Consider the following 230,069-nt stretch of genomic DNA (forward strand, 5'->3'; position numbering starts at 1 on the left):
TCGATGAGCTTATTGATACAGGCACACTTGACGATCTTACAAGCAGTGGTGATGATATCGACAGAGAACTTGCAAAAATCAATTCAGCAACGACTGTTGACCTTGAACTTGAGAAACTCAAGAAGGAGGCAGGCAAATGATCATAAGGATAGTTGGCGAAGGCCAGTATGAAGTCCCTGAAAGCTTCTATGACGAACTGAATGTAATTGATAATAAGATTGTAGATCTTGTTTCAGAAGGAAATGAGGAAGGATACAAATCTGAGCTTGCAAAACTAATTGAAAGTATAAAATCCTGCGGAAGCCAGATCGATGATGCTGAAATAGTTGAATCAGATCTTATTGTTCCGCCAGAGGATCTGACATTCGAGGAAGCTAAGGAAGTTTTCAAAGGCGAGGGTATATTTGAGGACTAATATTTTTAGTCCTTAAATTGGCATACTCCAGAGGGGATACCATTTCCCCACTTCTTTTTCTATTGGAAGTTCATTTTCCATCAGGGATTTCAACCTGAACTCCATATTATTGTCTCTGTTGTTCTTTCCTCTTGGGGCAAATGGATAGTAATTTCCCTGCTTGAAATTATATATCCAGTATACAGGTCCATCACTTTCAAAACGATATACTGCACAGAGTATCTGTTCGCCAAATCCCTGTTCAACCAGTGTCTGTGAAATCATGTGAATGTTGGTCACAAGATCCTCAAAGTCCTTGTCCTTGAGAACAACCCACATAAAGTTATATTCATCTTTCTCGATGCTAAAATCAGTTCCTGTTTCCTTTGTGCTGAACTGAAGTAACTCTTCAATTTCATTTCTGGTGTTTGCATACTTTGACATGTCCATGGACTTAAAGCAAATACCTGCAACAGCAGATGGCTTAAGGTTCAGGTTAAGTTCCAGCGTGATTACTGCTGTTGATATGGCAAAAAGCTTGTCTGTTTTTGCTTTAGGTACCCTGCTACTCCCAAGTACGGAACCCAAAAGGTCTCGAAAACCCATCAGTACTCTATCTCCCTCTGTATTTTTTCAAGGGCAGCTATTCTTTTTTCCATGGATGGATGAGTTGACAGCATATTCATAACTGATCCCGATACGGCAGCAGGGATTATGAAAAATGCATTCATTCCTTCAACTTTACGGAGATCATCCGTTGGTACGTTTGCCATTGTTCCGCTGATTTTTCTAAGAGCTGAAATAAGCTGTGTGGGCTGACCGGTTATGAGTGCAGAGCCCCTGTCTGCTGCAAATTCTCTGTATCTTGAAAGTGCACGGATGAGCAGGAAACTTAAAACCCATACTATTATGGATACTATCCATATGGCAATTAGTCCGCCATTTGAATTTCTGCGATTTCCGCCAAAGCCTCCAAAGTAAAAACTGTATCTCACGATATAGAATGCAAGCGTTGAGATGAAACTGGCTATCGTCAAAACTGCCATATCCCTGTTCTTGACGTGACTTAGTTCGTGTGCAAGCACAGCTTCCAGTTCTCCCTGATCAAGTTTGTGCATAAGTCCCGTTGTAACTGCAACCACTGCCTTTTTAGGACTTCTGCCGGTTGCAAAGGCATTTGGTACTGAGGTATTCACAACTGCAACAGTTGGTTTTGGAAGACCCGCAATGACACAAAGTCTTGTAATTGTTTCATGGAGCTTTGGTTCTTCTGCTTCGGAAACAACATGTGCACCGGTTGACCATAGCACCAGTTTATCAGAATAATAATATTGAGCTCCCATAAATAACATAACAAACAGGAGCATAAAGCTTGCAGATGTATACTGGGAAATAAATACGAGAAATCCCAGATATACTGCAGCCAGAAGGAACATTGTCAGCAACATTCTTCCTTCAAGTCCCAGGTCTTTTTTCCATTCTACCATTTTAGCATCATCTACCAGTATTAATTTTGCTATATTATAATTTTGGAGTTTTCACTCTAAGTCCGTTTTTTCCTGATGGAGAAGTCCTTTCTGCCAGTCATTTATAATTTTGATGGCAGCTCTGTTCTCATCAATTTGGCCTTTCTTCTTCAGGAAATTGCATTGAACTCCAATCATCTCAAGCAGATCATATGAATTTTCATCAGTGAATGTGATATTGTAGAAAGATTCCAGTACTTCCCTGTCATCTTCAGCAAGCTTTTCGATGATTTTAAGCGCCACTCCTATTTGGTCTTTGATGTGTGTTGAATCTTTGATTCCCAGAAGTCCCTGTATATATTCATCATGCTCATCAAGGGGGAACACACCGGGGGTATCAAGAAAAACAATACGTGAGCCTGCATTTACTATCTGTACTCCTTTTGTATGGCCTGATATTGCAGAAGTTGAAGCTTTACCTCTTCCTGCAACACCATTAATCACAGAAGACTTTCCGGTATTCGGATAACCAATACAACCGACCTGTATATCACGACCCTGTATGTCAGCAACTTCCAGTATTTTGTGCCTAAGCATTGTTGTTCCAAATCTTTCTTTTGAGGAAACAAAAACAGTGGGAGCTATTTTTCCCATTTTCGACTTTGCTTTCTCAAGTTTTTCCTTTGGGACAAGATCACATTTGTTCATTACAATGATAAAAGGTTTTTTTGCACGTGAGATATCCTTTTCGATTTCACTGTTTCTTGTCTCATCTGGAAAACGTGCATCTACAACTTCAAGAAGGACATCAGCTTTCTTAATGACGTCCTTTACCAATAATTTCTGGCTTGCCATGGTATTTCCCGATATCAGAAAAGTTATTCTTATAATCAATTACGTATTTGATGTGTTCATATTCCCTGAAAGCTTATATTATCTTTGATAGGGTATTTCACATTATTCTGGTTTAGCGGGTTTACTAATATTTATAGCATTAATGCTCAATATATTAAGTGGGTTGATAAAATGACTGCTATATCTTTTGATTCTCAGTTATGCACTGATTGTGGAATATGTATAGTAACATGTCCACTTGGAATTATTCTGGAAGGAGATCAGGCTTCTCTAAACACTCCTTTTGTGCCGGATGAATTGAGTGTTGCCTGTGCAAAATGTGGAAGTTGCGAAGCTTACTGCCCAGAAGGAGCAATATCACCTCTTTTTAACAGATGTTATTCTGAAGTTTCATTGGAGGAGTACAGGGACATTGATCTGGAACAACTTGGTATTTATATGAGAAAACGCCGCTCAGTAAGGAATTATTCTGATGAACTTGTCAGCAAAGAAAAAATAGAACGTATACTGGACATTGTCAGATTTGCTCCCTCTGGTGTAAATATGCAACCTGTAAAGTGGTTAATTATTCATGATCCTGAAAAGGTCCGTAAAATAACTTCACTGACAATAGACTGGATGAAAGAAGTATTATCTTCAGATGAAGCTCATCCCATGAAAATGATGCTTCCTTCTCTAATATCTGCATATGAGAATGGTAAAGACCCCATATGTCGTGGTGCACCACACCTGGCTCTAGCTTATACACTTGATCTGGAATATATGGACTCTACTGAAGCTGTAATATCTCTTTCATGGTTTGAACTGGCTGCTCCTGCATTTGGTCTTGGTGCCTGTTGGGCAGGTTTTCTAAAGATTGCAGCAATAAGTTATCAACCTCTTATTGATGAACTCGATCTTCCGGAAGATCACGTTGTCAGACATGCATTGATGTTTGGATATCCTAAATACGAAGTTCAAAGAATTCCAGGTCGAAATCCTGTGGATGTAATATGGAAATAATTTGAAGTTATTTTTCTTTTATTTCCTTTCATTCTTTTTATTTCATGCTAATCTACCGTTCTCAGCAATGTTTAAGTATTAGATAAACTCTTAAGAAAAATAATACAAAATAATTTAAACAAGTTATTTAGTGGTTACAACAAATAAATTTGTTAAGCTATAACGTATTAATAGTAGTAATATTCAACCTTATGCATTATCGTTCAAAACCTGAACGCCAATTTTTATTTAGAATCGGCGTTCTCAAAGCTAATTTATTCACATAATAAATCATGACATATCCAGATAAACCCCGGGTTCTAGTTGTAGACGATGAACCGATGAATGTTGAGTTGCTTCAGGCTTACCTTTCTGAAGATTATGAAGTTCTTTCTGCCTATAATGGTCATGAGGCGCTTGAGATTATTTTTAACGATTTGCCGGATATTGTTCTTCTTGATGTCATGATGCCTGATATCAATGGTTATCAGGTCTGTGAAAGAATCAAGAATTCTGAGACCACACAATTCATTCCTGTAGTCCTTGTTACTGCTCTTTCTGGCAGAGAAGATCGTTTAAAGGGTATTGAATCAAAAGCTGATGATTTCCTGACAAAACCTGTTGACAGGCTTGAGCTAAAAATGAGGGTAAGGTCTCTTCTTCGCATTAAAAAGCTGCATGATAATGTAATTCAGGAACGTGATCAGGCACAGAATTATCTGGACGTTGCAGCTGTAATGATGCTTGCACTTGACTGTAGTCAGAATATAACTCTAATCAACAAAAGGGGCCTTGAAATTTTAGGCTGTGAAGAGTCAGAGGTTATTGGAAAGAATTTACTGGAACAGTTTATTCCTGTTTCAGCCAGATCTGAGATGGAAATCCATTTTTTAAACTCACTGAACACTTCAGGAATAGACAATACTTATTATGAATGTCCAATAATAACTAAAAACAATGATGAGCGCATGGTCAACTGGTATTCCAAACCACTTATCGATGAAAGTGGTAAGGTTACTGGTGTTCTCTTTTCAGGCCAGGATATTACTATCAGGAAAAAAGCTGAAGAAAAGCTCAGGGAGCAGACACATGCAATGGAAGCCTCTATAGATGGTATGGCTATTATTGATGAAGAAGGAATTCATAGTTATGTTAATGCTTCTCATGCACATATTTTTGGATATGATAATCCAAGAGAACTAATTGGTAAAAAATGGGATATGCTCTACAACCCTTCTGAAGTAGGACTTTTCAAATCAACAATTTTGCCTGATTTCAGAAAGAAAGGCAAATGGCAGGGTGAGCTTATTGGCAGAAGAAAAGATGGCAGTACTTTTTATCAGGAAATATCCCTGACTGCTCTTGATAAAGGTCTGATATCGGTTGTAAGGGATATATCCAAAAGAAAAGAATTTGAGTCACAATTGAATGATTATGCAGCCCGGCTTAAAACCTCAAATGAACTTAAAGATCTGTTTACAGATATTCTTCGTCATGACCTATTAAATCCGGCAGGTGTTGTAAAAGGTTTTACAGACATGCTGCTGAATGAGGAAAACGATGAGAATAAAATACACAAACTTCGACTCATAGACAGTAATGTAACCCGCCTTATTGAAATGATAGAATCTGCTGCAAAATTTGCTAAACTTGAGGACACCGAAAAATTGGAATTCAAGTCTATGGATATTGGTTCTATTCTTAAAAACGTCTCTGAAGAACTCAAACCACAACTTGAAGCAAAGGATATCACACTTGATATGAAAGTTTCCGGTCATTATCCGGCAGTAATAAACCCTCTAATTGACGGTGTTTTTACCAATTTCATATCTAATGCAATCAAATATGGTCCTTCTGAAAGTGTTGTAACCGTTGATGTGCAGGACTTAGGGGACGAATGGAAAGTAGTTGTTTCTGACAAGGGTGAAGGTATTCCTGACAAGGATAAGGTTCTGATTTTTAATCGTTTCCAGCGCCTTGCCGAGAAGAAAAAAGCAGTAAAAGGATCGGGACTGGGTCTTGCAATTGCAAAAAGAATAGTCGAACTACACGGTGGTAGCATAGGAGTGGAAGATAATCCTGTCGGCAAAGGAAGTTCTTTCTGGGCAACCGTAAAAAAAGCATGAGGAATTATTTCCCAATATCCTCATACCAGATATCTGGTTTTTGGTGAATGAACTCTTCCATGATGTTTTTGCATTCATCAATATCAAGGTCAATAACCTCAACACCATGTTCTTTCATGAACTCTGCAGCACCATCAAATGTTTTTGATTCGCCTGCGATTACTGTTTTGATGCCGAATTGAACGATAGCTCCTGCACAGAGGTAACATGGCATTAGTGTGGAATATATTGTGGTCCCCTGATATTTTCCAATCCTGCCTGCATTACGTATACAGTCAATTTCAGCATGAGCGAGAGGATCATCATGTTGAACTCTTCTATTATGACCTCTGCCAATTATTTTTCCATCTTTCATAAGGACAGAACCAATAGGAATTCCTCCTTCTTCAAGTCCCTTTTTAGCTTCATCAATAGCTGCCTGCATAAATTCATCCATAATATTCCTCTTCAAGTTTTACAGGAATTAGTATTGTTGGTACTAATATATTAGTTAGATTCAGGGCTGAATAGAAGATAGTAATAATTAATAAGGGAAAAACGGAAATTTGGATGTATGCTCTCGCATACTTTTAAATTTAAAGTGACAACATAAGGTTTCCAAAGAAACAGCTGTCTTCATGGGCACTGATTGCTGCTGGTTTAAGAAGTGATATTCCTTTGTTCATTGTTTTTGATGCTGTAAGTATATCCATAAGTGACATTTTTCCAGATTCAAATCCGTCACCAATTGTTTTCATACCCTCTATGAATCCTTCTTCAATGATATCAACCGGATCAATACCTGACCTGATTGTCTCCATTGCTACATTTGTTGCTTCAGCATCGTTGAAATTGATTACAGAATTTTTAGCCTTATTGATAAGCTCTCTCTTTGTAGAATCATTTTCATTCATGATTTTATCATTCCTCAGACATTATTCTTTGAAATTGAAAGGTTTGCTTTCTAAGCAGGTGTTCCTGCCCGGCCTTCTCTATATTTCATCTGTCATAAGAATCTTGTCTACCAGAATTATATATCTGCTCGGTAAATATATAGACTAAATATATGAATGAGGGTGTAAAAAAGTATGATATGTTCTGTTGTAATTGTACTAACTTATGCTAACCTGTGCTATCATTTTCTGACCTTGAAAACACGATCATTTTTGCGAACAATATCTTCTACAGCAAGTCCTATCTCGTTTCCTCTTTCCACCGAATCAACGTTTTTGCCTTCCAGAACAATTGATGTCACTTCCTGTTCCAGATAAGTAGTACTACCTTCAATGACTATTGTTTCTCCATTCTCGATTCCCTGTTCAAGTAGTTTAACTGCAGCAGCAGACTGCTTAGGATAATAGTTTGTGACTATTCCAACCGCTTCACGTTTAACAGGGGATGCATTCATGTCAAAATCAAATGCCAGGCCGTCTGGTCCTGGATATCCGAAATAGAATCCGGTTGAAAATCCTCTGTTGTATTCAAGTGCCATTTTCTCTTTGAGTGGGAGTACTTTGTCCCTGGTGAAATTACCTTCTTTAAACAGATCTATGGCTTTTCGATAAGATTCAGATACAGTTGCAGTATATCCGGGATTGCGTAATCTACCTTCAACCTTGAATGAATCAATTCCTGCTTTTACAAGTTCGGGTATATACTCGATCATGCAAAGATCTTTTGCACTCATCAGGTATTTTCCTTCAATATCAACTATTGCTCCATTATCAGAATGAAGGGACCATTCCCACCTGCATGGCTGGCTGCATTCTCCGCAGTTTCCTGATTTTCCAAGAAGGTATGCTGAAAGATAGCATCTGCCTGAGATTGCCTGACACATTGCGCCATGGACAAATGCTTCAAGTTCCATTTTTGTATCTTTCTTTATTTCAGCAATTTGTTCAAGGCTAAGTTCTCTTGCAAGAACCACCCGGCTGGCTCCGAGTGACCTGTAAAACTCTGCTGTTACCTGGTTTGAGACATTTGCCTGAGTTGATATGTGTATGCGAAGATCTTTTTCCGCTGCTTTTGTTATGGTGGCAGGATCCCATGCAATAACAGCATCTACTTCAGCAGAAGCTGCACATTCAAGCACTTCATCAAGCTCGGTGAGATTATCTGGATATATTACAGAGTTCACCGCCATATATCCTTTAAGCCCATGTGTATGTATTTCATCGATAAAAGACGCAAGTTTTTCAGTAGTAATCTCCTGTGCCCGGGATCTGAGACTCAGTTTGTCCAGGGAAAAGTAAACTGCATCTGCGTGTTGCTGGCATGCCTTGAGGGCTGCAAAGTTTCTAACACCCATTATAAGTTCGGGTATTTTGTATTCCTTAAGTTCCGTGGACATTGGTGTATGGATTCAAATTAAGACTTAAATCATTTGTGTTGAAAATCAAGTTAGATTGTTCAAAAGGCAATTTTTGTTCGAATCCGGGAAATTATATATACTATTATACACTATATTGCAGTATCAAGTAAGATTAGGAATGCCTAATTTTACGAGGGAATCTAAAATCATATTCCTCAATCATATTCTAAAAAACTAATGAGGTAAAAAATGGCTCCAATAATACCACTTGCTATGATGCCTGAAGGTAAAGATAGTAAGATTATTTCTATCAATGCAGGTAAATGTCTCATCAATCGCCTAAGATCAATGGGCTTTATTGAGAATACTCTGCTTAAAGTTAAAAAAGGTGTAAATGGTTCTCTTATTGTATCCGTTAACGGCTGTGATTATGCATTGGGCATGGGAATGGCCACAAAGATAATGGTGCAGGAATATTCTTCATAATATAATTTTTAAATTTTCAAAATTAAAAAAGAAATGAAGCTTTAGGGCTTCATTCATTTTTGTCTGTTTATTGTTTCCGATTATTCTTCTTTCCTTTTAATGAAGATGAAAGCAATTCCTATAATTGCTGCAATTGGTGCTGCAATAGTCGGGAACTCCGGAATTTCTTCGGTTTCAGGGAAATTGTAACCATATTCATAGATAGTCACATGACCATCATGCGCATTTGATGGTGCAGTTTCAGGAGCTGCGCAGAATAATCCGATTCTCTTTTGTTTCAGTTGCTGTTGTTCCTGCTCGACATTGACATTTTTGATGATAATAGAATGTGTTTCGTATTCAAGACCTGTGATCATGAGTGACCTGATCTTCTGCTGATTTATGTCCTGTGCAAGGTCCACGTCTGCCCAGGTATCTCCCTGCCAGACCATTTCTCCATCAATTAGAACTCTTGCAAAACCATCATTATTGTCACTTGCGAATGTAATACAGAAATTGCTAGATGGATTTTCGGTTACAATGCTCATGTAGCCATTTTCACTGATCACTGCAAGTCTGCCATCAGCATCTGTCCATGTACTTCCTACAATTGAGCTGCCGAAATATGATTCAAATCCACTGGTTATGGAATTATGGTTTCCATATGTCCATATGTCCAGAGTAGTTGTTCCTTCTGTAACAGTTATGGAAGGAGCAGCAGATACTGTTCCTGCCAGCATTATTGCAGCAATTAACATCAAAGCTATGTTTTTTAAATTGTTTTTCATATCATACCACCAAGATTTATGCAAATTATCTTTGATGGTTTCATCTTTATTATTCCGATATATAAAAACATTATGAAAAAAACAATTAAGTTATGATAATGGTCATCATCATTTCTTTAATTTAGGAAAGTTATGATTAATTTCAGTTAAGAAAAAAGAAACAAATAGGATTTAGAAATCCTTCTTATTGCCGCTTGGTCCGCGCATGTATTTTCCAAGCTCTGAATCTATAAGTTCCAGTCCGTTAAAAACTGGTCCGTCTCTACAAACTCTTAAACCTTTTTTATCAATGCAGCAAGCACCACAAACTCCAATTCCACATTTGAAATACCTGTGAAGGCTGAACTCTGTCTTATCAAGTGCATTTTCCTTTTCAAGCATTCCAAAGATGCATTTCATCATCATTTCAGGGCCACATGTGTATATCCTGTCATAGGCAGAAATATCAGTTTCTCCAAGCACGTCTGTTACAAAACCGCACCTGTGTGCAGAACCGTCATCTGTTGTAATGTGAAGTTCACCACAAGATGATAATTTATCCACAAATAGCAGTTCCTCAGCATTTCTGGCTCCTAGTATAGTAGTTATGCACACGCCTTCAGAAGCTGCATAATTTGCCAGGGTTATAATTGGTACGGTACCAACTCCACCTGCAATGAGGAGAATCTTTTCATCTTTTCCCGGAAGTGTGAAACCATTTCCAAAAGGTCCTCTGATTCCAAGCGAATCTCCTTCATTTAAGCTAAAGAGTTTTTCTGTTGCGTCTCCTACTTTCTGCACAGTGATTGAGTCTTTACCTGACAATCCCATTGGTATTTCGTCAACTCCATGAATCCATACCATTACAAATTGCCCCGGAACAGCTTCATCAAAGGATTTGTCAAAAACAAAAGTCCTTGTGGATGGAGTTTCTTTGATAATTTTGGTAATTTTGACATTAGTTGGGTACATTATATCCTCTCATGTGCAAGTCCGATGACATCTGTTATGTCCTTGTATCCTTTTTCAGCAACAAAATTATCAATTCCTGTTGAAATCGAGCTGAAAACCTCAATTCCTTCATGAACTGCGGAACCAATCTGGACTGCAGTAGCTCCTGCCATCATCATTTCAATAGCGTCCTGCCAGGTGTAAACGCCTCCAACACCTATTACAGGCATGTCAAGGGCTGTATAAAGGTCATAAATACATTTGACAGCAACAGGTTTCACAGCTTTCCCTGAAAGTCCTCCAAACCTGTTTCCAAGAATGGGATATCCACTTTCAATGTCAATTGCCATGCCTTTTACAGTATTGATAGCAACAACTGCGTCAGCTCCTCCTCTCTGGGCAGCGTCTCCAATTGATACTATATCTGTAACGTTAGGTGTTAGTTTTACCCATACAGGTATGTCAACTGCATCTTTTACGGCGGCTGTGATACTCTCAACTGCATCAGGATTGCTTCCCACTGATGCACCATATCCAAGTGCATGTGGACAGCTTACATTAAGCTCAAAAACATCAGGATTTGACTCCAGAAGTCCCTGGGCAACTTCGACAAACTCTTCCTCTGTTCCTCCAAATATACTTGCAATTACCGGAATACCGGATTCCTTCTTGGCAATTGAGAGTTCATTTTTAAAATCAGGATAAGATGGATTTGGCAAACCCATGGCATTTAAAAATCCATAACCCAGGTCCATCATACTTGGGTTTTTGTGTCCTTCCTTTGGTTCCGGGCCAATGGACTTTGTAACCACAGCACCGGCTCCTTCTTTTGCTACACGTGCAAGGGATGCGCCTGTGGTTCCCATAATCCCGGCAGCCAGTATGGTTGGATTTTCAAGTTCGATTCCGGTAACTTTAATCATATTGTCCCTGCACCTCTTCGGCTGTTCCTGCACTCAACTGGCAGACTGCTCTTTGTACAAGTTCCTTGCCGCCCATTTGTACCAGTTCTTTAGCGATCATTCTGGCATGTTCTTGGTATGTTTCAGCCTGAATCACTTCTTCAATGCGGACGTGTTCTGAACCGTCAAGTGCCAGTACTTCACAGCAAATGCTGATTTCATCATCGTTGATAAACTGAGCAAAGGAACCTATTGGTGCAGTGCATCCGCCTTCGACATCAGTGATAACTATACGTTCAATTTCAGTTTCAATTCTTGTCTGCTGGTGATCAAGATTGGATGTTACTTCTTCTGCCTCGCTTCCGGCAGGTGTGACTACAGCTATAGTTCCCTGGTTTGCTGAAGGGCAAAAAAATTGTGTGTCAAGACGTTCAACATCCATCTCCCAGCCCATTCTCTGGAGACCTGCTTCAGCAAGAAGAATTCCATCATAAAGCCCTTCTTCAAGTTTTCTAATCCTTGTATTGATGTTTCCTCTAAGATCCTGCACATGAAGATCAGGTCTGTACCTTAGTACCTGAGCTCTTCTGCGCATGGAAGATGTGCCTATGACAGCTCCTTCAGGAAGATCATCTATTCTTGAACCGTCGGTAGTAAGAAGTACATCACATGGTGAATCGCGTTTAAGAACTGCGGATGTAGCAAGCTCTTCTGGGCGAATTGTGGGCAGGTCTTTCATGGAGTGTACTGATATATCGATCTCTCCATCAATCATCCTGTCATCCAGTTCCCTGACAAATGCACCTACTCCTGCAACTTCATGAAGTGGCCTGTCTGTGAATGTGTCGCCTGATGTCTTTATTATTTTCCTGGTTGTGCTGACACCAAGTTCTGCAAGCATTCCTTCAATAGTTTCTGTCTGTGCAAGAGCCAGAGCACTTCCACGGGTTCCTATTATCATGTGAATTCACCGTTTATTTAAGGTTAGCTTCGTAAGCGATGAGTGTCTTTTCAATATCATCTTCGCTGTGCGCAGTTGATATGAAGTTCGTCTCAAACTGTGATGGAGGAATGAAAACACCGCTGTCAAGCATCTTAAAGAAGAACTGTACATATCCTTCCTTGTCGCATTTGAGTACATCCTGATAGTTCAGTGGTTTATCTCCAAAGAAAATCTTGAACATTGATGAAATGCCAACTACATTGTAATCGAGATTAAGATCTGAAACGATTTCTGATAACCTGCTTCTCATCATGTCACCGGTTGCATTGAGCTTCTTATGTACTTCTTCCTTCTCAAGCACATCAAGTACTGCAAGTCCCGCTGCAACTGAAGCCGGGCTTCCACTGAAGGTTCCTGCCTGGTAGACACTTCCGGATGGTGCGATCATTTCGATGATCTCCTTCTTTCCTCCGAAAACACCAATTGGCATTCCACCGCCAACAATCTTACCCAGTGTTGTCATATCCGGTGTAACACCAAAATATTCCTGAGCTCCACCCATTGCAAGTCTGAATCCGGTGATGACTTCGTCAAATATGAGAACTACGTCATTCTCTTCTGTGACCTTGCGGACATCCTTAAGGTAATCTCCTTCAGGAAGAACCGGACCAATATTACCCATGACAGGTTCCATTATGACTGCTGCCATATCGTCCTGGTTCTTTTCAATCAACTGTGTGAGTGCTTCAATATCGTTAAAAGGTGTCTGTAATGTGTGTTTTGTAAAGTCTTCCGGGATTCCAAGTGAATCTGGTTTCCCAAGGGTTGTTGCACCGGAACCTGCTTTGACAAGTACTGCATCGTGTGCACCGTGGAAACCACCTTCTATCTTGATGAACTTGTTCTTACCTGTAAATCCTCTTGCTGCACGAAGCGCGCTCATGGTTGCTTCGGTTCCTGTTGAAACAAACCTGAGCATGTCAATGCTCGGGTAAAGTGCTGCAATCTTCTCGGCAAGGTTTACTTCAAGGTCTGTTGGAGTGCCGTAAAGCCATCCTTTTTCAAGCTGGTTAATTATTGCCTGCTTGATGGAGGGATTTGCATGTCCCAGAATATTTGGTCCGTATGCGAGACAGTAATCGATGTACTCGTTTCCATCGATATCTTTTATCTTTGAACCGTTTGCAGATTCAGTGTAAAATGGGTATGGTTTGATAGCTCTTACCGGACTACTGACTCCTCCTGGGAGGAGGGTTCTTGCTTTATTGTATAAATCTCTGGACTTATCTAATGACATAAAAACACCCTGTAATCATTTTAACATCTGTGCCATTTCCTTGGCAAAATAGGTAATTATCATATCAGCACCTGCACGTTTGATGGACATCAGTGATTCATGCATCACCTGTTTCTCATCAAGCCATCCATTCTGTGCTGCTGCCTTAAGCATTGAGTATTCGCCGCTGACATTGTATGCTGCCGTTGGCATCTGGAATTCAGTCTTGAGGCGGTATATAATATCAAGATATGGGAGTGCCGGCTTGACCATTATTATATCTGCACCTTCTTCGATATCAAGTGCAGTTTCCATAAGTGCCTCGTCGGAGTTTGCCGGGTCCATCTGGTGTGTAGACCTGTCTCCGAAACAACATCCTGATCCCGCTGCATCCCTGAATGGGCCGTAGAATGCTGAAGAATATTTTGCAGCATAGGACATAATTGGTGTGTTGTGGAAATTGTTATTGTCAAGCTCACTGCGAATTGCAGATATCATGCCGTCCATCATTCCTGATGGTGCAACCATGTCCGCTCCGGCTTTTACGTGGCTGACTGCTGTCTTTCCAAGCAGTGGAAGAGTTGGGTCGTTCATGATTTCCTCAGTATCAAAATCAACCATTCCGCAGTGTCCGTGGCTGGTGTACTCGCAGAGGCAGACATCGGTAATCACAAGCATATCTTTTCCGAGTTCATTCTTGATCTCGCGTATTGCCTGCTGTACAACATCTTCATCTCCCCATGCACTGCTTCCTTTCTCATCCTTGTGTTCCGGTATACCGAAGAGAATCATGGCAGGTATCCCGAGATCAGCAGCTTCTTTTGCATCGTCTGCAACCATATTCAATGGCAGGTTGAACACCCCTGGCATGGATGCTACTTCTTCCGGCTTGTTTATTGTTTCATTGACAAAAACCGGATATATCAGGTCGTTGACCGACAGTGAAGTTTCACGTACCAGGTCTTTTATCTTGCCGCTTCTTAGCCTTCTCATTCTGCGCTCGGGGAACATTTTAACAGCTCACTCTTATCTTTAATGTTTGATCTATTAGCGATAAATACTCTGGCAACAGACTCAAGCAACTCATCGTCACCGATTTCTGCCGCATATCTGATTACCTTGGTTGGTTCTGCCAGCATTTTATTGATAATGGAGTGTGTCAGATCTTCAATTATCTGCTGCTCTGTCTCTCCAATAGTATGGTAAGCACCCAGTTTTGTGATAGCTTTATCTTTTTCATTTACACGGAGTTTATATGACTGGGCATACAATTCAGATACAAGTGTGTCAGCTCTCTGTCTCTTGTACTGCTTTATTAGAAGTTCAAATTCCTCATCAATTATTGCCTGGGCTTTTTTAGCCTCTTCCATTCTAAGTTCCAGATTCTTCTCATTTATTACTCTGAGGTTATCTATATTATAGAGAGTCACATGGGGGATATCGTCTATTGAAGGGTCAATATCTCTGGGATTCGCAATATCAATTAAAAGCAGTTCCTTTTCTCTGAAATTCATTGCTTTTTCTATCTGCTCGTACTTCAGGACGTAATGGGGTGCACCGGTTGCACTGATAACAACATCAGCTCTACTGAGGTTCTCATCGATCTGATCAAAGTGTACTGCGTGTCCTCCCATCTCATCAGCAAGGTCCTTTGCAGTTTCGTATGTACGGTTGGCAATATACATCAGCTCGATTTCCCTGTGGGAAAGTGCCCTTGTGACAAGTGTTCCCATTTCACCGGTTCCAATGACAAGTACCATTTTGTTCTGGAGGTCGCCAACTGTGTCTTCTGCAAGGTCAACTGATGCTGATGCAATTGAAAGTGCACCGCGGTTAATTTCAGTCTCGGTCCTTACACGTTTTCCTACCTGAATTGCTTTACTGAATGCAGTATCCAGCATTTTACCAGTTGTTCCAAGTTTCTTGGCAACAAGATACAGGTCTTTAATCTGACCGAGGATCTGGTCTTCACCGATTATCATGGATTCAAGACCACATGCAAGCCTTAGCAGGTGCATGATAGATTCTTCATGTTCAAAAAAGTCTATAATATTAGAGGAAAGTCCCATTTTCTTGGCAAACTGGAACAGGACAGTACTGCCCTTTGGCGAAACAACATATATTTCCACGCGGTTGCAGGTTTTAAGTACGGCACACTCGCAAACCAGATCAAGGGAGTGCAGGTCCTTGAGCATTTTTTCTATGTCCCCTTCCCATGCTTCCTCGATCTCTTCCACGGTTGCTTTGGAATGGGTTATCACCATACTGGTTATTTCAGTCATGGTTACCTCGTGTTTTACAATAATTCAAATAGCGGTGTCTGTAGTACATGTTCATCTGACTTTCTCGCTCATTTTCTTCCTTACTATACCCTGTGCTGTATTAAACCCTTTTTCATATGATTCTTCAAGCCCTTTCCACACTTCTTCGCTCTCAAGTATGTCCCACAATATATCTTTCCTGTCTCTCTGGTCAGGTACTTCACTTTTAAGATACGTTCTCATTTCATCCTGTATCTTTATCATATCACCAAATTCAGGAGTAATGATTTTCTCTACCTGCCTGCGTGTAAATCTTGAAAAAGCGGGGCTTGAGCCTGCTGTGGAAATGCTTATGGTAAGCCCGCCACGTTTGATCACAGCAGGTACGGTAACGTCACCAATGGCATCAACTTCGTTTGTCAGTATCCCAAAGGATTTGGACAGCTTAACAATTCTTTCATTTATGCTTCTGTCATTGGTGGCAGGTATAACAAGAAATGCATCTCTGATAACATCATTGATCTCATCATCTGTGAGCTTTCCTGCATCTGCTTTGATTAGCTGGATGCTGCATTTGTCTTCAAGCTCATAAAAAATATCGTAAAAACTTCGGCTGACTACCGTAACTTTTGCATATTCTGAGAACAGGTTAGCTTTTCTTTCCCCGACAGATCCACTTCCGAATATTACGACTTTCTTGTCGCTCATATCTATCAGCAGTGGCAGGAAGTGGTTCTTGTCTTTCATATCTCCATCTCCGGAAATGATTGCCTTCTGCTTTTCCCGGTAAAATTAGTTAAAGATTGCGATTACAACCGAACTCCAGTTTTCTTGAATTCCCTGTCACTATAAAGAAGTTTGTAATCTTTGATGCCTGTTGCCTCTGAGATCCTTGCAGCAACTTCCTCGCAGTCTTCCTTTGTATATGAGTGGACCATTGCAAACAGGTTATAGTCCCATCCCGGAGCACGTGGCCTTTCATAGCAGTGTGTGACTTCGGAGAATCCTGCCATAATTGTACCAACTTCCTCTGTTCTCTCATCAGGTACATTCCAGACACACATTGCGTTTGCAACAATTCCAATATCCCTATGTCCTATGGATGCTCCGAACCTTCGGATAATATCTTTTTCCTGCATTTTTTTCAGTCGGTCTATTACTTCCTGCTCGCTGATGCCAAGTTTACTGGCAATATCTGCAAAGGGTGATTTTTTAAGTGGGATGCCGTTCTGTGTCATTTTTATTATTTTTTCATCAATGTCATCCAGATTTTCTGCCATAATTGTCACCCATCACTTTATGTTGAACCTGACTCCGATCTTGAACAGTTTTTTTGTCGGAAGGTCAACAAACTCCACTCCGGTTTTTTCATGGAGCTCTTCTAATATAGTGTCTATTCTTTCCCTGTTAGCTGCAGAAATTGTGAACCATATATTGAATTTCTCAGGCCTGTGATAGTTGTGGGATACTTCGTGATACTCGTTGATGTATTCAGCCACCTCATCAACTTTCTCTTCAGGAACACTGGCAGCAACAAGTGTGCTTGTTCCTCCGACTCCCCTGCGGTTAATTATAGGTCCTATCTTCCTGACTGCACCTTCATCGTGCAGTCTGTCAAGCCTCTCAATTATTTCGTTTTCACTGATGCCCAGCTCATCTCCCAGTTTTGTGTAGGGCTCTGTTTCCAGAGGAAATCCAAACTGGATAGTGTTGAGTATCTTTTTATCGGTATCATCAAGAAATATCATTAAAATCACTGTTTTTTAGGTACATATATGCAGTAGGGTTCTTCTTCAAGATAGTCTCCGGTGGCAGCGTAAGCCCGGGCACGGCATCCTCCACATACTGTATTATATTCGCATATTCCGCATTTTCCCTTAAGTTTTGAAACATCACGCAGGTCGTTGAATACTTTTGAGTTCTCCCAGATATCCTTAAAACTCTGCTCTTTTATGTTTCCTGCAAGTGCGGGCAGGTATCCGCAGGGGAAAACATCTCCTGTGCTTGATACGAAGCAAAAACCTGTTCCTCCGAGACATCCTTTTGTCATTGCTTCGTAACCGTGGGTCTTGACACTTATCTCGATGCCTTCCTTTTCTGCGCGCTGGCGCATTATCCTGAAATAATGAGGTGCACATGTTGCTTTAAGCTGAATGCCTGCATCCTTCTGCCTGTCGTAGAACCAGTTTAGTATCCTTTCATATTCCACAGGCGGGATTTCATCATTTTCAAGTTCCTTGCCCCTGCCTGTTGGTACCAGCAGGAAAATATGAAGTGCATCCGCACCAAGTTCCTTTGCCATTTCCAGTATTTCCGGAATTTCATCAATGGTGCGTTTTGTGATAGTTGGATTTATCTGGAAACCTATTCCTGCATCTTTCAAATTCTCTATTCCTGTTATTGCACCATCAAATGCCCCTGGCATGCAACGGAAGTCATCGTGGGTTTTAGAACTTGAACCATCAAGGCTGATGCTGACTCTCTGTATGCCGACACTTTTTATTTTATCTGCCATTTCAGGTGTGACAAGTGTGCCGTTTGTTGCCATTGCAACACGCAGGCCTTTTTCAGTGGCATACTTTGCAATCTCGAAAATGTCATCTCTTACAAGAGGCTCTCCGCCACTTAGTATGAGTATCGGGTTTCCCATTTCCTTTATTTCATCTACGAAATGAAGTGCTTCTTCGGTTGTAAGTTCACCTTCTGGTTTTTTCTCAGTGGATGATCCTCTGCAATGTTTGCATGAAAGGTTGCATCCTGCTGTTGTTTCCCAGGCGATAAGTCTTGGAGGTTTTGCCATAATTGATCATGAAGATTTTTTGTTCGTATGTTTACCTATATATAGGATGGAACTATACTACTGCACACCCATATTAATACTTGATTATCAGGGCAAATCAATAATGTATACATTGGTTCATTTGTGTCTGATTATTGATAGAAGGGTTTGTCTTAATGCTCATGACAAACAATAGGCTGATATAGAGGTGATTCTTTATAGGCGCGTTAGATATTGCATTTGCAATTACCTGGATTACATTACTTGTATATGTTGTACACATTATAAGTTCCCGCAGAAAACTGGTGCGCCAATATAGCAGGATGGAAAAGTAATCCTGATTATATATCATTGTAGAGGTGCTTCCTATGGATAAAACACAAAAAACGATACTTGCAGTTGTTTTCATTGCTGTTGTTGGTTTTGTAGGTCTCTGGAATGTTGACCTTTCACAGGGATATTATATGGTCTCTGATCTTTCCCTTAACTCTGAGAAGTATGTAGGGCATGATGTCAACACAATGGGTATGATCAAAAATGGCACTCTTGATATATCTACGGATGGCACTTCTTTTGCACTTCAGGATTTGGAAGATTCCTCTTACGAGATTAATGTGGAATATACTGGTTCTCTTCCGGCCAACCTTGTTGAAGGACAAAGTGTTAGCATAAGTGGAAAAATGCTCTCTCCAACTATGGTTGAAGCAAGTCAGATAGTTATGAGCTGTCCTTCTAAATACTCAGAATAAGCAGGCGTGGTTATGATACAAATAGAAGATCTGGATGAATATCAATTAATCAAGATGGCCAAGGATGATATGGTCAATTCTATGGATGATAGTTCCCAGATGAAAAAGATGCTTCTGCACATATGCAGTTCCGGTGGAAAAAATATTCGTCCTGTTATGCTTATATTATGTACTGAGATGTGCGGGGGAAATTCTGCGGAAGGTGTCAAGGCGGCACTTGCAATAGAATTCATTCATTCTGCGTCTCTTATTCATGATGACGTACTTGATGGAGGCCTTGTACGCCGTGGTGTTGAGTCGGCACATAAAAAATATGGAATTCCGGCAGCGATACTTTGTGGTGATTTCCTAATCTCCAAGGCAATCTCTCTTATTTCGGGTTATGGTAACGATGCAGTAAATGAATTTGGCAGGGCTGGAATGTATATGGCCGAGGGCGAAACCATTGATATTTCAAGCGTTGATGATGAATTCAGAGAGAAAAACTATTATGAGTGTATTAGCAAAAAGACTGGTTCCCTTTTTGCTGCAAGCGCTGCTATTGGTGCATATGTTGCAAATGCGGATTCTGACACTGCCAGACAGTTACGCTTATTTGGTGAAAATGTAGGTAATGCATACCAGATAGTTGATGATCTTCTTGAGTATCTTAATGAGCTTGAAGATAAGAGTTCTACTTACGAATCTGTTACGTTACCACTTATTTATAGAAGGACCATGGATCATGATGGAGCAGTGGAGAAAACTGTGAATCAGGTTCGTACTTGCGTTCAAAATGCAAAAGATATACTTGCTTCGTTCCCTCTGTCTGAGGCGAGGGATAAACTGGAGTTAATAACTGACCTTATTACGGTGGACATGCTTCCTGCAGATGTCCTTTAATTTTTATTCAATTATCAGGTGACTTCATGAGGGTTTATGATAAATCAGTAATTAAAGTAAATGCCAGCACTGAAAACGGACGAGTGGTTCTTGATACAGAAGGTCCTCTCGCTCCTGTTGCAAAACCTATTATAAAACGCATCAACAAGATCTTTCTTGAAGAAAAGCCCATATATTCCGATGAGGAAAACATAATTTTCTCTACATGGGCTCCACCAATGCCAGGTGATATTTTCAAGAGGATGATCAGTGCCCAGGTAGCTTCTATATTAAAGAAGAGAGTACCGGATCAGTTTTCTATTGGTATTACCACACATTGTCCTTATGACTGTATTCACTGTGGTGCAGCCGGTACTGTGGCAGATCCGATCCTGACTGCTGATGAAATCAACAGTGCTATTGACCAGTCACTTGATCTTGGATCCTATTATATTGCTTTTGATGGAGGGGAAACTCTCCTTAGGAAGGATCTTGAGCAAATGATTGCTAAGGTGGACAAGTCCCGTGCAATAGTTTCCTGTTTCACATCAGGTTTCAGTCTGGATGAAAAAAGAGCCGTTGATTTGAAAAAAGCAGGTCTGTTTTCTGCACATTTAAGTCTGGATAGTCCTGATGAAACTGAACATGATCGTGTAAGAGGTCGTGAAGGAGCTTTCCAGAATACTGTTAATGGTATCAGGCATTTTGTCGATGCAGGTGTGCTTGCAGATCTTTTTGTAGTCATTTCTCCACACAATATTGATGATCTCGATGGTTTCTACAATTTTGCAGCAGACATGGGCATGCAGGAAATGTCAATTTACGAGATTATAGCTGTAGGGCGCTGGTTAGAACACGAGGATGAGGTAATAAGTTCCAAAGACGTTGACAGACTTGGAAAATTTCAGAAATCAATGAATAGTAAAGAGGATGGTCCAAGAGTTACTTCCTTCCCGAATTTTATGGGTCCTGATGAGTTCGGTTGTTTTGCCGGTAGAAGGTGGATGCATACAACCGCAGGTGGAGATGTTCTTCCATGTGCCTATACTCCTCTGTCATTTGGAAATATTCGTGAGGAAAGCCTTGCTGCTATATGGGAAAGAATGGGTAAGCATGACGCATATAATTGCTCTGCAGAATACTGTATGATGCGCAACCCTGAATTCCGTAGCAAATATATCCATACTATACCGGAAGGAACTCAGCTTCCGGTAAGGCTAGATAAATCTATGCATTGATTTAGTATAATTATCATTCATTATAGTAATACAATTATCGCAATCAATAGGACTAATTTATAGTATTATGTCTCTAATAAAATCTTCCAATATCATGATAAATCATGTATATTGGTAGTTCGCTGGTATCTGGAAAACCGAATACTTTATATGTGAGCTAGCAATAGGAGATGTTGATTTATTCGGGATAATAAGCAATTCATCACATGAGGATTAGCATGGCCAAAGAAAAAATCTTGTCGGAAATCAAAGAAGCAGAAGACAATGCACGCAAAATGGTTGACGACGGTAGCAAACGAAAAAACGACCGTATCGCCAGTGCACGTGCCGAGGCCAGGGAAATCATTAAACAGGCCGAAGTCGATGCACAGAAATCTGCACAAAGTGCAATGAAATCTGCAGAAGAGTCTATCACTTCAGATAAATCAAAGATCGTCGAGGATGGGGAAAGCGAGGCTAAAACTATCGCAAGCTCTGCTTCTTCTAAAGTCGATGAAGCTGTCACTTTAATTGTAAACGAATTCGAGAGGGCAATACATGCTTGATGTAAAGCAGATGAATCGTGCCGTAATTGTTGGCCATAAAAGCATTTTTGAAGAAACGGTCGATGCTCTGCACAAAGCTAATCTGCTCCAGATCGAAGATTTCAATGAAGATGGTTCCGGTCTACGTATTGGTAGGCCATTTGAAAAAATAGATGAAGTGTCAAAGAAACTTATCAAGATAAGATCCATAGCCAGTTTACTTGGCGTAAAGGATGTTGAATCTAAAAGTAAAGGTTCCGAGAGTTCTGTTCTTTCTAACCTTGATGCAACTCTTGATAAACTCGATGCTGAGCTTGACGTTAAAACTGAGCAAAAAAGCAAGCTTGAAGCAGAACTTAAAGAGCTTGATTCTTTAAAGAAGGAATTACTTCCTTTTGCTAACATTTCTCTTGATCTTGACCTTTACCGTGGATACGAGCACCTTGCTGTATTTGCAGGTAATGTAAAGGAAGATGTTGGAAGTTCAGTTTCCAAAGTCACCTCTGCATATGAGATGTTCTTTGATGCAAAAGAAGGCACTGTCGTGGTGTTTGTCTCAAAAGACAAAGCTACTGAGGTGGCCGATGCTCTTGCCGATTCAGGCTTTAGGGAACTTAGAGTCCCAGCTGCAAGCGGAGTACCTTCTGAGTCTCTTAAAGGTATCATCTCAAAGGAATCTGGATTAGCGAAACAGATTGAGTCTATTGATGCAGAAATCGAGTCACTTAAAGATAAGTACGCTGATTTCATCCTTGCAAGTAATGAAGTTCTGTCAGTGGAAGCTCAGAAGTCAGAAGCACCTCTGAGAGTTGCGACTTCAGACAGTACATTCATGATTGACGGGTGGGTTCCAGCAGAGGATTTCTCAGATCTGGAACGCATTGTGAAAGAAGCTACAAATGGAAGGGCTTTCGTTTCCAAACAGGAAATGACAAAAGCAGATGAAAAGATTGTACCAATCGAGTACAACAATTCAAAGATCACTTCTCCTTTCCAGGAAATCATGGATCTTTATGCAAGACCAGTCTATAAAGAAATAGATCCTACTTTCTTGATATTCATTTCTTTCCCGCTCTTTTACGGAATGATTCTTGGTGACATTGGATATGCTCTTATATTGCTTGCAATGGCACTTGGAATTAAGAAGGTAATGTCTTCAGACGCTATCAAGCCACTCATGAACATTCTGATATACTGTCAGATATCGACTTTGATATTTGGTGTGTTATATGGTGAGTTTTTGGGATTTTCGCTTGCAAGTCTTCACACTGAGCATGAAACAGTATCAGGTTTGATTCCTGGTTTTGAAACAATCAATCTCTTTGCATCTCCAGTCGGGGATGAAATGATCACTTTCCCTGTTCACAGGACCCATCTTGTGATGACCATGATCATTGCAACCGCTCTTATCGGTTTCATTCATATCAATATTGGTTATCTCCTTGGTTTCATCAATGAAAACAAGAAACATGGGATGTCAGCAGCTATTTTTGAGAAAGGAAGCTGGTTCGTTATTGAAATCGGTTTGATTATCGCAATAATTGGATATGCAGCAGCACTTCCATCCGTTGCAACAATCGCCGGTGTAGTTGTCTTCTTAATAGGATTTGTAATGCTTCTCAAGGGAGAAGGTATCAAAGGACCTATCGAGTTGCCTTCACTACTCAGTAACTCACTGTCTTACACTCGTATCATAGCTGTAGGTTTGTCATCTATCTACATCGCTTCAACTGTTAACCTGATTGCTTTTGAAATGATCTGGGAACCAGGAACGCCAGTAGGTGTGGCAACAATAGGTGCAATTATAGTGTTCTTGTTTGGACACTCATTAAATACTGTCCTGAGTATTATCGCCCCCGGTTTACACGCACTCAGGTTGCAGTATGTAGAATTCTTCGGAAAATTCTACGAAGGTGGGGGACGCAAATACGATCCATTCGGATATATTAGAAAATACACGGAGGAATAAGAAAATGGTAACAGAAGCAGTAACAACAATGGACGCATCAGGATTGAAAGCAATTGGAGCAGGACTCGCAGTAGGTCTTACAGGTATTGCATCCGCTCTTGCAGAGAAAGACATCGGTAGTGCAGCAATTGGTGCAATGGCTGAGAACGAGAGTCTTTTCGGTAAAGGTTTGATTCTGACTGTTATTCCAGAAACAATTGTAATCTTTGGTCTGGTAGTTGCACTGTTGATCAGATAATTTAAGAGCGCATTTTTCGCTCTTAAATTTTACAAAGGTGTTGAGCATGGGACTAGAAACTGTTGTTAAAGATATCATGGATGCTGCTCAGGCAGAAGTTTCCAAATTGGATTCTGAAGCAGATGCAGAAGTAGCTCTGATTCTTGATGAAGCAAAACAGAATGCTAAAAGGATTATGGGTGAGCGTCTTGCAAAGGCAGAAGATGATATTAAAAAAATAAGGCAGCAAGAAATATCCAGTGCAAATCTTGAAGTGAAGCGCACACTGCTCAATGCACGCAAGGAAATACTCGAAAAAGTATATGTCCAGGCTGTAGAAACCATATCTGAGTTTTCTCCAGAGAAAAATGAAGAACTCCTTAAAGCTCTCATTAGTGAAAATGAGGCAAACGGCAAAAAGATTTATTCCAATGCCGAATCTGAGGAGATCGTAAAAAAGATATCTTCCCTCGAATACGCTGGTAATATTGATTGCCTTGGTGGCGTTGTTATCGAGAATGAAGATGGTACTATCAGATTGGATTATACCTACGATGTCATCCTTAAAAGCGTGAATGAGCGGTTGTTGAAACAGACATCTGATATCTTATTCGGGTGATTTCTAAATGCAGCTGTTGCAGAAATTTAAGCGTGGTAATTCCAAAAAATCCCAGTCAAAGGGTCATGCAAATTATGCATATACCACAGCACGCGTACGTGCAATGAAAAGTAAGCTTCTGCCAAAGGAGTCCTATCCTAGGCTCATGAATATGAGCATTGATGAAATTACCAGATTTATTGAGGAATCTGAGTATAAAGAGGATGTAGACGAACTGGCAAGGCAGTATGAAGGTGTAGACCTTATTGAGCATGCCCTTAACAGGAATCTCGCAGAGACCTTCACAAAATTACTTAGTATTTCAGATGGTGATGTGAACTTCCTTATCGGCGAAAAACTCAAGAAGTTTGATATCTGGAATATTAAAACGATTCTGCGTGGTAAATATTGTAATGCATCTACAGAAGAGATCCTTGATGCGATTGTTGCAGCAGGAAGGATGAGTTATACTTTCCTTTCGGACCTTGCAGCAAAAGAGACTTACGAGGAAGTCATTTCTGAGCTTGCAAATACGGAATATTACCCAATTTTAAAGAATTATGATGGTACGAATCTTTCCGAGATTGAGAATCAGCTTGATAAGATGTACTATATCGGTTTGTTTGAAGCAATAAGTGGTTCAAAATCCAAAGATCGCAAGCTGTTCGAGGAATTTACTCGAATGGGCATTGATCTGAAAAATCTTATTACTCTCTTCCGTTTGAAGAAATCAGGAATTACTGATCCTGAAGTAATGAATTTAATGATTGATGGTGGATTAAAGTGCAAACTTAAAGAAACTGAAAGACTGATGCCTTTATCCTTTGCAGACTTTGTATCTGAGTTAGAGAACAATCCTTACTGGGATGTTATCTCAGATGTTGTAAAACCGGATATGGATTCATTAATTGATGTCGAAACCCGATTGAAACAACACAGGCTTAAATCTGCAGCAAGCTTTTCACATGTTTATCCGATCTCAATTGTACCAATCATGGATTACATGCTAAGTAAACAGAATGAGATAAGCAACTTGCGGATAATCATTCGTGGTAAAGCTGCCAACCTCGAAGATGATGTTATCAAAGAACAGTTGGTGATCTGATGGAATTAGCTGTGGTCGGAAATGGCGAGTTTGTAACAGGTTTCAGGCTTGCTGGTATCAAAAAGATATTTGAAGTTAATAATGGCGAACTTGAGCCTACTGTAGAGAAAATACTTGAGGATCGAGAAGTCGGCATTCTGGTAATGCACGGTGATGATCTGAATGGACTACCGGAGATGTTGAGAAACACTATCAGCGAATCTGTTGAGCCAACTGTTGTGACTCTCGGTGGTAGTGGTGAAAGTTCGAACTTAAGGGAAAAAATAAAGCAATCGGTAGGTGTAGATCTGTGGAAATGAAAGGTGAAATTTATCGTGTGGCCGGACCTGTCGTTACGATTATGGGTATCAAGCCAAAGATGTACGATGTGGTACACGTTGGTCACGAAGGTCTTATGGGCGAAGTTATCAGAATTGAAGGTGACAAAGCCACAGTTCAGGTATATGAGGATACATCTGGTATTAAGCCAGGTGAACCTGTAGTGAACACTGGAATGTCTCTGTCTGTAGAGCTCGGACCTGGTTTATTAGAAAGTATTTATGATGGTATTCAGAGACCTCTGAAAGTTCTCCAGGAAAAGATGGGAGACTTCATTAGCAGAGGTGTAACTGCAAACGGTCTTGACCGTGAAAGAGTATGGGAGTTCAAGCCAACTGCATCAAGTGGTGACTCCGTAACTGGTGGTCAGACAATTGGTATTGTACAGGAAACAGAGAATGTTGAGCACAAGATTATGGTGCCACCAACAATTTCCGGTACAATTGAAGAAATCAAATCAGGAAAATTCAAGGTAGATGAAACAATCTGTGTGCTCACAGATGGTACCGAGATTTCTATGATGCAGAAGTGGCCTGTAAGAATGCCACGTCCAGTGGAGAAGAAGTTCATTCCAAAAAGACCTCTTATTACAGGTCAGAGAATCCTTGACGGTCTCTTCCCTGTAGCAAAGGGCGGTACAGCAGCTATCCCTGGTCCATTCGGTTCAGGAAAGACTGTTACTCAGCAGCAGCTTGCAAAGTGGAGTGACACTGACATTGTAGTATACATTGGATGTGGAGAACGTGGAAACGAGATGGCTGATGTACTGAACGAGTTCCCAGAACTCCAGGATCCAAAGACCGGTCGTCCACTCATGGAACGTACAGTTCTTATCGCAAACACATCAAACATGCCAGTAGCTGCTCGTGAAGCATCTGTTTATACAGGTATCACAATTGCAGAATACTACCGTGACATGGGATACGATGTATCACTTATGGCAGACTCATCATCCAGATGGGCAGAAGCAATGAGAGAAATTTCCTCAAGGCTTGAAGAAATGCCTGGTGAAGAAGGTTATCCAGCATACCTTTCTGCAAGGCTCTCAGAGTTCTATGAGCGTGCAGGTGCAGTAAAGTCACTTGCAGCAGAAGAAGGTTCAATTACAGTTATTGGTGCAGTATCACCACCTGGTGGTGACTTCTCAGAGCCAGTTACACAGAACACCCTTCGTATCGTGAAAGTGTTCTGGGCACTGGATGCAAAACTTGCACAGAGGAGACACTTCCCATCCATTGACTGGCTTACAAGTTACAGTTTATACACTCAGGGTCTTTCTGACTGGTTCTCAGAGAATGTTGCACCTGATTGGGTACCACTCAGGGACAATGCTATGGATCTTCTCCAGCAGGAATCCGAACTTCAGGAAATTGTACAGCTTGTTGGTTCCGATGCACTTCCGGAAGACCAGCAATTGGTTCTTGAAATCTGTCGTATGCTCAGGGAATACTTCCTTCAGCAGAACGCGTTCCACCCTGTTGACACATACTGTCCATTTGACAAGCAGTACAAATTACTCAAAGCAATCTCCAAGTACAGTGATATGGCACAGGCATCATTGGAAGCAGGCATACCAATGAAGGATATCCTATCCGTAGAGTCCAAGGATGAACTTGCAAAGGTGAAGTTTGAAGAGGACTTTGATAGTGCATTGAATGTTGTCATGGAAAAGATGGACAAGGAATTTGCAGCACTTGGAGGCAACTAAGATGACCAAGGAATATAAGACAATCACAGAAATCGCTGGACCACTGATCTTCCTCGAGAAGACCGAACCAGTAGGTTACGGTGAACTTGTTCACATCAACCTTCCAGACGGTACAACAAAAAGAGGTCAGGTTCTTGACACCTCAACTGATGTTGTAGCAGTTCAGGTATTCGAAGGTACAGGCGGACTTAACGAAGAGTCTGGTGTAGTGTTCTCCGGTGAGACAATCAAGCTCCCTGTATCAAAAGACATGCTAGGTCGTATTCTGTCCGGTGCAGGTGAACCACTCGATGGTGGACCACGTATTGTTCCTGAGGACAGAGTAGATGTAAACGGTGCATCAATGAACCCGTATTCAAGGATGCCACCAGAGGACTTTATCCAGACAGGTATCTCTACAATTGACGGAACAAACACTCTCGTTCGTGGACAGAAGCTTCCTATCTTCTCAGGTTCAGGTCTTCCACACAATGAGATCGCACTTCAGATTGCACGTCAGGCAAAGGTTCCAGGTTCCGATGAACCTTTCGCAGTAGTATTCGCTGCAATGGGTATCACAAACGAAGAAGCCCAGTACTTCATGGAGGACTTCGAGAAGACCGGTGCTCTTGAAAGAGCTGTGGTTTTCCTTAACCTTGCAGACGACCCTGCTGTAGAACGTATCATCACACCAAGGATGGCTCTTACAGCTGCAGAGTACCTTGCATACGAACATGACATGCACGTACTTGTTATTCTTACTGACATCACAAACTACTGTGAAGCTCTTCGTCAGATGGGTGCAGCCCGTGAAGAAGTACCAGGTAGACGTGGTTACCCAGGTTACATGTACACTGACCTTGCATCACTCTATGAGCGTGCAGGAGTTATTAAGGGATTGAAGGGTTCAGTAACTCAGTTCTCAATCCTTACCATGCCTGGTGACGATATCACTCACCCGATTCCTGACCTGTCAGGATATATCACAGAAGGTCAGATTGTGGTTTCCAGAGAACTTCACATGAAGGGCATATATCCACCAATCAATGTTCTTCCGTCACTGTCACGTCTGATGAACTCAGGTATTGGTGAAGGAAAGACCAGAGACGACCACAAAGCTGTATCTGACCAGATGTACGCTGGTTATGCAGAAGGTCGTGACCTCAGAGGTCTTGTAGCCATTGTTGGTAAAGAGGCATTGTCTGAAAGAGATCAGAAGATCCTTGAGTTCGCTGACCTCTTCGAAGACAGGTTTGTACGTCAGGCAAGAGATGAAGACAGGTCAATTGAAGACACTCTTCAGGTTGGCTGGGATATTCTCTCTGAGCTTCCTGAAGCTCTGCTTACCAGGATCGATAACAAGTATATCGAGAAGTACCACCCTGCTCACAAGAGCAACTAACTGAAAGGTGATCCAACATGGGCGTGAAAGATGTAAAACCAACTCGATCAGAACTTATTGAGATCAAGAAAAAGATCAAGCTCTCACAGAGTGGTCACAAGCTGCTTAAAATGAAGAGAGACGGTCTTATCCTTGAATTCTTTGAGATTCTCAGCAAGGCTAAGGATGTCAGATCTGAGCTGGATGCCGCCTATGAAGAAGCTTCCCGTAAGATCGGTATTGCAAATGCTGTTGACGGTACAATTACCGTCAAATCCACAGCTTTTGCACTTCAGAGCAAGCCTGAAATTGAACTGGAAAGCCGTAACATCATGGGTGTAGTCGTTCCAAAGATCGAGTCATCCAGCGTAAAGAAGTCCATAAACGAAAGAGGTTATGGTATTCTTGGTACCAGTTCATATACTGATGAGGCAGCAGATGCTTATGAGCATCTTGTAGAAAAGATCATCCTTGCAGCAGAGATAGAGACAACCATGAAAAAGCTTCTTGATGATATCGAGAAGACAAAAAGGCGTGTCAATGCTCTCGAGTTCAAGGTTATACCTGAACTACAGGAAGCAATGGTCTTCATTAGGCTCCGTCTCGAAGAGATGGAGAGGGAAAACACCTTCAGACTCAAGAGGATCAAAGGATAATCCTTTGATAACCTTTTTTTATGAATGATGTTCCAGAAGATCGGCCAAATGTGGTCGATCGTTTTTTTCTAAAAATGATGCAACCTGAGAACCTTGGTAGAATTCTCAGATGGGCATGGTTTATCTCGCTTTTTATGCTGGCACTTGGTTACATTTTGATATTCAGTGAAATATCACAATATCTTGATTTCATATGATTGTCTGCTAAAGCTGCATTATTTTTTCAGTGATTTAAGGGTTTCAAGCACCTTTTCGGCATGTCCGTTAGTCCTGACATTGTCCCATATTTTTACAATATTCCCTTCAGTATCGATAAGGAATGTAGACCTAACGGTTCCAAGATATTCTTTCCCATAGTTCTTCTTTGTTCTCCAGACATCGTATTTCTGGTGAATTGTCGTTTCCTCATCTGAAAGAAGAGTAATTCCAAGTTCTTTCTTTTCGATGAATTTGACGTGGGATTTAACACTGTCTTTACTGACTCCAAGAACCACTGCATTTTCAGATTCAAAGTCACCTTTCAGGGATGTAAAATCCTGTGCTTCTCTTGTGCATCCCGATGTATTATCTTTTGGATAGAAGTAAAGAACAATCCATTTTCCATCAAAATCCTTGAGACATACATTATTCTCATTTTGGTCCGGGAGACAAAAATCAGGAGCTTTCTGACCTTCTGTAAGTGAATTCTTACTCATGCTTTATTCTATGTACGTTTTCATTTAAAGAGTTTAAGCAAGAAATTGTGGTCTGTATATCATTCCGTAAAAGAGATTTTGGGTTGGTTTCTTATCGGGGCAGAGTTGTAAGTATATGTCAGACCAACCCGCAAATTAGTAAGTAATAGTTCTATATATATCTGAGCTATGTTATGTAAATAGAACCCAATATTCTATATTGGGAAGCTATATCCGAATACAGCTTATGGCAATAAACTAAATAACAGATCTATTAAACTGGGGTAAATCACAATGGGGATATTGGATGTTCAAAATCTTTCTGTTAGTTATGATGGAAAAACAATTCTTTCAGATTTCAATTTCTCAGTCTCAAAGGGGGAAAAAATTCTCATAAGAGGAAAATCCGGAATCGGTAAATCAACACTTTTCAGAATGATAATGGGATTTGGAAAATATAATTCCGGTAAGATATTCTTTGACGGCGTACCTATTGACGTCAGCAATATATGGGATATCAGAAAAAAGGTTACTTATGTGTCTCAGGACACGGATATAGCAGAAGGAAAGGTGGCTGACCTTATAGAAGAGATATTTTCATTCAGGGCAAATACGGATAAGCCTGGAAGAGATGATATGGAGAAGATCCTTAGTGAACTCTCTCTTTCTCCTGATATACTTGGCAAAGATTACATGAAGCTGTCCGGTGGTGAAAAACAAAGAGTTATTCTTGTATTGGCGCTACTTTCAGGCAAGGACATTTTTCTTCTGGATGAAGTTACCGCAGAGCTTGATGCAGGTTTGAAACAAAAAGTTGTGGATATGTTCTTTGATAATCCACATTGGACGGTACTTGCTATTTCCCATGACAGGGAGTGGGAAAGCAAAGCAATGAAAGTAATTGATTTCTCAGCCGGGGTGAACTGATGGATACATATGATATCAGTCTTGAAGGTATGTTCTTTTCCTTTTTCCTGCTGCTCATACCAATCCTTATTAGCTATTACCTGAATCTGAAACTCATTTCATCTACAGTTGAAAGTGCATTAAGAATGGTCATTCAACTGCTTTTTGTAGGTGTTTTTCTAACTTTTGTATTTGACTTGAATAATCCATTTCTCAATATTGCATGGGTGTTTGTCATGATTTTTGTGGCATCACAGACTGTTCTGAAAAATGCAGAGTTGAAAACGAGAAATCTTCTTCCATTACTTACTGTTTTCATGGCAGTAACGAATTATATCATGTTGCTCTATTTTAACAAATTCATAATAAACCTTAATGACCTTTTTGATGCAAGGTATTTCATACCAATTGCAGGTATGGTACTGGGTAATTCACTTAAAGCCAATGTTATTGGCATGGAACATTTCTGTAGTGAAATACAGAGAAATGAGAACCGATATCTTTTCCGTCTCTCTATGGGTGCTGAAAAGACAGAGGCACTTGTCCCATACTTACGTAAGAGCATAAGGGTTGCATTAAAACCTACAATCGCAAATATGGCTACAATTGGAATCGTTTTTCTTCCTGGAATGATGACAGGTCAGATACTTGCAGGTGCAAGTCCTCTTGTTGCAATAGAGTATCAGATAGCCATCATGCTTGCAATATATGTCACAACCATTGTAAATGTACTTCTGGGTGTGCTTGTCCTGATCTACAGGGGTTTTGATGATTATGGGATGTTCAAAAAAGAAATGCTCCGAAATCCCTGAAGCTTTCAGTTTAAACTGCTACTCATGTGCAGTCCTATAACTCCAATAGCTATGAGTGCAAGGGATACAATTCTGACAGCTGGCATAGGTTCATTGAATCCGATGTGTCCTATGAAGGATATCAATGCAACTCCAAGTCCGGCCCAAATAGCGTAGGCTACACTCACTTCTATTTTCTTCAGTGCAATGGTAAATGATATAAAACTGATTCCATAGAATACAAAGATCAATATCGAGGGCAAAGGCTTTGTGAAACCTTCAGATAGTTTCATGCATGTAGTTCCACAGATCTCAAAAATGATAGCAAATGCCAGATAAAGATAGCTCATTTTCCTCTCCTTTTCTCCTTTTAACTGAGTACTACCTAAAGCTATTTTATAGTATCCAGATTTGCCGCAGAGGTGCTCTGGAAATTAAAAGACAAGTTCTAAATCAATAATATTGATGCTTGAAGTTTTTGAAAAAATAAATGGATAATACCATTATCCATCATTCGGGATCATATGCAAAGAGTGTTACTCTCCTTTGCTATATGTTCTTACAGATTCAATTTTCTCCCAGTCGTAGTATGTGTTGACTTTCTGACCGCTTTCATCCTCTGTAATACGTACGAACTGTTCCCCGAGGAAAAGGACTGCTTTTGAGTAAACTTTTCCTTCATTGACCTGGATGTCTACTCCTTCCCTGAGTTTTCTGGACATAGTTCCATGAAGCGGGGAAGACGCGTATTCAAAGACTTTTTCCCATGTGTCTTTCATTTTTTCACCTTTCAATTCAGTATGGTTTTTACAAGTCGGTTCTTGTATGATTTATCATACATCGGATTCTTATGTGCGATTATTTACTATATATAAGTTTCTTGTATTTCTGTATTGATATAATAACTATGATGGTACAGATTTTCAGAAACCTGTCAATAAATTGTGAAAAAATGAGTAAAAAAGGGTGATGATAATTTAATTTGCTCAGTCAAGGTATTCATCCCTGCGTGGGGAGAATACTTCCACTGCAATAGAATCCTCAATTACTTTTGCCTCGTGTGAAACATTCGAAGGTATGTTCCATGAATCTCCAGTCGTTACTTCGTGAGTATCATCGCCAATTGTAAGTAACATTTTTCCGGAAACCATGTAACCTGTTTGCTCATGTATATGTTCATGAGAGGGTAAATGACTTCCTTTCTGTAACAAAAATTCTGTCATCAGGGTTTTCTCCCCGTAAACGATTGTTTTCATCCTGATTCCGGGAAGTACTTCTTTGTAATCAGATTCACTATGTTTTCTGAACATAAAATAAACTTACAGCTTATGCCAATTTATTATTTTGCATTGAGAAATGTAAAAAAAGAAGGGTTTCCAACCCAGCTGCTGGAAAGAATAAGTCTTCCAGTTTAGCTAATCAGTACATCGTACTAATGGAAGGTCTTAAAAATCCTACAGCGCAAGTTGATTTTTTTGATGATGCACATTTGTAGTTTTCTGGCTTTGCATCAAGTTGTTCGAAATCTTTCCAGACTCTGAAATGCCTGAAACGCTGTTGCGTCTTTCTAGACAGCTTCCATTCCATATTTCATTCTCCATTTACAGATTTAATATTCTGTTTTTTTAATTTTTTGAGGTTTCCCTCTTCAATTAGTGCTCTTATTTTCTCCCATATAAGGTAAACGCATGTAATCTCTATATTCTATTGTTTTTTCTGTTTATCAATGAACATAATACGCTCAGGTAATTTCTTATCCACATTATTGCGGAATATTTTGTTATATTCCAATACTTTTTTATACATTTAATATCATGATTTAATGTTATAATTGTTTTCTAATTCTTTATCTACGGAAGTGAGTCTGAATGGTTGCAGATGCCCTGTATTTTACTACGTACTATTTTGTCCATTTTGCCGCAACTAAAATGTTTATATTTGACATGAAGGTCCCTTAAACATTTCCCGGATATTATGCAGGTCTTCAGGTTTTCCAAAAATAATACAGATATCTCCCGAATACAATGGAATATTCCCATCAGGGTTTGTAATCGTTTCATTTTCCCTTTGAATTGCAAGAATAGTTGCTTTATGACGATTTCTGATTCCAAGCTCACTGAGTGTTTTTCCATTGGCAAGGCAGCTTTGCCCTACTTTAAAAGTGCTGACTTCCATCCCCGGCAGCTCATCCTTTAGATTGAAATGTCTTTCCTGATCTTTTGAATAGGATTTCCTGAGCATACTGTACCCGTTGGCTCGGACTTCCCGTGTAAATATATCAATCTCTTCTTCCGGTACGAGGTATTTCTTCAACAGGCGCACAAATATCTCGACCGATGTTTCATATTCCTCTGGAATTACCTCGTCAGCACCAAGTTCATTGAGCCTTTTCATCTCACTTACATAGCGTGTTCTTGCAATGATATACGTTTCAGGATTCAGACTCTTTGCCATGTCTATTATTTTTCTGGTGGCAACAAAATCGGAAATTCCTACAACAAGGATTCTGGCAGAACCTATGTTTGCCGATTCAAGTACTGCTTCATGACTTGCATCACCATAGATTATTTTTTCACCCTTTTTCTTTTCATGACGTACGGTTTCAGGGTTCGTCTCAATAATCACGTAGGGTATGCCTGCATTCCTTGCTGCATGGGATAATGTTTTACCATTGAAGCCGTAACCAATTATTATAAGATGGTCTTCAAGTGTCTCATCAATGTTTTTTGATATAATGCTACTCGTATAAAACCCGTTAATGAGTTTCTGGAAAGGTAGAACTTTTGATGCTTTTTCGGATATCCCGTATGAAGACTCTGTGATAAAAGGAGTTGCAGCCATAGTAATTATGGAAACAGCCAGAAATATCTGGTACATGTCCTGGTCAAGCAGGGAATATTCAAGTCCGAATGTTGACAACACAAATGAGAATTCTCCAACCTGTGCAAGTGAAAGTCCGGCTATGATGATTGTACGAAGCGGATATCCAAGTACAAGGGCTGCCAGACCCGCCGTAGCTGTCTTAATAATCACAACTGCAATTGCCAGCAGTAGCAGATAGACAACGTTATCCGTAAAGAAACTGATATCAAGCAGCATTCCGATGGATACAAAGAAAAAACTCATGAAGATATCCCTGAAAGGCATGATATTGCCCATGGCCTGATGGCTGTATTCGGATTCTGATATAATTAGTCCTGCCATGAAAGCTCCAAGGGCAAGTGAAAGTCCTATACTGGAAGTAAGCCATGCAGTTGCAAGGCAGATAAATACAATGCTCAGTAGGAATAGTTCCCGGTTTCTGGTTTTTGCAATCTGGTAAAGCAGTGATGGAATAATCCATCTGGCACTTGCAAGGACAAGTATAATTATTCCAATTGCTTTTAGCAGGAACATGCTAAATGTATCTCCGGATTCTGTGGCTGCCCCGGCAATAATAGGGGTTATCAGTATCATGGGGACGATCATTACATCCTGGAAAATGAGAATTCCAAGGGAAGTTTTGCCGTGAGGTGTGTCTAATTCTGCTTTTTCCTGAAGTAATTTGAGTACAATGGCTGTGCTGCTAAGAGAAATAAGAAATCCTATGAAAAGTGCAGTTCCTGAACTAAATCCAAGATAGATGTCAATATAATAGACAAGCAGGATAGTTGTTCCAATCTGTAAGGTTCCTCCCAGAAGCACAGGTCTTTTGATTTCCCAGAGCTCCCGAATTGACATTTCCACTCCAATAGTGAAAAGCAGGAGTATTATGCCAATTTCTGCAAGAGCTTCTACTTCGCTCATGCTGCTGATAATTCCAAGCCAGTGAGGACCTGCAAGCATGCCTGTCACAAGAAATCCAAGGACGGAAGGAAGTTTCATTTTGTTAAAAAGCAGTAAAATGACTATCGATAATCCAAAAATAATTCCTATGTCAGTAAATAATGTTAAATCCATTATCTTATCACAACTTCCACTGTTAATATCTGTAAATCTAAAATATTATACATTAACAGTGGTTGCCGGATTTAAAAAAGATTGTGTCTGAAGGAGGTATAGGTTTAGGGTGTGCTTTCATGGAAAGGGAAATGATAAAAGTTGGAAGGGCTTAAAGTCCTGCCCTCTCAACAATTACATCTGCAACTTCGGTTGCGCTCTTGAATGGGAAATCTTCAGCTGTGAGAAGTCCGCCTGCCTCACCTGCTGTTACTGATACGTCTCCTGACTTACAGGTTGTGTCTGCTCCTGCAGGGAATGCTGCAAGGAGTTTTTCAGGGGTTTCAATTGGGAATGTTGCATCTGCAAGTCCACCGACAATCTGGCTGTGTATATCTTCTTTTACGCTCATTTTACTATCTCCATTGTTTATTATTTCGTTTTTCAGGTTGGTTGTTTGGTTGGGTGCTGATGCTTAACTCCGGAGTGTGTGTCAGCAATACCTAATAGTACAGTTTCTGATATATACTTAATCGGCACTACAATATACCTTGTATAATGGAGTGTACTTAAATGACTTTATTGTATTATACACAAACCTATTTATCTAAACAGGACTAACTTCATTCTATGATCCCGGACAATGACTTCAACTCAGACCTTTCTGACATAAAGCATATGCTTTCCGATATTCAGAGTGATATTCGTTCTTTCATGGACTCATCCAACCATCAGCATCTCGATATGATGGTTAATAATGTGAAGAACGATTACTCCGGAGTAATTGTTCGTCATTTAATGGAAGATGCCGGAAAAGGTCTTGAAAAAAATATGGTAAAAAAGTGTGAGATGCGTAATGACTGCAAGGGCCTGATTTCTAACATTCTGGAAAAGAATGCAGGTCTTATTAGGGGAGGTGCTGTAAATGAAGCAGCAATTGAAGAAAACCGCCTTGAACTTAAACAGCTTCGAACAATGGTGCCTTACGATAAATGTGATATCTGCTTTGCAGAAGCATCTGATATTCTCTCAAGACAGGTAACTCTCATGCGTTCCATGAGGATATATGAGACTAATAAGGACAAACGCGAGGATCTTAGCCTGATGCCTCCTGAAGAAGTGGTGGATAACATACTGGAACCTCTCTGTCACCAGAAGAGATTCGAGATACTCAAGGCGATATCCGCTGAAACTAAGAGTTTCTCTGCACTTTCAAAGCTAACCGGTCTCAGAGGTGGAAATCTTCTCTTCCACCTGCAGAAACTTGTTGAGAAAGGTATGATTATCCAGAGGCATGAAAGGGGCGATTACATGATAACCGGAAAAGGTTTCAAAGTCATGGAAGGTGTCAGCAGTATATATTCTGCCCTTGAACCTGAGACTGAAGAGCAAAAAGAGGACATAGGATAATTCTGGCAATTATTTTCCTCTTTTCTTTTTTGACATCGCCATAACAATTGCTGTTATACAAATTATCAGGAATAAGTCTGCAATCCCTGTGCTGGCGACAGTATTTTCTTCTTCTTCTTTTTCTTTTCCTGCAATTTCTGCATCTTCAACTTCAATATAGGTATTTTCTTCCCCTGTTATTGAGCGAAATATGATTTCTGCCTTTGCCAGTTCTTCCTCCGTCCTTTCGGAATTATGCATTCCAAGGCTGCCATCTGTTTTTACAAATTCGATGTAGGATATTGCTTCATTATAGTCTGCTGTCAACTTTTCCAGACTTTCGTTTGATTCTGACGTAAGCAGAATAGTGCTGGCATTTTCCTGAAGTATTTCAAGTTCCTGAAGTTTACTGGCAGTTATTTCCTGTCTACTGGATGTTATGTTAGCAAGGGATACTTCATGACATTCATTACAATCGCCACTTTCAGGTATTTCCTCGTGACCTGTAACGTGGCATTTCTTACATATATTCCCTGAATCCGGATCAGACAGTAGCACAGGGTCAAAGTTGAATGAATGGCCTGTGACAAGCTTTTGCTCTCCGTTTTCATCAATTATTGTTGCCATATGGCAGTCTATGCATTTCAGGTTTACAGCATGTACACCGTTAGTATAAATTGATCCGTTATACATTTCCCACTGAGGTCCGCCATAAAAGTCAGAGTTATTTTCTTCAGCTTCCTGTAATATCTCAGAACTATGGCAGCTTTCACAAAGTTCCTGGGCATCCATTCTGAGTTGTGCACTATGTGGTTCATGGCACATTACACAGGTAACCCTGGATTCAGAACCATTGTTCTGCATGTAAGTTCCATTTTCAGATGGTTCAGAGTGACTTTCCATTGAGCTGGAATCATAGTCACTATTGTTGTATTCGTTCCATTCTTCATAGATAATATGGTGGGGTTTTGTATGGCAATCCTCGCAAACTTCTGCTGATAAATTTTGTGGCGGAACTGCTTCTGAAGGTGTAGTGATATGTGTAGTGAATCCATTTACCGGAGGCTTGTGGCACATTTCACATTCAGGTGACTCTGCTGATACTTCTCCATACATTACACTGTAAAGTCGTGGCGTACTTCCAAAATGGCAAAAAATACAAGCTTCAGGTCCGGGTTTGCCGAAAATAATCCCGTCATTATCATAATGGGCAGACAAGTTCCATGCTTTATATTCATCTTCATGGCACTTTTTACATTCTTCTGTGGATGCTGCATTTGCAATAACGGCAGGTATTGCCATAAGCACTATCGCAATAGCAAAAGCTGTTGCTTTTTTCATAAACCAACCCTTCTTTTCCCTGATTAGAAAATGGATCTGCCACATATTTAGTTATTTGTATGGCAACAAAAGGATTACACTTATGCCTATTGATGTGTGAATGTGTAATCAGTAAAAGTAAAGAAAAAAGATTTTGATCCAGGCATGATTAATTGTCTGCCGGGATCTTTGTTTCAGATTAATATCTTAGTATCTCTTAGGTCTGTGCTTCTGGAAGCATTCCCTGCAGTAAACAGGTCTGTCCTCTGCTGGCTTAAATGGTACTTCTGTCTCCTGTCCGCAGTCTGAGCAGGTTGCCTTGTGCATCTCTCTTGGGCCGCTGTTCTGTCTGAAGTTTCCTCCTCTGCCACCGCCACCACCACGGTTTCCTCCTCTTGGACCTTTGTTGTATCCGCCATCATTCCTGCCGTTTCCGTCTCTTGAACCGCCTCTGAATCCACTGCTTCTGTCGTCTCTCATATTTATTTTCCTTTGTTGTTTATTGCCAGTTATCTTTGGGTCAAGATTATTCGCACGATTCGTTCAATTTTGATTCTTATCAAGTCTACAATTAATGCAGCTGAACATAGTCACAACTACTGGATACAGATTATTGTATAATGCCCGGTGGGCATTTAGTTGTGATTCTATAGCAGTTATCATTGAGACGGGAACCTCTATCCCGCAATCTATACGACGCTCTCTTGTTAACGATTAACTTAAAAGAAGTAGCCAGATGAAATTATCCCTTTCTTAACCCGCAAGTAAGTTAACTGTCAATATTGTGATAGGCCGGATAAATATAAAAAGCTATGCTAATGTAAAAAAAGCTATCAACAACGGCTATCTGCTTAATAGTTCTAGTGTCTCATTAAAGGAACTTACAGGATTTAAAACACAAAGTAAAAATGAAGAAAAAAGAAAAAAATTGAGAGATTTAGACAGGTCTTCCGACATCTGTTACTGTAACACTCTCTGCACCTTCTACTGCTGCAAAGGCTTCTTCTACAGATTCGGTACCGCCTTCTCCGTCACCTACAATGACTACCATAATGATTGCTTTAAGTCCAAATGCAACTGGCTGTATCTCGTGGGTGCCGTATTCTGCGCCTTCAGGAAGTGCTGCTATAAGGTCGTCCTTAAGCTTTTCGAGGTCTACATCTACGCCTGTTGGCATAATCTTCATTGTTGCTGCAACTTCTCCCATTTATCTCACCTTATGCTCCTTTAAAGCCACATTTTGGGCATTCATATGGATTGCTCTGCTGTCTGCAGCTTGCACATCTTCCAAGCTCGTTACCACATACAGGGCATGGGAAACGTACGCAACCTGTTTCCACAAGGCTCTTGTTGCATGTGGTACAATTATCAACTTTATTTGCCATTTAAAATCTCCTTATTGCGAGTAATGTATGATCATAAAATACTGAAAATCAGCATGTCAGTGATTTCAGTACATACGCAGTATATAATTTAAATATTCCCCTTGATATGAGTGCCAATTACATTCTTTCCAATAACAGCATCAATGACCCTTTCCGGATACATTCCATTGACAACAACACAGTCCATTAAATTCTCCATTAAAAATCCTGGTAGTGAACTGTCAATACAGGTAACTCCCATCCGTGAAAGTTCAAGGGCTGTCATCCATTTCTGGATAATGTCATCTGCTATCACTCCATCAACATCAGTTACTTTAACAAATCGTGATCCTGTTTCTTTTGCTATCCATGCTCCTATGGTATCAGATGTCACGTTCCAGGAATGAGGCAGCTTGTCAGTCTCCTTCAATGTTTTGTATGGCATAAGCACAGAAACACCTGAAGGGAAATCATGTATATTTTCCACATAGTTGACTCCTGTCTTATCTATCAGGAAGTATGCATATTGTTCCATTGAAAGAATTGCCATCCAGTGAGCTGCATCGTCACCTATTGAGCATTCTTCACTGATGTCCCTGACGGAATTTGCAAATACACCACCACCGGGAACTATCAATATAGAATGATCATTTCCCTGGTCACAATTTCCGAAATGTTCTTCAAGGGCAGTTATAATAGAAGTCGAGTGTTTAATCAGACTTCCACCCAGTTTCACAACCGTTCTCATTACAGTCAACTTCCCCACATGTTTTAAGATACGTTTGATACTGAAATATCGCCGGTAAATCTAATTCATGTAATAGCTCATATGATAGCGTATTATATAGTTGTATTAGTTGTCTTTTTTCTGAGTTTTATTCTTTTCCGGACTGTAAGAGACTGTTTTCCAATATTCTTGCAGCAGCATATGCAGGGAATACCTTGGAAATATCAGTTCCCCATTTTTCAGCAACAGACACACATTCAAACCCAAGTCTTTTTGCTGCTTCCCTTATCATAAATTCACCAAGCCCTGCGGAAACTATCCTGTTGAGTCCATTCTTCTCAGCAACAACCGATATTGCTTCACAAAGAAGACTTATTTGTTTTTCCTTTACCTGAACTGCTATATTGTAAATTTCATCCGTTGATATTTCAGTCAGATCTGCACAGACAACCCTTGCCAGTCTTCTCATGGCATCTGTTTTGGTTTTGCCTGCGCCGTCTGCGGTTTCACAGGTATATAATTCTTCAGTGATATCTCCAAGCAGCAGGTAGGCATCAGCAGTATTTGCAAAAAGCTCAGAGGAAATATTGCAGTCACCGTCGGCCACCTTCACTTTATCAAGCAGGTAAGCAAGATTTGTACGGAGTGTTCCGGCATAGAATAGCTCGCTGCGTACAAGCCTCGAAAAATCGGTAAGTCCTGCAACATGTTTTCCGTCTTTAATAGGTATTATGTCACTGGTGGTACTTCCCACATCAACGAATATGCAATCTCCGATCTCAGAACCTATCAATCTTGTAGATGCAGCCCAGTTTGCTGCCGCAAGTTCACGCAGGCTTGAGGATTCATCGTAGAAATGTCCGTTGCTGTCAATGTACATGGTTTTACAATCAAAGGCCTCATCAACAGATTTCATTATGAACTGGATTCCCTGAAGTTTGTCCTCAAAACAGTCTGCCAGTTCTCCTGTCATAACCACACTGACCATGTCCGGTTCAAGTTCAGCAGCAATGTCTTCCAGTGATTCGGGCAGAGTTGTGTCTTTCCACAACGGTATGTAATGTAGCTCAATTATTCTTCTGTCAGCGGAAGCTATTTTAGTATTCGCACCGCCAATATCGATACCTATTATTCTCATATGATATCCTCAATGTCATCTTTGGTGAAAGAACATTCCCCTGTAAGTCTGACTGATTCGGGAAGTTCTCCAAACATATTCATAAGTAACAAATCTCCGATCTCGCATTCAAGTGTCCTGATAAGTCCGAATATTGCAGTGGTTGGTCTTGGGTTCACATCTATTACGTATGTTTTGTCCCCATATACTATATCTATTCCCACGTATCCATTACATCCCAGTTTCTCAACTGTCTTCTTTGAGGTGGTGAATACTTCTTCCTCAAATTCTGCTCTATATGGTACCTGGTTTCCCTTGTAATCAAAAATTGTTTCGCCATTTTCTGTCTTTATGTCAATTAATTGCCTGTTCAGACTTAAAGGAAGGGATTTTTGTCCGCATATCATGCTTACGCTGAGGTGCTCTCCCTCAACATATTCAGTTGCAATATACTCATCTGCCTGTTCTTCCATTTTTTCTGCAGATTTGAGTCTGACACCTTCAGAAGCACATCCGTACCTGGGTTTGATGACATAGTTTCCTTTGGATTCCATATCCATTATTTTTGGAACAGCAATTGAACTTGATTCTAATACTTTTGTGCATGTAAGTTTATCTGCACACAAACGGACTGATTCCGAGGAGCAACCAAGGTTTACTGTGTTTTTTTCAATTATCTCTGTGAGTCCCCCAAGAAGTTCATCAGGACCAATAACAAGTCCAGCATCACTTTCTTTTGAAAATCTCTCCAGCACATCTTCAAATGTATTCTCATCAGATATTATGGATTTTCCGTATTTTAGCTTGCTTTCCGCGTTCAGATAGCTGACCTCATGTCCAAGGCGTGTGAAACTTTCAGCAAGCGTGCTTATCATTGCTTTTCCTTCCAGAAGCAATGTTCCACCCAGGCCAATTCCCATAGCGTATTCAGCAAGCAGTATTTTCATGCTGGATGCAACTGCATTTATTTGATATATCCTTTACTATTAATATCGCTTTATATACTCTGTTTTTTAGCAGCACATTTTTCTCTCTTTTTGTTGTAATGCTGTCTAAAATTTCAATGGCATTAAAATTTGATGTGTGATAGTAAATTTAACCGAATTTGTGTTATATATTATTATTACTTACTTGGTAAGTGGAGTTGAGATCTGATCTCAATTTAGGTGCGTCGGGTTGGAGCCGGGTTTAACCGGTTTACGGCGGGGGTACAAAAAGTAGTGTCTATCCCGATAAGATACTACTATAAAGAAAAGAGGCCCGTATCGGAAGTAAGTGAGTAGAGGAGTAAGAAACCATTGTGTTTTATGGTACACTTTGGACGCAATGGTTTGCTCTTCCTGCTACTTAGTATCAATCTGTTTTAACAGTGCTATAAGTTCTATGTTATTGTTTTATAGTAGTTGTAATATCATCTCTGCATGTCATATTGTGCATATAATATGTGTACATGTATCTCTTCTTGCTTTATATTAAAAATGACTATATACTATGATTACTGATAGAGGACTGGGATGAATATGGATGTAAATACGGAAAACCCATTTGTGCAGGCACTGGTTGTATCAACCACCATGGCAGTTTTCATGATCGGTGTGGCTTTTGGGCTAATGAGCATGGCACGCGAAGGCAGCACCCCAGTTCCTATGGCTGTAATGCTTCTTATTTTTGCAGTGATTTTTATAGCAGGTTCTGTGTTTTTTGAATCAAGGGGAGCAGATTATATGGGCTCTCTTGTTGGCGGAGCAATCATAAGTCTTGTAGCTACATTCTCTGCAACTGCATTTTTCAGTGGTGTCAGGTTTGCTATTGGCGGTGGTATTACTGAGATTGGATCTGACCAGGTAGTTTCAGCTCTTGCGGTTTGTATGATAGCAAGCATGCTGTTGATACGTGTTTTGCAGCATAAGTTTAGTAATGTTTTTTAAGTAATTTTAGTGTTAGAAGATCAGCCCTAAATATGGATTTATTTGCTTTTTTGTACACTTCATTTCGCCAAAACAAAGCGCCAATACGAAAAGTATTTATAGAACTTCAAACAATCACTAGTTCGATTAAACATTACCGCGCACAGAATATGCGGAGATATTGAGAATGGCTGATGGACCAGAGAATTGTGACGATTTAGATTCAAAAACAGTTGATGAGGGTAAAGTCGAAGAAATATCTGCTGAAGATGAGGCTGCACAGCTTCGTGACAAGCTCTTGCGACTTACCGCGGAATTTGATAATTTCCGCAAACGAAGCGCAAGGGAAAAAGAAGAATATCGCAAGTTTGCAGTTGAGCGGGTCATAATTGAGCTCCTCGAAGTTTACGACAATTTCGAGCGTGCGCTGGAATCTGCAAAGCAGACAGACGACATTACATCTGTAATCACTGGTATTGAGATGGTTTTCAAACAGTTTACCGGAATACTTGAAAAAGAAGGTCTTGAAAAGATCGAGTGTAAAGGTGCTGAATTTGACCCTTACCTCCACGAAGCAATGATGCACGTGGAACATCCGGATCACGAAGAAAATACTGTGGTAGATGTTTGCAAACCGGGTTACTGTCTGCACACAAAGGTAATAAGACCGGCAATGGTGACTGTTTCAAAGAAACCTGAAGAATAAACGGACGGATTTCAGAGTTATCCTTAAAGGATATCTTCAACACAAATAAAATCAATTATTTACAATTAAACTATAATTAATTCATATAAAAGAGGTAATATTATGGGAAAAATATTGGGAATTGACCTGGGAACTACAAACTCCTGTATGGCTGTTATTGAAGGTGGAGAACCTACTATTGTCCCTAATGCAGAGGGTGGAAGAACTACGCCATCTGTTGTAGGTTTCTCAAAGAAAGGCGAGAAACTGGTAGGTCAGGTTGCCAAGAGGCAGCTTATTACCAACTCCGATAACAGTGTAAGTTCTATTAAGAGACACATTGGTGAAGGTGACTACAAGGTAACACTTAATGGCAAGGAGTATTCACCTCAGGAAGTTTCTGCAATGATCCTGCGCAAGCTGAAGGAAGATGCGGAATCTTATCTTGGTGAGACAATCACACAGGCAGTAATCACAGTGCCTGCATACTTCAACGACTCTCAGAGACAGGCAACAAAGGATGCCGGTACAATTGCAGGTCTTGAGGTAATGAGAATTATCAACGAGCCAACCGCAGCATCACTTGCATATGGTCTTGACAAGGATGAAGAAGACCACAAGATACTCATCTATGACCTTGGAGGAGGTACTTTTGATGTATCCATTCTTGAGCTCGGTGGCGGAGTATTCGAAGTTCTCTCAACCGCAGGAGACACACACCTTGGTGGCGATGACTTCGATCAGAGGATTGTTGACTACCTTGTAGAGGAATTCAAGAAGGCAGAAGGTATTGACCTTTCCAAGGACAAGGCAGCACTCCAGCGTTTGAAGGATGCAGCAGAGAAGGCAAAGATTGAGCTTTCCGGTGTAACATCCACTAACATCAACCTCCCGTTCATTACTGCAGATGCAAATGGTCAGCCAAAGCACATTGACATTGACCTTACAAGGGCACAGTTTGAGAAGATGACTGCTGACCTGCTTGACAAGACTCTTGTGGCTGTAAATCAGGCAATGAAGGATGCAAAGGTATCCTCATCTGATATCGACAGGGTACTTCTTGTAGGAGGTTCCACCAGAATGCCTGCAGTAACCGAACTTGTAAAGAAGGCAGCAGGAAAGGATCCATACAAGAACATAAATCCTGACGAAGCTGTAGCAGTCGGTGCAGCTATTCAGGCCGGTGTACTTGGTGGTGAGGTCCACGATGTACTTCTGCTTGATGTCACACCACTGACACTTGGTATCGAGACACTGGGAGGAGTTTCAACCCCTCTGATTGACAGGAACACAACCATCCCGACCAAGAAGAGCCAGGTCTTCTCAACAGCAGCTGACAATCAGCCATCTGTAGAGATCCACGTACTTCAGGGTGAGAGAGGTGTTGCTTCAGGTAACAAGTCCCTGGGCAGGTTCACACTTGACGGTATACCTCCAGCACCAAGGGGAATCCCACAGATCGAGGTTACATTTGACATAGATGCAAACGGTATTCTCCACGTAAATGCAAAGGATAAGGGAACCGGTAAGGAACAGTCCATTTCCATCCAGAAGCCAGGCGGTCTTACAGATGAGGAGATCGACCAGATGGTCAAGGATGCGGAAATGCATGCTGAAGAGGACAAGAAGCGCAAGGAAGAAGTTGAGGTCAAGAACACAGCAGAATCCCTTGTAAACGCTGCCGAAAAGACCCTTGAGGAAGCAGGAGATGTCGCAACCGATGATCAGAAGTCAAAGATAGAAGCTGCAATTGCTGCTCTTAAGACTGCTCTTGAAGCTAATGACATTGAGGACATCAAGGCAAAAACTGAGGAACTTCAGACTGCTGTATATGATGTATCTGCTGCAATGTACCAGAAGGCACAGGAGGAAGCTTCAGCTGCAGCATCCGCCGCAGAAGATACAGAAGGATCTTCGGACTCTGGTGACGATACCATTATGGATGCAGACTACGAAGTAGTCGATGATGACAAGTAATCAAAACATGGATTAAGTCGGGTAAGATACTTTAATCTGAAAGTATCTTACTACCTTTAATTTTAAAATAAATCATATCATTATAATATTACATATATAACAGGAATCATCCATGTCCACCCAACGCGATTATTACGAAATATTAGGTATATCCAAGGATGCCACTGAGTCCGAGATTAAGAAAGCTTACAGAAAGCTTGCAATGAAATATCATCCGGACAAGAATAAGGAAGAAGGTGCCGAAGAGACATTCAAGGAGATATCTGAAGCCTATGCCGTACTTTCCGATGCAGAGAAGAGGGAACAGTATGACAGGTTTGGTCATGCAGGTATTGATGGCCGCTATAGTCAGGAAGATATTTTCAGAAATGCAGACTTCGGAGACTTTGCAGATCTTGGCGATATACTTGGAGGTATATTTGGCGGCGGCTTTGGTGGCTTTGGTGGTTTCGGCGGCTTTGGTGGTGGTCAGAGAAGACAGGGACCAACACGAGGTTCTGACCTTCGTTACGATCTGGGAATCACTTTAGAACAGGCTGCTGAAGGTGTTGACACTACCATTAATGTTCCCCGCGCAGAAAACTGTGAATCCTGTAATGGAACTGGTGCCAAGGCAGGCACAAGTCCAAAGACCTGTCCGACATGTCATGGTTCCGGCCAGATGACTCAGGCACGTAAGACGCCTTTTGGTACATTCATGTCAACAAGTACCTGTAATGCATGTCATGGACGAGGGGAAATCATTGATGATCCTTGCCCTGCCTGTAAGGGCACAGGTAAGATGAAGAAGGTCCGCAAGATATCTGTAAAAGTTCCAAAGGGTGCTGATAATGGACTTCGCCTGAAAGTAAGGGGCGAAGGAGAGGAAGGCAGTCCTGGTGCACCATCAGGTGACCTCTACGTTGTCATTCATGTGGAGCCTCATGACAAGTTCCAGCGTATGGGTGATGATATTGTCTATGAGCAGGCAATATCCTTTGCAACTGCGGCACTTGGTGGGGATGTAATGGTTCCTACCCTTCATGGTAAAGTGAAAATGAACATCAAGCCAGGGACACAGACCCATTCCATACTTCGTCTGAAGGGAAAAGGTATGCCTCATCTTCATGGACACTCACATGGTGACCAGCTTGTAAAGATCATCGTTAAGACGCCTACCAAGCTTTCAAACGAGCAGAAGGAGCTCTTCAAAAAGCTTCAGGAGCTTGACGGTGGCCCTGACGTAAAGGCTACTAAAGGTGGCAAAGGTATCTTTGAAAAAGTAAAGGGTGCTTTTGAAGCAGGGGCATAGTCCCTTCTCATTTTCTTTCATATTTTATTTTTATAAATCTTTTTTTAGGACATCTATTTATATTGTCTCGCCAGTTGTGTGGTAAGATATAAAAAGCAATAACCATATTATGCGGTTTTGTTTTTCGTATCAACGAATATCGTATTTATGACCTTTTGAAGGTATTATTATGAAGATCGTAATTATTGGTGCTGGTGAAGTCGGTTATCACATTGCTAAGGCTCTCTACCAGACAAACGATGTTGTGGTAGTTGACCAGAATGAGGAAGCATGTGCCCGTGCAGATGAACTTGATGTTCATGTTATCCATGGAAATGGTGCTAACGTTTCTATTCTCCATGATGCCCTTGAAAATGCAGGCCTTCTGGTTGCCGTAACAGGTTCTGATGAGGTAAACATTGTTGCATGCATGGCTTCTAAGCTTACTGTTAACGATAATACAAAATTAAAAACAGTTGCAAGGGTAAGTAATCCTGATTATATTGACAAACCTGTGGCTAAAAGACCTAAGATTGGAATTGACATTATGGTTTGTCCCGAGTTAGCTCTTGCATCAGAAGTTGCAGAGATACTTGCTATTCCTTCTGCGATTGATGCAGAACTTTTTGCTGATGGTAAGGTTGAAATGATGGAATTTGTGGTTCCACATGATCATAAAATTGTTGGTAAACAGATGCAGGATCTCCATCTTGCAAATTGTTGCATAGTAAGTGCTCTTTTCAGGGATACTGAAGTTATTATTCCTCATGGTGAGGACATAATAGAAAATAACGATCACATAGTTGTTATCGGTAAACCTGCTGCTATGAAAGAGGTACGTGACCTTTTCGGTGAAAAAACAGGTAAACGAAGTAAAGTACTGATTATTGGCGGCGGTATAGTTGGTTTCTATCTTGCAAAAATGGTAGCAAATAATGAATTCGACTTGAAAATCATTGAATCTAATAAAGAGCGATCTCTTGCTATTGCAGAGGAGCTGCCTGATGTACTTGTCCTTAATGGTGACGGAACAGATATCAACCTCTTGAAGGAAGAAGATGTTTCCGAAATGGATGTTGTCATATCTGTGACAAATAGTGATGAAAAGAACCTCTTATGCTCGTTGCTTGCTAAACAGCTAGGCGTGAAAAAAGTTATTGCCAGATCTGACCGCTCAGATTATGTTTCTCTATTTGAAATGGTGGGTGTTGACAGTGCGGTAAGTCCAAGGCAGGCAACTGTTAATGAAGTTCTGAAGCTGACTTTTGGTCAGGGAATTGAGTCAATAACTACAATTGAAGGTGAAAAGGCCGAAATTGTAGAGTATACCACTTCAAAGAAGTCAAAGATAGTAGGCAAACCTCTTAAAAATGTAAAATTCCCCTCGGGTGCAATTATCAGCATGGTAGTCCACAATGGAAATACAGTTGTTCCTCGTGGTGAATATGTCATTGAGGAAGGAGATCGTGTAGTAGTCTTCAGTCTCCAGTCTGCAAATGCTGAAGTTGAAAAACTTTTTAAGTAGTTCATGAAGGGGTGTATTCTTGAAGTACGAAGTCATATTGAATGTTTTAGGCGGCCTTCTCAGGTTTCTGGGCGCCATAATGATCCTTCCTTTACTGGTGGCAATCTACTACGGTGATTCCCCCTATCCATTTCTGGTTGCAGTAGTAATTACCGGTTTTACTGGTATTTTACTTTCTGCACGTTATAAATCCTCGGAAGAATGGAAAACCAGGGAAGGTTTTGCCATTGTTGCGCTTGGCTGGCTTGCAGCCGCCATATTCGGTTCTATTCCTTTCATGCTTGATGGTATAAGTCCTATTAACGCAATTTTTGAATCAATGTCCGGTTTTACAACAACCGGGGCAACAGTTCTTCTTGATATTGAAGCTCATTCCCGAAGCATACTTTTCTGGCGTAGCCTGACACAGTGGCTTGGTGGTATGGGTATTATCATGCTTTTCATTGCCATTCTTCCAAAACTTGGTGTTGCCGGAAGGCAGTTGTTCAGGGCTGAGGCTCCTGGTCCTACAGAGGACAAGATCAAACCAAGAATCAGGGAGACTGCAAAAATCCTCTGGCTTGTTTATTGTTCTATCTCTTTGCTGGAAGTTATTGCTCTGTTGCTTGCAGGAATGTCTTTTTATGACGCATTAACTCATACTTTTACAACAATGGCATGTGGCGGCTTTTCTCCATATGGTCTGAGTATCGCTGCATTTAACAGCCCTCTTATAGAAGGTATCATCACGCTTTTTATGTTTATTTCCGGAGCTAACTTTGCGCTTCACTACCGCACATTATACACTGACAGGAAGAGCCTTGTAAAAGATGATGAGTTCAAGTTCTATGCTGCAGTTACTCTCATTGCAACTGCAATCCTCACTTTCAGTCTCTGGAAAGATATGGGTGAAACTGTGTTCACATCATTCAGGTATGCGGTTTTCCAGGTGGTTTCCATCATGACTACAACAGGGTTTGCAACTGTGGATTTCAATTTATGGACTGATTCTGCAAAGATTGTATTGCTTGCGGTAATGTTCATAGGCGGTTGTGCAGGCTCAACATCAGGTGGTATCAAAGTTGTGAGGTTCCTTCTTCTCCTTAAATACGCACAGCGTGCTCTTTTCAAATCAATTCATCCCAGAGCTGTCCAGCCTATAAAATTTAACAACAAAACAGTTCCTGATGATGTAATGCAGGCAATTGTCTCTTTTGTAGTTATTTATTTTATGATATTTGCAGTATCTACCGGTCTTCTTTCTCTAATGGGGATGGATATTGTCAGTTCTATCACTGCATCAATTGCAACACTGGGTAATATAGGTCCGGGATTCAATCTTGTAGGTCCGATGGCCAATTTTGATGTCGTTCCATTCATTGGAAAAATATTGCTCATTGGCAATATGTGGGTTGGAAGACTTGAGGTTTTCACTGTGATAGTGATGCTTACTCCTGAGTTCTGGAGAAGGTAAAATAAAACAGATAGGTATAGTATTGAAATAATTATTGAACCTATCTCAAAACTCCTCTTGAAATTTTTTCCAGCATAATAGAAAACATGCAATATCCAGTAGTCCTTTGAAAACAACATTAAGCCTTTCATATCTGCTTGCTATTTTCCTGAATCCCATTTTCAACCATGCAAAGAAACGTTCTATTGTACCTCTTTTCCTATAAGACTCATATTCAAGTCTTGTAGGTCTTCCTCTTTTAGGATCTTTCCGATTCCTGATATTGACAGGAATATTACTTTTTATCGCTCTGTGTCTCAAATATTTCCTGATAGATATCTCATCATAAGCAGAATCCGCAAGTACTTCCAATGGTCTGGTTCGTGGTCTTCTGTCTGTTTTGACCTTGATATTTTCCATGACATGAACAAAGTACTGACCATCATGTGCCTTTCCAGAGGCGATCAGAATCGTCAAAGGAAAGCCTTCGCAACTCACACAAACATGAATCTTTATTCCCTTCCTTTTTTTATGGCCGTTGTATTCGGAATTTTCTCCCCTTTTTTTGTTTCAATGAAGCTACTATCAACACATACAACATCCATAGAGAACTTACCTTCTTGGTAAGAGGAATCCCGAAGGGATTCCATAATCTCATTCCATACCCCTTCTTCCGACCACCATTTCAGCCGTCTCCAGGCAGTTGCCCTGGAACCATAAATTACTGGCATATCTCCCCACCTGCAACCAGTTATCAGGACAAAGAGTATACCATTGATGACCTTACGGTCATCAGCTCTCTTTCTTCCTGTAATGGGTTGAGGTGGTAAATGTGGCTTAATAAACTTCCATTGCTCATCAGAGATTTCTCTGAATTCCATTCATATCCCCATAATAATATTCGAGGAAGTATTATTTATAGTTTTGAGATAGACTCATTAAATAAATGAATAAAGTGATTGTAATATCACTTTATTATTTTTCAAAGTCAAGTTCGTACTTGACAACAGTTTTGAAAAGAACTCTCAACTCCCATAGAAGTTTCTTGTTTGCCTTGAAAAGAGCATAAAGCAAATCAAGCAAACTCATGCTTGAGAAATTGACACCTCTTAGGGAGTGTCCCAGTGAGTTAAGTTCCTTGTCACTGAATTTTGTAAATGTATCCTTAACTATCAGGCTGTTGTCTATCTCACGACCTATAGTTTCTCTCCATCTGACTTCATACTCATTAAGTGCGTCAGTTGAAACATCACCTTTTGATATGGCATTATATGCAACTTCGCCTGCTATTTTCCCTGCTTCCATTGCATTAATAATTCCGCCGCCTGTAATTGGATCAGATTGTCTTGCTGCATCACCTACAAGCATTAATCCGTTAACAATTGTCTTTTCAATGCTGCCACTTACAGGTACTCCGCCCACATCAATCTCCAGTATTTTTGCGTCCGGGTATTTGTCATTCACAAAATCATTCAGGTAATCAATGGCATGTTTTCCGTTGCCGGATTTATTACCAAGAATACCTATGCCAACGTTGGCCATACCATTTCCTTTAGGGAAAATCCATACATAGCCTGCAGGTGCAATCTCATTTCCAAGATAGAAGTAGCAATAATCCTGATCGATATTTGTACCGCTCATAAGGTACTGTGCGCATGTCTCAATATCTACTGGCTTAAGGGATGTGTCAATTCCTGCCCATCTTCCTACTTTTGATTCGACTCCGTCTGCACCAATGATTATCTTTGCTTTAATATCGTATGACTGTCCAAGATGTGATACTTTGACACCTTTCACAAAATCATCTTCAATAATAAGGTCAGTAGCTCTTGTCTTCACTCTTACTTCTGCACCGGCTTTTGAGGCTTCGTAGGCCAAGGCCCTGTCAAATATCTTACGTTCAAGAACGTATCCGACTTCCCCTCCTGCAATCTCTTCTGCCATTTCTATCATTGTTCCGTCAGGAGTGTAGATACGTGAGCCTTTTACGTCTGCGCATATCCAGCGATGATCAGGCTCTATGTGCTTTCTGAGCCAGACTTTACTTACTCCTTCAGCACATCTTACAGGATCGCCTATTTCCTGCCTTTTCTCAATCAATAAGACACTGAGGCCTTTTAATGCAGCTGTTTTTGCAGCTATTGATCCTGCCGGACCGGCACCTATGACCACAACATCATATTCATTTTTCACTTTTTCACCTCAATAGCTCCAACAGGGCATATTTTAGCACAGATGCCGCAAGAAGTACACAATTCATTTACTTCTATCCAGGTTTCAACCAATTCAAGTGCTCCAGCCGGACATACACTTACACATGCCCCACAGTAACCGCATTTGAATTTATTTACGTTGATGGTCACCATTATCACCTATAAATTTGTATAATTTATCACTAATAGTTTAAAAGGAAATATATCTTTCTAATTCTCGTATTCGAACCAGTAATCAGGGAATCCAATATAGTAAAAGGAATATATGTGGTTTATGCATCGCCTGCAGCATTTATCTTTGCTCTGGCCTTGCCTGTTTTCATATCAAACCTTTCATTCACATATTTTTGTGAGTTTCCATGCCCATGAAGCATTATCTCTACCAGATCATGTGGTTCGTCAATGTCAGTGCTCAACATGAATGAGTCGTATATAAAGACTGAACATCCTCTGGCTTTTGCTATATTGCAATGGTTAAGGAAACTGGAACCATAGTATTTAACATGGTAATTTGAAGGATCTTTCAGGAAAATGACATTCGTGCCCCCACCTTTGCCGGGTACTATCACAACATCCTCTGTTCTTGAAACTATGTCGTTTACATGGCATGCTCTTACCATAGGTAGATCTGCCATTATAATAAATATTGGCTTGTTTTCCTGTTCCAGATATTCATTGATGGCTTCATTCAGGTCGTGTTCACTCAGAACAACATTAACGTCCAGGTCTTTAGGTACGCCGTTATCGGGTGTTGTAAGTACATCTATCTCTTTGATACCTGCTTCTTTCAGACTTGACACAACGTCCCTTAACATGAGTTCTACGAATTCCTCACGTTCTTCTAAAGTAAGTGCAGGTGAAAGCCTTGATTTGGCGTTTTTCTTTTTATAAGGTATCAATGCTTTCATTTGTTTCCTCATAAAATGCTTATTCCGGCGGTCTGCCATATTAATTATCCATTTTAAGAATCAAGCTACTTTAAGATCTATCTTTTCAGATTCATTGCTAAGAATTGGTTTGTATATTGTATTCCTCTGCAATGGTTGCCTTCCTGAAGATGTGATGAACCATTCAAGTTCCTGCGCTGACATGAATTGTCCGGTTGTAGATCCTGCTGAAGCTGATATCTTTTCTTCCATGAGGGTTCCGCCAAGGTCGTTTACACCACAGAACAGAGCTACCTGTGCCAGCTTTTTTCCAAGCTTAACCCAGCTTGCCTGGATATTATCAATATGGGTGTTAAGAATAATGCGCGCAAGTGCATATAATTGCAGATCCTGTATTCCGGGGGTTGCATATTTGCCCTCTTTAATCATTTCATTGCCAATCTTATTGTTATATGGCATGAATGTCAATGGGACAAATTCTGTAAAACCACCTGTTTTCTTTTGTATATCCCGGATGAGCATTATATGGTCTATACGTTCCTCTATTGTTTCAACATGCCCGTACATTATGGTTGCAGTTGTGTTTATTCCTGTCTGGTGTGCTTTTGTGACAACATTCACCCATTCATCGGTCTTGAGCTTACTGGAGCAAATTATGTTCCTCACTCTGTCAGAAAGTATTTCTGCTGCAGTTCCGGGCATTGTGTCAAGTCCCGCTTCCTTCAGGCGCATAAGTGCTTCTTCCACACTTATGTTGCTTTTCTTTGCCGCATGGTATACTTCCATAGGGGAAAATGCATGTGTGTGAATATGGGGGAATTCTGCCTTGACAGCCCTTATTATATCCGTATAGAAATTTATATCAACATTTGGAAGGAGTCCTCCCTGAATGCATACTTCAGTTGCTCCCTGGCTCTCGGCATCTTTTACTTTCTCAAGTATTTCCTGAATGTCCAGAATATATCCGGTATTATCGCAGAATGCACAGAACCCACAGTTTCCGACACAGCGGTTAGTGAAGTTAATGTTGCGGTTTACCACATAGGTTACAGTATCCCCTACTGTCTCCTGACGCAACCTGTCTGCCAGTTCAAAAAGCTTGAACGGCGGCACTTCTAAAAGAAAAAGCGCGTCTTCCTTTGTGGTTCTGCCTTGGTTGGCACGTTCAACAACATCTTCCGGGATAATAGGGTTCATAGTTCTCACTGATACCTTTCTTTTGTATTTAAAATGTGTGCCCCAACCAGGAATCATATTTTCCGGTATCCGTCCTCATCCGAAAGACTGTGAATCAGGCCTTTCAGGTTATCGCTGTACCACCCTTTTTTAATGTACTGCGGATAAATTGGAAGTCTCTCTTTTAGTTCAACTTCGTGTATCATTTTCTTTAGTTCTGATACATCTGGCCATTCTGCCTCAGGGTTAATCCAGTCAATTGTAGTAGGTGAGATTCCTCCAAGGTCACCGGCGCCACACTGGATCAATGTATAAGGATCTATCAGGTTTGGCGCAACCTGTATAGCTACGTCATCAGGAAGAATTTCCCTGGCTATTAATATCGCCTGCATCATCTCCTCTTCGGTAGGCGATGGCATATCAGCCATTGGAGTATCAGGTTTTGGGGTGAAGTTCTGTATTATAACTTCCTGTATATGGCCGTATTCTTCATGCAGCTCTGCAATGGTCAGTATGGAGTTGATTCTGTCATCAAGTGTTTCGCCTATGCCTATAAGCAAACCAGTTGTAAATGGTATATTCAATTCACCGGCATAGCGTATGGTTTTGATTCTTTTGGAAGGTATTTTTCCAGGAGAACCTTCATGCGCTGCCAGATCTGCAGTTGTCTCTAACATTAGTCCCATACTGGCATTAAGAGGTTTGAGCTTTTCAAGTTCGGTATAGTTCAGTATGCCTGCATTGGTATGGGGCAAAAGACCTGTATTGATGGCTATCCTGCATAATTCGCATATATAGTCAACAGTTTTGTTGTATCCTAAATCTTCCAGCCATTCTTTATACTTCGGAACTTCTTCTGCATATTCTCCAAATGTAAACAGAACTTCTGTACATCCTGCTTTTTTACCCTCTTCTAATATTGGCAGAATTTCTTCTATCTTCATCAGTTTTGCATCAGGGTCATCCGGATCGCATCTGAAAGTACAATACCTGCAGTTATTCCTGCAAATATTTGTGACCGGTACGAAGACGTTGCGGCAGAATGTTACAAATTCATCCATTGTTAGTTCCTATTTTTAAAGCAACCCTTACATAAGTTTTACTGGTTATGATTTTTATATAGGTCAGGTAATCAAAATATCCTGCATACAGTTTTTGACACCCAGGGCAATTCCTTCAACTTCAATACCACCTTTTCCTTTTGCTCCATCTCCCACTACATAAAGGTTTGATACTGGTGTTTTGTTTTTAAGGTCTGCTCCTGAAGGAGATCTGTTTACAGGCCAGTCGTTTGAATATGATTGTATAAGAAGTACTTCATATTCTTTTCCTGCAAAAATATCTTTGAGATCTTCAAGACCCAATTCTATCTCTTTGTCAAGTTCATTGAGATCATCCCAGTGAACACATTGATGGGCCATTGTAAGATGTTTTCCTGCTGGTGCAAGGGAAGGGTCAACATTCGTCACTTCATTTATGCCGTTCACCCTTTTTGCATAAGGTGTAAGAAGTACTCCTCCATGCCCTATCAGTGGTTTATCTGATGAGATGCAGATCTTAATTCCTGCAGATGGTTTAAGGTCTTTTGATTTGCGTGAGTATTCATCCATTCCACTAATGTTTGTTTCAGTTCCTATCAATTTTGCAGTGGAAGGATGCCCGATATCACTAATAACAAGATCAGCTGCATGTTCTTCTCCATCTGTGATTACAGCTGTTACTTTGTCATTGTCTAATTTAAACCCTGATACTTCTGAAGATGTGTGTATGGTTCCGCCATTGGATGTAATTATTTCTACAAGGGCATCTGTAACTCCTTTACATCCTCCCATTGGAACTCCTGGTCCTCCGAAGTGGTAAAGGTTTTCTATAATGGCAAAGGCTTCTTCCACAGGCACATCTGCACCCTTCAGGCTGAGTGCCCACCCGAAAAAGGAATCTGAAATCCGGTATGTCCAGTCCTGTGGGATATGTTTTCGACACCAGTCTTCAAAAGATTGACTTGTTGGGGGATTTTTTCTGGTACTTATGACGTAATATATGAGTTTAAGTCGATTTAAAAGTGAAAAAAGAACTTTAAAATCTTCAAAAAGAATATCCTTGTGTCCGTATTTGTAGTCTGTATCTTTTCTGGTTCGTGGAACCCTGATGACGGAAACCGGTTTTTTGCGGACTATTTCGACATCTGCGCCTACGTCTTTCAATAATTGTGATAAAGGTCCGGCAGGTCCGTGAGGTATCATATGCAATGCGCCGGTGCTCAGCTGGAAACCCTGGTATGGGATATTGGTGAATCTTCCTCCTATAATTGGAAGGCGTTCAAATATTTCTACTTCATATCCTTCTTTTGAAAGCTTCGCTGCGCTCAAAAGTCCTCCCAGTCCCGAACCGATAATAATTGCTTTCATCCTATGCCTCTATTGCTTTAACCGGACAGTATGCGGCACATGCCCTGCACTCGATGCATGCAGAAGTAAAACTCGCTTTTCCTCTGATCTCAATGGCTTCGAATTTACAAAAAGCAGCACATTGGCCACATCCTACACAGTTTTTGTTTACTTTCATATTACATTCACCGGATTTCATTGTATAAGGTTTTCAAGAATAAAAAGTCTTATTGTTCTTTGTTTTGTTCTATAGTGCATGATGAGTTACGTTGGATGATAATATTTGCAGTGTCTTCCACATTTTTGTCATCCGGGGTTTCAAACGGAAATATTTATTATTATCAAGTAATAATTATATTATCATGGATGAAGTTGATCTGGCTATATTGGAACATCTTTGTAAAGATTCCCGAATGCACAGCACTGAGATTGCAACAGCTCTTGACCTTGCGACATCCACTGTTCACAAGAGAATAGAGAAGATGCGTGAAACGGGGATAATCAAGGAATTTACTGTTAAGGTTGATACTAACGAAGTTGGACTAAATGTCACAACTTTTATTGGTGTCAATATCGAGCAGAGCAAGAGGATTAATATAATCAACCGCTTGAAGACAGTCGATGATGTACTGGAAGTCTATGAATTGCTTGAGCCTTATGACTTGCTTCTGAAAGTGCGGACTTTTGATATCCATTCCCTGAAAGAAAATGTTTTACAGGTACTTGGAAATATGGATGGGATAAAAGATTCCCAGAGTATACTGACAACAAAATGCCATAAAGAAAAGAGTTGTGTGATACTCAAAAAGTAAAACTTTCAAATCATGCCGGTGTGGACACATTTATTTATGTTTTTCCGATAATCCGCGTGAGATTCATTCGTATATTAATATCATGATTATTCATTATATTTTTCAAGAACTTTTATATATCATCATGTCAGTTTATTTTTAGGTGAACTTATGAAGAAAGAAGTGATCCAGGTAGTATCTAGGGATAACGGGGAATTGACATCCAGGAAAGTTAAGGCTGCACCATATGAATTTACAATTGCAACTCGTGCAAAATGGGAGATGGTGATATCTGATGAGGATATGGAAATCCGTGCAGGGGAATTCAAGAAGGTCAACGTGAAAGAGATATGTCTGGATCCCGATATGGTGGCGCTTCCATGTACTTTTTCACATCATGCCGTTGTTTCTCTCATTAAGGTCGGGTCAAAAGGTGGTGCAAAACCTGTGGACAGTGAGCGTATCATCAATTCGGCTTATGTTATCGGACAGGAAAGTGGCAGGATTAGAGAAGGGGATCTTCTTGCAGTTCTCAATATCTTCCCTATCATGTTCACTCGTGAAGCTATGACGCCACGCACTCTCTAAGGTGGTTTTATGGATACTTGTGAGATATGTGGTGAACTACAGGACTTCAAGCATTTTGAAGGTTACAACATCTGCACTACCTGTGCAGATATTATGGAAGATGTTATGGGTGAGTATTTCCTTCGTACAATATGGAAGCGTGAACCTAAGGCCCATGCTGCTTATCTGAATTATCTGAACAACACTACAAAGTATATTTCAGATTACAAGAAACTGGCACAAAAGTCTGATCAACATACAAAAGATGTCAGCGCAAGAGTCCATGATGCTCTGGAAAATGGAGGTGGGCATCCATCCAAAAAGCGTTATTTTGAGCATATGCAAAAAGTACTTGACTGGCTGGAGGCAACTCCGCATTTTTATCATTATTATTTCAAGGACTACTATGTTTGCCCGGAATGCGGTGCTTCTATATTTGATAAATACACGCGAAGAGATGTTGGTGACTGGATGGTAATTTCATGTTCCGAATGTGACGCGGTAATCAAAAAATATTTTTCACTCAAAAGTGTATGAAAATTTCATTCTTAAAAGCATATTGCGGTGGACATAAGAGTCGATAAAGCTTGAAGTACAGTATCTGTAAGCTTTTACAAGCTTATTCACTTCCACGCATAATTTATTTTGTATCTGCGCAGACCTCGCACATTCCGTATCTCTTTCCTATTATAGTTTTTGGCTGTGTTTCAGCCTGCGGTATTCTAATTGAGACAATTTAAATATGATGAATTATTATCAATTATTAGAACTCTATCTATTGAAAAATATGTCGACAGATATTGTTTGTCTATCCGTACAGGTTTAATGGTTATTTGTGCAATACCTCGCACGAAGGTGTTTTATACAAATAGTCTATGTATCTTTATAACTTTCAGGAGAATAGTTTATGTCAGGAATAATCGATATTAGTAACATAGCCAATAGTTACATACCGGTTGCAATTATTCTTATAGTGGCGCTAGTGATGCCTCCTATGACAATGCTTATCATTAAATTGTTAAGTCCTAGGAGTAAATCATCAGCAAAGTACACGACATATGAAGCAGGTTCCTTACCAATAGGAAATGCCAGAATACAATTCAATGTCGAATACTATCTATATGCCATTGCTTTTGTTCTTTTTGATATTGAAGTCCTTTTCCTTTATCCCTGGACTACGATTTTCAAGGGACATGATATTACTGGAGTAGCAACCGTTGAAATGTTAATCTTTATTTTTGTTGTATTGTTTGGCTACGTGTATCTGATCAAGAAGGAGGCTCTTAAATGGATGAAGTAGAGCAGACAAATGTCGAACAAGATGCTGTTTTGGATGTAGGGTATACCGATGTCCCGGGGACAATGCTTACAGACTCAAATGCTATAGCAGACTTCCTCAAGAAAACAAAGATTCAGGATGTTCTTAACTGGGGACGTAAAAACTCTCTGTGGTTTATGGTAAATGCAATGGGTTGCTGTGGTGTGGAGCTGCTTGCTACAGGTATGGCTCACTACGACACAGACCGTTTCGGTATCATTCCACGTAACTCCCCCAGACACGCAGATGTACTGATTATCAGTGGTTACGTAACAAAGAAGTACCTGCCAGCTCTGAAGAGGGTATGGGATCAGATGCCAGCACCAAAGTGGGTCATATGCTTTGGAGACTGCGCGATAAGTGGTGGTCCTTTCTACGAATCATACAGTACTCATCAGAATGTTGACGATATCTTCCCTGTAGATGTATTCGTACCCGGATGTCCACCAAGGTGTGAGGCTCTTATTCAGGGATTCGTGGAACTCCAGAAGAAAATCGAAGCAAAGAAGGACAAAGGTACGGAGTATTGAGGTGAATTGATGGACGCTAATTCTATTATCTCTTCACTTACAGGCAAATTCCCTGAAGACATCTATGATTCAGATATTGAGTCTGGCATAAGGGTAGTTGCCAAAGTGAAACCGGAAAACGTAGTGGAAGTTTGCCGCTACCTCAAAGAAGACCTGTCTTTCGGACACCTCTGTTGTGAATTCGGAGTTGACTATCCGGACAGGAATGAGATCGAAGTAATATACGTAATAGGTTCCTATGAACACCCTGTTGTCCTTACAATGAAAGCTCTTCTTTCAAGGGACAACCCAGAGGTTGAATCTGTGGTGCCTGTTTACTGGAATGCTAACTGGTACGAAAGAGAAACGTACGAATTGTTTGGTGTGAATTATCTTAACCACCCCGACCTTAAACCTCTTGTACTTCCAAAAGAGATGCTCGGTGAGTGGCCACTGCGTAAGGATTATGCAGGCTTCCCAAACAAGTCAGCCAGGAATTTGGTGTGAGGGTTAAATATGGATGAAACAGTTGGACCTTCTGAAATGATAGTACACCTTGGACCACAGCACCCTATGATGCCAGGACCATTCAGACTGAACGCCAAACTTAGGGGCGAGACAGTTGTGGATTCTGAAGTAGAGATGGGCTGGATCCATAAAGGAATTGAAAAGATCCTTGAAAACAAAACATATCTTCAGGGCATTACCATTGTTGACAGGATATGCTATCTTGCTGCAATGACCAACGAGGAAGCTTATGTTGGTTGTGTTGAAAAGCTTGCAGGTATTGAAGTGCCTGAGAGAGCACAGTATATCCGTGTGATTATGGAAGAACTTTCCAGATTACAGAGTCATCTGCTCGGTATGGGAGAATATGCTTCTTTTGTTGGTTTTGTAAGTATGTTTATGTACACCATCAGGGACAGAGAAGATGTAATGTCTCTTATTGACTCCGTAACCGGAGCACGTGTCACACACAGTTTCCTGCGTTATGGTGGTGTAAAGGATGACCTTCCTGACGGGTTCAAGGACGATGTTAAATATGTCTTTGGAAACCTGAGTAAGGCTATTGATAATTACGAAGAACTGTACAGGACCGATGCTATCTACAAGGCAAGAACAAAGGGTATAGGAGTTCTTACTGCAGATGTTGCAAAGGATCTTGGTGTATCGGGACCACCACTCAGGGCAACAGGTGTTGCTTTTGATATTCGAAAGGATGAACCTTACCTTGTCTACAAGGACCTTGATTTTAAGGTATGCACAGAGACAGATGGTGATGTTTTCGCAAGAATTCAGGTACGTCTGGATGAGATGCGCGAAAGTATGCATATCATTGAGCAGTGTCTTGACCAGATTCCTTCAGGGCCAATCTTCCCGGAGAATACTCCGTATGGTAAGAGATCCCCTATAATGAGAGTTCCAGCCGGAGAGGTTTTCCACCGTGTTGAAGACCCAAGAGGAGAAATGGGATTCTATATGGTATCTGATGGTTCAGACAAGCCATACCGTGTAAAGATAAGAGGACCTGTGTATCCAACACTTCAGACCCTGCCGCCACTGCTTAAAGGTGTGCCAGTTGCAGATATTGTTGCAATTGCCGGCAGTATGGACACATGTACCAGTGAGGTTGACAGGTGATCATGATGTCGATGGATATAGAAGCAATAATCTACAACCCTCTTTTAAGAGGTATCCTTGGATTGTGCATCATGGGAGCTGTTTTTGGCGGTGCCTGTGTAGCTGTCTGGTTTGAGCGTAAACTCTCAGCAGATGTTCAGCAGAGATATGGTCCTATGAGGGTTGGTCCCCATGGATTACTTCAGCTTGTTGCAGATGCTATCAAGTTGTTCACAAAAGAAGATATCATACCAAAAAATGCTGATAAATTGTTATTTGTCTCAGCACCGATCCTCCTTATGGGATCCGTTTTCCTGATGCTTGTAGCAATGCCTTTTGGTGCTATAATCGTTGATGGTCAGAGCTATGTAATCGCTGCAACAGAGATGGATATAAGTATCCTGTACATTGAAGCAATGTCAGCAATCTCAATAATCGGTATTTTCATGGTTGCATACAGTGCGAACAATAAGTTCTCTGTTCTTGGAGCTTTCAGGAACTTTGCACGTATGATTGGATATGAAGTCCCTCTTGGTATCTGTATTGTAAGTGTTGCTATCATGGCAGGTTCACTGAACATAGTAGAGATCGCTGAGGCCCAGAGTCCTCTGTGGTTTATAATAATGCAGCCTCTGGGAGCTATTGTGTTCTTTATCGCCCTTATGGCTGATATGGGTCGTCTTCCTTTTGACCAGAACGAGTCCGAGGAAGAACTCATTGCAGGTTGGATGACCGAGTACACAAGTATGAGATTCGGTTACTGTTTCTTTGCAGAATATATTCACCTTATCCTCGGTTCAATGCTTGTAGTACTGTTGTTCCTTGGTGGATGGAATCTGCCTGCATTCCTGACCGATATAACAATCCTTGGTATAATCCTTCCAACAGCATTTTTCCTGTTGAAGGTAGCTCTGGTGATTCTCTTTATCATCATGATCAGATGGGCTGTTCCAAGGTATAGAATCGATCAGGTAGTAGACCTGAGCTGGAAAAAACTTCTGCCATTGTCCCTTCTCAATCTCGGATGGGTAATCGGACTTGGTCTGCTGGGGGTATACTAAAATGGTTATTAAAAATATCATAACAGCAGTAAAGAACATTTATTTCGGCCCTCCAGTTACAAGAATGTGTCCAGAAGAACCAACAAAACTTTCAGACAGGTTCAGGGGTTTACAAAAACTGGATAAATCGAAATGTATCGGTTGTGGAATATGCGCTAATACATGCCCCAACAATTGTATCAAGATCGTCAGGGCACGTGTCAGCCCGGAAAATGACAAGCAGAGATGGTTCCCTTCAATAGACATAGGTCATTGTCTGTTCTGTGGTCTTTGTATCAGTCAGTGTCCAAAAGATGCTCTGGATAGCTCAAAGGTATACCTGACAGGTGTAATTCGCTGGAACCATGAGGATCTTCTCTTTACACCAGACATGCTGGCAAGGGAAGTTGACATTAATGCTGAAGAAGAAGCCGGTGAGGAGGTGAGCAGATGGACCCCACAATAGGCTCAATAATTGAATTAATCATTTTTGTGATTCTGGCACTTGTGTCGATCGTGTTTGCAGTATTCGTAGTAACAGCTAAGGATGTAGTAAGGGCGGCTATTGCACTTGTAGTGACAATGTTTATCGTTGCAGCTTTCTACATCATGCTCAATGCACAATTCCTTGGTGTTGCTCAGGTACTGGTGTACATCGGTGCAGTAGGTGTATTGATACTGTTCGCTGTAATGCTTACTAAGAAGGAGTTTGGTACAGATGCTGAATAAAGAAATATCATTTACAGCAATGGATGTTGCTACATCTGTGTATGACTACTTTAAGCCACGCATATTTGGAATGATAATTGCTGCTCTGTTCATGACAATCATAATAGTGACAGTTTTCTTCACAAGCTGGCCTACAGTAGACCAACTCCCTCAGAATATCGAGGATCAGAGTAACATTGAGGCTATCGGAGTTATGATCTTTACTGATTTTGTGATTCCGTTTGAAATAATGTCTATCGTATTGTTGTCCTCATTGATGGGTGCCATATACATGGCAAAAGGAGATGATAACAAATGATTCCAATCGTACTTTATCTTGCTGTTGCAGCAATCATCTTCTCCATAGGTCTCTATGGACTGATGACACAGCGCAGTGGTATTCGTATTCTTATGTGCGTGGAACTCATGCTCAATGCTGCTAACCTTAATCTTGTGGCATTTTCAAGCTACCATGATGACCTTACTGGACAGGTATTTGCATTGTTCTCTATCGCATTGGCAGCTTGTGAAGCAGCAATCGGCTTTGCTATACTGATGGCCCTTTACAGAATGAAGGATACGATCAGCCTTGACAATATTAACGTACTGAGGTGGTAAAAATGGCAGTAGGAGATTTAGCATTTTTAATTCCGGTCCTGCCTGCACTTGCTTTTGTGCTGACTTTCTTCTTCGGGAAGAAACTGCCAACAGGCGGTGCAATAATTCCAATAGCAGCTATTGCTACATCATTCATAATATCACTATTAATTACATTGAACTTACTTGCAAATCCTGAAGAAGTTGTGAGTTATTCATATAGCTGGTTTGCCATGCTTAACATAGGCGTCCTCGTTGACCCTCTGGCAGCAGTTATGCTTACAATGGTCACATTCGTAAGTTTACTTATTCACATCTATTCAACAGGTTACATGTCACATGACAAAGCACCTTCCAGGTACTTTGCTGAGACTGCACTGTTTACAGCTTCAATGCTTGGTCTGATTCTTTCAGACAACATCCTCCAGCTCTTCATTTGCTGGGAACTTGTGGGTGTTTGTTCATACTTACTTATCGGATTCTGGTTCGAGAAGCCATCCGCTGCAACAGCAGCAAAGAAGGCTTTCCTTACAACCAGAATTGGTGACGTAATGTTCCTTACAGGTATCATTGTCCTGTTCTCAGACCTTTTTAAGATATTCAACGGCAACATTCCTGACGGTGTCTATATACTCAGGTTCGACGAGATATTCGCACACATTCCGGACCTTGCAGCAATGAATGCAAACATTTTCGGAATGGAAGTCAGCCACATCACCCTGATAACACTCCTGTTCTTCGGTGGTGCTGTAGGTAAGTCAGGTCAGTTCCCACTCCATGTGTGGCTCCCTGATGCAATGGAAGGTCCAACAACTGTTTCAGCTCTCATACACGCAGCAACAATGGTTACAGCTGGTGTCTATCTGGTTGCAAGAACATTCCCAATGTTCATCGCAGCTCCTGATTCACTCATGGTTGTAGCATACGTCGGTGCTTTCACTGCAATCTTTGCAGGAACAATGGGTATCGTTATGAACGACCTTAAGCGTGTACTTGCATACTCTACCGTAAGTCAGCTCGGTTACATGATGCTCGGACTTGGTGTTGGTGCAGCAGTAGGTGCTGAGGCAGTCGGAATCTCAGTATTCCACCTGATCAACCACGCATTCTTCAAGGCTCTTCTCTTCCTGTGTGCAGGTAGTGTAATTCACGCAGTCGGTACACACGACATGAGGCAGCTTGGAGGAGTTGCAAAGGTAATGCCAATTACAGCGGTAACAATGATTGTAGCTTCACTGGCACTTACCGGAATGGGTATACCAGGTACATCTATCGGTACAAGTGGTTTCTTCAGTAAGGATGCAATCATCGAGAGTGCATACCTCATGGGAGAAGCAACCGGTTCATGGATACCATACATACTTTCAATTGCAGCAGCTCTGTTGACTTCTATCTATATCTTCAGGCTTATCTTCATGACATTCTATGGTAAGCCACGTACAGATTACGGTGGTCACGAGTCACCTGCATCAATGACAATCCCACTCTCAATCCTTGCAATCTTTGCATTGTTCTTCGGTGGTCTTACCGCAACGAAGTTCAACACATTTGTGAGTGAGACATTTGTAAACAACTTTGTAAACATGGATATTTCAAGCCTGGCAACACTTGGTGGTTATCACATTGCAGAACATGCAGGACATGAGCCATTGCTCGTCCTCTGGATGCCACTAATAGTAGCAATTGCAGGTCTTGTAATTACATTCCTGATTTATGGACTCAGGATTGTCAATATGGACAGCCTTGTTTCAAGAAACAACCCAATTTACAAACTCCTGTACAACAGGTACTATCAGAATGCCATATTCACCAACTTTGTCTCAGTAAAGGTAATCTATGAAGGATTTGCTTTTGCAGGACGTGCAGTTGACAGAGGATTTGACTGGACAGTTAAATGGTTCAGCGACCTTGCAATTGAATCCGGTGAATCCCTGCGTCAGTTCCAGACAGGAGCAGTACAGAATTATGCCACAGCAGTAATAACCGGAGTAAGTCTTCTGATTATTCTTGTTAAAGTGGTAATGGAGGTACTCTAATGATGCCGATACTTTCAATGATCGTGCTGATACCTCTGATATTCGCAGCACTTGCATTATTCACAAAAACAAAGGAACAGGCAAGAGTAATAGCACTTGCCGGTACTGTTATTGTACTGTTACTTACAGTATACATGTACTTTAACTTCGACAGCACTATAGCAGATAACCAATTCGAGGAACTTGCACAGTGGGTACCATCCCTTGGAATTACCTACCACCTCGGTGTTGACGGAATCGCAATGCCATTGATTCTTCTCAATGCAATTGTACTTCCTTTCCTTGTCCTCTTCACATGGAACGATGACAGGAAATCACCAAACAAGTTCTACGCATGCATACTCGCAACAGAGGGTGCAGTAATCGGTGTATTCACCGCACTGGACTTCTTCCTGTTCTACATATTCTGGGAACTTACACTCGTACCGCTCTTCTTCATGGTGAGCATATGGGGAGGTCCCAACAAACATAAAGCAGCAATTAAGTTCTTTATCTACACTCACGTGGCGTCCCTTGTGATGCTTTTGGGTATATTCGGACTTTATTTTGCAGCATGGGACATGACAGGAACTCCAACACTGGACATACCAACGCTTATCAGTCAGTTCCAGTTCATTGAATCCGGTGCAGCAAAGGATATGATATTCCTTGCATTGCTCTTCGGTTTCATAGTAAAGATTCCAAGTTTCCCATTCCACTCATGGCAACCAGATGCATATACTGAGGCACCAACTGCTGGCAGTGTGCTCTTTGTCATGCTTAAGATTGGTGGATACGGTCTCTTTAAGGTCATGCTTCCAATGTTACCATTTACAGCATCACCAAACCTGATGATTACCATCATGGCAGCTCTTGGTTCAGTAAGTGTACTTTACGGTGCATTCCTTGCACTCTCACAGAAAGACCTCAAGAGAATGGTTGCATACTCCAGTGTAAGCCACATGGGCTACGTAACACTCGGTGCAGCCGGTCTGGTCTCACTCTCCGTTTCAGGAGCAATGTTCCAGCAGTTCTCACATGGACTTATCATGAGTGTAATGTTCATGTCATGTGGTATTATCAAGAACACAACAGGCACAAGAATCATCAACGATCTTGGTGGACTTGCACAGAAGATGCCAAAACTGGCAGTCATTATGGTAATGACCTTCATGGCATCCCTTGGACTTCCAGGTCTCAGTGGTTTCATTGCTGAAGTATCCGTACTCGCAGGAAGCTTTGGGAACCTGCCATCATATGTGTTGATTGCAGTATCAGCTATCGTGATCACTGCAGCATATCACCTGTGGGCTCTCCAGAGGGCAATGTTTGGTGTCTATAATGAGAAACTCGGTACGGTTGTAGATATCGATACCTTCCAGACAGTTTCAATGGGAGTTATTGCAATACTCGTACTGTACTTCGGACTTAACCCAAGCCCGGTGCTTGATATGATGTTGACGAACTCTGATAACATAGTCAGCCTTATGGCTGCAATGGGGGTGTAAATAATGGATATGATGTTATTAGCACCTGAAATTACCATGGCAGTTACAGGACTGGCAGTATTGCTAATCGGATTATTCCTTCCGACAGACTCAAAGAAGATCCTTGGTTACCTTGCATCTCTTGGTGTCCTTGTAGCACTTGGACTGACAATTTCAAGTCTTGGAACAGAAGCATTGTTGTTCTACAATACGGTATCAATCGATGCCCTGTCCCAGTTCTTTAAAATAGTCTTCCTTGTGGTTGCATTACTTTTCAGTATTGCAGGTATCAAGTACACTGAAGGTCACAGTCACACTGAGGAATTCTTCACCCTTGGACTGTTCGGAACAATCGGCATGATGTTCGTTGCATCAGCAAACGACCTTATGGTACTCTTCGTAGCATTTGAACTTGCAAGTCTTGCAACATATGCACTTGCAGGTTTTGAGAAGAAGAATATCAAGTCACTGGAAGCAGCCATGAAGTACTTCATCATCGGTTCACTTTCAGCAGCACTTATGCTTCTTGGTATCTCGTATGTCTACGGGGCAACAGGTACAACCAGCATCCCTGAAATAGCAGCAAACTCAGCTGTACTTGTATCAAGTCCAATAGGACTTGTTTCAGTAGTTCTTCTGCTTGCAGGATTCGGTTTCAAGATAGCTCTTGTACCATTCCACATGTGGGCACCTGACACATACCAGGGTTCACCATCAGTTGTATCAGCATTGCTTGCAGCAGGCTCAAAGAAGATGGGTATCGTCGCAGCTCTCAAGGTATTTGTGGTTGCACTCATCGCTCTTAAGGCAGACTGGCAGATAGCCTTTGCAATACTTGCAGTCATCACAATGACATACGGTAACGTTGTAGCTCTCAGGCAGACAAGTGTCAAGAGAATGCTTGCATACTCTTCACTTGCACAGGCAGGTTACATCACAATGGCATTTGTGGTACTCACACCATTGGCACTTGGTGGTGGAATATTTTATGCACTGTCACACGGTTTCATGAAGGCAGGAGCTTTCATTGCAACAGCAGCCGTGACCTACATGGTACTTTCAGAGAACAAGGATTCAGCTGACCCTGACCACATTGAGAACTTCAGAGGTCTTGGAAAGAGAATGCCAATAACTGCTCTCTGTATGACAATATTCGTATTTGCTCTTGCAGGTATCCCGGTCACAGCAGGTTTCATGAGCAAGTTCATATTGTTCTCATCAACCATCAAGTCAGGCTTTGTATGGCTTGCAGTAATTGCAATTCTTAACAGTGCAATTTCACTGGGCTATTATGCAAAGATTGTAAAGTACATGTACTTCCTGCCAACAGACGGTGAAAAGGTCTCAGAACCATTCCCATATACTGTTGCACTGATAATTGCAGCAGTAGGTGTACTTGCACTTGGTTTCTGGTCAGAGCCATTTGTCCACTGGGCAATGGAAGCAGCATCAGTACTGCTCACAGGAGGTATGTAAAATGACAGATTGTGATCTTTGTGGAGTTGGAATTCCAACAGTCGTTCCTGTAAGGGTATTCAAACCAAAGTACGAGCAGTCATATCCTCATGGTATGTGGCAGGGACTTTGCGAAGGATGTCTCAATGCAGGCAAAAAAGCCCATGATGCGCTGGAAGAATCTTCAAGCTGCGGAACAGCAGGTGTATGTGACTTCTGCGGTGCAATTGCACAGCTTCACGATGTAACAATCAGCAGACCTTCATTCTCAAAGGGTGCTGAGGAAGACACAATAGGTCTGTGCAAGAAATGCCTTGCTTCTATCAACGAAGCATACGAGGCATGGGAAAAGCAAAAGGCTGAAGACGAACACGCACATCATTAAACTTTAAAATAAAAGACCGGCTTTGCCGGTCAGCTCTTTTCTTTTTTGAATCAATTAGTTTGAAATTTACTTTGATATTTGTAGTTTTAATATAATAGCAGATACGCTACACCTGTAAGCATTAAACTGCACATTCCCATCACAGCGCCACCCAGTGTATAACTTTTCAGAACTTCGGATGTTTCCAGTTCCGCCAGATCCTTATATATCCAGAAGAACGGGTCATTGAAGTGTGATATAAGAAATGTTCCTGATGCCATTGAAAAAAGCACTATCTCAGGTGGCAGACCAAGAACCGGTACAAGAGGTATAACTATTGAAGGTGTGACCAGCATCGTAACAACACGGGAACCCTGAACACTCTGTATGGCGACCGAAATTAGAAAAGGAACAAGTGTTGCAGGTAAAGGTAATCCGGCAAGAAGGGTTCCCATCTCCTGACCAACACCTGTCATTGCAAGGGTGGCACCAAGCGCACCGCCTCCACACATGTCAAGAATTACAACTCCACTTCTTTTGATTGCTTTTTCAACCCATTCTCTTGCAGAATTAAAGTTGTACTGCCTGTATGCAAAGAATATAGCCATGACAACTCCAATTAGCAGTGCCATGTCAGGTTCACCAAGAATATCAAATAGCGGAATGTTTGTGAATACATCTGTAAGGATTAACACAACAGGAATGGCAATTGGTGAATAGGCAGCAATCCTGCCAGAAGTAATCATATTCTCATTTTCCGTTTCATTGTCTACTATGAAATCGCTAACATTTCCTGTTTTACAAAATTTCATAGCATAAAAGTAACCTGCAATCGAAACAATAAATGCAATAACAACTCCCGGGAACAGAATATCACTAGTTTTTATTCCCAATTCATAAACTGCAGAATAAACAACCGGGGACGGATAAACTAGATTGTATGATGCAAGTGTTCCAAAAACAAGTACTGATGCTGTAAGGACTTTTGGTAATCCTTCTCTAATCCTTATCTCCTTTGCAACCGGGATGAATATCACATAGGCAAGGATACAGCACATAAGAGGAACTGCGAAGATGAATCCAAGTATATTCAGTCCGAAAAGAGGTTTTCTAGATATCTTTATGATGTCAGATGCAATTAGTTTTGCTCCACCGGTTCTGTGCAGAATAAGACCTATGATACTTCCTGATGCGATAATTATAGCAAAATGTGAGAAAACTTTCCCCATTCCGGTTGTAATAGTTTCAATTGTTGTGGATGCTTCACCTGCAAGCATTCCGGTGATGACAGATGTGAGAATAAGCCCGATAAAAGGATGCAATCTGAGTTTTGCTGTGAGGAAGAGAATTAAAAGTAAAGACAAAAGAAAAATGACAATAGAATTCATTACTAGAAAATCAGTTTTAGGGTTGTATATAGTTAACTCCTGTTTCTGATAGCTCTACAATACAGCCTTTGCCTTATTTCATTTCCACAAAAAATTGGCAATCTAAAAACAACACAACCATCCGCCGCAGACGACACGTTCCAATGATGCCATATAGAAGATAATCCATTAGATTACTAAATTCACACAGACAATTCTACGAAAGCCTGTAAGCAAAGGATTGTATGTATTATATGCAGATTTTGCTTTTTCTGATGATAAAGCGCCGGCTTCGCCGTGCCCTTTGGGCTGGTTTAAGTATTACTACTCTTGCCCACTCAAAACAGAAATCAAAAAAATAATTGTCAGCATCTAATCTGTTGTAGGATATCGATACTAAAATAAAAGCCAGTTATCATCAACTGGCTTCAAAATAAAAACTAAGTTTCTCTCTTATTCTTCAACATAAAGAAGATACAGACAACTGTTCTCCCTCATTTCCATGAATCCCTGGGTTTCAGTAATTCCTGCTTTTTCCAGCAGGACTTTTTTCCATGATTCCGGAGGAAGAGCAATCTTTCCTGTATATGCCTTTGCTGCTATCTGGGCATACTGAAGTGGTTTGCCGTCAATCTTGATTCTCTTTGCAACTTCCTTGCGGTAAGTCTGGTGCATCATACATGCACTGTGAGCAGCGGAAGGCTGTATGGTGTGATTAAAATGATCAGTTGCTTCCATGTGAACAGGGTTGAAATTGCCGATTCTCTTAATATATTCCCTGATAGCCTTGGAGAACGGGCATACCTTTGTGACAAAACCAAATTTGCTTATCTGTCCGATGTGCTCAAATGATGAAAGCACGGATTCTCCATTGATTACAGCATTTGCAAAATCATCCCATGTACGATATTCTTCCTCAGGAACTGATTTTGCCAGTGATTCTGCCTGACCGACCATGTAATTGGTAAAACCTTCAACACCCTGTTTATCGGAAATATCCTCAAAGAACAGGAATACTGAAACATCAACAAAAGGGTTTGATTCTATATTTTCAGCCATACTATCACCTTTAATCTATAATCTCCTCGCCTGCACTCTTTCCTTTTACAATAAGAGCGAAAACACAGGATGCGCTGCGGAGAATACTCTTTATGTGCCTCTCGTCAACATTTATCCTGGCAAGGTTTTCCTGTACCATTTTTACTTCACCTGTCATTCCTTTGTTTGCAAGGTGAAGGCATTCAAGAGCCTGTTTAGCAACAGTAATATTGTTAGCCGCAACCTCCCTGAACTTCTGGTGGGTAATGCAGTAATTAGAAACAGCTGAGTCTCTTACACGGTTATTGTAGCTGTCAGCCACATCGGTATCTGAATCTGGTATCGGGCCGATTCTTGAAATGAACCTGGCCATAGTAGGTGCTATCGGGCATGTCTTTAAAGCATAGACATAGCCGATAACATCTCCGTCCTTATCTGTGATAGCAAGATCTGTCTGGACATTAACATCACCTTCTACAGTGAGAGATGTCCTTCCATCTTTCATTGCCACATTAAAGGCAGGCCATCCTACGTATGCTTCCTTGCCCATCCTTTCTGCATAGCTCTCACCTACACGAAGCCAGTATTCTACGACACCTTCTGTTCCTGCTTTGCTGACCATATCATCAACAAGCGAGTAAATTGCAATGTCCATCATAATTATAGGTCTCCTTTATCTCTCGGGTCCGTTTAGTTATTATACAATATTTATATATTAATTGTTTTTATGGTTTTTATTCTTTGCCATTGAATTTATAGATATATATTAAAGTCAAGGAATTTTAATCCATTTCAATTCTGGTTTATCCGGGTAAAGTTGTTCAGTTGTAGAGTTGTCCTCTTCGATAATATCCATAGCTTCATCTTCAGATTTCACAGCCATTTCAAAAGGAATTTCACCGGCAACATCATATCTCAGGAAAAGTCTTCCATCTTCTGCCATGATGAGCCTTACACTATCTTTTTCCAGGGAATCCATTCCAAGTTCGTAACCTTTATGGCTCTCAGCCTTCCAGGTGCAGATCTCAGTATCAGCTGGACTAAAAGCAGGTTCCTTAGTTTCATCTCTGCTATCCCGAGTTTCTGCGCCGGATGTCTGCAGGTAATCCTCATTCTCAGTTCTTACAAGAGAGTGTAGCATATGTGAAAACGTGTTTTCCTGATCACGATCATTGTTATTTGATCGTTCCAGGTGCTGTGTCCAGATATTTTTCATATAGTTCAACCGTAAAACCTGATTAATAATTGGAAAGTCACTTCAGCATTTCCTGAATTGAATTTTGCATTCTGTCTAAAGATTCACTGTCAAGAAGAAGGAACATATCACCATAAATGGTACCTGCACCTACATCCTTCTCAGAAGAATAGACCATAAACATAGTTTCAATGTTCAGAATTCCTTCTGGTTCTTTTTGCATTTTGGCAAGTCCTCTTTCCAGGATTTCATCAATTGTACCGATACTGATGTCCGGCACTGAATGCATTATTTTAAGATCAAGGAAAGATGCAAGTGAATTCAGGTATGAGCCTGCAATAATATTTCCAGTTTCAAGAAGTGCAGACTCATAGATACTCGGGTCATCATCGTGTTCAATACTCTGTAACAGTAAATTACTAAGATAAACCGCATTGCCAAACTCGAACAACATCATTGCAACGCCATTGAGGTCACCGTGAACCGGCATCATGATACTGGTCATTGTGATGGAGTCCGGTATCATGTCTACAATTGCAGATGGCTCAAACAAACGTGCATCTGAAAGATTTAACTGCACTCTTTTTTCAATAAGTTTGGACAGGGAAGTAGTAGCATTTCCCATGCCGATACTACCTATCTCTTTGAATGCATCAATCAGAAAATTGTCAAGCTGTCTGCTCATTAGAATTCAACCTTTTTTTCCTCTAATATAACTTCAACATCCTGCTCCATGAAGAATTTCTCTCCTACATAGAACCTGATGTATTCCTCTCTTCCGCCTTTTACAACACGTATCTTTGCATCCTTCTCTTCTGCAAGGTTCAGGAAGAGACCCTCAAATCTTGACACGGTTTTAGTGTCATGAGCATCTTTATTTATCAGACCTACCAGAATCAGGTTACTGGCAGAGAAACGTTCTACCATTTCAGATATGAACTCATAGGTTCTCTGTTCACCATCTGTGAAAATCAACTGGCTCATAGGCTCAAATATAACAGCACAGCCTTCAGGAAGCTTGCTTGTAAGTTCAAAGAACTTCTCTATTTCATCTGCGGGTAACTTTACAATTCCATCCTTATTGGTGACATGCTTGCTTGTGGATGATATTTCAATAAACTTCATTGCACCTATATCCATTAGATCCCCGATTTTCTCTTTGTACATTTCAGTACGGGGTTGTGTGGATACAAGAACTGTGTTCACCATTTCCCCGTAAAGACGGAGACATATTTCTATTACTGAATCCTCATATCGGGTTTTTGGTGTATATTCAATAAGTGTTGACCTGCTAAGAAGTTTAGCCATCTGTTCTACCTGAGGCAGCTCTTCCATATCATCTTCTGATTCAACAGGTTTTGTGAATATCATTCCTTCTATCAGGAAATCTCCAAGCTTTTCCCTTGGGATTGTAGTAAATGCCTGAAGCATCAAAAATCCGGCAGCTGCAAATACACTGGTGTAAACAGCACTCCAGAAACCAAGGAACAGGAAAATCAACTCAGTAATATCTTCATCCTGAACACTAATAGCAATGGATGGGAATATGGAGGATGTGATAAGGAATATAGCTGTAAGTGCGAGAAGTAACCAGGCAATAGATCCTTTTTTTGTCTCAAAATATACTTTTACCCAGAAGTAGATCGCTGCTAATCCACACGCTAACGATATGGATATGAAAAATATGTGTGTTATAGTAATTTCCGGAGTTAACATCCTGCTGTCACCTATTATTTGTCCGTGTGATATATTATTACGTAATATATATTAATATACTTTTATACCTTTCAGTGCGCTTTTGACAGTAAGTTCTCCGTTTTCAGTGTCAAGCACAATGGTACGTCCGTAGTTCTTTCCAGTATCCTCAGCAACAATGGGTATTTTGAGTAGCTTTAATGCATCTTTCGTAGCCGCCACGTTTCTTTCTCCTATATTGAGCTGGGTCTTTGAATTAAATGAGAACATGCTTGCACCACCTGCAATTTTTGCAGTAGTACGGTGTTTGTACGCACCCTCTTCTACCATTGTATCAATAAGTGCAGGGATGCCTGTATCTGCAAATTTGTCGATATTGTCTTTTGATCTTGCATTTTCTATGCTGGGAAGCATAATATGCACCATACCGCCAACACCCGTGCTTTTGTCATAGAGGGAAATACCCACGCAAGACCCAAGCCCTAAAGTGGTGAGTTTTGCGGGTTTTTTCGCAACAGCACTGTCAGCCATTCCCACTATTATCATGTTTATCTCGTACGCATTTCTTCTATCCTGTCGATTACCGATTGCAAAGATGCCGTATCCAGAAGCATATACATATCACCGCTAAGGCTGTGATATTCATCTTCACCTGTAATCTCAAACAAAGTTGTCAGGCCAAATATGTGGTCGATTTTTCCACTCATATGCTTTTTTGCTTTTTCGAATATCTCATCGGTAGTCCCCTCGGATATAGTGGGGATTGAAGGTATGATAGAAAGGTTCAGGAATTTGGAGAGAGCGTTATAATAGCTGCCTGCAAGAATATTTGCAACTTCAATAAATGCCGAGACTTTCATATAACTGTCTTCGGCACTATCCTTCAGAAGCATATCAGCAAGAACCTCTGAATGGTTTTTACTAAGTATCAGTATGAATCCACCATTCATATCTCCCATAACTCTGACTATGGCTCCTATCTTTTCAGAGTTAAGACTTTCTGAAATATCTTTAGCTTTAAGCAACGTTAGGGACGAGCCACTGACATTAATAGACTTGCCCACAAGCTGTGAGAGTGCAGTTGTTGCATTTCCCATTCCAATATTTCCCACTTCATTTAATGCATCGTAATAGAACTTATCAAGTACTATATTCATTCATTTCTCTCCTGTCAGATCATCTTTTCAATACGGTCTATTATTGTGTCCATGGAGTCAGGGTCAAACATTGTAAGGAAAAAACCATCGGTTCTGTTTCCCTGGATTATAAACATAGTGTCAAAAAGAAGCGCATGCTCTACTTTCTGACTCATCTCTATCAGTATCTGGTCTATTATGGCTCCCAGCATGTCAAAAGTCTGCATAGGTGTAGAAATTCTGATGTTCAGGCCCAGAAAATCAGACAGGGAGCTAACATAAGATCCTGCAAGAATATGACCAACCTCTTCGAGGAGTGATTGGTTAAGGGGTGTAAGAATATCTGTATTTTCTTCATGAGTGATTATCTCACAAATTGTCTGGGCTGCTTCTTCAGGAAGCATCATCATGATGTACCCTTCGATATCACCATTTACATGCATTATCACGCCTGATACAACGTTAGCAGCTCCTCCCAGAACCTCTGGAACATCTTCGATAAGTTCTACTTTAAAATCAGGAACCTCTATTTTTACTCCGGTTTCTATCATTTTGGAAAGCGATGTTACAGCATTTCCAACACCGATGTTCACTATTTCCCTTAAGGCACTTACCTGCAACTCGCTCAGACTTGATATCTTATGCTTCATTTGTAGACTCCATGATTACGTTTTACCCATGTTACTTCATGATTTTATTTTCATTTCTGGTAGATTCTCTCTTTGGAATTGTAAGATTTGAATTTGTCTTTTGATGGTCCTATCAGTGTCTCGGTTTTACCCATCACAAAGAACCCTCCATTTCCAAGGGCATTGTAAAAGTCCATGTAGAGCTGTTCTTGCAACTCTTTCTGGAAATAAATTGTAACGTTTCTGCAGAATACGGCATCAAAACCGCTCATTTTCGGTCCTGATATTAGGTCCTGTTTTTTGAATTGAGTAATCTTTTTGAGCTCATCTGAAATTATGTACTTATCTCCGTCCTTGGTGAAGTACTTCTTAAGAAAAGCAGGTCTGACATCCTTCATCTCTGCAGCAGAGTATATTCCATTCTGGGCTTTCAGGAGACTTTCCTTATCGATATCAGTTCCAGTTATTTTGATGTTATATTTACTAAAATCCTTTCCGAGTATATGATTAAATAACATTGCCAGGGAATATGCTTCTACTCCGATTGAGCATCCTGCACTCCAGATCCTGATTGAACGAAGGCCACCTGTCTTTGATTTGATTATTGCCGGCAGTACTTCTTTTTCTACGATATCGTATACTTCAGGGTTCCTGAAGAAATTTGTAACATTTACTGTCAGAGTTTCCATAAGTTCAGGATATTCATTCTTGTCACTTTGCAGCAGTTCTACATATTCTTTGTAAGTCTTTGTATTTGTTGCACGCAACCTGACATCGATTCTTCTTTTGAAGTGAGAATCCTTGTACTGGTTTGAATTGAATCCAAGATTTTTCTGGATTAGGTTTTTCAGTATTTCATAATACTCGTCTTCAGTTTTCCCAACGGTTTTAAGCATTTTTTATACCTCTGCAAATTCTATTGTCACATTGTTTCCATCCCTCAAAGGGGTTGTAAATCTGGCAGGAACGTTGTTTACAAGAAGTCTCATTCTTTTGCCAACAAGTTCCTCCTTTTTAATATCCATAAATTCAAACAGGTCCGAAAGTATCGGATCCGCATCATCCCCCATTTTCAGTTTGATATTATCTCCATCATCTATTTTGTCAGAAAGAGAAGCCCTTTTTCCATTAAGGGTAATTTGCGGCATAGAGCCATCAAATACAATCTCATTGCCATTGAGAAGTACGCTGATCTTTTTGCCTTCTTCAGGTTTACTCAGGATATTCTCGATCCTGTAGTCAAACTTTGATTTATCAATTAGAATTATATCATTATCATTGACAGGGTGTTGTGAAAGTTTATCTCTGTCAACAGAATTCCCATTTAGCTTGAATGTGTAATTTATCCTGTCAAAATACTGAACAGTATTATTGATAATAACTGATATCTTTTCAAGTTCATTCTGTCCGAATTCCATTTCAAGAACATCTTCCAGGTTTGGTGCACGTATTTTAATATCGGCCCTGTCAGGTATTGTTTCTTCAAAGGATACCTTTTTTCCATTAATTGTAACAAAAGGCCCGATTTCGATTTCGTTATAATTGACGTTGATATTGAATGCAACCTTCAGTCCCTGCATCTTTATGAGATCTCTGACCTTCAGCTTTGCATCTTTTCCATCCACTGGTGCTGTGAAATCAATGACAGAACCCTTGTGTACAGGGTCTCCAAGACTTGCTTTTTTTCCATTATGTAATATGGTGGCATGTTCGCCCGTATCGCCCTCAATTGTTCTGAGTTCAGAATTGACAGTAAGACTAAGCCCCATCCCGGGGCGTGGATAAAGGCGTTTTACTTTTGCAGCTACAAGTGCGTCCATAACAGATAGTCCATTTATGTCCATCAGGTGGATTTCAAGACCGTTTACAGTCAGGTCGATGAATTCAATTCCTTCATCAAGAATTGCCATCCGGGCTATTCCAAGTGGTGTTATCATGTCCGCACCGGTAACAATTCCTGTGTTGTCAGCCAGGCCTTCTATTTGTTTAGGAAGACGTGAGCCAATTCTCTGCACAGGAATATCAAGATGTTTTGATAGATGTTCTCTAAGGCCTGCGGTCTGTGACCCACCACCAACAAGCGCTACTGCTCGTGGAACTTTCTCATTTATTGTAAGTATTTCTTCGGCAATGTGCATTGCAAGCTTTTCTACTTCATGCTCAATATCAGAAATTACCTGACTTACCGGAACTTCAGTGATGACACCAAAAATATCTTCAAGCTCGATTTTATCCTTGCTTGTAAGGGACCTTTTAATATTTTCTCCCTTCTTGAAATCCACAAGATAGTAATCGCATATAAAATCAGTAATTTCATCCCCTGCTTCCGGGACCATTCCATATCCGATTACGGTTCCATTATCTGTTATTGCAATATCGGATGTTCCTGCTCCGATATCTACAAGTGCGATATTGAGTTTCCGCATATCAGAAGGAATAGCAACATTCAGGGCTGCTATGGGTTCAAGAGTAACACTTGATGCTTCAAGTCCGCACCTGTCAAGTACGGCAAACATACTGCTGATAACAGCTTCCGGTAAAAAAGTAGCAAGCACTTCCACTGTGATAGAACTTCCCTTCTGTCCGATAATATTGGAAATGCGTTCCCCGTCAAGTTCATAGTGAACTACGGAGTAACCTACGCAATTAAATCCTTTATCGTTTCCAAGTTGGTTAGCGGCGCGTGCAACTGCCTCAAATTCCAGTTCGGAGATGTCCTCACGACTTATTTCCCTGTAAGGCATCTCCACTGAAACTTTTACTTTGGATGTCTTAAGTGCCCTTCCTGCAACGGCTACGGCAACTTTTGACAATTTGAATCCGGTTTCTTTTTCAAGATCTTTTCTGACCTCGTCAACAACCTTTGCAACCTTTTCGACATCATGAATTTGCCCATCCTGCATGCTGCGCTCGTTATGTTCGTGAACACACGCAGCTTTTATGTTGAGGTTCCCATCTTCTGTAACAAGTCCCACAACAGTTCTTGTTCTTATATCCAGGGCAAAATGGGCACTGTTCATTTTATCCCATCATTTTCTTCATTATAGCTGCCATTATTATGTCCGTGGCACCGGGTTCAAAAAGCATATTGAATTCATTCCTGGAGTTTGTAGAAGGTATCAAACATTCACCTTTCACAACAATGAACTGGTCTGCAACCTGTCCGATTTCCTGTTTGATGAAATCTCCAACACCTTCCATGTTGACCTCCATGCTGGGGTCTCCAATGTTAAGATGAATTCCCAGGAATTCATTGACAACACGCATATAAGCACTGCAGAGGTTCACTCCCATTTCACGAAGTTTCTTAACCTGTTGCTCTTCAATTTTATTTGTAGTTCCAATTGACTTTTTCATCAACAGATCTGAAAATGATAGTGCTGAGAACTTAGGGAGTAGTATGAGGGTTCCTCCGGAGACATCACCTGTTATGTGAAGGTGTATTCCAACCACGCTCTTGTTCTTGCCTTCTTCATTGCTTTTTTCGATTATTTCATCCAGAGTCAGCATTTCTACCACAGGGATATCGATTTTCACATCCCTGTTCACCATTTTTGAAAGTGAAGTGGCCAGATGTCCCATTCCAATGTTTCCGGCCTCTTGAAATGCTCCTCTTGCCATTTCGTCCATTTCTGCCATATTATTCCCTCATCTTTAGATCAATGTAGCAATATCAAGGATCAGTGAAACACTTCCATCTCCGAGGATAGTCGCGCCTGCAAATCCTTTCATATTTTTCAAAAGTTTATTATCAAGAGTTTTGATGATTACTTCTTGCTGTCCAAGGAGGTCATCAACGACAAGTCCGATGTTGCTTCCCATCTTTTCGACAACCACAACGATTAGGTTCTGCTTGTCTTCTGCTTCGGTGGGACATTCGAGTACATCATGCAATCTAAGTAACGGAAGTACTTCTCCCCTGAGCATGATGACTTCTTTTCCTTCGATGGTTTTAATGTCACTGGATTTGATTCCAACATCACGGATAACATTACCAAGAGGAATGGCGTATGTTTCCCCGGCTACAGTAACCATGAGTGACTGAATGATTGCAACTGTAAGTGGTAGCTGCAGCTTCATTATGCTACCCTGGCCCGGAACAGAGCTGATTTTGACACTTCCGCCAAGAGCTTCAATCTTTGTCTTGACAGCGTCCATTCCAACACCTCTTCCGGAGATATCAGTAACAACTTTTGCTCCGCTAAAACCAGGCATAAATATGAGATTCAGCGCATCGGTGTCTGATAATTTATCAACTTCTTCTCTGGTCAGAACTCCCTTTTTAACAGCTATGTCTCTCAGATGTCCGGGGTCCATTCCCTTACCATCGTCTTCTACCTCAATGAGCACACTGTTTCTCTGACGTGAAGCTGCCAGTCTTACAAGACCCGCAACAGGTTTTCCAAGTTGCTTACGCTCTTCCTCGGATTCAATTCCATGATCCACAGCATTTCTTAGAAGGTGAACCAATGGGTCGCCAATCTCGTCCAGCACGGTCCTGTCCAGCTCGATTTCTTTACCTTCAATAATCAGGTTGATTTGTTTTCCTTCAGACTTGGCAAGGTCTCTTACCATTCTTGGGAATCTGCTGAAAATCTGGTCAATAGGAACCATCCTGGATTCCATAACTTCAGTCTGGATCTCATTAGTCAGCCTGTCAAGATTTGCAAGAGATTCGTCCAGATCTTTTGCATTAAGATCAGATGCAAGCTGGTTTAGCCTTATTTTGTTGATAATCAGTTCCCCAACAAGGTTCATCAGGTTGTCAAGACGCTCTATATTTACTCTTACACTCTGTATACTCTTAACAGCATCAGACCTTTTAACAGCAGAAGCACTTTTCTTTTCTTCTGTTTCTTCTTTCTTTGTTTCCTGCTGCTTTTCTTCAACTTTTGAACTTTCAGCGATGGTTGTAGGAACTACATCCTTTATCTCTGAAATCTTCTTAATAGTTCCAACTATGTCATCATCAGATGATTTAGTTGCGAAAATTACTGTGAAGTCTAAATCAAATTTCTCATCTTCAAGTTCTGCTTCTGTGGGGACACATCTTATTATTTCTCCCATTTTGGATATATTGATGAGTACCAGAGTTGATCTGGCAGATTTCAGGACGCATGATTCATCAAGAAGAACTTTCAGTGAAACCACACGGTTGCCTTCACTTACAGCTTCCTCGATAGCTTGCTTTTCGTTATCTGATAATTCAATATTATCAACAACAGGGGCAACCTCAACCTTTGCTTCAGTTTCGGTATCGTTTTCTGCTTTTTGCTCTGGAATTTCTTTACCTATTTCATTTTGAATGGTATCAATACTTGCAGTTACAGAACCCTTTATCTCCTGTACTGGCATGGTTCCTTCCATTGCCTGTGCAAGGGTTGCCTGAAGATGAGCAATATCTACTTCTTCGCCACTGTCAACAGCTTCAACAAGTGCTTCCAGTGTGTCCAGGCATTCAAAAAGAATGTCTATTAATCCGTTGCTCACTTCTACCTGTGATTTCCTAACCATGTCCATCAGGTTTTCCATTTCATGGGTCAGTTCTGAAATTGTGTTAAAACCCATTGTAGCAGACATTCCCTTCAGGGTATGTGCTGATCGGAACATGGTATTGATATATTCCAGTTCATTGGGGTTTTGTTCAAGCCCCAGTAATGAATCGTTAAGTTGTTGCAGATGCTCTTCCGATTCTGCTCTAAATATTTCTTTGTATTCTGACATATCCATGGTCACACCAACCCTGAGAAAATAATGACCTTCTCACTTTTCATACACATTTTAATCACCGGATGAGTTCAGCATTCGTACTATCTCCGAAGATATCCTTTCAAGAGGTACAATACTATCAGCAAGTCCTCTCTGGACAACTGCTTTTGGCATACCATATACCACACATGACCTTTCATCCTCAGCGATTGCTTTACCACCTGCTTTTTTTATGTCTTCCACACCATCAGCACCATCTGCTCCCATCCCTGTCAGAACTGCCGACACTATATTAGATCCATAGATAGGCACAAGTGATTTGAAGAGAATATTTGCGCAGGGTCTTACTCCTTGCTCACGGGGTTTCTGGTTGAGTTTAACAACTTCATGGTGAATTCCACCCTTCTCAACAGATGCAATCTCCATGTGGTAATTCCCCGGTGCAAGATAGGCATGTCCCGGTTGGAGAACATCTCCTTCTTTGGCTTCGGTAACAGTCAGTGCAGACTGCCCATCCAGCCTTTGTGCCAGGGATGCTGTAAATCCTGCAGGCATGTGCTGGACAATTACTACAGGCACTTTCAGGTTGCCCGGTAATTTAGGAACTACTTGTTCCAGGGCACGGGGTCCGCCTGTGGAGGATGCAATGGCGATTATTTTTCCGTTTGCATGGTGCACGATTTTTGAATTACTTTTCTTTGGTTTAGGTGGCAAAGGTTTACCTTTATTTTCACGAGATATTTTTACGTGTTCTTCCATGAATCCGAGTTTTTTCAGATCCACTTTAGAAGCCATCTTTACTTTTTTGCGGATCTCATCGGCTATATCCGCAATGTTAACACTTATGTTTCCTGAAGGTTTTTGTATAAAGTCTACTGCTCCGTATTCGAATGCATTCAGTGTACTTTCCGCAGACCTGGAGTCGACCGCCGTTAACATGACTACTGGAGTTGGGCATTCGCTCATGATATATCCCAGAGCGTGCAATCCGTCAAGTACAGGCATCTCAATATCCAAAGTCACCACGTCCGGCCTGAACTGTTCGACCTTTTCAACAGCTTCAAGACCGTTTCTGGCCGTAGCTATTACGTTTAATTCCGGGTCTTCTTTCAGGATATCCGAGATGACCTTTCGCATGAGCGCGGAGTCATCGACCACAAGTGCATTGATAGTCATATTAGATTACTTTTCCAATTACTTCGAGAACTTTTGCTGCATCAAATGGCTTGACTATAAAGTCAAGGGCACCGGTTTTAAGTGCATCTGTAACAACAGATTGCTGTCCGATGGATGAACACATAACTACTTTTGCAGCCGGGTCCATTTCCATTATCTTTTTGAGCGCGTCTATTCCTTCCATGTTTGGCATGACAATATCCATGAAAACGAGCTCAGGCTTTACCTCTGGATATTTGTTCACAGCATCAAGTCCATCAACACATTCGGCAACTACTTCATGACCATTTTTTGTTAATATGTCTTTGATGACCATGCGCATGAAGGCAGCATCATCCACAATCATTACTTTTACCATTTGTTCATATCTCCCATGTTTGGTATTGCATAATATGTGCAGTATTTGCACTATATTTAGTAGAATATGGATTGTATTTCTACGTTATTATATAGGGGATAATATATTATATTAATTTATTGTTCGTTTGAACTTTTCCTTTTTAAAGTCGCTTCCACAATTACATATTCTATACAGGTTCAGGCTAAAAAATAAAGCCTGTGCAAATTATGCAATTTAACTATATAGAGAGTAGTATATAATATTTCTCATTATATATTAGTTGCAATATGCTGTATCGACCAGCTGCGCTATCCATTGCTATCTGAAAAAAGATTTTAAACCGGGATTTAATTTGCAATTGTAAGCAAAATTATCAGGAAACAGAATCTGACTATTACGCTTATTCCTGTTGAAAATGCCACTATTTTGACACCGGTTTTTGGTCCGAATATGGATACATATCTTGGCAGCAAGGTCCTCACACTAAAAATCGGCAGCATGAACATACTTCCAAGCATAAGTACTATCATTGCCTGAATATATGAGATACCATTATTGCTTATCATTGGTCCGAGAAGGGATATTCCAAGAATCGGACTTGCAACGTAACTGGTAAGCGGTACTATACTTTCAGGTGGAATTCCAAATATCTCTGCAAGCGGTAACACATTGAAAATCTCAAATGCACCGTTTTCCCTTAGATAGAATACCAGTGTTGTCATTGACAGGTAAATGATGGCGATTTTTTTGAATAGCTTCTTGTTGCGCTTAAGTGACTTTTTCACAGCTTCAGTCAAAGTTACTTTTTTTCCTGCAACTTTATCGTCGTACATGCATTTGTTTTTCTCAAGGAACAAGCTGCTTAATATTATAACTGCACTTACCTTCACAATAGCTGTGATTATAAATACAGTTACATAGAAACCGCCAACAATGGGTCCGAGTGCAGGTAGAACAATGGGTATCTGGTAAGTGATAATTTCTCTTACGTATGCAGGAGTACTGTTTAGTACAGCACACAACATTGTTTCCTTTTCATTAATGCATCCGTTCTCTTTAAAGTTTACAACCATACCATTTGCAGCAACGGTTGATCCCATGGCTACAAGAAATGATGATGCACATGTGTCCGGAAGATTAGTATACTTAAAAAGTGGCCTGACAAGACCGGAAAATTTCTGCATAAAACCGAGTTCTATCAGAATTCCGGTACCGAACAATCCCACAAAGATCATAATAAGAATAGGTATGGCAAAGTCCAATACTTCCAGAAAGATCGAGAACATGGAATATTGTACATTTCAGGTTCTAAATTAAACTATCTCTTCATTCATGCTGCTAATCTGGTCAACCTGTTCTATTTTTATAGTTTTGGTGATAGAAAAACCTTATATTTATTGCAACGTATTGAAAGGTGGTGATTAAGCTGAAGAAAGACCTTATGAATATTCTTGCCTGCCCGATTTGCAAAGGGGACCTTGTCCTGAACATCGAAAAGGAAGATGGCAATGAGGTAATTTCAGGCACACTGTATTGTTCTGTTTGTAACGAGTACTATCCCATAGAGGAAGGTATTCCAAATATGCTTCCGCCTGATCTCAGGGAATAAGACCGGTGAGGACATTTAATTGCAGCAGGTTCATATCAACAGACTGGGAGTAAATTCTATTGAATTCGACACGGATACTGTTGAGTTACCATTATCTCCCGGCGAGGAACGCAGTTTTGAGGTTGTTCTCATTAACTATGGGGCTCCCACTCATGTCAATTTATCCGTAAGTGACACTCTGAGAGAAAATATCACAGTTCTTGAAGACAATCCTTATGTTAAACATGAGGAATACATCCCTTTGATAGCACGAATTCCATATGATGGAAGACTCTACACAAAAGGACAGGTATATATTACTGTGGGTTACGGTTCCAAACGACAGGGTTTTAACTTGAATCTTGGTCATCCTGGACCAAATGAGGCCAGTTTTTCTGTTGATGTTGATGAATCTCTTTATAAGCCTGCAACATCATCACCAAAGCCAAAATCAGCATCAAAATCTTCTAAATCATCCAAATCATCATCTAAATCGTTATCTTCTTCTATGTTCGGAGAAGATCACTGGAATTTTCAGCTTCCATCAATTCCTTCTGAAATGTTCAATTCGGCTTTCAAAGCAATTTCCCCGTATTCAGGCGGGATACTGAAAGTTCTTATTTTACTGTTAATTGCTGCTTTATTAGTTTCATTTATACTGTCACTTGATCTTGAACAGTTCTTTAGTTTCTACAATTCTGTGTTCTATTCGATCATGCTGACATTTTTGATGGCTTATCTATTAATGAGACTTCCTAAATCTAAAAGATAATCAAGGTGAATAATATGAAATATATCATAGTTACCGGCGGTGTAATGAGTGGACTTGGAAAAGGAATAACCACTGCTTCAATAGGACGTAACCTGAAGAACAAGGGCTACAAGGTCACAGCCATTAAGATTGACCCCTATATCAATATTGATGCAGGTACTATGAGCCCGTTCCAGCATGGAGAGGTTTTTGTCCTGAAAGACGGAGGAGAAGTGGACCTTGATCTTGGAAACTATGAACGTTTCCTTGATACCGAGCTTACAAGGGAGCACAACCTGACAACAGGAAAAGTCTATGAATCTGTAATTTCCAAGGAGCGCAGAGGTGAGTATCTTGGCAAGACAGTGCAGATCATTCCTCATATCACAAATGAGATAAAAGAACGCATTCGAAGGGTTGCTGCCAAAAGCGGTGCTGATGTCTGTATGATAGAGGTTGGCGGTACTGTAGGTGACATCGAGAGTATGCCTTTCCTCGAGGCAGTAAGACAGATGTACAGGGAAGAGCCCAAAGAAAATCTTGCTTTTGTACATGTGACACTTGTACCTATGGACCCACAGGGTGACCAGAAAACAAAACCAACTCAGCACTCAGTAAAAGAGCTGAGAGAACTTGGTCTCAAACCTAATATTATAGTAACCAGATGTCCTGAACCACTTAATGAAGGAACAATTTCCAAGATATCCCTTTTCTGTGATGTTTCAGAAGAAGCTGTGATAAGTGCTCATGATGCAAATGATATTTATGAAGTACCTTTGATGCTTGAGCAGGAAGGTCTTACTTCTTTCCTCATGAAACATCTTAAACTTAATTCAACAAGTTCTGAGGATAAGTCCTGGGAGAACATGGTTGATAAAATGCACAATCTCAAAGGTGAGGTCAAGATAGGTATTGTCGGAAAGTACACTCATCTTGAAGATTCATATCTCAGTATCAGTGCATCCATCAAACACGCTGCAATAGAGTGCGGTGTCAACTATGATGTGTGCTGGATAAATGCAGAAACCTTTGAAGAGCATCCTGAAACAATAAACTCACTTTCAGAATATGATGGTATCCTTGTTCCAGGTGGTTTTGGCGAAAGGGGAACCGAGGGTAAAATAAAGGCAATCCAGTTTGCAAGGGAGAATGATCTTCCATATCTTGGACTTTGCCTTGGAATGCAGTTGTCTGTTATTGAGTTTGCAAGAAATGTTGCAGGTCTTGAAGGTGCCAACAGTGCCGAATTTGATGAGGATACCCCTTATCCTGTAATTGACATTCTTCCGGAACAGGAGAATGTGGTTGACATGGGTGCAACAATGCGTCTTGGAGATTATGATGCAGATCTTAAACCCGGTTCACTTGCAGAAACGATATACGGCCAGTCCAAAATTGTTGAACGTCACAGACATAGATACGAAGTCAATCCTAATTATGTAGAGAAGATAGAAGCAAGTGGAATGGTGTTCTCAGGTAAGAACCGAAACAGAATGGAGATTGCTGAAATTCCCGGCAAGAAGTTCTTCTTTGCATCACAGTTCCACCCTGAATTCAAATCAAGACCTGGAAGACCTTCACCACCGTTCAAGGCTTTTATTGAGTCTATGCTCTGATTTTCAGGACTGAAATAAAATAAGATATATAAGAAATTTATTTTCTAAAAATCTGATCTTAAGAAAAGCCCACATTTGTGGGCCTAACTCATTTTTAAAGGATCAGTTTTCATGTATTCTCTGAGGACCGTTGTTGCGTAACTTCCTTTCGGCAGGGAGAATGTAAGTGTGACCTTGCTTTTACCTGGATTAAGTTCATCTTCTGCTGTAACAAATTCAGGTTTGCAGTGAAGTAATATTTCCCTTCGAAGTCCTTTGGATGCAAGATCAGGAATTTGTTTCATCCTGAAAGCTTCCTGTGGGATTTTAGTTTCATTGAATACACTTTTTTCAAGTTCACCAGGAATTCCTGATGCGAACTCGCTTTCATATCCTACAAGTGGTGCGGTTAAAAATGCCCTGTCTCTTTTGAGAAGGTTGTTCATGCCGTCGACATTTTCATCTGTTGATGCCTGCATCTTACCTGTGTCGGGGAGTCCTTCTTTGTTCCTGAAACAAACAATATCACCTGGAATGGCAATGTTTAGTGAAAGTCCATTTTCTATTCTTTTGCAAATTATCCGATTGAATACATATGATTGGTAAGCATGTATGAACATCTTTCTGATGTTAGGGGAAAGCACACTGAAAGAACCTGCATAATCTCCCGGATTTTCTACAAGGTAATGCATCATTGCTCTCTCATACCTGAGGCGCAGAGGATAGGTTTTCAGTCCTTCGACAAAATCCCTTGTTTCCCATACGAAGTCCCTGACCACCTTAATATCATCCATTTCATCAGGAAATGATTTTGCAATATAGATCATGGCAGCTTTTTCTGCATCTCCGCGAAGTAACTGTTCACCTACAAGATGTGTAACAGGCCTTACAGCTCCAAATCTCTGTACGCCGAAAAAGTTTGGAACACCGCCGTATTCAGCGATCTCTTTTGTGGCGGCTTCAAGAGTTTTGTTAAGCTGCCCCGGTTCCATATCAATGTCCCTGATAGTAATAATAAACTCATTCCCGTAGAGGTCTCCAAGTCCTATTGACCTGGTTGATCTGCCAATAACCTTCAGTTCCACATCCTTTAAATAGAAATTTTCAATCTCCTCTTCGGAGACATCATAAATACTGATTTTCTGGGTGGTCTTAGCTCTTTTATCCTTAGTGCCTGCAAAGCCGATTCTTTTCTGGCTGATACCAAGTTTACGGGACATATCCCTGACAAGATGATGCATGTCCCAGTTTGTTTTAGTAAGTTCAAGTATCAGGTTCTTACCGCTGTCACCTTCTTCGCGGTTTGTAATCTCTTTAACAATAAAATCTTCCGGCTCCTGCCTGAGCACACCACCAATGCCTTCGGTATCTGTGCAGTAAAGGTCGATTCCCATTTTCTTTTCTATTTCTGGTATCATTTATTATCATCCTATGTCTGGGGAGCTATGTCTATCACAGTCACTGTGCTGGTATTGAGGAAAGTCCATCCGTTTTCAGTCGGTGCCGTTCCTCCGGGAAGTCCTCCTGCATAAATACTTGATGTAGGATCCATCATGAGCCAGCATCCATATTCATCCGTTGTGTAATAGATTGGCACCGGTCCGTAGTATTCTACGATTGCATCTGCAATAGTTTCCGTGTCATTTCCAATGTATGCTGCTGCAAATGCATGGGTATCCGTGAGGTAAATCCTTGAAGTTCCTCCAATTGCTTCTATGAGTGATGCAAGTAAAATAGCATAGTCATCGCAATCGCCGGCTCCTACTGTGATTGTCTCGCCAGGTGTTGACCACAGATCCTTTCCCCTCGGGTCACTTATGTATTGTATATTTTCTTTTGTGTCATCGAAAAGGTGGCATATCTGGTATATGTTATACTGTCCCGGATATTTTTTAGCGGAAGCTGCTGCCATAGTACGTACCTGCACGTTAGAAGGGTCTATTTTCTCATTTACCAGAGTAAACAATTGCTCCGGGTTTGTTGAGTATTTTGGAGTCTGTGCATCAATTTCCCCGGCTACTTCAATTGTTATTTCTTCAAACTCCTGCATTTCATAATCGTGCCATTTGCCGGACTCTGTCTGGACAAGAAGTGAAACAAAAGGTTCAAGTTCCATTTGTGTTGAATCTTCAGGAACCTCGATGGATAAAATTCCAATACGTCCCTCTTCTTCAGGCTTAATAGTGACGCCAGAGTCATGGAAGACCATCTCATTTTCCTTATTCAGATTAAAGCCTAACTGGTAAATATATACTGGTGTATCTCCCATATTCTTGGCATATACACTTATCACAGCTTCTGTGCCTTCAAAGAATTCAGTATAATAATAGGAACTGGATATCTCAAAACCAGGTAAGTTTTCCGTATATTTGTCGGGGCTATCATCATAAAGGTTCAGATTCTGGGAAGGAACTACGGGGATGGTAAGTTCACTGCTATCCAGTATGTAGTAATCTTCGCTCTGGAACAGGGTTACCGACGAGGGATCAAATATGCCCTCTACTTTTTTTACGGATTCTGAAATACATCCGGAACTTAATATTATGCCTGAAAGTAAGAGGACTATAAAAGCTATTTTCAGTATTTGCGTTTTTTTCTCATTTTTCATGCTAAACCCCCACAAAATACCGGCCCACAGATTCAGACAAGTTTTAGATTTCCTGTTACTTTGTCAATGTCATCAGCTTTTGCCGGTCCGATGCCAAGTACTGTAACAGTTCCGGGTTTTATTTCAGTAAGTCCTGCATCCTGTATGAGTGCTGTTGGAAGTCCCTGTCTTCTTGCAACTTCTTTCAGCTCAAAAAGATCTTTTATTGTCGGAACTCTCAGGACTACTTTTTTCTGTCCGCCTTCTTTCCATTTGTCAAGGGTCGAACGGTCAGCCCACTCAGATGCAGAGACTGCTGCATGTGCAACCTGCACAGCAAGTTTGCCTTTTGATAATTTAAGATCGTCCCTGATTACAATGCATTGTTTATACTCAGTCATTTTAAAGCCCCGTTTTTTCTAACCTGCTATCTATGGCAGTTATGATATGTTCTGCAACATTGATATTCAGGGATTTATAGATACCTGCTCCTGAGGGGGTAGCATTAATTTCCAGTACAAAATATCCGTTGTCACTTTCGATAAGGTCAACACCTGCGTACATAGCTCCGATGGTTTCTGCAGCAGCTATACACATCCTTTCCTGTTCTGCTGTAAGTTTACAGGCAATGGGTGTCCCTCCCTGGCTAAGGTTATTCAGCCACCAGCCCTGCGGTGCTTTTCTGTAAATAGCACCTGTAACTTTGCCGTCAACAACAAATGCACGAATATCCTGTCCTGAGTTTTCTATGAATTCCTGTATATAAAGCATTCCTTTTTCATCAATTATTTCTTTTACAAGGTCTTTTGCATTTGTTTTCTCTTCTGTTCCATCAGGTGCGAGGATAATTCCATTTTTTATACGATTTATACCTATTCCCTTGTATCCGAAAACAGGTTTTATAACTGCATCATCTAGTTTATCAATAATATCAAGGGCCTTTTCAGCTTCCTGACTTACAAAAGTCCTGGGTGTAGGAATACCTGCATCTGCCATCAGGCAACTTGCATAGAACTTGTTAGCAGCATTCTGTATGGCTGTCGGTGGATTTACTATGAGCATACCGCTTTGTTCGAGTTGTCTCAAAACATCAAAGCGGAATACATGAGCATCATTCTTTCCAGGTCCCATATCCCTGATAATGATGGCATCAAGTTCTGACAGACATATATCTCCTGCTTTGTGACTTACACTACTGTCAATGGATGTTTCGATTTGTCCAAGGTCAGGATAATATGTTTCGAAGCCTTTACTCTCCGCTTCCTGCATGAGGGCCTGAGCAGTCCAGTCATGTGGATCAGTTACAACGATTCCCAGTTTTTTCATATTCTTTCCTTGCTTTCTAAGTGCTATGAACTATTAGAACTGTTGCCTGTCATTTAACCTACCAGTTAACCTATCAATTCTGTTCCAGTTTTTCTAAATGCGCTGCAATACATCCGGGAATGTCCACTACATTTTTTAGAGCATCAATAATTACACCGTCAGCAGTAGCCACAACATAATCTGATGAACAGTTCTTCAGGTCAAAATCTACATGTTTTGATGTTCTCGCATCACCTGGGATTGATAGCTCCTCCATGCGTTTCCTTATGAAGGCTGCAAGTTCTCCGCTGTTTTTCATTTGAGTGTCCAGTAATATTTCAGCGTATTCAACATCTGATATTTTAATAAAATTCAGCATTTTCTCAACAGCCTGAAAAGTAATATCTTTATTTGAATGATTTTTGAACACACCTTTTATATCACGAAGGAATGAGTCATCCCCAATCCAGATATATTCTCCGCCTAGCAGGCTTTCAAGTGTTATAAGCACGTTGTAACCGTCGACAAGTAATTTCCTTTTTTCAGGTTACCAATATCAAGTTTCTTTTGCTTACGTGAGCTGGCGGTAGCATCGGAAAATACTGTACGTGCAAGTATGTATCTTTCATTTTTGTCCAGTTTGTAATGGTCAGCTACAAAACGGATAGCACTGTCCCTTTTGTATCCTTTTTCCAGCAGGTAGCGTATATCGTCAGCAGCTTTTGTTCTCTGTTTCTCCTTGCATCCGAAGTTCTGGTTTTTTATAACATATCTGCTTTCTGGCATCAGGTATCAGCTATTAGTAAACACTGATTTTTTCTTAAAACTAGTTAACGTCTAATGATATTCGGGTTTTATTTAAATAGTTTAAATATTATACTATGTTGTGACTTTGGGATATATTTCTCTTACTCAAAATATAATTGTTAATTGGCTTTGTGAGTGACCGGGATGGATGAGCATAAAAAGGGAAAAGTGCTGATAGTTGACGATGAATCAATGAACGTCAAGCTATTGGATGCTTATCTCATGCATGAATATGAGATAATATCAGCATATGGTGGTATAGAGGCACTTGAAAAGGTAGAAGCTCATAACCCTGATATTATCCTTCTTGATCTTATGATGCCGGATATTACTGGTTATGAGGTCTGTAAAATTCTCAAAGGTTCTGAAAAGACCCGTTTCATTCCTATTATCATGGTTACTGCACTATCAAGCCTGGAAGACCGCATAAAGGGTATTGATGCCGGTGCAGATGATTTCCTTACAAAACCTCTGGATCGTCTTGAGATTAAGACCAGGGTCGGTTCACTTCTCAGGATTAAAAAACTGCATGATGAGCTGATATCCGAGCGGGATCAGGCACAGAACTATCTGGATCTTGCAGGAGTAATGCTCTTTGTTCTCGATGAGAATGGTATTGTTAAAGTCATTAACAGGAAAGGATGCGAAATACTGGGTTACCGGGAAGATGAAATTCTTGGGAATGACTGGTTTGAGAATTATGTTCCTGAACTATTCAGGGAAAATGCAAGAAAAGGATTTGAGAAACTACTTTCGACTCAAACAGAAAGCACAGGTTATTTTGAGGTTCCTTTCCTCAACAGCAATAAGCAAAAAAGGATAATGAGCTGGACTAATATAGTACTTCATGATTCTGAAGGGGGCATAAACAGCCTGCTAGTTTCCGGTGAGGATATTACTGAAAGAATAGAAGCAGAATCCAAAATAAAAAGGGCTAATGAATATCTGGATAATCTTTTAAAGGCCTCTCCAATTGCCATATTAGCACTTGACAGTAAGAAAAGAGTCGTTACCGCTAATCGAAATGCAGCAGATCTGTTAGGTTATGAGGTAAGTGAGATAATTGCCAGGCCAATCAGGGAATTTGTAGATGACTCAGACTTGCTGGAATTCACAGATAAAAATGATTTTGAAATGGTGTTCTATACCAAACATGAAGAAAAAGTCCGTATGAATGTTTCAACTTCTTTGCTTCCGGATGACGGTGGAAAAGAGGGTCTTGTAATAACACTTCAGGATCGTTCAAGGCTTAGAGGACTTTTTATTACTCCACTTACCGAGGATATTGAAGAAGATTCTGATAAGGCAGATATTGAACTTGAAAGCGGGTATATCTACTTATCAGGATCAGAGAATCCGGGGCAGAGTTACAACGCATTTTCCGAACTTGTTAAGAGTGGAAAACCCGGACTTTGTATTACCAGAATGAACCCGGATAAGATAAGGAGCATGTACGGAATCGCAAAAACTCCTATTGTATGGCTGACAAAGAACAAAATAGCAGGCCAGCAGTCAATAGATTCCACTGAACTTTTCAGGATTCATCCTAATATAGCTGATTTTGTAAATAAGGTTGAAGATGGTGTCGTTCTTATGGATGGTCTGGAATACCTTATACTTGACAATGATTTCCTTTCTGTAGTCAAACTGCTGGAACAGACCAATGATACTATTATGGCATCAAGTTCACGAATGGTACTTCAGCTAGATCCGGATATTCTTGAAAAGAAAGAATTCCATCTTCTTAAAAGATGGATGCGGCCAGTAGCGGGAGATGCGCCATCTCTGGACAAAAGTTAGCATAAATCTTGACAGTACTGTTAATATTTTTCGGCCAGATGGCAAATATCTATATTAAGTTATCCCTCTATCATATTAAAAAAGGGTCAAAAACATATTATATTTAGATTTCTTACTTCTATTTTTGTCACTATCATTAAAGATATATATTATTTTTACTCTATTATCATTTACTTCTTATTAAAAATAGAAGTAATGAGGGTAGTATGAGATTTGTGGATACCATAGATGGTTTGAATGATGTCTTTGAGACAGATATACCCAAAAACAGTGTAGTGCTGGTTACCGGTTCGGCAGGTACACTAAAATCAGGTTTTACTTTCCAGTTGTTATCTAATTATCTGGAAGAACAGGATGAGTATGGTCTGTATATAACTTTCGAACAAAGCAAAGAAAATCATCTTCTGAATATGGAAAGTATGGGGATGAAACTATCAAATAAACTGCATATATCTGATTTCAGTGACTATCGGGTAATGTATGATGAATTTTCAGATGATTTAATGAACATTCTCGAGGAGAATATTATCCAGTTCAAGGAGCATATTGGCGATAAATGTACCTGTATTGCTATTGATTCTCTTGGAGCACTTTACTCGCTTCTTGATAATGATGCACATGATCTTAGGAAAAAGATGTACAAGTTCCTTGAAACCCTGAGGCGTGAGAAACTTACAACTTTCCTTATACTGGAAGAAGAAAATAAGTCAGATATGTCTGACCCTTCCACAGGTATGGAAGGCTATCTTGCAGATGGCATTATCGAACTGGGTCTTCACCTGAAAGGCAATGTTGCCAACAGGTACATGAGAGTGAGAAAAATGCGTGCAACAGCACACAGTATGGAACCATGGATTCTTGCTGTATCAGAAAATGGATTGAAAGTCTATAAAGGTAATTTCTAATTTACCTGGTCTTTTCAATTCAATCCTTAATTTTATCCTTCTTTAATTTAATCTTTTAATTAAAAACTCAATTTGAATATTATATTCGTGCCGACTCTCTTCATCCGGCTTTAAGCTAAATATTTATATTTTAAGGCTAAAACTAATCTTACTATCTAATGGGGCTATGGGAAATGTTTACAGATTTTAATATGATTTATCTGGATTTACTTTTGCAGTTAACAATAATTATATTGCTCTTTTTTGCAGTTAAAAAAGCATACAGGGATCCTTATGATAAACACTGTAAGTTCATGACTATTGCTATTGCAATACAGGTAATATCAGTAATTGTATTCATGGCGCCTTCCATGTACTCTTTGTCTGGCATAATGATGTCAGGCTTCTTTACGTCCCTGATGTATCTTCATCATATACTGGGTTTAATTGTTATTGTCCTTTCATTATACATCAAACTGGGATTCAGTGGAAAGATACCATCGCCTGTCTCACCACTGAAACTAATGAAGCCAACCCTGGTACTCTGGGTATTGACCTTGCTTGGTGGATTTATTCTTTACCTGATCCTGTGGGAAGGAATCATTATTATCTGATTTATAATGATTGAGATTGTTCACCTTCTGTCAACAATACGCTTTGGTCTGCCTTTAATACGGTAGAATTCCAGCTCACCTGGTTTTTCATAGTTGAAAAGAATGTTCAGACTGCCGTCAATGTAAGCATTTTCAAGATTCCTTTTATAGGCAAAGAATGATTTGAGGAAGTTTTCCTTGATGAGTTCCTTGTTACATCTTTGTGGGTCATTACATTCCATGCTCACTCTGATTGTTGTCTCTCCTTCGTCATCTCCACCGTAAAGGAATGCTTCAAACTCTCCCGTAAGATATTCCATATTTTCTCTCTGGAATACTCCTTTTTCGATGTCCACGCGATTAAATGGTGTTCCTGCTGTCCAGAAAGTTTCAGCTTCTCTTTCAGGAGTCATTATTTTCATGTGTGTTCTGCCACATGCACATTCACCTCTGTCAAGGACGACAGTTGTATCTTCGGTATCATAATTGAGAAGGATGTTCCCACTCTTTGCTCCTACGGGAAGTAATGTGGTGAGTACAAGCCGGCCACATTCTCCATCCTTTACGAATTTATCCATTCCGGGGTCGTAAACATCCACATGCACAAGGTCTTCAGGGACGTGTAAGCCGCTGACTTCGCTGCATTCTCCACACATTGTTCCTTCTGTGCTTCCGTAGTTGTTGTAAACATCGCAGTTCCAGATTTCAGCAACATATTTTCTGGTTTCTTCCGCAAAGCTTTCCCCGCCAATGATAAGTCTTTCAATGCTGGATTCATCAGGTTTCATTCCGTTTTCTTTCATCCTTTTTGCAAGACGTAAAAGCTTGAATGTGCTGGCAACGATGGAAGTCGGTTTGTATGATTCCATAACCCTGACTGGAAATGTGCATTTACCTTCAGGGATCATTGTCATGCCAAGATTCCTGGCTGCCAGTGTCATGGTATTTGCACCGACATTCATCCCATACGAAGCACAAACAATAACACGATCATGTTCTCTGAATCCCTGGGAAACAAAGCACCTGGCATATTTTTCAGCATATCTTTCCCAGTCATCCCATGTCAGGAAGAACGATTTTGGTGTTCCACTGGTTCCGCTTGTTTCATGTATCGTGAACACATCTTTCCAGTCCACAGTTTTAAATCCAAAATCATCGGTAATCGGTGGTTGATTTTCACGAATGGTTTTTCCCGATATTATGGGGAGTTCCAGCAGATCTTCATGAGACCTGATATCTGATGGCTTTATTTTATGCTCCCTGAACCATTTTTTGTAGAACAATGAGTTTTCAGCAGCATAATTTACAGTATACCTGATTCTCTCATCGATTAAAGAATCCAGTTCAGATCTCTCCATTGTTTCAATTTCCGGATTGTAGAACTTTCCTGTTGTCATATGTATTACTCCTTAGATATGTGACAGTGCTTCTATCAGCTCTTTTATCTTTTCGATATCATTGGAAGGGAGTTTGCAGTTCTGATCCTGGCATAGGTGCACAGTTGTTTTGTTTTCTGACATTACCATGTCTCTGGTAAATGCTGCAATCTTGCTTATTTTTTCAGAATCGCTCTCATCTTTAACCAGCATCACTTTTTCAGGAATAAATCTCTCATTAATGAAACGCAGCATTTCTGTGGTATTGGTTTCATCCTTTTCTCCGGCAATCACAATTTCCACTGAGCCATTAAGTGCAAGATCCACAGCTGACATGAATTGTGTATGGCCGGCTGGCGCGGAACTGACTTTTTCCGCAAAAACCCTGAGAGTTTTGTCTGCCAGTTCCTCAAGTTCAGGATTACCTGTTATTTTTGCAAGTCTTAGCAAGTTCATGGCAGTTACTGAGTTTCCGGATGGTATCGCCCCATCATAAACTTCCTTACTTCTGAATATCATTTCTTCAGCTTCATCAGATGTATGGAAGAATCCACCTTTTTCAGTGTCATGGAAATGTGTAATCAGGTAATCGGTAAGTTTCAGGGCGTGCTCAAGGTACTTTATATCGAAATTAGTCTGGTAAAGTTCGATAAGTCCCCATGTAAAGAATGCATAATCTTCAAGGAACGCATCAATTGAAACTTCACCATCACGGAACCTGTGCTTCATCTTTCCATCAGTATCCGTCATATTTTCCATGAAGAAGTTTGAAGCTTTTATGGCTGTTTTCAAATATTCCTCATTATCAAATGCCTGTGCAGCTTTACAGAATGCAGCAATGATCAGCCCGTTCCAGTCTGTGAGAATTTTATCATCTTTCAATGGATGTATTCTTTTTTCACGTTCTGCGAACAGTTTCTTCTTTGAATTATAAATGGATTTTAAAATGTATTCTCCGTGTTCTCCGTTCCATATCCGAATGTTCTGCATGCTTTCAGTTGTGTGGAGAATATTCTTTCCTGTCAGGTTATTGCTATGTTCTTCTGCAAAATTACCTTCATTTTTGACATTAAAGATTTTCATGAATATTTCAGCATGCTCTTTCCCCAGTATTTCTTCTATTTCTGATGCTGTCCAAACATAGAATTTTCCTTCTACACCTTCACTATCTGCGTCTTCAGCAGAATAAAATGCTCCTTCTGAAGATCTCATATCCCTCTCCAGATAACTCAGTGTCTCCTTTGCAGTGTTTTTATATTCCGGGTTTGCAGTTGCCTGATATGCTTCAGCAAGAGTGATTACCATCATGGCCTGGTCATATAACATCTTCTCAAAATGAGGCAGTAGCCAGTGCCTGTCTGTTGAATACCTGTGGATTCCATAGCCTATATGGTCATAAATGCCACCCATACGCATTGCTTCCAGTGTTCTTTCAACCATTTCCAATGCAACTGCGTTGCCTGTTCGTCTCCAATAACGCAGCAGAAATGTCAGATTGTGCAACGTTGGAAACTTAGGAGCCCTGCCAAAACCTGCATATTCTTCATCAAAAATGCTGTAAAGCTGATCGAATGTTTTTCTGAGCAGTTCCTTATTGACATTAATAATATTTTCATTTCTTTCTCTGTTATTCTCAGAAACTGCATTTATTATAGCATCTGCACTGTCAAGAAGCTCATGCTTTCTGCTTTTCCAGAGTCTGGATATTGCGGGTAATAACTCAAGCATTCCAGATACGCCATATCTGCTTTCTCTTGGAATATAAGTGGCAGCGTAGAATGGCTTTTTGTCCGGAGTCATGAGTATTGTAAGTGGCCATCCTCCTCTGCCGGTAATTGCCTGACAGACTGCCATGTATATGTTATCTATATCAGGTCGTTCCTCACGATCCACCTTTATGGAAATGAACGACTTGTTTAAAAGTTCTGCAACAGAATCGTTTTCAAAGGATTCTTTTTCCATTACATGACACCAGTGACATGTAGAGTAACCAATTGACAGGAATATTGGTTTTCCTTCTTTTTCTGCCTTATTAAATGCTTCATCTCCCCATGGAAACCAGTCTACAGGGTTCCTAGAATGTTGCAATAAATATGGACTTTTTTCATTTTTGAGTCTGTTATGTCTATCATCCTGATGCATGTTGCTGTTATTCACTCTATTACTCCCAGTAGTTATTTGTTTATTCTATAATATGTACCTATAGGGTTAACAAAATTGATTCAGTATCGAAATCCATTTCTTTTGTTTTCATTTTTACTATTAATTCGTATGATTCATATTTCTACTTCATAAAAACCGTATATCATTATGAGCATCACTTTTGGCTGTACACAAATATTTATATAGATCTCTAGCTTATGGATTAATTAATAACGATTAATTTAGATTATGAAAAAAGGTGGTACGATTATGGACAGACGATTATTTTTGCCCGTTGTTATTATGTTCCTTTCAGTTCTATTGCTTGGGGGACTAATTAATTATCAGGCGGGTTCAGCACAGGAAGCTCCTGAAGAAACACCTGCTCCGGTGATTGGGGACAAGGAAACTGTCGTTCAGGACAGTCCGAAAGCAAGTGTAAAGGAGCCTGTAGAAGTAAGTTCTAACACTACAAAAGAAGAAGCTCCTGAACCTTCAGCTACCATGTTCTTTGGCGGTGGCGGAGGAGTCAGTGCACCAAAAGCTTCCAGCACAGAAGAAAGTGAAAGCCCAACTAAAGTAGTTGAAGAGGATGATATTGTAGTAGCAGATTTTGACTACGAAATTGATGGTCTTAATGTGACTTTCACTGACAAGTCAGAGAATGCTTCTTCATGGTTCTGGGACTTTGGGGACGATACCAATCTGACAACAAAAGATAATAGTTCTTTTGTACATGAATATGAAAGCGCTAATATCTATACAGTTACTTTGACTGCATCTAATGAAGATGAATTGAATGCTTCAAGAGAAATGGATATCGACCTGACTTCAAAAACTAGTGAAGAAGGTTCAGGCGAAGAAGAAGAAGAGGAAGGCAACAACCCTGTAACACAGGAAGTTCCGGAATTCCCAACCATTGCAATCCCAATGGCAGCAATCATTGGAATGGCTTTCATCTTCAGCAGAAGGCAGTAAACTAACTGATTAAAACCGTATAATTACGGTTTTAACTACATTTTTTTAATATCTTTTTTTATTACTGTTGTTTTCCCGGTATTACTGTTTTATTTATTTTTTTTCTTTTTGCCAGTACTTCTCCTGGTGTAGTTTTTCTCCTATTTTTGTATCTGCTTATTAATTTGTCTTTCTTATAGCGATGGTTATTTATATATTAGTATTCTTTAAGCAATCCTTCAGTATTACTCTAGTATTATTCATTATCAAATAACTCTTAAGGAGGAATCCCTATTACTGCAATTGCTTTGTTAAGTAGCGGTCTTGATTCAGTGACTTCCGTTGCGGCAGTCCTTGAAAAGACCGATATAAAAATGGCTCTTATTTTCAATTACGGGCAGCGTGCTGTTGATCGTGAGATACAGAATTCCATTAAAGTATGTGAACATTTTGGACTGGATTATCGTGTTCTCGATATTACCTGGATGCAGGAGATTACCAACACTTCACTTGTGAACACAAATACTGATGTTCCAAAACTCAGTATGGAAGAAATATCCGATGAAGCTGACCCTTCCATAACAGTTGAATCTGCCAAAGCTGTCTGGGTTCCAAACAGAAACGGTATTCTCATAAACATAGCAGCAGCATATGCTGAAAGCATGGACTGTGAGCATGTTGTTGTAGGCTTCAATAAAGAGGAAGCTGTCACATTCCCTGATAATTCCCCGGAATTTATCTCTGCAATTGATGATTCACTTTCATATTCCACTCAGAATGATGTTAAAGTGCTTGCACCACTTATTGGAATGAACAAAAAAGAGATAGTTGCCAGGGCCATTGAGCTAAAAGCTCCTCTGGAGTATAGCTGGAGCTGCTATCATGGTGCTGATGTTCCCTGTGGAGAGTGTGAAAGTTGTACCCGTAGAAGAAGAGCTTTTGAAGCTGCAGGTGTCAAAGACCCTCTGCTTGTAAGGCTTGGCAAGGAATAAAATTTGCAGTTCTTTGAGTAATATGGTGTTATTTATGGAATGCTTAATTCTCGATAAGAAAACAGATTATGACGGAAGCCAGATTTCATCCCTATGGGCTTACAATCTTGCAGACATCCAGGAAGATTCCATCATAGCTTTCAGAGGTGGCTGTGATGTTAAGATAGAGCACATGATTGACCTTGAGGACAAGAAACAGGGAGACATGATATTCTCTACTGACATGGTTCATTTTATCATCGAGCATTTTGATTCAACCGACCTGAAACTTATCTATGCAAGACAGCGCCTGTTCACTGCAATAGTTAAAGAGATTCTTTCCGAATATCGCAGCGATATTGTCCGGCAAGGTGATGATCTTTTTGTAGATGATAAAAAATTGACAGTGTCTATTGCAAGCACATCAGCGGTTTCACAGAAAATCCATTTTGGGATTAATGTTGTTCATGATTTTTATGGAAGTTTTGAAGACCTTGGACTTGGAAACGATGATGCTGCAGACGTGATGGATAAAATAGCAAAACGATATTACAATGAATTTATCGATATTGAGAAGGATCTCAGAAAATCCAGACCATTGGATGTGATATGATTCAGACTTCTCTTAGTGAAGTGTTCTGTTCGGTACAGGGTGAAGGTCCTTATGTAGGATGCAGGCAGGCCTTTGTCCGGTTTACCGGATGCAACCTGAAATGCAATTATTGTGATACTCCTGTTGAGGCTACAAAAATCTGCAAGTTTGAAGCTGTGCCAGGTTCAAATGAGTTTCAGGAACTTGAAAATCCATTGACACCTGAAAAGGTCAGTGCGATAGTCAATTCTTACTCCGGTTTGCACTCTGTATCTTTAACTGGTGGAGAACCACTCATGAATGCAGATTTTATCAACATGCTTGAAACTAAAGCTCCGTTGTATCTGGAATCAAATATGACACTTCCACGTATGGCTAAAAAAGTAAAGGACAAAGTGTCCTATGTTTCAGGTGATGTGAAGCTGCTGCCATCAGAGTTGTTAGAAGATCCTGAGCTGCATCTTGAAAGCACAATTGAGTGCTTCAGGACTCTTAAAGTCACCAAAGACAGGGATTGTTTCTGCAAGATAGTTGTAACAAAGGATACATCCGCAGACGATATTGAAGGTGTTGTGGGAGCTATATCTGGGTATATTTCCAGTTTGATACTGCAACCTGTGACACAGAAAGAAATGCAGCCAAAACCCGGATTTCTGCTGAAATTACAGGAATCTTTCCTTAATGAAATTGATACACGAATAATACCTCAGACACATAAGATGTGGGGTTGTTTATAATGAAAATGAGACTTGGAATTGTTGATTATATTGATAGTGCCCACTATTTGCCAGGGCATGAAACATGTGGTATAGTTCACGGACACACTTACAAAACAGAGATTGTAATTGAAGGTGAAAAGAAAGAGACCGGAATGGTCATGGACTTCTATGAGATCAAGAAGGTCATAAAAGAAGTTCTAAAGGAATACGACCATGTGCTTCTCAATGACATACTGGAATTCCCAAGTGTTGAGAACCTGTGTGAGCATGTTCATGCAAATCTGTCATCCCGACTTGACTTTCCACTTTCAGTCAAGATGTGGGAAGGCAATGGTAAGTGGTGTGAAGTAAGTGCATTTTAAGGAAAATGAGGGAATCCGGAGTACTTTTGTTAATCGATATTTGTCATAAGTTTATACAAAGGTATATCTACTAGTTTCCCTTAAATTGAGCCGTGTTTATTGGAGCTGCTCAGAAACCATAGGAGCTATAAAAATGGAAAATGAGAAAGACGTTTGCGAAATAGAAGTTTCCAGGGATGAAGATGTCAAGAGAATGATAGCACAGCATCCTTGTTATTCCAAAGAGGCCCAGCACAAGTTTGGCCGTATTCACCTTGCAGTAGCTCCGAAATGCAATATTCAGTGTAATTATTGTGATCGTAAGTTTGACTGCGTGAATGAGAGCAGACCAGGTGTTACCAGCGAAGTCCTAAGTCCACAGGCTGCACTTGAAAAAACAAAGCAAGTGCTTGAAGCTTATCCGTTCATTAAAGTTGTCGGTATAGCAGGACCAGGAGATCCACTGGCAAACGATGAGACTTTTGAGACACTGGAACTCATCAAGAAAGAATTCCCTGATGTAACTCTTTGTCTGAGTACAAATGGATTGAATCTTCCTGATAAGATGCCTGAGCTTCTAAGAGTCGGAGTCACCACTTTGACAGTGACAATGAATGCTATTGATCCTGCAATAGAAGCACAGATGATCAGCCATGCTTCATATAAAGGAAAGGTTTACAAAGGTCTTGAAGCTGGTGAGCTAATGGTTAAGAACCAGCTTGAAGGTATCAGGATGGCTGTGGAAGCAGGTCTTGTTGTTAAGATTAACACAGTTCTTGTTCCTGGTATAAACGATGAGCATATCGTAGAGCTCGCGCAGAAGATCAATGAACTTGGTGTCTTCATAATGAATGTAATGCCACTTATCTGTCAGGCAAAGTTTGCTGACAAGACAGCACCAACACCGGCAGAATGTAAGGCTGTTCAGGACAAGTGTGCACCTTATGTACAGCAAATGAGACACTGCCGTCAGTGCAGGTCAGATGCATACGGACTCATCGGACAGGACATGTCACAGATGAGTGAAGAACGCAGGAACGTTATTAAGGTTGATATGAAAAAGAAGAGTTCATGTGGAAAGGAGTAAGTCCTTTTCACTGAAACCTTTTCATATTATTTCGTCATTTTATTCTATTAATTCTACTAATTGCAGGTGTTTTTTTTGAATATCGAAGAGCTTGCGGCAAATTTAAGAAACTTTGAAGGTGTCACCAGAAAAAAACCGATAGCAGATATCGTAAGTATATTTGAAACTGTCAGGTCAGAGTATGGCGAGATCATTGACGATTTTGGTGATGATGCAGCTATCATTGATATTGGAACTGATGATGTAATTCTGTTTGCAGCCGATGCTATATGGGGCAGGATCGTTAACAAGAGTCCCTGGTGGACAGGTTATACTTCCGTTGTTGTCAACGTGAATGATATTTCCGCAATGGGTGGACGTCCTCTTGCAATGGTAAATGTGATGGCTTCCAGTGACCTTGAATCCACAGAAGAAATCATGAAAGGAATTCGTGATGGTATCAGTAAATTTGGAGTTCCTATGGTTGGCGGTCATATGCACCCTGACACTCCCTACAACTCCCTTGCTGTTGCAATAATTGGAATTGCAAAGAAAGACTGTGTTATCAGGAGTGACAGTGCAAAGCCCGGAGATCTTGTAATAGTTGCCTATGACATGGATGGTCGTGTCGGAAAGAACTCTCCATATAGCTGGGATACCACCTCTTTTAAGGATGCTGATGTTGTGCGTGAGCGTTTTATGGTAATGCAGGAGATCGGGGAAAAGAAACTGGTAACTGCTGGAAAAGATATTAGCAACCCCGGAACAATCGGTACACTTGGAATGCTCTGTGAAGTTAGCAGGGTGGGTGCTTCAGTTGATCTGAGTAAGATTCCATGTCCTGAGGATGTTGATTTTGAGCAGTGGCTTAAGATATATCCGGCAACAGGTTATGTAGTCACAGCAAAAGCCGAGCATGCTGACGAATGTATTGACATTTTTGAAAAATCAGGATTAAAGGCTGCTGTGATTGGTGAGATCAATGACAGTCAGGTAATTGATATTTACAATGACAGCGGTAAAGCTGTGGTCTTTGATTTTAAGGACAGTGGAATTACAGGAATATAAATTGACAACAAAATGCTGTCCTGTTCCTGAATCTTTTTTTGAAAACTTAGTAAGATTAAATCACTAAATGCATGCAAAAAATTGGATATAAAAGAGAGCACTCTAATTAGTTTAACTCTCAATCCATGCCTGGAGTTCTTCATGCAGGAACTTCTCAGCAGCCCTTACCACTTCCAGACTTCCTCTAAGAGCAATCAGTTCCCTTTCATCAGTGTCCACAATTTGTATATTTACCTTCCTTTCAACAGGTTCAAGGTCGAATTCTTCTACAAGGTCATAGATAATGTATGAAGGGGTTCCAGGTGGTATGAGAAGGTCATAAAGGTCTGTAAGATCCTGTTCTTCAGGTTTGTTTTCCTTCTTTGTTTTTGATCTTTCAAGATCTTCAAGAGTAAGTTTCCTTGTCAATGTGATCACCGTCTTTCTGCTTTGATGGTCTAATACACATAAATAGTAATCGCTATGTACATTTCAGGACAAATACAGGTTTATGGGGTCTAACTATTAATACTGTTAGTTATAAAAATATAGATAGTGATGATTATTTTAAAATTGATATTGAGTGAGGTGCTTATGAATGAGATTAATTGATTTATCCGATGCAAAAGGACAGATTAGGGTTGAGTTTGGAGGATGTAATATGAAATGTCCTTATTGCGTTCACATACATCAGCCTGTAAAAGAATGGACTGTAGATGAGGTGCTGGATTACGCTCAAAAGTCTACAACTGAGAATGTGTATCTTGGGGGTGCAGAGCCGACTTTGCAGAAGGATCTGATGCCTTTAATAGAGGGCTTGCATGGGATGGGAAAACAGGTAATTCTGAAGTCCAATGGCATGAAACCCGATGTACTAGAAAAAGCTCTTCCCTTTGTTTATGGTTTTGTGCTTGAGATCAAAGCTCCAGGTGACGATGTAAAGGCGGTGATGGAAGTTACCGGAATGTCTGAAGAGAGAACGCAGAAATACCTCAAGCTTCTTGGTGAATCAATGAATATTGCAAAGCAGAAGTGGCTCAGGGTATGGATACGTGTTATTCCTGAATATGTGAATGCTGAAAACATGCCTCGCATATTACCTGACCTTGAAGGGGCTTCTGAAGTTATGCTCTACCAATTCATGAGCAACCCGGATTTTGATCTTTCATTTATGGGTCATGACTCACCAACACCTTCATGGAATGAGTTAAAAGAACTTGGAAATATGGTTCTTGAAAAGGTTCCTCAGGTAAGGCTTGTAGGAGAAAGGGGAAAACTGGTGCTGACCAAATAAGCTTTGAAACTTTGTTTTCATTGGCAATAGTTGTCCACTGTTGTCCATTCTGTTTATGGAGTGTTGATGACATTAATTGATAATCCTGTATCCGGGAAGTATAAGCGGCTCATTCTGGTTCCCGGAAATTGCCTCTTTTATAACCTTGAGCAACTTGAGCCTGATAACAATACTCTTTTTTTTATGGCTGAAGACCTGGCTTTTTGCAACCGCTTCAGATACCATAAACATAAACTGATTCTGCTGTTATCTTCAATGAGATCATATCGTGACTGGTTGGCAGAAAAAAATGATCTTGTTTATTATGAAATAGTGAAATCGCAAGACGTTGAATACTTGGAGAAACTTCGTGTTGTTCTTGAAGAAACCGGGATAAAGGACATCATAACTTATGATTTTGAATCGATTGGACTTAAAAATGTAATCACTAATTTTTGCAGAAATAATAGAATTAATCTGCATATTGTTGATTCTCCCGGATTTATGACTACTATTAAAGAGTTTAATTCACATCGTAGAGGCCGGAAAAAGCTCCTGATGAACAATTTCTACATTTACCAACGCAGAAAATCCGCAATTCTACTTGATGATAAAGGAAAACCTTCAGGTGGCAAATGGAACTTTGATTCACAGAACAGAGAAAGCCTGCCGGATTCTATCTATGTTCCTGAGATAATTCACGCTAAAAGAACTTTCCATACGGAGGCTCTGATTAATATTATTGAGAATATTTTTCCCTTAAATCCAGGTAAATCCTCATATTTTTATCTTCCTACAACCAGAAAAGATGCTCTTTTATGGCTCTATGATTTCATTGAGAAGCGTCTGAAAAACTTTGGTCCTTATGAGGATGCAATTATCAAAAGTGAATCTTTTCTTTTTCATTCGGTTATTTCGCCTTTGATGAATATTGGCCTTCTGACGCCTGATGAGATTGTTGAGAATGCTCTTGTTTATTATGAGCAAAAAGGCCAGGAAAATAATATTCCGATTTCGAGTATAGAGGGATTTGTAAGACAGATTATCGGATGGCGTGAGTTTATGAGGGGCATGTATCATGGTCCTGATATGCGTAAGAACTTTTTCCGGCATAACCGGAAACTGGATGACAGATGGTATACAGGAGAGCTTGGAATTGAACCTGTTGATGATGTGATTAGGAAGGTGAATAAGCATGGATACTGTCATCACATTGAAAGACTGATGATACTTGGCAATTTCATGCTTCTATGTGAAACTGACCCGGATGATGTTTATCGGTGGTTTATGGAGATGTTTGTTGATTCCTATGAGTGGGTGATGATTCCAAATGTCTATGGCATGAGTCAGTTTGCTGACGGCGGTACTCTATCGACAAAACCTTATATTTCAGGTTCAACGTATATTTTGAAAATGAGCGATTATAGGAAAGGTGAGTGGTGCGATGTATGGGATGCACTTTACTGGCGCTTTGTTAACAAAAACAGGGATGCACTTAAGAGTAATTTCCGTATGGGTATGATGGTGTCAGTCTACAAACGTATGGATAATGAAAAGAAGATAAGGCTTTCCAACATTGCTGAAGAGTTTCTTGGGACTTTATAAACTACGTTTTTATATAATTTGTTTTGTCTCTCAGCTAATTTTTATAAGATAAACCGGTACATTTATTCGTTTAAAGAATGTTATATAGGGTTGATCGAAATGCAGGAATACAAGTTAAAGCGTGGTTTTAAACCTGAAACGGATAGGATTCATGAATGCCTCAAAGAGGCTTTTCCAAGTGAGATCAAAGAAGAGGATGGTAAGTTTGTTACTTCTTATGGTGTTCTTTCCAAAATAACAGTATGGATAGAAGGCAAGAAGCTGGCTGTTGATACTGAGTCTGATACTTCTATGACAGATGATGAGCTTATTCTTGATTCTAACAAGCGTTTCAGGGATTTCCTTTACGCAGCTACAGGCTATACTGCTAAGGAACGTCTGAAACAGGCAAAGAAGGAAGTTTCCAAATAATTTTCTTCTTTTTTAAGCTCACGGAGTCACTGGTATGGACTTTCTGGAAAAACTGAAGAGCTTTGATATTCCAACTTGCCTGAGAATTTGTGCAGGAACCGATGGTTCGGTGACTTTCCTGTTGGAAATTATGACTAAACACCCGACTGCTGTTGTTACTGAGTATCAACACATCATTCCTGCGGATGAGCAAATGGCGGAATTGTTTGATGTGAATGTAGGTTCAGATATCAATGAACGTGTGGTGACCCTTACTGCCGGTGATGTACCTTATGTGTTTGCCCGCTCCCTTTCAGCTATTGAAAATATGCCCGAAGGTGTGCGTTCTGATATGATGAAGGCTGATATTCCAATAGGCAGGATTCTGCGTGACCATGATATTGAAACCCGCAGGGACTTTGAGAATATTGAGATTATGGAAGATGAGACTCTTTTTGGAGCACAAAAACTGCTTTCACGTTCATATCGCATTGTTCACCATAGCGGTGTGCTTATGTGGATCAATGAAAAGTTCCCTGTTGACACGCGCTGGTGTTTATAAATAATCGCTCTTCCAACCGAAAGCTTATTAATTGATTCTGTATATTAGGGGAGAGCACCCCCATATTCTGTTCGTGCCTCGGTGGCTTAGGGGTATAGCGCGTCCTTGGTAAGGACGAGGCCGTGGGTTCAAATCCCACCCGAGGCTCTTATTCTAAAGTTCAAAGCCTTCAGATTATTCATTGTATTTCTACAAATCAATTGTTGTAGATAAAAATTCTATTGCCATATTTTCTTCAATCACACTGTGTTAGGAGCTGAAGCCATGTTTTGATTTTTCGTAGGCATCTTTTACATTAAACAGCCAGCATCCAATGAATATACCTGATCCGGGTCTTGGTAAAATAAAAGCGAAAGTAAACAGGACTATCATACCAATAATTATTACTTTGCCAGTAGCTAACCGGCCACTATAAATCTGTCCAAGGCCAGGAATAAATAAAGACAGCAGAGCTGCAACAACTGGATTCTTTTGTCCTCGGGGTTTAGTTTGTTGATTCACAATAGTTCCGGTGGTAGGTGCTACACAATTAGGGCAGCATTCAGTATCATTGATTTCCATACCACAGTTTGAACAATTCATTATTATTTCACCAGTTTATTGAGTAGAGGTTATTAATAATTGCTATAATGTGTCATGTTCTTTTTATTTTCTGAATTCCATGTGCCTACTCTGTTTACAGATTAAATACCTGGAAATGCCTGAAAGCCCGCATGTGATTTTCAAAATGCTGGCATGCTGCAGCATATGTTTCCCATGCACACGCATTTGCAAGAATGATAGACTTCAGCGCAATATCAGGATGCAGATAATTTTCCAGAGTTTCAATGAATGCTTGCACATGTATGATGTAAGTGCAGCAGTATTTTGTTTCTTACGATACTGTTTTATCTTGTTGTATAGTTCCCTTTCGGTTTTTATGGGACTTTGATTCATATGAGTTAGTATGTTTTCAGCATATATGCCGATGTGCTAAGTGTAGTGAAAGTGATGTTATGGGGTCTTTATGTGAACCTGTTTTCATATTGAATGAGATGTACATTATTCATAAAAACAATTCATATATTTATACTACATTTTTTTTATGAACTATTTTAGAAACATTTATTACTATATGTGGTTATGCCTTCTATCTTCATAAATTTAAGGTGGTCATATTTTGAAATGTGAAAAATATGGTTCGGACATCAATGAAATGTCGAAGTCCTGTATCAATTGCGGTTTCAATCCCCAGGGATCAGGTAATGAAATATATGCAGGATTTGGAAAAAGGCTCATAGCTGCTATTGTGGATTCTCTTATTATTTTTGTTCCATCGATAATCATTTTCTTTGTTCTGGTTTTTGTACTCCAGGCAGCTTTATTTGTAACCTTCTTTGGAGGTAACATGGAAGGTGCGCATGCAGTAGAAACTTTAGGCAATATCATAGCATCTGTGTTGTCTTCAGGTATATTCATAATTCAGACGCTTTACTTTGCAGTATTTGAAAGCTCCGGCAAGCAGGCAACTCCGGGTAAAAGGGTGGCAGGCATAAAAGTAACAGATCTTCAGGGTGGAAGGCTTTCTTTTAGTAAAGCACTGATAAGGAACTTAGGAAAGATAGCCTCCTCTGTAATGCTTATAGGTTACATAATGATAGCTTTCACTAAACAACAACAGGGTTTGCATGACATAATCGCCGGAACTCTGGTTGTCAATGCAGAATAAACCTACAGAGATGTAGCATATAATGTCAGATCGAAGCCAGATAATAATCGAGTTGCTTTAGAAAAATAGTTGATCTGACATCTGACTTTTCCATTTTATCTATATTTCTATTTTGAAATTAATGTTATTTTATTGTTAAATTGTTATGCTTCTTCTGATATTAAAACTGAAAAATACTATGGTTTTTATTTTCAAAAACAGTATAAAATTATGTCGGAAGATTTATACCTGACTTTAGATAATATAGTTATGAAATTACCAAACGCAATCTATGGTGGTATACATGGAAAACGCAGACAATAATGCTAATGAGCTTTGCTTTTGTAAAGCAGATTTGAAAGATATTAGTCTTTTTATTGATCCAATGGCTGGCTTATTATGTCTTTTGTGAAAGACATGTGGTCTGTGTTGCTTCTCTATTTTATAGGTGATACTCTAACTACCTTATATGCATTACAGACAGGAAATTTCTATGAAGGCAATCCTATATTGTCTAATATTTTCCAGTCATATGGTTTTGCTTCTCTTATCCCGTTAAAAATCGGTTTTTTGTTTGTCATGTACCATGTTTACAACAATGCTGACAGGTATTACTGGAACATAACGAGATATTCTGTCGCCGGTATCGGCCTACTTGCAACTCTTAGTAATACGGTTACAGTTGTTCATGGATAAGTCGGAAACTGGGTAAAATAACCAATTCCGAGCAATGTATTTTCATATTTTGATTCTCAAAAGATATTCTATGGTTAAAATTGCTTACCTGTACTTACTTGACACAATGGCTGACTGGGAGCCAGGTTTTTTGATCGCTGAACTGAATACGGCTCGTGCATTTAAAAAAGATGCAGAAAAGTACACCGTAAAAACTGTTGGTATTACAAAAGAACCTGTTGTAACAATGGGAGGAATAAGAATAGTTCCTGACATAAGTCTTGAAGAATTAGCAATCGATGATGCAGGTGTATTGATCCTTCCCGGTGGGGATACGTGGCTTGAACCAATTCATGATCCTATCATAAGTAAAGTAAAAGAGTTTCTGGATGCAGGTGTTCTGGTTGCTGCTATTTGTGGTGCAACAATGGGACTTGCAAATGCAGGAATTCTTGATAGCAGAGCACATACAAGCAATGACCTCGAGTTTTTAAAGGCAGTTTGTCCGAATTACACTGGTGAAAAGTTTTATCGTAATGAACCTTCTGTTATTGGCGATAATGTAATTACCGCTACCGGTGTTGCTCCACTGGAGTTTACACGTGAGGTCTTAAGAGCGCTCGATGTACTTTCTGTTGAAACTCTGCAAGCCTGGTACAATCTGTATACTACTCATGAGGCACAGTATTACTATGCACTTATGGATTCATTGGAGAAGTAAGGTTTTGTGAAATTGGCGTTGTTTTATCGACTATACTGGATAAATTTGGCGATTTTATCGAGTATATTCGATGTCTATATTAACTTCATTTTGTCCTGAACCAACTCAATTGATACAGGTCTGCTACTATCTTTCAGACCCCGAAACAAAAGAACGTGAGATAAACGGTCTGCTCGCCGGCATGAAGAATTTCATAACGAATGAAGGATTAATAATCACTTCCGATAAGTTTGGCGAGGATGAGATAGAGGGGAAGAAGGTTAGGTATATGCCTTTGTGGTATTGGATTTTGGTAAATGAGACTTGAAATCGAAATTACTATTTCTTTCCTCTATTCCTCTTATCCTTCACATATATTAAAACACTCTTTCCTGAACCGCTATGTGTTCTTCTGTCGATGTCAAAGAGGCTTGTGGCTTCAACTAATTCTCCAAGTTTTTTGTAGCCATAGTTCCTTGGATCAAAATCGGGGCTGCGCTTGATAAGGTTTCCACCGACTTCTGCAAGGAAAGCCCATCCTTCCTCATCAGCAGAATCTTCAACAGCATTTCTCAGGTGGTTCACAAGTTTTGAATCTCCTTTAAGTTCATTCGTACTGGATTTTTCCGATTTTGAAGATGTTGAAACTTCAGATGCAGACGTTTCTTCTTTTCTCAGGTTCTCAGTATAGATGAACTTGTCACAGGCTGAAATAAAAGCTACAGGTGTTTTCTTTTCACCGAAACCGTATACTTTTAGTCCAGATTCTCTAATTCTCTGGGACAGGCGGGTAAAGTCACTATCACTTGAAACAATGCAGAATCCGTCCAGTTTCTCTGTGTAAAGCAGATCCATGGCATCAATAATTAGTGAACTGTCAGTTGCATTTTTTCCTGTGGTATATGCAAATTGCTGTATCGGCTGGATAGAATGGTCAAGCAATGACTCTTTCCATGAAACCAGATTAGGAGATGTCCAGTCTCCATATATTCTCTTCACACTGGCAATACCATATATCGCAATCTCATCCATCAACCCTTCTATGATTGAAGGCTGAGCATTATCAGCATCAATCAGTACAGCAAGTCTGTCATGTGTTCCATTTTCTTCCATATTTTATACTATCCTGACTAAATCAGACCAGAATTTTTCATGTATAAATTGAACAATGTAATCGCTTTGAATATACAAAGAAGCAACTTACTGTTGCCCCTTCCTCAAACTCTTCATTCTTTCAAGTTCAGTCTCAAGCTCCTGGATTTTCAGCTCATCTATCTTATCGGTAAGTTCGTCCAGTTCCTTGTCAGCAAGTTTAACTGTATCGTGGAGTTTTTCAACAATATTTTTCTCCAGGCTGAGTTTTTGTCTTTTTGTTTCGCTGATAAGGTCATCAACAAGGATCTTCCCTTCTTCCTTGCTTAATTTTCCGGTATCAACTTTTTCCTTAACGAACTCTCTGATTCTCTCTTCTGAAAGTGCTGCAAGTCCTGCACCGATAAGTGCTGCTGCTCCTAAAAGACCGACTTTTTTCATTTTATCCATATTATAACTCCCACTGTTTAGTTTTCGTAAATATACTGAATACAATGTTCAGATACAACCCCCGAATTATCATTGTATTGCCATAAATAAATGGGATTTTAACATATATCAAATCAATGGAAGATTAAAAATACTATAATCTTAAGTATTCATTAAAAAAGAAAGGCAGTACAGCACCTGTCCAAAAGTTCTGCTATGCCAGGACAATTTGATTAAACAATAAATTCTACAGTTTTATTTGTGTTTGCCACAACCGCAGCTTCTTCCAAGAAAAGTGGAAACCCGGTGTTTAAGATGGTGGATCTCATGCTCGCTCATATTATCGAGTATATCCTTGTGCTCAGTATCAATATGCTCAAACATATTCTGCTCAACCTCATCAAGACTATTTCCAATTGCCATATAGTTACAGCCATCGATTCCTATATCATTGCATTTAACCATTCTAATTTTCATAAAGCCTGCTCCGGTAGTTAGGAATGAGTTCTATACAGGTCGTAGGATATAAACTTAGTTTTTTGTTCAGAATAATCCTTTCTCCTTGCAGTATTTATTTACAATTTTTGACTTTTCTCTTTTCATACTGCTTTTTACGTAGCCCACATAAAGACTGCCTATCAATATTGGGAGAAACAGTGCATCACCAATATGAATTGTTAATTTATTTTCCAGCACATTTATCCAGTCTACAGAGTTATTCATCCCTACTACAAATGAATATAAAACGATAAGACACAATATTAGTCCTGTTCCAGCTACATAGATACCTGCAAAGTTTAAAGCCAGTTTTCCATCCATTTTCAGGTTTCTGGGTTTTCCGTTGTTGTATGTTTTTCCATTGAAGCAGTTCATAATAATAACGTATTGCTTATCTTTATATCTGTAAGTGTATATCATGAACGGATTATATAGTCCAAGACATTCTAAATTTTCAGAGACAAAGTCCTGTACATTCACATCTCTTTGTCCATCGCCTTGCAATTTAATTCCATCAAGCAATCTCTCTCCCACATAATTATCAAACTGATTTTTGAATTCATGTGGTTCAAACCCAAAAGGAATCATCTTGAAGTTTCCATATTTTTGTCCGGAGTATTTTATATCGGAAAAAGGAACTTCATTCTTTACAATAAATGATATTATTTCTCTGGTATTGATGTCCTTATCAATAGAAGATGTCAGATCAGTTGCAATAGTACTATGCTGAATTTTCCCCGGATAAGTCCCGATTTTTTGAAAAAAATCCTTTTCATGTCTGGGTTTTACTTCATTAACTATTATTGTTTTTCCTTTTTCATCTCTTTTTTTAACAGACTCTGACACAAAACGTGTTTTTATGTAGTATGCTATATATTCCACCTTGACTCTGTAACTAAGTCTGAAATAATAATATGGAATATAGATCCTGAAGCAATTTGATTCCAATCCATAGCGAGTAATAATATCTTCTGCAGACATGCAGCTGCTTAACATCGAATTTTTAATTTTCTTGAAGAACTTTTCTTCACCACTCCTGTCAGGCATAAACAAAACATCATTCAAGTTATATTGTGATGATTTAGTATACACTATTCCAACCCCCATCCTCCTTCAAATGTAAATTACAATAAGCTTTCAATTATTGTTTACATCTTACAGGTTTGATTATTCAGTATTATTAGATATTTGAATGTATATATTAAAGTTGGCTCTCTTTAACATCGTGTGGGTAAACGAAGTTTACCCGCCATCAAGAATATCATTGTATTCCTACACTTCTCAGTCTTCAATCCATATGATCTCTTAAAAGCAGTTTTAATTTTGTTGTTCAATCCTTCAACAACACCGTTGCTGATACCTTGTTTGATTGATTCCAATATCCCATGAGAATTTCTTTTAATCATCTTGGCCAATGTGATAATTTCCTTGATGTTGCTATGTGTTCCCCAATAATGCCATTTGTCAAGATATTCCCTCGCTACCTCTATATTTTTTATATCCCACAGACGTTGAAGTCCAAGCTTAAATCTGTAAGCTTTTGCTGTTTTAGTATCCAAATCTTTGATTGATCGAATCTTAGCTATTTCCCTATCCGATAGATTTTCAGGATTTTTCAACCACATGAATCTCGTTTTACCCAGATCTTTATTTGTTTGATACTCCTTTCTTCGAACCTTATCAATTGCATCATTCATCATTTTGACAATATGGAACTTATCGTAAACGATCTTAGCATTTGGGAAATATTCCCTTGCTCCACCCCTAAAAGCAGGATACATGTCCATTGAAATATACTTGATATTATCAGGGTCTATTTTTCTGGAAAGAACTTCCCTGAAGTTCTTGAAAACACTTCTTTTCTTTCCATTTTCAATATGAATTACTCTTGATTGATTTAGATCATAGAACAAGGTCACATAGCTGTGACCTTTTTTGACAGATATTTCATCTACTCCAATAGTATCTAACTCAGAGAGATCCATCTTTGCTCTGGCTTCTTCAACATAATGAGCTAGAATTATCCATACAGAATTTTCATGAATATTGATCAATTCAGCAATTGAAGAAACACTCATTTCTTTGGACATTGCAACGATTAGTGCTTCGAAAAATAATGTAAATCCAGTATTTTGTCTTGTCCATGGAACTTCTACAAGTTTTACATCATCTCCATCACACTTTGTTCGGGGAACTCGTGCATGAATGTATGTTTCATGATGGAAGAAATCAAGGTGTCTCCATACTTTTTCTTTGGTATCATGGAGATCACACAGTTTGTTGCAAACTGGGCAAGGGAACTTCGTTCCCTTGGTAAAATCTAGATAAATATCCATTCTTTTCTTAGAAACATTAAGATCAATGTCTTTCACATACCATGGAGGGGTTATTCCCAGAGCCATTTGAATCAAGAGTTTATCGTCCATCCAATATGGATTGGATGAACAGAATATTAAATTACCCACTCAATCTTGAGGAGATCCTTAAAGTTTAATGCAGCTATTTTATCTATCTTCAAAGTAAATCATATTTTGAAACATGAAGGTCAACGACATGAAAGCCATCCTCAAATTCAGTACAAGGGAAGAAGCAATATTTGGAAAATTCGACCTTCCCAGGGATGCATTTTATCCAATGATCCTTTCTTTGAAAGTTGGCGGTGCATGGAGCTATTCCACAGATGACCTGAAAAGCATCTCTGTGATGAAGGTCTTTACTGACTACGATAAGGAAAGCAAAACAGGCCATACTATTGAAGAAGTGTGGTTGTTGCTGAATCCCGAATGGGTATCAAAGGAAGGCATTGTTCACAGACTGGAAAAATGTGGTGGGAAGGAAGAGCGTTCCCTTGTCACAAGGCCTTATTCAGTTACACTCAGGGCTGAAAGGATAATAGTAGCTTCAATCAGCACAGCAAAACAGAAAATATTCATAAAAGAATCTACTGAAAAAACAGTATCATTCTCCGGGCCTTCCGCATTTTATGCTGCACATGAGATGGAACATCTGGATCATGTGGAAATAGAAGGCCTTCCTATGTGGGCTTTTGAATATGAAAAAGTAAAGGAATGATACTTACATCAATACTACAAGAACTTTTTATGGACCAATTGAGTCACTAATTAAATGCATATATTTTTATATACTTCATACATGCATTAAAAATGCAATACAGTTATTAAATAGATAAGCAATTTAGTGACTGGGTTAAAGGTACTGATTATATCAATTCTTACGGAAAACTTTCCGGTTTGAAAAAGGTGTTTACATGGGAATGTTAGATGACGTAAAATCAAAGAAAAAGCAGAAAGCTGCTGAGAACTGGATAAAAATGGGTGATTCAGCCAAAACGGTTGATAAACAGGTAGAATATTATACTAAATCACTGGATATCGATCCTTACAGTGCTGAAGCATGGTTCAAGAAAGGAAAAGCTCTTGAAAAAATGGGACGTTTTGAGGAAGCCAAAAAAAGCTTTGATCTTGCTATAGAGGTCGATCCGGACTATCAGGGTCTGATTGGTGCTACAGCCGGATCATCAGCCAGTGCGTCTTCAGCTCCTTTAGTGGAGGACAATGTTTCAGAGCCTGAGACTCCTGCACCGGTAATTGAAGAACAAATAGTGGAAGAAGAAATTCCTTCTGAACCTGAGCCAGTCACAACAGAAGAACCTTCTGATGAGGGTGTTTCATCATACCAGACACCTGTTGGTGACGAATCAATATTTAGCAATGTAATCTCAGGTGATGAGCCTGACAACGGCTCCCCTTCATATGCAAACGAAGATTATGTTGAAGGACAGGAAGAGCTCATCGAAGATCTCGATGCGGAACCTGAACCAGAAACATTTACCACACAGGACTTCGGGTATGAATCCCGCGAAGAACCAGAAGAGAACGTTTTTGGAAGCGGTTCAGTTTCAACATCAGAACCAGAAGAACATGATGTGATCTCAGGTTCCCCTTCAGTTGTCGAAAGAGATGAACCATCTGTATTCTCATCTCCCGAGCCAGAGGAAGAAAGGGAAGATACATTTTCATCTCCATCCACACCGGCATCGCAGGAACCTGTTTCATCTTACACCGCAGAAGAAAATGTAATTGGAAGAACCGAACCTGAAACAATAAGGTCTGAACCTGCAAGTGCTCCAGCAAGCACACCTGTGGATGCTTCAGTCCCTCCTGTCCCTGAAGCACCAAAAAGACAGGCAGCAGGATATGATTCATCTTCCAGCACCATAACAGGTTCTAAACCAGTTGCGATTTCAGGAGCTGATCTTGTGGATATAAGGATACCATTGAATGAAACTCTCAAATTCTGGGCAGTCGGCGTTGTAGCAATGCTAATTGTCCTGATTCTCTCCAAGATACTTTGAGACTGGTATGTCGCAGGTTAAAGGAGTTCAAAATAAAAAGAGATATCCGGTTTGTAGGATATCTTCATTCTTTTTTAACTCGGTAGAAAACCTCATATTGATAGCAATTATAATCTTGATATGGCTTCCAGAGTTAGGCATCATTCGATTGAATTTAACTTCTTTTAGTTGGTTCCAGTAACTTTTTGCCCTTGCTTCTTCTTCGTTATATTCACTGTTTCCATCGGTACCTGAATATCTCTCTTTCACCTGATGATTGCTAACATTTTCACATAGACTATACAGAAAAAGAGCTCGTACACTCTGCTTTTGAAGGGGGAGAGTTTTCAAGTATCTCTCTCCATGACTCATCAGTAAGTCTCTCAGACATCGGATACTCAAACTCATAATATGTCATTACAGGACCAGCACCCATGAGAATCCTGCCATCGGGTAACTTATAGGCCACGACTACCATATCCACATATCCTACACCTTCTTCCAGCACATTGCCTGAATCTGAGTCAGTATGCACGTCTGCCACGATTGTGGTCTTCTGGTGTTCTTTTTCAACACCAACCATCACATTTTCAAGCTCTTGCCCAAACGATTCAATAAAATCATAGTCTTCCTCAGAGAGCTCTTCATTCTGCAATTCCTTTTCTGAGATCTTCACCAGTCTTTCAAGTACGTCTTCCAGGTTTTCCAGGCGAATGATGGAGTAGGCATCAAGAACTCCCATTTCCTCCAGATCGCTATTTGTCATTCGTGTAAGGGCAAGTAACCTGTTGTAGAATTCCGGTGCAGGCTCGACATAACCCACAACTCTTTTCGTCTCTGGCCCGGGAGGAGGGCTTGATCTTGTCTCATAGCTCTGTTTAGCATAGAGTATCGTATCATGCCGAAGTTCTGTCCATGATGCCATACTTGTTGTGAGTTGCTTATCCTGCCATGCTTCTGTTTGCATGAAAGTTGGATACCCTGTACCGTAATCCTTCATAAGAGGTTGCAGTGTATAGAGATGAGACCAATACAGGTTCTTTGCCCAGTCCGAATCATTGAAAGCATTGAATTCGGTCTCGAGTTTCTCGTACTGTTCTGTGTATCCGGGCTTTGAAGTGTCTCCCTGTGCTTCAAGATATTCGTAAGCTCTTTCCGAACCAAGAAGTGCCATTACATCAAGGCTTTTCGGCATGAACCTGTCATCTACGGCAGGATATACAAGATTCTGGAACATATAGGAATCCGGTGTGAATCTCTGGCCCATAAACCTGAATCCTTCTGTGTCTTCAAGTAACCTGTCTAGTTCTTCAGGGCCAGTCCCCTCAATTATTACATTCCCAGTGCCGCCATATATTTCGGGACTTTGGTATATCGCAAGTTCTGCCTTTAATGCTTCAACATCAAGGTCTTCTATTGTTCCGTTTCCTCCCATTACAGAATTAAGGGCTTCTATGTACTCATATGGGCCCAGGTCATCTGAAAAACCAACATAGAATGCGGTTACTGTGTAAATCTTTTCCCAGCTTTCCATAAGTTGCGCTTCGTTTTCCAGATGAGAAGCTATAAGGCTGGCACTCCGTGTCTGTATCCTGGCATCCCGGTCAGGATCTGCAGACTCTATCAGGTCACCCTTAAGCAACATGCTCATACGGCCGTGCCACATGACTGCCTTGAAATAGTTTTTAAGCTTTTCCGAGTAGGTGTAGTGTCCTCGTGGGACATACTGGGAATAATCTTCCTGATAGTTGAATATGGGTGAGAGAGCAAATCCTTCATGTCCCTCTATGAGTGTGAGTTCTGTTTCCACTTCCTCCTTCACATCATAAGGGATTTCAAATGTGTACTCTCTGGCTTCTTCAGGACTAAGCTTTCCATCTCCTGAGAATAAGGCCTCTTCTTCATCGACTGCAAGTTGTTCAACGTCAGGCTCAAGTAGACTCAGCGCCACTGCAAAATACGCCATATTCCTTCTGGCCGCTTCTTTTGTTTCTCCTGTTGACGTTTCATAATCCTCTATGGATTTCTGGAGCAGTTCGTTGTCTATTTCCCATATGGTATTGTAGAACTCATTTTCCTCTATACGTCGCAGTGTTCCATCGAACTGGATATGATATAAATGCAGCAGGGAGTCTGAGGTTATGAATATGGGGATGTCCTTGTCTTCAAGTGTTCCGTACATGTCAGTGATAATCTCTTCTTCCGGGTCGAAGGGATTTTCCATAACTACAAAACCATTTTTCTGAATTTTTTTAATAGCATTCTCATCGAGGGATACATGTGAGATGAATTCATCGTAATTCGCTATGTCCTGTGTATCAAGCGGAAATTTGTATTGTGCTGCCTGAAGTTCAACATCAAGCGGTTCAAGATGGTAGTATTGTCCGAAGGATATTTCCCTACTTCCAGATTTATCAATAGTCACTTCTTTGGTTGACAGCATTGATACACTATCTATAGTTTCTTTTGTATTGTTAGGCGTACTGGAATTATCAATACATCCTCCAGTGAACAAAAAGAGTAAAACGGTTGCCAGTGTGAGAAACTTGGTGGATTTTGATTGCATGTTTTCTTTTCCGTTTGTAATTTGTGAACAGAAGATGAAATATAAATTGTTATTAGATTATTTAACAATTATTAGAATTTAATATATATCATATACTATTGTACGTTATATTTAAAAAAATTGTATGAATATATATTACATTTTCTTAAGTCCAGTTACACTTATTGTAAGGATCACTGAAAATTTGCTGATGTCAATTCAGCTTCAAATCTGCTGGTTTGTTTAAATATTATGCTCAGACCTCTGCTCCCACGTAATTTCAATACTCATCCTTATCTAGAATGAAAACAAAACAGTTCCACTAATGTTTGGACGATTCAGGTATAACGGTAATGTATTTTACGGAGAAGTTAATGGAAATAAAGTCACTTCCATGGAAGGCTCTTTTATGGAGTGCGAACTCTCCGAACTGGAAATACTTCCACCTTCAAATCCATCAAAGATTGTATGTGTGGGTTTGAATTATCACGACCATGCTACCGAACTTGGTATGTCTGTCCCTGAAGAGCCGATTTTATTTATAAAACCACCTTCAGCTATTATCGGGAATCACGGAAAGATAATGTACCCGAAAATAAGCACACATGTAGATTATGAAGCAGAACTTGCTGTTGTTATAGGAAAAAGATGCAGGAATATAACTTACGACAGGGCTTACGATGTAATTGCAGGCTTTACCTGTTTTAACGATGTGACCGCCCGTGATCTGCAGAAGAAAGACGGACAATGGACAAGGTCTAAGAGTTTCGATACATTTGCGCCGGTGGGCCCTTTTGTAGTACCTGTTGATGATTTTGACCCTGAGAATGCTACTATTGTAAGTCGTGTAAATGGCGAGGTAAAACAGGACTCTAACATCAGCAACCTGATATTTGATGTTCCTTATCTGCTGGAATTCATTTCAGGAGTTATGACTCTGGAGGTTGGTGATATTATTGCAACAGGAACTCCTCCCGGGGTAGGTGAAATTCATCCGGGAGATGTTGTTGAAGTGGAAATTGAAGGAATAGGAATTTTGGTCAACGAGGTTGCATAATGCTATTCGATCAGGTTAACAAAGAGCTGGAACTTTCTCAACGTCATTTGGAAGTTTTAAAAGTAGTTGTTGAAAGAGGACCAATCGGTATACTCAAACTTGCAGAGGAAACCGGAATGCCAACACATAAAGTGCGCTATTCTTTGCGTGTGCTTGAACAGGAACAACTGATTAAACCCTCATCTCACGGTGCGGTTGCAGGAGATTCAGTTAAGGATTTCCTTTCTGATTTTGAACAGAACATCAATGAACTTATTGATAAAGCTGAAGCAGTAAAAAAGATAGGTACTTCTTTTTAAATGAAATTAACAGGTCAGCTTTATCTGACCATATATTTTAAGTTCAGTTCTTATAATTCACTCTACTATATTGATAGTTGCAGTCCCGAAGCGATTCGGGTTCATGAAACTTAATAATAGTTGATATTTAACGCTCACATTTGAGTTTCCCGGAGATCTATAATGACTTTAACTGACGACGATAAAAAAACCATAGAGAAATATGCATTGCAGAATGCTGTAAAATACGGCCAGGCACCACAGATAGGTGCAGTTATGGGTCGTGTAATGGGCGAATGTGCTCACCTGCGTCCAATGGCAAAGGAAGTCGGACCTGTTATACAGGAAGTTCTTGCAGAAGTTGCCAAGGAAACTCCAGAAGATTGGCAGGCACGTCTTGAAGCTATTGCTCCTGAACTCATAGAGGAGCTCAATACAAAGAAGGAACCTGATAAGGGTCTTAAGGCACTTGATGTTGAAGAGGGACAGCAGGTCGTTATGCGTTTTGCACCAAATCCCAATGGTCCGCCAACTCTTGGAAGTACCCGTGGTATCGTTGTCAATTCAGAATACGTGAAGAAATATGGTGGTAAGTTCATCATACGTTTCGATGACACTGACCCTCAGACAAAGCGCCCGATGATGGAAGCTTACGACTGGTATGTAGATGACTGTAAATGGCTCGGTGCTGACCCTGATGAGGTAGTCATTGCGTCCGACAGGATTCCAATGTATTATGACTATGCCAGAAAACTCATTGAGATGGGAAAAGCATATGTCTGTTTCTGTGACGGTGCAGATTTCAAGAAATTCAAGGATGCAAAGGAAGCATGTCCTCACAGGGATCTAAGTCCGCAAGAGAACCTCATGCATTGGGATAAGATGCTTGCCGGGGAGTATGAGGAGAAATCTGCTGTCCTTCGTATAAAGACTGATATAACTCACAAAGACCCTGCTCTTCGTGATTTTGGAGCATTCAGGATCGTTAAGGTTCCTCACCCACGTCCGGAAGTCGACGATAAGTACTGTGTCTGGCCTCTTCTTGATTTCGAAGGTGCTATTGAAGACCATGAACTTGGCATGACTCATATCATCAGGGGTAAGGACCTGATGGACAGTGAGAAACGCCAGACATATATCTACAATTATCTAGGCTGGGAATATCCGAAAACAACTCACTGGGGTCGTGTGAAGATGCACGAGTTCGGTAAATTTAGTACCAGTGCATTGCGTAAGTCTATTGAAGATGGTGAGTACTCTGGTTGGGACGACCCACGTCTTCCAACACTCCGTGCAATGCGCAGGAGAGGTATTCTTCCTGAAGCTATTCGCAAGTTCTTCATTGAAATGGGTGTCGGAGAAACTGATGTCAGCATCAGTATGGACACACTTTATGCAGAGAACCGCAAGCTTGTTGACCCAATTGCAAACAGGTATTTCTTTGTATGGGATCCGGTTGAAATAGAAATCACAGATACAGAACCATGCACAGTGAATCCTTCACTACATCCAACAGAAGACAGAGGATGCCGTGAGATAGAAGTTGCTGATAAGGTGTATATCTGCAGTGAGGATACTGAAAAACTTCAGGTCGGTTCAAAACTCAGACTTAAGGACCTTTTTAATGTGGAGATAACTTCCACAGAACCTCTGCAGGCAAAGCATATCGGAGATTCAATCGAGTCCGTGAAAAAGGAAAAGATGAGAATCATCCACTGGGCTCCAATGGATGGTGTTACTGTAAAAGTAATGTCACCTGACGGAGAGTTTATCGGTATCGGTGAAAAGCAAGTTACAACAGAACTTGATAAGATAGTCCAGTTTGAAAGATTCGGGTTCTGCCGTATCGATTCTGTTGACGATGAAGTTGTAGCTTATTACACACATAAGTGAAAGGATTCTAAAATCCTTTCTTATTTTTCTTTTTTCTTAATCGTCAGCTTGCAACTCTGTTTTGTTATTTCCTCATTATGATGAACTTTTCATATTCGCAAGTTAACGGCGTAAATAAAGAAATGTTTATATAATTGTGCATGGTTGCACATCTAGGCTGAATTTCTTTTTAAAAAAACAGCTTTAGATTATCCAATTGGTTGGAGGTAATCTTGGTGGTATATAATAAACAACAAAAAACAAACACTCTTTGCAATAATTTACAAAAATCAGTAGCGACGCTTTTTATTTTTGGAATATTCATGGCAGTATTCGTAAGCTCCGCTTCTGCAGCGACACTAACGGTTGGCTCAGGTGAAACATACACATCAATCAGTTCTGCGGCAACAGCCGTATCATCTGGTGATACCATTCTTGTTAAACCCGGTATTTATTCGGAAATCGTCGATCTTCAATATAAGACAGATGTCATAATAATGTCTGAATCAGCTAATCAAGTTGATACGATGGTAGCTGGTTTCGATGCAAATTATGCACGTAATGTGACTATCACAGGCTTTAATATCAATGGGACACTTCTCGGAGGTTCTTATGGTATTTATTCCTATGAAGGACGCAACTTAACCATAGAGAAGAATACTATCAGTGGATATCTTACTGGTAATGGCATAATAATAAAGAATGCAAACTATAACTTGTTCGCTGATAATACTATCACAAATAACAAATACGGTGTCTATATTGATTCAAGCTACTACGGTACTTCTTCTTATAATACTATTACAGGAAACAATATTTCCTTCAATACCGATTACGGAATAGTTTTTAATGATATGTATATATCAAACAATCTTTTCTACAACAATTATTTGATGAACAGATACAATCATTTCTCAGCAAGTGCTGTAAGTATCTGGAACACAACTAGAAGTCCAGGTGTCAACATTATCGGAGGTTCATATATGGGTGGTAACTACTGGGGCAGACCTGATGGAACAGGCTTCAGTCAGACACATATAGATGCTGATGCTGATGGTATCTGTGATGAAGCTTATGTTTATGGTGCAGATGTAGATTATTTCCCTCTTGGAGGTTTTGCACCTATAGGTGATGTTTCCGGCTTGGATGAATCTGCTGTTGGGACTGAATGGATAGTATGGAACTGGACCAATCCTTCTGATTCAATGTTCAATCATAGTATGGTATATCTGGATGGTGTTTTTCTTACCAATACCAGTGAAGAGTCTTTCAATGCAACAGGACTTTCAGATTCAACAAAATATGAAATAGGAATAAAAACAGTTGATGTACTTGGAAATGTTAAACCTATTTGGGTCAATGACACTGCCACAACACTTGATGGTACTGCACCTGCGTCCGTAATCGGTCTTAATGAATCAGAGACTGGATATACATGGATAAACTGGAGCTGGACTAATCCTGCAGATCTTGATTTCAACCACAGCATAGTATACATTGACGGTACTATCTCAGGAATTACTTCTACTGAGTCATTCAATGCAACTGGACTTGTTCAGGATACGGTCTATGAGATAGTCATCATGACTGTGGATACTTCAGGTAATATCAACTCAACTTCAGTAAAAGATACTGCAAAGACTGACTTGCAGATAGTAACCCCAGTTACAACTTCTACCGGAAGCAGCAGTAAAAAATCATCTGGTGGCAGTACTGGTACTTCTCTGAGAATTATTTCTCCGGAAGAAACCTCTGAAGACGAAACAGTTGATAAGCAGAATGCTGGAGTTGCTGATCTTGAGGAAACTCCTTTACAATCTACTCCTGAAGAACCATCAGATGTTGGGAATGAAGGTGCAGAGACAGGTTCTACAGCAGGTTCACTGGTTGAAAAAACAGAAAGTAACAGTACTCCTGGATTTAGCATTTTAGTTGGTATGGTTTGTATGCTATCAATAGTATTAATTCACAGGAGAAAGGATTGATTTTCAATCCTTTTCATTTAATTTCATTTTTATTACTGAGTTTATCCAAAAAGTCTTTTTTCCAGTTTACTGTTTTACTTAATATGGAATCTCATCCCAAATGCAGTTTTTCACGCCCTATAATTGTTATTAGCAGATGTCTTGGTTTTGATAACTGTCGCTATGATGGGCAAATAGTTTCATTTCCTTTAGCAGAAGCCATGAAACCATTTGTTGAACTTATTGATGTGTGTCCTGAGTATGATATCGGACTTGGGATTCCCAGAGAACCTATACTCATAGTTGAAGATACCGAAGCTGATGTCAGTAACAGGAAACTGATACAACCGGCAACAGGAATTGATTTGACTGATAAGATGACATCATTTTCAAGGTTCTACCTTGAAAAACTGGATGATTTTGATGGTTTCATACTCAAATCTAAATCACCTTCATGCGGAATTGGTACTACTAAAGTATTTCCTGATACTGAGACTGAAGAGTACACTCATCATGAAGGGAACGGATTCTTTGCAGAAACAGTAGTTCATAGGTACCCGGAAATTCCTGTCATAGATGAGGAACAATTTAAAGACCCGATGAAGAGGGACCATTTTCTTACGCAGGTATTTGTTCTGGCATCTTTCAGGGATGCATCCGTTTCATGCAAACATCATTCACTGGTGCAGTTTCATACTGCAAACAAGTTGCTTTTCATGGCTTATGAAAAGCGTACAATGACAGCGATGGGAAATATTATAGCTAACAGGGATAATCTCCCGGTTGAGAAAGTGTATGAGGATTACAGTAAACTTTTGACGCAGATTATCTCAGAGACTCCTCAAAGTGGTCATGTTATCAATGCTTTAATGCATTCATTCGGTTATTTTTCACGACATTTAAGTGCCGGTGAAAAGTTCTGGTTCATGCAGCAATTACAAAAGCTAAGGACAGATGGATCTTTGATATTCGAATTAAGGCAATGGTTCATGGTAATGGCAGAAAAATATGATGTTGAATATCTTTCAAAACAGACACTTTTCTGTCCGTATCCACCGGAATTATCTGTTTAGTTTTCATGAATTGTAAAAATGATGAATATCTCAACGCACACTTATCAGTATCAGATACTTTCATATCGTTTGAATTTCCATATTGTATTGTCGGTACATGTCACGTGGGGAATCTAAAGGAGATGCTATTGTGGAAGACAATAATGATATTGAACTGGCAGATATTCAGGAATCTGATGAAGATGAAAATTTGATAGAAGTTTGTCCTGTATGTGGCAGTCCGGAACTCTATTATGAAGCAGGTGGGACTGAAGGTCTTTACCACTGCAAGTATTGTGGTTACATAGGTGCCTTTGTTATCGATGCCAATCCAAGGATGATGAAGCTGATACGTGACGAGTACGAAAGTAAAGCACGTATTTCTGAATAAAATGAAGCTAAAAAGCTACGCTTCCGAGGCGCAATTAATTAAAAAAGTATGTAACAGGTGGCTTTAACCACCTATTGTTTTTAGCTTTAAATTAGATTTATGTTTAAACTTTTGCAGGGACAGTTTTTACTTCTGTCTTCCTGATTTCCACCCTTCTAAGTGGGTAGATGGACTTTGCGTTCCTGTAGATGTTTGCGGAAAGCTTGCCCATGATTGCTTCTTCGATAAACTGCTCGAAGTTAAGCTCTGCTGCACGTTCCAGTACGATCTTAGCCATTACTTCTCTGATGCCTTTGATCTGGCTGGTTCTTGCTCTCTTTACAGTGAAGCATATTGGCTTTACTCTGATGACGTATCCGTCCTTTGTCTTAACATCAAGGTTTGCATCGATTCTTGAGGTCTGACGCTTTACAATTGAGCGAAGGTAATCTGTTGTAATCTCGTGACCGAGGAATCTTGTGTTTGCAATGTCACCGCTGACATTGTTGATCTCGAGTCTGAGCTTTGTGTTATGCTTTGTGAAATCGTTAGCAATCTCGCCGACTGTGGTCTCAACGACACGACCGATGAGCTGTTCAGGCTCTTCTGCAGGTGTAACACCAATGTTTGTCCTGCTGATGAATTCCGGTGTTTCTACGTTGTACCATGTCTTTGACTTCCATTTGTCTAACTTTCTCTGCACTTTCCTTGCCAAGTAATAATTCCTCCAGATGAGTGTGATTTAATGATATAAATTCAATGAATATTTGTAATCTGTAATTGTTCAACGAGCTGTCATAGATAATTATGAAATAATGTATGCACTGATAAATTGGCTTTCTATAGTATGCATATCCATATATAAACAAATCGGTTGATTGTTTTTCCAGACTTCATACATACTATTGTATCCTGATCAGACAGGATTATCCGCAAGGTGATCCGGTGCTTACAAAAAGTATTTTATGAATTAATACTTCTCTTAGTCAATCACAATTGCAAAAATCTCACTTGATTTTCAACTACAAAAAGAGGACATCAGATATGAATCTTCCACTCAAAACAATCAGGGATACAAAACCACTGGTTCATCACATCACAAACTGGGTAACTATATATGACTGTGCCAATATGACAAGGGCTTTTGGTGCACTTCCTGTTATGGCCCATGCGCAGGAAGAAGCTGCAGAGATGACAGGCATTGCATCTTCACTCGTTCTTAACATCGGAACTCTCACAACAGAATTGATCGATGCAATGATCATAGCAGCAACCGCTGCAAACAAGAAGAACATACCTGTAGTTCTTGATGCCGTAGGTGTTGGTGCTACATCTTTCCGTGATGAAATGGCAGCAAAGATACTTGATTCAGTTCGTGTTGATATCATCAAAGGCAACTACTCTGAAATTGCAAAACTCGCAGGCGAGAATGCCCAGACAAGAGGTGTTGAAGCAACATCTATAGATGCTGACCCAAAGCAGGTTGCAAAGGATTTTGCAACTGCAAGATCCTGTGTTGTTGTAATGACAGGTGCAGAAGACATTATAAGTGACGGACAAACTACTTTCGTGGTAAAGAACGGTCACGAGTCAATGGGAATGATAGTAGGTACCGGATGCATGGCTGCATCGGTTATCGGCTCGTTTGCCGCTGTCAATGAAAACTACTGTGATGCTGCAAAGGATGCACTCTGCTATTTCGGAATTGCCGGAGAGCTTGCAGCCGTAAACTCAAACGGTCCGGGTACATTCAAGACATACTTCTATGATGAGGTATTCAACCTTTCAGACGAAAAAGCGCAGTCCATGATGAACTTTGAAGAGTGCTGAAACCGATGACCCATAAAAGAGCATTGCTGGATGAAATTGATTTCTACCTTGTGACAGATTCCGGTCTGTCCAAAAAAGGTACACTCTCTGATGTGGAAAAAGCTGTTGCTGCAGGATGCAGGATCATACAGTATCGTGAAAAGTCCATCAGTACAAAGGATATGATACTTGAAGCAGCACAGATCAAGACACTATGTGGCAACGAATCAATTTTCCTTGTGAATGACCGCGTTGATGTTGCTTTAGCTGTCGATGCTGATGGTGTACATATTGGACAGGATGACATGCCAATTGATACTGCAAGAGAACTTCTCGGACCAGACAAAATAATCGGTCTTACTGTTCATAATATAGAGGAAGCTCTTGAAGCACAAAGAATGGGTGCTGACTATGTGGGTCTCAGTCCAATTTTCAATACTTCTACTAAAAAAGATGCCGGAAACGGTATTGGTCCTGAAAGTATCCGTCCTGTAAAAGATACTGTCAATATTCCTATTGTTGCTATAGGTGGTATCAATAAGCAGAATAGTGAAAGTGTGATACTTGGTGGTGCTGATAGTCTGGTTGCTATTTCCGCTGTTGTTTGCAGTGATGATGTGGAACGGGAAACCAGGGAATTCATTGACCTGATACAACAAATCAAATATTGATTTAGATGCCGGATTTATCTGGAATTACTGATCTAATTTCCTCTACTATTATTATCTACTGCATTGTATGCTGTGATGATACATAGTATAGAACCACCTATATTTTGATTTTGAAATAAATGGATAAAAATTCCGCAGACAACAATTCTATATAGTTGTATATTTATAAATTTATACTACTTACTATATGGGGAATTATTTTGCCAGCGATCAACGATAAAGTGACACTTGAAAAAATGCTTCAGCGCATGTACTGGATAGAAGCAGAAATGGAGCAACTTGGCACCTGGGAAGCACGTATTGAAATGATGGATGAGAATGTCGCTGCACTTGAGACATTATCTCATGATTCTGACAGACATGGGGAAATTATGAAAAAGTGGCTTATTAAGGGAAATATCCCTATCCCGGAAGAAACACCACACGGTCTTCCTAAGCATGTATTTGATTTTGGTGGTTGTTCAACTCAGGAAATGTTCAAGACTATAATGAAATATGAAATACTTGCAATGAATGCCTACAAAGATATGAAGAATACCAATCCTGACGTGTTAAATCAGGTATTTTCAACTGAAGATGATGTGAATGAATTCCTTACTGATATAGAACAACTGATCAAAGATGAGGAAATGCATGCAGGCATCTGTGAAAAACAGGTTGGCGGTTATACAACAATAATGTATGGAAAATGATACGTTCTGAAAAATCAAATGAGAGTTCATTCCCTCATTAAACATGAAATAAAAAAGAAAATCAGAGGAATTTAATTCCTCTTGGAATTTCTCCTACCTTTTTCCTGAATTCCTCAGGCCAGTTCTCAGGGTCAATTCCCTTCTGTGCAAAGAAAGCGGAAGCCCATCTTTCAAGTCCCACACCGGAACATCCTGACCAGAGTTCCTCACCGGACTGGCACTTGACATTAAATCCTGACGGATATTTGTTTCCGTTGACGCTGACATTCTGGAATTCCAGCCATTCAGCATCCTCACCACGGTAAGGAAGTACAGCTTCATAATCTGTTGTACCTGCTTCAGTCTGCTCGGAAACACCGGTAAGTCCTTCCTGTGCCATAAACCATGGAGTCACCCATGCCTTTCTCCATTCAAGATCAAGGATCTCGTTGAAAATGTACATGTACTTTTCATGGAGTTCATTTGCAGTCTTGATAACCTGTTCCTTGTTTCCTACCCAGAGAATCTCGATTCTGTGGAACTCATCAACACGTTCCATACCATGGATTCCGCCACTCTCATACCTGTGTGAGGTTCCTGACCTGTCGAAAACCTTTATCGGGAACTCGTCGGTTGGTACAGTCTCACCCTGCAGGTATGTCCAGAAAGGAGGACACTGGGCATAGCACATTCCGCCGATAGGGTCTCCAATCTTCTCCTTGATAAGTGAAGTTGGAACTTCAAGGGTTACCTTGTAATGATCAATAACCTCTTCCCAGAACTCAGGATCCCTTGTCTTTGGAGGACAGACATAGTAAATCTCAGGATAGACACCTTTTGCATGTCCTGATTTCTGCCAGACTTCCCATGGTACAAGTTTCGGGAAGATCATTTCCCTGTAGCCAAGGGGCTCGAGAAGTTCCTCAAGAACTATTCTCTCAAAAGTCCTGAACATCCTTGTAGACTGCGGACCATGTATCCACTGTCCCCTGCTGGCACCTCTTTTAAGCCATCCGGCTTCCATCATAGCCTTTGTAGGATCTTCGTTGAATTTGTGGTCTTTTTTCTCGCTCTGCCAGAGGATATTCCAGTGTTCTGTCTTTCCACCGTAGGACTGCTGCTCGATCTTGTCTTCCATGAGGGAGAGGATCCTGTCAGGCACACGGTTAGACATCGCAGATTCATCAACATCAAGAACTAACTTGATAATTCCATCTGTATATGTCATTTCAGTAACATAAGGAATCTTCATTGGAGGTAGTTCTTTTTCAGAAGGAACTTCAATTGTGAATGACTCTACCTCAACTCCACGGATACCAATCTTGAACTCTTTTCCAAGTTTTCCTGCAAGAGGTTTTCTCATACGGAGCAGTGCATCGTGGACACGTACATGTCTGCCGGATTCAATAATGAGTTTAATCCTGTCTCCCTCTACTTTCCATCCTGTGACTTTTGCACCCTGTCCTTCCGGTGCACCCTTGGTAAGAATACTGTGATTAGCTTCATGGATATATGCATCAACAACTTCTGCAACCTGAGTCGCATTGGCACTTGTCTTAAGTGCACACTCCAGCCTGAACTTAAAGTCGATTGCTATTCCTGCACCTTCCGGTTTATCTGCCGGACAGCATTCATCTCTTTTCTTTGCTTCCATAGATTTCCATTCCTCTGTATGATTGCGATTGGGAAAATAAAGCAGCTATAACTGCTTTTTGTGAATTATGATTATTGATTTGCAGCCCTCAGGCTACTTTATGCAAGATGTATCTTTTGCTAATTAAGAGCTTCTCTTAATTGGTTCCTCTCCAAGAGTTATTCTTTTAACGGAAAAAAACATCTAAGGCAAAAAAGAGGTGCTCTATGAAAGTCCTGATATTAGGTGCAGGAGCAGTGGGTCTTACCCTTGCTGCAAAATTATCTTCTGTTTGTGATGTACATGCAGTATGCCGCCAGAGACATGCTGATAAGATTAATTCTGATGGTTTTAAAATGACAGGCATTTGGGGTGAAGCTACCTGTAAATTCAGTTGTTCAGAAGATGCTCCAAAAGATGATTACGATTATATTTTCATTTCCTCGAAGTCCACTGCAACTGAATCTATCTGTGAGCAGTTTGCAGATGTCATTAAAGGCAGGGAAGTTATCAGCATGCAGAATGGTATTGGCAACGAGGAGATTATTGCCAGATACACCGATAAGGTAATCGGAGGCACCATAATCACCGGTTTTGAATGGGCAGGAGATGCACAGATACATGTGTCTGTGGAAACCGGACCAATGAATCTAGGAAGATTTCCTTCAGGACTCGATGAAAGTGTAATTCGGCTAGTAGAACTGGTAAAGAGTGCAGGCATTCAGGTTAGCGGTTCAGAGAATATCATGAGTTCTGTCTGGTCAAAAGTCCTGTACAATTCAGCCCTCAATCCCCTTGGTGCGGTCATGGGAGTTCCATACGGTAAGCTTGAAAACTCACACGCATGGACTATTATCGAAAACATTGTTCATGAGGCTTTCAAGGTCACTGAAGCCGAAGGTGTTGTTCTTCCATGGAAAACAGCAGAAGAATACCTAACTTTCCTCCATGATTTCCAGCTCCCGAATACTGCAGAGCACCATTCATCCATGTATCAGGATATCACTTCCGGCAGGAAGACCGAGATTGATTTCCTCAACGGTGCAATAGTCTCAAGGGCAAAGAAACTCGGAATTGATGCACCATACAATACGTTTATTTCAGAGCAGATACGCTTCATGGAAGCATTGCAGGCAGAAAAACTGCAAAAAACATAAAAGATTGAAAACTAAGGTCGGAACAGTGATTATATGGCAGTCAGGTCAGTAAGTAAACTTGTGGAACTGGGATTTGAGGCTGTTGAAAAAGAAATACTTGAATGTACAGACTGCCAGCTTCATGAAACCGTAACTAACAAAGTAATCAGTAAAGGCTCCCGAACCCCGAGGGTTGTTTTTGTTGGTGAGGCACCCGGAAAGAATGAAGATGAAACCGGTGTCCCATTCTGCGGAAGGGCAGGCAAGAACCTTGACGGCATGATCGAGTACATGGGACTTTCAGGCGATGAATATGCTGTTATAAACACTATCAAATGCCGCCCTCCAAAAAACCGCAATCCTCTTAAAAGTGAAATCAAAGCCTGCAAACCATTTCTTGAAGCACAAATTCAATTGCTAAATCCTAAAGTTATTATTCTGCTGGGAAACACAGCAGAAAAGGCATTTTGTGATGGTGAAAAACTAGAATGGGGAGTTCCTAGAGCAGTAGATGGGAAATATACTCTTCTGAAAATATATCATCCTGCAGCACTCATCTACCAGCGTTCAAGGATTGAGGAACAGAATACGCTCATTGATAATAACAGGTACCTGTGGGAATAGGGATAAAAAGACAAAAAAGCTCTTTGGGAATCCTGTTAATCTGAGTGACAGCACATTGCGAATCCGCTGCACGGAAGATAATTAAAAGACGATTGTATTCATACAAGAATTCTACAGAACTCATATGAAAAAATACAAGTGTTTGCAGATTATTTTGTTTTTTATTGTGGGAAAACGCCGGCTTCGCCGGACCCTTCGGGATCAAACAAGTTATTCATAATTTACGATTAATTAGTTTACAACCCGCCTTTAAGTTTTAATAGCAGGATTTTTACAGAGCCAAAAAAGAGAAAGGAAGCTCACTCTTCAAGATTTTCAGCTATTTCTTCCGCCAGCTTTGCATTCATCATTAAATCATCAACAGTGGCGATAAGTGAAGTTATCTTTTCTGTTGAAATATGAATGCACACACTGTCATCCTTGATTTCAGTATGCATATTTGTCAGGTTATCAGGAGCCAGTGAATTTGCAATTCTCTTAGCTACCTGCATGGCACCTTCATCTTTGAATTCAATAGTTGTAGTAATTTTCATTCAGTCTGCTCCTGCTTTGGGAGTTGTTCTGCAACTATCTCGTCAACCTTAGCAATGAACTGCTCAGCAGTTCCCGGTGGAATTGATGCACCGGATGCAACATTGTGTCCACCGCCTTCGCCACCAACTGAATTTGCAGCCTCACGGAGTGCAAATGAGAGGTCAAGTCCTTTTTCCACAAGTGCACGGGTGCCCCTTGCGGAAACTTTTACAAGCTCATCAACCTGATTTACTGCAACAAAAGGCATATCGGGATTTACATACCTGACAAAAGTACTGGCAATCATGCCTGTAGACTCCATGTCGGTGCCTATCAGGTAACCGATACTTGTTCCTTCTTTGACCATGTCCATGCCTTTTTTGATATTCTCCACAATGGATATCTGGTGAGAGATTGCCATATCCCTTGCTTCTTCCAGATGGGTTTTGTCTTTCAGGCATATGGAAAGTCCCATGCCATATTTTTCAGCCTTGCCACAGGTATTGAGAATTGCAACAAGGTCGTAAACATTGGAAACCATCTCATTATTCAATATGTAAACATCACCGATTGCAGCATCCACAGCTTCAGGACTTGCATTCTTTGCAAGTTTTAATGCAACAGCTGAAGTGAGTGCTTTTGTCTGGTCAGGATTAAGGTCTTCGATATTTCCCTCAATTCCAAGGAAATCCAGGAACTCAGCTATCTTCTCACTGTCACCGGTTATATCAAGATAAGGTTCAGGCGTGTATTCAAGCACTTTAGCAATTTCTCCATCACCGATTTTCAGTCCTTTTTTGATTGAAACAACTTCAGCATTCACAGCCTCTTCAAGAATGTGGCCGTTAAGGGTGCTGAAAATCTGCTTATCACCCACAGCACCTGCAATGGCAAGTCCTGAGAGGTCAACATTTGCAGGTTCCATCTCCATTGCCACAAAAAAAGTGACTCCTGATCCGGATATATGCATAGCACCGTCTATTCCCACAATATGCGGGTTTACCAGTACTTTAGCAGGAGATTCTCCAACAGGAACGTGGTGGTCAAGTACAATAATATCCTGTTTAATTTCGGAGATTATATCTGACTGACCGCTACCCATATCACAGAAAATCACAAGGTCATCATCTGCTGTAGTCTCCTTTACCATTTCAACTACAGACTTATCGAGACGTGGCACAATGGATGTATGAAAACGGCTATCCTGTCTTAAAAGAGCCTGGCAGATAATACCGGCTGATGTCAGCCCATCGGCATCATTATGGGAAATCACACGTACGTGCTCGTATTTTTCAATTACATCTGCCGCTTCACGTGCCAGTTCTTTGAGTTTTTGCATCTCAATATTTAAGTTCATCCGAATCTCCGAATAAAGATAGCAACGAGCCTTAATTAGTTTTTCTTCTGTACATAAGAACTTCACCGGGCATGGTTGAACTTCCGGCTTCCATTACAGTACCGATATTGATACTGGAATTAATACCTGTATGCACATCATCACCCATAATTACACCAAGCTTTCTCCTTCCGGTGTCAACAACCTCGCCTTTGACAACTGACTTTACATTCTTGTTATCATGCCTTAGATTCGCAACCTTTGTCCCGGCACCGAAATTACAGTTAGTTCCTATCACACTGTCCCCTACATAACTTAGGTGGCCGACATTTGTGCCATCCATAATCACAGTGTTCTTTATCTCTACTGCATTTCCAATACGGACATCATTACCAATTGCAGTTGAAGCTCTGATAAAGCAGTTTGGCCCAATATCGCAATCATCGCCTATAATTACAGGACCCATGATGTATGCACCGTTTCTGATAATTGTGTTTTTACCAACCTTTACATTACCATGGAGAGTTGCATAGGGTTCGACTGTTCCTTCACAGGTATTATCGATATTCTCAAGCAGAACTTTGTTGGCATCCAGAATATCCCATGGCCTGCCAATGTCAATCCACTCAGTTTCCAGAACTTCATAGCCAACATTAAGACCATCATCAATCATCATCTGCAGAGAATCCGTAATTTCATATTCTCCCCTTGACGATTTACCGGTTTTATCAATGTAATCGAAAATAGCTTCATGGAAAAGGTATATTCCTGCATTTGCAAGATTTGTAGGCGGGTTTTTAGGTTTCTCAATAATCCGTGTTACTTTATCCTCATCGGTTTCGATTACTCCGAACTGAGAAGGATTTTCCACTTTCTTAACACTGATAATGGCATCTTCTGTTCTTGATACAAGGTGAGCTATATGTTCAGTGCTGACAAGCATGTCACCGTTAAGAACAATAAAATGACCATTCACAAAAACCTTTGCACAACCAATGGCGTTTGCCGTTCCAAGCTGCTCTTCCTGGCGCACGTATTCAACACTGATTCCAAGGTGGCTGCCATCTTTGAAATAATCCTTAATAGCATCTTCACGATAGCCTGTAACGATAAGGAACTCTTTTACTCCTGCCTCGATTGCCGCATTGATGGTATGTTCCATCATTGGCTTGTTAGCGATTGGAAGCATCACTTTTGGTTTTGATGCAGTGAGAGGTCTCATACGTGTGCCTTCACCGGCAGCCAGAATCACTACTTTCATTTGAGGCACTCCTTTACTATATTCTCAACCTTAGCATGCAGCTTTTCAACATTCTTTCTGGCTTCTGCTGTGACCCTTATCTTTGCCTCGGTTCCTGATGGCCTGACAAGCACCCAGCCGCCTTCCATATCAACCCTGATACCATCAATGCTGGAAACTTCACCCATGCTTTCTAGTTTTGAACTGACAGCCTGCATTACAGCAGATTTCTTATCATTGTCACATGCAACCGTGCTTCTGAGTGTAGGATATTTTGGAAGTTCATCCCGCAGTCCTGAGAGTTTCTTCTCTTTCACAATGTCAACAAGCAGGGCTGCTGCATAAATTCCATCCGGGCAGTAGGAAATCCTTGGGAAAATCCAGCTTCCTGAAGGCTCCCCTCCAAAATCAGCTTTCAGTTTCTTCATTTCCTCGGCAACATAAACGTCTCCAACCCTTGTGTGAACAACAGTGGAACCGGGCATGGAATCATCAACTATCATTGATGTATCAACAGGAACCACTATCATGGGGTCCCCTTTACACTCAAAGCGTGCAAAGATTGCAAGCATCTCATCACCGGAAAGGAAGTCACCATTTTCATCAACAGCCATCATTCTGTCAGCATCACCATCATGGGCAATACCCAGTGATGCATCGAATTCCTTTACTGCTTTTTTAAGCATCCAGAGATTATCCTCTTTTGGCTCGGGGTTACGTGCAGGGAAATGACCGTCAAGCTGGGAATTTAGTGTGATGACCTCGCATCCCATCTCACGTAAAAGGAAAGGTGTAATTGTTCCACCTGCACCGCCTCCACAATCAATAACAACACGAATCGGTGCACCTGTGGAGTGGCTAAGTATCATATCCATGTGGTCCCTTACAGCATTTCCGTATGTGGTGATTTCACCCACCATATTCCAGGGAACATAAATAAAATCTTCTTTTTCGATAATATTCTCTATCTCTTCCTGCTGGGCTGAATCAAATGCCATCCCATCAGGATTCCATAACTTGATTCCAACATCTGTTGCAGGGTTGTGCGATGCGGTTATCATTACACCGCAATCATAATTTCTTGCTGCATATGCAAGTGTAGGAGTTGTCACAAGACCAACCCTTGTAACATCACAACCTGCAGACATCAGACCGGAGATTACTGCAAGCTCAATCATCTCACCTGCCACCCTTGGATCCCTGCCGATAACAGCATTCTTTTTTGATTTTCCAAGAGCCATTCCAACTTTCAGTGCCAGGTCTACGGTAACTTCTACATTTGCAAGTCCGCGGATACCTGAAGAACCAAATAACTTCATTTGCTATCCTCTCTAAAAATAAAATGATTATTCTACGGTCACACTCTTTGCAAGGTTCCTTGGCTTGTCAATGGAACAGTCCTTTGCAAGTGCTGTATAATATGAAAGCAACTGCAATGCTACTGATGAGAGTACAGGTGACAGTAGTTCATGTGCAGGTGGCACGCGTATCACTTCATCCACATACTTTTCAATTTCTGTATCATCGTCATCTGCTACTGCAATGACTGTCGCATTACGTGCTTTTACTTCCTTGATATTACTCAGTATCTTCTCGTAGGTGTGTCCTTTTGTGGCTATTGCCACAACCGGGGTCTCATCTGTGATTAAAGCCAGTGGACCATGTTTAAGTTCACCTGCTGCATAACCTTCAGCGTGTATGTATGATATTTCCTTCAGCTTCAATGCACCTTCCAGAGCTACAGGGAAATTCAGGTAACGACCAATGAAGAAGTAATCTCTCTTATCTGCAAACTGCACAGCACATTCGTTAATCGTATTCTTCCTGCTGAGCACTTTCTGTATCTGGCCGGGGAGCTTCTTTATACCAACAATAAGGTCTTTTGCCTCGTTGGCACTGATAACTCCTCTTGTTCTCCCAAGGTTTATAGCAAGCATATAAAGTGCCATAAGCTGGGCTGTGAATGTCTTTGTTGCTGCCACACCAATCTCGGGCCCGGCTCTGGTATAGAGCACACTGTCCGATTCCCTTGTGATTGTACTTCCAACTACATTTGTAATTGCGATACTGCGGCATCCGTAAGATGCTGAACTTCTGACTGCTGCAAGAGTATCGGCTGTCTCACCTGACTGGGTGATTGCAATTGTAAGTTCCTCTCCGCAAAGAACCGGATTACTGTACCTGAACTCTGATGCAGTTTCAACATCAGTATGCAAACCTGCAAGTTTCTCAAAAAGGTATTTTCCGAGAATGCCGGCATTCCATGAAGTTCCACAGGCTATTATAGTAGCCCTTCTGAGCCTTTTAACCTCCTCGGGTTTAAGATATATTTCTTCAAGCGTAACAGTTCCTTCAAGTTCAGAAAGCTTACCTGCAAATGTGTTTTGTATGGAAGTTGGCTGTTCGTGAATCTCTTTGAGCATAAAGTGTTCGTAACCTGCCTTCTCTGCAGCTTCAAGGTCCCATTCGATTGTTTCTGTGTCTCTTGAAACTGAGTTTCCTTCAAGGTCATATATCTCAATTGAATCTGGTCTTAGAAGACCAATTTCATTATCATTTATGAAAATGACTTCTTTTGTATACTTCAAAAACGCTGTAACATCAGATGCTGCATAGTGGCTTCCATTTCCAATTCCGATTACAAGTGGGCTGTCCTTTCTGGCAAAGGCAATTATTCCAGGTTCATTATTGCAAAGTGCAGCAATGGCATATGACCCGTCAAGTTCCTTTATGGTTTTAGCCAGTCCGTCCAGAAGGCACATTTCGCTATCACAGCTCATGTTGAAATGTAAAAGATGTGCAATAACCTCTGTGTCGGTGTCTGACTTGAACTCATATCCCTGCTCTATCAGCCTTTCCTTGAGTTCCAGGTAATTCTCAATTATGCCGTTGTGAACAACTGATATATCTGATGAATTATGAGGGTGGGCATTTCTTGTTTCCGGTTTTCCGTGTGTGGCCCATCTTGTATGTCCGATTCCCACATTTCCTGATACATTTTCAGGGATTGCCCCTTCAAGATCCTTTATTCTGCCTGCTATCTTATATGTCTCAAGTTTTTCATTGAAAACAGTTACACCGGCTGAGTCGTATCCTCTGTATTCCAGCATCTTAAGTGATTCAAGCAATATGGGTACTGCCTGCTCATTCCCGATATATCCAACTATTCCGCACATTTTTCTCACCTCTGTCTACTTTAAAAGTGCATTTGTTGGTACATCCTCTGAAATCGTTTTTCCGGAACTGATACGACAGTTAGATGAAACCATCTTTCCGGCATGTACAAGTACATTCCCACCAATATCAGTGTCATCTCCAATAACAGTTCCAAGCTTTTCAGCTTCATGAAGCTCATTTCCAAGAATAATGTGAAGTTCTTCACCTTCTTCTGTGATGAAGTTAGGACCTGTTGTAACATTGCTTCCTACAACAGAATTCGATATGTTGCTGTGTGTGCTTACCCTGGTATCGTTCATTAGTATACTGTTTTTGATATATGAGAATGAAGCAATAGATACATTGTTCCCAACACTTGTCGAAGGTAAAATTACAACATTTGGACCAATATCGCAGTTGTCACCAATAACCACAGGTCCCACAATATATGATCCTGCCCTGATGGTTGTGTTTCTTCCAACAGAAACACTTCCTTTTATGCTGACGCAATCTTCTATTTTTGCTTTTGAAAGGTCAGTTTCAAAGTCTCCGAGAATAATTGTGTTTGCCTCAAGCAGGTTCCATGAATAAGCTGCATCAAGCCACTCTGCATTTGTTATTGCTGTCGTCACAGGTATTCCTTCGTCGATCATCATTTGAAGGGTATCTGTAATTGCATATTCGCCGGTTGTTGATACGGTTGTCCTTTCTATCATTTCGAAGATATCTTTTTTGAAAAGATAAATACCAGTGTTAATAAGATGACTTATGAGCGTCTTTGGCTTTTCGATAATCTCAATAACATTTTTTCCTTTGGCAACTATTACTCCATAACCACTGACATTGTCCTTTTTGCAGGTGAGTAGTGTTGCGTCCCCCTCTTCTCCATTAATCAGATCTGCAATGGCATCAGGTCCGATTATATTGTCTCCATTCACGACAACAAACTTTTCCTCATTTCCTATCAGATTACGTGCCTGAAGAATTGCATGTGCTGTTCCTATCTGCGCTTTTTGTTCTACGTACTCTATTTTCACACCAAAATTTATTCCGTCTTCAAAATAATCCATGATACGCTCTTTCTTGTAACCGACAACAAGAATGATCTCTTTTATGTCATTCTTTACAAGAGCGTTGATAATATGTTCAAGAATTGGTTTGTTTGCCACTGGAAGCATTACTTTTGATCTTGTGAGCGTGAGAGGCCGGCATCTTTTTCCTTCACCGGCTGCAAGTATGACAGCTTTCATGGCATATAATGCTCTTTAAAACAATTTATAAGTTACCTTTATAAGTGTTTTAGATAACTATAGATTTCTCCTCACGGATGAGCTTATGTATGAAACTATCGCTGGAATGAGAAACTGATTAAAAAGAGAAAGTTTGTTTGACCAATCGGCCAAACAAGAATGTATTATTGAATCTGAACTTGCTTATCTAGTGATGAGCATCTCAGCTGTTTCTGGCTTGTATTTCCAGTCAACTGGAAGAACCTTTGCAGACTGGTAGTATTTAACCAATCTTCTTATTTTGGACTCGGTGTTCTGGAGAGCACGCTTGTTGTGTACATCCTTGTGGTTGTAGCTCATGTGCTTTCTCATTCCGATTGCCTTTACGATAAGGTTATAGAGATCTTCAGGTACAGGGAACTTCTCACCATTGTCCTTAAGGATCTTTGTGATCTTCTTACCGGTTGCAAGCTTAACATCAGGTACACCATACTTGTCCCTGAGGATCATTCCGATCTCGCTTGTGCTGATTCCCTGCTTCCAGAGATCAGTAACCACGGTTGTTATTTCTTCATCGGTCATTGTTGACCATGAAGGTACTTCTGTGCGAAGTGGTCTTGTAGGTCCGGAGTTTCCTTTCCTACGGGTGTGCATTTTTGCCATTATCTTCCTCCTGATAATTGTAATTTGAGTTTTGATTTAATAGGTCTATATTGAATTTAGATAGGATTCAATATAGAATTGATGTTTTGATCCTTATCGAACCCTTGAACTTGGGAGTCAGTTCGATAAAATGTTAATGTGATTGGCGAAGTGCTACCTATGAAGTCAATCATCTAATATATATGTTATGATTGATGCCATACGACTTTCAATATGAAATTTACTTCACCAGATCATGATTATAATATCTGCGCCACCAGTATTTGCCGTCCTGTATACTTTCGAGAGCTGCATATCTGCGAGTTCAATCCTGCTGCTGTTATCTGATGCATTGCACATAAGTGCAACAGTCCGATTGATTTCATTACTCTGAACCTCAAATATATACTCTGATATCAGGTTAGTATTCGTATCTTTGATAAGGTCATGTACCGTATCCACAAAGTCCAGACTGATACTTTGTTCTTCAGGTGTCAGTTCAATATTAAGCCCGTAAAGGTCGTTTACAGTGTAGTTCATGCAACCAAGTGCACTTTTGATTATTGGACTGCTGTAATTTGCATTGTCTGGTCCCGCAATGCATGCAAGCTGTTCGCTGTCTACAGATATTTCAGTACCATTAAGTGATGACAGGTATTCATATGGGAATACAATGTCAGTGATTATATCAGAAGCTCCTGTGGAAGCTATTTCAATACTTGAATTGAACATAGCACGAAGTTCTTTGTCGGGATTTGGTGAGTTTACAGCAGAATAGATGCTGCTCTCATTGAAAGGAAAATAAATTTCATCTCTGGTTACAGTATATGTAACAGGTAACGATATTCTTGCCTTCTGTTTTACAGCATCCACAGGAGCTGTTTCGCCCAATATAATATCACTGTGTATATTGTATCCTGAAACAGGTTGCCAGTGTGCTTCAAACCTGTAATTATATCTTTGCCCTATTGTCTTTTCAAGATGCTCTTCAATAGCATTTTCTGTTTCAATACTCTGCATCTTTGTCATGGGATTTAGTGGTTTTTCAGTACCATTATTTTCCATCACCAGACTTAGTGCAAGGCCTTCTGCCACCAGGTCAGAAAAGGTTCGATGCTGCTGTTCTTTTGCAAACAGTGTTTCTTCTGCATTTTCAAGGATGGAATCTTCCGATAAATTAACTTCAATTCCAGCAAGTTCTGCAGGTTTCACTGTATATTGAAATTCTTCTACAGTACTGCTCATAATTGTGTTCATGAGTCGATTATCCATGTCCTGTGCAGAAGAATAGGATGCAGAGCGATATTGCTCATCAGCTGCAATGGAAGGAAAAAGTATTACTGCAGAAACAGATACCAGCACCAGGAACAAAATAGCGTCTATGCTGGATGAAAAGGCTCTGTCATCTTCTACAAATATCATTTATATCACCGTTTTTAGTTTTACTTTCAGGACTTCCCCTCAACTCCATCCATTCTGCATAATTTTCACAGTTATTGATCCTGGTTCACAGCGCGCATTACTTCCAAGTTCAATTACTACAGGAACTGATGCAGCGGTGACATCCCTTCTATTCAAAGAGTTATTTCTATTGCTAATTATCCAATGATAGTTTCCGTCATCTGTTTGTACTTCTACATAGAAGTCAAGGTTAGATGAGAATCTGTGGAAAAACATGTAGTGTGCATTCGGGTCTTGGGAAGGGTTTGACAGAATGTCCAGTGTGTCTGCAGAGATAAGCTCCTGCCTGCTTCCCTGAAGTGATGGATAAGATGCAATGTCGTTTGCTATCATTGCAGCCTGTTCGTAATTCTCAAGTGCATGAGAGTTATCATTGAATGCTATAAATGTCTTTGAAAGGATAGCTGCAAACACAACAAAGCCAATAACAACAAGAGCTGTGGCTATGATATCATTATTCGGTTCCAGAAGTGCGTTCTCATCACTGGTAAACGAGGACATATTCAAGTCCATTCACCTCGCCTCCGTTTCTAACATATATTGTTGTTTCCTGAATACAAAGTTCCTTACTCATGTTCAGATAGAGTTCATCAGTTCCTTTTTTATCAAGAAAATCAGTTACATCTGCGTATGGGAAAACAGAGCTTATAGGCTGGCTGATGTTGCCATTTGCTCCGAACCTCAAAGATAACATATCACGGAGTTTATCGTGACTAAAGGGAAGTGTCCTGTAACTTAGCTGCCTGGCGGCTGAAATGTCCTTTCCTTTCTCTTTGAGTGTGCAAAATATATACTCACTACTAATGGATATGTTCAGGTCGCTTATTTTGCTTAATTGCATCTCAGAGCTTTCAGGATCAAATGTCATGCAGTTAAGAGAATTACCTGAACGGGATGATCCTGCCAAATCTATATTTGAAGCAATTTTTGTGGCTATGGTTTCCACTTCATCCTTTCTGGCAATCTCTGCAGAACTGCCAGCAAGACTATAAACTGCCATTAATATTATTACAGTAGCCAGGATTAGTGCCGTTTTTGAGAGCAGTAAGTCTGCCCAGGCAGATTCATCTGTCATCAGATGACCAATGCCAACTTCTTTTCGTTTTTTCATTATGGCTGCGACTTATCACAAAGTATAATAAAAATTTTTCCATTTTGATCGCGGACACTTTCAAGAGTCAATACATGTGGTCCGGGACTGAGAATAAAATAGCCATTTAATGTCTTATTAGAATAGGATGCAGATGATTCTCCTATTGTCTGCTTTCCATTTATTTCAAAATAATAGTTCTCAGCATCTGAAGGCCAAGAATTTTGATTTTCAGGGATTACCCCAAATATTATCTCCACACCTGAAGGAACATTCACATCAAGCGTGACAATGCTGCCTGCTCCTTTAGCTGACATTTGTTCTGCATTTGATTCTATTTCAGAAATGATTGTTCTTGTAATGTATGTTTCCTCACTTTCAATCAGTGAAGAAACTGCTCCTGTCATCAGGATTAGCAATGCTCCAATTGCTATGACAGCAACAACCATTCTCATGGGGAGGGCATCTGCCGCCCTCTCATTTTTCAGGAAAGTTTCAGAAAAGTTATTCATTTGTTTGTGAGCTTTTCAATGACTTCATCGATACTCAGAAGTTCCTGATCACCGCTTATCATGTCCTTTAACATGACCTTTCCGGCTTCAACTTCTTTTTCACCGATTATTATTACATGTTTTGCGCTAATATTGTTTGCATATGATAATTGAGCTTTGAAGTTTCTCTTCATCAAGTCATTGTAAACTGGCATGTGTTTCCTGAGTTCATTGGATGCCTTTATTGCATCAAGACGTGTGCTTTCCTTTGCGATTATCACAACTGGCACATCATCAGGTGCTTCAAGCTCACAGACTTCCATTATCCTGTCAAAACCAAGGCCAAAACCTGTCGATGGTACGTCACCACCACCAAAGAGCTGGATAAGCTGGTATGAACCGCCACCACATACCTGATTCTGGGCACCGAGACCTTCTGCGTAAATCTCAAAAACAGTTCCTGTGTAATAATCAAGTCCTCTGGCAATTCCAAAGTTTATTGTGTATTGCACACCGTAGGCATCCAGCATAGTAAGAAGTTCCTGAAAATCATCTATCTCTGGCAGGTCTCCAAGAATATCTCTTGCTTTTGTAATTGCATCATTGCCAGTGAGTGAGATAAGTTCGATAAGTTTCTGGCGAAGGTCAACAGGAGCGTTAATCTCCTCAAGGAAGTTGTCAAGTCCTTCATAATCTTTTTTGTCAACAAGTCTCATTATTTTGCTCTGGTTCTCGGTTTCAAGAACACTGAGAAGGTGCCTGATAACTCCAAGATTGTTTACGTTCAGGTCACCTTTGATACCAACAGACTTGAGCATCTCGGTTGCAAGTGCAATTACTTCTGCATCTGCGTCCATCCTTCTGCTGCCAATGAGCTCTACACCGAATTGCCAGAACTCTCTGAAGCGTCCTTTTTGTGGTCTCTCATACCTGAAACAGTTCTCGAAATAGAATAACTTCAAAGGCTGTTGCTGTGCCTGCATCTCGTTGACATACATTCTCATTACAGGTGCAGTAAGTTCAGGACGAAGTGTCATTTCCCTGTCACCTTTGTCAGTGAAGTTGTAAAGTTCTCCAATAACACCTTCACCTGATTTTAGGGTAAAGAGTTCCAGGTTTTCGAATGTAGGTGTGATAATTTCACTGAATCCCCAGTTCCTGACTACTTGGCGCAGTATGCCTTCTACATATCTTCTTTTTCTCGTGTCTTCCGGGAGGAAATCACGTGTTCCTCTTGGCTTTGTGATCTTCATTTTGTGTCAACCTGATAAGTGTGAATTGTAAATATCAAATTTTGAATGTAATTGTCTGAATGCTGTAAGCAACTATTGCTTAATAATTGCTGAGAAAGCTGAATGGAAAATTACAACTTCCAGTTAAATTATGTCTGCTAGTATAAATGTAGTATATTTTATAGTTTCGATTAGTTCCCGTATGTCTGAACAAATTCCTTTATGGCTGGATTTTTGATGTTTTATTTATGTTTCATATAAATGAATATTGATATCAAATTATAAACTTTAAATTAAAATAGAATAAAATCATAAAGTTTAAATATTCTTCTTACCTGCAATGTCCAGCTCAAAAAGCTGAAAAAAGGTAAGTCTATGATATCCGATCCCAAAAACGAAAAACGTAGCTTTAGCCAGGACACCCGGGCTTATATCCCGTTTGCGGTGATCGGTATATTCATTCTGCTTTTTGCAGTAATTGCATCGATATGCCTGACAAAGACAGATTATGCACTTGCTGAAGTGATACACAATACGGATACTACAGATATGGAAAAGACCGCAGTTGAATTTGCTTCCTCTGACCTTGCACGTTGCCTTAATTATGCAGGCATGGAAGCTCTTGCATGGCAGGGAGAACATCCGGTCATAAAGCCTGAAGATCTTACTTACGAACCAATGGATTCTGATGGTTTTTCCGTAGAGCCGGATAACAGGAATATCGAACCAGGGGACAATATAACGGTAAGTGTCACTCTTCCTTCGGATGTTTTTGAGGCAATATCATGCCTGTTTTCCGAGAAAACAAGAACTCTTATCCTTAAAAGTGATTCCGGGACAGTTTACCAGTCCATATCCTATGATGAAACTCATTCATTCTGGACATGTTCAGAATTTGGAGAAGAACTGATTATTCCTGTTAATGCGGAATATGGATACGCATATCTTGTGCTTGAGTACGATGGTGAGGAGAAAGCGCTAGACTGGCTCTATGTGGGCAGCAGTCCACTGAAAGACATCACATTGGAGTATTTCAACGAATACCTCAGTACATCATATCAGGAAAACCAGCACACTTTCAACAATTATGCCATCAATATCGATCCAGATGTTTCTCCCCGGCAGATAAGGATTGATACAATCAACGGTACACTCAAAAGAGAAATCAGTCGTTCCCCTGCGGATGATCTAGGCTATCCAATATACTATACAATGACAGTTGAAAATCTCAATTATACTCTGGTAAACCTTGCAGACAATAGTACAACAAGTGGTTCTATGAATGTGACTGCACTTATCACCTCAAGGGAGCCTTTACTTGAAGAACTGGTGAACGAGTATAAAAATGAGCTAAATGACGGGATTACATCGGACATTGTGCTTGGAGCTACAAATATCAGGAGTTTTATTTATGGCCCGTGGCAACATTATCTGAACGGTCCGTTGAATATCGTAACCGGTCCATCTTTATCTGCTTCAGTGAATTCCGGAACTCTTTATACACAGAAGCGTGTGTTTGACTCTGTGGATCCTTGGGCGCTGACCTACACGACATATTATAATGGGAAAGTGCTCTACGAAGATGTCAAAAAAGGCACGAGTTCATATGAAGAAGATTCCGGGAAGAATATCAACACAACATACGACAGGCTTTCAGATGATGGAACTTTCAATATAAGTGTTGAACAGGGTGTTAACCAATCCATGAAAGAGGCCAACACAACAATGGAAGATGTTGCAGACAATTCCAAAATTATTGTTTCTGTTTCCAATTTTACCAATGAGGTATACAGTAACTGGGTTTACAATGATGATGTATGGAGCAATGCATATCCTGATCTGTTGCATGATGTGACACATGAAGTGTATAGTGGTACAGTACAGGGTCAGGTTTTCAGGGATGGATTTGATACGTCTGCACCTTACGGTTTATTGAGCGGTACAACAACATTTGATTCCGTTTCATATGATACTGGAGAATCAAAATTAGACAAAGCAATTACCTGGACCAGTCATCATCCTATATCCGTTTCACATACGTGTGCTCTTTCTCCTGATTACAGTTTTAGTGATGTCTTCGACTTGAATCATAAAGTAAGTGTTGATGCTTCTTCTCATAAATGGTATTTCAACAATGTAAATGTACAGCATGTCTCTACAAATGTCGTTTGTGAAAATGTGGATGTAACTTACAATTACCTGGGCAACGATAATTTAGTGGATCTTAAAAGGACAGATGGTTATCTATCCCATGAAAATCATTCTTTTGACTGGAGGATTACCTACAATGTTAGGTTTAAAGTTGAAACACAGTGGAATATCTATTATTCATATCACTGGTCATTCACTACCTATAGTCCTACAGCAGGGAGGCATCATTATGATGGTGATTCTTCCAGTTCAGTAAAAAATTATATTATTACAGACGGGATTTCTGTTCCTCATGAACAAACAGAAACCGAATACATAAGCATCGTGTATCATCAGTATCTTCCTTCAGGCGGGTATGTTGGAGAAGATTCAATCTACGACTCCGGAAGTTCCAACGATTACAGGAATACAACTTTCATTGTCAATGGAGTTAAGCAATATGATCCCGGCTGCAGCGATGCTGCAGATAAGTATCGTGATAAGTATGTTGATTTGTACGAGATTGAAAAAGGTTACAATACCTATAGTGACGGAACTTCTCTTTCCGATGAAAAAGTCTATTGCGATATTCCTTTGTGGCTTCATAAGAACATGAGTCAGGAAATGGAAAGCATGTTCGATGCCATAAATACTGATAATCCTACGAGGGAAGTGTACTTGCTTGGTGATAATCTTGGTAAAAACCCAACAACATTGATACAGGAGGCTTCACTAGACCTCGCTGCTGAAATGAGAGCTTCCTCTAAAAGAGATTCTTTCATTGAAGAATCTCAATATATGGAATCAGGGGAATTTAGTACAAGCAATGATGCATGTCGTGCAATCTCAAAGAATGAAGCTTATGACCGCTTACTCAGGGAGTTAAAGGAGCGGAACAAAGACACAGAGGAGTCTTTTAATGAGTATATCGACGACTCTTTTGAGAAAGAACAGGGTCATTCTCTCCTTGATCTTGTACAAAATAAAATATCCACTGACGTTCTCTTTAACAATCCTGCCATGGATAAAGCTTCAACCGCTCTTGCTGCTGAAATGGGTATTATTGAAACAATTGAGGTTGTGGGAATGCCAAACAGCAAGTATAACTGGACTGAGAATATGACTCTTGTTGTAGATCAGTATCCTGATTATCTTTATCATGACCCGAATTTCGATCTCCAGAGCCAGTACAAATGGGATGATGGGACCGGAAAAGAAGTTTACCCACTGGCTGTCAGGAATGTGTGTGTTTTCTCCACAGGTATAGGTGATGATATTGCAGCAATGCTTTCAGGAGCCACTGAACCACTTAAAGATATGCTCTCTCAATCCATGAGTCAGAGTATTTCAGACGCGAATGCAGAGATAGATTCCCTGCTTGCAGATCTTGCGAGCAACAGTACAGAGCTTGTCATGAATGGAGTCTCAACGGATACCACTATCATAGAACAGAACCGCAGTAAAATGATGGATGAATATAGCGATAGCATCAGGGAACAAATTCCCGGAACTATTGCTGATGAAATTTCCGGAGATCCGGTTCTAAGCATCTGGATAAGCGAAGAGGATGTTCTCATAATTACAGAAGCATATCTTGACTCACTTTCCGATGAGGAAATCGTGGATATGGCTTCCGACAACACATTACAGGATGAAATTTTACATCGCATCAGCCTGAAAATACAAAATGACAATCCATCCATAAATTCTGATGAAATGGATGCGGTTCTTTACCGTCTTGAAGCCGATCTGCGTATAGGAATCTCAGAAGGTGTCTGTAAATCAATTGAACTCTGCCAGGAAACCATAGATCAGTGTTTTGAAAACATCAACAATGAGTTACAAAGCAAACTGGACGAATCAAGTGAGAAACTGACAGGCCAGCTTGCTGAGAAAATCGAAAAAAGGCTGGAAAAGTCTATGAAATATGTTCCATGTGGCCTGCCGGTGATTCCACCTAATTGGGTGTGTACTGTGAATGTGTGGGAATATGAAGTTATTGGGAAATACAAAAGTTTTGAGGTAATTGATAACGATAATGAATGTATGTTCAATCCTTATTTTGGGCATGATGCTCAGGTGTATGTGAGGCAGGAAGAATCCATAATTCACCCTACGAATAGAAACATTGATGGTAGTCCAATATGGATTGGTGAAAATTCTCAAATAAGCTTCAAGTTCACTGGCTATGCTGCAACAATCGTAGGACCAGGTCCAAAAGGTGTAGGAGATAAAATAGGCGATAGAGAAGAGACATCAGAAGGTTATGAAGATTTGATATCTGAATGGGAGAATTAAGATGAATAAGAAATTAGTAGCAGTCGCACTTTTAATTCATTTATTGGTATTACCAGGAGTTAGTTATGCAGCATCAAATATTGATGTAAAAGTTTACTATAATGATCAATTATATCCAGGTGCTTCAACTCCAAAACCTTTACTAAAAATAGGTGAGCCTTTTACATTACGTTTCGACGTAACTTCTTTTAATAAAGGTTATTTGTCCGTAAAATTAACAGAATTAGGAGATAACAGTTTTAAAATAATTGATGGCCCAATTTTGAAGATGGATGAATATTCACATACTCCAATTGAAAAGAACGAAACAATTTCTTATGAGTGGACATTGGAAACAACGGATGAATGGGCAGGCGGTAGTATGCCACTTGATTTCATTTATCAACTAAATGACTATGATACTTTTGATCTTCTTGTTCAAGGTGAATTCACCGCCGCCTACGTCACAATCTCCGAAGAGTACTACGATGGTTCAGAGTCTGCAACTGAGTCAACATCAAACCCAGAGGACGAAAGTAGTTCTCCATCAACTCCTGCGTTCACTGCATTATCTGCTGTATTTGTGTTGGCAGTGGTAGCTATTTACAAAAGAAAGTAGATTCTGATTAGAATTTACTTTTCATCGTATTGTTCTGAGCTTAATTTCATATGAGTTATATTTATAAACAATACCACTTCAATTGTTTGTGGTGGTTGAATGCTGGAACAAAAATGGGTGGTTGCACTCAAAGTAACTATTGTAATATTGGTAGCTGTTTTTCTGTCCGGTTGCACGGAAAATAATGTCGAGACAGAGGAACTGATAGAAACTCTTGAAGACGCCGATGTGGATTCATTTTCCATTGAAGAACATTATGGAGATTCTGGAGAGACTATTATAGTTCCTGATGGGATTCAGGTAACAGAATGGAAAATTGCAGTTGACAGGATATTGGTCACACTTGAAAATACTGAAACATCAGGGATTTACATCAACAAGATTTCTGCGGATATATCTTTTGATGATGACATGTCAACTTTTCGGCATTATGAAGCTTCCATGAATGGTGAATTAGATCCGGGCGAAGTTAAAATCATTTCAATAAGGATACACAGATTCAGTGATTGGGAAAAACCAAGTTTAAAATCGATAGAAGTAAGCTGATTTCATGATTTGCTCATTTTATTGCATTTCAGGGTTCTGCATAAATCAAAAACATTAAATATTACCCTAATGTACTTTGCTATACATTAGGGACTCTATTTTTTACAGAGGTATAAACTATGGATCATACTAAGATATTACTTGATGAAAATGAAATGCCGAAACAGTGGTATAATATACTTGCAGACCTGCCGGTAGAGCCACCACTGAACCCTGCAACAAATGAGCCAATGAATCCTGCAGACCTTGAGCCCATTTTTGCAAAGGAACTCATCAATCAGGAGATAAGCTCCAAGAGATACATCGACATTCCTGAAGAGATCAGGGACATATACGCACTTTGGAGGCCATCACCTCTGCACAGGGCACACAGGCTTGAAAAGGCATTGGGAACACCTGCAAAAATTTACTACAAGAACGAGAGTGTCAGTCCGGCGGGAAGTCACAAGCCAAACACTGCGATTGCACAGGCTTACTATAATATGAAGGAAGGCACTGAAAGAATCACAACAGAAACCGGTGCAGGACAGTGGGGCAGTGCATTATCACTTTGCTGTAACTATTTTGATATTGAATGTAAGGTCTACATGGTAAGCTCAAGCTTCTACCAGAAGCCATACAGAAAGTCACTTATCAACCTCTGGGGAGCAAATGTAGTTCCTTCACCAAGCACAGAGACACAGTTTGGAAGAAAGATCCGTGAAATGTACCCTGACACAACAGGAAGTCTTGGAATAGCCATCAGTGAGGCTATTGAGGATGCAGCTCTTAATGACAACACTAAGTATGCACTTGGAAGTGTCCTGAACCATACAAGTCTTCATCAGACAGTAGTCGGTCTTGAGACCCAGGCACAGTTTGACAAAACAGACGACTATCCTGATATCGTAATCGGTTGCTGTGGTGGTGGAAGTAACCTTGCAGGTGTAAGTTTGCCATACATCAGAGACAATCTTGCAGGTAAGACTAACACAAGATTCATAGCCGTCGAACCATCCGCATGTCCAACTCTCACATCAGGTGAATTCAAGTATGACTTCGGTGACATGGCCCAGATGACACCTCTGCTTAAGATGTACACACTCGGTTCAGAATTCATACCACCTGCAATCCATGCCGGAGGACTCAGGTACCATGGTGCATCACCAATTGTCAGTAAACTTGTTGCAGATGGAATAATGGAAGCAACCTCATACCATCAGGTCGAGGTTTTCGATGCAGCAGTTCAATTTGCACGTACGGAAGGAATTGCTCCTGCACCGGAATCATCACATGCAATTAAATGCGCTATTGATGAAGCACTTAAATGCAAGGCAACCGGCGAAGAGAAGACCATCATGTTCAACCTCAGTGGTCACGGTCACTTTGACATGGCTTCCTATGACAAGTACTTCAGCGGTGAGCTGAGCAACGACTAATATATGGTTTAAAAAGTGGCATTTATCGTGCCACCATCTTTATTCTTTTTTGTTATCTTACTTTTAAAAAAGACTGTATTTTTCCATTTTTCAATTGAGATGAGGTTTAACTGTTGATTTGTCCTACAATGGCTTATGATTGTGTAAACTTTTAGTTGGTTTATTTTAGTTTGGAAATATTTATTTCATATTACCCGACAATTATTATATGGAGTGAAGAAACACCCTGAAAATGGAGTGTTGTTTGGGGCAATAGTTAACCTGATGCTTTACTAAATGGTATGGAGTATCTGGTTTTTTTCAGTTTTTTATAAATGCACTTTTTTCAGGAATAGTTGTCACTTTCAGAAATTGAGTAAGGGGTATAACATGAAAGAGATATACGATAAAATGGCCACAGAAGCCATGAATGCACAGAAAGCTGTAGTCAGTACTATTAACAAGAAGCGTGGAACCGCCTTTAAGGTTGAGGATGCTAAACCTTACGTTGAAGCCGTTAACAAGATGAAGCCAAAGGGAAAGCAGTGTAAAGAAGTGTTTGATCTTCATGTCAATTCAGTAAATACACATTATGAAGTTCTTTCCAGCTTAACAGATAGCGTAAGGCCTGAGGATGATCCGTTCGTTGAACACTATCAGACACCACCAATTCTGGATATTCTTTACGAGGAAGATCCTTCTTTCAGGGAATCTGTGGAGAAATTCATTGACAGGATCGGAAGATCAGAAGCTCTTATCGGGAAAGAATCAATTCGCAGATATGCAGGTTTCTATGGCCCGACATGTGTTGTAGATTTTGCATTTGTTCCGGGAAGTACAAGCAACGTAGTAAACAGGATTCTTGAGAAGACCGATATTCCGGTAGACCATAAGCGTGCAATCCTTTCTTCAAAATCATGGGGTATGAACACATCTTATGGCATTGGTGCAAAATTCCAGATGGCAATTGAGAATGGTAAAACTCCTACTGAAGCCATTAAAGAGGAAATCGAGATGCTTCAGATGGTCTACGATGCACCTATGGCTGCCCAGGCGAAGCTCATGGATGAGGCAGGACATACTTCTTTTGATGTTAAGAAGTATATGAGTGAGTACAAAAACAGAATGAAGAAAACAGTAAAGGCTGCCATGGATGCAGATGTTTTCTACGGAAACATCGTTACTGTTCCTGCATATGGAGTTGGTGATGTTGCCCACCATATTTCCCAGTCAATGTTTAACATGACAAAGGATGATGTGGTAATGGCAGTTATTAATGCAGTAACTGATGTCATGGATGGCACAATGAACAATGCAATGGGTAAGTTCAAAGATGAATATTCACCTCTGACCATTGCAACCGATGCTGCTGCTGCTGCCACCACAAAGATTCTCTGGATGGATGGCTTCACGACAATGATGGTATTGGATCTTCTTGTCAAGAGGTTCCATAATCTTGTACTCAACAACCCAACAAGAGGTGCAGCAGCCGAACTGCACAATGTTGACTTTATTGATCTCATCGAAAAGGGTGAACGTATCATAGATCACAAACCAAGAGGAATGGGTGGAAAAGTTCAGGGTATACCTGTTGACCTGAGTCCAATTGAGAAGAACGAAGTGCTAAATAATCCACAGCGTTACACATATCCTGCTTGTGCTATAACTGTGAGGTTCTCAGCCCTTATGCGGCTGGCTGATTTCCCATGTCTGCTGACAAGTGAGCCTGTTACTGCTACTATGCTGACAAATATCATAGCCCTGCACAAGACAGAACCTCATTCACCTGCACGTACCTGCAAGTTCTGCGCAGCCAACTACTTTGACTACAAGTGTAAGTACTGTAACTGGACGGAGGCAGTTTGATCACAGATGTGCCTTTTTAAGGCACATCTTGTTTTCAGGCGGGTGATTTTATGTCAGAACCGGGTCTATTAAAGAGATCCATCGCTGAACTGATCGGAACATATGTGCTTGTCTTTTTGGGAACGGGATCAGTTGTCACAACTGTCCTGCTGATCCACGGTACAGAGTCAATACCAGGCAACACTTTTAATGTGGGAATTGATATTGCAGCATGGTTTGCTATTGGTATTTCTTTTGCCATTGCGATAATTGCCATGATATATGCTTTTGGCCATATATCAGGAACACACATAAATCCGGCTGTTAGTATTGCATTGTGGGCAACGGGGCGTTTTCCGGCAAAGGATATTCCGGCTTATATTCTGGCTCAGCTTGTCGGTGCAAGCCTGGCATCTTTTACTCTTGTTGCAATACTGGGTTCAAGGGCTGTCGCTACAGGTCTTGGTTCCACGGCAATGTTTGATGGCGTGAGTTATGGTCAGGCGATACTCTGTGAGGCGGTTGCGACTTTCTTCCTTATGCTTACAATAATGGGTTCCGCAGTGGATAAAAGGGCACCGGCAGGTTTTGCAGGACTTGCTATTGGTCTTGTTGTAGCAGCTGATGTTATTGTTGTAGGAAACATAACTGGTTCATCGCTAAATCCGGCTCGTACATTTGGTCCGTATCTGGCGGAGTTTCTCATGGGAGGAACAAACTTCTGGTGGCAGTTCCCTATTTACATAATCGGTCCGATTGCAGGTGCTGTGATTGCAGCTCTGCTTTATGACTACGTGGCAGATGTGAAAGAAAATAACTGAAATAGGCAGCATTTTTGCTGCATTCTTTTTTGATTTCAAAAACTGAAATACCTTTTGGAATTTATGCTCAGGGCAATTTTAATTAGATATAACCCTCTCTTAAGTCTCAGTTATCATGAAGATCGAATCACTTGACCTGCCAGACGAAGTCATTCGTTTTTATCTGGATTCAGGTATTGAAGAACTCTATCCGCCTCAGGCTGAAGCAATTGAAAAAGGACTTCTCGAAGGTAAGAATCTACTGGCTGCGATTCCCACAGCTTCAGGAAAGACACTTCTTGCCGAGCTTGCAATGCTAAAGGCAATAGCAAACGGAGGAAAGGCTCTCTACATTGTTCCTTTGCGTGCACTTGCAAGCGAAAAGTTCGATCGCTTCAGGACATTCTCATCAGTTCAGGTTAAAGGAGAAGGGAACGGAGGCGTTAGGGTTGGGATATCCACAGGTGATTTCGAGTCAAGGGATGAGTGGCTTGGTTCCAATGATATTATAGTTGCTACATCTGAAAAGACTGATTCTCTCCTGAGAAATGAAACATCATGGATGCAGGAGATAACTACTATTGTAGTTGACGAGGTACATTTACTTGATTCGGCCAATAGAGGTCCGACACTTGAAGTTACATTGACAAAACTCATGAAGCTCAATCCCGGTTGCCAGATAATCGCTCTTTCAGCAACCGTGGGCAATGCTTATGAGATAGCAGACTGGCTGAAAGGAAAACTTGTTCTCAGTGAATGGAGACCAACACGCCTTCAGGAAGGTGTCTATTTTAACGGAAATATCAATTTCCACGGTTCACAGAAACTAATTGAATCAAGGGCAAAAGATGAGGCTGTCAATGTAGTGCTTGATACGCTGGAAGAAGGTGGTCAGTGTCTTGTTTTTGAAAGCAGCCGAAAGAACAGTGTTTCATTTGCTAAAAGGTCAGGTGCAAAAGTGGCTGAAACCCTGGACAAACCAACAAGAAAAGCACTTGATGAACTTGTCGAGGAAATCATAGAGAACGGTGAGACAGAAGCTGCCAATGAACTGGCAAAGTGTGTCCGCAATGGTACTGCTTTTCATCATGCAGGGCTTAATTCAGCACATCGCAGGATTGTGGAAGATGGATTCAGGGCTAACAGGATAAAGGTAATTTCCAGCACACCAACCCTTGCAGCAGGACTCAATCTTCCTGCAAGAAGAGTAATTATCAGAAGTTACAGGCGCTATGATCCAAATTATGGAATGCAGCCAATCCCTGTTCTGGATTACAAACAAATGGCAGGTCGTGCAGGCAGGCCGCATCTCGATCCTTATGGTGAATCAGTTCTCATAGCTAAATCATATAATGAAATGACAGGTCTTTTTGACAATTATATTGACGCTGATGCAGAAGATATCTGGTCAAAACTTGGTTCTGAGAACGCTTTGAGAACACACATCCTTTCAACAATTGTCAACGGTTTTGCGACAACAAGGGAAGGTCTCCTTGAATTTATAGAAGCTACCTTCTTTGCTCATCAGAATGATACATGGGGAATCATGGATGTTGTAGATGAATGCCTGGATTTCCTTAGATATCACGGTATGCTTGAGGGCGAGGACACATTGCTTCCAACAGTACTTGGAAGGTTAATATCAACACTTTATATCGATCCGCTTTCCGGTGCTTACATTGTTGAAGGACTGAAGGAAGCTAAAGCTGAAAGTATTACAGACATGACTCTTTTGCATCTGATATGCAAAACACCGGACATGAGGCAACTCTACATGAGATCCAGCGATTATGAAGTAATCAACGATATTATCATGGCTCGCAGCGATGAGTTTGCAGTGATTCCACCTAGGTCAAAGGAACTTGATTATGAATGGTTCATGGCTGAAGTGAAAACTGCCCTTCTGGTAGAGGACTGGATTAATGAGAAGTCACTTGATCAGATAACGAAGAAGTTCGGCGTAGGGGAGGGTGATGTCCATGCATTTGCCGATATTGCCGAGTGGCTCATGCATGCAACTTCAAGGCTTGCAGGACTTATTGCACCTGAAATGTCAACAGATATCTCCAGTCATGTTGCCCTGCTGGAAAAAAGGATACATTATGGAGCGTCATCTGATCTTATCGAGCTTGTAAGCATCAGGGGAATTGGTCGCGTGCGTGCACGCAAGCTCTATAAAAACGGACTTAAAACGGTGCAGGACATCAAAAGTTCTGATATTGCTACTGTATCTGAACTCATAGGTCCCAAGACCGCCAGAAAACTTTTTGAGGAGCTTGGTATTGCTTCAGGATTAAGGCCATCCGGTTCAGCAGAGGGTATAAAATCCGAAACAATGAGCTCAATTGTGGAAAGGGAGCAGAGCACTTTCAGTGATTTTGAGAAATAAATCCAGTTTTTACTGAAATGGTTCTGTCAAAACACCACTCTAATTAACATCAATTCGACAAAATTCATGTTTTTTAATGCATTATAATTCATTTTTTTTAATAATTATTTCCTTTTTTACCTGACGATTGAAAGTTTTTATGAACTAAATTTACGCATATTTCATGTTGTATATTTCTAACACACTCAACAGTTTAAAATACTAGGTGTTAGATATAGTTAACATGCATTGTGAGAAACTTAGGTTCTGGGAGGTCAATAATGAAGAAATCTACTATGTACTGGATATTAAGTTTAATTTTTGGAATTGCCGCAGTTACTCTTTATTCATATGATGATACCATTGGAGGAAATATGATGACTGCTGTAGTAATTGGATTATCTGTAAGTAATATTATGCGGAATGTAATGTTAAAAAATGATATCAAAAAAGATGAAATGGTCAAAAGAATTTCTGGTATGTCATCGGATATTGCATTGTGTCTTTCAATCATATCAATTGGATTATTGACAATAGTATTGCATTTTGTTCCAACCTTATTTGATGTGTTTGAAGTGTTAGCTATTTTATTAGCTGTCATGGTACTATCAAAAATTGTGCTTCAAGTGTACTACTCAAAAGTGAAAGACGAAATAGGTTTCCAGTAAAAATGGTGATATAAGTTATCATATCGCATGTTTTCTTAACCTTTAAATGATACACAATACGATAGGTGAATAAGCTGAGAACTACAATTAAAGAATTAAGGTCAAAGTTTGATTTAACTCAAAAAGACCTTGCAGATAGGGTAGGGGTAAGAAGGGAGACAATTGTCTTTTTGGAAAAGGGAAAATATAATCCTTCTTTAAAACTTGCATATGACATAGCTCAGGTGTTCGAATCAAAAATCGAGGAGATCTTTTTTTTCGACGATTAATTTTTAGCGTATAATTGATTAATTCACTTCAAATTCTAAGCATTATATATGATGAACAGGTATAAGCATCAGGCAATAGTCATATCATTGATTAATATCACTAATCTCATACAATTTTAGTTACTCAGCAGAGGAATAATTATGCTTTACAAGAAACTATCCGAACTTACCGATGAAGAAAAGAGCAAACTGATAGGACGTGGTGGCGGAGATCTTGCAAATGTTGAAGATACAGTTGCAGCTATCCTGCAGGATGTAAAGCATAATGGTGATGCAGCTCTGCGTGAATATACTAAGAAGTTCGATGGTGCTGATATCGATGCAATAGAGGTCACAAAAGAAGAGATTGATGAGGCTGCGGCAAGTATTGATCCTGAACTCATGAAGCATCTGGAGTTCGCCGCAGGCAACATCCGCAGGTTCCACGAGGCTCAGATGCCGCAAAAGACATGGTTCATTGAAGTCTCGCCGGGAATCGAACTCGGACAGAAGTTCACTGCCCTTGAAAGTGTCGGGGCATATGTACCGGGAGGACGTGCATCATATCCTTCCACAGCTTTGATGACCATAGTTCCCGCAAAAGTTGCCGGTGTTAAAAATGTGGTTATGTGTACCCCGCCCGGTAAGGATGGGAAGGTCAATCCTCTTACTCTTGCGGCAGCAAAAGTTGCCGGAGCAGACCATGTATATAAGATCGGTGGTGTGCAGGCTGTTGCCGGTATGGCATACGGCACTGAAACAGTCATGAAGGTTGACAAAATAGTTGGCCCCGGTAATGTATTTGTTACTTCTGCAAAGATGCAGGTTAGGGATATGGCAGAGATTGATTTTCCAGCCGGGCCAAGTGAAGTGCTTATCATAGCTGATGACACATGTAATGCCAGAATGGCAGCTTCAGACATGATTGCCCAGGCAGAGCACGATCCAAATGCAGTATCTGTTATCGTAACAACTTCCGAGAAACTTGCCGCGGATGTAAAAACTGAGGTGCTTAAACAGGCAGAAGAAACCCTCAGGACTGAGATTGTGAATACTTCTCTTGCAAATGCCGCAATTCTGACAGTGGAATCAATGGATAAGTGTATTGAGTTCTCAAATGAATTTGGGCCTGAGCACCTTGAAATAATGGTTGAAAATGATGATGAGGTCCTTGGAGGAATCGAACATGCAGGTTCCATATTTGTGGGTAACTATGCGCCTGTTCCTGTTGGAGATTATGCATCAGGTACAAATCATGTATTGCCAACTGCGGGATATGCAAGAATTTACTCCGGGCTTAATCTTGCGCACTTTATGAAGTCTGCAAGTATCCAGAGAATTAGCAAGAAGGGACTTGAAACTTTAAAAGATTCTGTTATAGCTCTTGCTGAAAAAGAGGGTCTGCAGGCACATGCAGATTCCGTAAGAACCAGATTTGAATAATATACCTTCATATTTTTTTATTTTTCAAATCGGTAATTATTTAAAAGGTGAATACATACATTATTTTAATAAGTTCTCAACGAACTGGAGGTGAGGGAGACATATGAAGATTAGAGTTGTAAGTTCGCGAGAGGAGATACCACATCTGAATCCGGGTGAAAAGGTAATCCATCTTGCTTTCAGACCATCGAACAAGGATATTTTTTCACTGGTCCAGACCTGTCCTAAAGTGGAAGTTATCCAGATCCCGAGTTCTTACAGGCGTACTGTCTCAAAGTCCATCGAGATGTTCATGCAAATGCAGGATATTAAGCTCATTGAAGGCGATGTCTGGGGCCACAGGAAAGACATCAACGAGTATTATAGTATCGCTCCGGCGCTGCTTGATAAGATTAAAGAGCTTAAGTCAGAAGGCATGTCTGATGAAAATATAGTAAGTAAACTTGAGCGTGAAGGTAAGTTAAACAAAGAAATGTTGTTCTATATATTGAGCAAAAAATAAATTTTTTCGGGTTGGAAAAGGTGCGGTATCATAACGGTACGGCACTCTTATTTATATTTAGTATAGTTTGTTGCCTGGTTTTCAAATCTTTTTATCACATTGATTTTGTTTTCTCTGATAGGTTCTGCTTTTGTGGCTATTTATAAAGTTATCTTGTTTTGTGTCTTTCAAGACGATGCATATTTATAACTTGGTAAGTTCATTACCATTCTGATAAATATTAAGAGGATCTCACTAACATGGCCCAGAAATATGGTAAAGTCTATTTAGTTGGTTCAGGCCCGGGTGACCCGGAATTATTAACAGTTAAAGCACGCAGGTTACTCGATACGACTGAAGTTGTGGTATACGATCAGCTTCCGGGTAAGGCAATAATAGATTCTATTCCTGACAGCGCTGAAAAGATCGATGCAGGTAAACATGCAGGTGATCATACACTTACACAGGATGAGATCAATGCTGTTATCATCCGCAAAGCCAAGGAAGGAAAGAATGTGCTGCGCCTTAAAGGTGGGGATCCTTATATGTTTGGCCGTGGAGGAGAAGAAGCCGAGGAACTCATAGCAGAAGGAATTGAGTTTGAGGTTGTTCCAGGTATAACATCAGCTGTGGCAGTTCCTGCATACGCAGGTATTCCTGTGACTCACAGGGACCACGCATCAATGGTGACTTTCATCACAGGTCACGAAGACCCGACAAAAGAGGAAACAGCTCTAGACTGGGAAACACTTGCAAATTTCGATGGTACAATTGTCATTTTCATGGGCGTAAAAATGCTTGGCAGGAATGTCGGTGAACTTATGAAATTCGGCAAGGATCCAAAAACACCTGTTGCTCTTATTGAGAGAGGTACAAGACCTGACCAGCGCGTAACTGTTGGTGTCCTTGATAATATCGCAGAAGTCGCAAAGGAAAGAGGTGTAAAGGCACCTGCAATTACAATCATTGGTAATGTTGTTTCCTTGCATGATATTCTTGGCGAGCAGGTCTCAAATTATTTTGATTAGAAGGTGTTACCTTTGGCAGATAAATCCAAAAGACCTGTGCTTGCTATAATGAGGCCAAAGCGCTACCTCAAAGATTCAGTGGAACTTGCACAATCAATGGGATTTGATCCTCTTGCAGTTCCAATGATCGAGCTTGAGGGCATGAAGGACGAGTTCTTCGATGGTTTCGTTGAAAGGGTAATGGCAGGAAAATCGGATTATGTGATATTTACAAGTGCTAACGGCATAGATTTCACACTGGAAAAGATACCTGAAGAAGAGCATGAAAAATTCATTTCTGCTCTTAATTCCACAAAAGTGATTGCCATTGGACCAACCACTCGCAAGGCGCTGGATGATATGGGTATAAATGTACTTGGGATGCCTGGAGTTTATAGTTCCGAAGGTCTTGTGGAGTATCTCTGTTCTGATGTAAAAGGCAAGGTAATTGACACAGCAAGAAGTTTCTATGGCTCAACACTTCTCATAGAAGGCCTGAAGAACTGCGGGGCTGAAATCCATGAGACAAATGTCTATACTCTGACAAAACCTGATGGTGATGAGCAGGCAGAGTTCATAAGCAAGGTGCTTGCAGGAGAAGTTGATGTATTCGCATTCACAAGTTCCATGATGGTGCGCAATTTCTTCGAACATGCTGTGGACCAGTCTTCAAAAAATGAAGTGCTGGCTATTATGAATAATTCTGTAGTTGCGGCCATAGGTGTACCTACCGCGAAAACCATTGAGGGTTACGGTGTGAATGTTTCAGTAACTCCTGGTAAGTTCACATTCGAAGCAATTCTCAAAAAAGTTCTGGATTTGCTTAATTAGCATTTCCGCTTTTTCTTTTCTTTATTTCAAACTAACTTAACGGTACTTCCCCAAACTTCCAATATTTGTCGGCCTACCATAGATATAATATAGGATGATGGTATAGGAGTTTCGCATATAATAGAACAATCTTCTTTTATCTTTTATTCGGAGTCCGATCATGATAGGAATTTCAAAACTTTATTGCAGAACTGTGGAGCCCTCGGACGCGCTCAGGTACGGGCGTGACTCTAAAAAACTCCCCTCACATTTGCTCCAGTTCTCAAAGGATAAAAAGCCAGTTGTAGTCTGGAATGTCACCCAGCGCTGCAACCTTCGCTGTGTCCATTGTTATGCACACTCAAAGGACATGGAATACAAAAATGAACTGAGTACCGAAGAAGGCATGGCTCTTATAGATGACCTTGCAGATTTCGGTTGTCCGGTGATACTTTTCTCTGGTGGCGAACCCCTGATGAGAAAAGATCTGCCTGAACTTGCAGGCTATGCCCGTTCAAAAGGTATCAGGGCTGTAATTTCAACAAACGGGACCTTGATAACAGAAGAGATGGCAAAAAAACTCAAGGACATTGGTCTATCTTACGTGGGAATATCCCTTGATGGAATGAGGGAGACAAACGATAAGTTCCGTGGTATTGAAGGCTCTTTTGACAGGGCACTTCAGGGTCTGCACAACTGCCAGAAGGAAGGTATCAAAGTTGGACTCAGGTTTACCATCAATCGTCATAATGTGCATGACATTCCTGCAATATTTGACCTGATGGAAAAGGAAAACATTCCTAGAATCTGTTTCTATCACCTTGTATATTCAGGCCGTGGCTCTGAAATGGTAAATGAAGACCTGAGTCTTGAAGAAAGCCGAAAGACAGTTGACCTGCTTATGGACAAGACAAGAGAGCTTCATGCAAAAGGTCTTAAAGCCGAGGTTCTGACCGTAGATAACCATTGTGATGGTCCATACATCTATATGCGTCTTCTGAAAGAGGATCCGGAAAGGGCTGCTGAAGTTCTTGAACTGTTGAACATGAACAGGGGCAATTCCACAGGAATTGGATTTGGTTGTATCTCATGGGACGGTTCAGTACATCCTGACCAGTTCTGGAGGCACTATACTTTCGGAAACATAAGAGAACGCAAATTCAGTGAAATCTGGAGAGACACCAGCGATGAACTTATGGCAGGACTTAAAGACCGTAAGCCTCTGATAAAAGAGAATGCTGATAGATGTGCACACTGCAAATGGTTTGATGTCTGTAATGGAAACTTCCGTGTAAGGGCGGAAGCCATCTATGGTAACACCTGGGCAGACGATCCTGCATGTTATCTTACCAAGGAAGAGATAGGTTACGATGAGTTCTAAGTAACCTTTTTTCTTTCATGCATGCATGTAGGGTATTACATAGTTTAGAATGATCATTGCCATGATACCAACTATAATGGCAAGGAATGCGAATTTTCCCATTAATTTTCTGATCATTATTTTTCCCTCTTTTTCTTTCAGCTAATTTGCATACGATTACATGATGCTTTTAGTGAAAGGAGTGAGTGAACACATATAAAAAAGATGTGGCGACTGATGCCACAAATGATAGAAATTTTACTTCAGTCTTTAAACTTCAATACAGTTCTTCCACAGGCCGTGGATGTTACAGTATTCAAGTGCACAGAATGCTTTGAAGTCATCAATGTTGTTAACGTGGAATGAAGCAGTAGGCTCGGTGTAAACTGGTTCGAAGTTCATTCTTCCAAAATCTACCATTTTACCGTCCTTTGTAATTCCGTAAAGTTCAACCCATGAAATGTGGTGCTCAAGGGTGTTTGGGTGTTTTACTTCCTTTCCTACAATTACACGTACATAGTCTGCTTTTGCATGACCGTGACCTCTGATTATATCAATCTCAGGGACGTGTTTCTCTTTACCTTCAACTTCCTTTCCTTTCAGTGCTTCTTCAAATTCCATTTATTTCACCTTTTCTCTATTTTATCTGATAATTGTGTTTTTATAACAGTAATTTTACAACGAACTTTGTTTTTATTCCTCTGATGCAGCCGGTGCTGTGAAAGTCCTTGTCAGAAGTTCTTTGTCAAGCATGTAGAGGCCGTTACCATCGTCACCGATGAGCTTGAGTTTTGCAATAAGTTCGTTGTCATTTGCTTCTTCCTCAATCTGTTCTGTTACAAACCACTGGAGGAATATCTGAGTAGCATAGTCCTTTTCTTCATTTGACAGGGTTACCAGATCGTAGATTGATTTTGTAATGAACTGTTCGTGCTTGAGCGTTGCTTCAAACATCTCTAAAGGAGTTCCAAAGCTTTCAGGTGGCTTTTCAATTGTTTCAAGTATAACTTTTCCTCCCTGGTCGTTTACATAGTCGTATATTTTCATTGCATGGGTCATTTCTTCCTGATACTGAACCATGAACCAGTTGGCAAAACCGTCAAGACCTTCGTATGTGCAGTGGGCTGACATATCCATGTAAAGATATGCAGAATACATTTCTTTGTTTATCTGCCCATTAAGGGCCGCTACCATCTTTTCGCTTAACATTTACAATCTCCGTTCTTTATGTTGTTTTGTTTATAGCTATAAACAGTTCTGATGTTTACATGGAATTTCATACTACGACAATTTCGTAGCCATCATTCATGTATCGGGCCATGCTTGGGTGTCCGAACATCTCATCACACAAAGGCAGTTCCTGATTTTTTGCACTTTCAAGACTTTCCATTTTAGATGCGCATGCTCTGCATACACAGTCAATAAGTCCTGCATCCTTTGCTTTAACATAAAGGGCTGTGAACGGTTTTTTCTCACCTTCAGCTTCCTTTACAAGACGCGTTGCAGAACCTTCTATGATAAGTTTCACATCATAGCCTTTGTCTTTCATGTCAAGTGCATTCATCAGTGCGTGGACGAAACACATCTCCTCTCCGTTAAAAGCAAAAATAGCTACTTTTCTGGACATTATGTCACCTTTCATCACTGTTTTGCTTCCCCAGCATAAAATTGATGAGATGTCTATAAAGTGTTTTCGGTCTCCTGCTATTTTTATTCAAAATTAAGAGGTACCGTGCTTGTATTGGTTTATGGATTGATATTAACGATTATTTGTATATTATTATGCGTAATTGTGCACATTATCAAAACAAAATCGGAAAATTGATATACTAAATTCCCGTCACGGTGGATGGCTTGTCTTTTGCACATAACCGGGCAGAATATAGGGCATATGTTCCAGACGGTATCATCACCCATTCGTCAAGGAAATGTTTGCTTTCGATCGTACACCAATGACCTCTTGTCCGCGGAGTTTTCTGCAAGATACTCCTTTGTGCAAGAGCAGCCTCTTTTTAACAAATTAAGATTATCATCATGTTCCTTCCGGTTTGTATAAATGTATTTATCAGCATGCTCCGGTATTTCCTGTCTAACCAGATAATTTAAATAATCTTACACCACTTAGGATAAAAACACAATCAATACATTAAATGAATTGATTAATTCCATACAGATATCAAATAAATCAAATTATATTTTATCACATTTACCGGAGAGTCACAATGACAATTCCTAAAGAGTATGACCCACACATTATAGAGCCTAAATGGCGCGATTCATGGGATATGTCCATGTATCACTTTGACTGGAAAGATAATACCAGACCCCAGTTCATTATCGATACTCCACCACCATATCCTACCGGAAATTTCCATATCGGTAACTCCCTTAACTGGTGTTATATTGATTTTGTTGCAAGATACAAGCGCATGTGCGGGTTTAATGTGATGTTCCCACAGGGCTGGGACTGTCACGGTCTTCCTACTGAAGTAAAGGTTGAGGAGATTCACGGCATCACAAAGAATGAGGTTCCAAGGGAGGAATTCAGGAACATGTGCCGTGAGCTTACAGTTGGTAACATCGAGAAGATGAGACAGACAATGCTGAACCTCGGCTTCTCCACAGACTGGAGTAATGAGTTTGTGACAATGGAACCTGAGTACTATTCCAAGACCCAGAGGTCTTTCAGGCAGATGTACGATATGGATCGTCTCTATCAGTCCGAGCACCCTGTAAACTGGTGTCCAAGATGTGAAACTGCAATTGCTTTTGCAGAAGTTGAGTATGATGCAAGGGAAACAAAGCTCAATTTCCTGCATTTCGATGGTCTTGAGATAGCAACCACAAGACCGGAATTGCTTGCAGCCTGTGTTGCAGTTGTAATAAATCCTGAAGACGAACGTTACAAACAACACATCGGTTCAACTGTAAAAGTCCCTCTCTTTGGCCACGAGGTAAAGGTAATTGGCGATGAAGCAGTAGACCCTACATTTGGTACAGGTGTTGTTATGATCTGTACGTTTGGTGACAAGCAGGATGTCAGATGGTGGCTGGAGCATGGTCTTCCACTTCGTAAGGCAATTGACAAACAGGGCTTTATGACTGATATTGCAGGCAAGTACAAGGGGATGACAATTCCTGAATGTAAGCAGGCAATAATTGAAGACCTTAAGAGTGAAGGTTATCTTTACGAGCAGAAATCTCTTGACCAGAATGTCGGTATGTGCTGGAGATGTAGTACTCCTATTGAGATTCTGTCCGAACGCCAGTGGTTCATTAAAATCCCTAATGAAGAGATTGCAATGGCAGCTAATGAGATCGAATGGCTGCCAGAATACATGAAGGTCAGGCTTGACAACTGGAACAACACCATGGAATGGGACTGGTGTATATCCCGCCAGAGACTTTTCGCAACCCCTATTCCGGTATGGTATTGTAAGGAATGTGGCGAAACAATGGTTGCCAGGGAGGAGTGGATGCCAATTGACCCTACAACACAGCAGCCACCTGAAGCCTGTAAATGCGGATGCACAGAATTCGAGGCAGAAGAAGATGTTCTGGACACATGGATGGACTCATCAATAACAGCACTTCATGTTTCCGGCTGGCTCACAGACCACAAAATGAGGCTTCCAACACAGCTTCGTCCACAGGGTCATGATATTATCAGGACATGGGCATTTTATACAATTCTCAGATCAATGGCAATCCAGGGTAAGAGGCCATGGGATTCAATCCTGATTAACGGTATGGTTCTTGGTGAAGACGGACACAAGATGAGTAAGTCACTTGGTAATGTCATCTCGCCGGAAGAAGTAATTAAAGATTATAGTGCTGACTCTTTCAGGCAGTGGGCTGCAATCGGCGGTTCACCTGGTTCAGATGTAATGTTCCGCTGGAAAGATGTTGTTTCAGCATCAAGGTTCTTCGCAAAGATGTGGAGCATTTACAGGTTCAGCATGTCCCATCTGGAGGAATATGAACATAGTGACCTTGATGTCTCAGAGCTTAAGATCGTTGACAAATGGCTCCTGAGCAACCTTAACAGGCTCATAGCTTCAGTAACCGAGTCAATGGAAAAATACCAGTTCGATGAAGCTTTCAAGGCTGTAAGAGGTTTCACATGGGATGTCCTTGCAGACAACTATATTGAGCTTGTAAAGGCACGTCTCTATGGTGATGATGAAGCAGGAAAGAAGGCTGCAAGGTACACTTTGTATGTGGCTATTGATGCGCTTTCAAAAATGCTTGCACCATTCGCTCCATTCTTTGCCGAGGAAATGTTCTCACGCATAGGTGAGGGCAGTGTTCACGTTCAGGCATGGCCGGAAGTTTGTGATTCACTTATCGATGAAGGTGTGGAGAAATCCGGTGAATTCATCAAGGAAATTGCAAGTAATGTCAGGCGCTACAAGTCCGAGCATGGAATGGCATTGAACGCTCCTCTTGAGAAGATAGAGATATACGGAAGTCTTGATGATCTGACCGATGTACTTGGAGCTACCAATTCCCCGGTTGAGATGATTGACGGTGAACCTGACTTTGAGCATGTACCTGTTAATGTCAAACCAAATATGGGTATGATAGGGCCGAAATTCAGAGGACAGGCCAAGGCAATTATCGATGCACTTACAGAAGCAAATCCAAAGAAGATTGCAGATGAAGTTGCAAATGGTAAGGTTGTTGTTGAAGTAGATGGCCAGACTATCGAGCTTGAACCCGAATGCGTTGAAATCGAAAAAGAGGTAGTTTCCGCAGGAAGGGCTGTGGATGTTCTTGACATCAGCGGAGTTCCTGTTGTAATTATCAGGTAATCGGCAGGTAATATCAGCAATCAGGAATAGTCAATGAATATTGTTTCAGGATGCTTTATGTGTTTCGCATAACTCTTTTAAAGCATCCATTACTTATTTTAGTAACATATCTAGCATTATTTAGTGGAATTCCTACGGGTTCTGCTAAAGAATTAATTACAAGCTTATTAACGGAAAATAGTCCATATTCAAATATCTTATCTGACAGGTGATCGGTTGAAAATAAAGTCCAGGGTACAGTTAAGAAAATCTGCAAAGAATCAGCTTTTAAGTGATATCAAATCCGTTTTCGGTGATGCTTCAAAACAACTGGAAAAGAGCAAGTTTGAAACAGCAAACATTGACGATCTGTCCCTCATACTGGTTGACGGTGAACCTTTGCTTTTCCAGATTGATGAGTTTTACTTTCCGACTGTAAAAGGAGTACTGAAACTCGGCTTGATGAAGAATGTGGTAACCGTGGATTCTGGTGCGGTTCGTTTTGTGGTTAATGGTGCTGATATTATGTGTCCTGGCATAGTTGCTGCAGATGATAATATACAGAAGGGTGATCATGTTATCATTATTGAGGAAGCACACAGCAAACCTCTTGCAATTGGAACTGCACTGATGCCAGGTGTTGAGATGAAAGGAAATACCGGAAAAGGTGTAAAATCCATTCATTATGTAGGCGACAAGCTATGGAATCTCGACATCTAAAAGAAATCATTAAAATAGGATGAGATTAAATATAATTATCAGTAACTACCAGTAACTACATATCAGCAGCAGATAATACTGATTATAACCGGGATATGCAGTCCATTCCGGTAACATTTTAAGTATTAGTGCTATTAATATAACAGTGTTTTTGAATACATGAGGGCGAATTATGGCAAATATTGTTAACAAATTGTTTGGTGGCAGCAGCAAAAGCTCAACCACTGAGGATGAGTATACTGAACTTGATCTTACAAAGTATGAAGAAGTAATGGATGACGAGCCTGCAGAGACTTACATCCGTGTTGCAGAACTCACAAACCTCAATGAGCTGACCTCACTCAAAAAAGAGATCTATGATGGTAACATTGTAATGATAGACATTTCAAACATCAAGGTTGACAAGTTATTACTTGACCGTGCTTTGAAAGATCTCAAAGAAGTAGTAATGGATGTTCATGGCGATATCGCCGGTATCAAGGAAGACCAGGTTCTTGTAACTCCAACAGGTATCAAGATAGACAGGTCAAAGATAATTGGTGGCAGATATTGAGCGAAAACGACTCCTGTCAGAAATTTATTACTAAGACTTCATGTCCACTCTGCCACGAAGAGCTGATTATCAGCTGGCAGGGTGATGAAATTCCTTATTTTGGTGAGGTAATGTACATCACCGCATCATGTAGTTGCAGTTTCAGGTTTGCTGACACTCTTATCCTTTCCCAGAAAGAACCAATGCGTTATGAGCTACTGGTTGAGGGTCTTGACGATCTCAATAGCAGGGTAGTACGTTCGACTTCAGGCACCATCAGGATACCTGAGCTTGGAATTGATGTTGAACCCGGTTCTATATCCGAATCCTACATAACCAATATTGAAGGTATACTTGACAGGATTCTCAGTGTGGTTATCACAGCGACCAAATGGTGTGAGGATGATGAGGAAAAGCAAAAACGTGGTCTTGAAGTTCAGAAAGCCCTTGAAGAAGCGATAGAGGGACAAAGATCTTTAACTGTTATTGTAGAGGATCCTTTCGGCAACAGTGCGATTATTTCTGAAAAGGTCAGGTCATGTGTGCTTGATCTGGATGAAGCCGGTGGTCTTAAGACCGGTATGATTGTTTTTGATGCAAATTCCTCGGAAATGGAAATGGATGCGAGTGATTCAGAGTATCATCTCACTGATTGAGGTTTGACAGGGTATATCTTTACTCTATTTTTTTACTCCTTTTTATCTGGATTTTATCTGAAAAATTTAGCTAATTTCGGATATTTCTTTTATATTTTGTTTTTCAATTTCAGGTGATTAGTGTCATTGGTTTCTTTGCGGCCATGAAAGGAAATGGCTATAAGCAATGTATTAGTTATTGTAGCCAAATCAACTATGAAACTTATAAAGGTGAATAAATGGCAGAGCAAGAAAAAGATGCTGCACTTCCTTCAAAAGAGAATTTCAGTGAATGGTATAACGATCTGCTCTTAAAGGGCGAGATCATGGATGTACGTTATCCTGTAAAGGGACTTTATGTATGGTTCCCATTCGGATTTAACATCAGAAGAAATGTTTATGATATCATGCGCAGGCTTCTTGATAAGGATCATCAGGAAACAATGTTCCCACTCCTTATTCCTGAAAATGAGTTCATGAAAGAGGCAGAGCACATCAAAGGATTTGAAGACGAGGTTTACTGGGTTACACATGGAGGCTTGTCTCCACTTGACGTAAAGCTTGCACTTCGTCCAACCAGTGAGACTGCAATTTATCCAATGTATAAGCTCTGGATAAGGTCACACGCAGATATGCCACTTAAGCTCTACCAGATAGTCAACACTTTCAGGTATGAGACCAAACACACACGTCCTCTTATCAGGCTCCGTGAGATCACTTCGTTTAAAGAAGCTCATACAGTCCATGCTACATGGGATGATGCGGCAGCCCAGGTGGATGAAGCTATCAGAATTTATACTGATTTCTATCGCCAGCTTGCTGTGCCTGTACTTGCGTCCAAAAGACCTGACTGGGATAAATTCCCTGGTGCAGATTATACCATTGCAACCGATGCATTGATGCCTGATGGAAAGACACTTCAGGTAGGTACTGCCCACCACCTCGGTGACAATTTTGCAAAAACCTTTGATATAACATATGAAGATGCAGAGGGTGAACAGGTCTATGCTCACCAGACTTGCTATGGTGTTTCTGAGCGTTCAATAGCAGCTCTTATTTCCATTCACGGAGATGATAAGGGTCTTGTGCTTCCACCGGCAGTTGCTCCGGTTCAAGTTGTAATCATTCCTATTATTTTCAAGAAAGCTGAAGGTGTCCTTGAAGCCTGTGAGGAACTTAAGAGTAAACTCGAGGCAGTGGGAATCCGCGTTAAAATGGATTCAAGCGACGACCGCCCGGGTGCCAAATATTACAAATGGGAAATGAAAGGCGTACCTGTAAGACTGGAACTTGGTCCAAGGGATCTCAAAAACAATGCAGCTATGCTTGCACGTCGTGATACCGGAGAGAAGCAACAGTATTCCCTGGATACCATTGTTGCCGATGTGTCTTCAATGCTTGATGACATTCATGATTCACTCTACGAAAAGGCAAAGGACAGTGTTTATTCACGTGTCATTGATTGTGAAACACTTGATGATGTCAGGGAGAATCTTCCAAAAGGTATTGCAAAGATATTCTGGTGTGGTAACAAGGAATGCGGCCTGAAACTGGAAGATGAGACAGGTGCAGGAATACTTGGAATACCAACTGATCAGGATGAATGTAGTGGTAAATGTCCTGTATGTGGCTCGGATTCTGAAACGAAGGTTTATGTTGCAAGGACATACTGAGTAATCTGGAAAAAGTCATATACACCCTGTAAAATACATCTAGGCGATTGGTATGGATACGTTATCACCTGAAAAAGTCCGGTTACCTGAAAAACCGTTGTTCGTTTGTGTCCTTGGAAACACGGAGACTGCATATATAGAAGGTCTTTCCGCAGCAGGGAAGACTGCAAAACTGACAGACTATACGCCTGCCGGTGACGCAGAGGTCCTTGAAACAGGAACTATAATTGATATTCCTATCTTACCTATGACTCCTCCATATGATACACCTACCCCCGCACTCATAACACGTGCAGCTCTTTCGATAACAGGTGTCCCTCATATATTTGTGAATTCAGGTCTGAAGGTTCTTCCGGCTAAACAGGTAGAACTTGTTGATATTGGTGGAAAACCGGGTGATGATATCAGAAAACCAGTTGCTGTGCACAATGTACAGGAAGTTTTTGATAATGCATTCAAACTTGGGGAGAAGCTTGCAAAGGAACATGATTTCATCATGATCGGTGAGAGTATCCCTGCGGGAACCACTACGGCAAATGCGTTATTGCAGGCACTTGGTTATGATGGAAACGTTAGCAGTAGTTCTGATGCAAATCCTCTGAATCTTAAAAAAGAAGTTGTCAGAGACGCTCTGTCCTCATCAGGAATAACTTTTGGTTCTTTGCGTGATGATCCTCTTAAAGCGATAGCTTCTGTAGGTGATCCTATGATGATTGCGGTTGCAGGAATTACTGCAGGTCTTGGCGACACTCCTGTGATTCTTGCAGGTGGTACTCAGATGGCATCGATATTTGCTGCCATTAAACACCTGGGATATCCAACTGACAACATAAAGATAGTTACAACAAGTTATGTTGTTCGTGATGAATCTGCAAACTTTGTGGAGCTGGCCGCTGAAATTGGTGCAAATTATGAAGGAGCTGATCCTGAATTTGGTAAGTCTTCCTTTAAGGGTTTACAGCAATATGAAGTCGGTTTTGTTAAAGAAGGTGTAGGGGCAGGTGGAGCTATCTATCTCACGGCCATGTATGGCTATTCTATGGAGGAGTTGCGCTCAAAGATCGAGCAACTATGTGATGATTTGTGCAAATTCGGGGATCTTGCCCGGGTTGCCGGTAAGGATATATAAACGTAGGCGCGTAGTACCGCTAAATATATCACAGATAAGATGTATTCAGGGGATACTACCCGAATTTATGGGGTTGTGGCCTAGCCCGGCATGGCGATGGGCTCCAGCGGATAAATGATGAACAACGGGTCTACTGAGACTAACCCGACGGGGTTGGTTTGTGAGGAGCCGTTGGAGCACTGATATGTGCTCAAGAACCTAGCTGTTTTTGCAGCTGTTCGGAGAGACCCGTCGATCGTGAGTTCGAATCTCACCAACCCCATCTATTTTCTCTTTTTTGAGACTCTAAAGCAGTGTGAGTAACTCTTTCTATGCCTAAACTATATATGTAGATAGAACTATATAATTAATAGTAAAGTTTAAAATAATTTTACTTAAATAAAGTAACAAGATGGGACGGTTACCATTAAATTTATATTGCAATCTATTTATTTAATTCATGTGTAAAAAGGGAGCCTATGATTCATGCACCACAGGGATAAAGTACTCATTGTTGACGACGAGCAGGCCATAGTAGAGCTAATGGGACTTTACCTTAAATCAGATTATGATGTTATTCCTGCATATAGTGGGCAGGAGGCACTGGATAAGGTAAAGACCGAAAAGCCGGATATTATTCTGCTTGATGTAATGATGCCTGATATGAATGGGTATGAGGTATGCAGGGTTTTAAAGACATCAGTGGAGACACAATTCTTGCCAGTGGTGATGGTTACTGCATTATCCGGGAAGGATGATCGTATAAAAGGTATTGAGGTTGGTGCGGATGAGTTTCTTGGAAAACCTGTTAACCGTCTTGAACTTGTGACCAGAGTTAAATCCCTTTTGCGTATAAAACACCTTCAGGATAAAGTTCTTGCAGAAAGAAATGAGGCAATGAATTATCTTGATATTGCTGGTTTTGTTGTTTTTGTACTTGATAGTGATATGAAGATCAACCTTGTGAACCGTAAAGGCAATGATGTATTGGGTTATGATGAGTTTGAACTCATTGGCCACGATTTCGTCAAATTCCTTGTACCTGAAGATAAAGGTTCAGAACTTCAGGGTGAGTTTACTAAAATAATGTCCGGTGAATCAGAACCACAGGAATTTGCCGAGCATATTGTCCTTTCAAAAGATGGAAAAGAAATCCCTATGCGCTGGTATGATGTTGTCCTGAAAGACAATGATGGTAAAATTACTGGCATTCTGCGTTCAGGGGAAGATCTGAGTAAATTTGAGTGAGTTAAACAAAAAAGTTTTAAACTTGAACTTTGTTTAAATGAACTTATATATTTATTAGTTCGCACTCTGTGTTTTCCTTGTCTTCATCATTTTTGAACAGGTTTTTTGTCATGCAGCACATCCATCTTTTATGCAGGACGAAATGAAAACCTGTTAGTAACGTTAACAGAATGGCGGATTTGTTATGGACAAGTGTCCATGTTGCCTTGGTAATACCTATGAATTCCTGGTACCTGCCTCTTTGCACTCCGGATGGGATGGCAAGATATAATACAAAGCCTGTGATCGCAACTATAATAAATAATACTGTCAGCAGGATGTCAATATAATAGTTCATTTTTGGTCTGTTCATCTTTCCCTCTGAAAAATAGTTTTTATATAAATGACAAATCCACTTTATATAAATTTGCATTTTTTTCTATAGAAAATTGTATTTCTATTCCCTGGTTGTGCAAAGGTTTAAATTCAATTGGGTTAAGTAGTAGTCCTGTTTCATTGCCGGGATTAGTCCCGTGGGAATGTAGCTTTTGTAATAATTAGAAGCCAAAAGCTGAACCGTGAAACTAGAAATGAAACTTAGGTGAACTAATTTGTCAAAATCATATTATGCATACGTAAGAGACGCATGGAAAGACCCGGACAACACTTATGTCCGTGAACTTAGATGGGAAAGACTCCAGGAATGGAGAAAGGAAGGATCTGTAACAAAGATCAGACGTCCAACCCGTATTGACCGTGCTCGCTCTCTTGGATACAAGGCAAAGCAGGGTATTGTTGTAGCTCGTGTAAAGGTACGCAGAGGAGGTCTTAGAAAGGCAAGGTACATCCGTGGAAGACGTACACAGCGCATGGGTAAGAACAAGATTTCCGGTGGAATGAGCATTCAGAGGATCGCTGAACAGCGTGCTGACAGGAAATTCCCTAACATGGAAGTTCTTAACTCCTACTGGGTAGGCGACGACGGTAAATCCAAGTGGTATGAGGTTATCCTTGTAGATCCAAATCACCCTGTAATTAAGAGTGACAAGAATCTCAACTGGATCTGTAACAACACCCACAAGGGACGTGCACAGCGCGGAAAGACCAGTGCAGGCCGCAAGGGCAGAGGTATGATGACCCGCGGAACCGGTACTGAAAAGACCAGGCCAAGCCTGAGATCCAACCTTAACAGAGGTAAGTGATCCACTATATCAACTTGCGCGTGATCGCACACTCAACTGAGGATCTTTCTAGGGTACGTGGTGCCCTGGACTTCTTTTTACGGAATGCTACCGGCATGTCCGACGATGACGTTACTGACGAACTTGTAGAAGTAACTGATATTGAAGGTCACTATGGTAATCCGTCTGTGATGCTCAGTTCGCAGATCTCACGCAAATCGGATTCTGTAAGACTTGCCAGGTTTATCAGGGAAAATATGAGCCTTGGTGACGTCGAAATCCTGCGCAGTGAAATGCCTGATAGGCTGGATGATGACCAGTTATTCCATATGAGGTTTGACAAACAGGCAGCTTTCCAGGGTAAACTTGTGCTAAGTTCATCATCCGATGCCATTACTGTCAAAGTAAAAATAGCCACTTATCCGAAGAACCGTCTTCAGGCGGGACTGATAGTGGAGGAATTATTTGGCTAAACCTTTTTTTTATGATCTGAACGTTTACTCTGCACCAGAAGGTAAAAACACCATCGAGGATATGGCCGCTTTTTCCTCCAGATTGAAATTTACAGGAATTGCCATTACCAATCCTTCCGGTGGTTCCAAACCTGTAAAATCGAAGAAAATAAAAGGTCTTGAAATTTTTAGTGGTGTTGAGATTACGGTAGACAATCCTTCCAGATTACATGGAATGGTAGGGAAATATCGTAAAAACACTGATATTATAGTTGTGCGTGGCGGTAGCGAAAACATCAATCGGGCAGCTGTCGAAAATCCCAATGTGGATATTCTCTGTGGTTTTGGATCAATGAAAGACAATGGCCTGAATCATGTTCTTGCAAAGTCGGCAAGCGATAACAAAGTTGCAATTTCATTTGACCTTGGTGAGATTATCAGCCAGAAAGGGGGGAGAAGAGTCAGGACTTTGTCTAATTTCAGAAAAGATCTGGCAATTGTTCGCAAATACAATGTCCCTTTTGTACTTTCATCCAATGCAAAATCCTGCTATGATATGCGTGCTCCAAGGGAATTGATGGCTCTTGCAGGACTTTTTGGAATGACGAGGGAGGAAGCAGTTTGTGGTCTGTCCACAATTCCCGAAAGCATTATTTTAAGGAACCGTCCCTCTCCTGAATATGTGTATGAGGGTGTGGAAATAGTAGAATGCATGCCCGGAGATTTGGCATCTGAAGGTGATGGTAAATGAAGATACTTCCACCAACTATGCGGGATAATAAACGCTACCTTGCCTTTGAGCTTATAACCGAAGAAAATACACTGGTTGGCAGGGATGAACTTATCCGTGAGTTATTCTCTGTATCAGGAAGCCTTCTTGGTGATCTTGGTTCAAGCGAATGTAATATCTGGCTTTTTGCGTTTGATGATAATAAGGGAGTCATAAGCTGTAACCGCAATTATGTATCACAGACAAGGGCTGTTATGGCCACCATCACAAATGTAAAAGGTAAACGAGTTCTGGTTCATGTTCTTGGAGTATCTGGCACTGTTCTTGGTGCAACAAAAAAGTATTTAGAGGGTGTCGATGTATTTAACCCCGCAGAACAGTCACATATAAATGAGTAGAGAGCGTATTTCAGTTAATTATCGTATATATTCTGTTATTTATAAATAAATCAGGAGATGAAGTGAAGATGCAAATGACGCCACAGATGGGGTATGATCGAGCCATCACAGTTTTTAGTCCTGACGGACGTCTCTTCCAGGTAGAATATGCAAGAGAAGCAGTTAAAAGAGGCACAACCGCAGCCGGTGTAAAAGCAAAGAATGGTGTGGTATTGCTTGTAGACAAAAGAATCACAAGCAGATTAATAGAAGCAGAATCAATTGAGAAGATCTTCCAGATAGATGACCACATAGGTGTTGCCACTTCAGGACTCGTAGCTGATGCCCGTGCTCTTGTTGACAGGGCAAGAGTCGAAGCACAGGTTAACATGGTCTCATATGATGAGCCAATAGGTGTAGAAGTTATTGCCAAGAAGATCTGCGATCATAAGCAGACATACACACAGTACGGTGGTGTTCGTCCATACGGTACAGCTCTTCTTATTGCAGGTGTTGATGATTCACGTCCACGTCTCTTTGAAAGTGACCCAAGCGGTGCACTACTTGAATACAAGGCAACTGCAATCGGTGCCGGTAGAAACACTTTCATGGAAATCTTTGAAGCAGATTACCAGGAAGACATGGACATTGATGCTGCAATCATGCTGGGTATGAAAGCCCTTTACAAATCAACAGAAGGAAAAGTTGATGCAGCTACCCTTGAGCTTGGTATTGTGACACTTGAGGATCGCCAGTTCAGAAAGCTTTCCGAAGAGGAAGTTGCTGGTTTTGTTTCCAGGGTCCGTGAAGAGCTTAAGGATGATGTGGAAGAAGAGACAGATGACTCTGAAAACGAGGAATCAGAGGATTAATTAAAGCAATCATTGGGGTGAACTAACATGGTATCTCTTGATGAGTCTGTTATTGCAAGGCTCAAGAAAGGTAAGCATCAATTTGAGGTTTTGGTTGAACCCGAAGGTGCATTTTCGCTTAAAAGAGGTGAAGATGTCAAGATGGAAGACATCATTGCTGTAGAATCAGTATTTACTGATGCTGCGCAGGGGGACCATGCCGGAGAATCTGAGCTTACAAGTGCTTTTGAAACCAATGATGTAATGGATATTGCCCGGCAGATAATATTGCACGGTGAACTCCAGCTTACAAAAGAGCAGAGAAAGCAGATTCTGGAAGAGAAAACCAGACAGGTCATAACGATTATTGCACAAAATGCTATTAACCCCCAGACAAGGACGCCTCATCCTCCTGCCAGAATTGAAAAGGCAATGGAAGAGGCGAAGATTCATATCGATCCTTTAAAAGGTGTCGATGAGCAGGTAAATATTGTAATGAAAGCTATTCGTCCCATAATCCCTATAAGGTTTGAAGAGGTCGATATAGCTGTAAAGATTCCAGGTGAATATGCGGCAAAATCGTATGGAGATATTGCCAACTTTGGAACCCTTGTAAAGAATGAGTGGCAAAATGACGGTTCATGGGTAGCTGTTGTCAAAATGCCTGCTGGCCTTCAGAATGATTTCTATGGCCTTGTGAATCATCTTACAAAAGGGGATGCTGAAACTAAATTATTATGAGGCCCCATAATGGAACGTGAAATTGTAATTCCTGGACAACTTTTGTCTGATAACAAGACTGATTCCGGTCCAGGTACATATGTTAAGGATGGGAAAGTCTACTCTCTTTTATATGGAGTTATGAATGCCAAGAAGAAGATATCCGTTATTCCTTTTTCCGGAAAGTATATTCCTTCTTCCAGGGATTACGTTATTGGTACAGTTATAGATGTAACTCCCTCTAACTGGATATTTGATATTGGTTCGCCATACGATGGCTTGTTGCATGTGTCTGAATATCCAAGGCGTTTGGAACAGGAAAAAATGGCGCAGTACATGGGTATAGGCACATCAGTCTTGCTTCGTGTAAAAGATGTAAGTTCATCCATGAAGGTCGAATTGACCATGAGAGAACGCGGTCTGAGATCTCTTAGTAATGGCCGTGTTATTGAAGTACCTCCTACGAAAGTTCCTCGTATCATAGGACATGGTGGTTCTATGGTATCAATGCTTAAGAAAGAGACAAATTGCGAGATATTCGTAGGCCAGAATGGAAGAATATGGATAAATGGAAAAGATAGTGAAATGGACCTTCTCACAGAGGCTATTGAGCTTATTATGAAACATTCTCACACATCAGGATTAACAGATAGGATATCTCTTTTTTTGAAAGGTGGGGAAGAACTTGTTTCTGAGAAGGATGAAGCTGTTTTAGAGGATAATCTCACAGAAGATACAAAAGTTGCAGAGGATGAAAGTGAGATCAGGGAAGATACCTACCGAAAAGTGGATGCTCTTCTGGAAGATGATGATTGACCGGAGTAACTCTTTTTGATCAGGGAAAATGTGAGAACGTTGGAGAATTAATATGAGTGATAAACCTGAAAAGTTCATTGATGAAAATGGATTACGTCTGGATGGCAGACGTGTTGATGAGATCAGGCCGATGAAAATGGAGATAGGTGTACTCTCCAGGGCTGATGGTTCATGTTATTTGGAATGGGGTAAGAATAAGGTACTTGCGGCTGTTTATGGCCCAAGGGAACTTCACCCAAGAAGATTGCAGAAAGCTGATTCCGTATTAATAAGATACCGTTATAATATGGCAGCTTTCTCTGTAGAGGATCGTATAAGACCAGGTCCAAGCAGAAGAAGTATTGAGATATCAAAAGTAAGCCGTGAGGCATTTGAGCCTGTAGTGCTCACTCACCTTTATCCTGGTGCAGTAATTGATGTTTTTGCAGAAGTACTCCAGGCTGATGCAGGTACAAGAACTGCAGCTATTAATGCAGCCTGTGTGGCTCTTGCTGATGCAGGTATTCCTATGAAAGGACTTGTTTCTGCATGTGCAGTAGGAAAGGTTGACGGACAGCTCGTACTTGACCTTAACAAGCCTGAAGACAATTATGGTGATGCTGATATCCCAATGGCTATGACATCTGATGGGGAGATTACTCTTGTCCAGATGGACGGTGACGTTACTCCGGAAGAGTTCAAAAAGGCAATTGAGATGTGCAAGGAAGGATGCCGCCAGATTATGGAGATTCAAAAGGAAACTCTTAGAAGCAAGTTTACAAAACTTGAAGATGTAGATATCTCTGATGATGAAGAAGTCGATGTATCTTCCATTGTAGAATCCGCTCTTGAATCATCTGAAGATGATGTTGAAGATGAGGAGGAGGATGAAGTCGAATCTGGCGATGCTGATCAGGAAGACGAGGTTGAAGATGCTGACGAGGATTTAGATGATGAACCTGAATCAGAGGACGATGAAGATGAAGACCTCGATTCTGTAGAATCTCATTCTGATTTCGAAGCTGTTGAGCTTGTAGAGGATTTTGAAGAGTCTTTCACTGATGTGGATGAAGAGGATGCCACAGAAGATGAGGATGACGAAGAGAAGGACTGAGGTGAGATCATGGGCAACGAAGTAATGTCGGTACTTAAGAAAGATTACATTTACAACCTTATGCTCAAAGGTCAGCGTGCTGATGGACGTGCTTTTGATGAGATAAGGGACATTGAGATCAGAACCAATGTTATAGAAAAGGCTGAAGGTTCCGCCTGGATAAAGATGGGTGGTACTGAAATTCTTGTAGGAGTAAAACTACAGGTCGGAACGCCTTTCCCTGACTCTGCTGATCAAGGTGTCATTATTACAAGTATGGAGTTAAATCCAATAGCTTCTCCTGATTTTGAGGCAGGTCCTCCAAAAGAGAATGCCATTGAAATGGCCCGTGTCACAGACAGGGGAATCCGTGAATCAGGCGCAATTGATTTAAACAAGTTGTGTATTACGGAGGGAGAAGAAGTCTGGATGGTATTCATAGATATCCATGTTCTCAACAATGAAGGGAACATTCAGGATGTATCCTCCCTGGGTGCAATAGCTGCCCTATTGACTGCCGTTGTTCCTGGTGAACGCGAAGGCCGTGGTGAGGATATGCCAATGCCTATCAGGGATATGCCTGTTTCAGTTACGCTGGTAGACATCGGCGGTGAAATGATGATTGACCCTGACCTTGATGAAGAAACAGTTTGTGATACCCGCATAACCATTGTTTCAAATCAGGACGGTTCAATTTCAGGAATGCAGAAGAGCGGCGATGGAGCACTTACCGAGGAAAAGCTGTTAAAGGCTGTGTCACTTGCCTGCCAGAAAGCATCTGAACTCAGGGAAGCTCACCTGTTGAATATCTGATCCGAAATTCAATATCATATAATATTTACACCATTTCAAGGAGATAAAATTCATGGCAAAAAAATATACACGAAAAGGCCGAGTATCCAGATCAGCCGGTAGATTTGGTACTCGCTATGGTAGAAGGGACCGTAAACTTGTGGCAGATCTTGAAGAAAAGATGCGTATGCCACATAAGTGCCCGCAATGTGCACGTCCAAATGTAAAAAGAACAGGTACAGGTATCTGGAAATGTACCAAATGTGACTACACCTTTGCAGGTGGCACATTCCTTCCTCAGACTAATGTCGGAAAGACCGTTGCACGTTCTGTAAAGAAGGCAAAGGAAGCAGCAGCAGCAGAGTAAGGTGAGTATGGCCTATAAATGTACAAGATGCAAGAGAAATGTTGAGATCGACTACGAGTACACAGGTATTCGCTGTCCTTACTGTGGACACCGAATTCTTGTGAAAGAGCGTCCAACAACTATCAAACGCATCAAAGCAGAGTAAGAAGCGATGCATATCACTTCTTCTCGCAAACCTTCTGCCGGTACGCGTACTTTATGTAAGCATCTGGCATCTTTTTTCGGTTTCGAGTACTTTAACCGAGGTAAGATGAGCATGGGTGAGGTCTTAACCCTCTCTCATGGCAATCCACTTCTTATTATCGGTGAATATCATGGTAACCCTGGTAGCTTGGCTTTTTATGATGGGAAAGGATTCTGCACTCTTTCAATTTATATTTCCGTACTGGAAGCTCCTTCTGAGTATCCAAAAAGGTCCAAATCATTTCCTTTAATTGATGGTGACAATGAGTTAGTACCATTACTTAATGATTTGATAGTTCCTGATGAATCAACATGTTCAACATTGTTGTCTCTTACAATTTCAGGAAATCAGCTGGATTTCAAAGAAGGTGAAAAAGAACTTTTCAGTCTCAGGATGAAAAGCTACAAGGTATTTGAGGTTGATGAAGAGTGTTGCTGACCTCACGTTATGTTTTTGAAACTCCTGCAGCTTTACGTATTTACAGATCACTTAAACCTGAACTTGAAAGTCAGGTGACTGAACGGTCATCTGTTTACATGAATGTCGAAAACTCGACTCTTTATCTGGAAATAAGATCTGATGATCTTGTTGCCATGCGTTCAACTCTTAATACCTGGTTGCGTCTTATACAGGTTGCATCTGAGACTGCAGATTGTCTGGTTTAGTGCAGTATATTTCTGTGTTCGCAACAATTATTCTGCATCAGATTCTCTCTTTACATCCTTGTTTTTGCATTAGTGTACATAGAAACATTAAAATCACTTCAGGTTTATTGGTATGCCAGGTGAAACCAAATGAGTACGCAAATACCCCCACAGATACAGAACCAGCTTGCACAGTTGCAGCAGGTTCAGCAGCAAGCGCAGTCCCTTGCCATGCAGAAATCCCAGATAGAGTCCATGCAGAAAGAAGCTGAAATGGCACTTGAAGAGCTGGAAAAGCTGCCTGAGGATGTTGTAATTTATCGAAGTGTCGGCGAATTACAGATCAAATCAAACAAGGAAGAATCTGTGTCCAAACTGAATGAAAAAGTAGAAACACTTTCACTCAGGTTACAATCCATTTCCAGACAGGAAGAAAGGATATCAAAACGTTTCACACAACTTCAGGAACAGATCGAACAGTCTATGGGGAACCAGGCACAGTAAGCCTGTTCTCTATTTCTGATGACATGCCGGTATAAGCGCCGGCCATGTTCAGAGGTTTCCATGCAAGTTGAAGAAACGGAGTTTTACAATAAGCTTCTGGATTATAATAATATCCTTTATCTTTGTCATCGGAACGCCGATCCGGATGCGGTAAGCAGTGCATTTGCATTATCAGAAGCCATTGGTGGAACAATAGGGCTTGTTGATGGATGTAACCGGGTTGCTTCTCTTCTTATTGATAAACTTGATATAGACGTGGTCGAGAAACCCGACCCTTCAGAATATGATATTACTCTTGTAGTTGACACTTCAACCAGTTCTCAGCTTAATGATATCAAACTTGGTAAATACTGTGTGATAGATCATCACGCAACAACCGCTCTTATTGAAAATGCCGAGTTTTATTTGCATCGTCATGCAACATCTACGGCTGAGATGGTCTTTGATATTTTGAGGTCCATGGGTGCACCTGTAATGCGTCGTACTGCAATGGGTCTGCTCACAGGTATCATCACTGATACGGGCCATTTTAAACATGCTACACAGGAAACATTCAGGACTGTTTCTGAAATAATAGCCTGTAGTGGTGTAGAGTATGCAGATGTATTGGAGATGATGGCAGCAACTCCGCAGGATATATCCATGCGTATAGCCATGTTAAAATGTGCTACCCGTGCAAACATCGAAAGAGTTGATGACTGGCTTCTGGTGGATTCTCATGTGAATTCCTTTGGTGGTGCAGCATCATCCATGTTCCTTAACATTGGTGCTGATGTGGCTCTTATAGGAACTTCCCGTGACGCTAATATCAGGGTGAGTGGAAGAGCCAAGCGTGAAGCTGTTGCTGCAGGTGTCAATTTGGGGAAGATAATGGAAGATATTAGTCATAATTACGATGGTACCGGAGGAGGGCATGCGGGAGCTGCCGGAATTGATGTGGTTGCCGATATGGATACCATTTTAGGTGAATGCAAAGGCAGGATACGTGATATCCTCAGAGGCAAACCCAATCCTTCTATATGTGATTCATTAAATGATGAATGTCACGAATCTGAATAATTGATAAAGGGGCAATTAGATGATAGAATACTGGAACCCATTGATGGAAAGGATGCCAGTTGATGAACTGGAGAAAATGCAAGAGAATAAACTCAAAAACCTGGTAAACTATGTCTACCAGCACTCAGATTTCTACAAAAAGAGATTTGATGAAGCAGGTGTCAAACCTGAAGATATCCAGACACTTGATGACCTGAAGAAATTACCTTTTACATACAAATCCGATCTAAGAGACACTTATCCAACAGGAATGTTCTGTGTTTCTAATGAACAGCTTACACGTTTCCATGTGTCTTCAGGAACTACCGGGAAGCCAACTGTTGTAGGTTATACAAAGAATGATATCCATGCATGGAATACATCCCTTGCAAGAGCTCTCACCTCAATTGGTTTGGGTCGTGGGGATATTATTCAGGTGAGTTATGGATACGGTCTTTTCACAGGCGGTCTTGGGCTTCACTACGGTGCTGAAGAAGTGGGTTCAACTGTTCTTCCTACAAGTTCAGGTAACACAGAAAAGCAGCTTGATCTTATGCAGGATCTAGGCAGCACGGCAATTGCCTGTACTCCATCTTACTTCCTCTTCATGAGTGAGGTTGCAAACCAGAATGGAATCAGCATACAGAATGATACAAAGCTTAAGGCTGGTATTTTTGGTGCAGAACCCTGGTCTGAGGAAATGAGATCAAGAATAGAGGAAGCAACAGGCATCAAAGCTTATGATATCTATGGTACTTCAGAACTCAGTGGTCCTCTCTGTACAGAATGTCAGTTCCAGGAAGGTATCCATATATGGGCCGACATGTTCCTTCTCGAAGTAATTGACCCTGAAACAGGTGAACAACTTGGTGACGGTGAGCGTGGGGAGCTTGTAATCACAACCCTTGCAAAGGAAGCACTTCCACTTATCAGGTATCGTATTGGTGATATTACTATCATTAACAAGGAACCATGCAAATGTGGTCGTACACACCCACGTATCATGAGGGTACTTGGACGTGCAGATGACATGCTTATCGTGCGTGGTATCAATGTATTCCCTGGTCAGGTAGAGTCTGTACTTATGACTATACCTGAAGTTGGCGAACACTTTATGATAATCGTGGACAGGGTAAATGAACTCGATACCATGACTATACAGATAGAGATGACAGATGAAGCATTCAGTGACAAAGTCAATGATATAATCGGTCTTGAAAAGAAGGTTCAGGCTGCACTTAAGAATGTGCTTAATCTGGCAGTAAAGGTTGAGCTTGTTGAGAAAGGAACAATTCCACGTTCAATGGGCAAAGCCAAGAAAGTGATAGACAACAGAAAGCTATAAACGCTTATGCAACATAACTTCTAATAAAAATGCAGGTGTTAATATGGAAGAAAAGATAATCAAGCAGATATCACTTTTCGCAGAGAACAAGCCAGGTCGCCTTGCTAATATTGCAACTAATTTCAGAAATGCAGGTATTAACATAAGGGCTTTTACCATCGCCGAAGCTGGAGATTTCGGTATCATCAGGATGGTAGTTGACAAGCCTGACCTCGCCCACGAAGTTCTTCACGATGCAGGGTTCACGGTTTCTGAAACCAGTGTCCTGGGTATTGAAATGGAGGATGTGCCTGGTGGACTGGGTAAGATCGCTGATGTGCTTGGTGGTCAGAGTATCAACATCGATTATGCCTATGCTTTTGTCACAAAGACTGAGAAGGCACTTCTTATTCTCAGGGTCAGTGACATTGAAGGGGCCATTAAGGTTCTTAACGGTTCAGGTGTAAAGCTAATTGATATGGCAGATATTCAGGAAATCTGATTTTCTGAATATTATTTTTCTTTTGTCTGAAAATTATCACTTTTTTACTACATTTTTATTTTTCAGTTATTTGTTTTCATATTCTCTTTCTGTTTTTGCATCCGTTATAGAATCGCAACATTAAAACGAACCACTAATATTTTATATAACTAGTTGTCATTCCAATTGAAATGACGGATACTATCAATTCAAAAGGAGTTCGCAAACCAGAGTGTAAACTCGGTGGTTCTCATACTACTATTATCGGCGGACGTGCCGGTAAAAAGATAGTGTCCTTGCTGAGTCAGCACCCTTCTGTCAAAAAAGTAATTCCTTCTGTAATTGCTGTTAAAGGAAAAGGTAATTCCGGCGGAAAACTTACTGCTAAAATCCAGAGGCCTGATGACAGGGGAAACCTGCGGCTTCTTCTTTCACACGGTACATCTTTCCAGGAACTGCGTATAATTACAAATGTAGGCAGTTTTGAAGAAGGTGAAAACATTATGAAAGAACTAAATTCATTATTATCTGATGTCTAAGGTGAAATCGATGTTCGTTGGAATAGATCATGGTACAACTGCAATGCGCTTTGCTGCACTCTTTCCTGATGGAAAAGTGCTGAAACTTGAACTTCCAAGAACTGAAGCTGCCGGTATGAGCGAGTCCCAGCTTATATCTTCGATGGAAAATGCTTTTGGAATAAATTCTTCTGATATCTCTTTAATGGCTGTAACTTATTCCATGGGTGATGGCATAAAAGATATTGAAAATATAGCCACTGTTGAAAACCGTGGTGTTAAAAGCATAGAAGGCGCTGGCAAGAAAACTGGTGGAGGTGGACTTGTTTTTGATTCTATATTATCCTCAAAAATTCCTGCCGTTGTAATTCCGGGTATTCATGAAAACAGCGACACAGATCCTCGTCTCAATATTTTTTCACACTCCACAAGTCCTGAAAAAATAGGTATTGCTTATCATGCATTCGCACTTGGATTCAGTGACTTTGTACTTTCCGATATTAGTTCAAATACTGTTACTGTGGCGGTTGCAAATGGAAAACTTATAGGTGCTATAGATGCATGTATATTTGCTCCGGGACTTCAGCATGGTCCTCTGGATGTCCAGGCTCTCAGGGATGTCGATGCTGGCAGGATAAGTGCTAATGAGGCATTTGTAAATTCCGGTGTCCTTAAACATACTTCGTTCTCAGACAGGCACGAACTCATAAAAGCTGCTAAAGATGGAAATTCCCAGGCTGTGCTGGCTATTGACAGTATCGCACTTTTTGCCGCCATGGAAATTGCCGGTATGCAGCTTCTGATGAAGGACTATGGTTCTGAAGGTGAAGTTGTCATTGAAGGGTCTGTTGGAGAAGTTCCTGAAGTTGTAAAGAAGATAGAATCTCACCTCGGGATAAAGGTTCATGTTCTTGACAGGTGGAGTGCAGCCATAGGATGTGCTGAAATCGCAAGAGATATCCATTTGGGTTCAAGTGAAATTCTGGGTCTGAAAGTCAATTTCACTTATGAATCGGAATAAGCGAGAATCAGTTTTGTTTGGTATTTCAAATTTAAAATTATAAACATAAAACGATAAATTTCAAACAGCAAGTTTTAAACAACAAATTTGAAACATCAAACAGTAGTTGTTACTCAGTTATTACTATTATTATCGTTATTTTGTACACTGGCCTTCGATGTAGATTACAGAAACGCCTTTATCTTCTATTTTTGCCTGAATCATATTTTTAATATATTCAGAACAGGCATCTTTTCCTTCTGAATCAAGAAGCTCATCGATATTGATACAGGTTGTGTCCGGTACAAGTGCTTTTACAACTTTTTTCAGGTCAGGTGCACCCTGTCCGCCTGTCATTGCAGCAACATCATTCTGAAGTATGATGGCAAGAATGTCAAAACCATTTTCAACTGCGTTTATCAGTCCAATTATGCCGGAATGTGCAAGTCCGAAATCTCCAATCACGGCTATGCCTTTCCCCGGGAATCCACAGGCAGTTGATATTGCACCACCAAGTGCAAATCCTGTATTGACTGCATTTAATGGATCGGGTGCTGTACGTATGGAGCATCCCATGTCTCCTGCAACAGGACGGATATCATGTAACACATTATAGAGTGGCATAAAAGGACAATCACTGCAAATAGGTTTTGAACCTCTGCTGAGAATTGTCTGTACATCCGTGTACTCTGAGACTTCATCTTTATCGATGTTCTCAAAAGCAAAATCAACATGTTCTTTTTCAACCATGCTGAAAGGAAGGTGGCCTGTTCTTTTTCCAAGAACTTTTTCACAACATGTGCTGATATGTGTTTCTATGAAGGTTTCACTCTCTTCAACAACAAGGATGTGTTCATGTTGTTCTATGAAACTTTTTACAAGTTTTTCCGGGAAAGGTGAAACCATTCCAAGACTCAGGTGTGAATAAGAAGAATAAACTAATTGTGTGGATAGAATCTTGTCCACAATATATGATGGATAACCGGATGATACTATTCCAACCTTGTCTCCATTGATTGCTATGTGGTTGAAACGTGAGTTCTCTGATTCATGAATAAGGATGGGTTCTGATTCAATGTGGAATCTCTGGTGCTTGCCGTGCATAGTAAGCTTCCAGATGCTTCTGTCAAGAACCTTTTCTTTCACATTTGCTTTTGAGTTTATCCGTGTTCTGCTGATTTTCTGTCTTTCCTTTTCCAGCCGGTCAGTTATTCTCATAATAACAGGAACCTTTGCTTCTTCTGAAAGTTCAAAAGCCCGGCTAAGTGAATCGTAAGTATTTTGAGGTGTAGAAGGATCAAAAACGGCAGTCTCGGAAATTGCTCCGTAGAACCTTGAATCCTGCTCGTTCTGTGATGCTTTTGCTCCCGGATCATCGCCGGCAAGTATCACAAGTCCCGAACCTATTGTGTGCATCATTGCTGTCATCAGGGGGTCTGAAAGTACATTCATTCCAACATGTTTGACCATTACAATGGAACGACGTCCTGTTACCGATGCACCTAACGCTGCTTCAAGAGCAGCTTTCTCATTGGTGAACCAGTGGATATCGTAATTATTACATTCATTGCAGTTGCTGGAATTCTTATTCTCAAAAAAGTGGTCTGCAACTGCAGTCATGGGATATCCGGCTACAGCAGTAATGAACTTTACATTGCTATCAATTGCTGCAAGGTAAATTGCTTCAAGGCCGGTTATATCCTCTGTGTTAGTCATAATTTGATTACTTGTTTATTCGATCTGAGCTTTCAGTTTAACTGAATCATCAGGTTGTGCAAACCATGCAAGCGCTGCAAGTGCACCAATAACTCCATTACCATCAAGCCAGACATCGACATTTTTGTCTTTCGCGTACTCAAGAGCATATTCCTTTGTAAGCTCTCCACTTCGGCATTTTGTGCTGTATTCGTTGATTTTCTTTGCCTCAAACTCAGAAAGCACTACCATTCCCGTCTCATCGGATACGCTGTATTTCAGGAGGGCTGCCTTTACGCTTTCAAGCAGCTCGTGTTTTGCATTTTCATTCACACATCCAAATTCCAGTACTGTGGATACACAGTTTTGTGTCCTTGCAGATACCGGGAAAAGCTGTACAAGTGAGTGTGACAGGTAAATAGACTCATTGCAGTCAAGTGCTTTTGCCATGTTGTGAGTCAATGTCCATGTTGCACCTTCTTCTTTGGTGTCGGTATCATCAATTCCAATTAGTACTCTTTCTCTTCTTGGAACTACGATGGTGCCTTTTGCAGCACGCCCACCTCCGGATTCAGTGTAGTTGCAGCGAAGAACGCCCTCAGCAAATGCCCTGCATTTTGTGGCACCTACGCCTCCTCCTCCAAGTCCTGCGTATGTTATATGAACCTCATCTCCTTCCACGATAACAGATTCAATTCCTGCAGCTGCTGTGGATGGTTTTAGCTCAAGAGGTGATGTGCCTGTCTTTACTTTGTATCGGATCATGTTCCCAATGGAACGTGTGTTAAGGATAAGCGGCGAGTGAGAATAATGGAACTTAGACCATGCAGCACCGCCATAACAGTTCGTATGCTCGATGATCTCAGCATATTCGTTTTTACTGTCGCATATTGCATATATACCCCTGTATGGAGTGATGTAGGGGTCATTAAGTTCAATCTCTTTCATTTGGGACTTAAATGCAAGTCAATACCTTAAATGTTTTGTTTGTCAGGGTGGTCTTCTGAATGGTAAGAGATTTCATCTCACATATCCTTCATCTTTCAAACTGACATACCTGCCATCTCCGATAACCACATGATCCAGTACGTCGATTCCAAGCAGCTTGCCGCCTTCCACAAGTTTCTCAGTAACTGCAATATCTTCCCTGCTTGGTGTTGGATCGCCGGAAGGGTGATTATGTGAGAGGATTACTGAAGCACAGGATTCCATGAGTGCTGCCTTGAAAACTTCTCTTGGGTGAACAATATTTGCGTTCAGGCTGCCGATGGAAATTAGTTCCTCACGTATTATCTGGTTTTTTGTATCAAGTAAAAGCGCCACAAGTCTTTCCCTTTTGTGTTCACGCATTCCCGGGTAAAGTATAGAATAGACATCTGCCGGTGATCTTATCTTTCTTTTCGGATCATCGGAGAATCCTTCCAGTTTACGGGCAAGTTCAAAGATTGCAGCTATTTGTGCCGCCTTAGCAGTACCAATGCCATGTATCTTTGTGAGATTTGCGATGTTAGCCTGACTGAGCTGTTTGATGTTGTATTCTGAGAAAATACGACTGCACATATTCACAACATTCTCTTTTTGCGAACCTGTTCTCAGGACAATTGCAAGCAGTTCTGCATTTGAAAGAGCTTCAGGGCCGTATTTCAACAGTCTTTCCCTGGGCCTTTCATCCATTGGCATATCATGGATACTTATCTTGTACTCACTCATTGCAATGGCTAGTAAATCCAAGGATATAAATTAATCGTAATTAGTCTATTATAATTTACCCTTAATCTAAAAAATAATTAATATGAATGTGCTGGCTTCTGTTTGCGCTGTGTACTTATAGAATGACTCTCCATAAATCCATTTATGAAAGTCATTTGTGTTGCAGGATACAAGAATTCAGGCAAAACAACGCTGGTCTCCCGCCTTGTGGAAGCTCTTTGCGAACAAGGGAAAGTAGGTACTGTAAAACAGATGTTGCATCATCGTTTCAATCCACGGGATACTGACACCGGTAAGCATTTCGATGCAGGTGCCTATCTGGTTGCAGCAATAACTGACACAGAGCTTGTAACCATAAAGCGTGATCCAACTCTTGAAGATGCCCTGGACTCTCTTGCAGACAACGGAGCAGACTTTGCGATAGTCGAGGGTGCAAAAAACAGTGACCTTCCAAAGATTTTCCTTGGCGAGCCCGAGGCTCCGGATGAAATTTCCAATATAATTGTCCAACTGCCTGTAAAAGCAGACTGGGACATAGGTGCTCTTGTTGAACTGATTCATGATCAGCCTGAATGGGTAACTCTTGACTCTCTCATCAGGAAGGTGCGTTCAAATCCCGATATTCGTCTTTCAGGTGGGATAGCAACTTTCACGGGAATTGTCAGGCGAATAAATGATAATGTTGAAACCACTGCCATAGATTTTGAGAAATACGAAGGTGTTGCGGACAGGGCAATTGAAAAGATCTGTCTTGACATGAAAGCAAAGGACAATATCATAGATGTATTAATCCATCACAAAACCGGATTGATAAAATCGGGTGAGGATATTGTTTACATAGTCGTGGCTGCTGCTCACAGGCAGGAGCTTTTCCAGACGCTGATTGATTCACTCGAACGCATAAAAGAAGATGTGCCAATATGGAAGAAGGAGTTCACAATTGAAGGTGATTTCTGGGTTCACGACAGGCATGAATAAAAACCGGAATCGTTTTCAGGATGAAATCGAAGGAACCTGTCATATTTAGCGTATGATTTCATAATCCTTTGTTTAGTGCTGATGGATGGTTGCTTTGTTTATACATTACGATTTTTCCTAAAAAAGCGATGTTTCTGTCAGTCTATACACATGATCTCTACGGTGGCAAAAAACTTCAAAAATGGTGAGGGTGATTATCTGTTTTTCAGACCCATCTGCTCATCTATTTCTTCGGCTATTTCTTCAAGTTCCTGGAAAATACGGTCGGAATCTTTTCTCATTTCCTGAACTGCAGCTTTAAGGCTTCCTCCGCGGATGTACAGCCCTCTTTTTTCCCTGTATATCAGGCCTGAGTTTATAAGGTTCCTTATGTGATGATTCACTCTGGACTGGTTTACTTCAATGCTCTTAGCTATGATGTCTGATGATATTTTATCCTGGTTTTCTGCCAGTTGCTGAAGAAGATCATGGACTATTTGTGTAGCAAGATTTTCCGTATCTCTTCCGGAAGATAATCCGAAACTGTTACAGAACCAGCGAATATCTTCTTCCAGCTTCTTTTCTCTGGGTTTTTCCAGGTTTATCAGGATTATCTGTTGTGGCATAGGATTATTCTATCTTATAGCATCTATATAAGTTTATCTGTATAAAATCGATATCATTTCGATAAAAGTGATAAAAAAGCTATTTTTTGCAAAAGATTTAAATAGGAGTCATGCAATATAATTGCTCAGTTGATCGGAACGTTTCCGGTCAGATGATAATTGGAGGAAAATAAACGATGATTATCAGGCCAATTGGTGAGAGAGTCTTAATCAAATCTGTCAAAAAGGCAGAAGTCACTGAAAGTGGAATTTACATCCCTGACTCCGCACAGGAAGAGAAAAAAGAAGGAATCATAGTTGCTGTGGGAGCCTATGAGGATGGCAAAGAACTTCCATTAAAAGCCGGTGAACATGTGATTTACGGCGGTTATAAGAGTGACGAGATTGACCTTGACGGTGAACTTCACATGTTCATTGATTTCAAGGATGTCTTAGCAGTAGTTGAGGAATAAGTAAGATTAAGGAACTGACGAGGAATATCTATGTCAAAACAGATAATGTTTGATGAGGATGCACGTAAAGCATTGTTAAGTGGTGTAGATAAAGTAGCAAATACTGTAAAGATCACCCTTGGTCCCAAGGGTCGTAATGTTGTCCTTGACAAGCCGGGCAGTCCGGTTGTAACCAATGATGGTGTTACCATTGCCAAAGAAATAGAACTTAAAGACAAGTTCGAGAACATGGGTGCAAAGCTTGTAAAAGAGGTCGCATCAAAAACCCAGGATAATACAGGTGATGGAACAACCACTGCAACCTTGCTTGCACAGTCAATGATAAAAGAGGGACTAAAGAACATCAGTGCTGGTGCAAATCCAATTGAAGTCAAGAAAGGTATTGAAAAGGCAACCGAAAAGGTTGTTGCAAGCCTCAGGGAAAAGAGTAAGGATGTAAAGGATAAAGAAAAGATCCTCCAGGTTGCAACTATCTCAGCAAACAACGATGAAGTCGTTGGCGAGTTCATTGCGGATGCAATGGAGAAGGTAGGATACAATGGTGTAATCACAGTTGAGAATTCCAAGACCATGGAAACACACCTTGAAGTTGTTGAAGGTATGCAGTTTGACCGTGGTTTTGTGTCACCATACATGGCAACAGACCCTGAAAAGATGACCTGTGAGTTCGAAGAGCCGTACATCTTAATTACAGACCGCAAGATCACAACCATGAACCAGATAATTCCTGTGCTTGAAAAGGTCGCCAAGGAAGGCAGGCCACTTGTCATGATCGCACAGGATGTCGAAGGCGATGCGCAGGCCGCATTGATATTAAACATAATCCGCGGTTCACTGCGTGTATGTGCAGTGAAGGCTCCGGGATTCGGGGACGAGCAGAAAGCCATGCTTGAGGATATCGCAATCCTTACAGGTGGTATGGTGATCAGCGAAGATAAGGGGATGAAGATCGAGGAATTCGCAGAACACATGCTCGGAACAGCACGCAAGGTCAACATCGACAAAAATAAGACAACAATCATTGAAGGTAAGGGTGACAAAGCTGATATTGAAAAGAGAATGCAGCTTATTGAGTCACAGATCAATGTCACAGATGCGGAGTTCAAGAAAAAGGAACTCAAGAAGCGTCTTGCAAAACTTGGCGGCGGTGTAGCTGTCATCAAGGTGGGAGCTGCAACAGAAACCGAACTCAAGGAAAAGAAGATGAGGATCGATGATGCCCTAAATGCTACAAAAGCTGCCGTTGAGGAAGGTGTGGTCACTGGCGGAGGAATTTCCCTTTTCCGTGCAACTACTGTGCTTGAAGACCTCAAACTTGAAGGCGAACAGGATATTGGTCTTAAGATCGTCAAACGTGCACTGGAAGAACCTATCCGCCAGATCTCACTGAATGCCGGAAAAGATGGCGCAGAGATAATTGCTCAGATAAGGGGTGAATCCAATGAACAATATGGTTACAACGCAAAGACTGACGCGTTCGAAGATCTCTTTGAAGCAGGAGTCATTGATCCGACAAAGGTTGTCAGAAGCGGATTACAAAACGCTGCATCCATTGCAGCTATGATCCTGACTACTGAGGCCGTTGTAGCTGACTTTGATGATGAGAAAGATGATAAGACACCTGCGATCATAATTTGATCGCACTCTTATCTTTACTTTCTTATCTTTATTCATTCAACAAATATCCACAAAAGAAAATAAGAGGTGAAGAACAGACATTTCAAATTTGATTATAATTCATAGCAATTAAAAAAAAAAGATTGTACAGCCGGACGAACAAAGAACAGCAAAATATCCATGAGATAAAAGGAGTGATAGTATGAGATTTGGTCTGACAAAAGTGACACCTGCAAGGGGAGGATTATGGAATCCAATGGAAGAGATTGTGCAGATGCAGGACATGTTAAACAACATGTTCAAAGAGAGAAGTTTCGGGGACAGATGGTCAGAAGCCGGAATACTTGCACCACTTGTGGATGTAAAGGATGAAGGTTCCGAATTAATTGTGACCACCGATCTCCCGGGAGTTGAGAAAGGTGATGTTGACCTTGATGTCAGTGATAATATGCTGACAATATCTGCAAAACGCAATTCAAGCACCGAGGAAAAAGAAGAAGGTTACCTTAGAAGAGAAAGAACATACAGTTCATTCTCAAGGACTGTGAGCTTACCAGGCACAGTTTCTGCTGAAGGTGCCAGAGCAAAATTAGATAATGGTGTGCTTAGCGTTACGTTGCCAAAAATGCAGATTGAAGAAAATAAAAAGATACTCATCGAATAGATGGGGTCCATACACGAGTAACAAATCCTGTATAGCTCTGGCTATGGCCACTTGCTATCAGGTGTTTTATTTTACTCATTCCGGGTTGGACATGACCCTCAAAAACGTGTCAGGTATCAAAAAAGATTTAAGTTAAACATTCAAAAATAAAAATGGGAAATGTCAATCCCGGGGAGTTTATAATTATGGATCTTAACCGTTTCACACAAAAAGCCCAGGAAGCAATCCAGGGCTCAAGTACAATTGCTGCAAGATACAGAAACCAGCAGATAGACTGCGAGCACATGTTGCTTGCACTGCTGGAGCAGAGCGGAGGACTGGTAACAACCTTACTTCAGAATATGGAAGTACCGGTAGACCGCGTAAAGGAAAAAGTTGAAGCCCAGCTTGCAAACCTGCCACAGGTCTCAGGTCCGGGAGGGGATCAGGTCTACATGACCCAGACCATGAGGCGTGTCCTTGATGCAGCTTCACAGGAAGCAGGCAAGATGAAAGATGAATACGTGAGTGTCGAGCATCTCCTGCTTGCCATGGTGGAAGAAAAGGACAGTCAGTGTGGCAAGATACTTGCAAGCGAAGGCGTAACACGTGCCAGAATCCTTGAAGCAATAAAGCAGGTAAGGGGGAATAGAAGAATTACCTCAGAAAATCCGGAAGACACAATGGAACCACTGAAGAAGTACGGAATTGATTTCACAGAACTTGCATCACAGGGTAAGCTTGACCCGGTTATTGGAAGAGATCAGGAGATCAGGCATTCAGTTGAGATCCTTTCCCGCCGCAGAAAGAACAATCCTGTACTCATTGGTGAAGCTGGAGTGGGTAAGACTGCAATTGTAGAGGGGCTTGCACAGCGTATTGCTAAAAAGGATGTTCCTGATGCCATGAAGGACAAGCGTATCATTGCCCTTGATATGGGTGCATTGATAGCCGGTGCAAAGTTCCGTGGTGAGTTTGAGGAAAGGCTCAAGGCAGTGCTTAAGGAAGTAGCAGATTCCGAAGGTCAGATCATTCTCTTTATCGATGAAATTCACACAATCGTAGGTGCAGGTGCAACTGAAGGTGCAATGGATGCAGGAAATCTCCTCAAGCCAATGCTTGCACGTGGTGAACTTCACTGTATTGGTGCAACAACCGTTGATGAATACCGTAAATACATCGAAAAGGATGCTGCACTTGAACGCAGGTTCCTGCCGGTATTTGTTGAACAGCCAACTGTAGAAGATACGATTTCCATCCTTCGTGGACTGAAGGAGAAGTATGAGGTACACCATGGTGTACGTCTTAAGGACTCTGCACTTGTGGCTGCTGCTATCATGAGTAACCGTTATATTGCAGACAGGTTCCTGCCTGACAAGGCTATCGACCTTGTGGATGAAGCTGCTGCAAAGAAGAGAACTGCAATTGACAGTAAGCCAGCAGAACTCGATGAAGCAGACCGTAAGATAATGCAGCTTGAAATTGAGCGAGAAGCACTGAAGAAGGAAAAGGATGCAGCTTCCAAGGACCGTCTGGAGATCCTTGAGAAGGAACTTGCAGACATCAGGGCTGAATCAGATGCAATGAGGGCAAGATGGGATCGTGAGAAGGAAGCCATTTCAAAGCTCGGTTCACTGAAGCAGGAGATAGAGGACACTAAGGTTCAGCTTGAACTTGCCGAGAATGACAACAACCTTGAACTCGCATCCAGGCTGAAGTACGGGACTCTCATCCCACTACAACACCAGTATGCTGAAGAGGAAAAGCTGCTTCAGGAAATGCAGGGTGAGATGCTCCTGAATGAGGAAGTCGGTGAAGAGGATATTGCCGATGTTGTCAGCCAGTGGACTCACATACCTGTGACAAAACTAATGGAAGGACAGCGTGAGAAGCTTGTTCACTTTGAGGACAACCTGCACAACCGTATCATCGGCCAGAGTGAAGCTGTCAGGGCTGTTGCTGATGCAGTGATACGTAACTACGCAGGAATCAAGGACCCGAGACGTCCGATTGGAAGTTTCATATTCCTTGGACCGACAGGTGTTGGTAAGACCGAGCTTGTAAAGGCTCTTGCAGCAGAGTTGTTCGACGATGAGAACAACATGGTGCGTATTGACATGTCCGAGTATATGGAAAAGCACACTGTTGCTAGAATGATCGGTGCACCACCTGGTTATGTGGGATACGATGAAGGAGGACAGCTCACAGAGGCAGTACGCAGAAGACCCTATTCAGTTGTGCTCTTCGATGAGATCGAGAAGGCACATCCGGATGTGTTCAACGTCATGCTGCAGATCCTTGATGACGGTCGTCTGACAGATTCCAAGGGCAGGACCGTGGATTTCAAGAACACGCTGATAATCATGACATCTAACATCTTTGCAGGTGATCTCACTGAAGTGCTGAGGTCTGCTGAGGATGAACAGGATGTGGATTATGCAACCCTGCAGATGCGTGCAATGTCAGAGCTTGGAAAGTTCTTCAGGCCGGAGTTCCTCAACCGTGTGGATGAGATCGCTATCTTCCACGCACTGAAGCCGGAGGAACTTGTCAGGATCGTTGATATCAAGGTTGTGGATCTTGCTGAGAGACTCAGGGACAAGCGCATTACTCTTGACCTTACGGATGCTGCAAAGGCATATCTTTCAAAGTCCGGATACAGCGAAACCTTCGGTGCAAGGCCGCTTAAAAGGGTCATTCAGAACGAGGTTGAGACAAGGATCGCAAAGCTTATTGTTGCAGGCGAGGTGCCGGAAGGTTCTACCGTGCACGTTGACAGCAACGGTGCCGAGCTGCTTGTGGATGTAAGGTCTGCTGAGTGAAGTGTCATATAGAAAAGATAAACAGAATTATTTCCGGTTGCCATTGTGCAACCGGGAAATTGATTTTTAGAGTTAGTTCTATGCCTGCAATTTTATCTCATCCTTAATTGAAAAGTAGCATTTCTCAAAAATTACCTGATTGCCTTTTACTTCAAATGTGCTGTATCCGAACATTTTTGCAAACTCATCTATCTTTTCATCAAAGTCTTTTACGTATGTAAGGCCGGTGTTTACCTTTGCGACCCTGGAATATCCGGCAAGATCATTGATCATTTTGTCCATCTCGATAGCTTTCTCAGGATCTTTATCGTAATCTACGCCTGAAACATTGAATTCTTTCCATGAATGGGCAAACATAGGTGTGAAAAAGAAAGCCGGTTCCTTACTGTTTTCCTTCAGTAATTTAATGTAGTTTGCCCAGCCTCCTACTGTGGCTCCGATGCAGTCATCTACGATCTTTTCATCATCCCTGAGTATTCTCACGATACAATCGTCTTTTTCAGGGTTGAAATCCTCTTCCACATTGCCAAGGACGTTACCGCAAAGTCCGTAAAAAAGGAGTAATCCGCTGGAAAAAACAGTCATTTATTCTATACACTGGTAAACTTCGGATTTCAGCTTCTTTGGCACCATGTGAAGTGCGAGTTCCCGGATATTTACTACAACCGTAAGCTTTCCTTCGTCAGCATCTTCAAGGATGCCTGGCATCTTTTCAAATGCCACGATTTCGTAAGTAGTGCGCTGTTCGTCAAGTTTTTCCGTAAATTCGGAAATGTTCCCGTTATCTACTATAAGGACGTTGTCAATTTCAGCATCATTGCCCAAAAGCCAGACAAGTTCATCCTGAAGTATTTTACAACTCAGTATGCTCAACACGGTCATTTTCTTCCTCCGGATACATTGATCCTGGGATATCAATTATTCAATTATTCAATATTCGTTAATAATCAAAAAAAAGGTTAGCAGAATTCTGATGAATTCCGCTTATGCCTGTAACTTCTGGCCAGCAGCCTGAAGTGCTCCGCCCATAGCTTTTGCAAGTTCGCAGTTCTCATTGCATTTGCACTGGCAGGTACAGTATTTTGGTACGTTGTCCATCATCCACTGTCCAAGGAATCCAAGGGCTTTGAGTTCTTCCGGGCTGGCATTTTCTACATAGTTGTTGATGTCTTCTAATTCCATGAATTGTCACCAAATAGCAATAAGTCGTGTAGTAATATATACTTAAGCGTTATAATTCTGTACTTAAATTTGAATGGTACAGAAAAATAACCGGATTTCATTGACCAGTTAGCAATTTCATATTTGGAATATTGTTAGTAATTAACTATTTATTTTGTTAGTATTCTAATACTAACAAAAAAGCACATAAAAAATATCTATGAAATTATCGGGGAATCAAAATAATGATGAATAAATTGGTAGAATCACTTCAACAACTTGGTCTTACCTCCTATGAAGCGAAGTTGCTTATCGCACTAACGCAGTACGGTAGCGGAACCGTGGCGGATATCCATGCACTTTCAGGTATACCGCGTTCTGCTGTGTATGGAGTTATCACTAAACTGAACAACAAAGGACTTATTGAGAGCCAGAACACCAAGCCGATGCGTTACAGATCATTGTCTCCTGACAGACTTATTGAGAAGCTAAAAGCGACTTATGAAAATGCTGTGATTTTCTCCCGGGAGCAACTTGAGCTGCTCTACAAAAACCAGGCTGGTACGGAGGAAGAGAATTCTGTATGGAGCATCTCCGGTGTAAAGAAAGTCAATGACAAAATGCTAGAGGTGCTGGAATCATCCAGGGAAGAAATCATCTTTGCATCTTCTTATTCTTCGTTAAATGAAGTAATAAAAGTGTATCCTGTTATGGATGGAATAAAGCAGTTGGTCCGGAAAAAGATCAATGAGGGTGTACAGGTAAAAATTACAGGGCGGGAGAAAAGCCATGTGGGTGATATTGTAGATGATTTTCCTCTGGCGGAGATCAGGACATACAAGACAGCCAAAAGTGCCAGTCCTCTAAAAGGAGGGATGCTTGTAGTCGATAATAGGGAAATACTTGTTATTACTATCCAGGATGATGTTGTTCCTCCTAATCTTACTGCCACATGGTATAATGGCAAAGAACATGCCCGTATTTTCAAACATTTTATTGATGCAGAATGGGACCTCTCTGTTCCAATTAACTAGATTTTTTCTAAAAGTAATGTGGGAAGCATTAGCAGATAATTAATGGGGACTAAACATGAATTTTAAAATATTTCGCAGATACTCAATGGCAAAACGATACAAGAAAATAATCGATATTCTGGTAAAATATGAATTTGATTATCTTGTAGACCTGATGAAACTTCGCCCGTTTCATATTCATAGCTCGAGATCAAAGATATACCATGATTCAGGAACAGGAACACTATCAGGTCCGGAGAGGATGAGAAAAGTCCTTGAAGAACTCGGTCCTACCTATGTGAAACTGGGACAAATACTCAGCGTGCGCAAGGATCTGATACCAGTTGAATATGCTGAAGAGTTCTCAAAACTTCAGGACAATGTTCCTCCATTTGCATTCGAAGATGTTAAACGTATAATTCAGGAAGAGCTGGAAACTCCTCTTGAAGACCTGTTCGAATCATTTGAACGTAGTCCCATTGCAGCTGCGTCTATCGGTCAGGTGCATCTGGCTAAGCTGAAAGATGGCACAAATGTGGTCGTTAAAGTCCAGCGTCCGCAAATCAGGCAGGTAATTGAAACAGACCTTGACATTATGTATAGTCTGGCCAGGCTTGCTGAAGAGCGGATCAGTGCTGCCAGGCATTACAGACCCGTTTCAATTGTGGATGAATTCTCAAGAGCACTACGTGCTGAGATCGATTATACACAAGAAGCTCAAAATATTGAACGCTTTTCTTACAATTTCAAAGATGAAAGGTCAGTCTATATCCCAAAAGTATACTGGGGTTACAGTAGCCAAAAGATCCTGACACAGGAGTATGTGGACGGCATAAAGGCAAATGATTTTGAGACACTTGATAAACTCGGATTTGATCGTGAGAAAATAGCAATGATCGGTTCAAACGCCTTCATGAAGCAGGTTTTTGAAGATGGTCTGTTTCATGCTGATATTCATCCCGGCAATGTTTTCATACTGGACAATGAGACAATTGCACTAATTGATTTTGGCATGGTTGGCCGATTGTCCAATGATCTTCGAAATGGCTTCATTGAGGCTCTGTTCGCAATGACAAAAGGTGATGTGGATCAGTGCATTGAGATCCTCTATGATTTTGATGTTATTGGAACTGATACAAATATCAGGGATTTGAAAAATGATATTGAAATCTTTCTGGATAAATACTACAGCAGATCTTTAAAGCAGATGGATGCAGCCTTACTGATAGGCGATCTGTTCACTATATTGCGAAAACATGAGGCTAAGATCCCGCCGGCAGTTGCTTTACTTCTAAGAGGAACAATTATGATCACGGGATTTGGTTCTCAGCTGATGCCTGAATTTAATCTGGCACAGGTTTTTGAACCACATGCAAAAAAGTATATGAAAAAACGCCTGAATCCAAAGCATATTGCAAGTTCAGCATTAAAGGATGCACCGAAATATTCCCGTGTACTCCATAAAATGCCGATGCAGATATCACATATACTTTCTTTGGCAGAAAAAGGCGAACTACATCTCAAGTTCGAGCATAGTGATCTTGAAAAACTGCCCCGTGAAATAAATGATGCAAGCAACCGCCTTGCGCTTAGTTTAATTGTATCAGCCATAATTGTAGGTTCATCATTGATCATACAAACTGATATGCAGCCACTCTTCTGGGATGTTCCGCTTCTCGGGGTTTTTGGTTTTACGGTAGCTTTCCTCTTAGGGATGAGTTTTGTCATCTCAATTCTCAGGACCGGACGCATTTACAATTAGATTAACTGTTAAACGGAAACAACATGCGATCTCATATTAGGTATATGATACTAATTGCGGAGGAGAATATCGGGCAGGATGGAAAAAAATAGTCCATTGAAAGGTTTTTTCCTGAAAAAAGAATGAAAACAAGAAAGAAAAGCATGATCGAAACAGTTAATATGCCGGAATAAATGGAAAAAGGACCTGAAATAGAAAGAACATTACTCTAATACTGTCTTTTTTCCTCTTGCCCACAAATCATCAAATTTCTTTCTAAGTTTTCCTGCATACTCTTTGTCGATCATCTTCATCTCTCCGAATTTTTCGTTCGGATTCAACGGATCAGGGATTGGTATATAGATCATGTAGTCATCGATTATTGAGAAATCATAGTCAGATTCAAGTATTCTTACTTCGATATTTTCTGACATCGCTTTCTTTATGTCTGCATCATTGGTCGCTTCATATCTTTTCTTCAGGTATATTATAAAGAAATCAGCAGGCAGTAGCATTTTTATCTTAAGGCCTGACTTCGCGGCTTCGATGAACTCATCGGTTATAAGGGGGAGAAGTATATCCAGATTGAAACCTTTAGAGTTGTTATTGTTTTCCATTTCCTCCTTGCTTTTTAAGGACCTTACATCCAGAATCTCTTTTTCAGCTTCATCAAGTGAATTTTTCAGATTTTTGACTATGTCCTCCTCGCCGATCAGGGTCGACCAGAATTTGATCTCTGTGTGATCCGGATAAGTGCTGTCTGAAAAATTATCCTTGAGCTCCGATACTTTCAACCTGAAATTGTCAAGCTCATGTTTTGTTTCCTCTTCTTTTTTGGTGTAGAGGTTATCGAGTGCAACATCAGGCTTTATTGCCCTGTATTTCCTTGGTCTTGATCTCTGGAATTCCACAAGTCCCAGGTTGTTGAGGTTGGAAAGTACTTCGTATATCTTTCCCACAGGTATTCCTGATCTGCGTGAGAGGTCCTGTGCACCTATGATCCCTTCCTTCAGGAGAGTTGCATAGGCAGAGGACTCATATTTTGTAAGTCCCAGATCCCTTAGTAATCTTTCTCTGTCCATATTTTCACTTTTGTAGTTTCATGGAATGAACTGTTCAGTTGATACAATAATCAAAAACTATTAAGATGTTTTCTTTGTATGCATGAACGTATGTATGCATGTACACTGTATGTATATATCTAAACCCTCATCTGCATGACTCATGTGTTCGTTCATTCCTGTTGCTAATGGGGATATTTATTTCAGGGTATATCCCGATTTTAAATCAGCTTAATTTGAATATTTCGAAACATCGATAAAGATTTAATATGTCAGCCACGTGATTATGGGATATGCAGAATGAGCGCAGGACCCGGGTGTACTTCTTCATAACCTTCAGGGCATTGCTGGTGGTTGCAGGGCTGGGTGCTGTATTCAGGGGAGATTGGATCAATTTCATACTATCTCTTTTTGCTCTGCTACTGACATTCTTACCAACGATCATAAAAAAGGAATGGAAATTTGATTTTCCCTCAATATTCGAGACATTGATACTGATATTCATCTACCTGTCTGTGTTTCCTGAAATTGCGGGTCAGTTGCTCCAGGACTACTGGTGGTGGGAAGTCTTTTTGAACGCTCTCTCCACTGTGGTAATAAGTGCCATCACATTTTCACTTGTCTATCTTCTGTTCTGGGAGAGGCAGCCATATTCAGGCATGACTCCGGTGATCATTGCCGTATTTTCTTTCTGCCTTTCATTTACAATGACAACAGCCATGGAAATTTCCTTCTTTGCTCTCGAATCCATGATAGATCTTAATGTGCAGCATTACGAAATAAGTAGTACGGTTTATGATTTCGTCTTCAATCTGTTCCGTAATCTCGTAATAACACTACTGGTGGCATTAGCCGGATTTGTGTATATACGCTACCATGAAGGAAATCTGCTGACCCATTTCGTCACGGAATTCACAAAAAAGAATCCAAATTTCTTCAAACGATTCCATAAGCAGCATAGTTCCTCTGAGGAGATACTTGGATTGATAGCTAATGGAGAGGGAAATACGCTGGAGTTCAAATCCACGCTCAGGACAAATCTGCACACTTCCAAGCCTGATAAACGCATTGAATATGCGATAACAAAAACGATAGTGGCCTACCTGAACTCAGATGGTGGATCTCTGCTTGTGGGTGTTTCAGATGACGGCAGCATTCTGGGAATTGAAGAGGATAACTTTCAGAACAATGACAAATTCAATCTGCATTTCACAAATATGTTCGGACGTGACATCGGAAATGAGTTTCTTCCCTATATAAACGCAGAACTGGTAAACGTTCAGGACAAATTTGTGCTGAGGGTGGACTGCAGCCCAAGTGATAATCCTGTATTCCTGAAGGAGGATGCTACGGAGATTTTCTATATTCGCTCGTCGGCAGCCACCATCGAGATATCAGGCCGCAAGCTCTTAGAGTACATCAACAGCAGATTCAGGGTATAATGATATTGGTCTGTATGTCTGGCATGATGGGATCTGATCTGATGCAAAAATGGCAAGGATAGAAAAATAAAAAATGAAAAATATGAACAAGATAAAGTGTTAAGTTATTCCAGTATCGTCTTTTTCCCTCTTTCCCATAATTCATCAAACTGCTTTCTGAGTTTTCCTGCGTACTCTTTATCGATCATTTTCAGTTCTCCGAATATTTCATTTGGATCAAGTGGATCCAGGATCGGGATGTATACTATATAATCATCAATTATCGCAAAATCGTAGTCAGTTTCAAGTATTCTGATTTCTATATTTTCTGACATTGCTTTCTTTTCATCTGCGTCTTTGATAGTTTCATATCTTTTCTTCAGGTAATTTGTGAAAAAATCCGCAGGCAGGATAATTTTTATCTTGATTCCTGTTTTTGCTGCTTTGATGAATTCATCAGTTGCAAGGGGAAGAATGATATCCAGATTGAAGTTCTTCTGTTTTTTGTTATTCATTACTTCTTTTACCTTTAAAGGTAGGACGTTAACAATCTCTTTTTCGGTTTCATCCAGCGTGTTTTTCATATTCTTGACTATATCTTCCTCGCCGATCAGAGTTGACCAGAATTTGACTTCTGTGTGATCCGGGTAATGGCTATCGGAGAAATTGTCCTTGAGTTCCGATATCTTATGCTTGAAATTCTCAAGTTCATGTTTTGTTTCCTCTTCTTTTTTGGTGTAGAGGTTGTCAAGTGCAACGTCAGGTTTTATCGCCCTGTATTTTCTGGGTCTTGATCTCTGGAATTCCACAAGCCCTATGTTGTTGAGGCTGGAAAGTACTTCGTATATCTTTCCTACAGGTATGCTCGATTTGCGTGAAAGGTCCTTTGCGCCTATGATCCCTTCCTTCAGGAGGGTTGCATAGGCGGATGATTCGTATTTTGTTAATCCCAGGTCCCTTAGTAAGCTTTCTCTGTTCATATTTCCACTCTTGTGTAGTTTTTATAGGAGTAAAATGTTTATTAAACAAATCAGATCGTGTGTTATTCCAGCATCGTCTTTTTTCCCCTTGCCCAGAGCTCATCGAACTGCTTTCTGAGTTTCTCTGCGTACTCTTTGTCAATCATCTTCAGTTCCCCAAACAGTTCATTTTGATTCAGTGGATTCTGGATTGGGATATATGTTATATAGTCATCAATTATCACAAAATCATAGTCTGATTCAAGTATTCTAACTTCTATATTTTCAAGCATTATTTTCTTAACATCTGCATCTTTGCTTTCATCATATGTTTTCTTCAGATGAATTGCAAAGAAATCGGCAGGCAAGATCATTTTGATTTTTATTCCAGTTTTCGCAGCTTTGATAAATTCATCGATCACAAGAGGAAGAATAACATCAGGATTAAAGTTCTTATGTACATAGCACTTGTTTTCCATTGCCCTTTTTACATTCATGCCTTTAATATGAAGTATCTCTTTTTCAGTTTCATCCAGTGTGTTCTTTATGTTCTTGACTATATCTTCCTCTCCAATCAGTGTTGACCAGAACTTAACCTCCGTGTGATCCGGATACGCGTTGTCTGAAAAATTATCTTTTAGTTCTGATATCTTATGCTTGAAATTCTCAAGTTCGTGTTTTGCTTCCTCTTCTTTTTTAGTGCAGAGGTTGTCGAGTGCAACATCCGGTTTTATCGCCCTGTATTTTCTGGGTCTTGATCTCTGGAATTCCACAAGCCCTATGTTATTGAGGCTGGAAAGTACTTCGTATATCTTTCCTACAGGTATGCTCGATTTGCGTGAAAGGTCCTGTGCGCCTATGATCCCTTCCTTCAGGAGGGTTGCATAGGCGGATGATTCGTATTTTGTTAATCCCAGGTCCCTTAGTAAGCTTTCTCTGTTCATATTTCCACTCTTATGCAGTTTTTATGGGGGTGAAATGTTTATTACGGAATAAACAAAACAACTAATAAGATGTTTTCTTTTAGCTATATAGTTTTGCTATATTTTAAAAGGACAACTTTATATGCAAAGAACACATCGTCTAACTTGACGATACATAGTCAGGTATTTGTAACAAGCAATCAAAAGGTGTCCTAAGATGGGATCAAAATCACCCTCCTCTCAGAAAACAGAATCTTCTGTTGATATTTTAAAGGCTCATATAGATGAATTATCTATCAAGCATCTTGGAGATGACTGGATCAACGAAAACAAAGTGGAATTAGGTCCGTTAATGGAAGACCAGGATTCCAGGATACGTTCCAGTCCTGTTTACAGGAATGTCTGAGTCATATACCTGATCTTAAATTCCTGGTAAACCTGTGCCTGCTTTAATAAAATAAGAATTTCATATATTTATTTGTATATACAGATATTTTGTATATTACGAATATGATCATTTATCATCTCAGATGAAATGATTGTATTCATCTGTTGATCCTAAAGTTTCTAGCTTTTTTGTTATTTCCACTGGCATTTACAAAAAAGGTTAAACCCGACGATTAATCAAAAGACTTATCTACTAAAAAGGCAATCAGTAGTTTGAGTACAATCAACAACACGTTTTTGTGTTTGTTAGTACCACCTATCCAACCCCCCCAACCGAGACATCCTTGTCGGGATGTCTCACCCTGTTTTTCTGATGAATTACTCTAACAGATAAAACTCAGTATTTGCAAAATTCCTGCTAATTCTGATTCTGTAGAATCCCTTCCATGCCATGAATGAGTAAAATTATCCCGGAGAGTCCGGTAAAGCCGGTCGATGCAAAAAGCTGGAACATGATCGATCGCATTCATGATCGCACGAACGATGCAGATGAGAATCTCTGTAAATTAGTTTTCCATTTTTGCCATGATTATACTGTTTATTCGTGACAAATATTCATGTTTGTCGATTTATAGAAAGGTTTATCTACTAAAAATTCCTATTATGGAATTGTATACCACCACCAACATGCAAATCATGTGTGTTAGTACAACTCTATCCACCCCCAACCGAGACATCCGGAAATAGGATGTCTCACCCCTCTCTTTTTTTTGTGTTCATTTAATTTATTGAAACAGGGTTCTGTAGATTTCTTATGTAATTATCAACATTTGTCAGTAATAGTGAATTGCTTTTTTGAATCCATAGCGAGATTTGTGGTTCATATATCAGGAATAATCCACAGGACCTGCCACAATACCATTTATCAAAGTGCTTATATATTATGCAGATATACGTATTCAAACATGTCGATAAATAGTCGAACATTGCGCAACGTAGAAAGTTCTCCATTATTAACAATTAATAATGGCTCTGATAATAGAGGCGCTATTTAGAGTAATTACGCATCCAGGTCCGGTGATTATTTTACTCAGGCAATTAACTTGACCAATCAATCACACTTAATTCCAGTTTATTTAAGGGTAAAATCCTTAAATACTAAAATTGCAATTAAAACAACTAATTAAGAGTTTTATTATTAAAATAAGAATAAGGAGAGTTAAACATTAAAAATATCTTTGAAAAACTGGGTGTTTTCGTTGAAGACAATACGATCCCAATCCTGTTGATCGCATTTCTTCTCATGCTAATATCATTTCAGGGTGCCCAGTACATAGGTATGGCATCAGGAACTGATACCTTTGTGGACAAGAACTCTCAGTTATACCAGAATTATGATCACCTTTATCTAAATCTCTTTGGCACCGAATCCATCGTAATAATGGTGGAAGGCAGCGATGTAACAAATCCTGAACTTCTCAAGGCCATGGATCGGGCATACGAGTCTGCGGTTAACATTCCCGGGGTGATTCAGGTAGGTTCTCCGTCGTCTGTCATCAAAGATGTAAATTTCCAGATGACCGGGGAAAGTAAGATTCCCGATGATGAGGCAGTAATTGATGAAATAATCAGTTCGTCGGTCCCGACCTATTTCATGCCAGATGAGACGCATGCAACAATGACTGTGGTAGTTGAAGCTACAGCCTCTGATAGTACGAAAGAGGAGATACTCAGGGAAACCAGGACAGCTATCGAACTGGCCAATTTCCCGGGAGATTATACCATCATTGTAACCGGTGATCCTGCTTTCATGGTAGACATGAACAAGGAGATGAATTCCAGTATGGGTACTTTGCTTATGATCTCTGTTCTTCTCATGGTAATCGTCCTGTACCTTGTCTTCAAACATGTAAGATGGAGACTTCTTCCACTCCCTATAGTCATACTTGGTATCATTTTCACTTTTGGTGCCATGGGTTACATGGAAATCCCCCTGACAATGGTTTCCATGGCTGCCTTCCCGGTACTTATCGGACTTGGTATCGATTATGCTATCCAGTTCCATAATCGTATTGAAGAGGAGCTGGAAGAAGGATACTCTGACGAAGAAGCAGTAATAGATACTATCAAACATACCGGTCCGGCAGTACTTATTGCACTTATAATAACTGCACTTGGTTTTGTTTCACTGCTTACATCCACTGTTCCGATGATACAGGATTTCGGAAAACTCCTGATGATCGGTATTGTGATGTGTTTCCTATCATCGATATTCGTAGGAATCACAGTATTATATGGTTTCCACAAGCTATCAGAGAAGAATATCCTGGCAAAGCTTGGATTGAAAAAATCATCTGCTAACAAGAAAGTGGTCTCCCATGAAACGGTTGAAACTGAACCGGATTTCCTGGAAAAGGCACTCAAGGGAATATCTACTTTCTCAATGCATAATCCAATACTGATCATTGCAATTGCAAGTACCCTCTGTCTTGCCGGATTTGCTGCTGACACCATGGTCCCTATCCAGACGGATACTGAAACTTTTGTACCTCAGGATATGCCCGCATTGATCGACCTGATGCACATGAGTGATATTTTGGGCTCCGAGGATCAGTTGAATTTATTGGTAAAAACTGATGATACCACTGATCCTGAATTGCTGAAGTGGATAGACGAGTTCTCTCAACATGAAGTGGATGGGAGAAACAGCATTTATGGTTCAAGCAGCATTGTTGATCTGGTCAAGGCTCAGAATGGCGGAACCATTCCGGACAGCTCGGAAGAAATTGCCATGATCTATGAGCAGTTACCTGATACTCAGAAGGATAGTTATCTTCACGGAAATTCCATAGTTCTGGTAAATCTTGAGATTGGCAATGCAATGGATGGACTTGGACTTGAGGGTATCGAAGAACTTAGCAATGTGGTAAAAGAAGATATAACCTGGATGGCACCACCTCCGGGAACTACAGCGATCATTACCGGTAACTCAGTCATCTTTGTCGAAGTGATAGATGCTCTGACATCCGGCAGGGTCATGATGACATTGCTTGGAGTAGTACTGGTATTTGCAGGCCTGCTCGTGATATACCGTGATCTGCTAAAGGCTTCGACCCCGGTAATAACCATGATGATGGTTATCGGCTGGTCCGGGGGCTTCATGTATGCCACTGGTCTGGAGTACACGCCAATGACAGCGACCCTTGGTGCACTGATACTTGGTGTGGGTTCGGAATATGCTATCCTGATGATGGAACGTTATTTCGAGGAGAAGGAGAAAGGCGCTGATCCCGAAGAGGCAATGAAAGAAGCCAGTGTGAAGATCGGAAAGGCTATTGTCACATCCGGTGCAACCACAGTATTTGGTTTCTCTGCGCTGATAGCATCACCATTCAGCATTACCAGCAACTTTGGCCTGGTCACAGTTATGAATGTTATAATGGCTCTGCTGGCCACATTTGTGATCTTCCCACCTGTAATTGTCACACTTGACAAGTTCAGGGAAAAGAGAAGGGCAAATGCAGCAGGCAACGGAAGTGAACTAATCGATACACATGAATCAAACACCATTCCGGAGGTTACAACCGCATGAATGGCACATTCAAAGAAATTAACAAATCAAAATTGTACATTATCCCCTCAGTGGTATGTATTCTTCTTGTAGCTGCCTTTGTGCTGATGCCTTCGGCAGCCGCAAAGGAATACCTGCCACCAACTTATGAATACACGAATGACTACTACAAGGCTTACGGGGAGCCAGACATATATGCTTCGGTTCTCGGAGATACGGAATTCGACCGTGGTGAGACAGCCCATATAAATGTCGTACTATCCAACAAGGGTGTACTTTATGGCATCAAACCCGGCACTTTTATCGACACTTCCGGATCTGCTCACCAGTTATCTCTTACGGAGTTGCAGTATGAAACTCAGAGAACTACCGCATACGGGATCAAAGCAAGTCTTGTATCTTCCACCGACCTGGTAAAGGTTGATGCTGCTACAAGCAGCCAGACACTGGATGAATTGCTTCCGGGTGATCTGTCTAAAAACCCTTTCAGCTTCACGGTCACGATCTCGGACAATGCTCCTGCAGGAGTATATGTTCTGGAAATGCCATTGAGCTATGAGTATGTGCAGAATGTCAGAATGACCGGCGGCGAAGCTATCAGGCTTGGTATGCCGGATCTGGACCATGCAAAATATTACGAGACAGTGGAGCAAACTATCCAGATACCTGTCATCGTAATGCCTGAAGCTAAATTCCATATCAGTAGTGTGGCAGGGAACCTGACCGCAGGCAACACTGATACTGTCAACATAACCTATACCAATGTAGGTGAACTTCCTGCAGAAGATGCGGTTGCAAGACTCATAGTCATGAGTCCGCTGAGTACCGACAAGTCAATGAAGTCGATTGGCACGGTGCTTCCAGGGGAAAGCAGGACCGTATCATTTGATATTAGTTCTGATTTCATGGCAGTTGAAAAGAACTATGGAATTGACAGTGAGATCAAATATATTGATGAAGACGGTGAGACCGCTTTTTCAGAGAATATGAAAATAAATGTGGATCTTAAACAACCTGAAAACCAACTTAACATAACAGGTCTTGCAATTGCAGGACTTGTGATTATGGGAATAGTACTGATTATCAAAAATAGAAGAAAGAATGGATCGGACGGATCAGAGGAATCCGAGGATCGATCGGAGTGATCTTATGAAAGTTATCAATATTAAAAGAATAGTTACAGCATCAATACTGATGATGGTGCTCATGGCACTTCCTGTGCATGCTGATGAAATGACAACAGTGGACCTGGAACTCCCGGAGTACTTCAATTTCGATGACAACTACTATACTGTATTCGGCGGTCCTGATGTAACTGCAACCCTGGTAGGGGATAATGAATTCTCACGCGGTGATGAAGTAACCCTCAATGTCAACCTGATGAACAAGGGTGTTGTGACAGGTTTCGAATCAGATGACGAAGCAGACGACACCTCTGATCTTGAACAGAAGATCCAGCAGACTGAAATGGGTTATGAGGCCCAGAGGACAACTGCTATCGGTATCGTTGCAATGCTTGTATCCGAAGATCCAAATGTAAGAGTGAAATCAGGTCCTCAGGAAGCAGGTACCCTTGCATCCGGTGAACAGACCGGATCTCCCGTCTCTTTCAACATCGAAGTATCCAATAATGCTCCTGCAGGAGAATATCCTCTCAGCCTGCAGATGTATTACGGATACCAGGAAAATGTCCAGATAGACGGTGACAATGAAACAAGCCTTGGTATCACTAATATGGAAGTAGGACTCTGGTACGCAGTCGGTCAACAGGCACAGGATCTTACTATTATTGTAGAAGATGAAGCCGATTTCGAAGTTGTCAATGTGACCGGTGAAATGGTAGCTGGTAGTGAATCCCTCCTGCGTGTTATTTACCAGAACACAGGAGAAGAAGCCGTCAAGGATGCCACTGTCAGGATAAGTGCCGATGATCCGTTCAGCACAACCGATGACCAGTCCTTCCTTGGTTCAATTGCACCAGGTGAGACTGCAGAGGCAGTATTCAAACTGAAGGTGGACGAAACAGCTGTGGCAAAGAACTATGCCATCAACAGTGAGATCAAGTATGAAGACGCTGACGGACACAGCCAGATATCCGACACTGTAAAGATCCAGACCGAAACCCTTCCTGCAGGCTCTTCAGGCTCAGGTATGGGTCAGTACATCGGGATACTGGTAGTTGTAGTGATACTTGCGGTTGCGTTTGTAGGTTTCAGGAGATACATGGGTAACAAAGAAGGAAATAACGAAAAAGAGGAGTGATCCTCTTTCTTTTATTTCTTATTTTTAGTGGGAGGCAGATACTATTCCTGTTGTTTTGACATCTCTTCAGAATCTTGGTTTCACATCATACGAGGCAAAAGTATACGCGGCTCTTGTGAAGAACGAAAGTGCCACGGTATCGGAATTACATCTTGACTCCGGAGTGCCCAATTCTGCCATATATGGCGCACTTAAAAAACTGGAGAAAAGGGGCATTATAGAGTTCCAGAACACAAAACCCATGCGCTACAGATGTATCCCTCCGGAGTCTGCCATTGCAAAACTGAAACGTGATTATTCTGAGGAATGTGACTCGGTTCTTGAACAACTACATGATCTCTACGATGAGTCTTCTGAAAAAAATACAGAGGAGCTTATGTGGACCATCAATGGTGTCAGGAATGTGATGGACAAGGCTATGCAGATGCTGGAAGGTGCTCAAAAGGATATTCTTATGCTCAGTGCCTCAACACCGTTCAGCATTATCGTGGAAAAATACGGCATACTCAAAAAGGATTACAGAAATGCTATTGGGCTCTTCAACAGGAAAACAGCTGATGAAGGGGTAAGGATCAGGATCATTAGTTCCAGTGAGGAAGAGGCCAAAATGCTCTACAATATGGTCCCTCTTGCTTCTATAAGGGTAAATTCAACGGAAAACCTTCCTCTGGATCTGAAAGGTTTTGTCCTTGTTGTGGATAATTCGGAGATGCTCATGGATATCATCAAAGAGGATGATGGTGAGACTGATCTGACTGCAGTGTGGACCAACGGAAAAGAATTCTCTGTCACAATATCCCATTTGCTGGATGCAAAATGGGAAACATCCAAAAACTATGTTCCGGTATGAGGTGAACTATCTTGAGAAAAGCTGAGAAAACTACAGATATGCATGCATTTTCCCATGCATTTTTGTTTACATCCCTGTTTACGATCATTTTTGGATTGGTATTGATCCCGGCTTCTGCAGCTGCCGGTCCCACATTCGATCCGCTTGCACAGTCCCAGTCAGTTTCGACCACAGGATCGCTGGACTTCTCAGTATCTGTAGCTGATGCTTCAGACATTGTATGGATCCGGGACGGTAGTATAGTAAAGCAGAGTCTTTCAAGCACTGTTTCTTCCTATTCTTTTTCCGAGGATGAAGCCTCAGTCTATAACTTAACTTCAGTAGTTTACGGGACCGATGATACCTGGACCAAGGTCTGGGATGTAAATGTCGTACCTGCATTCAATGTCAGTTTTTCACCGGATGAGACCGTACTTACTTCCCGGCTGGATCGCGTACCGGAATTTTCCGTGAATATCAGTGAAGGTTCAGATATCAGATGGTACCTGGATGATGAACTTCTCAATACTTACAGCGACGTAAATTATTCCGATTATACTCCATCTCTCTCCGAAACCGGTAACTACAGTATCCAGGTTCATGTTTCCAATGTCAATGGTACTATCCGGAATCAATGGTACTGGCTTGCCACATCAACTCCCACACAGATCATGTCAGGTGGCAGTGGAGGAGGAAGTTCTTCATCCTCTGTGATGTCAGGTGAGGATTATAAAAACATCAAGTTCAAAGATGTCAGGATGCAGGTTGTTAACAAGGATTCAACAACAAAATTCATGTTCCCGGATGTGATAAATCCGGTGGATTCCATTGAATTCAGATCGGATATCAATGCCGGTTATGTGAAGACCACTGTCGAAGTCCTGAATTCCATATCATCTTCCGTATCCAAAAAACCGGATAACGAGGTTTATTCGTATTTGAATATCGCTCTGGGGAAGAAGGGTCTGGAGAATAAACTGGAAGATACCCGCATCATCTTCCGTGTCAACAAATCCTGGGTGAATGAGAATGACATTGATGTTGACTCTGTCAGGCTGAACATGTTCAGTGGTTCTAACTGGAAAACTTTCCCTGTTAAGATACTGCATGAAAGTGATGATGATATCACGTTCGTTTCAACAACTGCTAAATTCGGTAACTTTGCCATAACAGGACAAAGTAATAGGAGTGAAGATGCTGCTGATACCGATGTAGTGGTTATTGACATGGGTGGAAATACGGCGACAGGTGACTCCAGCGCCGGAATGAACGGCGGTTCTGACTCAGTAAATCCTGCATCAGAAAATGAGAATGTCCTTAGTTCCGTATTGAGGTCAATGACTGAATTGTTCGTGCAAAGAAACCCGGTGAGCAGCTAAGTTCCCTACTTATGCTGCATCATTATATATTTTAACCATTATGAGCTACTATGTACCACAGGTAATTCCATGCCACTAACAACCAATTCTACAGTATGGAGGATAATATTCTCCATTTTTATATTCCTGACAGCTATCTTTGTCATACTTTTCCATTTTCAGGATCTGTTCATCGTTCTTATCATGGGTTTCATTCTTGTAATGGCCACTGACAAGATCCTGGTGGAATTCGATAAAAGGTTTGGGCACAAATCCTTATGGACCAAAAGAATATATGCGATCATAATTCTGCTAGCTTCTTTATTCGCATGTTATCTGTTTATAATGGGTCAGCTGGCTGACATAGGTTCCCTGCTGACCAGTCCGCAGGATGAATATGATGCCGGTATATCCAGTATCTTTTCAGAGTATGGGCACCTTTTATCTACTCCTGATGGTAAACCTATTCTTTCTGATGAGCAGTTAAGATCCATTGGAAATTCTATGTTCAGTTCTATTTCTGATATTCTCTCAAAATTATCCTATTTCATCTTCACCGGAGTACTCATCATACCTTTGATATTCAAGAGTTATTTTTCAAAGAAGAATGTGATGATGAAAGAATTCATCGAATTATTCCCTGTAAAGTATCAGGATTGTGTGGATTCATCGATAAGGGATATCAAGAACAGGCTTCGTGATTATTTCTCAGCCAAGATACTTGAAAGTGTCATAGTAGGGATCATATGTTGTATCGGGTTTTATTTTTCAGGCATCAATGGATGGTTCTTCCTGGGTGCCCTTGCAGGATTGCTTAATATAGTACCTTATGTTGGCCCGATAATCGGTGCCGTTCCCGCAGTGATCGTAGCTTTCATTGTCAGTCCGACCACTGCATTATACGCAATTATCACCGTTGTTATTGCTCAGCTTGTAGATAATCTCTATCTGATACCCTATATGATATCAGGCAAGGTCAATGTGAATCCTTTGCTGAGTATTCTGCTGACCCTTACATTTGCCAGCATGTTGGGTGCCCTGGGTATGATACTTGCAATTCCGATATACATTGTTTACAAGGTTGCATTGACAGAGTTTTACCAGGAACTCCTGAAAATATATCCTGATGATGGGTGAGAGGTGTTTGTGATCTATATCACAAAACATCTTTCTAAAATTATAATCCTGGTTCACAGGCGTGAACTAAATATGGCGCTGTAATGTGTTTTTAACTCTTAATTGATAGTAAGCTTGATATATCAGTTGTGCATTGTATATGCACATCCATTGGATATAATCCAAAAAATGAATGATTTTCTTTTACAGGAGATACCATAATGAACAACGAAGATATTCAGAAATATGGTAACGAACTCAGAGACATACTTCAAATGAATACATCACCGGTTGCTGTCCTTCTCGTCAAGGCAGATGAAAAGATTCCAAAAGGCATCCCACGCATAGATGAAACTGTCAGGCACTGCCAGATGGTGGATAATGTAAGAAGACTGGGTAAGCCTTTCTATGCAACCCTTGAAGACCACCAGTGTAAAGGTGGAGCTGCTGTAATGGGTTTAGTTGAGATGAGTCCGAAGCTCAGATCCGGTGAGCTTTACTACAACCTGAACCACTTTGCAACCGTTGATTCTGCAAGAACTACCATGGAGAATGTCCCCATGGTGGAAGCAAATTCCATTAAAGCTGTTGTTTACGCTCCACTTGAGAAGGCTACTTTCAAGCCGGACGTCGTTCTTATAATCGCAAATCCAAGACAGGTAATGCAGCTTTCACAGGCCCTGCTCCACAAGGACGGCGGACGTGTGAAATCAGGATTTGCAGGCAAGCAGAGTATCTGTGCAGACGGTGTTTCTTACCCATACCTTACAGGTGAGGCCGGTGTAACAGTAGGATGCAGCGGAAGCAGGAAATACACCGAGATCCAGGACGAGGAATTGATCATGAGTGTGCCTGTGGACATGCTGGCACAGCTTGTTGAATCCGCAAAAACGATGTTCGGCTCTTTCGCCTGCTGATAGTTTTGCTTTAATTTCATTGTTCAGATTCAGTACTTTACGTACTGAATTCCTATTTTTTTAGATTAAACTTTCAGCTTGCTTTGTAGTACTTCTGCTCTTTGATATCGATTTCTTTGATGCTGTCAGCTGAAGCCAGTTTTTCAATAATGGGTTTAAGCTTCCCCTCATCAATTCCAAGTGAGGCGGATATCTGTTTGAAAGTACAGGGTCTTCTCAGGATCAGGTCATATACCTCTTCTTCAAGGTTACCGTGTTTCATAACGGACCGGGAACGCCTTAATCCCTTGAGCACCAGTTTTACACGTTCTTCTCCAAACTCCTTCTCAAATTCCAGGGCAATTTTCCTTAATCTCTCTTCAGGTACAGGAACAATATATTTTTCAGCAGGAGGCCTGCTTACAGAGAGTATCTCTATCTCATCAGGATCGATTTCCTTTAAGACCTCTTTTAGTTTCCCGATCTCTTTCTCCGTGTGATTGACAGGGAAATCAATATTGGTATCCTCACTGACATCAACCAGCATTACTTCAATTCCAAGTTTTGGATGTTTATCCATTCTTCTGATCTCTTTAAGGCCGTTGATAATGTCCTCAAGTCTTATGCCTTCGGCAGGCCTGTTGATAGCCTGGAAGGTCTTTTCATAACCGGAAACCAGGGTTGCTACCAGCAGGTCTGCATCTGCAAGATTCTCACGAACTTCCCGATTGCCAAGAAGGGATGAATTTGTAATAACACAAACCGGATGAGTGCTTATTTCCTTCACTTTCCTGATCATCTCTCCCAGTAAGGGATTTAATGTGGGTTCACATGTGCCTGAAAAAGTGATATAGTCCAGGTTCTCGATATTCTTATGATATGTGCGAATGCCTTCCACGATCTCATCAGGTGTTACAATACCTTCAGGTTCATCTGTTCCTGTTATTTTTTTGGGAACATGCCCAAGCTGGCAATAGACACAATCATAATTACAATTCTTCTTAGTATCCGCTGTTTTGATAGCATCAACACCAAGTGACCTTCCAAGCCTTCGGGAAAGTAAGGGTCCGTAAACGATTCTTTTAGCCATATTGAACTTCCGGTTTTATTTCTTCATGATCAGGTTCAGAGTTCCATAGTAAACCCTGCAAATATCTCCCGGAATTTATCCGGATACATTTTCCTTATCACATCTTTATGCGATGTGCAGTGCCCGGCTCCAACGATCTGCATGTCTTTGAATATCCCGTATTCCTGGCTGTCATGTAGTCCACCGAAAATGCCGGTGATAGTTCTAAAAGAAGATGCAGCTTCTCTGATCAATAGCATTCCCGGATGGGCACAACCTGTGATTATGTAATTTCCCGATTCACATTCCAGCACAAGGGATTGTTCTTTTATGCCTGTTCCTGGTTTTTCCAGTTCGCCTGTGGTGTATACTTTGTCGCAGATCTTCCGGGGACTGTCCACACCATAGAGTTTTTTATGTATGCGTGAGGTGATCTCTTTTTTAAGACGAGGGGAAAATCCTGATGGGACATATACGTCAACATCCGGATTTACATTAAGGAAAGTTGGCAGACCGCCAATGTGGTCCCAGTGCTGGTGGGAAAGCACAACTGTATCAATGCTCTGTGGGTCTATTCCCAGTTTATCCATGTTCTCAAGAAGCAGGTGACCGTCCCATCCTGTGTCAAAAAGTATATTGTTGGATCCGGTTTCTATGAGGGCGGCAAATCCCCATCCGCATTTGAGTCCTTCCATGGTATTATTGTCATAAACAACTGTAAGTTTCATTCGGAATCTCCTGCTCAGTCCATGATTCCAAACACTTTCTTCAGGTAATATCCTGAATAGATGGCTCCTGCAGGGTTGTGTGCAAGCACGCGGTCTTTTACGATGAACGTGGTAACCGGTGCAGCCGAATGTTGTGTGAAAAGTATGTCGTGGCCTATGCAAAGACCTATGATGATGTTGAGTTCTGTCCCTTTCTTTTCAAGCATCATTGCCTGTCCGATGGGGTTACATGTGGGGTCAAAGGTGTCAGGGTGCAGTTTCTCAAGATCGTAATCTTCTTTACTGATACTGGAAACTTTACAGCACACTGAGTATACTTCAAAGTGTTTTTTGAGAATTTTTTCTATGACCTCTGCTTCTCTTTCCATTCCTACACAGAAAGCAAGACCCAGTTTTTTGTATCCCATGCCTTTGGCATAAAGGATTATTTCTTCCAGTCTTGTTTTCTGCATATAGTACTGTGCTTCGATGGAAGCAGAAGTTTTCATTGATTCCAGTTCATTTCCTTCATAACTGATATCATCGGTTATGCCTGCACAATCCTTGCCTTCACGGCACATTTTATCGTCACAGTGTGCGCATTTCATTGGAGACCACCATATGGCCCTGGCTCAGGTCATATGGGGTATGATATTCTCTCATATGAGATAAAATGAATGGTGTCCAGTCTGGTGCAGGACTTGAATCTTAGTTTTTCCTTGCTTTCTGCATTGGTCCGTCAGCTATTTTTTCAAGTGCTTCGACCATCTTTTCCATATTGTCAAATGGAATTCCGGCTATCATCTCGTCATTTCCGATGTCTGTTGACCTGCGACAGCCATAACAGCCAAGACTCATGTTCATCTTGCCACTGTGGATGGGTATGATGGTGGAATCCACGCATGTTGCCTGGAATGCAGCAGTGCTGAAATCCAGTCTTCCGCCTTCGAAGAATGTGGCTGCAGGGATCAGCCAGTAGAGTGTTTCCGGAAGATCAACAAGTATGACTATGTCCGGTTTTGTCTTGAATTCCTTCAAAGGAGCGACAACTGTGGCAATTGTACTTTCCTCTTCAAATTCAGAACGCTGGCCGATCATATTTGCAGCAGCATCGGAGCAGTCATACATTCCAAGGTTTGCATGGAATTCTCCTTGCTTCACTTTGGGAGGTATGGGTACAAGTCCAAGGCTTGAGGCACCAACCATGCATGCGTGTTTGTCTGCAGGAATTACAAAGGATTCTCCTTTCCTTGCCTTCATTATTGACTGGCAGTGCCTGATATTCTTTTCAGGTTCGCTGAATTCCTCGGGTATTTTTTCACCTTTCTTTACTACTTTTACTGCAACCGGCTCATTTCTGAGCTCAAGTATGTTTACAAGTTTCTCTGCTATCTCCGCATTGTTCATGATTTAACCTCCACAACTTATATATAGAAGATTATTTTTGTAACTATATTTACCTTTCTGATTCCCGCTTGCTTATCACTATATTCAATTATGTTGCAGGCAGAACTTTTTAATCATTATGTCTTTTCTTTCACCGGATGAAAAATACATAGTTTCAATGGGTAAATTATTTATATTTACCCTCTTATGAGGATATGGGAATTGAATGCAGGTTTATGGTGCAAATACCTGTATTTTCAACAAGGGAATGAGTACAATGGGAGATATTTAAGTGAAAGTATGCGTGACAGCCAGATCTGAAAGATTGGACGCTCCAGCTGACCCTGATTTTGGAAGATGCCGGTATTTTGTGATCGTAGACACTGACTCTATGGAAATTAACAGCCTGAGAAACAAGACTTTTTCATTTTTAGGTGATGATACACTGGCAGCTCAACTACTTCTGAACCGGGATATTGATAAGCTTATCACAGGAAATATCGGCTCAAAGGCTTTTTCGATGCTCTCTTCAAAGGGTATAGATGTGCTGGCACTGAACGAAGGCTCCGTAGAAGATGTAATAAAGGATTTCGGGGACAATATACTTAAGAAGCTGGAATCTCTGGATTCTCCTTTTGACCACCGATATGAAATTCAGGCACGTGGATATCGGAGGTACAAAGAATGGATGAAAGCGGAACTTGCTTTCGACGATCTCAATGTATCTGTGGAAAGTCCTGATTTACATGATGGTGTAAACGGCTTATACTGAACAGGATTTAGAAATCTTTGGATTCAGTATTTAATACAACTGCACTTTTTCACTAGTCTTCAGGATAGTAGTAAAGGAACATGCCGCCTGCAGCGGGTGGTCACATTGTTCTTTGTTTATCAATTGTTTTTGCTGAGTTTTCCGAAATACAGGGAACAATATGTTAGATTTATCGAAGTTGTGAATAACAAAATTATCCCGAAGGGTCCGGCGAAGCTGGCACGGTCCGAAAATATGCAAAAAATCTGTTAGTCCTATTTTCTATTTTGTGAACTATAAAAAAGAGAAAAAGAGTACTGTGTCAATGACACAGCTTAAAGTGCTTCCTGCACTCTCTTGAAGATAAGATCTGCGACTAGCTTGTCACTTCCAATCGGTTTGGCATAGGTAATTTTTACATTCTGTCCGTCAAGCTCTACCTCTCCTTCGTTTGTTTCAGGGTCGAGGTTGATAAACTCCGGGATATCTTCTGTGAGGTGAACTCCGGATGCCATGAATACTGGTGCAGCAGCTATTTTTGTGACACCTGTGCCTTCAAAGTCCATAAGTGCCTCTTTAACCTTAGGGTCACTGTGCTCTACGAATCCCACTCTTATAACATACTCTGGGTGTTTCTTTGAGATCATGTCTGCGATCTCGGTGACAACCTGGTTGTTGTATGGTAATCTGCTGCCGTGTCCAATGATTAAAAGTCCTATTTTTTCAGTCATAATGTATAACCTTCTTTCCAAAACATCATTAGCAATAAGGTATATATGTCTTTGCAAAATTAACACGCGTGAATCTGATTTTTTCTCAACATCATGTAAAATATTGCAGTTTCCAGTAGTGACAAAATGGATTATTGAAACCGGTTTAAAATTCCTGTCCTGAATTATGGTTTCGAATGAATTATAGTTTCGAATTATGGTTCAGGATTTAATTTTGATGGAATATCCATCAAAAGTACAAAAACAGTGATAATAATGGATTTGTAGAAATCCTGTTGATATGAGTTATATTAACTTTGTTCTGTTTAAGTCCCATAAAACAATCTACAAACTAAAAACAAAATAACCATACGCCGAAGGCGGTCGTTCCAATTTCCCTGCATAGAAGATATTTTGCAAATTGTTGCATGCATACTAATAATTCGCAAGAGTTTTCAAAGAACATATTCTGGGATATAATTCAATTCCTTCCTTCCTTCCACCTTCTGGAAAAGACCGGCTTCGTTGGGCCCTTCGGGATGATTTGAGTTATCCAGGAAATATAGGATTTCTACAGAATCACAATAAGGATAACAATACTACTAATCGCCCAGTATAAAGTCAATGAAAATATTGCAAAAACAAAAAACAGAATTTACCGGTAAAAAGAGAATACTGCATCAGTGATGCAGCTTAAAGTACTTCCTGTGCTCTCTTAAAGATGAGGTCTGCGATGAGCTCGTCACTGCCAAGAGGCTTTGCGTAGACTATCTTTACCTTCTCTCCGTTGAACTCGATCTCGCCTTCGTTTGTCTCTTCATCGAGTTTGAGGATTCCAGGGATGTCTTTTGTGATATGGATGCCTGATGCAAGGAATACAGGTGCTGCAGCGATTGTTGTTACGCCTGTACCTTCAAAGGACATGAGTGCTTCTTCTACGGTAGGCTCACTGTTCTCCATGAATCCTGCCTTTACCACATACTCAGGGTTCTTCTCTGCGATCATGTTTGCGATCTCGGTAACAACCTGGTTGTTGTATGGTAATCTGCTGCCGTGCCCAATAGCTAAAATTCCAATCTTTTCACTCATAATGTAACCTTCTTTAATGTGTATAGTAATATTCTCAACAGTAATTGTGTTACGTTGTAGGGGGTAGTAGTGTGGTTATGGGATATAATGGTTTTCGTTTGGCTGTGCTTGTAACGGCGTGAAATATTATTTACTCTTAATTCGCTTTGCTCCGACATTCACAGAAAACAAATAGAAACATATATACTATATTTAGTTCTTCTCATAACTATCGATAATTTTGTTCGCTCAGTCCTGGAGGAGGGAATCATATGAGAACCGTACTTAATATTCCACTTGAATTGAGAACATGTTCCTGCATAATGATCTTTATAATATCGTTCATTTGCCTTACAACCCTGTCTTCTGCAACTTACGCACCTGCGGAAGAATGGAATCGGACGTTTGTCTATGAGGATTACGATGAGTCAGGTATTTCTGTTCAGCAAGTCTCTGACGGTGGTTATATAATTGCAAGCATTTCCAGTAATCTTTCGAACAACGATAATAATATTCTTTTAATCAAAACTGACTCTGAAGGTAACTATCAATGGAATCAGACTTTCGGAGGGGAATATGCTGCCAGAGTAAGAGCTATTCAGCAAACTTTTGATGGCGATTACCTTATTTCAGGTTATTCTTTCAGGTCTGACTTTCTCGATGCATGGATGATAAGGACTGATTCTCAAGGAAATCAGCAGTGGAATAAGACTTTTGAAGGTGATTCTGATAATGGATTGTATCTTGTCCAGCAGACTTCAGACGGTGGTTATATAGTTGCCGGTCAAGTTACAAATGGATCTGCTGTCTGTCTTATTAAAACAGATTCCGAAGCCAATCGTCAATGGATTCAGACCTTTGGTGATTATTATCGTCAGGAAGCGGCATCTGCACAAGAGACCAGCGACGGTGGCTATATAGTTGTAGGAGCAGTATATACGTCTGAATATGATAATCCAAACGTCTGGCTAGTCAAGACAGATTCGTATGGCAATTATCAATGGGATCAAATTTTTGGTTGGGATTATTGCAGTGATATTGGCTACTCTGTTCAGAGAACTTCTGATGGTGGTTATATTGTTGCAGCTAAAAGCAATTTCATGTATCCTTACTGGGATCCAGTGGAAGTTCCGTGGGGTTCTGATGCTTTGTTGATCAAATTCGATCCGAATGGTACTTCTCAATGGTATAGAATATTTGGTCAGAATAGCTTCAGTGAGGAGGCATCTTTTGCTCAAGAGACTTCCGATGGTGGATATATTTTGCTTGGTTCGGACTGGATGTCAAATCTCTGGCTCATCAAGCTTGAAAATAATTATTCTGTTCCGGGTAATATAGGCAGGGAGGAATCTGTTGGCTTTGCCGGTTTTACTTATGAGTATATCTATGATGAAAATAGCACTGGTCGTTTTATTGAGGAGGATGAAGATTATTACGATGATGACTTTGACTATGAAGAAGAAACTGTGCCGGGATTCCAGCTTTTCACTGCAATTTCTGTAATTGCTTTGCTACTCATCGTAAAAAGACGCTGGTAAATGAAATGCTAAGTAAAGTCAGGAAGGGTGTGTCAGTCAAGGTTTAGGTGCATTAAGAATAGTAAAACCTGCTGATTAGTTCACCTGAATTCTCCCTTCCCCAGCATACACATACAGATTCTTCCCCCTCACAAAAGCCACCAGCGCAATCCCTGCCTTCTCAGCCAGCTCCACAGACTCTCTCACCGTGGCACCCTTGCTGGCTACAAGGGGAATGCCTGCATTCATAGCTTTAGACACCATAGTTGATGCCAGTCTGCCGGTGGTCACAAGGCAACAGTCTGAAAGCTCGGTGCCGTTCATCAGGGCTTTTCCAACAACCTTATCGACAGAACATGCTCTTCCTACGTCCTCACAGAAGAAGAGAACTTCTCCCTGTTTGTTGCATATCATGGATGTGTGTGCCCCTCCTGTTCGGTGCCATATTCTGCCAAGTTCTTTTAACTGGCTTACTGCACGGGTTATCGCACCAGTAGTGAATTTAGTATCGGAACCTATCTGCTTAATAACATCCTTGCGGTATGATGTTATTCCACATCGTTCAAGATGTGTTAGTTCCTCCAGTTCAGGAGTATTTATTTCTATCTCGCAAAAAATAGAATTATCTTCGATCTTTATCGAATCTACCTGTGTGTCAGGTTCAATGAATCCCTCGCAAACGAGAAATCCCAGTGCAAGCTCTTCAAGTTCATGAGGACTTGCAAAAAAAGTAGTTACGTGAACGTTATTCACGAAAAGTTCGAACTTTTCCTCGACAATAACGTCCACAGTAATGTGTTGTTTACTGTTCTCAGTGATCTCCAGGCACTCTATGGGGACATAAAAGGGAGAGGAAATACTTTCCTCACCTTTGCGGAAGGTTTCATCCTTCCCTTTCCTTTCTGAGTACCAGTGCTCACTCATGCTTCCTTTTTAGCCTTTACCTTTGCAAAGAGCTGCTTGAGGGTGTCCTCATTGCTCTTTGTTTCAGGGAATGGAGAGTCTGTGAATGGTTCAAAGTATACAGGCACGTTGTCGAGTCTGTAGAATGTACCGTCACATTCCATAGCATCAATTACACCAGGCAGAACTACATCTGCTGCTGTGGTTGATGGGCATGGTGCAATGTCAAGGCAGATCATTGGTATGTCTGCGAGATACTTTGCAGCATCTGCCGGAATGTGGTTCACAAGGTCAGCAGACATGATAAATGCTGCATCAACATCTTTCTCCCTGAGAAGGTCTACAGTTGTTGTCTCTCCAGGGTTGTACCTTGGATATCCCTTCATGAAGTCAAGGCCGAATGGGTAACCGTAAAGGTAGGATGCAAGCTGGTTGAATCCTGCTACGTTACAGTGACCTCTAAGAGCTCCGATATTACACTTGGTGTAATTGTTCATCTCCTTGACGAAGTTCAGTGCAATCTCAATGTTCCTGTGTTTACCGTATGAGGATGAAACACCAAGACCAACGTACATAGCAACAAAGTTTGCTTCCTTCATCATCTCAACTGTCTGCTTCATCACTGAAATTGGGATTCCTGTGATTTCCTCTACAGATGGATGTGGCTCCTTGCCATTGAGGATTGTGAACATTGCGCTGAGAAGTTCGTAGTCTGAACTTGGGTTAAGCTGAAGGTGCAGATCTGATGCAACAGCGGTAGGGGTTACCCTTGGGTCCACTGTGACCATTGTCCTGTCAAATCTTCCTCTCTTTGTCCAGTAACCTCTTGGGAATACACCGTACTTGGACATGTGTCTTGGCATGGATTCCAGTGCATTGACACCCCAGTAGACGGTCATGTCAGCTCTGTTCTTTGCCTGACCGGCGGTAGCTCCTACCATACCGGATTCCTGAATACCCATAACAGTTGGTCCGTGGCAGATTGTTGCGTTGGAGTCTGCTGGTGCACCAAGATATTCAGCAATGTGTAATCCTACTTCCTGTGCTTCACAGGAGGTCTCACTTCCAAGGAAAAACAGTGGGCGTCTTGCATTTACAAGAATATCTGCTGCCATCTCAAGTGCTTCTTCCCAGCTGACGTCCTTTACCTTTCCGTTCTCTCTGATGGTTGGTTTCAGGATCCTGTGTGAACTTACGACTTCCTGGAACTTTGCGTTACCCATCTTACATGCATTCTGCACATCGATTGTACGGTTCTCGGTATCCAGATCGACCTGAACATCGTCACATGAACCTCCACAGACAGGGCATATAATGTTCTTATAGACCATTTTATTCACCTCCCATGTACAGCTTCAGGACAACTTCCTCGGCGCTGAGTACCTCTTCATCAGTTGGTTCTACTGTAACAGGAGCTCCCTTATAACGTGGTGAACCTGTTGAGAATGTGTCTGGCTCAACGACAACATTTGCCCAGATGGACCTTGGTATGAATACCTGTCCTGATCTCATTGCCTCTGTTACCTTTGGACGAACTGCAACTGTGTGCTTTCCGTCTCTGGATGTTACTGCTACCTTCTCAGGGCATCCAAGAGATGTGTAGTCCTCTGCACACATCCAGCATACTGCACATTCCTTTGTGTAATCATCGGAATACTTGTTGCCGCCTTTGGCAAGTCTTCCTTCGTTAATTGTACTTCCTGTGTTGAGTAATGCTTCCATGATTAACACCTCACAGACACTCGTTGTTGTCACAGGATACGTACATTACACCCTTTCCTTTCTGTGGAATGGCATAGTCGCCTGTGAACTTCTTGTATTCTCCAGGGCACTCGATGTCGCCGAACTTGAGGTCTGACTCAACACCTTCCATTGTAAATCCTGGTGTGAATCTCTCAATGCAACCACCGACAACGATAGTACCACCGGTCATCTCTGCTCCGACAGTTCTGAAAGCGTTTCCTTTTATTACGAGAAGACCGCCATTAATGCGGATTCCGCTGAAGTGCTTGACACTACCGCCGATAATTATTTCTCCGCCTGCAAGGCCACCGCCTACCTGGCTGACTGCGTCACCGTCTACAGTGATACGTCCGCCGGTCATTCCTTTCCAGCTACCACGGTATGCGCAGCCAATGTGGTCTTTCGCATTACCTTTGATGTGGATGGAACCGCCTTTCATATCCATGCCAGCCCATGATTCAGAGTCACCTTCAACGATGATCTCTCCGCCACTCATTGTAGATCCTGTGTGCATACCTACGCTGCCCTTTACCAGAATCTTTCCGGCAGTCATTTCCTGTCCGATACGCTTTACCCTTGGGATATCTCCGTCAATAATGATGGTCGTGTCCTCTGCTGAGCTTCCACCGTTTCCTTCTACTGAGAAAAAGTCTGAAAGAGGATATTCTGCAGGGCCCTGCCAGACAAGCAACTTTCCGATCTCATCTGCATTTTTACCGGCAAAGTTGTCAGGTGTGACAACCTCTGCCTCAACGGTAAGGTCGAAATTTCCTGTTGGTTTAAGAATTACGTCTGCCATTAGTATCACTTCTCCGCATTTACCTGAATTGGTGTTGGGTTTGCCAGATACTTGTCAGGTGTTGGATAGTGTTTGAATCCGAGTGAATAGTACTTGAACCATTTCTTGACATCCTTGAGCATACTGTTCTCTGCATCCTCATCGGTTGCAATGTCAGAGTAGAATGTGTTCTTCTCAGGGATTGCAACGATCTCGCCCATCTGGGAAACTACTTCTCCTGCCTTGATGGTGTATGCAGCGTTCTCGAATCCTCTTATGATGCTCTCGTAGTCGTTGACTTCGAGGCTCTTTGGATCAATATCATAGATTGCGACGTCACCGTCTGCACCGACACCAAGTGTACCCTTCCTGTATGACATACCGATTGTCCTTGCAGGGTTTGCACGGGTGATGGTTGCTATTTCAAAGAGGTCCATTTCCCTTGTTTCTGCACCAAGATCGGTTCTGTCCTGTGCCCACTTGTGGCATTCTGCAAATGTATCCTGTCTTGCCTTGTTGGACATAAGCCATGCAATGACCTGTGGGTACTTTGTGAATGGTCCGCCGTTTGGACTGTCAGTTGTCATGATACTCTTCCATGCGTCCTTGACGTAGAGAAGTACTTCAAGACCCATTGCCCACTGTACACTGTGTACAGGGTTGCCCTTCAGGTATTCGAATGGGAGTACACCGGAACCACATTCAAGTTCCACATCTGTGTTTGACCACTTGTGGCCTGTGAGTACGTAGAGGTCGTGGATTGCAGGACCGTCACCGGTCATGACTGTTGCGTCACCGAATGGTACACAACCACTGTCCATTACAACGTGATCGACACTGTTTACATAGTCGGTGATTCCTTTTACACCAGACTCAAAGTCTCTCCATGATGTACCGCCAAAAGCATTGAACTGGCAGTGTGTAAGGTAAACTGATTCGTGCCTCTTAGCATCTCTTTTTGTTTCTGACCACTCAACATCTGCGTTTGGCTTTGCCTTTACATTCTTTGGTATCTTGAGTGAGTCCCTTGTGATTTCCCAGCATCCCGGGTGACCAAGGTTGTTTGCGTGCAGGTGCACTGGCATTGGGATACCGAGCTTCTCGTTAAGCTCCGTAAGTCCCTTGATCATATCTTCAGGTGTAGTTTCGAAGTGAATATTGGACTGGTCAAGAGCTCCTACGTTCTCTCCCCATCCCCAGTTCTCTACACCTGCAGGGTTGACACACTTAATTCCGTATGTCTTGTGGGTCTTCATCATCCATGAAACGTATGCTGCTGCCTTGTCGATATCTCCTTCCTTGAGGTATCTCATAAGGAACCAGTTGTTACCCAGTACAAGATATCCACCCATGTCAAGCATAGGTGTTGAGCGCATTTCCTCGTGTGTGTGGCGTGCTTCCATTGGTGGGACAGCTGCCTCAAAAACAGTTGTGTATCCCATCTTGGAGTACTCGTATCCACCAAGGTAAACTGATGGTACACTGTATCCGCAGCCTGAGTGTGTAAGTGGCGTCTTCTTCTGGTAGTGCCTGTAGTGGTCTTCAGGTCTCATCATCCTACCAACGTTGACCTTAGCTCCTGCAACGTGGGAGTGTGAGTCAACACCACCAGGCATTACTGTCTTGCCCTTTGCATCTATTTCCTTTGCATCTTTCATGTCGGCGCCGGAAAGCTCAGTGACTACCTTTCCGTCTTTGATGAAAATGTCCATCATTTCGCCGTTAATGTCGTTGAGCGGATCGTAAACGTAACCGTTCTTGATTGCAATAGTTCCTGCCATGTTTAAACCTCCCTCTTCTCAAGTGTAATGGCACTTACAGGGCAGATCATTACACATGCA

General features: G+C 40.8%; 250 protein-coding genes and 2 tRNA genes (2 of these 252 running past the window's edge). 139 read left to right on the plus strand and 113 right to left on the minus strand.

Going from position 1 to position 230,069, the window contains the following annotated elements:
* Window positions 1-140: the 3' portion of a PspA/IM30 family protein gene (locus V7O61_RS03405; protein WP_407282707.1), read on the plus strand. Its footprint begins 559 nt before the window's first position; the window shows 140 of its 699 coding nt (coding positions 560-699); the start codon falls outside the window, past its left edge; its stop codon occupies window positions 138-140.
* The gene (pspAA, locus tag V7O61_RS03410; protein WP_023844457.1) at window positions 137-415 is read left to right on the plus strand and encodes a PspA-associated protein PspAA; all 279 of its coding nucleotides are present in this window, start codon (window positions 137-139) and stop codon (window positions 413-415) included. Before V7O61_RS03405 ends, pspAA begins: the two co-directional genes overlap by 4 nt.
* Before the next feature lie 12 nt (window positions 416-427).
* On the opposite strand, the gene pspAB is transcribed toward pspAA, so the two are convergent.
* Genes pspAB through V7O61_RS03425 form a run of 3 tightly spaced genes read right to left on the minus strand, consistent with a single transcriptional unit; the run spans window position 428 to window position 2,715 of the window.
* Window positions 428-1,000, minus strand: coding sequence for a PspA-associated protein PspAB (gene pspAB, locus V7O61_RS03415; protein ID WP_407282706.1), 573 nt, complete (start codon window positions 998-1,000; stop codon window positions 428-430).
* Window positions 1,000-1,881, minus strand: coding sequence for a zinc metalloprotease HtpX (htpX, locus tag V7O61_RS03420; RefSeq protein WP_407282705.1), 882 nt, complete (start codon window positions 1,879-1,881; stop codon window positions 1,000-1,002). The genes pspAB and htpX overlap by 1 nt, the downstream gene beginning before the upstream one ends.
* A gap of 51 nt (window positions 1,882-1,932) precedes the next feature.
* Window positions 1,933-2,715, minus strand: coding sequence for a GTPase (locus V7O61_RS03425; RefSeq protein WP_407282704.1), 783 nt, complete (start codon window positions 2,713-2,715; stop codon window positions 1,933-1,935).
* 171 nt (window positions 2,716-2,886) lie between these two features.
* Between V7O61_RS03425 and V7O61_RS03430 the strand changes: the two genes are divergently transcribed.
* Both V7O61_RS03430 and V7O61_RS03435 read left to right on the plus strand, forming a co-directional pair.
* Window positions 2,887-3,717 carry a nitroreductase family protein gene (locus V7O61_RS03430; protein ID WP_407282703.1) on the plus strand — a complete coding sequence of 277 codons (831 nt, stop codon included), beginning with the start codon at window positions 2,887-2,889 and terminating at the stop codon, window positions 3,715-3,717.
* A gap of 272 nt (window positions 3,718-3,989) precedes the next feature.
* Window positions 3,990-5,822 (plus strand): PAS domain S-box protein, encoded by a 1,833-nt coding sequence (locus V7O61_RS03435; RefSeq protein WP_407282702.1) that lies wholly within the window; start codon window positions 3,990-3,992, stop codon window positions 5,820-5,822.
* Window positions 5,823-5,826: 4 nt separating this feature from the next.
* Here V7O61_RS03435 and V7O61_RS03440 read toward each other — a convergent pair whose 3' ends face one another.
* The 3 genes from V7O61_RS03440 to V7O61_RS03450 form a co-directional block, all read right to left on the minus strand.
* Window positions 5,827-6,258 (minus strand): nucleoside deaminase, encoded by a 432-nt coding sequence (locus V7O61_RS03440; protein WP_023844451.1) that lies wholly within the window; start codon window positions 6,256-6,258, stop codon window positions 5,827-5,829.
* A 139-nt stretch (window positions 6,259-6,397) separates the two neighbouring features.
* Window positions 6,398-6,715: a B12-binding domain-containing protein gene (locus V7O61_RS03445; protein WP_023844450.1), complete on the minus strand. Its 318-nt coding sequence runs from the start codon at window positions 6,713-6,715 to the stop codon at window positions 6,398-6,400.
* A 221-nt stretch (window positions 6,716-6,936) separates the two neighbouring features.
* Entirely contained in the window at window positions 6,937-8,151 is a 1,215-nt protein-coding gene (locus V7O61_RS03450) for a peptidase U32 family protein (protein ID WP_288069793.1), read from the minus strand.
* 210 nt (window positions 8,152-8,361) lie between these two features.
* On the opposite strand from V7O61_RS03450, the gene V7O61_RS03455 reads away from it, so the two are divergent.
* Entirely contained in the window at window positions 8,362-8,598 is a 237-nt protein-coding gene (locus V7O61_RS03455; RefSeq protein ID WP_023844448.1) for a FeoA family protein, read from the plus strand.
* Window positions 8,599-8,678: 80 nt separating this feature from the next.
* Here the strand turns inward: V7O61_RS03455 and V7O61_RS03460 are convergent, their stop codons facing one another.
* The 11 genes from V7O61_RS03460 to ahbD form a co-directional block, all read right to left on the minus strand.
* Complete coding sequence (locus tag V7O61_RS03460) at window positions 8,679-9,365, minus strand: PEF-CTERM sorting domain-containing protein (RefSeq protein ID WP_023844447.1); 687 nt, start codon at window positions 9,363-9,365, stop codon at window positions 8,679-8,681.
* A gap of 171 nt (window positions 9,366-9,536) precedes the next feature.
* Window positions 9,537-10,316, minus strand: a complete 780-nt coding sequence (locus V7O61_RS03465; RefSeq protein ID WP_407282701.1) for a dihydroorotate dehydrogenase electron transfer subunit — start codon at window positions 10,314-10,316, stop codon at window positions 9,537-9,539.
* Window positions 10,316-11,218, minus strand: a complete 903-nt coding sequence (locus tag V7O61_RS03470) for a dihydroorotate dehydrogenase (RefSeq protein ID WP_407282700.1) — start codon at window positions 11,216-11,218, stop codon at window positions 10,316-10,318. Before V7O61_RS03470 ends, V7O61_RS03465 begins: the two co-directional genes overlap by 1 nt.
* Window positions 11,211-12,158: a hydroxymethylbilane synthase gene (hemC, locus tag V7O61_RS03475; RefSeq protein WP_407282699.1), complete on the minus strand. Its 948-nt coding sequence runs from the start codon at window positions 12,156-12,158 to the stop codon at window positions 11,211-11,213. Before hemC ends, V7O61_RS03470 begins: the two co-directional genes overlap by 8 nt.
* Before the next feature lie 13 nt (window positions 12,159-12,171).
* On the minus strand, window positions 12,172-13,437 hold the full coding sequence (gene hemL / locus V7O61_RS03480; protein ID WP_407282698.1) for a glutamate-1-semialdehyde 2,1-aminomutase: 1,266 nt from the start codon (window positions 13,435-13,437) through the stop codon (window positions 12,172-12,174).
* A 15-nt stretch (window positions 13,438-13,452) separates the two neighbouring features.
* Window positions 13,453-14,427 carry a porphobilinogen synthase gene (gene hemB, locus V7O61_RS03485; protein WP_407282697.1) on the minus strand — a complete coding sequence of 325 codons (975 nt, stop codon included), beginning with the start codon at window positions 14,425-14,427 and terminating at the stop codon, window positions 13,453-13,455.
* Window positions 14,406-15,698, minus strand: coding sequence for a glutamyl-tRNA reductase (gene hemA, locus V7O61_RS03490; RefSeq protein WP_288069782.1), 1,293 nt, complete (start codon window positions 15,696-15,698; stop codon window positions 14,406-14,408). Before hemA ends, hemB begins: the two co-directional genes overlap by 22 nt.
* A 51-nt stretch (window positions 15,699-15,749) precedes the next feature.
* Window positions 15,750-16,424 (minus strand): bifunctional precorrin-2 dehydrogenase/sirohydrochlorin ferrochelatase, encoded by a 675-nt coding sequence (locus tag V7O61_RS03495; protein ID WP_407282696.1) that lies wholly within the window; start codon window positions 16,422-16,424, stop codon window positions 15,750-15,752.
* Between the two features lie 62 nt (window positions 16,425-16,486).
* On the minus strand, window positions 16,487-16,957 hold the full coding sequence (ahbB, locus tag V7O61_RS03500; RefSeq protein ID WP_023844439.1) for a siroheme decarboxylase subunit beta: 471 nt from the start codon (window positions 16,955-16,957) through the stop codon (window positions 16,487-16,489).
* 12 nt (window positions 16,958-16,969) lie between these two features.
* On the minus strand, window positions 16,970-17,425 hold the full coding sequence (locus V7O61_RS03505) for an AsnC family transcriptional regulator (RefSeq protein WP_407282695.1): 456 nt from the start codon (window positions 17,423-17,425) through the stop codon (window positions 16,970-16,972).
* A gap of 5 nt (window positions 17,426-17,430) precedes the next feature.
* Complete coding sequence (gene ahbD, locus V7O61_RS03510; RefSeq protein ID WP_407282694.1) at window positions 17,431-18,477, minus strand: heme b synthase; 1,047 nt, start codon at window positions 18,475-18,477, stop codon at window positions 17,431-17,433.
* A gap of 233 nt (window positions 18,478-18,710) precedes the next feature.
* Between ahbD and V7O61_RS03515 the strand changes: the two genes are divergently transcribed.
* The 14 genes from V7O61_RS03515 to V7O61_RS03580 all read left to right on the plus strand — a co-directional run bounded on the left by V7O61_RS03515 (window position 18,711) and on the right by V7O61_RS03580 (window position 29,956).
* Window positions 18,711-18,791 (plus strand): hypothetical protein, encoded by an 81-nt coding sequence (locus tag V7O61_RS03515; RefSeq protein ID WP_407347475.1) that lies wholly within the window; start codon window positions 18,711-18,713, stop codon window positions 18,789-18,791.
* A 33-nt stretch (window positions 18,792-18,824) separates the two neighbouring features.
* Window positions 18,825-19,205, plus strand: a complete 381-nt coding sequence (locus V7O61_RS03520) for a cytochrome c maturation protein CcmE (RefSeq protein WP_023844436.1) — start codon at window positions 18,825-18,827, stop codon at window positions 19,203-19,205.
* Between the two features lie 12 nt (window positions 19,206-19,217).
* A complete protein-coding gene (locus tag V7O61_RS03525; RefSeq protein ID WP_407282693.1) occupies window positions 19,218-20,087 on the plus strand; it encodes a polyprenyl synthetase family protein in 870 nt (289 codons plus the stop codon).
* Between the two features lie 26 nt (window positions 20,088-20,113).
* The gene (locus tag V7O61_RS03530; RefSeq protein ID WP_407282692.1) at window positions 20,114-21,304 is read left to right on the plus strand and encodes a radical SAM protein; all 1,191 of its coding nucleotides are present in this window, start codon (window positions 20,114-20,116) and stop codon (window positions 21,302-21,304) included.
* 218 nt (window positions 21,305-21,522) lie between these two features.
* The gene (ahaH, locus tag V7O61_RS03535) at window positions 21,523-21,849 is read left to right on the plus strand and encodes an ATP synthase archaeal subunit H (protein ID WP_023844433.1); all 327 of its coding nucleotides are present in this window, start codon (window positions 21,523-21,525) and stop codon (window positions 21,847-21,849) included.
* Entirely contained in the window at window positions 21,842-23,797 is a 1,956-nt protein-coding gene (locus V7O61_RS03540) for a V-type ATP synthase subunit I (protein ID WP_023844432.1), read from the plus strand. The genes ahaH and V7O61_RS03540 overlap by 8 nt, the downstream gene beginning before the upstream one ends.
* Before the next feature lie 4 nt (window positions 23,798-23,801).
* Window positions 23,802-24,035 (plus strand): F0F1-type ATP synthase subunit c/vacuolar-type H+-ATPase subunit K, encoded by a 234-nt coding sequence (locus V7O61_RS03545; RefSeq protein ID WP_023844431.1) that lies wholly within the window; start codon window positions 23,802-23,804, stop codon window positions 24,033-24,035.
* A 46-nt stretch (window positions 24,036-24,081) separates the two neighbouring features.
* The gene (locus V7O61_RS03550) at window positions 24,082-24,633 is read left to right on the plus strand and encodes a V-type ATP synthase subunit E (RefSeq protein WP_407282691.1); all 552 of its coding nucleotides are present in this window, start codon (window positions 24,082-24,084) and stop codon (window positions 24,631-24,633) included.
* 7 nt (window positions 24,634-24,640) lie between these two features.
* Entirely contained in the window at window positions 24,641-25,717 is a 1,077-nt protein-coding gene (locus V7O61_RS03555) for a V-type ATP synthase subunit C (protein ID WP_023844429.1), read from the plus strand.
* Entirely contained in the window at window positions 25,717-26,016 is a 300-nt protein-coding gene (locus V7O61_RS03560) for a V-type ATP synthase subunit F (RefSeq protein WP_023844428.1), read from the plus strand. Before V7O61_RS03555 ends, V7O61_RS03560 begins: the two co-directional genes overlap by 1 nt.
* Window positions 26,013-27,743: an ATP synthase subunit A gene (locus V7O61_RS03565; RefSeq protein ID WP_023844427.1), complete on the plus strand. Its 1,731-nt coding sequence runs from the start codon at window positions 26,013-26,015 to the stop codon at window positions 27,741-27,743. The genes V7O61_RS03560 and V7O61_RS03565 overlap by 4 nt, the downstream gene beginning before the upstream one ends.
* A gap of 1 nt (window position 27,744) precedes the next feature.
* Entirely contained in the window at window positions 27,745-29,124 is a 1,380-nt protein-coding gene (locus tag V7O61_RS03570; protein WP_023844426.1) for an ATP synthase subunit B, read from the plus strand.
* 17 nt (window positions 29,125-29,141) lie between these two features.
* Window positions 29,142-29,759, plus strand: coding sequence for a V-type ATP synthase subunit D (locus tag V7O61_RS03575; RefSeq protein ID WP_023844425.1), 618 nt, complete (start codon window positions 29,142-29,144; stop codon window positions 29,757-29,759).
* Window positions 29,760-29,779: 20 nt separating this feature from the next.
* On the plus strand, window positions 29,780-29,956 hold the full coding sequence (locus V7O61_RS03580) for a hypothetical protein (RefSeq protein ID WP_023844424.1): 177 nt from the start codon (window positions 29,780-29,782) through the stop codon (window positions 29,954-29,956).
* A gap of 18 nt (window positions 29,957-29,974) precedes the next feature.
* Here the strand turns inward: V7O61_RS03580 and bcp are convergent, their stop codons facing one another.
* Window positions 29,975-30,454 (minus strand): thioredoxin-dependent thiol peroxidase, encoded by a 480-nt coding sequence (bcp, locus tag V7O61_RS03585; protein ID WP_023844423.1) that lies wholly within the window; start codon window positions 30,452-30,454, stop codon window positions 29,975-29,977.
* Between the two features lie 273 nt (window positions 30,455-30,727).
* On the opposite strand from bcp, the gene V7O61_RS03590 reads away from it, so the two are divergent.
* Window positions 30,728-31,360, plus strand: a complete 633-nt coding sequence (locus V7O61_RS03590) for an ATP-binding cassette domain-containing protein (protein WP_407282690.1) — start codon at window positions 30,728-30,730, stop codon at window positions 31,358-31,360.
* On the plus strand, window positions 31,360-32,151 hold the full coding sequence (locus V7O61_RS03595; RefSeq protein WP_023844421.1) for an ABC transporter permease: 792 nt from the start codon (window positions 31,360-31,362) through the stop codon (window positions 32,149-32,151). Before V7O61_RS03590 ends, V7O61_RS03595 begins: the two co-directional genes overlap by 1 nt.
* Window positions 32,152-32,156: 5 nt before the next feature.
* On the opposite strand, the gene V7O61_RS03600 is transcribed toward V7O61_RS03595, so the two are convergent.
* The 6 genes from V7O61_RS03600 to V7O61_RS03625 all read right to left on the minus strand — a co-directional run bounded on the left by V7O61_RS03600 (window position 32,157) and on the right by V7O61_RS03625 (window position 36,460).
* The gene (locus tag V7O61_RS03600; RefSeq protein ID WP_407282689.1) at window positions 32,157-32,480 is read right to left on the minus strand and encodes a DMT family transporter; all 324 of its coding nucleotides are present in this window, start codon (window positions 32,478-32,480) and stop codon (window positions 32,157-32,159) included.
* A gap of 186 nt (window positions 32,481-32,666) precedes the next feature.
* Complete coding sequence (locus tag V7O61_RS03605; RefSeq protein WP_023844419.1) at window positions 32,667-32,909, minus strand: hypothetical protein; 243 nt, start codon at window positions 32,907-32,909, stop codon at window positions 32,667-32,669.
* A gap of 207 nt (window positions 32,910-33,116) precedes the next feature.
* Entirely contained in the window at window positions 33,117-33,440 is a 324-nt protein-coding gene (locus V7O61_RS03610; protein WP_407282688.1) for a cupin domain-containing protein, read from the minus strand.
* A gap of 109 nt (window positions 33,441-33,549) precedes the next feature.
* Window positions 33,550-33,717, minus strand: a complete 168-nt coding sequence (locus V7O61_RS03615) for a hypothetical protein (protein WP_023844417.1) — start codon at window positions 33,715-33,717, stop codon at window positions 33,550-33,552.
* Window positions 33,718-34,062: 345 nt separating this feature from the next.
* On the minus strand, window positions 34,063-36,069 hold the full coding sequence (locus V7O61_RS03620) for a cation:proton antiporter (RefSeq protein ID WP_407347441.1): 2,007 nt from the start codon (window positions 36,067-36,069) through the stop codon (window positions 34,063-34,065).
* A gap of 151 nt (window positions 36,070-36,220) precedes the next feature.
* A complete protein-coding gene (locus tag V7O61_RS03625) occupies window positions 36,221-36,460 on the minus strand; it encodes an MTH865 family protein (RefSeq protein WP_023844415.1) in 240 nt (79 codons plus the stop codon).
* A 218-nt stretch (window positions 36,461-36,678) separates the two neighbouring features.
* Between V7O61_RS03625 and V7O61_RS03630 the strand changes: the two genes are divergently transcribed.
* Window positions 36,679-37,458 (plus strand): winged helix-turn-helix domain-containing protein, encoded by a 780-nt coding sequence (locus tag V7O61_RS03630; protein WP_023844414.1) that lies wholly within the window; start codon window positions 36,679-36,681, stop codon window positions 37,456-37,458.
* Window positions 37,459-37,467: 9 nt separating this feature from the next.
* Here V7O61_RS03630 and V7O61_RS03635 read toward each other — a convergent pair whose 3' ends face one another.
* From V7O61_RS03635 to V7O61_RS03665, 7 genes are all read right to left on the minus strand, one after another.
* Window positions 37,468-38,778 carry an ammonia-forming cytochrome c nitrite reductase subunit c552 gene (locus tag V7O61_RS03635; RefSeq protein ID WP_407282686.1) on the minus strand — a complete coding sequence of 437 codons (1,311 nt, stop codon included), beginning with the start codon at window positions 38,776-38,778 and terminating at the stop codon, window positions 37,468-37,470.
* Between the two features lie 186 nt (window positions 38,779-38,964).
* Window positions 38,965-39,237 carry a CxxC-x17-CxxC domain-containing protein gene (locus tag V7O61_RS03640; RefSeq protein WP_023844412.1) on the minus strand — a complete coding sequence of 91 codons (273 nt, stop codon included), beginning with the start codon at window positions 39,235-39,237 and terminating at the stop codon, window positions 38,965-38,967.
* Window positions 39,238-39,694: 457 nt separating this feature from the next.
* Entirely contained in the window at window positions 39,695-39,964 is a 270-nt protein-coding gene (locus tag V7O61_RS03645; protein ID WP_023844411.1) for an elongation factor 1-beta, read from the minus strand.
* A gap of 10 nt (window positions 39,965-39,974) precedes the next feature.
* Window positions 39,975-40,142 carry a zinc finger domain-containing protein gene (locus V7O61_RS03650; RefSeq protein ID WP_023844410.1) on the minus strand — a complete coding sequence of 56 codons (168 nt, stop codon included), beginning with the start codon at window positions 40,140-40,142 and terminating at the stop codon, window positions 39,975-39,977.
* Window positions 40,143-40,230: 88 nt separating this feature from the next.
* Complete coding sequence (locus V7O61_RS03655) at window positions 40,231-40,869, minus strand: kinase aspartokinase/uridylate kinase (RefSeq protein ID WP_023844409.1); 639 nt, start codon at window positions 40,867-40,869, stop codon at window positions 40,231-40,233.
* Between the two features lie 127 nt (window positions 40,870-40,996).
* Window positions 40,997-41,986: a hydantoinase/oxoprolinase family protein gene (locus V7O61_RS03660; protein WP_407282685.1), complete on the minus strand. Its 990-nt coding sequence runs from the start codon at window positions 41,984-41,986 to the stop codon at window positions 40,997-40,999.
* On the minus strand, window positions 41,983-42,912 hold the full coding sequence (locus V7O61_RS03665; RefSeq protein ID WP_407282684.1) for an ATP-grasp domain-containing protein: 930 nt from the start codon (window positions 42,910-42,912) through the stop codon (window positions 41,983-41,985). Before V7O61_RS03665 ends, V7O61_RS03660 begins: the two co-directional genes overlap by 4 nt.
* Window positions 42,913-43,485: 573 nt before the next feature.
* Between V7O61_RS03665 and V7O61_RS03670 the strand changes: the two genes are divergently transcribed.
* From V7O61_RS03670 to V7O61_RS03695, 6 genes are all read left to right on the plus strand, one after another.
* Complete coding sequence (locus V7O61_RS03670) at window positions 43,486-43,893, plus strand: heat-shock protein (RefSeq protein WP_245596078.1); 408 nt, start codon at window positions 43,486-43,488, stop codon at window positions 43,891-43,893.
* A 166-nt stretch (window positions 43,894-44,059) separates the two neighbouring features.
* Window positions 44,060-44,578, plus strand: coding sequence for a nucleotide exchange factor GrpE (gene grpE, locus V7O61_RS03675; RefSeq protein ID WP_023844405.1), 519 nt, complete (start codon window positions 44,060-44,062; stop codon window positions 44,576-44,578).
* A gap of 102 nt (window positions 44,579-44,680) precedes the next feature.
* The gene (gene dnaK, locus V7O61_RS03680; RefSeq protein ID WP_407282683.1) at window positions 44,681-46,534 is read left to right on the plus strand and encodes a molecular chaperone DnaK; all 1,854 of its coding nucleotides are present in this window, start codon (window positions 44,681-44,683) and stop codon (window positions 46,532-46,534) included.
* 112 nt (window positions 46,535-46,646) lie between these two features.
* A complete protein-coding gene (dnaJ, locus tag V7O61_RS03685) occupies window positions 46,647-47,825 on the plus strand; it encodes a molecular chaperone DnaJ (protein WP_407282682.1) in 1,179 nt (392 codons plus the stop codon).
* Window positions 47,826-47,994: 169 nt separating this feature from the next.
* Window positions 47,995-49,329 (plus strand): Trk system potassium transporter TrkA, encoded by a 1,335-nt coding sequence (trkA, locus tag V7O61_RS03690; RefSeq protein ID WP_023844402.1) that lies wholly within the window; start codon window positions 47,995-47,997, stop codon window positions 49,327-49,329.
* 19 nt (window positions 49,330-49,348) lie between these two features.
* Entirely contained in the window at window positions 49,349-50,782 is a 1,434-nt protein-coding gene (locus V7O61_RS03695; protein ID WP_023844401.1) for a TrkH family potassium uptake protein, read from the plus strand.
* A gap of 45 nt (window positions 50,783-50,827) precedes the next feature.
* Here V7O61_RS03695 and V7O61_RS03700 read toward each other — a convergent pair whose 3' ends face one another.
* The 9 genes from V7O61_RS03700 to V7O61_RS03740 all read right to left on the minus strand — a co-directional run bounded on the left by V7O61_RS03700 (window position 50,828) and on the right by V7O61_RS03740 (window position 57,602).
* On the minus strand, window positions 50,828-51,259 hold the full coding sequence (locus tag V7O61_RS03700) for a transposase (RefSeq protein ID WP_407282681.1): 432 nt from the start codon (window positions 51,257-51,259) through the stop codon (window positions 50,828-50,830).
* 14 nt (window positions 51,260-51,273) lie between these two features.
* Window positions 51,274-51,642: a transposase gene (locus tag V7O61_RS03705; protein ID WP_407282680.1), complete on the minus strand. Its 369-nt coding sequence runs from the start codon at window positions 51,640-51,642 to the stop codon at window positions 51,274-51,276.
* Window positions 51,643-51,736: 94 nt separating this feature from the next.
* Window positions 51,737-52,954, minus strand: a complete 1,218-nt coding sequence (locus V7O61_RS03710) for an NAD(P)/FAD-dependent oxidoreductase (RefSeq protein ID WP_023844400.1) — start codon at window positions 52,952-52,954, stop codon at window positions 51,737-51,739.
* Window positions 52,951-53,127 (minus strand): 4Fe-4S binding protein, encoded by a 177-nt coding sequence (locus V7O61_RS03715; protein WP_023844399.1) that lies wholly within the window; start codon window positions 53,125-53,127, stop codon window positions 52,951-52,953. Before V7O61_RS03715 ends, V7O61_RS03710 begins: the two co-directional genes overlap by 4 nt.
* 119 nt (window positions 53,128-53,246) lie before the next feature.
* Window positions 53,247-53,882, minus strand: a complete 636-nt coding sequence (gene cofC / locus V7O61_RS03720; RefSeq protein ID WP_407282679.1) for a 2-phospho-L-lactate guanylyltransferase — start codon at window positions 53,880-53,882, stop codon at window positions 53,247-53,249.
* 60 nt (window positions 53,883-53,942) lie between these two features.
* On the minus strand, window positions 53,943-55,058 hold the full coding sequence (gene cofH, locus V7O61_RS03725) for a 5-amino-6-(D-ribitylamino)uracil--L-tyrosine 4-hydroxyphenyl transferase CofH (RefSeq protein WP_048135768.1): 1,116 nt from the start codon (window positions 55,056-55,058) through the stop codon (window positions 53,943-53,945).
* Between the two features lie 53 nt (window positions 55,059-55,111).
* Entirely contained in the window at window positions 55,112-56,098 is a 987-nt protein-coding gene (gene cofG, locus V7O61_RS03730; protein WP_023844396.1) for a 7,8-didemethyl-8-hydroxy-5-deazariboflavin synthase subunit CofG, read from the minus strand.
* A 63-nt stretch (window positions 56,099-56,161) separates the two neighbouring features.
* Window positions 56,162-57,445: a phytoene desaturase family protein gene (locus tag V7O61_RS03735; protein ID WP_407282678.1), complete on the minus strand. Its 1,284-nt coding sequence runs from the start codon at window positions 57,443-57,445 to the stop codon at window positions 56,162-56,164.
* 1 nt (window position 57,446) lies between these two features.
* Window positions 57,447-57,602, minus strand: a complete 156-nt coding sequence (locus V7O61_RS03740) for a 4Fe-4S binding protein (protein WP_407282677.1) — start codon at window positions 57,600-57,602, stop codon at window positions 57,447-57,449.
* Between the two features lie 184 nt (window positions 57,603-57,786).
* Between V7O61_RS03740 and V7O61_RS03745 the strand changes: the two genes are divergently transcribed.
* From V7O61_RS03745 to fpoO, 16 genes are all read left to right on the plus strand, one after another.
* Window positions 57,787-58,236, plus strand: a complete 450-nt coding sequence (locus tag V7O61_RS03745) for an Lrp/AsnC family transcriptional regulator (protein WP_407282676.1) — start codon at window positions 57,787-57,789, stop codon at window positions 58,234-58,236.
* A 150-nt stretch (window positions 58,237-58,386) separates the two neighbouring features.
* Window positions 58,387-58,803 (plus strand): DUF22 domain-containing protein, encoded by a 417-nt coding sequence (locus V7O61_RS03750; protein WP_023844392.1) that lies wholly within the window; start codon window positions 58,387-58,389, stop codon window positions 58,801-58,803.
* Window positions 58,804-58,812: 9 nt separating this feature from the next.
* On the plus strand, window positions 58,813-59,319 hold the full coding sequence (locus tag V7O61_RS03755) for a hypothetical protein (protein ID WP_407282675.1): 507 nt from the start codon (window positions 58,813-58,815) through the stop codon (window positions 59,317-59,319).
* A gap of 370 nt (window positions 59,320-59,689) precedes the next feature.
* Window positions 59,690-60,082, plus strand: a complete 393-nt coding sequence (gene fpoA, locus V7O61_RS03760) for a F420H2 dehydrogenase subunit FpoA (RefSeq protein WP_023844390.1) — start codon at window positions 59,690-59,692, stop codon at window positions 60,080-60,082.
* Window positions 60,070-60,630, plus strand: coding sequence for a F(420)H(2) dehydrogenase subunit B (gene fpoB, locus V7O61_RS03765; RefSeq protein WP_023844389.1), 561 nt, complete (start codon window positions 60,070-60,072; stop codon window positions 60,628-60,630). Before fpoA ends, fpoB begins: the two co-directional genes overlap by 13 nt.
* Before the next feature lie 9 nt (window positions 60,631-60,639).
* A complete protein-coding gene (gene fpoC, locus V7O61_RS03770) occupies window positions 60,640-61,116 on the plus strand; it encodes a F420H2 dehydrogenase subunit FpoC (RefSeq protein ID WP_407282674.1) in 477 nt (158 codons plus the stop codon).
* Window positions 61,117-61,125: 9 nt separating this feature from the next.
* Window positions 61,126-62,250 (plus strand): F420H2 dehydrogenase subunit FpoD, encoded by a 1,125-nt coding sequence (gene fpoD / locus V7O61_RS03775; protein ID WP_023844387.1) that lies wholly within the window; start codon window positions 61,126-61,128, stop codon window positions 62,248-62,250.
* A 5-nt stretch (window positions 62,251-62,255) separates the two neighbouring features.
* Window positions 62,256-63,290 (plus strand): F420H2 dehydrogenase subunit FpoH, encoded by a 1,035-nt coding sequence (gene fpoH / locus V7O61_RS03780; protein WP_048135110.1) that lies wholly within the window; start codon window positions 62,256-62,258, stop codon window positions 63,288-63,290.
* A 1-nt stretch (window position 63,291) separates the two neighbouring features.
* Window positions 63,292-63,735, plus strand: a complete 444-nt coding sequence (gene fpoI / locus V7O61_RS03785) for a F420H2 dehydrogenase subunit FpoI (RefSeq protein WP_023844385.1) — start codon at window positions 63,292-63,294, stop codon at window positions 63,733-63,735.
* A complete protein-coding gene (locus V7O61_RS03790; protein WP_023844384.1) occupies window positions 63,720-63,998 on the plus strand; it encodes an NADH-quinone oxidoreductase subunit J in 279 nt (92 codons plus the stop codon). Before fpoI ends, V7O61_RS03790 begins: the two co-directional genes overlap by 16 nt.
* The gene (gene fpoJ, locus V7O61_RS03795; RefSeq protein WP_407282673.1) at window positions 63,988-64,296 is read left to right on the plus strand and encodes a F420H2 dehydrogenase subunit FpoJ; all 309 of its coding nucleotides are present in this window, start codon (window positions 63,988-63,990) and stop codon (window positions 64,294-64,296) included. The genes V7O61_RS03790 and fpoJ overlap by 11 nt, the downstream gene beginning before the upstream one ends.
* The gene (gene fpoK / locus V7O61_RS03800; protein WP_407282672.1) at window positions 64,293-64,595 is read left to right on the plus strand and encodes a F420H2 dehydrogenase subunit FpoK; all 303 of its coding nucleotides are present in this window, start codon (window positions 64,293-64,295) and stop codon (window positions 64,593-64,595) included. Before fpoJ ends, fpoK begins: the two co-directional genes overlap by 4 nt.
* Window positions 64,596-64,597: 2 nt before the next feature.
* Window positions 64,598-66,610: a F420H2 dehydrogenase subunit FpoL gene (gene fpoL, locus V7O61_RS03805; protein WP_407282671.1), complete on the plus strand. Its 2,013-nt coding sequence runs from the start codon at window positions 64,598-64,600 to the stop codon at window positions 66,608-66,610.
* On the plus strand, window positions 66,610-68,097 hold the full coding sequence (gene fpoM / locus V7O61_RS03810) for a F(420)H(2) dehydrogenase subunit M (protein ID WP_023844380.1): 1,488 nt from the start codon (window positions 66,610-66,612) through the stop codon (window positions 68,095-68,097). The genes fpoL and fpoM overlap by 1 nt, the downstream gene beginning before the upstream one ends.
* A gap of 3 nt (window positions 68,098-68,100) precedes the next feature.
* On the plus strand, window positions 68,101-69,552 hold the full coding sequence (fpoN, locus tag V7O61_RS03815) for a F(420)H(2) dehydrogenase subunit N (RefSeq protein ID WP_407282670.1): 1,452 nt from the start codon (window positions 68,101-68,103) through the stop codon (window positions 69,550-69,552).
* Window position 69,553: 1 nt separating this feature from the next.
* Window positions 69,554-69,916, plus strand: a complete 363-nt coding sequence (gene fpoO, locus V7O61_RS03820; RefSeq protein WP_023844378.1) for a F420H2 dehydrogenase subunit FpoO — start codon at window positions 69,554-69,556, stop codon at window positions 69,914-69,916.
* A gap of 86 nt (window positions 69,917-70,002) precedes the next feature.
* Here the strand turns inward: fpoO and V7O61_RS03825 are convergent, their stop codons facing one another.
* From V7O61_RS03825 to V7O61_RS03900, 16 genes are all read right to left on the minus strand, one after another.
* Window positions 70,003-71,283: a GntP family permease gene (locus V7O61_RS03825; RefSeq protein WP_407282669.1), complete on the minus strand. Its 1,281-nt coding sequence runs from the start codon at window positions 71,281-71,283 to the stop codon at window positions 70,003-70,005.
* Between the two features lie 432 nt (window positions 71,284-71,715).
* Window positions 71,716-72,321: a hypothetical protein gene (locus tag V7O61_RS03830; RefSeq protein ID WP_023844376.1), complete on the minus strand. Its 606-nt coding sequence runs from the start codon at window positions 72,319-72,321 to the stop codon at window positions 71,716-71,718.
* A gap of 10 nt (window positions 72,322-72,331) precedes the next feature.
* On the minus strand, window positions 72,332-72,958 hold the full coding sequence (locus V7O61_RS03835) for a hypothetical protein (RefSeq protein WP_407282668.1): 627 nt from the start codon (window positions 72,956-72,958) through the stop codon (window positions 72,332-72,334).
* A gap of 114 nt (window positions 72,959-73,072) precedes the next feature.
* Window positions 73,073-73,516: a hypothetical protein gene (locus tag V7O61_RS03840; RefSeq protein WP_407282667.1), complete on the minus strand. Its 444-nt coding sequence runs from the start codon at window positions 73,514-73,516 to the stop codon at window positions 73,073-73,075.
* 37 nt (window positions 73,517-73,553) lie between these two features.
* Window positions 73,554-74,180 carry a chemotaxis protein CheC gene (locus V7O61_RS03845; RefSeq protein ID WP_023844373.1) on the minus strand — a complete coding sequence of 209 codons (627 nt, stop codon included), beginning with the start codon at window positions 74,178-74,180 and terminating at the stop codon, window positions 73,554-73,556.
* A complete protein-coding gene (locus V7O61_RS03850; protein ID WP_023844372.1) occupies window positions 74,180-75,211 on the minus strand; it encodes a hypothetical protein in 1,032 nt (343 codons plus the stop codon). Before V7O61_RS03850 ends, V7O61_RS03845 begins: the two co-directional genes overlap by 1 nt.
* 51 nt (window positions 75,212-75,262) lie before the next feature.
* Window positions 75,263-75,736, minus strand: a complete 474-nt coding sequence (locus V7O61_RS03855) for a chemotaxis protein CheD (RefSeq protein WP_023844371.1) — start codon at window positions 75,734-75,736, stop codon at window positions 75,263-75,265.
* A gap of 2 nt (window positions 75,737-75,738) precedes the next feature.
* Window positions 75,739-76,347 (minus strand): chemotaxis protein CheC, encoded by a 609-nt coding sequence (locus V7O61_RS03860; protein WP_023844370.1) that lies wholly within the window; start codon window positions 76,345-76,347, stop codon window positions 75,739-75,741.
* A 14-nt stretch (window positions 76,348-76,361) separates the two neighbouring features.
* Window positions 76,362-76,976 (minus strand): chemotaxis protein CheC, encoded by a 615-nt coding sequence (locus tag V7O61_RS03865; protein ID WP_023844369.1) that lies wholly within the window; start codon window positions 76,974-76,976, stop codon window positions 76,362-76,364.
* 50 nt (window positions 76,977-77,026) lie between these two features.
* Window positions 77,027-77,851, minus strand: coding sequence for a protein-glutamate O-methyltransferase CheR (locus V7O61_RS03870; protein ID WP_288070359.1), 825 nt, complete (start codon window positions 77,849-77,851; stop codon window positions 77,027-77,029).
* Window positions 77,852-77,854: 3 nt separating this feature from the next.
* On the minus strand, window positions 77,855-79,975 hold the full coding sequence (locus tag V7O61_RS03875) for a cell division protein FtsA (RefSeq protein WP_407282666.1): 2,121 nt from the start codon (window positions 79,973-79,975) through the stop codon (window positions 77,855-77,857).
* A 1-nt stretch (window position 79,976) separates the two neighbouring features.
* Window positions 79,977-80,594, minus strand: a complete 618-nt coding sequence (locus V7O61_RS03880; RefSeq protein WP_023844366.1) for a chemotaxis protein CheC — start codon at window positions 80,592-80,594, stop codon at window positions 79,977-79,979.
* Between the two features lie 15 nt (window positions 80,595-80,609).
* On the minus strand, window positions 80,610-82,685 hold the full coding sequence (locus V7O61_RS03885; RefSeq protein ID WP_407282665.1) for a chemotaxis protein CheW: 2,076 nt from the start codon (window positions 82,683-82,685) through the stop codon (window positions 80,610-80,612).
* Window positions 82,686-82,736: 51 nt separating this feature from the next.
* The gene (locus tag V7O61_RS03890; protein ID WP_023844364.1) at window positions 82,737-83,840 is read right to left on the minus strand and encodes a chemotaxis response regulator protein-glutamate methylesterase; all 1,104 of its coding nucleotides are present in this window, start codon (window positions 83,838-83,840) and stop codon (window positions 82,737-82,739) included.
* A gap of 1 nt (window position 83,841) precedes the next feature.
* A complete protein-coding gene (locus tag V7O61_RS03895; protein WP_023844363.1) occupies window positions 83,842-84,198 on the minus strand; it encodes a response regulator in 357 nt (118 codons plus the stop codon).
* A 329-nt stretch (window positions 84,199-84,527) separates the two neighbouring features.
* The gene (locus V7O61_RS03900) at window positions 84,528-85,466 is read right to left on the minus strand and encodes a nucleoside recognition domain-containing protein (RefSeq protein ID WP_407282664.1); all 939 of its coding nucleotides are present in this window, start codon (window positions 85,464-85,466) and stop codon (window positions 84,528-84,530) included.
* A gap of 131 nt (window positions 85,467-85,597) precedes the next feature.
* Between V7O61_RS03900 and V7O61_RS03905 the strand changes: the two genes are divergently transcribed.
* The 3 genes from V7O61_RS03905 to pyrG are packed head-to-tail and all read left to right on the plus strand — an operon-like array spanning window position 85,598 to window position 88,135.
* Entirely contained in the window at window positions 85,598-85,789 is a 192-nt protein-coding gene (locus V7O61_RS03905) for a methytransferase partner Trm112 (RefSeq protein WP_245596073.1), read from the plus strand.
* A 19-nt stretch (window positions 85,790-85,808) separates the two neighbouring features.
* Window positions 85,809-86,540: a hypothetical protein gene (locus V7O61_RS03910; RefSeq protein WP_023844360.1), complete on the plus strand. Its 732-nt coding sequence runs from the start codon at window positions 85,809-85,811 to the stop codon at window positions 86,538-86,540.
* A 14-nt stretch (window positions 86,541-86,554) separates the two neighbouring features.
* Window positions 86,555-88,135: a glutamine hydrolyzing CTP synthase gene (pyrG, locus tag V7O61_RS03915; protein ID WP_407282663.1), complete on the plus strand. Its 1,581-nt coding sequence runs from the start codon at window positions 86,555-86,557 to the stop codon at window positions 88,133-88,135.
* 83 nt (window positions 88,136-88,218) lie between these two features.
* On the opposite strand, the gene truD is transcribed toward pyrG, so the two are convergent.
* The 6 genes from truD to V7O61_RS03945 all read right to left on the minus strand — a co-directional run bounded on the left by truD (window position 88,219) and on the right by V7O61_RS03945 (window position 92,792).
* On the minus strand, window positions 88,219-89,532 hold the full coding sequence (gene truD, locus V7O61_RS03920; RefSeq protein ID WP_407282662.1) for a tRNA pseudouridine(13) synthase TruD: 1,314 nt from the start codon (window positions 89,530-89,532) through the stop codon (window positions 88,219-88,221).
* Window positions 89,533-89,543: 11 nt separating this feature from the next.
* On the minus strand, window positions 89,544-90,722 hold the full coding sequence (locus tag V7O61_RS03925; protein WP_023844357.1) for a transglutaminase family protein: 1,179 nt from the start codon (window positions 90,720-90,722) through the stop codon (window positions 89,544-89,546).
* 32 nt (window positions 90,723-90,754) lie between these two features.
* Window positions 90,755-91,102 carry a peptidyl-tRNA hydrolase Pth2 gene (gene pth2, locus V7O61_RS03930; protein ID WP_023844356.1) on the minus strand — a complete coding sequence of 116 codons (348 nt, stop codon included), beginning with the start codon at window positions 91,100-91,102 and terminating at the stop codon, window positions 90,755-90,757.
* A gap of 1 nt (window position 91,103) precedes the next feature.
* A complete protein-coding gene (mptN, locus tag V7O61_RS03935) occupies window positions 91,104-92,027 on the minus strand; it encodes a tetrahydromethanopterin:alpha-L-glutamate ligase (protein WP_407282661.1) in 924 nt (307 codons plus the stop codon).
* Window positions 92,028-92,100: 73 nt separating this feature from the next.
* Entirely contained in the window at window positions 92,101-92,517 is a 417-nt protein-coding gene (locus V7O61_RS03940) for a DUF5616 domain-containing protein (RefSeq protein ID WP_407282660.1), read from the minus strand.
* Window positions 92,508-92,792, minus strand: coding sequence for a DUF434 domain-containing protein (locus tag V7O61_RS03945; protein ID WP_407282659.1), 285 nt, complete (start codon window positions 92,790-92,792; stop codon window positions 92,508-92,510). Before V7O61_RS03945 ends, V7O61_RS03940 begins: the two co-directional genes overlap by 10 nt.
* Before the next feature lie 165 nt (window positions 92,793-92,957).
* Here V7O61_RS03945 and V7O61_RS03950 point away from each other — a divergent pair, with 165 nt between their 5' ends.
* The 3 genes from V7O61_RS03950 (at window position 92,958) to V7O61_RS03960 (ending at window position 96,111) form a co-directional block, all read left to right on the plus strand.
* Window positions 92,958-94,613, plus strand: a complete 1,656-nt coding sequence (locus V7O61_RS03950) for a DUF835 domain-containing protein (RefSeq protein WP_407282658.1) — start codon at window positions 92,958-92,960, stop codon at window positions 94,611-94,613.
* 206 nt (window positions 94,614-94,819) lie between these two features.
* Window positions 94,820-95,518 (plus strand): ATPase domain-containing protein, encoded by a 699-nt coding sequence (locus V7O61_RS03955; protein WP_023844345.1) that lies wholly within the window; start codon window positions 94,820-94,822, stop codon window positions 95,516-95,518.
* A gap of 173 nt (window positions 95,519-95,691) precedes the next feature.
* Window positions 95,692-96,111, plus strand: coding sequence for a hypothetical protein (locus V7O61_RS03960; protein ID WP_407282657.1), 420 nt, complete (start codon window positions 95,692-95,694; stop codon window positions 96,109-96,111).
* Between the two features lie 20 nt (window positions 96,112-96,131).
* Here the strand turns inward: V7O61_RS03960 and ftsA are convergent, their stop codons facing one another.
* Window positions 96,132-97,487: a coenzyme F390 synthetase gene (ftsA, locus tag V7O61_RS03965; RefSeq protein WP_407282656.1), complete on the minus strand. Its 1,356-nt coding sequence runs from the start codon at window positions 97,485-97,487 to the stop codon at window positions 96,132-96,134.
* A 12-nt stretch (window positions 97,488-97,499) separates the two neighbouring features.
* A complete protein-coding gene (locus tag V7O61_RS03970; protein WP_407282655.1) occupies window positions 97,500-99,623 on the minus strand; it encodes a thioredoxin domain-containing protein in 2,124 nt (707 codons plus the stop codon).
* 255 nt (window positions 99,624-99,878) lie between these two features.
* Here V7O61_RS03970 and V7O61_RS03975 point away from each other — a divergent pair, with 255 nt between their 5' ends.
* From V7O61_RS03975 to V7O61_RS04005, 7 genes are all read left to right on the plus strand, one after another.
* Complete coding sequence (locus tag V7O61_RS03975; protein ID WP_288070013.1) at window positions 99,879-100,586, plus strand: PKD domain-containing protein; 708 nt, start codon at window positions 99,879-99,881, stop codon at window positions 100,584-100,586.
* Between the two features lie 272 nt (window positions 100,587-100,858).
* A complete protein-coding gene (gene queC / locus V7O61_RS03980) occupies window positions 100,859-101,557 on the plus strand; it encodes a 7-cyano-7-deazaguanine synthase QueC (RefSeq protein ID WP_048135093.1) in 699 nt (232 codons plus the stop codon).
* 34 nt (window positions 101,558-101,591) lie between these two features.
* On the plus strand, window positions 101,592-102,149 hold the full coding sequence (locus V7O61_RS03985) for a DUF366 family protein (RefSeq protein ID WP_407282654.1): 558 nt from the start codon (window positions 101,592-101,594) through the stop codon (window positions 102,147-102,149).
* Window positions 102,146-102,865, plus strand: coding sequence for a 7-carboxy-7-deazaguanine synthase QueE (locus V7O61_RS03990; RefSeq protein WP_288070017.1), 720 nt, complete (start codon window positions 102,146-102,148; stop codon window positions 102,863-102,865). Before V7O61_RS03985 ends, V7O61_RS03990 begins: the two co-directional genes overlap by 4 nt.
* Window positions 102,862-103,209 (plus strand): 6-carboxytetrahydropterin synthase QueD, encoded by a 348-nt coding sequence (queD, locus tag V7O61_RS03995; protein WP_091710002.1) that lies wholly within the window; start codon window positions 102,862-102,864, stop codon window positions 103,207-103,209. Before V7O61_RS03990 ends, queD begins: the two co-directional genes overlap by 4 nt.
* Window positions 103,210-103,342: 133 nt before the next feature.
* Window positions 103,343-104,275, plus strand: coding sequence for a nitrogenase cofactor biosynthesis protein NifB (gene nifB / locus V7O61_RS04000; protein WP_407282653.1), 933 nt, complete (start codon window positions 103,343-103,345; stop codon window positions 104,273-104,275).
* Window positions 104,276-104,350: 75 nt separating this feature from the next.
* Window positions 104,351-105,322: a methanogenesis marker 2 protein gene (locus V7O61_RS04005; RefSeq protein ID WP_407282652.1), complete on the plus strand. Its 972-nt coding sequence runs from the start codon at window positions 104,351-104,353 to the stop codon at window positions 105,320-105,322.
* A 111-nt stretch (window positions 105,323-105,433) separates the two neighbouring features.
* Here V7O61_RS04005 and V7O61_RS04010 read toward each other — a convergent pair whose 3' ends face one another.
* Window positions 105,434-105,739, minus strand: coding sequence for a hypothetical protein (locus V7O61_RS04010; RefSeq protein WP_023844334.1), 306 nt, complete (start codon window positions 105,737-105,739; stop codon window positions 105,434-105,436).
* A gap of 160 nt (window positions 105,740-105,899) precedes the next feature.
* Between V7O61_RS04010 and V7O61_RS04015 the strand changes: the two genes are divergently transcribed.
* From V7O61_RS04015 to V7O61_RS04035, 5 genes are all read left to right on the plus strand, one after another.
* Entirely contained in the window at window positions 105,900-106,595 is a 696-nt protein-coding gene (locus V7O61_RS04015) for a radical SAM protein (protein ID WP_288070583.1), read from the plus strand.
* A 66-nt stretch (window positions 106,596-106,661) separates the two neighbouring features.
* Window positions 106,662-108,179: a cryptochrome/photolyase family protein gene (locus tag V7O61_RS04020; protein ID WP_407282651.1), complete on the plus strand. Its 1,518-nt coding sequence runs from the start codon at window positions 106,662-106,664 to the stop codon at window positions 108,177-108,179.
* Window positions 108,180-108,278: 99 nt separating this feature from the next.
* Entirely contained in the window at window positions 108,279-108,590 is a 312-nt protein-coding gene (locus V7O61_RS04025) for a DUF5611 family protein (protein WP_023844330.1), read from the plus strand.
* A gap of 34 nt (window positions 108,591-108,624) precedes the next feature.
* Window positions 108,625-109,131, plus strand: coding sequence for a chorismate pyruvate-lyase family protein (locus V7O61_RS04030; protein WP_023844329.1), 507 nt, complete (start codon window positions 108,625-108,627; stop codon window positions 109,129-109,131).
* Window positions 109,132-109,206: 75 nt separating this feature from the next.
* Window positions 109,207-109,278 (plus strand) — tRNA-Thr (locus V7O61_RS04035).
* A gap of 102 nt (window positions 109,279-109,380) precedes the next feature.
* On the opposite strand, the gene V7O61_RS04040 is transcribed toward V7O61_RS04035, so the two are convergent.
* Both V7O61_RS04040 and V7O61_RS04045 read right to left on the minus strand, forming a co-directional pair.
* Window positions 109,381-109,713 (minus strand): hypothetical protein, encoded by a 333-nt coding sequence (locus tag V7O61_RS04040; protein ID WP_407282650.1) that lies wholly within the window; start codon window positions 109,711-109,713, stop codon window positions 109,381-109,383.
* Between the two features lie 94 nt (window positions 109,714-109,807).
* Window positions 109,808-109,972 (minus strand): hypothetical protein, encoded by a 165-nt coding sequence (locus V7O61_RS04045; protein ID WP_407282649.1) that lies wholly within the window; start codon window positions 109,970-109,972, stop codon window positions 109,808-109,810.
* 318 nt (window positions 109,973-110,290) lie between these two features.
* On the opposite strand from V7O61_RS04045, the gene V7O61_RS04050 reads away from it, so the two are divergent.
* The 4 genes from V7O61_RS04050 (at window position 110,291) to V7O61_RS04065 (ending at window position 112,521) form a co-directional block, all read left to right on the plus strand.
* The gene (locus V7O61_RS04050) at window positions 110,291-110,839 is read left to right on the plus strand and encodes an RDD family protein (protein WP_407282648.1); all 549 of its coding nucleotides are present in this window, start codon (window positions 110,291-110,293) and stop codon (window positions 110,837-110,839) included.
* Window positions 110,840-111,217: 378 nt separating this feature from the next.
* The gene (locus tag V7O61_RS04055; protein ID WP_023844324.1) at window positions 111,218-111,514 is read left to right on the plus strand and encodes a DUF5658 family protein; all 297 of its coding nucleotides are present in this window, start codon (window positions 111,218-111,220) and stop codon (window positions 111,512-111,514) included.
* 70 nt (window positions 111,515-111,584) lie between these two features.
* Window positions 111,585-112,214 (plus strand): type 1 glutamine amidotransferase family protein, encoded by a 630-nt coding sequence (locus V7O61_RS04060; protein ID WP_023844323.1) that lies wholly within the window; start codon window positions 111,585-111,587, stop codon window positions 112,212-112,214.
* Window positions 112,215-112,284: 70 nt separating this feature from the next.
* Window positions 112,285-112,521, plus strand: coding sequence for a hypothetical protein (locus tag V7O61_RS04065; protein ID WP_407282647.1), 237 nt, complete (start codon window positions 112,285-112,287; stop codon window positions 112,519-112,521).
* An 11-nt stretch (window positions 112,522-112,532) separates the two neighbouring features.
* On the opposite strand, the gene V7O61_RS04070 is transcribed toward V7O61_RS04065, so the two are convergent.
* The 5 genes from V7O61_RS04070 to V7O61_RS04090 all read right to left on the minus strand — a co-directional run bounded on the left by V7O61_RS04070 (window position 112,533) and on the right by V7O61_RS04090 (window position 116,638).
* Window positions 112,533-113,306 (minus strand): NYN domain-containing protein, encoded by a 774-nt coding sequence (locus tag V7O61_RS04070; protein WP_407282646.1) that lies wholly within the window; start codon window positions 113,304-113,306, stop codon window positions 112,533-112,535.
* An 87-nt stretch (window positions 113,307-113,393) separates the two neighbouring features.
* Window positions 113,394-113,735 carry a hypothetical protein gene (locus V7O61_RS04075; protein WP_407282645.1) on the minus strand — a complete coding sequence of 114 codons (342 nt, stop codon included), beginning with the start codon at window positions 113,733-113,735 and terminating at the stop codon, window positions 113,394-113,396.
* A gap of 234 nt (window positions 113,736-113,969) precedes the next feature.
* On the minus strand, window positions 113,970-114,191 hold the full coding sequence (locus tag V7O61_RS04080) for a DUF1059 domain-containing protein (protein ID WP_407282644.1): 222 nt from the start codon (window positions 114,189-114,191) through the stop codon (window positions 113,970-113,972).
* A 66-nt stretch (window positions 114,192-114,257) separates the two neighbouring features.
* Complete coding sequence (locus V7O61_RS04085; RefSeq protein WP_407347444.1) at window positions 114,258-115,304, minus strand: hypothetical protein; 1,047 nt, start codon at window positions 115,302-115,304, stop codon at window positions 114,258-114,260.
* A gap of 125 nt (window positions 115,305-115,429) precedes the next feature.
* Window positions 115,430-116,638 carry an ISL3 family transposase gene (locus V7O61_RS04090; RefSeq protein ID WP_023843742.1) on the minus strand — a complete coding sequence of 403 codons (1,209 nt, stop codon included), beginning with the start codon at window positions 116,636-116,638 and terminating at the stop codon, window positions 115,430-115,432.
* Between the two features lie 112 nt (window positions 116,639-116,750).
* Here V7O61_RS04090 and V7O61_RS04095 point away from each other — a divergent pair, with 112 nt between their 5' ends.
* Together V7O61_RS04095 and V7O61_RS04100 are read left to right on the plus strand one after the other, a co-directional pair.
* Window positions 116,751-117,284 (plus strand): RimK/LysX family protein, encoded by a 534-nt coding sequence (locus tag V7O61_RS04095; protein ID WP_407282642.1) that lies wholly within the window; start codon window positions 116,751-116,753, stop codon window positions 117,282-117,284.
* A gap of 196 nt (window positions 117,285-117,480) precedes the next feature.
* Window positions 117,481-118,587: a tetratricopeptide repeat protein gene (locus V7O61_RS04100; RefSeq protein WP_407282641.1), complete on the plus strand. Its 1,107-nt coding sequence runs from the start codon at window positions 117,481-117,483 to the stop codon at window positions 118,585-118,587.
* A gap of 277 nt (window positions 118,588-118,864) precedes the next feature.
* On the opposite strand, the gene V7O61_RS04105 is transcribed toward V7O61_RS04100, so the two are convergent.
* Window positions 118,865-121,132 (minus strand): DUF3160 domain-containing protein, encoded by a 2,268-nt coding sequence (locus V7O61_RS04105; protein WP_407282640.1) that lies wholly within the window; start codon window positions 121,130-121,132, stop codon window positions 118,865-118,867.
* Window positions 121,133-121,436: 304 nt separating this feature from the next.
* On the opposite strand from V7O61_RS04105, the gene V7O61_RS04110 reads away from it, so the two are divergent.
* From V7O61_RS04110 to V7O61_RS04135, 6 genes are all read left to right on the plus strand, one after another.
* Window positions 121,437-122,168 carry a fumarylacetoacetate hydrolase family protein gene (locus tag V7O61_RS04110; protein ID WP_023844310.1) on the plus strand — a complete coding sequence of 244 codons (732 nt, stop codon included), beginning with the start codon at window positions 121,437-121,439 and terminating at the stop codon, window positions 122,166-122,168.
* Window positions 122,168-122,467: a hypothetical protein gene (locus tag V7O61_RS04115; RefSeq protein WP_023844309.1), complete on the plus strand. Its 300-nt coding sequence runs from the start codon at window positions 122,168-122,170 to the stop codon at window positions 122,465-122,467. Before V7O61_RS04110 ends, V7O61_RS04115 begins: the two co-directional genes overlap by 1 nt.
* Window positions 122,468-122,629: 162 nt before the next feature.
* Window positions 122,630-124,339, plus strand: coding sequence for a glutamate--tRNA ligase (locus V7O61_RS04120; RefSeq protein ID WP_407282639.1), 1,710 nt, complete (start codon window positions 122,630-122,632; stop codon window positions 124,337-124,339).
* A 302-nt stretch (window positions 124,340-124,641) separates the two neighbouring features.
* Window positions 124,642-126,303: a NosD domain-containing protein gene (locus tag V7O61_RS04125; RefSeq protein WP_407282638.1), complete on the plus strand. Its 1,662-nt coding sequence runs from the start codon at window positions 124,642-124,644 to the stop codon at window positions 126,301-126,303.
* A gap of 83 nt (window positions 126,304-126,386) precedes the next feature.
* Window positions 126,387-127,355: a YbgA family protein gene (locus V7O61_RS04130; protein WP_407282637.1), complete on the plus strand. Its 969-nt coding sequence runs from the start codon at window positions 126,387-126,389 to the stop codon at window positions 127,353-127,355.
* 97 nt (window positions 127,356-127,452) lie between these two features.
* Window positions 127,453-127,725 carry a hypothetical protein gene (locus tag V7O61_RS04135; protein WP_023844305.1) on the plus strand — a complete coding sequence of 91 codons (273 nt, stop codon included), beginning with the start codon at window positions 127,453-127,455 and terminating at the stop codon, window positions 127,723-127,725.
* A gap of 103 nt (window positions 127,726-127,828) precedes the next feature.
* Here V7O61_RS04135 and V7O61_RS04140 read toward each other — a convergent pair whose 3' ends face one another.
* Entirely contained in the window at window positions 127,829-128,419 is a 591-nt protein-coding gene (locus tag V7O61_RS04140; protein ID WP_407282636.1) for a 30S ribosomal protein S3ae, read from the minus strand.
* Window positions 128,420-128,748: 329 nt separating this feature from the next.
* On the opposite strand from V7O61_RS04140, the gene thiM reads away from it, so the two are divergent.
* The 3 genes from thiM (at window position 128,749) to V7O61_RS04155 (ending at window position 130,876) form a co-directional block, all read left to right on the plus strand.
* The gene (gene thiM, locus V7O61_RS04145; protein ID WP_288068111.1) at window positions 128,749-129,534 is read left to right on the plus strand and encodes a hydroxyethylthiazole kinase; all 786 of its coding nucleotides are present in this window, start codon (window positions 128,749-128,751) and stop codon (window positions 129,532-129,534) included.
* Between the two features lie 5 nt (window positions 129,535-129,539).
* Window positions 129,540-130,184 (plus strand): thiamine phosphate synthase, encoded by a 645-nt coding sequence (gene thiE, locus V7O61_RS04150; protein WP_288068112.1) that lies wholly within the window; start codon window positions 129,540-129,542, stop codon window positions 130,182-130,184.
* Window positions 130,185-130,384: 200 nt separating this feature from the next.
* Entirely contained in the window at window positions 130,385-130,876 is a 492-nt protein-coding gene (locus V7O61_RS04155) for a hypothetical protein (protein WP_288068114.1), read from the plus strand.
* A 61-nt stretch (window positions 130,877-130,937) separates the two neighbouring features.
* Here V7O61_RS04155 and V7O61_RS04160 read toward each other — a convergent pair whose 3' ends face one another.
* Window positions 130,938-132,446, minus strand: a complete 1,509-nt coding sequence (locus V7O61_RS04160; RefSeq protein ID WP_407283424.1) for a serine--tRNA ligase — start codon at window positions 132,444-132,446, stop codon at window positions 130,938-130,940.
* A gap of 269 nt (window positions 132,447-132,715) precedes the next feature.
* On the opposite strand from V7O61_RS04160, the gene V7O61_RS04165 reads away from it, so the two are divergent.
* Window positions 132,716-133,645 carry a ketopantoate reductase family protein gene (locus V7O61_RS04165; RefSeq protein ID WP_407282635.1) on the plus strand — a complete coding sequence of 310 codons (930 nt, stop codon included), beginning with the start codon at window positions 132,716-132,718 and terminating at the stop codon, window positions 133,643-133,645.
* A gap of 33 nt (window positions 133,646-133,678) precedes the next feature.
* Complete coding sequence (locus V7O61_RS04170; RefSeq protein WP_407282634.1) at window positions 133,679-134,248, plus strand: uracil-DNA glycosylase family protein; 570 nt, start codon at window positions 133,679-133,681, stop codon at window positions 134,246-134,248.
* Between the two features lie 299 nt (window positions 134,249-134,547).
* On the opposite strand, the gene V7O61_RS04175 is transcribed toward V7O61_RS04170, so the two are convergent.
* From V7O61_RS04175 to hisS, 12 genes are all read right to left on the minus strand, one after another.
* Complete coding sequence (locus V7O61_RS04175) at window positions 134,548-134,781, minus strand: KEOPS complex subunit Pcc1 (RefSeq protein WP_407282633.1); 234 nt, start codon at window positions 134,779-134,781, stop codon at window positions 134,548-134,550.
* Window positions 134,778-136,118, minus strand: a complete 1,341-nt coding sequence (locus tag V7O61_RS04180; RefSeq protein WP_407282632.1) for a DHH family phosphoesterase — start codon at window positions 136,116-136,118, stop codon at window positions 134,778-134,780. Before V7O61_RS04180 ends, V7O61_RS04175 begins: the two co-directional genes overlap by 4 nt.
* A gap of 31 nt (window positions 136,119-136,149) precedes the next feature.
* Window positions 136,150-137,358 (minus strand): bifunctional sugar-1-phosphate nucleotidylyltransferase/acetyltransferase, encoded by a 1,209-nt coding sequence (gene glmU, locus V7O61_RS04185; protein WP_288068121.1) that lies wholly within the window; start codon window positions 137,356-137,358, stop codon window positions 136,150-136,152.
* Window positions 137,355-138,656 (minus strand): phosphoglucosamine mutase, encoded by a 1,302-nt coding sequence (gene glmM / locus V7O61_RS04190; protein ID WP_288068122.1) that lies wholly within the window; start codon window positions 138,654-138,656, stop codon window positions 137,355-137,357. Before glmM ends, glmU (V7O61_RS04185) begins: the two co-directional genes overlap by 4 nt.
* A gap of 27 nt (window positions 138,657-138,683) precedes the next feature.
* A complete protein-coding gene (gene glmS, locus V7O61_RS04195; RefSeq protein WP_288068123.1) occupies window positions 138,684-140,513 on the minus strand; it encodes a glutamine--fructose-6-phosphate transaminase (isomerizing) in 1,830 nt (609 codons plus the stop codon).
* A gap of 15 nt (window positions 140,514-140,528) precedes the next feature.
* Complete coding sequence (gene glmU / locus V7O61_RS04200; RefSeq protein ID WP_407282631.1) at window positions 140,529-141,743, minus strand: bifunctional sugar-1-phosphate nucleotidylyltransferase/acetyltransferase; 1,215 nt, start codon at window positions 141,741-141,743, stop codon at window positions 140,529-140,531.
* Window positions 141,744-141,926: 183 nt separating this feature from the next.
* A complete protein-coding gene (locus tag V7O61_RS04205) occupies window positions 141,927-142,385 on the minus strand; it encodes a 30S ribosomal protein S15 (protein WP_023844292.1) in 459 nt (152 codons plus the stop codon).
* A gap of 225 nt (window positions 142,386-142,610) precedes the next feature.
* A complete protein-coding gene (locus tag V7O61_RS04210; RefSeq protein WP_288068125.1) occupies window positions 142,611-143,786 on the minus strand; it encodes a hypothetical protein in 1,176 nt (391 codons plus the stop codon).
* Between the two features lie 39 nt (window positions 143,787-143,825).
* Complete coding sequence (locus V7O61_RS04215) at window positions 143,826-144,338, minus strand: hypothetical protein (protein ID WP_288068126.1); 513 nt, start codon at window positions 144,336-144,338, stop codon at window positions 143,826-143,828.
* Window positions 144,307-144,936, minus strand: coding sequence for a hypothetical protein (locus tag V7O61_RS04220; protein WP_407282630.1), 630 nt, complete (start codon window positions 144,934-144,936; stop codon window positions 144,307-144,309). Before V7O61_RS04220 ends, V7O61_RS04215 begins: the two co-directional genes overlap by 32 nt.
* Window positions 144,936-145,427 carry a hypothetical protein gene (locus V7O61_RS04225; RefSeq protein WP_023844288.1) on the minus strand — a complete coding sequence of 164 codons (492 nt, stop codon included), beginning with the start codon at window positions 145,425-145,427 and terminating at the stop codon, window positions 144,936-144,938. The genes V7O61_RS04220 and V7O61_RS04225 overlap by 1 nt, the downstream gene beginning before the upstream one ends.
* Complete coding sequence (gene hisS, locus V7O61_RS04230) at window positions 145,424-146,659, minus strand: histidine--tRNA ligase (protein WP_288068131.1); 1,236 nt, start codon at window positions 146,657-146,659, stop codon at window positions 145,424-145,426. Before hisS ends, V7O61_RS04225 begins: the two co-directional genes overlap by 4 nt.
* A gap of 354 nt (window positions 146,660-147,013) precedes the next feature.
* Here hisS and V7O61_RS04235 point away from each other — a divergent pair, with 354 nt between their 5' ends.
* The 14 genes from V7O61_RS04235 (at window position 147,014) to ahbC (ending at window position 164,658) form a co-directional block, all read left to right on the plus strand.
* The gene (locus tag V7O61_RS04235; protein WP_407282629.1) at window positions 147,014-151,066 is read left to right on the plus strand and encodes a hypothetical protein; all 4,053 of its coding nucleotides are present in this window, start codon (window positions 147,014-147,016) and stop codon (window positions 151,064-151,066) included.
* Window position 151,067: 1 nt separating this feature from the next.
* A complete protein-coding gene (locus tag V7O61_RS04240; protein ID WP_407282628.1) occupies window positions 151,068-151,664 on the plus strand; it encodes a sarcinarray family MAST domain-containing protein in 597 nt (198 codons plus the stop codon).
* A 99-nt stretch (window positions 151,665-151,763) separates the two neighbouring features.
* Window positions 151,764-152,210 (plus strand): hypothetical protein, encoded by a 447-nt coding sequence (locus tag V7O61_RS04245; protein WP_288068137.1) that lies wholly within the window; start codon window positions 151,764-151,766, stop codon window positions 152,208-152,210.
* Window positions 152,211-152,329: 119 nt separating this feature from the next.
* Complete coding sequence (locus V7O61_RS04250) at window positions 152,330-153,628, plus strand: TrpB-like pyridoxal phosphate-dependent enzyme (RefSeq protein WP_288068139.1); 1,299 nt, start codon at window positions 152,330-152,332, stop codon at window positions 153,626-153,628.
* 369 nt (window positions 153,629-153,997) lie between these two features.
* Entirely contained in the window at window positions 153,998-155,473 is a 1,476-nt protein-coding gene (locus V7O61_RS04255) for a DUF2193 domain-containing protein (protein WP_023844280.1), read from the plus strand.
* A gap of 50 nt (window positions 155,474-155,523) precedes the next feature.
* Window positions 155,524-156,273, plus strand: a complete 750-nt coding sequence (locus V7O61_RS04260; RefSeq protein ID WP_288068141.1) for an MIP/aquaporin family protein — start codon at window positions 155,524-155,526, stop codon at window positions 156,271-156,273.
* Between the two features lie 115 nt (window positions 156,274-156,388).
* Window positions 156,389-158,641 (plus strand): ATP-dependent DNA helicase, encoded by a 2,253-nt coding sequence (locus tag V7O61_RS04265; RefSeq protein WP_288068143.1) that lies wholly within the window; start codon window positions 156,389-156,391, stop codon window positions 158,639-158,641.
* Window positions 158,642-158,901: 260 nt separating this feature from the next.
* Entirely contained in the window at window positions 158,902-159,288 is a 387-nt protein-coding gene (locus V7O61_RS04270) for a DUF2178 domain-containing protein (protein WP_288068145.1), read from the plus strand.
* A 74-nt stretch (window positions 159,289-159,362) separates the two neighbouring features.
* On the plus strand, window positions 159,363-159,557 hold the full coding sequence (locus V7O61_RS04275) for a helix-turn-helix transcriptional regulator (RefSeq protein ID WP_048135741.1): 195 nt from the start codon (window positions 159,363-159,365) through the stop codon (window positions 159,555-159,557).
* A gap of 141 nt (window positions 159,558-159,698) precedes the next feature.
* Window positions 159,699-160,979, plus strand: a complete 1,281-nt coding sequence (hisD, locus tag V7O61_RS04280) for a histidinol dehydrogenase (protein ID WP_288068146.1) — start codon at window positions 159,699-159,701, stop codon at window positions 160,977-160,979.
* 103 nt (window positions 160,980-161,082) lie between these two features.
* Window positions 161,083-161,481: a DUF1699 family protein gene (locus V7O61_RS04285; RefSeq protein WP_023844274.1), complete on the plus strand. Its 399-nt coding sequence runs from the start codon at window positions 161,083-161,085 to the stop codon at window positions 161,479-161,481.
* A 239-nt stretch (window positions 161,482-161,720) separates the two neighbouring features.
* Window positions 161,721-162,488: a uroporphyrinogen-III C-methyltransferase gene (gene cobA, locus V7O61_RS04290; RefSeq protein ID WP_288068148.1), complete on the plus strand. Its 768-nt coding sequence runs from the start codon at window positions 161,721-161,723 to the stop codon at window positions 162,486-162,488.
* Between the two features lie 12 nt (window positions 162,489-162,500).
* Window positions 162,501-163,298 (plus strand): uroporphyrinogen-III synthase, encoded by a 798-nt coding sequence (locus V7O61_RS04295; RefSeq protein ID WP_288068150.1) that lies wholly within the window; start codon window positions 162,501-162,503, stop codon window positions 163,296-163,298.
* 160 nt (window positions 163,299-163,458) lie between these two features.
* A complete protein-coding gene (gene ahbC / locus V7O61_RS04300) occupies window positions 163,459-164,658 on the plus strand; it encodes a 12,18-didecarboxysiroheme deacetylase (RefSeq protein ID WP_407282627.1) in 1,200 nt (399 codons plus the stop codon).
* Between the two features lie 249 nt (window positions 164,659-164,907).
* Here ahbC and V7O61_RS04305 read toward each other — a convergent pair whose 3' ends face one another.
* The 3 genes from V7O61_RS04305 to V7O61_RS04315 form a co-directional block, all read right to left on the minus strand.
* Window positions 164,908-165,258, minus strand: a complete 351-nt coding sequence (locus tag V7O61_RS04305; RefSeq protein WP_288068152.1) for a desulfoferrodoxin family protein — start codon at window positions 165,256-165,258, stop codon at window positions 164,908-164,910.
* A gap of 72 nt (window positions 165,259-165,330) precedes the next feature.
* On the minus strand, window positions 165,331-165,846 hold the full coding sequence (locus tag V7O61_RS04310) for a ferritin (protein ID WP_288068154.1): 516 nt from the start codon (window positions 165,844-165,846) through the stop codon (window positions 165,331-165,333).
* Window positions 165,847-165,913: 67 nt separating this feature from the next.
* The gene (locus V7O61_RS04315; protein ID WP_023844267.1) at window positions 165,914-166,264 is read right to left on the minus strand and encodes a DsrE family protein; all 351 of its coding nucleotides are present in this window, start codon (window positions 166,262-166,264) and stop codon (window positions 165,914-165,916) included.
* Window positions 166,265-166,859: 595 nt separating this feature from the next.
* Here V7O61_RS04315 and V7O61_RS04320 point away from each other — a divergent pair.
* The 8 genes from V7O61_RS04320 to V7O61_RS04355 all read left to right on the plus strand — a co-directional run bounded on the left by V7O61_RS04320 (window position 166,860) and on the right by V7O61_RS04355 (window position 175,346).
* Complete coding sequence (locus tag V7O61_RS04320; protein WP_288068156.1) at window positions 166,860-169,451, plus strand: valine--tRNA ligase; 2,592 nt, start codon at window positions 166,860-166,862, stop codon at window positions 169,449-169,451.
* A 216-nt stretch (window positions 169,452-169,667) separates the two neighbouring features.
* A complete protein-coding gene (locus V7O61_RS04325) occupies window positions 169,668-170,150 on the plus strand; it encodes an RNA-binding protein (RefSeq protein WP_023844265.1) in 483 nt (160 codons plus the stop codon).
* A gap of 172 nt (window positions 170,151-170,322) precedes the next feature.
* Window positions 170,323-170,703, plus strand: coding sequence for a cell division protein SepF (gene sepF, locus V7O61_RS04330; protein ID WP_023844264.1), 381 nt, complete (start codon window positions 170,323-170,325; stop codon window positions 170,701-170,703).
* Complete coding sequence (locus V7O61_RS04335) at window positions 170,700-171,338, plus strand: ZPR1 zinc finger domain-containing protein (protein ID WP_407282626.1); 639 nt, start codon at window positions 170,700-170,702, stop codon at window positions 171,336-171,338. Before sepF ends, V7O61_RS04335 begins: the two co-directional genes overlap by 4 nt.
* Window positions 171,339-171,556: 218 nt before the next feature.
* The gene (gene proS / locus V7O61_RS04340; protein ID WP_407282625.1) at window positions 171,557-172,990 is read left to right on the plus strand and encodes a proline--tRNA ligase; all 1,434 of its coding nucleotides are present in this window, start codon (window positions 171,557-171,559) and stop codon (window positions 172,988-172,990) included.
* Between the two features lie 52 nt (window positions 172,991-173,042).
* A complete protein-coding gene (cobT, locus tag V7O61_RS04345; protein ID WP_407282624.1) occupies window positions 173,043-174,119 on the plus strand; it encodes a nicotinate mononucleotide-dependent phosphoribosyltransferase CobT in 1,077 nt (358 codons plus the stop codon).
* 69 nt (window positions 174,120-174,188) lie between these two features.
* A tRNA-Trp gene (locus V7O61_RS04350) sits at window positions 174,189-174,381 on the plus strand.
* 203 nt (window positions 174,382-174,584) lie between these two features.
* Window positions 174,585-175,346 (plus strand): response regulator, encoded by a 762-nt coding sequence (locus V7O61_RS04355; protein ID WP_407282623.1) that lies wholly within the window; start codon window positions 174,585-174,587, stop codon window positions 175,344-175,346.
* 43 nt (window positions 175,347-175,389) lie between these two features.
* Here V7O61_RS04355 and V7O61_RS04360 read toward each other — a convergent pair whose 3' ends face one another.
* Window positions 175,390-175,698: a DUF4405 domain-containing protein gene (locus tag V7O61_RS04360; protein WP_023844259.1), complete on the minus strand. Its 309-nt coding sequence runs from the start codon at window positions 175,696-175,698 to the stop codon at window positions 175,390-175,392.
* Window positions 175,699-175,936: 238 nt separating this feature from the next.
* On the opposite strand from V7O61_RS04360, the gene V7O61_RS04365 reads away from it, so the two are divergent.
* From V7O61_RS04365 to V7O61_RS04455, 19 genes are all read left to right on the plus strand, one after another.
* Window positions 175,937-176,527 carry a 50S ribosomal protein L15e gene (locus tag V7O61_RS04365; RefSeq protein WP_023844258.1) on the plus strand — a complete coding sequence of 197 codons (591 nt, stop codon included), beginning with the start codon at window positions 175,937-175,939 and terminating at the stop codon, window positions 176,525-176,527.
* A gap of 20 nt (window positions 176,528-176,547) precedes the next feature.
* A complete protein-coding gene (locus V7O61_RS04370; protein ID WP_407283423.1) occupies window positions 176,548-176,979 on the plus strand; it encodes an RNA-binding domain-containing protein in 432 nt (143 codons plus the stop codon).
* Window positions 176,972-177,709, plus strand: coding sequence for a ribonuclease P protein component 3 (gene rnp3, locus V7O61_RS04375; protein ID WP_407282622.1), 738 nt, complete (start codon window positions 176,972-176,974; stop codon window positions 177,707-177,709). The genes V7O61_RS04370 and rnp3 overlap by 8 nt, the downstream gene beginning before the upstream one ends.
* Window positions 177,706-178,086 carry an Rpp14/Pop5 family protein gene (locus V7O61_RS04380; protein ID WP_023844255.1) on the plus strand — a complete coding sequence of 127 codons (381 nt, stop codon included), beginning with the start codon at window positions 177,706-177,708 and terminating at the stop codon, window positions 178,084-178,086. The genes rnp3 and V7O61_RS04380 overlap by 4 nt, the downstream gene beginning before the upstream one ends.
* Before the next feature lie 68 nt (window positions 178,087-178,154).
* On the plus strand, window positions 178,155-178,937 hold the full coding sequence (gene psmA / locus V7O61_RS04385; protein WP_023844254.1) for an archaeal proteasome endopeptidase complex subunit alpha: 783 nt from the start codon (window positions 178,155-178,157) through the stop codon (window positions 178,935-178,937).
* 27 nt (window positions 178,938-178,964) lie between these two features.
* The gene (locus V7O61_RS04390; RefSeq protein WP_023844253.1) at window positions 178,965-179,657 is read left to right on the plus strand and encodes a ribosome assembly factor SBDS; all 693 of its coding nucleotides are present in this window, start codon (window positions 178,965-178,967) and stop codon (window positions 179,655-179,657) included.
* A gap of 9 nt (window positions 179,658-179,666) precedes the next feature.
* Entirely contained in the window at window positions 179,667-180,452 is a 786-nt protein-coding gene (rrp4, locus tag V7O61_RS04395) for an exosome complex RNA-binding protein Rrp4 (RefSeq protein WP_407282621.1), read from the plus strand.
* A gap of 52 nt (window positions 180,453-180,504) precedes the next feature.
* Window positions 180,505-181,545, plus strand: coding sequence for an exosome complex exonuclease Rrp41 (gene rrp41 / locus V7O61_RS04400; RefSeq protein ID WP_407282620.1), 1,041 nt, complete (start codon window positions 180,505-180,507; stop codon window positions 181,543-181,545).
* 9 nt (window positions 181,546-181,554) lie between these two features.
* Window positions 181,555-182,337 (plus strand): exosome complex protein Rrp42, encoded by a 783-nt coding sequence (rrp42, locus tag V7O61_RS04405; RefSeq protein WP_023844250.1) that lies wholly within the window; start codon window positions 181,555-181,557, stop codon window positions 182,335-182,337.
* A gap of 52 nt (window positions 182,338-182,389) precedes the next feature.
* Window positions 182,390-182,683 (plus strand): 50S ribosomal protein L37ae, encoded by a 294-nt coding sequence (locus V7O61_RS04410; RefSeq protein WP_023844249.1) that lies wholly within the window; start codon window positions 182,390-182,392, stop codon window positions 182,681-182,683.
* 7 nt (window positions 182,684-182,690) lie between these two features.
* On the plus strand, window positions 182,691-182,828 hold the full coding sequence (locus V7O61_RS04415) for a DNA-directed RNA polymerase subunit P (protein WP_084323965.1): 138 nt from the start codon (window positions 182,691-182,693) through the stop codon (window positions 182,826-182,828).
* Between the two features lie 6 nt (window positions 182,829-182,834).
* Window positions 182,835-183,305, plus strand: a complete 471-nt coding sequence (locus V7O61_RS04420; protein WP_023844247.1) for an exosome subunit/U3 small nucleolar ribonucleoprotein (snoRNP) component, contains IMP4 domain — start codon at window positions 182,835-182,837, stop codon at window positions 183,303-183,305.
* On the plus strand, window positions 183,299-183,532 hold the full coding sequence (locus V7O61_RS04425; protein ID WP_407347446.1) for a KEOPS complex subunit Pcc1: 234 nt from the start codon (window positions 183,299-183,301) through the stop codon (window positions 183,530-183,532). Before V7O61_RS04420 ends, V7O61_RS04425 begins: the two co-directional genes overlap by 7 nt.
* A gap of 129 nt (window positions 183,533-183,661) precedes the next feature.
* Window positions 183,662-184,015, plus strand: a complete 354-nt coding sequence (locus tag V7O61_RS04430; RefSeq protein ID WP_407282619.1) for a prefoldin subunit beta — start codon at window positions 183,662-183,664, stop codon at window positions 184,013-184,015.
* 60 nt (window positions 184,016-184,075) lie between these two features.
* Entirely contained in the window at window positions 184,076-185,074 is a 999-nt protein-coding gene (locus tag V7O61_RS04435) for a bifunctional oligoribonuclease/PAP phosphatase NrnA (protein ID WP_023844244.1), read from the plus strand.
* Window positions 185,075-185,093: 19 nt separating this feature from the next.
* Window positions 185,094-186,398, plus strand: coding sequence for a phenylacetate--CoA ligase family protein (locus V7O61_RS04440; protein WP_407282618.1), 1,305 nt, complete (start codon window positions 185,094-185,096; stop codon window positions 186,396-186,398).
* Between the two features lie 43 nt (window positions 186,399-186,441).
* Window positions 186,442-186,879, plus strand: a complete 438-nt coding sequence (locus V7O61_RS04445; RefSeq protein ID WP_288069581.1) for an ACT domain-containing protein — start codon at window positions 186,442-186,444, stop codon at window positions 186,877-186,879.
* A 170-nt stretch (window positions 186,880-187,049) separates the two neighbouring features.
* Complete coding sequence (locus tag V7O61_RS04450; protein ID WP_288069579.1) at window positions 187,050-187,397, plus strand: DUF2103 domain-containing protein; 348 nt, start codon at window positions 187,050-187,052, stop codon at window positions 187,395-187,397.
* A complete protein-coding gene (locus tag V7O61_RS04455) occupies window positions 187,390-188,397 on the plus strand; it encodes a methanogenesis marker 12 protein (protein WP_288069577.1) in 1,008 nt (335 codons plus the stop codon). The genes V7O61_RS04450 and V7O61_RS04455 overlap by 8 nt, the downstream gene beginning before the upstream one ends.
* A 135-nt stretch (window positions 188,398-188,532) precedes the next feature.
* Here the strand turns inward: V7O61_RS04455 and V7O61_RS04460 are convergent, their stop codons facing one another.
* From V7O61_RS04460 to radC, 3 genes are all read right to left on the minus strand, one after another.
* On the minus strand, window positions 188,533-190,092 hold the full coding sequence (locus V7O61_RS04460; RefSeq protein ID WP_407282617.1) for a thiamine pyrophosphate-dependent enzyme: 1,560 nt from the start codon (window positions 190,090-190,092) through the stop codon (window positions 188,533-188,535).
* A 15-nt stretch (window positions 190,093-190,107) separates the two neighbouring features.
* Window positions 190,108-191,019 carry a methanogenesis marker protein 11 gene (mmp11, locus tag V7O61_RS04465; RefSeq protein WP_407282616.1) on the minus strand — a complete coding sequence of 304 codons (912 nt, stop codon included), beginning with the start codon at window positions 191,017-191,019 and terminating at the stop codon, window positions 190,108-190,110.
* Window positions 191,020-191,091: 72 nt separating this feature from the next.
* Entirely contained in the window at window positions 191,092-191,781 is a 690-nt protein-coding gene (radC, locus tag V7O61_RS04470) for a DNA repair protein RadC (RefSeq protein WP_023844238.1), read from the minus strand.
* A gap of 144 nt (window positions 191,782-191,925) precedes the next feature.
* Between radC and V7O61_RS04475 the strand changes: the two genes are divergently transcribed.
* Entirely contained in the window at window positions 191,926-192,759 is an 834-nt protein-coding gene (locus tag V7O61_RS04475) for a molybdopterin synthase (protein WP_407282615.1), read from the plus strand.
* A 194-nt stretch (window positions 192,760-192,953) separates the two neighbouring features.
* On the opposite strand, the gene V7O61_RS04480 is transcribed toward V7O61_RS04475, so the two are convergent.
* Window positions 192,954-193,364: an ArsR family transcriptional regulator gene (locus tag V7O61_RS04480; protein WP_023844236.1), complete on the minus strand. Its 411-nt coding sequence runs from the start codon at window positions 193,362-193,364 to the stop codon at window positions 192,954-192,956.
* Window positions 193,365-193,540: 176 nt separating this feature from the next.
* Between V7O61_RS04480 and groES the strand changes: the two genes are divergently transcribed.
* The 4 genes from groES to clpB all read left to right on the plus strand — a co-directional run bounded on the left by groES (window position 193,541) and on the right by clpB (window position 198,898).
* Window positions 193,541-193,816, plus strand: coding sequence for a co-chaperone GroES (gene groES, locus V7O61_RS04485; protein WP_023844235.1), 276 nt, complete (start codon window positions 193,541-193,543; stop codon window positions 193,814-193,816).
* A gap of 30 nt (window positions 193,817-193,846) precedes the next feature.
* Entirely contained in the window at window positions 193,847-195,454 is a 1,608-nt protein-coding gene (groL, locus tag V7O61_RS04490) for a chaperonin GroEL (protein WP_407282614.1), read from the plus strand.
* A gap of 181 nt (window positions 195,455-195,635) precedes the next feature.
* Window positions 195,636-196,097 carry an Hsp20/alpha crystallin family protein gene (locus tag V7O61_RS04495; RefSeq protein ID WP_288069565.1) on the plus strand — a complete coding sequence of 154 codons (462 nt, stop codon included), beginning with the start codon at window positions 195,636-195,638 and terminating at the stop codon, window positions 196,095-196,097.
* Window positions 196,098-196,282: 185 nt separating this feature from the next.
* A complete protein-coding gene (clpB, locus tag V7O61_RS04500; RefSeq protein ID WP_407282613.1) occupies window positions 196,283-198,898 on the plus strand; it encodes an ATP-dependent chaperone ClpB in 2,616 nt (871 codons plus the stop codon).
* A gap of 78 nt (window positions 198,899-198,976) precedes the next feature.
* Here clpB and V7O61_RS04505 read toward each other — a convergent pair whose 3' ends face one another.
* From V7O61_RS04505 to V7O61_RS04515, 3 genes are all read right to left on the minus strand, one after another.
* Entirely contained in the window at window positions 198,977-199,483 is a 507-nt protein-coding gene (locus V7O61_RS04505) for a DUF1638 domain-containing protein (RefSeq protein WP_407282612.1), read from the minus strand.
* Window positions 199,484-199,780, minus strand: coding sequence for a hypothetical protein (locus tag V7O61_RS04510; protein WP_407282611.1), 297 nt, complete (start codon window positions 199,778-199,780; stop codon window positions 199,484-199,486).
* Window positions 199,781-199,882: 102 nt separating this feature from the next.
* On the minus strand, window positions 199,883-200,080 hold the full coding sequence (locus tag V7O61_RS04515; protein WP_407282610.1) for a hypothetical protein: 198 nt from the start codon (window positions 200,078-200,080) through the stop codon (window positions 199,883-199,885).
* Between the two features lie 224 nt (window positions 200,081-200,304).
* Between V7O61_RS04515 and V7O61_RS04520 the strand changes: the two genes are divergently transcribed.
* Entirely contained in the window at window positions 200,305-201,093 is a 789-nt protein-coding gene (locus tag V7O61_RS04520; protein ID WP_407282609.1) for a TrmB family transcriptional regulator, read from the plus strand.
* 85 nt (window positions 201,094-201,178) lie between these two features.
* Entirely contained in the window at window positions 201,179-202,834 is a 1,656-nt protein-coding gene (locus V7O61_RS04525) for an ABC1 kinase family protein (protein ID WP_407347448.1), read from the plus strand.
* A 203-nt stretch (window positions 202,835-203,037) separates the two neighbouring features.
* On the opposite strand, the gene V7O61_RS04530 is transcribed toward V7O61_RS04525, so the two are convergent.
* Entirely contained in the window at window positions 203,038-203,895 is an 858-nt protein-coding gene (locus V7O61_RS04530) for a TrmB family transcriptional regulator (RefSeq protein ID WP_407282607.1), read from the minus strand.
* 272 nt (window positions 203,896-204,167) lie between these two features.
* On the opposite strand from V7O61_RS04530, the gene V7O61_RS04535 reads away from it, so the two are divergent.
* A complete protein-coding gene (locus V7O61_RS04535) occupies window positions 204,168-205,316 on the plus strand; it encodes a helix-turn-helix domain-containing protein (RefSeq protein WP_407282606.1) in 1,149 nt (382 codons plus the stop codon).
* A 104-nt stretch (window positions 205,317-205,420) separates the two neighbouring features.
* Here the strand turns inward: V7O61_RS04535 and V7O61_RS04540 are convergent, their stop codons facing one another.
* Window positions 205,421-206,275, minus strand: coding sequence for a TrmB family transcriptional regulator (locus V7O61_RS04540; protein WP_407282605.1), 855 nt, complete (start codon window positions 206,273-206,275; stop codon window positions 205,421-205,423).
* Window positions 206,276-206,337: 62 nt separating this feature from the next.
* The gene (locus V7O61_RS04545; RefSeq protein ID WP_407282604.1) at window positions 206,338-207,198 is read right to left on the minus strand and encodes a TrmB family transcriptional regulator; all 861 of its coding nucleotides are present in this window, start codon (window positions 207,196-207,198) and stop codon (window positions 206,338-206,340) included.
* A 196-nt stretch (window positions 207,199-207,394) separates the two neighbouring features.
* Between V7O61_RS04545 and V7O61_RS04550 the strand changes: the two genes are divergently transcribed.
* The 9 genes from V7O61_RS04550 (at window position 207,395) to V7O61_RS04590 (ending at window position 217,617) form a co-directional block, all read left to right on the plus strand.
* On the plus strand, window positions 207,395-207,583 hold the full coding sequence (locus V7O61_RS04550; protein WP_407282603.1) for a hypothetical protein: 189 nt from the start codon (window positions 207,395-207,397) through the stop codon (window positions 207,581-207,583).
* A 436-nt stretch (window positions 207,584-208,019) separates the two neighbouring features.
* Window positions 208,020-208,172 carry a hypothetical protein gene (locus V7O61_RS04555; protein ID WP_407282602.1) on the plus strand — a complete coding sequence of 51 codons (153 nt, stop codon included), beginning with the start codon at window positions 208,020-208,022 and terminating at the stop codon, window positions 208,170-208,172.
* 731 nt (window positions 208,173-208,903) lie between these two features.
* A complete protein-coding gene (locus tag V7O61_RS04560) occupies window positions 208,904-211,156 on the plus strand; it encodes a hydrophobe/amphiphile efflux-3 (HAE3) family transporter (protein WP_407347477.1) in 2,253 nt (750 codons plus the stop codon).
* Entirely contained in the window at window positions 211,153-212,280 is a 1,128-nt protein-coding gene (locus V7O61_RS04565) for a COG1361 S-layer family protein (RefSeq protein WP_407282600.1), read from the plus strand. Before V7O61_RS04560 ends, V7O61_RS04565 begins: the two co-directional genes overlap by 4 nt.
* A gap of 4 nt (window positions 212,281-212,284) precedes the next feature.
* Window positions 212,285-213,397, plus strand: coding sequence for a COG1361 S-layer family protein (locus tag V7O61_RS04570; protein WP_407282599.1), 1,113 nt, complete (start codon window positions 212,285-212,287; stop codon window positions 213,395-213,397).
* A 55-nt stretch (window positions 213,398-213,452) separates the two neighbouring features.
* On the plus strand, window positions 213,453-214,247 hold the full coding sequence (locus V7O61_RS04575) for a TrmB family transcriptional regulator (RefSeq protein ID WP_407282598.1): 795 nt from the start codon (window positions 213,453-213,455) through the stop codon (window positions 214,245-214,247).
* An 11-nt stretch (window positions 214,248-214,258) separates the two neighbouring features.
* Window positions 214,259-215,605 (plus strand): PGF-pre-PGF domain-containing protein, encoded by a 1,347-nt coding sequence (locus V7O61_RS04580; RefSeq protein WP_407282597.1) that lies wholly within the window; start codon window positions 214,259-214,261, stop codon window positions 215,603-215,605.
* 69 nt (window positions 215,606-215,674) lie between these two features.
* Window positions 215,675-216,721: an AI-2E family transporter gene (locus V7O61_RS04585; RefSeq protein WP_407282596.1), complete on the plus strand. Its 1,047-nt coding sequence runs from the start codon at window positions 215,675-215,677 to the stop codon at window positions 216,719-216,721.
* 200 nt (window positions 216,722-216,921) lie between these two features.
* Window positions 216,922-217,617 carry a DUF169 domain-containing protein gene (locus tag V7O61_RS04590; protein WP_407282595.1) on the plus strand — a complete coding sequence of 232 codons (696 nt, stop codon included), beginning with the start codon at window positions 216,922-216,924 and terminating at the stop codon, window positions 217,615-217,617.
* 73 nt (window positions 217,618-217,690) lie between these two features.
* On the opposite strand, the gene V7O61_RS04595 is transcribed toward V7O61_RS04590, so the two are convergent.
* The 4 genes from V7O61_RS04595 to V7O61_RS04610 form a co-directional block, all read right to left on the minus strand.
* A complete protein-coding gene (locus V7O61_RS04595) occupies window positions 217,691-218,686 on the minus strand; it encodes a radical SAM protein (protein ID WP_407282594.1) in 996 nt (331 codons plus the stop codon).
* A 35-nt stretch (window positions 218,687-218,721) separates the two neighbouring features.
* Window positions 218,722-219,393 (minus strand): MBL fold metallo-hydrolase, encoded by a 672-nt coding sequence (locus V7O61_RS04600; protein WP_407282593.1) that lies wholly within the window; start codon window positions 219,391-219,393, stop codon window positions 218,722-218,724.
* A 14-nt stretch (window positions 219,394-219,407) separates the two neighbouring features.
* A complete protein-coding gene (locus tag V7O61_RS04605) occupies window positions 219,408-219,980 on the minus strand; it encodes a DUF1847 domain-containing protein (RefSeq protein ID WP_407282592.1) in 573 nt (190 codons plus the stop codon).
* Between the two features lie 100 nt (window positions 219,981-220,080).
* Window positions 220,081-220,779 carry a DUF169 domain-containing protein gene (locus V7O61_RS04610; protein WP_407282591.1) on the minus strand — a complete coding sequence of 233 codons (699 nt, stop codon included), beginning with the start codon at window positions 220,777-220,779 and terminating at the stop codon, window positions 220,081-220,083.
* A 271-nt stretch (window positions 220,780-221,050) separates the two neighbouring features.
* Here V7O61_RS04610 and V7O61_RS04615 point away from each other — a divergent pair, with 271 nt between their 5' ends.
* Window positions 221,051-221,530, plus strand: coding sequence for a NifB/NifX family molybdenum-iron cluster-binding protein (locus tag V7O61_RS04615; RefSeq protein ID WP_407282590.1), 480 nt, complete (start codon window positions 221,051-221,053; stop codon window positions 221,528-221,530).
* A 314-nt stretch (window positions 221,531-221,844) separates the two neighbouring features.
* On the opposite strand, the gene cfbA (V7O61_RS04620) is transcribed toward V7O61_RS04615, so the two are convergent.
* Window positions 221,845-222,240: a sirohydrochlorin nickelochelatase gene (gene cfbA / locus V7O61_RS04620; protein WP_407282589.1), complete on the minus strand. Its 396-nt coding sequence runs from the start codon at window positions 222,238-222,240 to the stop codon at window positions 221,845-221,847.
* A gap of 672 nt (window positions 222,241-222,912) precedes the next feature.
* Window positions 222,913-223,308: a sirohydrochlorin nickelochelatase gene (gene cfbA, locus V7O61_RS04625; RefSeq protein ID WP_407282588.1), complete on the minus strand. Its 396-nt coding sequence runs from the start codon at window positions 223,306-223,308 to the stop codon at window positions 222,913-222,915.
* Between the two features lie 251 nt (window positions 223,309-223,559).
* Between cfbA (V7O61_RS04625) and V7O61_RS04630 the strand changes: the two genes are divergently transcribed.
* Entirely contained in the window at window positions 223,560-224,825 is a 1,266-nt protein-coding gene (locus tag V7O61_RS04630; protein WP_407282587.1) for a hypothetical protein, read from the plus strand.
* 75 nt (window positions 224,826-224,900) lie between these two features.
* Here V7O61_RS04630 and fdhD read toward each other — a convergent pair whose 3' ends face one another.
* The 6 genes in view from fdhD to V7O61_RS04660 are tightly spaced (at most 10 nt apart) and all read right to left on the minus strand, a layout consistent with a single transcriptional unit that may run on beyond the window.
* Window positions 224,901-225,728, minus strand: a complete 828-nt coding sequence (fdhD, locus tag V7O61_RS04635; protein ID WP_407282586.1) for a formate dehydrogenase accessory sulfurtransferase FdhD — start codon at window positions 225,726-225,728, stop codon at window positions 224,901-224,903.
* Window positions 225,725-227,038, minus strand: a complete 1,314-nt coding sequence (locus tag V7O61_RS04640; RefSeq protein WP_023844208.1) for a formylmethanofuran dehydrogenase subunit B — start codon at window positions 227,036-227,038, stop codon at window positions 225,725-225,727. Before V7O61_RS04640 ends, fdhD begins: the two co-directional genes overlap by 4 nt.
* Before the next feature lies 1 nt (window position 227,039).
* Window positions 227,040-227,429 carry a molybdopterin dinucleotide binding domain-containing protein gene (locus tag V7O61_RS04645; protein WP_023844207.1) on the minus strand — a complete coding sequence of 130 codons (390 nt, stop codon included), beginning with the start codon at window positions 227,427-227,429 and terminating at the stop codon, window positions 227,040-227,042.
* Between the two features lie 10 nt (window positions 227,430-227,439).
* Window positions 227,440-228,249, minus strand: a complete 810-nt coding sequence (locus V7O61_RS04650) for a formylmethanofuran dehydrogenase subunit C (RefSeq protein WP_023844206.1) — start codon at window positions 228,247-228,249, stop codon at window positions 227,440-227,442.
* A gap of 5 nt (window positions 228,250-228,254) precedes the next feature.
* The gene (locus V7O61_RS04655; RefSeq protein WP_023844205.1) at window positions 228,255-230,009 is read right to left on the minus strand and encodes a formylmethanofuran dehydrogenase subunit A; all 1,755 of its coding nucleotides are present in this window, start codon (window positions 230,007-230,009) and stop codon (window positions 228,255-228,257) included.
* Between the two features lie 2 nt (window positions 230,010-230,011).
* On the minus strand, window positions 230,012-230,069 hold the end of the coding sequence (locus tag V7O61_RS04660; RefSeq protein ID WP_407282585.1) for a 4Fe-4S binding protein. It continues 962 nt past the right edge of the window; the window shows 58 of its 1,020 coding nt (coding positions 963-1,020); its start codon lies off the right edge, out of view — the gene reads right to left on this strand; the stop codon is at window positions 230,012-230,014.

This window comes from Methanolobus sp. WCC1 (assembly GCF_045690315.1).
GTDB classification, from domain to species: Archaea; Halobacteriota; Methanosarcinia; order Methanosarcinales; family Methanosarcinaceae; genus Methanolobus; species Methanolobus tindarius.

What these genes read in the sequence shown, in the direction of transcription:
- V7O61_RS03605 (WP_023844419.1), bottom strand. Translation starts at nt 32,909, where the DNA reads ATGAAAGACACATGGGAAAAAGTCTTTGAATACGCGTCTTCCCCGCTT.
- rrp42 (WP_023844250.1), top strand. Translation starts at nt 181,555, where the DNA reads ATGGGCAACGAAGTAATGTCGGTACTTAAGAAAGATTACATTTACAAC.
- V7O61_RS03880 (WP_023844366.1), bottom strand. Translation starts at nt 80,594, where the DNA reads ATGGCAGAAATGGACGAAATGGCAAGAGGAGCATTTCAAGAGGCCGGA.
- pyrG (WP_407282663.1), top strand. Translation starts at nt 86,555, where the DNA reads ATGAAATATATCATAGTTACCGGCGGTGTAATGAGTGGACTTGGAAAA.
- V7O61_RS03645 (WP_023844411.1), bottom strand. Translation starts at nt 39,964, where the DNA reads ATGGGAGAAGTTGCAGCAACAATGAAGATTATGCCAACAGGCGTAGAT.
- V7O61_RS03600 (WP_407282689.1), bottom strand. Translation starts at nt 32,480, where the DNA reads ATGAGCTATCTTTATCTGGCATTTGCTATCATTTTTGAGATCTGTGGA.
- V7O61_RS04235 (WP_407282629.1), top strand. Translation starts at nt 147,014, where the DNA reads ATGATATCCGATCCCAAAAACGAAAAACGTAGCTTTAGCCAGGACACC.
- fpoM (WP_023844380.1), top strand. Translation starts at nt 66,610, where the DNA reads ATGATGCCGATACTTTCAATGATCGTGCTGATACCTCTGATATTCGCA.
- pspAA (WP_023844457.1), top strand. Translation starts at nt 137, where the DNA reads ATGATCATAAGGATAGTTGGCGAAGGCCAGTATGAAGTCCCTGAAAGC.
- V7O61_RS04175 (WP_407282633.1), bottom strand. Translation starts at nt 134,781, where the DNA reads ATGAAAATTACTACAACTATTGAATTCAAAGATGAAGGTGCCATGCAG.
- cfbA (WP_407282589.1), bottom strand. Translation starts at nt 222,240, where the DNA reads ATGACTGAAAAAATAGGACTTTTAATCATTGGACACGGCAGCAGATTA.
- nifB (WP_407282653.1), top strand. Translation starts at nt 103,343, where the DNA reads ATGGAAAATGAGAAAGACGTTTGCGAAATAGAAGTTTCCAGGGATGAA.
- V7O61_RS03635 (WP_407282686.1), bottom strand. Translation starts at nt 38,778, where the DNA reads ATGAAAAAAGCAACAGCTTTTGCTATTGCGATAGTGCTTATGGCAATA.
- pspAB (WP_407282706.1), bottom strand. Translation starts at nt 1,000, where the DNA reads ATGGGTTTTCGAGACCTTTTGGGTTCCGTACTTGGGAGTAGCAGGGTA.
- fpoL (WP_407282671.1), top strand. Translation starts at nt 64,598, where the DNA reads ATGGCAGTAGGAGATTTAGCATTTTTAATTCCGGTCCTGCCTGCACTT.
- V7O61_RS04380 (WP_023844255.1), top strand. Translation starts at nt 177,706, where the DNA reads ATGAAGATACTTCCACCAACTATGCGGGATAATAAACGCTACCTTGCC.
- V7O61_RS03845 (WP_023844373.1), bottom strand. Translation starts at nt 74,180, where the DNA reads ATGAGCAGACAGCTTGACAATTTTCTGATTGATGCATTCAAAGAGATA.
- V7O61_RS04215 (WP_288068126.1), bottom strand. Translation starts at nt 144,338, where the DNA reads ATGGACTTGAATATGTCCTCGTTTACCAGTGATGAGAACGCACTTCTG.
- V7O61_RS04510 (WP_407282611.1), bottom strand. Translation starts at nt 199,780, where the DNA reads ATGACCGTGTTGAGCATACTGAGTTGTAAAATACTTCAGGATGAACTT.
- V7O61_RS03570 (WP_023844426.1), top strand. Translation starts at nt 27,745, where the DNA reads ATGACCAAGGAATATAAGACAATCACAGAAATCGCTGGACCACTGATC.
- rrp4 (WP_407282621.1), top strand. Translation starts at nt 179,667, where the DNA reads ATGGAACGTGAAATTGTAATTCCTGGACAACTTTTGTCTGATAACAAG.
- cfbA (WP_407282588.1), bottom strand. Translation starts at nt 223,308, where the DNA reads ATGAGTGAAAAGATTGGAATTTTAGCTATTGGGCACGGCAGCAGATTA.
- V7O61_RS04250 (WP_288068139.1), top strand. Translation starts at nt 152,330, where the DNA reads ATGGATCATACTAAGATATTACTTGATGAAAATGAAATGCCGAAACAG.
- V7O61_RS04540 (WP_407282605.1), bottom strand. Translation starts at nt 206,275, where the DNA reads ATGAACAGAGAAAGCTTACTAAGGGACCTGGGATTAACAAAATACGAA.
- V7O61_RS04415 (WP_084323965.1), top strand. Translation starts at nt 182,691, where the DNA reads ATGGCCTATAAATGTACAAGATGCAAGAGAAATGTTGAGATCGACTAC.
- fpoN (WP_407282670.1), top strand. Translation starts at nt 68,101, where the DNA reads ATGGATATGATGTTATTAGCACCTGAAATTACCATGGCAGTTACAGGA.
- V7O61_RS03580 (WP_023844424.1), top strand. Translation starts at nt 29,780, where the DNA reads ATGAATGATGTTCCAGAAGATCGGCCAAATGTGGTCGATCGTTTTTTT.
- ahbC (WP_407282627.1), top strand. Translation starts at nt 163,459, where the DNA reads ATGATAGGAATTTCAAAACTTTATTGCAGAACTGTGGAGCCCTCGGAC.
- V7O61_RS04600 (WP_407282593.1), bottom strand. Translation starts at nt 219,393, where the DNA reads ATGAAACTTACAGTTGTTTATGACAATAATACCATGGAAGGACTCAAA.
- cofC (WP_407282679.1), bottom strand. Translation starts at nt 53,882, where the DNA reads ATGAAAGCATTGATACCTTATAAAAAGAAAAACGCCAAATCAAGGCTT.
- pth2 (WP_023844356.1), bottom strand. Translation starts at nt 91,102, where the DNA reads ATGACTGAGTATAAACAATGCATTGTAATCAGGGACGATCTTAAATTA.
- V7O61_RS03495 (WP_407282696.1), bottom strand. Translation starts at nt 16,424, where the DNA reads ATGAAAGACAAGAACCACTTCCTGCCACTGCTGATAGATATGAGCGAC.
- V7O61_RS04105 (WP_407282640.1), bottom strand. Translation starts at nt 121,132, where the DNA reads ATGCAATCAAAATCCACCAAGTTTCTCACACTGGCAACCGTTTTACTC.
- bcp (WP_023844423.1), bottom strand. Translation starts at nt 30,454, where the DNA reads ATGAGTAAGAATTCACTTACAGAAGGTCAGAAAGCTCCTGATTTTTGT.
- thiE (WP_288068112.1), top strand. Translation starts at nt 129,540, where the DNA reads ATGACCCATAAAAGAGCATTGCTGGATGAAATTGATTTCTACCTTGTG.
- V7O61_RS04420 (WP_023844247.1), top strand. Translation starts at nt 182,835, where the DNA reads ATGCATATCACTTCTTCTCGCAAACCTTCTGCCGGTACGCGTACTTTA.
- V7O61_RS04225 (WP_023844288.1), bottom strand. Translation starts at nt 145,427, where the DNA reads ATGAATAACTTTTCTGAAACTTTCCTGAAAAATGAGAGGGCGGCAGAT.
- V7O61_RS04505 (WP_407282612.1), bottom strand. Translation starts at nt 199,483, where the DNA reads ATGACTGTTTTTTCCAGCGGATTACTCCTTTTTTACGGACTTTGCGGT.
- V7O61_RS04040 (WP_407282650.1), bottom strand. Translation starts at nt 109,713, where the DNA reads ATGAATTGTTCAAACTGTGGTATGGAAATCAATGATACTGAATGCTGC.
- V7O61_RS04240 (WP_407282628.1), top strand. Translation starts at nt 151,068, where the DNA reads ATGAATAAGAAATTAGTAGCAGTCGCACTTTTAATTCATTTATTGGTA.
- V7O61_RS03550 (WP_407282691.1), top strand. Translation starts at nt 24,082, where the DNA reads ATGGGACTAGAAACTGTTGTTAAAGATATCATGGATGCTGCTCAGGCA.
- V7O61_RS04475 (WP_407282615.1), top strand. Translation starts at nt 191,926, where the DNA reads ATGAAAGTCATTTGTGTTGCAGGATACAAGAATTCAGGCAAAACAACG.
- V7O61_RS04315 (WP_023844267.1), bottom strand. Translation starts at nt 166,264, where the DNA reads ATGTCCAGAAAAGTAGCTATTTTTGCTTTTAACGGAGAGGAGATGTGT.
- V7O61_RS03875 (WP_407282666.1), bottom strand. Translation starts at nt 79,975, where the DNA reads ATGAACAGTGCCCATTTTGCCCTGGATATAAGAACAAGAACTGTTGTG.
- V7O61_RS03950 (WP_407282658.1), top strand. Translation starts at nt 92,958, where the DNA reads ATGGATGAGCATAAAAAGGGAAAAGTGCTGATAGTTGACGATGAATCA.
- V7O61_RS04410 (WP_023844249.1), top strand. Translation starts at nt 182,390, where the DNA reads ATGGCAAAAAAATATACACGAAAAGGCCGAGTATCCAGATCAGCCGGT.
- V7O61_RS03610 (WP_407282688.1), bottom strand. Translation starts at nt 33,440, where the DNA reads ATGTTCAGAAAACATAGTGAATCTGATTACAAAGAAGTACTTCCCGGA.
- V7O61_RS03525 (WP_407282693.1), top strand. Translation starts at nt 19,218, where the DNA reads ATGATACAAATAGAAGATCTGGATGAATATCAATTAATCAAGATGGCC.
- glmM (WP_288068122.1), bottom strand. Translation starts at nt 138,656, where the DNA reads ATGAAGTTATTTGGTTCTTCAGGTATCCGCGGACTTGCAAATGTAGAA.
- V7O61_RS04570 (WP_407282599.1), top strand. Translation starts at nt 212,285, where the DNA reads ATGAAAGTTATCAATATTAAAAGAATAGTTACAGCATCAATACTGATG.
- V7O61_RS03615 (WP_023844417.1), bottom strand. Translation starts at nt 33,717, where the DNA reads ATGGAATGGAAGCTGTCTAGAAAGACGCAACAGCGTTTCAGGCATTTC.
- V7O61_RS04095 (WP_407282642.1), top strand. Translation starts at nt 116,751, where the DNA reads ATGAAGGTCAACGACATGAAAGCCATCCTCAAATTCAGTACAAGGGAA.
- radC (WP_023844238.1), bottom strand. Translation starts at nt 191,781, where the DNA reads ATGAGTGAGTACAAGATAAGTATCCATGATATGCCAATGGATGAAAGG.
- V7O61_RS03860 (WP_023844370.1), bottom strand. Translation starts at nt 76,347, where the DNA reads ATGAATATAGTACTTGATAAGTTCTATTACGATGCATTAAATGAAGTG.
- fpoI (WP_023844385.1), top strand. Translation starts at nt 63,292, where the DNA reads ATGGTTATTAAAAATATCATAACAGCAGTAAAGAACATTTATTTCGGC.
- proS (WP_407282625.1), top strand. Translation starts at nt 171,557, where the DNA reads ATGGCAGAGCAAGAAAAAGATGCTGCACTTCCTTCAAAAGAGAATTTC.
- trkA (WP_023844402.1), top strand. Translation starts at nt 47,995, where the DNA reads ATGAAGATCGTAATTATTGGTGCTGGTGAAGTCGGTTATCACATTGCT.
- V7O61_RS04025 (WP_023844330.1), top strand. Translation starts at nt 108,279, where the DNA reads ATGCAGGAATACAAGTTAAAGCGTGGTTTTAAACCTGAAACGGATAGG.
- V7O61_RS04130 (WP_407282637.1), top strand. Translation starts at nt 126,387, where the DNA reads ATGGAATCTCATCCCAAATGCAGTTTTTCACGCCCTATAATTGTTATT.
- cofG (WP_023844396.1), bottom strand. Translation starts at nt 56,098, where the DNA reads ATGGATGAATTTGTAACATTCTGCCGCAACGTCTTCGTACCGGTCACA.
- V7O61_RS04125 (WP_407282638.1), top strand. Translation starts at nt 124,642, where the DNA reads ATGGCAGTATTCGTAAGCTCCGCTTCTGCAGCGACACTAACGGTTGGC.
- V7O61_RS03465 (WP_407282701.1), bottom strand. Translation starts at nt 10,316, where the DNA reads ATGTACCCAACTAATGTCAAAATTACCAAAATTATCAAAGAAACTCCA.
- fpoB (WP_023844389.1), top strand. Translation starts at nt 60,070, where the DNA reads ATGGATGAAGTAGAGCAGACAAATGTCGAACAAGATGCTGTTTTGGAT.
- fpoD (WP_023844387.1), top strand. Translation starts at nt 61,126, where the DNA reads ATGGATGAAACAGTTGGACCTTCTGAAATGATAGTACACCTTGGACCA.
- V7O61_RS03990 (WP_288070017.1), top strand. Translation starts at nt 102,146, where the DNA reads ATGATTCAGACTTCTCTTAGTGAAGTGTTCTGTTCGGTACAGGGTGAA.
- V7O61_RS03650 (WP_023844410.1), bottom strand. Translation starts at nt 40,142, where the DNA reads ATGGCAAATAAAGTTGATAATTGTACCACATGCAACAAGAGCCTTGTG.
- V7O61_RS03460 (WP_023844447.1), bottom strand. Translation starts at nt 9,365, where the DNA reads ATGAAAAACAATTTAAAAAACATAGCTTTGATGTTAATTGCTGCAATA.
- V7O61_RS04435 (WP_023844244.1), top strand. Translation starts at nt 184,076, where the DNA reads ATGCAAGTTGAAGAAACGGAGTTTTACAATAAGCTTCTGGATTATAAT.
- fpoO (WP_023844378.1), top strand. Translation starts at nt 69,554, where the DNA reads ATGACAGATTGTGATCTTTGTGGAGTTGGAATTCCAACAGTCGTTCCT.
- V7O61_RS04655 (WP_023844205.1), bottom strand. Translation starts at nt 230,009, where the DNA reads ATGGCAGGAACTATTGCAATCAAGAACGGTTACGTTTACGATCCGCTC.
- ahbB (WP_023844439.1), bottom strand. Translation starts at nt 16,957, where the DNA reads ATGGCAGAAAATCTGGATGACATTGATGAAAAAATAATAAAAATGACA.
- V7O61_RS03705 (WP_407282680.1), bottom strand. Translation starts at nt 51,642, where the DNA reads ATGGAATTCAGAGAAATCTCTGATGAGCAATGGAAGTTTATTAAGCCA.
- V7O61_RS03545 (WP_023844431.1), top strand. Translation starts at nt 23,802, where the DNA reads ATGGTAACAGAAGCAGTAACAACAATGGACGCATCAGGATTGAAAGCA.
- fpoC (WP_407282674.1), top strand. Translation starts at nt 60,640, where the DNA reads ATGGACGCTAATTCTATTATCTCTTCACTTACAGGCAAATTCCCTGAA.
- ahaH (WP_023844433.1), top strand. Translation starts at nt 21,523, where the DNA reads ATGGCCAAAGAAAAAATCTTGTCGGAAATCAAAGAAGCAGAAGACAAT.
- V7O61_RS03425 (WP_407282704.1), bottom strand. Translation starts at nt 2,715, where the DNA reads ATGGCAAGCCAGAAATTATTGGTAAAGGACGTCATTAAGAAAGCTGAT.
- htpX (WP_407282705.1), bottom strand. Translation starts at nt 1,881, where the DNA reads ATGGTAGAATGGAAAAAAGACCTGGGACTTGAAGGAAGAATGTTGCTG.
- glmU (WP_407282631.1), bottom strand. Translation starts at nt 141,743, where the DNA reads ATGAAAGCTGTCATACTTGCAGCCGGTGAAGGAAAAAGATGCCGGCCT.
- mmp11 (WP_407282616.1), bottom strand. Translation starts at nt 191,019, where the DNA reads ATGAAAGAGATTGAACTTAATGACCCCTACATCACTCCATACAGGGGT.
- rrp41 (WP_407282620.1), top strand. Translation starts at nt 180,505, where the DNA reads ATGAGTGATAAACCTGAAAAGTTCATTGATGAAAATGGATTACGTCTG.
- V7O61_RS04355 (WP_407282623.1), top strand. Translation starts at nt 174,585, where the DNA reads ATGCACCACAGGGATAAAGTACTCATTGTTGACGACGAGCAGGCCATA.
- V7O61_RS03740 (WP_407282677.1), bottom strand. Translation starts at nt 57,602, where the DNA reads ATGAAAGTAAACAAAAACTGTGTAGGATGTGGCCAATGTGCTGCTTTT.
- V7O61_RS03530 (WP_407282692.1), top strand. Translation starts at nt 20,114, where the DNA reads ATGAGGGTTTATGATAAATCAGTAATTAAAGTAAATGCCAGCACTGAA.
- V7O61_RS04525 (WP_407347448.1), top strand. Translation starts at nt 201,179, where the DNA reads ATGGCAAAACGATACAAGAAAATAATCGATATTCTGGTAAAATATGAA.
- V7O61_RS04445 (WP_288069581.1), top strand. Translation starts at nt 186,442, where the DNA reads ATGGAAGAAAAGATAATCAAGCAGATATCACTTTTCGCAGAGAACAAG.
- dnaJ (WP_407282682.1), top strand. Translation starts at nt 46,647, where the DNA reads ATGTCCACCCAACGCGATTATTACGAAATATTAGGTATATCCAAGGAT.
- V7O61_RS04075 (WP_407282645.1), bottom strand. Translation starts at nt 113,735, where the DNA reads ATGGATAAAATGAAAAAAGTCGGTCTTTTAGGAGCAGCAGCACTTATC.
- V7O61_RS03865 (WP_023844369.1), bottom strand. Translation starts at nt 76,976, where the DNA reads ATGAAGCATAAGATATCAAGTCTGAGCGAGTTGCAGGTAAGTGCCTTA.
- V7O61_RS04585 (WP_407282596.1), top strand. Translation starts at nt 215,675, where the DNA reads ATGCCACTAACAACCAATTCTACAGTATGGAGGATAATATTCTCCATT.
- V7O61_RS03855 (WP_023844371.1), bottom strand. Translation starts at nt 75,736, where the DNA reads ATGATAATAGTGGGAATGGCTGACAGTGCTGTTGCGAAAAAACCCGCA.
- thiM (WP_288068111.1), top strand. Translation starts at nt 128,749, where the DNA reads ATGAATCTTCCACTCAAAACAATCAGGGATACAAAACCACTGGTTCAT.
- cofH (WP_048135768.1), bottom strand. Translation starts at nt 55,058, where the DNA reads ATGAACCCTATTATCCCGGAAGATGTTGTTGAACGTGCCAACCAAGGC.
- glmS (WP_288068123.1), bottom strand. Translation starts at nt 140,513, where the DNA reads ATGTGCGGAATAGTTGGATATATCGGGAATGAGCAGGCAGTACCCATA.
- V7O61_RS04135 (WP_023844305.1), top strand. Translation starts at nt 127,453, where the DNA reads ATGTCACGTGGGGAATCTAAAGGAGATGCTATTGTGGAAGACAATAAT.
- V7O61_RS03655 (WP_023844409.1), bottom strand. Translation starts at nt 40,869, where the DNA reads ATGAGAACGGTTGTGAAACTGGGTGGAAGTCTGATTAAACACTCGACT.
- V7O61_RS03435 (WP_407282702.1), top strand. Translation starts at nt 3,990, where the DNA reads ATGACATATCCAGATAAACCCCGGGTTCTAGTTGTAGACGATGAACCG.
- V7O61_RS04545 (WP_407282604.1), bottom strand. Translation starts at nt 207,198, where the DNA reads ATGAACAGAGAAAGCTTACTAAGGGACCTGGGATTAACAAAATACGAA.
- V7O61_RS03665 (WP_407282684.1), bottom strand. Translation starts at nt 42,912, where the DNA reads ATGAAAATACTGCTTGCTGAATACGCTATGGGAATTGGCCTGGGTGGA.
- V7O61_RS03575 (WP_023844425.1), top strand. Translation starts at nt 29,142, where the DNA reads ATGGGCGTGAAAGATGTAAAACCAACTCGATCAGAACTTATTGAGATC.
- V7O61_RS04450 (WP_288069579.1), top strand. Translation starts at nt 187,050, where the DNA reads ATGACGGATACTATCAATTCAAAAGGAGTTCGCAAACCAGAGTGTAAA.
- V7O61_RS04430 (WP_407282619.1), top strand. Translation starts at nt 183,662, where the DNA reads ATGAGTACGCAAATACCCCCACAGATACAGAACCAGCTTGCACAGTTG.
- V7O61_RS03430 (WP_407282703.1), top strand. Translation starts at nt 2,887, where the DNA reads ATGACTGCTATATCTTTTGATTCTCAGTTATGCACTGATTGTGGAATA.
- V7O61_RS03925 (WP_023844357.1), bottom strand. Translation starts at nt 90,722, where the DNA reads ATGAAAAATGAGAAAAAAACGCAAATACTGAAAATAGCTTTTATAGTC.
- V7O61_RS03555 (WP_023844429.1), top strand. Translation starts at nt 24,641, where the DNA reads ATGCAGCTGTTGCAGAAATTTAAGCGTGGTAATTCCAAAAAATCCCAG.
- V7O61_RS04110 (WP_023844310.1), top strand. Translation starts at nt 121,437, where the DNA reads ATGTTTGGACGATTCAGGTATAACGGTAATGTATTTTACGGAGAAGTT.
- V7O61_RS03895 (WP_023844363.1), bottom strand. Translation starts at nt 84,198, where the DNA reads ATGGTAAAAGTAATGATTGTGGATGATGCTGCCTTCATGCGCATGGTC.
- V7O61_RS04060 (WP_023844323.1), top strand. Translation starts at nt 111,585, where the DNA reads ATGGTTAAAATTGCTTACCTGTACTTACTTGACACAATGGCTGACTGG.
- V7O61_RS04170 (WP_407282634.1), top strand. Translation starts at nt 133,679, where the DNA reads ATGGCAGTCAGGTCAGTAAGTAAACTTGTGGAACTGGGATTTGAGGCT.
- V7O61_RS04070 (WP_407282646.1), bottom strand. Translation starts at nt 113,306, where the DNA reads ATGGAAGAAAATGGAACACATGACAGACTTGCTGTACTGATTGATGCT.
- V7O61_RS04480 (WP_023844236.1), bottom strand. Translation starts at nt 193,364, where the DNA reads ATGCCACAACAGATAATCCTGATAAACCTGGAAAAACCCAGAGAAAAG.
- hisD (WP_288068146.1), top strand. Translation starts at nt 159,699, where the DNA reads ATGCTTTACAAGAAACTATCCGAACTTACCGATGAAGAAAAGAGCAAA.
- V7O61_RS03565 (WP_023844427.1), top strand. Translation starts at nt 26,013, where the DNA reads ATGAAAGGTGAAATTTATCGTGTGGCCGGACCTGTCGTTACGATTATG.
- V7O61_RS03505 (WP_407282695.1), bottom strand. Translation starts at nt 17,425, where the DNA reads ATGATATTTCTTGATGATACCGATAAAAAGATACTCAACACTATCCAG.
- V7O61_RS04610 (WP_407282591.1), bottom strand. Translation starts at nt 220,779, where the DNA reads ATGAACAATGCGGAGATAGCAGAGAAACTTGTAAACATACTTGAGCTC.
- V7O61_RS03445 (WP_023844450.1), bottom strand. Translation starts at nt 6,715, where the DNA reads ATGAATGAAAATGATTCTACAAAGAGAGAGCTTATCAATAAGGCTAAA.
- groL (WP_407282614.1), top strand. Translation starts at nt 193,847, where the DNA reads ATGTCAAAACAGATAATGTTTGATGAGGATGCACGTAAAGCATTGTTA.
- fpoH (WP_048135110.1), top strand. Translation starts at nt 62,256, where the DNA reads ATGTCGATGGATATAGAAGCAATAATCTACAACCCTCTTTTAAGAGGT.
- V7O61_RS04245 (WP_288068137.1), top strand. Translation starts at nt 151,764, where the DNA reads ATGCTGGAACAAAAATGGGTGGTTGCACTCAAAGTAACTATTGTAATA.
- V7O61_RS03745 (WP_407282676.1), top strand. Translation starts at nt 57,787, where the DNA reads ATGGATGAAGTTGATCTGGCTATATTGGAACATCTTTGTAAAGATTCC.
- hemA (WP_288069782.1), bottom strand. Translation starts at nt 15,698, where the DNA reads ATGACTGAAATAACCAGTATGGTGATAACCCATTCCAAAGCAACCGTG.
- V7O61_RS04530 (WP_407282607.1), bottom strand. Translation starts at nt 203,895, where the DNA reads ATGGACAGAGAAAGATTACTAAGGGATCTGGGACTTACAAAATATGAG.
- V7O61_RS04210 (WP_288068125.1), bottom strand. Translation starts at nt 143,786, where the DNA reads ATGATATTTGTAGAAGATGACAGAGCCTTTTCATCCAGCATAGACGCT.
- fpoJ (WP_407282673.1), top strand. Translation starts at nt 63,988, where the DNA reads ATGCTGAATAAAGAAATATCATTTACAGCAATGGATGTTGCTACATCT.
- V7O61_RS03825 (WP_407282669.1), bottom strand. Translation starts at nt 71,283, where the DNA reads ATGAATTCTATTGTCATTTTTCTTTTGTCTTTACTTTTAATTCTCTTC.
- V7O61_RS04595 (WP_407282594.1), bottom strand. Translation starts at nt 218,686, where the DNA reads ATGGCTAAAAGAATCGTTTACGGACCCTTACTTTCCCGAAGGCTTGGA.
- cobT (WP_407282624.1), top strand. Translation starts at nt 173,043, where the DNA reads ATGGATACGTTATCACCTGAAAAAGTCCGGTTACCTGAAAAACCGTTG.
- V7O61_RS03735 (WP_407282678.1), bottom strand. Translation starts at nt 57,445, where the DNA reads ATGAAAGCAATTATTATCGGTTCGGGACTGGGAGGACTTTTGAGCGCA.
- V7O61_RS04650 (WP_023844206.1), bottom strand. Translation starts at nt 228,249, where the DNA reads ATGGCAGACGTAATTCTTAAACCAACAGGAAATTTCGACCTTACCGTT.
- V7O61_RS04205 (WP_023844292.1), bottom strand. Translation starts at nt 142,385, where the DNA reads ATGGCAAAAATGCACACCCGTAGGAAAGGAAACTCCGGACCTACAAGA.
- V7O61_RS04020 (WP_407282651.1), top strand. Translation starts at nt 106,662, where the DNA reads ATGACATTAATTGATAATCCTGTATCCGGGAAGTATAAGCGGCTCATT.
- V7O61_RS04520 (WP_407282609.1), top strand. Translation starts at nt 200,305, where the DNA reads ATGATGAATAAATTGGTAGAATCACTTCAACAACTTGGTCTTACCTCC.
- V7O61_RS04090 (WP_023843742.1), bottom strand. Translation starts at nt 116,638, where the DNA reads ATGGACGATAAACTCTTGATTCAAATGGCTCTGGGAATAACCCCTCCA.
- V7O61_RS04565 (WP_407282600.1), top strand. Translation starts at nt 211,153, where the DNA reads ATGAATGGCACATTCAAAGAAATTAACAAATCAAAATTGTACATTATC.
- V7O61_RS04260 (WP_288068141.1), top strand. Translation starts at nt 155,524, where the DNA reads ATGTCAGAACCGGGTCTATTAAAGAGATCCATCGCTGAACTGATCGGA.
- V7O61_RS04220 (WP_407282630.1), bottom strand. Translation starts at nt 144,936, where the DNA reads ATGAAAAAACGAAAAGAAGTTGGCATTGGTCATCTGATGACAGATGAA.
- V7O61_RS03750 (WP_023844392.1), top strand. Translation starts at nt 58,387, where the DNA reads ATGAAGAAAGAAGTGATCCAGGTAGTATCTAGGGATAACGGGGAATTG.
- V7O61_RS03470 (WP_407282700.1), bottom strand. Translation starts at nt 11,218, where the DNA reads ATGATTAAAGTTACCGGAATCGAACTTGAAAATCCAACCATACTGGCT.
- V7O61_RS04080 (WP_407282644.1), bottom strand. Translation starts at nt 114,191, where the DNA reads ATGAAAATTAGAATGGTTAAATGCAATGATATAGGAATCGATGGCTGT.
- V7O61_RS04645 (WP_023844207.1), bottom strand. Translation starts at nt 227,429, where the DNA reads ATGGAAGCATTACTCAACACAGGAAGTACAATTAACGAAGGAAGACTT.
- V7O61_RS04360 (WP_023844259.1), bottom strand. Translation starts at nt 175,698, where the DNA reads ATGAACAGACCAAAAATGAACTATTATATTGACATCCTGCTGACAGTA.
- clpB (WP_407282613.1), top strand. Translation starts at nt 196,283, where the DNA reads ATGGATCTTAACCGTTTCACACAAAAAGCCCAGGAAGCAATCCAGGGC.
- V7O61_RS04640 (WP_023844208.1), bottom strand. Translation starts at nt 227,038, where the DNA reads ATGGTCTATAAGAACATTATATGCCCTGTCTGTGGAGGTTCATGTGAC.
- V7O61_RS04555 (WP_407282602.1), top strand. Translation starts at nt 208,020, where the DNA reads ATGAGTAAAATTATCCCGGAGAGTCCGGTAAAGCCGGTCGATGCAAAA.
- V7O61_RS04165 (WP_407282635.1), top strand. Translation starts at nt 132,716, where the DNA reads ATGAAAGTCCTGATATTAGGTGCAGGAGCAGTGGGTCTTACCCTTGCT.
- V7O61_RS04560 (WP_407347477.1), top strand. Translation starts at nt 208,904, where the DNA reads ATGGCATCAGGAACTGATACCTTTGTGGACAAGAACTCTCAGTTATAC.
- V7O61_RS04065 (WP_407282647.1), top strand. Translation starts at nt 112,285, where the DNA reads ATGTCTATATTAACTTCATTTTGTCCTGAACCAACTCAATTGATACAG.
- V7O61_RS03840 (WP_407282667.1), bottom strand. Translation starts at nt 73,516, where the DNA reads ATGAAAAATATCTGGACACAGCACCTGGAACGATCAAATAACAATGAT.
- sepF (WP_023844264.1), top strand. Translation starts at nt 170,323, where the DNA reads ATGGCAAATATTGTTAACAAATTGTTTGGTGGCAGCAGCAAAAGCTCA.
- truD (WP_407282662.1), bottom strand. Translation starts at nt 89,532, where the DNA reads ATGATACCAGAAATAGAAAAGAAAATGGGAATCGACCTTTACTGCACA.
- V7O61_RS04550 (WP_407282603.1), top strand. Translation starts at nt 207,395, where the DNA reads ATGGGATCAAAATCACCCTCCTCTCAGAAAACAGAATCTTCTGTTGAT.
- V7O61_RS03870 (WP_288070359.1), bottom strand. Translation starts at nt 77,851, where the DNA reads ATGCTTAAAACCGTTGGGAAAACTGAAGACGAGTATTATGAAATACTG.
- V7O61_RS04180 (WP_407282632.1), bottom strand. Translation starts at nt 136,118, where the DNA reads ATGAACTTAAATATTGAGATGCAAAAACTCAAAGAACTGGCACGTGAA.
- V7O61_RS03955 (WP_023844345.1), top strand. Translation starts at nt 94,820, where the DNA reads ATGAGATTTGTGGATACCATAGATGGTTTGAATGATGTCTTTGAGACA.
- V7O61_RS04030 (WP_023844329.1), top strand. Translation starts at nt 108,625, where the DNA reads ATGGACTTTCTGGAAAAACTGAAGAGCTTTGATATTCCAACTTGCCTG.
- V7O61_RS04055 (WP_023844324.1), top strand. Translation starts at nt 111,218, where the DNA reads ATGTCTTTTGTGAAAGACATGTGGTCTGTGTTGCTTCTCTATTTTATA.
- V7O61_RS03520 (WP_023844436.1), top strand. Translation starts at nt 18,825, where the DNA reads ATGGATAAAACACAAAAAACGATACTTGCAGTTGTTTTCATTGCTGTT.
- V7O61_RS03660 (WP_407282685.1), bottom strand. Translation starts at nt 41,986, where the DNA reads ATGAGAATAATAGGTATCGATATTGGCGGTGCGAATACTAAAATAGCT.
- V7O61_RS03590 (WP_407282690.1), top strand. Translation starts at nt 30,728, where the DNA reads ATGGGGATATTGGATGTTCAAAATCTTTCTGTTAGTTATGATGGAAAA.
- V7O61_RS04440 (WP_407282618.1), top strand. Translation starts at nt 185,094, where the DNA reads ATGATAGAATACTGGAACCCATTGATGGAAAGGATGCCAGTTGATGAA.
- V7O61_RS04630 (WP_407282587.1), top strand. Translation starts at nt 223,560, where the DNA reads ATGAGAACCGTACTTAATATTCCACTTGAATTGAGAACATGTTCCTGC.
- V7O61_RS03945 (WP_407282659.1), bottom strand. Translation starts at nt 92,792, where the DNA reads ATGCCAGAAAGCAGATATGTTATAAAAAACCAGAACTTCGGATGCAAG.
- V7O61_RS03440 (WP_023844451.1), bottom strand. Translation starts at nt 6,258, where the DNA reads ATGGATGAATTTATGCAGGCAGCTATTGATGAAGCTAAAAAGGGACTT.
- V7O61_RS04590 (WP_407282595.1), top strand. Translation starts at nt 216,922, where the DNA reads ATGAACAACGAAGATATTCAGAAATATGGTAACGAACTCAGAGACATA.
- hemB (WP_407282697.1), bottom strand. Translation starts at nt 14,427, where the DNA reads ATGTTCCCCGAGCGCAGAATGAGAAGGCTAAGAAGCGGCAAGATAAAA.
- V7O61_RS04515 (WP_407282610.1), bottom strand. Translation starts at nt 200,080, where the DNA reads ATGGAATTAGAAGACATCAACAACTATGTAGAAAATGCCAGCCCGGAA.
- grpE (WP_023844405.1), top strand. Translation starts at nt 44,060, where the DNA reads ATGGCTGATGGACCAGAGAATTGTGACGATTTAGATTCAAAAACAGTT.
- hisS (WP_288068131.1), bottom strand. Translation starts at nt 146,659, where the DNA reads ATGAAGATCACAAAGCCAAGAGGAACACGTGATTTCCTCCCGGAAGAC.
- V7O61_RS03715 (WP_023844399.1), bottom strand. Translation starts at nt 53,127, where the DNA reads ATGGTGACCATCAACGTAAATAAATTCAAATGCGGTTACTGTGGGGCA.
- V7O61_RS04285 (WP_023844274.1), top strand. Translation starts at nt 161,083, where the DNA reads ATGAAGATTAGAGTTGTAAGTTCGCGAGAGGAGATACCACATCTGAAT.
- groES (WP_023844235.1), top strand. Translation starts at nt 193,541, where the DNA reads ATGATTATCAGGCCAATTGGTGAGAGAGTCTTAATCAAATCTGTCAAA.
- V7O61_RS03960 (WP_407282657.1), top strand. Translation starts at nt 95,692, where the DNA reads ATGTTTACAGATTTTAATATGATTTATCTGGATTTACTTTTGCAGTTA.
- mptN (WP_407282661.1), bottom strand. Translation starts at nt 92,027, where the DNA reads ATGAAAAAACTGGGAATCGTTGTAACTGATCCACATGACTGGACTGCT.
- ahbD (WP_407282694.1), bottom strand. Translation starts at nt 18,477, where the DNA reads ATGGCAAAACCTCCAAGACTTATCGCCTGGGAAACAACAGCAGGATGC.
- V7O61_RS04495 (WP_288069565.1), top strand. Translation starts at nt 195,636, where the DNA reads ATGAGATTTGGTCTGACAAAAGTGACACCTGCAAGGGGAGGATTATGG.
- fpoK (WP_407282672.1), top strand. Translation starts at nt 64,293, where the DNA reads ATGATTCCAATCGTACTTTATCTTGCTGTTGCAGCAATCATCTTCTCC.
- V7O61_RS04310 (WP_288068154.1), bottom strand. Translation starts at nt 165,846, where the DNA reads ATGTTAAGCGAAAAGATGGTAGCGGCCCTTAATGGGCAGATAAACAAA.
- V7O61_RS04605 (WP_407282592.1), bottom strand. Translation starts at nt 219,980, where the DNA reads ATGAAATGCGCACACTGTGACGATAAAATGTGCCGTGAAGGCAAGGAT.
- V7O61_RS04270 (WP_288068145.1), top strand. Translation starts at nt 158,902, where the DNA reads ATGAAGAAATCTACTATGTACTGGATATTAAGTTTAATTTTTGGAATT.
- V7O61_RS03640 (WP_023844412.1), bottom strand. Translation starts at nt 39,237, where the DNA reads ATGAGAGACGACAGAAGCAGTGGATTCAGAGGCGGTTCAAGAGACGGA.
- glmU (WP_288068121.1), bottom strand. Translation starts at nt 137,358, where the DNA reads ATGAAAGTAGTGATTCTGGCTGCCGGTGAAGGCACACGTATGAGACCT.
- V7O61_RS03625 (WP_023844415.1), bottom strand. Translation starts at nt 36,460, where the DNA reads ATGAGCGTAAAAGAAGATATACACAGCCAGATTGTCGGTGGACTTGCA.
- V7O61_RS03985 (WP_407282654.1), top strand. Translation starts at nt 101,592, where the DNA reads ATGGAATGCTTAATTCTCGATAAGAAAACAGATTATGACGGAAGCCAG.
- V7O61_RS04265 (WP_288068143.1), top strand. Translation starts at nt 156,389, where the DNA reads ATGAAGATCGAATCACTTGACCTGCCAGACGAAGTCATTCGTTTTTAT.
- V7O61_RS03595 (WP_023844421.1), top strand. Translation starts at nt 31,360, where the DNA reads ATGGATACATATGATATCAGTCTTGAAGGTATGTTCTTTTCCTTTTTC.
- V7O61_RS03670 (WP_245596078.1), top strand. Translation starts at nt 43,486, where the DNA reads ATGGATGTAAATACGGAAAACCCATTTGTGCAGGCACTGGTTGTATCA.
- V7O61_RS04305 (WP_288068152.1), bottom strand. Translation starts at nt 165,258, where the DNA reads ATGGAATTTGAAGAAGCACTGAAAGGAAAGGAAGTTGAAGGTAAAGAG.
- V7O61_RS03900 (WP_407282664.1), bottom strand. Translation starts at nt 85,466, where the DNA reads ATGTTCTCGATCTTTCTGGAAGTATTGGACTTTGCCATACCTATTCTT.
- V7O61_RS03450 (WP_288069793.1), bottom strand. Translation starts at nt 8,151, where the DNA reads ATGTCCACGGAACTTAAGGAATACAAAATACCCGAACTTATAATGGGT.
- V7O61_RS04535 (WP_407282606.1), top strand. Translation starts at nt 204,168, where the DNA reads ATGCAGAATGAGCGCAGGACCCGGGTGTACTTCTTCATAACCTTCAGG.
- V7O61_RS03455 (WP_023844448.1), top strand. Translation starts at nt 8,362, where the DNA reads ATGGCTCCAATAATACCACTTGCTATGATGCCTGAAGGTAAAGATAGT.
- V7O61_RS04460 (WP_407282617.1), bottom strand. Translation starts at nt 190,092, where the DNA reads ATGACTAACACAGAGGATATAACCGGCCTTGAAGCAATTTACCTTGCA.
- V7O61_RS03755 (WP_407282675.1), top strand. Translation starts at nt 58,813, where the DNA reads ATGGATACTTGTGAGATATGTGGTGAACTACAGGACTTCAAGCATTTT.
- V7O61_RS03620 (WP_407347441.1), bottom strand. Translation starts at nt 36,069, where the DNA reads ATGGATTTAACATTATTTACTGACATAGGAATTATTTTTGGATTATCG.
- V7O61_RS03540 (WP_023844432.1), top strand. Translation starts at nt 21,842, where the DNA reads ATGCTTGATGTAAAGCAGATGAATCGTGCCGTAATTGTTGGCCATAAA.
- V7O61_RS04320 (WP_288068156.1), top strand. Translation starts at nt 166,860, where the DNA reads ATGACAATTCCTAAAGAGTATGACCCACACATTATAGAGCCTAAATGG.
- psmA (WP_023844254.1), top strand. Translation starts at nt 178,155, where the DNA reads ATGCAAATGACGCCACAGATGGGGTATGATCGAGCCATCACAGTTTTT.
- cobA (WP_288068148.1), top strand. Translation starts at nt 161,721, where the DNA reads ATGGCCCAGAAATATGGTAAAGTCTATTTAGTTGGTTCAGGCCCGGGT.
- V7O61_RS04455 (WP_288069577.1), top strand. Translation starts at nt 187,390, where the DNA reads ATGTCTAAGGTGAAATCGATGTTCGTTGGAATAGATCATGGTACAACT.
- V7O61_RS03835 (WP_407282668.1), bottom strand. Translation starts at nt 72,958, where the DNA reads ATGATGGACATTGCAATTTACTCGCTTGTTGATGATATGGTCAGCAAA.
- V7O61_RS04390 (WP_023844253.1), top strand. Translation starts at nt 178,965, where the DNA reads ATGGTATCTCTTGATGAGTCTGTTATTGCAAGGCTCAAGAAAGGTAAG.
- V7O61_RS04015 (WP_288070583.1), top strand. Translation starts at nt 105,900, where the DNA reads ATGAGATTAATTGATTTATCCGATGCAAAAGGACAGATTAGGGTTGAG.
- hemL (WP_407282698.1), bottom strand. Translation starts at nt 13,437, where the DNA reads ATGTCATTAGATAAGTCCAGAGATTTATACAATAAAGCAAGAACCCTC.
- V7O61_RS03890 (WP_023844364.1), bottom strand. Translation starts at nt 83,840, where the DNA reads ATGACTATCAATGCACTTGTGGTCGATGACTCCGCGCTCATGCGAAAG.
- V7O61_RS04120 (WP_407282639.1), top strand. Translation starts at nt 122,630, where the DNA reads ATGACTTTAACTGACGACGATAAAAAAACCATAGAGAAATATGCATTG.
- V7O61_RS03850 (WP_023844372.1), bottom strand. Translation starts at nt 75,211, where the DNA reads ATGTTAACTCCGGAAATTACTATAACACACATATTTTTCATATCCATA.
- V7O61_RS04115 (WP_023844309.1), top strand. Translation starts at nt 122,168, where the DNA reads ATGCTATTCGATCAGGTTAACAAAGAGCTGGAACTTTCTCAACGTCAT.
- V7O61_RS03830 (WP_023844376.1), bottom strand. Translation starts at nt 72,321, where the DNA reads ATGGCTGAAAATATAGAATCAAACCCTTTTGTTGATGTTTCAGTATTC.
- V7O61_RS03790 (WP_023844384.1), top strand. Translation starts at nt 63,720, where the DNA reads ATGGACCCCACAATAGGCTCAATAATTGAATTAATCATTTTTGTGATT.
- fdhD (WP_407282586.1), bottom strand. Translation starts at nt 225,728, where the DNA reads ATGAGTGAGCACTGGTACTCAGAAAGGAAAGGGAAGGATGAAACCTTC.
- V7O61_RS03630 (WP_023844414.1), top strand. Translation starts at nt 36,679, where the DNA reads ATGATCCCGGACAATGACTTCAACTCAGACCTTTCTGACATAAAGCAT.
- V7O61_RS03885 (WP_407282665.1), bottom strand. Translation starts at nt 82,685, where the DNA reads ATGGATATGTCAGAATACAAAGAAATATTTAGAGCAGAATCGGAAGAG.
- fpoA (WP_023844390.1), top strand. Translation starts at nt 59,690, where the DNA reads ATGTCAGGAATAATCGATATTAGTAACATAGCCAATAGTTACATACCG.
- ftsA (WP_407282656.1), bottom strand. Translation starts at nt 97,487, where the DNA reads ATGACAACAGGAAAGTTCTACAATCCGGAAATTGAAACAATGGAGAGA.
- hemC (WP_407282699.1), bottom strand. Translation starts at nt 12,158, where the DNA reads ATGATAATAGGAACCCGTGGAAGTGCTCTGGCTCTTGCACAGACAGAA.
- V7O61_RS03975 (WP_288070013.1), top strand. Translation starts at nt 99,879, where the DNA reads ATGGACAGACGATTATTTTTGCCCGTTGTTATTATGTTCCTTTCAGTT.
- V7O61_RS04255 (WP_023844280.1), top strand. Translation starts at nt 153,998, where the DNA reads ATGAAAGAGATATACGATAAAATGGCCACAGAAGCCATGAATGCACAG.
- V7O61_RS04100 (WP_407282641.1), top strand. Translation starts at nt 117,481, where the DNA reads ATGGGAATGTTAGATGACGTAAAATCAAAGAAAAAGCAGAAAGCTGCT.
- dnaK (WP_407282683.1), top strand. Translation starts at nt 44,681, where the DNA reads ATGGGAAAAATATTGGGAATTGACCTGGGAACTACAAACTCCTGTATG.
- V7O61_RS03560 (WP_023844428.1), top strand. Translation starts at nt 25,717, where the DNA reads ATGGAATTAGCTGTGGTCGGAAATGGCGAGTTTGTAACAGGTTTCAGG.